Origin of the sequence: Sphingomonas oryzagri (assembly GCF_029906645.1) — a bacterium.
GTDB lineage: Bacteria > Pseudomonadota > Alphaproteobacteria > Sphingomonadales > Sphingomonadaceae > Solisphingomonas > Solisphingomonas oryzagri.
Map to the genome: position 1 here is coordinate 2,205,520 of NZ_JARYGZ010000001.1, position 208,465 is coordinate 2,413,984.

Annotated in this window: 181 protein-coding genes and 6 pseudogenes (1 of these 187 cut by a window edge); 89 read left to right on the plus strand and 98 right to left on the minus strand. The window is 64.6% G+C overall.

Going from position 1 to position 208,465, the window contains the following annotated elements:
• The 4 genes from QGN17_RS10650 to QGN17_RS10665 form a co-directional block, all read left to right on the plus strand.
• Positions 1–858, plus strand: the 3' portion of a protein-coding gene (locus tag QGN17_RS10650; RefSeq protein WP_281044450.1) for a Gfo/Idh/MocA family protein. 267 nt of this gene lie to the left of the window's left edge; the window shows 858 of its 1,125 coding nt (coding positions 268–1,125); its start codon lies off the left edge, out of view; the stop codon is at positions 856–858.
• Positions 859–919: 61 nt separating this feature from the next.
• Positions 920–1,408 carry a glycosyltransferase gene (locus QGN17_RS10655; RefSeq protein WP_281044451.1) on the plus strand — a complete coding sequence of 163 codons (489 nt, stop codon included), beginning with the start codon at positions 920–922 and terminating at the stop codon, positions 1,406–1,408.
• A 10-nt stretch (positions 1,409–1,418) separates the two neighbouring features.
• Positions 1,419–2,297 carry a hypothetical protein gene (locus QGN17_RS10660; RefSeq protein WP_281044452.1) on the plus strand — a complete coding sequence of 293 codons (879 nt, stop codon included), beginning with the start codon at positions 1,419–1,421 and terminating at the stop codon, positions 2,295–2,297.
• 39 nt (positions 2,298–2,336) lie between these two features.
• Complete coding sequence (locus tag QGN17_RS10665) at positions 2,337–3,704, plus strand: outer membrane beta-barrel protein (protein WP_281044453.1); 1,368 nt, start codon at positions 2,337–2,339, stop codon at positions 3,702–3,704.
• 32 nt (positions 3,705–3,736) lie between these two features.
• On the opposite strand, the gene QGN17_RS10670 is transcribed toward QGN17_RS10665, so the two are convergent.
• Together QGN17_RS10670 and QGN17_RS10675 are read right to left on the minus strand one after the other, a co-directional pair.
• Entirely contained in the window at positions 3,737–5,212 is a 1,476-nt protein-coding gene (locus tag QGN17_RS10670; protein ID WP_281044454.1) for an oligosaccharide flippase family protein, read from the minus strand.
• 215 nt (positions 5,213–5,427) lie between these two features.
• Complete coding sequence (locus tag QGN17_RS10675) at positions 5,428–6,144, minus strand: response regulator transcription factor (protein WP_281044455.1); 717 nt, start codon at positions 6,142–6,144, stop codon at positions 5,428–5,430.
• A gap of 403 nt (positions 6,145–6,547) precedes the next feature.
• Between QGN17_RS10675 and QGN17_RS10680 the strand changes: the two genes are divergently transcribed.
• From QGN17_RS10680 to QGN17_RS10700, 5 genes are all read left to right on the plus strand, one after another.
• Positions 6,548–6,958, plus strand: a complete 411-nt coding sequence (locus QGN17_RS10680; RefSeq protein ID WP_281044456.1) for a VOC family protein — start codon at positions 6,548–6,550, stop codon at positions 6,956–6,958.
• Between the two features lie 299 nt (positions 6,959–7,257).
• Positions 7,258–8,868: an MBOAT family O-acyltransferase gene (locus QGN17_RS10685; RefSeq protein WP_281044457.1), complete on the plus strand. Its 1,611-nt coding sequence runs from the start codon at positions 7,258–7,260 to the stop codon at positions 8,866–8,868.
• A gap of 99 nt (positions 8,869–8,967) precedes the next feature.
• The gene (locus QGN17_RS10690) at positions 8,968–10,866 is read left to right on the plus strand and encodes an HAD-IIIC family phosphatase (protein WP_281044458.1); all 1,899 of its coding nucleotides are present in this window, start codon (positions 8,968–8,970) and stop codon (positions 10,864–10,866) included.
• A complete protein-coding gene (locus QGN17_RS10695) occupies positions 10,863–11,111 on the plus strand; it encodes an acyl carrier protein (protein WP_281044459.1) in 249 nt (82 codons plus the stop codon). Before QGN17_RS10690 ends, QGN17_RS10695 begins: the two co-directional genes overlap by 4 nt.
• Positions 11,111–12,082: a hypothetical protein gene (locus QGN17_RS10700; RefSeq protein WP_281044461.1), complete on the plus strand. Its 972-nt coding sequence runs from the start codon at positions 11,111–11,113 to the stop codon at positions 12,080–12,082. The genes QGN17_RS10695 and QGN17_RS10700 overlap by 1 nt, the downstream gene beginning before the upstream one ends.
• Before the next feature lie 88 nt (positions 12,083–12,170).
• On the opposite strand, the gene QGN17_RS10705 is transcribed toward QGN17_RS10700, so the two are convergent.
• Positions 12,171–12,830 (minus strand): PIG-L deacetylase family protein, encoded by a 660-nt coding sequence (locus QGN17_RS10705; protein ID WP_281044462.1) that lies wholly within the window; start codon positions 12,828–12,830, stop codon positions 12,171–12,173.
• 75 nt (positions 12,831–12,905) lie between these two features.
• Positions 12,906–13,700, minus strand: coding sequence for a hypothetical protein (locus tag QGN17_RS10710; RefSeq protein ID WP_281044463.1), 795 nt, complete (start codon positions 13,698–13,700; stop codon positions 12,906–12,908).
• A gap of 631 nt (positions 13,701–14,331) precedes the next feature.
• On the opposite strand from QGN17_RS10710, the gene QGN17_RS10715 reads away from it, so the two are divergent.
• Complete coding sequence (locus QGN17_RS10715) at positions 14,332–14,952, plus strand: LuxR C-terminal-related transcriptional regulator (protein WP_281044465.1); 621 nt, start codon at positions 14,332–14,334, stop codon at positions 14,950–14,952.
• Positions 14,953–16,166: 1,214 nt separating this feature from the next.
• Here QGN17_RS10715 and mobF read toward each other — a convergent pair.
• Genes mobF through QGN17_RS10730 form a run of 3 tightly spaced genes read right to left on the minus strand, consistent with a single transcriptional unit; the run spans position 16,167 to position 21,348 of the window.
• Positions 16,167–19,043: a MobF family relaxase gene (mobF, locus tag QGN17_RS10720; RefSeq protein ID WP_281044466.1), complete on the minus strand. Its 2,877-nt coding sequence runs from the start codon at positions 19,041–19,043 to the stop codon at positions 16,167–16,169.
• Entirely contained in the window at positions 19,040–21,052 is a 2,013-nt protein-coding gene (locus QGN17_RS10725) for a type IV secretion system DNA-binding domain-containing protein (protein ID WP_281044467.1), read from the minus strand. Before QGN17_RS10725 ends, mobF begins: the two co-directional genes overlap by 4 nt.
• Entirely contained in the window at positions 21,049–21,348 is a 300-nt protein-coding gene (locus QGN17_RS10730) for a hypothetical protein (protein ID WP_281044468.1), read from the minus strand. Before QGN17_RS10730 ends, QGN17_RS10725 begins: the two co-directional genes overlap by 4 nt.
• 470 nt (positions 21,349–21,818) lie before the next feature.
• On the opposite strand from QGN17_RS10730, the gene QGN17_RS10735 reads away from it, so the two are divergent.
• Positions 21,819–22,046: a hypothetical protein gene (locus QGN17_RS10735; protein WP_281044469.1), complete on the plus strand. Its 228-nt coding sequence runs from the start codon at positions 21,819–21,821 to the stop codon at positions 22,044–22,046.
• A 191-nt stretch (positions 22,047–22,237) separates the two neighbouring features.
• Here QGN17_RS10735 and QGN17_RS10740 read toward each other — a convergent pair whose 3' ends face one another.
• Positions 22,238–23,251: a DUF2493 domain-containing protein gene (locus QGN17_RS10740; protein ID WP_281044470.1), complete on the minus strand. Its 1,014-nt coding sequence runs from the start codon at positions 23,249–23,251 to the stop codon at positions 22,238–22,240.
• Between the two features lie 484 nt (positions 23,252–23,735).
• Here QGN17_RS10740 and QGN17_RS10745 point away from each other — a divergent pair, with 484 nt between their 5' ends.
• The gene (locus QGN17_RS10745) at positions 23,736–24,215 is read left to right on the plus strand and encodes an SRPBCC domain-containing protein (RefSeq protein WP_281044471.1); all 480 of its coding nucleotides are present in this window, start codon (positions 23,736–23,738) and stop codon (positions 24,213–24,215) included.
• A 51-nt stretch (positions 24,216–24,266) separates the two neighbouring features.
• Here the strand turns inward: QGN17_RS10745 and QGN17_RS10750 are convergent.
• The 6 genes and pseudogenes from QGN17_RS10750 to QGN17_RS10775 form a co-directional block, all read right to left on the minus strand.
• A pseudogene (locus QGN17_RS10750) lies at positions 24,267–24,661 on the minus strand (DUF6915 family protein).
• Between the two features lie 10 nt (positions 24,662–24,671).
• Positions 24,672–25,139 carry a DUF6878 family protein gene (locus QGN17_RS10755; protein WP_281044472.1) on the minus strand — a complete coding sequence of 156 codons (468 nt, stop codon included), beginning with the start codon at positions 25,137–25,139 and terminating at the stop codon, positions 24,672–24,674.
• A 66-nt stretch (positions 25,140–25,205) separates the two neighbouring features.
• The gene (locus tag QGN17_RS10760) at positions 25,206–26,189 is read right to left on the minus strand and encodes an SLOG family protein (protein ID WP_281044473.1); all 984 of its coding nucleotides are present in this window, start codon (positions 26,187–26,189) and stop codon (positions 25,206–25,208) included.
• A gap of 76 nt (positions 26,190–26,265) precedes the next feature.
• Positions 26,266–26,766 carry a DUF736 family protein gene (locus tag QGN17_RS10765; RefSeq protein ID WP_281044474.1) on the minus strand — a complete coding sequence of 167 codons (501 nt, stop codon included), beginning with the start codon at positions 26,764–26,766 and terminating at the stop codon, positions 26,266–26,268.
• Positions 26,767–27,009: 243 nt separating this feature from the next.
• Positions 27,010–27,327 (minus strand): hypothetical protein, encoded by a 318-nt coding sequence (locus QGN17_RS10770; RefSeq protein ID WP_281044475.1) that lies wholly within the window; start codon positions 27,325–27,327, stop codon positions 27,010–27,012.
• Positions 27,328–27,386: 59 nt separating this feature from the next.
• Positions 27,387–27,821 (minus strand): hypothetical protein, encoded by a 435-nt coding sequence (locus tag QGN17_RS10775; RefSeq protein ID WP_281044476.1) that lies wholly within the window; start codon positions 27,819–27,821, stop codon positions 27,387–27,389.
• A 121-nt stretch (positions 27,822–27,942) separates the two neighbouring features.
• On the opposite strand from QGN17_RS10775, the gene QGN17_RS10780 reads away from it, so the two are divergent.
• From QGN17_RS10780 to QGN17_RS10815, 8 genes are all read left to right on the plus strand, one after another.
• On the plus strand, positions 27,943–28,305 hold the full coding sequence (locus QGN17_RS10780) for a hypothetical protein (RefSeq protein WP_281044477.1): 363 nt from the start codon (positions 27,943–27,945) through the stop codon (positions 28,303–28,305).
• Between the two features lie 282 nt (positions 28,306–28,587).
• Positions 28,588–29,034, plus strand: a complete 447-nt coding sequence (locus tag QGN17_RS10785) for a MarR family winged helix-turn-helix transcriptional regulator (protein WP_281044478.1) — start codon at positions 28,588–28,590, stop codon at positions 29,032–29,034.
• A 5-nt stretch (positions 29,035–29,039) separates the two neighbouring features.
• Positions 29,040–30,317, plus strand: coding sequence for an MFS transporter (locus QGN17_RS10790; RefSeq protein WP_390902693.1), 1,278 nt, complete (start codon positions 29,040–29,042; stop codon positions 30,315–30,317).
• Positions 30,318–30,339: 22 nt separating this feature from the next.
• Positions 30,340–31,326, plus strand: a complete 987-nt coding sequence (locus tag QGN17_RS10795) for a ketopantoate reductase family protein (RefSeq protein WP_281044480.1) — start codon at positions 30,340–30,342, stop codon at positions 31,324–31,326.
• A gap of 428 nt (positions 31,327–31,754) precedes the next feature.
• Positions 31,755–32,324 (plus strand): hypothetical protein, encoded by a 570-nt coding sequence (locus QGN17_RS10800; protein ID WP_281044481.1) that lies wholly within the window; start codon positions 31,755–31,757, stop codon positions 32,322–32,324.
• 60 nt (positions 32,325–32,384) lie between these two features.
• Entirely contained in the window at positions 32,385–32,735 is a 351-nt protein-coding gene (locus QGN17_RS10805; RefSeq protein WP_281044482.1) for a hypothetical protein, read from the plus strand.
• Positions 32,736–32,772: 37 nt separating this feature from the next.
• On the plus strand, positions 32,773–33,258 hold the full coding sequence (locus QGN17_RS10810) for a hypothetical protein (protein WP_281044483.1): 486 nt from the start codon (positions 32,773–32,775) through the stop codon (positions 33,256–33,258).
• 51 nt (positions 33,259–33,309) lie between these two features.
• On the plus strand, positions 33,310–33,726 hold the full coding sequence (locus QGN17_RS10815) for a MarR family winged helix-turn-helix transcriptional regulator (protein WP_281044484.1): 417 nt from the start codon (positions 33,310–33,312) through the stop codon (positions 33,724–33,726).
• Between the two features lie 391 nt (positions 33,727–34,117).
• Here the strand turns inward: QGN17_RS10815 and QGN17_RS10820 are convergent, their stop codons facing one another.
• Positions 34,118–34,387, minus strand: a complete 270-nt coding sequence (locus QGN17_RS10820; RefSeq protein ID WP_281044485.1) for a hypothetical protein — start codon at positions 34,385–34,387, stop codon at positions 34,118–34,120.
• 205 nt (positions 34,388–34,592) lie between these two features.
• Complete coding sequence (locus QGN17_RS10825; RefSeq protein WP_281044486.1) at positions 34,593–34,853, minus strand: hypothetical protein; 261 nt, start codon at positions 34,851–34,853, stop codon at positions 34,593–34,595.
• A gap of 88 nt (positions 34,854–34,941) precedes the next feature.
• On the opposite strand from QGN17_RS10825, the gene QGN17_RS10830 reads away from it, so the two are divergent.
• The 7 genes from QGN17_RS10830 (at position 34,942) to QGN17_RS10860 (ending at position 38,321) form a co-directional block, all read left to right on the plus strand.
• Positions 34,942–35,448 (plus strand): hypothetical protein, encoded by a 507-nt coding sequence (locus QGN17_RS10830; RefSeq protein WP_281044487.1) that lies wholly within the window; start codon positions 34,942–34,944, stop codon positions 35,446–35,448.
• Between the two features lie 81 nt (positions 35,449–35,529).
• On the plus strand, positions 35,530–36,069 hold the full coding sequence (locus QGN17_RS10835; protein ID WP_281044489.1) for a helix-turn-helix domain-containing protein: 540 nt from the start codon (positions 35,530–35,532) through the stop codon (positions 36,067–36,069).
• 9 nt (positions 36,070–36,078) lie between these two features.
• Positions 36,079–36,498 (plus strand): hypothetical protein, encoded by a 420-nt coding sequence (locus QGN17_RS10840; protein WP_281044490.1) that lies wholly within the window; start codon positions 36,079–36,081, stop codon positions 36,496–36,498.
• 41 nt (positions 36,499–36,539) lie between these two features.
• Positions 36,540–36,983 (plus strand): hypothetical protein, encoded by a 444-nt coding sequence (locus tag QGN17_RS10845; protein ID WP_281044491.1) that lies wholly within the window; start codon positions 36,540–36,542, stop codon positions 36,981–36,983.
• Complete coding sequence (locus QGN17_RS10850; protein WP_281044492.1) at positions 36,902–37,549, plus strand: JAB domain-containing protein; 648 nt, start codon at positions 36,902–36,904, stop codon at positions 37,547–37,549. Before QGN17_RS10845 ends, QGN17_RS10850 begins: the two co-directional genes overlap by 82 nt.
• Positions 37,549–38,055 carry a MarR family winged helix-turn-helix transcriptional regulator gene (locus tag QGN17_RS10855; protein ID WP_281044493.1) on the plus strand — a complete coding sequence of 169 codons (507 nt, stop codon included), beginning with the start codon at positions 37,549–37,551 and terminating at the stop codon, positions 38,053–38,055. The genes QGN17_RS10850 and QGN17_RS10855 overlap by 1 nt, the downstream gene beginning before the upstream one ends.
• A complete protein-coding gene (locus QGN17_RS10860) occupies positions 38,052–38,321 on the plus strand; it encodes a hypothetical protein (protein ID WP_281044494.1) in 270 nt (89 codons plus the stop codon). The genes QGN17_RS10855 and QGN17_RS10860 overlap by 4 nt, the downstream gene beginning before the upstream one ends.
• A 164-nt stretch (positions 38,322–38,485) precedes the next feature.
• Here QGN17_RS10860 and QGN17_RS10865 read toward each other — a convergent pair whose 3' ends face one another.
• The 4 genes from QGN17_RS10865 to QGN17_RS10880 all read right to left on the minus strand — a co-directional run bounded on the left by QGN17_RS10865 (position 38,486) and on the right by QGN17_RS10880 (position 40,495).
• Positions 38,486–38,674 (minus strand): hypothetical protein, encoded by a 189-nt coding sequence (locus QGN17_RS10865; RefSeq protein ID WP_281044495.1) that lies wholly within the window; start codon positions 38,672–38,674, stop codon positions 38,486–38,488.
• A gap of 422 nt (positions 38,675–39,096) precedes the next feature.
• Positions 39,097–39,663, minus strand: a complete 567-nt coding sequence (locus tag QGN17_RS10870) for a hypothetical protein (protein WP_281044497.1) — start codon at positions 39,661–39,663, stop codon at positions 39,097–39,099.
• 263 nt (positions 39,664–39,926) lie between these two features.
• The gene (locus QGN17_RS10875; protein WP_281044499.1) at positions 39,927–40,058 is read right to left on the minus strand and encodes a hypothetical protein; all 132 of its coding nucleotides are present in this window, start codon (positions 40,056–40,058) and stop codon (positions 39,927–39,929) included.
• A 284-nt stretch (positions 40,059–40,342) separates the two neighbouring features.
• The gene (locus QGN17_RS10880; protein WP_281044501.1) at positions 40,343–40,495 is read right to left on the minus strand and encodes a hypothetical protein; all 153 of its coding nucleotides are present in this window, start codon (positions 40,493–40,495) and stop codon (positions 40,343–40,345) included.
• Positions 40,496–40,779: 284 nt separating this feature from the next.
• On the opposite strand from QGN17_RS10880, the pseudogene QGN17_RS10885 reads away from it, so the two are divergent.
• A pseudogene (locus tag QGN17_RS10885) lies at positions 40,780–40,992 on the plus strand (NAD(P)H-binding protein); the annotation flags it as partial.
• Positions 40,993–41,018: 26 nt separating this feature from the next.
• Here QGN17_RS10885 and QGN17_RS10890 read toward each other — a convergent pair.
• The gene (locus QGN17_RS10890) at positions 41,019–41,906 is read right to left on the minus strand and encodes a LysR family transcriptional regulator (protein WP_281044502.1); all 888 of its coding nucleotides are present in this window, start codon (positions 41,904–41,906) and stop codon (positions 41,019–41,021) included.
• 108 nt (positions 41,907–42,014) lie between these two features.
• Between QGN17_RS10890 and QGN17_RS10895 the strand changes: the two genes are divergently transcribed.
• From QGN17_RS10895 to QGN17_RS20910, 3 genes and pseudogenes are all read left to right on the plus strand, one after another.
• Positions 42,015–42,878 (plus strand): SDR family oxidoreductase, encoded by an 864-nt coding sequence (locus QGN17_RS10895; RefSeq protein WP_281044503.1) that lies wholly within the window; start codon positions 42,015–42,017, stop codon positions 42,876–42,878.
• Positions 42,879–42,919: 41 nt separating this feature from the next.
• Positions 42,920–43,393 carry an AtaL-like protein gene (locus QGN17_RS10900; protein WP_281044504.1) on the plus strand — a complete coding sequence of 158 codons (474 nt, stop codon included), beginning with the start codon at positions 42,920–42,922 and terminating at the stop codon, positions 43,391–43,393.
• A 91-nt stretch (positions 43,394–43,484) separates the two neighbouring features.
• Positions 43,485–43,751, plus strand: a pseudogene (locus QGN17_RS20910) (SDR family NAD(P)-dependent oxidoreductase); the annotation flags it as partial.
• A gap of 100 nt (positions 43,752–43,851) precedes the next feature.
• On the opposite strand, the gene QGN17_RS10905 reads toward QGN17_RS20910, so the two are convergent.
• The gene (locus QGN17_RS10905; RefSeq protein WP_281044506.1) at positions 43,852–45,879 is read right to left on the minus strand and encodes a PAS domain-containing protein; all 2,028 of its coding nucleotides are present in this window, start codon (positions 45,877–45,879) and stop codon (positions 43,852–43,854) included.
• 9 nt (positions 45,880–45,888) lie between these two features.
• Between QGN17_RS10905 and QGN17_RS10910 the strand changes: the two genes are divergently transcribed.
• Together QGN17_RS10910 and QGN17_RS20915 are read left to right on the plus strand one after the other, a co-directional pair.
• Complete coding sequence (locus QGN17_RS10910; protein ID WP_281044507.1) at positions 45,889–47,046, plus strand: HesA/MoeB/ThiF family protein; 1,158 nt, start codon at positions 45,889–45,891, stop codon at positions 47,044–47,046.
• Positions 47,043–47,516 (plus strand): Mov34/MPN/PAD-1 family protein, encoded by a 474-nt coding sequence (locus QGN17_RS20915; RefSeq protein ID WP_390902658.1) that lies wholly within the window; start codon positions 47,043–47,045, stop codon positions 47,514–47,516. The genes QGN17_RS10910 and QGN17_RS20915 overlap by 4 nt, the downstream gene beginning before the upstream one ends.
• A 208-nt stretch (positions 47,517–47,724) precedes the next feature.
• On the opposite strand, the gene QGN17_RS10915 is transcribed toward QGN17_RS20915, so the two are convergent.
• Positions 47,725–48,594 carry a lysozyme inhibitor LprI family protein gene (locus QGN17_RS10915; RefSeq protein ID WP_281044508.1) on the minus strand — a complete coding sequence of 290 codons (870 nt, stop codon included), beginning with the start codon at positions 48,592–48,594 and terminating at the stop codon, positions 47,725–47,727.
• 512 nt (positions 48,595–49,106) lie between these two features.
• Between QGN17_RS10915 and QGN17_RS10920 the strand changes: the two genes are divergently transcribed.
• The 5 genes from QGN17_RS10920 to QGN17_RS10940 are packed head-to-tail and all read left to right on the plus strand — an operon-like array spanning position 49,107 to position 56,177.
• Complete coding sequence (locus QGN17_RS10920; RefSeq protein ID WP_281044509.1) at positions 49,107–50,270, plus strand: phosphoribosyltransferase-like protein; 1,164 nt, start codon at positions 49,107–49,109, stop codon at positions 50,268–50,270.
• A gap of 2 nt (positions 50,271–50,272) precedes the next feature.
• Positions 50,273–52,186, plus strand: a complete 1,914-nt coding sequence (locus tag QGN17_RS10925; protein ID WP_281044510.1) for a hypothetical protein — start codon at positions 50,273–50,275, stop codon at positions 52,184–52,186.
• The gene (locus QGN17_RS10930) at positions 52,179–53,279 is read left to right on the plus strand and encodes a hypothetical protein (protein ID WP_281044512.1); all 1,101 of its coding nucleotides are present in this window, start codon (positions 52,179–52,181) and stop codon (positions 53,277–53,279) included. Before QGN17_RS10925 ends, QGN17_RS10930 begins: the two co-directional genes overlap by 8 nt.
• Positions 53,276–55,213: an HAD family hydrolase gene (locus QGN17_RS10935; RefSeq protein ID WP_281044513.1), complete on the plus strand. Its 1,938-nt coding sequence runs from the start codon at positions 53,276–53,278 to the stop codon at positions 55,211–55,213. The genes QGN17_RS10930 and QGN17_RS10935 overlap by 4 nt, the downstream gene beginning before the upstream one ends.
• Positions 55,214–55,238: 25 nt before the next feature.
• On the plus strand, positions 55,239–56,177 hold the full coding sequence (locus QGN17_RS10940) for a PfkB family carbohydrate kinase (RefSeq protein WP_281044514.1): 939 nt from the start codon (positions 55,239–55,241) through the stop codon (positions 56,175–56,177).
• A gap of 7 nt (positions 56,178–56,184) precedes the next feature.
• Here the strand turns inward: QGN17_RS10940 and QGN17_RS10945 are convergent, their stop codons facing one another.
• A complete protein-coding gene (locus QGN17_RS10945; RefSeq protein ID WP_281044515.1) occupies positions 56,185–56,676 on the minus strand; it encodes an NADAR family protein in 492 nt (163 codons plus the stop codon).
• A 46-nt stretch (positions 56,677–56,722) separates the two neighbouring features.
• Here QGN17_RS10945 and QGN17_RS10950 point away from each other — a divergent pair, with 46 nt between their 5' ends.
• From QGN17_RS10950 to QGN17_RS10965, 4 genes are all read left to right on the plus strand, one after another.
• A complete protein-coding gene (locus QGN17_RS10950; RefSeq protein WP_281044516.1) occupies positions 56,723–57,112 on the plus strand; it encodes a helix-turn-helix domain-containing protein in 390 nt (129 codons plus the stop codon).
• Positions 57,113–57,524: 412 nt separating this feature from the next.
• Entirely contained in the window at positions 57,525–58,160 is a 636-nt protein-coding gene (locus tag QGN17_RS10955; protein WP_281044517.1) for an RNA polymerase sigma factor, read from the plus strand.
• Positions 58,105–59,064: a FecR family protein gene (locus QGN17_RS10960; protein ID WP_281044519.1), complete on the plus strand. Its 960-nt coding sequence runs from the start codon at positions 58,105–58,107 to the stop codon at positions 59,062–59,064. Before QGN17_RS10955 ends, QGN17_RS10960 begins: the two co-directional genes overlap by 56 nt.
• 74 nt (positions 59,065–59,138) lie before the next feature.
• Positions 59,139–61,661, plus strand: a complete 2,523-nt coding sequence (locus tag QGN17_RS10965) for a TonB-dependent receptor (protein WP_281044520.1) — start codon at positions 59,139–59,141, stop codon at positions 61,659–61,661.
• Here QGN17_RS10965 and QGN17_RS10970 read toward each other — a convergent pair.
• From QGN17_RS10970 to QGN17_RS11000, 7 genes and pseudogenes are all read right to left on the minus strand, one after another.
• Complete coding sequence (locus QGN17_RS10970; protein WP_281044522.1) at positions 61,648–63,066, minus strand: hypothetical protein; 1,419 nt, start codon at positions 63,064–63,066, stop codon at positions 61,648–61,650. The genes QGN17_RS10965 and QGN17_RS10970 overlap by 14 nt on opposite strands.
• A 54-nt stretch (positions 63,067–63,120) precedes the next feature.
• Positions 63,121–65,502 (minus strand): TonB-dependent receptor, encoded by a 2,382-nt coding sequence (locus QGN17_RS10975; protein ID WP_281044523.1) that lies wholly within the window; start codon positions 65,500–65,502, stop codon positions 63,121–63,123.
• A gap of 181 nt (positions 65,503–65,683) precedes the next feature.
• Entirely contained in the window at positions 65,684–66,751 is a 1,068-nt protein-coding gene (locus tag QGN17_RS10980; protein ID WP_281044524.1) for a hypothetical protein, read from the minus strand.
• An 11-nt stretch (positions 66,752–66,762) separates the two neighbouring features.
• Positions 66,763–68,040: a PepSY-associated TM helix domain-containing protein gene (locus QGN17_RS10985; RefSeq protein WP_281044525.1), complete on the minus strand. Its 1,278-nt coding sequence runs from the start codon at positions 68,038–68,040 to the stop codon at positions 66,763–66,765.
• Complete coding sequence (locus QGN17_RS10990; RefSeq protein ID WP_281044526.1) at positions 68,022–69,740, minus strand: tannase/feruloyl esterase family alpha/beta hydrolase; 1,719 nt, start codon at positions 69,738–69,740, stop codon at positions 68,022–68,024. The genes QGN17_RS10985 and QGN17_RS10990 overlap by 19 nt, the downstream gene beginning before the upstream one ends.
• Before the next feature lie 66 nt (positions 69,741–69,806).
• A complete protein-coding gene (locus tag QGN17_RS10995; RefSeq protein WP_281044527.1) occupies positions 69,807–70,451 on the minus strand; it encodes a GlcG/HbpS family heme-binding protein in 645 nt (214 codons plus the stop codon).
• A 544-nt stretch (positions 70,452–70,995) separates the two neighbouring features.
• Positions 70,996–71,340: pseudogene (locus QGN17_RS11000) on the minus strand (Fe2+-dependent dioxygenase); the annotation flags it as partial.
• Between the two features lie 57 nt (positions 71,341–71,397).
• Here QGN17_RS11000 and QGN17_RS11005 point away from each other — a divergent pair.
• Complete coding sequence (locus tag QGN17_RS11005) at positions 71,398–72,228, plus strand: FAD:protein FMN transferase (RefSeq protein WP_281044528.1); 831 nt, start codon at positions 71,398–71,400, stop codon at positions 72,226–72,228.
• Between the two features lie 136 nt (positions 72,229–72,364).
• On the opposite strand, the gene QGN17_RS11010 is transcribed toward QGN17_RS11005, so the two are convergent.
• The 4 genes from QGN17_RS11010 to QGN17_RS11025 all read right to left on the minus strand — a co-directional run bounded on the left by QGN17_RS11010 (position 72,365) and on the right by QGN17_RS11025 (position 78,328).
• Complete coding sequence (locus QGN17_RS11010; RefSeq protein WP_281044529.1) at positions 72,365–73,675, minus strand: MFS transporter; 1,311 nt, start codon at positions 73,673–73,675, stop codon at positions 72,365–72,367.
• A gap of 30 nt (positions 73,676–73,705) precedes the next feature.
• Positions 73,706–74,959, minus strand: coding sequence for a gallate dioxygenase (locus QGN17_RS11015; RefSeq protein ID WP_281044530.1), 1,254 nt, complete (start codon positions 74,957–74,959; stop codon positions 73,706–73,708).
• A gap of 53 nt (positions 74,960–75,012) precedes the next feature.
• A complete protein-coding gene (locus QGN17_RS11020; protein WP_281044531.1) occupies positions 75,013–75,831 on the minus strand; it encodes an alpha/beta hydrolase in 819 nt (272 codons plus the stop codon).
• An 88-nt stretch (positions 75,832–75,919) separates the two neighbouring features.
• A complete protein-coding gene (locus QGN17_RS11025; RefSeq protein ID WP_281044534.1) occupies positions 75,920–78,328 on the minus strand; it encodes a TonB-dependent receptor in 2,409 nt (802 codons plus the stop codon).
• A 109-nt stretch (positions 78,329–78,437) separates the two neighbouring features.
• Between QGN17_RS11025 and QGN17_RS11030 the strand changes: the two genes are divergently transcribed.
• Entirely contained in the window at positions 78,438–79,643 is a 1,206-nt protein-coding gene (locus QGN17_RS11030; RefSeq protein WP_281044535.1) for a helix-turn-helix domain-containing protein, read from the plus strand.
• A 143-nt stretch (positions 79,644–79,786) separates the two neighbouring features.
• Here the strand turns inward: QGN17_RS11030 and QGN17_RS11035 are convergent, their stop codons facing one another.
• Together QGN17_RS11035 and QGN17_RS11040 are read right to left on the minus strand one after the other, a co-directional pair.
• Positions 79,787–81,586 (minus strand): tannase/feruloyl esterase family alpha/beta hydrolase, encoded by a 1,800-nt coding sequence (locus QGN17_RS11035; protein WP_281044536.1) that lies wholly within the window; start codon positions 81,584–81,586, stop codon positions 79,787–79,789.
• 43 nt (positions 81,587–81,629) lie between these two features.
• Complete coding sequence (locus QGN17_RS11040) at positions 81,630–82,667, minus strand: 4-oxalomesaconate tautomerase (protein ID WP_281045201.1); 1,038 nt, start codon at positions 82,665–82,667, stop codon at positions 81,630–81,632.
• Positions 82,668–82,852: 185 nt separating this feature from the next.
• Between QGN17_RS11040 and QGN17_RS11045 the strand changes: the two genes are divergently transcribed.
• The 4 genes from QGN17_RS11045 to QGN17_RS11060 all read left to right on the plus strand — a co-directional run bounded on the left by QGN17_RS11045 (position 82,853) and on the right by QGN17_RS11060 (position 86,591).
• A complete protein-coding gene (locus QGN17_RS11045) occupies positions 82,853–84,073 on the plus strand; it encodes a LysR family transcriptional regulator (protein WP_281044537.1) in 1,221 nt (406 codons plus the stop codon).
• 25 nt (positions 84,074–84,098) lie between these two features.
• On the plus strand, positions 84,099–84,977 hold the full coding sequence (locus QGN17_RS11050; protein ID WP_281044539.1) for a DUF1932 domain-containing protein: 879 nt from the start codon (positions 84,099–84,101) through the stop codon (positions 84,975–84,977).
• A 5-nt stretch (positions 84,978–84,982) separates the two neighbouring features.
• Positions 84,983–86,008 (plus strand): amidohydrolase family protein, encoded by a 1,026-nt coding sequence (locus QGN17_RS11055; RefSeq protein ID WP_281044540.1) that lies wholly within the window; start codon positions 84,983–84,985, stop codon positions 86,006–86,008.
• A 319-nt stretch (positions 86,009–86,327) separates the two neighbouring features.
• On the plus strand, positions 86,328–86,591 hold the full coding sequence (locus QGN17_RS11060) for a hypothetical protein (RefSeq protein ID WP_281044542.1): 264 nt from the start codon (positions 86,328–86,330) through the stop codon (positions 86,589–86,591).
• 25 nt (positions 86,592–86,616) lie between these two features.
• On the opposite strand, the gene QGN17_RS11065 is transcribed toward QGN17_RS11060, so the two are convergent.
• From QGN17_RS11065 to QGN17_RS11075, 3 genes are all read right to left on the minus strand, one after another.
• A complete protein-coding gene (locus QGN17_RS11065; protein WP_281044543.1) occupies positions 86,617–87,279 on the minus strand; it encodes an SOS response-associated peptidase in 663 nt (220 codons plus the stop codon).
• A 73-nt stretch (positions 87,280–87,352) separates the two neighbouring features.
• On the minus strand, positions 87,353–87,760 hold the full coding sequence (locus QGN17_RS11070) for an HIRAN domain-containing protein (protein WP_281044544.1): 408 nt from the start codon (positions 87,758–87,760) through the stop codon (positions 87,353–87,355).
• A gap of 277 nt (positions 87,761–88,037) precedes the next feature.
• A complete protein-coding gene (locus tag QGN17_RS11075; RefSeq protein ID WP_281044546.1) occupies positions 88,038–88,697 on the minus strand; it encodes an SOS response-associated peptidase family protein in 660 nt (219 codons plus the stop codon).
• 152 nt (positions 88,698–88,849) lie between these two features.
• On the opposite strand from QGN17_RS11075, the gene QGN17_RS11080 reads away from it, so the two are divergent.
• Genes QGN17_RS11080 through QGN17_RS11090 form a run of 3 tightly spaced genes read left to right on the plus strand, consistent with a single transcriptional unit; the run spans position 88,850 to position 94,395 of the window.
• Positions 88,850–89,578 (plus strand): ImuA family protein, encoded by a 729-nt coding sequence (locus QGN17_RS11080; protein ID WP_281044547.1) that lies wholly within the window; start codon positions 88,850–88,852, stop codon positions 89,576–89,578.
• Positions 89,502–91,040: a DUF6504 family protein gene (locus QGN17_RS11085; RefSeq protein ID WP_281044548.1), complete on the plus strand. Its 1,539-nt coding sequence runs from the start codon at positions 89,502–89,504 to the stop codon at positions 91,038–91,040. The genes QGN17_RS11080 and QGN17_RS11085 overlap by 77 nt, the downstream gene beginning before the upstream one ends.
• 31 nt (positions 91,041–91,071) lie before the next feature.
• Positions 91,072–94,395, plus strand: a complete 3,324-nt coding sequence (locus QGN17_RS11090) for an error-prone DNA polymerase (RefSeq protein ID WP_281044549.1) — start codon at positions 91,072–91,074, stop codon at positions 94,393–94,395.
• Positions 94,396–94,402: 7 nt separating this feature from the next.
• On the opposite strand, the gene QGN17_RS11095 is transcribed toward QGN17_RS11090, so the two are convergent.
• The 7 genes from QGN17_RS11095 to QGN17_RS11125 all read right to left on the minus strand — a co-directional run bounded on the left by QGN17_RS11095 (position 94,403) and on the right by QGN17_RS11125 (position 102,225).
• Positions 94,403–95,029: a flavin reductase family protein gene (locus QGN17_RS11095; RefSeq protein ID WP_281044550.1), complete on the minus strand. Its 627-nt coding sequence runs from the start codon at positions 95,027–95,029 to the stop codon at positions 94,403–94,405.
• Between the two features lie 188 nt (positions 95,030–95,217).
• Complete coding sequence (locus tag QGN17_RS11100) at positions 95,218–95,532, minus strand: hypothetical protein (RefSeq protein WP_281044552.1); 315 nt, start codon at positions 95,530–95,532, stop codon at positions 95,218–95,220.
• Positions 95,533–95,866: 334 nt separating this feature from the next.
• The gene (gene aac(6'), locus QGN17_RS11105) at positions 95,867–96,349 is read right to left on the minus strand and encodes an aminoglycoside 6'-N-acetyltransferase (RefSeq protein ID WP_281044554.1); all 483 of its coding nucleotides are present in this window, start codon (positions 96,347–96,349) and stop codon (positions 95,867–95,869) included.
• Between the two features lie 91 nt (positions 96,350–96,440).
• Positions 96,441–97,838 carry an MFS transporter gene (locus QGN17_RS11110; RefSeq protein ID WP_281044555.1) on the minus strand — a complete coding sequence of 466 codons (1,398 nt, stop codon included), beginning with the start codon at positions 97,836–97,838 and terminating at the stop codon, positions 96,441–96,443.
• Positions 97,839–97,860: 22 nt separating this feature from the next.
• On the minus strand, positions 97,861–99,741 hold the full coding sequence (locus QGN17_RS11115; protein WP_281044556.1) for a hypothetical protein: 1,881 nt from the start codon (positions 99,739–99,741) through the stop codon (positions 97,861–97,863).
• A gap of 45 nt (positions 99,742–99,786) precedes the next feature.
• The gene (locus tag QGN17_RS11120) at positions 99,787–100,860 is read right to left on the minus strand and encodes a lactonase family protein (RefSeq protein WP_281044557.1); all 1,074 of its coding nucleotides are present in this window, start codon (positions 100,858–100,860) and stop codon (positions 99,787–99,789) included.
• Positions 100,861–101,031: 171 nt separating this feature from the next.
• Entirely contained in the window at positions 101,032–102,225 is a 1,194-nt protein-coding gene (locus QGN17_RS11125; RefSeq protein ID WP_281044558.1) for an MFS transporter, read from the minus strand.
• A 205-nt stretch (positions 102,226–102,430) separates the two neighbouring features.
• Here QGN17_RS11125 and QGN17_RS11130 point away from each other — a divergent pair, with 205 nt between their 5' ends.
• Positions 102,431–103,327 (plus strand): LysR family transcriptional regulator, encoded by an 897-nt coding sequence (locus QGN17_RS11130; protein ID WP_281044559.1) that lies wholly within the window; start codon positions 102,431–102,433, stop codon positions 103,325–103,327.
• 82 nt (positions 103,328–103,409) lie between these two features.
• Complete coding sequence (gene pabB, locus QGN17_RS11135; RefSeq protein ID WP_281044560.1) at positions 103,410–104,537, plus strand: aminodeoxychorismate synthase component I; 1,128 nt, start codon at positions 103,410–103,412, stop codon at positions 104,535–104,537.
• A gap of 50 nt (positions 104,538–104,587) precedes the next feature.
• Here the strand turns inward: pabB and QGN17_RS11140 are convergent, their stop codons facing one another.
• Positions 104,588–105,907: an aminomethyl transferase family protein gene (locus tag QGN17_RS11140; protein ID WP_281044561.1), complete on the minus strand. Its 1,320-nt coding sequence runs from the start codon at positions 105,905–105,907 to the stop codon at positions 104,588–104,590.
• 287 nt (positions 105,908–106,194) lie between these two features.
• On the opposite strand from QGN17_RS11140, the gene QGN17_RS11145 reads away from it, so the two are divergent.
• The 3 genes from QGN17_RS11145 to QGN17_RS11155 are packed head-to-tail and all read left to right on the plus strand — an operon-like array spanning position 106,195 to position 108,808.
• The gene (locus tag QGN17_RS11145) at positions 106,195–107,061 is read left to right on the plus strand and encodes a methylenetetrahydrofolate reductase (protein ID WP_281045202.1); all 867 of its coding nucleotides are present in this window, start codon (positions 106,195–106,197) and stop codon (positions 107,059–107,061) included.
• A 31-nt stretch (positions 107,062–107,092) separates the two neighbouring features.
• A complete protein-coding gene (purU, locus tag QGN17_RS11150) occupies positions 107,093–107,944 on the plus strand; it encodes a formyltetrahydrofolate deformylase (RefSeq protein WP_281044562.1) in 852 nt (283 codons plus the stop codon).
• A gap of 6 nt (positions 107,945–107,950) precedes the next feature.
• Positions 107,951–108,808, plus strand: a complete 858-nt coding sequence (locus QGN17_RS11155; protein WP_281044563.1) for a bifunctional 5,10-methylenetetrahydrofolate dehydrogenase/5,10-methenyltetrahydrofolate cyclohydrolase — start codon at positions 107,951–107,953, stop codon at positions 108,806–108,808.
• On the opposite strand, the gene QGN17_RS11160 is transcribed toward QGN17_RS11155, so the two are convergent.
• The 3 genes from QGN17_RS11160 to QGN17_RS11170 form a co-directional block, all read right to left on the minus strand.
• Entirely contained in the window at positions 108,805–109,809 is a 1,005-nt protein-coding gene (locus tag QGN17_RS11160; RefSeq protein ID WP_281044564.1) for an MBL fold metallo-hydrolase, read from the minus strand. The genes QGN17_RS11155 and QGN17_RS11160 overlap by 4 nt on opposite strands.
• Entirely contained in the window at positions 109,806–111,125 is a 1,320-nt protein-coding gene (locus QGN17_RS11165) for a hypothetical protein (RefSeq protein WP_281044565.1), read from the minus strand. The genes QGN17_RS11160 and QGN17_RS11165 overlap by 4 nt, the downstream gene beginning before the upstream one ends.
• 89 nt (positions 111,126–111,214) lie before the next feature.
• On the minus strand, positions 111,215–113,260 hold the full coding sequence (locus QGN17_RS11170; RefSeq protein WP_281044566.1) for a TonB-dependent receptor: 2,046 nt from the start codon (positions 113,258–113,260) through the stop codon (positions 111,215–111,217).
• On the opposite strand from QGN17_RS11170, the gene QGN17_RS11175 reads away from it, so the two are divergent.
• The 4 genes from QGN17_RS11175 (at position 113,238) to QGN17_RS11190 (ending at position 116,961) form a co-directional block, all read left to right on the plus strand.
• Positions 113,238–113,780 carry a hypothetical protein gene (locus QGN17_RS11175; protein ID WP_281044567.1) on the plus strand — a complete coding sequence of 181 codons (543 nt, stop codon included), beginning with the start codon at positions 113,238–113,240 and terminating at the stop codon, positions 113,778–113,780. The genes QGN17_RS11170 and QGN17_RS11175 overlap by 23 nt on opposite strands.
• A gap of 61 nt (positions 113,781–113,841) precedes the next feature.
• Positions 113,842–114,930, plus strand: coding sequence for an aromatic ring-hydroxylating dioxygenase subunit alpha (locus tag QGN17_RS11180; RefSeq protein WP_281044568.1), 1,089 nt, complete (start codon positions 113,842–113,844; stop codon positions 114,928–114,930).
• 83 nt (positions 114,931–115,013) lie between these two features.
• Positions 115,014–116,330 (plus strand): LysR substrate-binding domain-containing protein, encoded by a 1,317-nt coding sequence (locus QGN17_RS11185; protein WP_281044569.1) that lies wholly within the window; start codon positions 115,014–115,016, stop codon positions 116,328–116,330.
• Positions 116,331–116,436: 106 nt separating this feature from the next.
• Positions 116,437–116,961: a glycine cleavage system protein R gene (locus QGN17_RS11190; RefSeq protein WP_281044570.1), complete on the plus strand. Its 525-nt coding sequence runs from the start codon at positions 116,437–116,439 to the stop codon at positions 116,959–116,961.
• 146 nt (positions 116,962–117,107) lie between these two features.
• Here QGN17_RS11190 and QGN17_RS11195 read toward each other — a convergent pair whose 3' ends face one another.
• The gene (locus QGN17_RS11195) at positions 117,108–117,353 is read right to left on the minus strand and encodes a hypothetical protein (RefSeq protein ID WP_281044571.1); all 246 of its coding nucleotides are present in this window, start codon (positions 117,351–117,353) and stop codon (positions 117,108–117,110) included.
• Between the two features lie 174 nt (positions 117,354–117,527).
• On the opposite strand from QGN17_RS11195, the pseudogene QGN17_RS11200 reads away from it, so the two are divergent.
• Together QGN17_RS11200 and QGN17_RS20920 are read left to right on the plus strand one after the other, a co-directional pair.
• Positions 117,528–118,127: pseudogene (locus QGN17_RS11200) on the plus strand (IS630 family transposase); the annotation flags it as partial.
• A gap of 51 nt (positions 118,128–118,178) precedes the next feature.
• Positions 118,179–118,268: pseudogene (locus QGN17_RS20920) on the plus strand (tannase/feruloyl esterase family alpha/beta hydrolase); the annotation flags it as partial.
• Between the two features lie 153 nt (positions 118,269–118,421).
• On the opposite strand, the gene QGN17_RS11205 reads toward QGN17_RS20920, so the two are convergent.
• Positions 118,422–120,398: a hypothetical protein gene (locus tag QGN17_RS11205; RefSeq protein ID WP_281044572.1), complete on the minus strand. Its 1,977-nt coding sequence runs from the start codon at positions 120,396–120,398 to the stop codon at positions 118,422–118,424.
• Positions 120,399–120,721: 323 nt separating this feature from the next.
• Between QGN17_RS11205 and QGN17_RS11210 the strand changes: the two genes are divergently transcribed.
• A complete protein-coding gene (locus QGN17_RS11210) occupies positions 120,722–121,996 on the plus strand; it encodes an MFS transporter (RefSeq protein ID WP_281044573.1) in 1,275 nt (424 codons plus the stop codon).
• A gap of 102 nt (positions 121,997–122,098) precedes the next feature.
• On the opposite strand, the gene QGN17_RS11215 is transcribed toward QGN17_RS11210, so the two are convergent.
• From QGN17_RS11215 to QGN17_RS11225, 3 genes are all read right to left on the minus strand, one after another.
• A complete protein-coding gene (locus tag QGN17_RS11215; protein ID WP_281044574.1) occupies positions 122,099–122,962 on the minus strand; it encodes a dienelactone hydrolase family protein in 864 nt (287 codons plus the stop codon).
• A gap of 31 nt (positions 122,963–122,993) precedes the next feature.
• On the minus strand, positions 122,994–124,355 hold the full coding sequence (locus QGN17_RS11220; RefSeq protein ID WP_281044575.1) for an MATE family efflux transporter: 1,362 nt from the start codon (positions 124,353–124,355) through the stop codon (positions 122,994–122,996).
• Positions 124,356–124,734: 379 nt separating this feature from the next.
• Complete coding sequence (locus tag QGN17_RS11225) at positions 124,735–124,941, minus strand: hypothetical protein (RefSeq protein WP_281044576.1); 207 nt, start codon at positions 124,939–124,941, stop codon at positions 124,735–124,737.
• An 869-nt stretch (positions 124,942–125,810) separates the two neighbouring features.
• Between QGN17_RS11225 and QGN17_RS11230 the strand changes: the two genes are divergently transcribed.
• Together QGN17_RS11230 and QGN17_RS11235 are read left to right on the plus strand one after the other, a co-directional pair.
• A complete protein-coding gene (locus tag QGN17_RS11230; RefSeq protein WP_281044577.1) occupies positions 125,811–127,802 on the plus strand; it encodes a TonB-dependent receptor in 1,992 nt (663 codons plus the stop codon).
• A gap of 169 nt (positions 127,803–127,971) precedes the next feature.
• A complete protein-coding gene (locus tag QGN17_RS11235; protein WP_281044578.1) occupies positions 127,972–129,120 on the plus strand; it encodes a lactonase family protein in 1,149 nt (382 codons plus the stop codon).
• A gap of 44 nt (positions 129,121–129,164) precedes the next feature.
• Here QGN17_RS11235 and QGN17_RS11240 read toward each other — a convergent pair whose 3' ends face one another.
• The 10 genes from QGN17_RS11240 to QGN17_RS11285 form a co-directional block, all read right to left on the minus strand.
• Positions 129,165–129,902 (minus strand): dienelactone hydrolase family protein, encoded by a 738-nt coding sequence (locus QGN17_RS11240; RefSeq protein ID WP_281044579.1) that lies wholly within the window; start codon positions 129,900–129,902, stop codon positions 129,165–129,167.
• Between the two features lie 42 nt (positions 129,903–129,944).
• Positions 129,945–130,703 (minus strand): siderophore-interacting protein, encoded by a 759-nt coding sequence (locus QGN17_RS11245; RefSeq protein WP_281044580.1) that lies wholly within the window; start codon positions 130,701–130,703, stop codon positions 129,945–129,947.
• Between the two features lies 1 nt (position 130,704).
• Positions 130,705–131,601 (minus strand): phosphate ABC transporter substrate-binding protein, encoded by an 897-nt coding sequence (locus QGN17_RS11250; protein ID WP_281044581.1) that lies wholly within the window; start codon positions 131,599–131,601, stop codon positions 130,705–130,707.
• 14 nt (positions 131,602–131,615) lie between these two features.
• Entirely contained in the window at positions 131,616–133,166 is a 1,551-nt protein-coding gene (locus tag QGN17_RS11255; protein WP_281044582.1) for an acetolactate synthase large subunit, read from the minus strand.
• A gap of 117 nt (positions 133,167–133,283) precedes the next feature.
• Complete coding sequence (locus QGN17_RS11260) at positions 133,284–134,141, minus strand: HpcH/HpaI aldolase family protein (RefSeq protein ID WP_281044583.1); 858 nt, start codon at positions 134,139–134,141, stop codon at positions 133,284–133,286.
• A gap of 46 nt (positions 134,142–134,187) precedes the next feature.
• Positions 134,188–135,186, minus strand: coding sequence for a DODA-type extradiol aromatic ring-opening family dioxygenase (locus QGN17_RS11265; RefSeq protein WP_281044584.1), 999 nt, complete (start codon positions 135,184–135,186; stop codon positions 134,188–134,190).
• Between the two features lie 103 nt (positions 135,187–135,289).
• Complete coding sequence (locus QGN17_RS11270) at positions 135,290–136,600, minus strand: MFS transporter (protein ID WP_281044585.1); 1,311 nt, start codon at positions 136,598–136,600, stop codon at positions 135,290–135,292.
• Positions 136,601–136,616: 16 nt separating this feature from the next.
• Positions 136,617–137,471, minus strand: a complete 855-nt coding sequence (locus QGN17_RS11275) for an amidohydrolase family protein (RefSeq protein ID WP_281044586.1) — start codon at positions 137,469–137,471, stop codon at positions 136,617–136,619.
• A gap of 129 nt (positions 137,472–137,600) precedes the next feature.
• On the minus strand, positions 137,601–138,626 hold the full coding sequence (locus QGN17_RS11280; RefSeq protein WP_281044587.1) for an amidohydrolase family protein: 1,026 nt from the start codon (positions 138,624–138,626) through the stop codon (positions 137,601–137,603).
• Positions 138,627–138,874: 248 nt separating this feature from the next.
• Complete coding sequence (locus tag QGN17_RS11285; protein WP_281044588.1) at positions 138,875–140,038, minus strand: ABC transporter substrate-binding protein; 1,164 nt, start codon at positions 140,036–140,038, stop codon at positions 138,875–138,877.
• A 280-nt stretch (positions 140,039–140,318) separates the two neighbouring features.
• Between QGN17_RS11285 and QGN17_RS11290 the strand changes: the two genes are divergently transcribed.
• The gene (locus tag QGN17_RS11290; protein WP_281044589.1) at positions 140,319–141,566 is read left to right on the plus strand and encodes a LysR family transcriptional regulator; all 1,248 of its coding nucleotides are present in this window, start codon (positions 140,319–140,321) and stop codon (positions 141,564–141,566) included.
• Positions 141,567–141,575: 9 nt separating this feature from the next.
• Here QGN17_RS11290 and QGN17_RS11295 read toward each other — a convergent pair whose 3' ends face one another.
• The 3 genes from QGN17_RS11295 to QGN17_RS11305 all read right to left on the minus strand — a co-directional run bounded on the left by QGN17_RS11295 (position 141,576) and on the right by QGN17_RS11305 (position 145,762).
• Positions 141,576–143,141 carry an aldehyde dehydrogenase (NADP(+)) gene (locus tag QGN17_RS11295; RefSeq protein ID WP_281044590.1) on the minus strand — a complete coding sequence of 522 codons (1,566 nt, stop codon included), beginning with the start codon at positions 143,139–143,141 and terminating at the stop codon, positions 141,576–141,578.
• Positions 143,142–143,258: 117 nt separating this feature from the next.
• The gene (locus tag QGN17_RS11300; RefSeq protein WP_281044591.1) at positions 143,259–144,104 is read right to left on the minus strand and encodes an oxidoreductase; all 846 of its coding nucleotides are present in this window, start codon (positions 144,102–144,104) and stop codon (positions 143,259–143,261) included.
• Between the two features lie 2 nt (positions 144,105–144,106).
• Positions 144,107–145,762, minus strand: coding sequence for a thiamine pyrophosphate-binding protein (locus tag QGN17_RS11305; protein ID WP_281044592.1), 1,656 nt, complete (start codon positions 145,760–145,762; stop codon positions 144,107–144,109).
• Between QGN17_RS11305 and QGN17_RS11310 the strand changes: the two genes are divergently transcribed.
• The 5 genes from QGN17_RS11310 (at position 145,748) to QGN17_RS11330 (ending at position 154,108) form a co-directional block, all read left to right on the plus strand.
• Positions 145,748–146,089, plus strand: coding sequence for a hypothetical protein (locus tag QGN17_RS11310; protein WP_281044593.1), 342 nt, complete (start codon positions 145,748–145,750; stop codon positions 146,087–146,089). The genes QGN17_RS11305 and QGN17_RS11310 overlap by 15 nt on opposite strands.
• A gap of 10 nt (positions 146,090–146,099) precedes the next feature.
• Positions 146,100–147,383 (plus strand): MFS transporter, encoded by a 1,284-nt coding sequence (locus QGN17_RS11315; RefSeq protein ID WP_281044594.1) that lies wholly within the window; start codon positions 146,100–146,102, stop codon positions 147,381–147,383.
• Between the two features lie 254 nt (positions 147,384–147,637).
• Positions 147,638–150,505: a TonB-dependent receptor plug domain-containing protein gene (locus QGN17_RS11320; RefSeq protein ID WP_281044595.1), complete on the plus strand. Its 2,868-nt coding sequence runs from the start codon at positions 147,638–147,640 to the stop codon at positions 150,503–150,505.
• Positions 150,506–150,581: 76 nt separating this feature from the next.
• Positions 150,582–151,907, plus strand: coding sequence for a hypothetical protein (locus QGN17_RS11325; RefSeq protein ID WP_281044596.1), 1,326 nt, complete (start codon positions 150,582–150,584; stop codon positions 151,905–151,907).
• A gap of 20 nt (positions 151,908–151,927) precedes the next feature.
• The gene (locus QGN17_RS11330; RefSeq protein ID WP_281044597.1) at positions 151,928–154,108 is read left to right on the plus strand and encodes a carboxylesterase family protein; all 2,181 of its coding nucleotides are present in this window, start codon (positions 151,928–151,930) and stop codon (positions 154,106–154,108) included.
• A gap of 69 nt (positions 154,109–154,177) precedes the next feature.
• Here QGN17_RS11330 and QGN17_RS11335 read toward each other — a convergent pair whose 3' ends face one another.
• From QGN17_RS11335 to QGN17_RS11355, 5 genes are all read right to left on the minus strand, one after another.
• Complete coding sequence (locus QGN17_RS11335; RefSeq protein ID WP_281044598.1) at positions 154,178–154,633, minus strand: nuclear transport factor 2 family protein; 456 nt, start codon at positions 154,631–154,633, stop codon at positions 154,178–154,180.
• 23 nt (positions 154,634–154,656) lie between these two features.
• Positions 154,657–155,925 (minus strand): PepSY-associated TM helix domain-containing protein, encoded by a 1,269-nt coding sequence (locus tag QGN17_RS11340; RefSeq protein ID WP_281044599.1) that lies wholly within the window; start codon positions 155,923–155,925, stop codon positions 154,657–154,659.
• 34 nt (positions 155,926–155,959) lie between these two features.
• Complete coding sequence (locus tag QGN17_RS11345) at positions 155,960–158,389, minus strand: TonB-dependent receptor (RefSeq protein ID WP_281044600.1); 2,430 nt, start codon at positions 158,387–158,389, stop codon at positions 155,960–155,962.
• Between the two features lie 124 nt (positions 158,390–158,513).
• The gene (locus QGN17_RS11350; protein WP_281044601.1) at positions 158,514–159,836 is read right to left on the minus strand and encodes a sensor histidine kinase; all 1,323 of its coding nucleotides are present in this window, start codon (positions 159,834–159,836) and stop codon (positions 158,514–158,516) included.
• Positions 159,833–160,498 carry a response regulator gene (locus QGN17_RS11355; protein ID WP_281044602.1) on the minus strand — a complete coding sequence of 222 codons (666 nt, stop codon included), beginning with the start codon at positions 160,496–160,498 and terminating at the stop codon, positions 159,833–159,835. Before QGN17_RS11355 ends, QGN17_RS11350 begins: the two co-directional genes overlap by 4 nt.
• A 161-nt stretch (positions 160,499–160,659) precedes the next feature.
• Between QGN17_RS11355 and QGN17_RS11360 the strand changes: the two genes are divergently transcribed.
• From QGN17_RS11360 to QGN17_RS11370, 3 genes are all read left to right on the plus strand, one after another.
• Positions 160,660–161,316: an RNA polymerase sigma factor gene (locus QGN17_RS11360; RefSeq protein WP_281044603.1), complete on the plus strand. Its 657-nt coding sequence runs from the start codon at positions 160,660–160,662 to the stop codon at positions 161,314–161,316.
• A 2-nt stretch (positions 161,317–161,318) separates the two neighbouring features.
• Positions 161,319–162,269: a FecR family protein gene (locus tag QGN17_RS11365; RefSeq protein WP_281044604.1), complete on the plus strand. Its 951-nt coding sequence runs from the start codon at positions 161,319–161,321 to the stop codon at positions 162,267–162,269.
• Positions 162,270–162,369: 100 nt separating this feature from the next.
• Positions 162,370–164,958, plus strand: coding sequence for a TonB-dependent receptor domain-containing protein (locus tag QGN17_RS11370; RefSeq protein ID WP_281044605.1), 2,589 nt, complete (start codon positions 162,370–162,372; stop codon positions 164,956–164,958).
• A gap of 75 nt (positions 164,959–165,033) precedes the next feature.
• Here the strand turns inward: QGN17_RS11370 and QGN17_RS11375 are convergent, their stop codons facing one another.
• A complete protein-coding gene (locus QGN17_RS11375) occupies positions 165,034–166,245 on the minus strand; it encodes a PepSY-associated TM helix domain-containing protein (protein WP_281044606.1) in 1,212 nt (403 codons plus the stop codon).
• 181 nt (positions 166,246–166,426) lie between these two features.
• Here QGN17_RS11375 and QGN17_RS11380 point away from each other — a divergent pair, with 181 nt between their 5' ends.
• Positions 166,427–167,785 carry a hypothetical protein gene (locus QGN17_RS11380; protein WP_281044607.1) on the plus strand — a complete coding sequence of 453 codons (1,359 nt, stop codon included), beginning with the start codon at positions 166,427–166,429 and terminating at the stop codon, positions 167,783–167,785.
• 50 nt (positions 167,786–167,835) lie between these two features.
• On the plus strand, positions 167,836–169,317 hold the full coding sequence (locus QGN17_RS11385) for an alpha/beta hydrolase-fold protein (protein WP_281044608.1): 1,482 nt from the start codon (positions 167,836–167,838) through the stop codon (positions 169,315–169,317).
• Between the two features lie 169 nt (positions 169,318–169,486).
• On the opposite strand, the gene QGN17_RS11390 is transcribed toward QGN17_RS11385, so the two are convergent.
• Together QGN17_RS11390 and QGN17_RS11395 are read right to left on the minus strand one after the other, a co-directional pair.
• Positions 169,487–169,639, minus strand: a complete 153-nt coding sequence (locus QGN17_RS11390; protein ID WP_281044609.1) for a hypothetical protein — start codon at positions 169,637–169,639, stop codon at positions 169,487–169,489.
• 205 nt (positions 169,640–169,844) lie between these two features.
• On the minus strand, positions 169,845–170,471 hold the full coding sequence (locus QGN17_RS11395) for a TetR/AcrR family transcriptional regulator (protein ID WP_281044610.1): 627 nt from the start codon (positions 170,469–170,471) through the stop codon (positions 169,845–169,847).
• A gap of 125 nt (positions 170,472–170,596) precedes the next feature.
• Between QGN17_RS11395 and QGN17_RS11400 the strand changes: the two genes are divergently transcribed.
• The gene (locus tag QGN17_RS11400) at positions 170,597–172,966 is read left to right on the plus strand and encodes a TonB-dependent receptor (RefSeq protein WP_281044611.1); all 2,370 of its coding nucleotides are present in this window, start codon (positions 170,597–170,599) and stop codon (positions 172,964–172,966) included.
• Positions 172,967–173,254: 288 nt separating this feature from the next.
• On the opposite strand, the gene QGN17_RS11405 is transcribed toward QGN17_RS11400, so the two are convergent.
• Genes QGN17_RS11405 through QGN17_RS11425 form a run of 5 tightly spaced genes read right to left on the minus strand, consistent with a single transcriptional unit; the run spans position 173,255 to position 180,075 of the window.
• Positions 173,255–174,439 (minus strand): glycoside hydrolase family 68 protein, encoded by a 1,185-nt coding sequence (locus QGN17_RS11405; protein WP_281044612.1) that lies wholly within the window; start codon positions 174,437–174,439, stop codon positions 173,255–173,257.
• A complete protein-coding gene (galK, locus tag QGN17_RS11410) occupies positions 174,436–175,602 on the minus strand; it encodes a galactokinase (RefSeq protein WP_281044613.1) in 1,167 nt (388 codons plus the stop codon). The genes QGN17_RS11405 and galK overlap by 4 nt, the downstream gene beginning before the upstream one ends.
• Positions 175,599–176,627 carry a UDP-glucose--hexose-1-phosphate uridylyltransferase gene (locus QGN17_RS11415; RefSeq protein WP_281044614.1) on the minus strand — a complete coding sequence of 343 codons (1,029 nt, stop codon included), beginning with the start codon at positions 176,625–176,627 and terminating at the stop codon, positions 175,599–175,601. The genes galK and QGN17_RS11415 overlap by 4 nt, the downstream gene beginning before the upstream one ends.
• A complete protein-coding gene (locus QGN17_RS11420; RefSeq protein ID WP_281044615.1) occupies positions 176,624–178,711 on the minus strand; it encodes an alpha-galactosidase in 2,088 nt (695 codons plus the stop codon). Before QGN17_RS11420 ends, QGN17_RS11415 begins: the two co-directional genes overlap by 4 nt.
• A 29-nt stretch (positions 178,712–178,740) precedes the next feature.
• The gene (locus tag QGN17_RS11425; RefSeq protein WP_281045203.1) at positions 178,741–180,075 is read right to left on the minus strand and encodes an MFS transporter; all 1,335 of its coding nucleotides are present in this window, start codon (positions 180,073–180,075) and stop codon (positions 178,741–178,743) included.
• A 199-nt stretch (positions 180,076–180,274) separates the two neighbouring features.
• On the opposite strand from QGN17_RS11425, the gene QGN17_RS11430 reads away from it, so the two are divergent.
• Positions 180,275–181,720, plus strand: coding sequence for a tryptophan halogenase family protein (locus tag QGN17_RS11430; RefSeq protein WP_281044616.1), 1,446 nt, complete (start codon positions 180,275–180,277; stop codon positions 181,718–181,720).
• A gap of 185 nt (positions 181,721–181,905) precedes the next feature.
• Positions 181,906–184,428, plus strand: a complete 2,523-nt coding sequence (locus QGN17_RS11435) for a TonB-dependent receptor domain-containing protein (RefSeq protein WP_281044617.1) — start codon at positions 181,906–181,908, stop codon at positions 184,426–184,428.
• A gap of 62 nt (positions 184,429–184,490) precedes the next feature.
• On the opposite strand, the gene QGN17_RS11440 is transcribed toward QGN17_RS11435, so the two are convergent.
• Entirely contained in the window at positions 184,491–186,638 is a 2,148-nt protein-coding gene (locus QGN17_RS11440; RefSeq protein ID WP_281044618.1) for an alpha-galactosidase, read from the minus strand.
• A gap of 167 nt (positions 186,639–186,805) precedes the next feature.
• Here QGN17_RS11440 and QGN17_RS11445 point away from each other — a divergent pair, with 167 nt between their 5' ends.
• Positions 186,806–187,822, plus strand: a complete 1,017-nt coding sequence (locus QGN17_RS11445; protein WP_281044619.1) for a LacI family DNA-binding transcriptional regulator — start codon at positions 186,806–186,808, stop codon at positions 187,820–187,822.
• Between the two features lie 133 nt (positions 187,823–187,955).
• Here QGN17_RS11445 and QGN17_RS11450 read toward each other — a convergent pair whose 3' ends face one another.
• Positions 187,956–188,555: a tyrosine-type recombinase/integrase gene (locus QGN17_RS11450; RefSeq protein ID WP_281044620.1), complete on the minus strand. Its 600-nt coding sequence runs from the start codon at positions 188,553–188,555 to the stop codon at positions 187,956–187,958.
• Between the two features lie 90 nt (positions 188,556–188,645).
• Positions 188,646–189,503, minus strand: coding sequence for an alpha/beta hydrolase (locus tag QGN17_RS11455; protein WP_281044621.1), 858 nt, complete (start codon positions 189,501–189,503; stop codon positions 188,646–188,648).
• Between the two features lie 116 nt (positions 189,504–189,619).
• On the opposite strand from QGN17_RS11455, the gene QGN17_RS11460 reads away from it, so the two are divergent.
• From QGN17_RS11460 to QGN17_RS11470, 3 genes are all read left to right on the plus strand, one after another.
• Positions 189,620–190,180 (plus strand): sigma-70 family RNA polymerase sigma factor, encoded by a 561-nt coding sequence (locus QGN17_RS11460; protein WP_281044622.1) that lies wholly within the window; start codon positions 189,620–189,622, stop codon positions 190,178–190,180.
• Positions 190,177–190,884 (plus strand): anti-sigma factor, encoded by a 708-nt coding sequence (locus QGN17_RS11465; protein WP_281044623.1) that lies wholly within the window; start codon positions 190,177–190,179, stop codon positions 190,882–190,884. Before QGN17_RS11460 ends, QGN17_RS11465 begins: the two co-directional genes overlap by 4 nt.
• Positions 190,885–190,961: 77 nt before the next feature.
• Complete coding sequence (locus QGN17_RS11470; protein WP_281044624.1) at positions 190,962–191,504, plus strand: peroxiredoxin; 543 nt, start codon at positions 190,962–190,964, stop codon at positions 191,502–191,504.
• Here QGN17_RS11470 and QGN17_RS11475 read toward each other — a convergent pair whose 3' ends face one another.
• The 3 genes from QGN17_RS11475 to QGN17_RS11485 are packed head-to-tail and all read right to left on the minus strand — an operon-like array spanning position 191,505 to position 194,829.
• Positions 191,505–192,734 (minus strand): SAM-dependent methyltransferase, encoded by a 1,230-nt coding sequence (locus tag QGN17_RS11475; RefSeq protein WP_281044625.1) that lies wholly within the window; start codon positions 192,732–192,734, stop codon positions 191,505–191,507.
• On the minus strand, positions 192,725–193,513 hold the full coding sequence (locus QGN17_RS11480) for a DUF1365 domain-containing protein (protein ID WP_281044626.1): 789 nt from the start codon (positions 193,511–193,513) through the stop codon (positions 192,725–192,727). Before QGN17_RS11480 ends, QGN17_RS11475 begins: the two co-directional genes overlap by 10 nt.
• A complete protein-coding gene (locus QGN17_RS11485) occupies positions 193,510–194,829 on the minus strand; it encodes an NAD(P)/FAD-dependent oxidoreductase (RefSeq protein ID WP_281044627.1) in 1,320 nt (439 codons plus the stop codon). Before QGN17_RS11485 ends, QGN17_RS11480 begins: the two co-directional genes overlap by 4 nt.
• A 93-nt stretch (positions 194,830–194,922) precedes the next feature.
• On the opposite strand from QGN17_RS11485, the gene QGN17_RS11490 reads away from it, so the two are divergent.
• The 3 genes from QGN17_RS11490 to QGN17_RS11500 are packed head-to-tail and all read left to right on the plus strand — an operon-like array spanning position 194,923 to position 197,338.
• On the plus strand, positions 194,923–195,759 hold the full coding sequence (locus QGN17_RS11490; RefSeq protein WP_281044628.1) for a DUF1295 domain-containing protein: 837 nt from the start codon (positions 194,923–194,925) through the stop codon (positions 195,757–195,759).
• Positions 195,756–196,790 carry an SAM-dependent methyltransferase gene (locus tag QGN17_RS11495; RefSeq protein WP_281044629.1) on the plus strand — a complete coding sequence of 345 codons (1,035 nt, stop codon included), beginning with the start codon at positions 195,756–195,758 and terminating at the stop codon, positions 196,788–196,790. The genes QGN17_RS11490 and QGN17_RS11495 overlap by 4 nt, the downstream gene beginning before the upstream one ends.
• Positions 196,787–197,338 (plus strand): hypothetical protein, encoded by a 552-nt coding sequence (locus QGN17_RS11500; RefSeq protein ID WP_281044630.1) that lies wholly within the window; start codon positions 196,787–196,789, stop codon positions 197,336–197,338. Before QGN17_RS11495 ends, QGN17_RS11500 begins: the two co-directional genes overlap by 4 nt.
• On the opposite strand, the gene QGN17_RS11505 is transcribed toward QGN17_RS11500, so the two are convergent.
• The gene (locus QGN17_RS11505; RefSeq protein WP_281044631.1) at positions 197,304–197,717 is read right to left on the minus strand and encodes a DUF2177 family protein; all 414 of its coding nucleotides are present in this window, start codon (positions 197,715–197,717) and stop codon (positions 197,304–197,306) included. The two genes, QGN17_RS11500 and QGN17_RS11505, sit on opposite strands and share 35 nt — an antisense overlap.
• A 7-nt stretch (positions 197,718–197,724) precedes the next feature.
• The gene (locus QGN17_RS11510) at positions 197,725–198,273 is read right to left on the minus strand and encodes a DUF3617 domain-containing protein (protein WP_281044632.1); all 549 of its coding nucleotides are present in this window, start codon (positions 198,271–198,273) and stop codon (positions 197,725–197,727) included.
• 449 nt (positions 198,274–198,722) lie between these two features.
• Between QGN17_RS11510 and QGN17_RS11515 the strand changes: the two genes are divergently transcribed.
• The 3 genes from QGN17_RS11515 to QGN17_RS11525 are packed head-to-tail and all read left to right on the plus strand — an operon-like array spanning position 198,723 to position 200,669.
• Positions 198,723–198,899 (plus strand): DUF2256 domain-containing protein, encoded by a 177-nt coding sequence (locus QGN17_RS11515; RefSeq protein WP_281044633.1) that lies wholly within the window; start codon positions 198,723–198,725, stop codon positions 198,897–198,899.
• Positions 198,889–199,158 (plus strand): DUF3253 domain-containing protein, encoded by a 270-nt coding sequence (locus QGN17_RS11520; RefSeq protein WP_281045204.1) that lies wholly within the window; start codon positions 198,889–198,891, stop codon positions 199,156–199,158. Before QGN17_RS11515 ends, QGN17_RS11520 begins: the two co-directional genes overlap by 11 nt.
• Positions 199,155–200,669 (plus strand): DUF4403 family protein, encoded by a 1,515-nt coding sequence (locus QGN17_RS11525; RefSeq protein WP_281044634.1) that lies wholly within the window; start codon positions 199,155–199,157, stop codon positions 200,667–200,669. Before QGN17_RS11520 ends, QGN17_RS11525 begins: the two co-directional genes overlap by 4 nt.
• 126 nt (positions 200,670–200,795) lie before the next feature.
• Here the strand turns inward: QGN17_RS11525 and QGN17_RS11530 are convergent, their stop codons facing one another.
• The 8 genes from QGN17_RS11530 to QGN17_RS11565 form a co-directional block, all read right to left on the minus strand.
• Entirely contained in the window at positions 200,796–201,743 is a 948-nt protein-coding gene (locus QGN17_RS11530; RefSeq protein ID WP_281044635.1) for a formate/nitrite transporter family protein, read from the minus strand.
• A gap of 140 nt (positions 201,744–201,883) precedes the next feature.
• Positions 201,884–202,720: a calcium:proton antiporter gene (locus QGN17_RS11535; RefSeq protein WP_281044636.1), complete on the minus strand. Its 837-nt coding sequence runs from the start codon at positions 202,718–202,720 to the stop codon at positions 201,884–201,886.
• Positions 202,654–203,076 (minus strand): hypothetical protein, encoded by a 423-nt coding sequence (locus QGN17_RS11540; protein ID WP_281044637.1) that lies wholly within the window; start codon positions 203,074–203,076, stop codon positions 202,654–202,656. The genes QGN17_RS11535 and QGN17_RS11540 overlap by 67 nt, the downstream gene beginning before the upstream one ends.
• 303 nt (positions 203,077–203,379) lie before the next feature.
• Entirely contained in the window at positions 203,380–205,305 is a 1,926-nt protein-coding gene (locus tag QGN17_RS11545; RefSeq protein WP_281044638.1) for an AsmA family protein, read from the minus strand.
• A gap of 96 nt (positions 205,306–205,401) precedes the next feature.
• Positions 205,402–205,758 (minus strand): hypothetical protein, encoded by a 357-nt coding sequence (locus QGN17_RS11550; RefSeq protein WP_281044639.1) that lies wholly within the window; start codon positions 205,756–205,758, stop codon positions 205,402–205,404.
• A gap of 152 nt (positions 205,759–205,910) precedes the next feature.
• Positions 205,911–207,203 (minus strand): sensor histidine kinase, encoded by a 1,293-nt coding sequence (locus tag QGN17_RS11555; RefSeq protein WP_281044640.1) that lies wholly within the window; start codon positions 207,201–207,203, stop codon positions 205,911–205,913.
• Between the two features lie 26 nt (positions 207,204–207,229).
• Positions 207,230–207,955: a response regulator gene (locus QGN17_RS11560; protein WP_281044641.1), complete on the minus strand. Its 726-nt coding sequence runs from the start codon at positions 207,953–207,955 to the stop codon at positions 207,230–207,232.
• A gap of 303 nt (positions 207,956–208,258) precedes the next feature.
• Positions 208,259–208,465: hypothetical protein (locus QGN17_RS11565; RefSeq protein WP_281044642.1), on the minus strand; the 207-nt coding region annotated here is incomplete at its 5' end.

Genomic DNA, 208,465 nt, shown 5'->3' on the forward strand with positions numbered 1-208,465 from the left:
CTCCATGTCTTCTGCGAGAAGCCGATGACCCTGAACGCATCGACGAGTTTCGAGCTTGCCTCCGAGGCGGCCGAGCGGGGTTTGACCTGCCAGGTCGGCTATCACAACCGCTTCGTCGGCACCTTCGCCGAGGCAAAACGGCTACTGGATGTCGGCGCGATCGGTCGGATCCGACACGTCCACGCCGAGGCCTATGGGCCGGTGGTCCTGAAACCCGCAGCGCGGACGTGGCGCAGCAAGGCGACCGAGGGCGGAGGGTGCCTCTACGATTACGCGGCCCATCCGATCAATCTGATGAACTGGTACGCCGGCACCCCGATCGCCTGTGCGGGCGCGCAGCTCGAGCAGCAATGGTCGGACGACGTCGATGATGCCGTCTACGCCAACCTGACGTTCGGCAACGGCATCTCCGGCCAGGTCTCGGTCAATTGGGCAGATGAAACGGCCCGAAAGATGTCGACACGGATGACGATATGGGGCGACGGCGGTAAAATCACGGTCGATCGCCAGGAAATCCAGGTCTTCATCGGCGCGAGCGGCACCCCGCAGCCGGGCTATCCGGGCGGCTGGTCGATCAAATATCTGACCGAGCTCAGTCCGCACCCAGGTTATTATCTGCGCGGCGAGGAATACTCGCTTCAGATCGAGAGTTTCGCGCGGGCGATCGCCCGCAGCGACGGGGGCAGCGACAATGATTTCGCGAGCGCGGCGGTGACCGACTACACGCTCGAGATGATCCGCTCCGCTTCCAAGGGGGCGGCCCGGACGGCGCATGCCGTGCACACCGCGCACACTGTGCAACCGTCGGAGGTGTCGCGACCGAAGCTGCGCACGTTCTGGCGGGCGGCCGCCAAATGACCGGCCGTCCCGGTCGAGCGAGCCGGCGGAATCCGGTTTCCGACCGGCAAGGGCGTGAATCATGATCTTCGCGTCCGTCGGATCCATGCTGCCGTTCGACAGGCTGACGCGCGCCGTCGACGAATGGGCGGGTGCGAACCCGTCCACGCCGGTGTTCCTGCAGATCGGCGCGGGACAGTATGTGCCCAGACATGCGCAATGGGCGCGCATGGTGCCGCACGAAGACTATCTCCTTCGCCTCAGGCAGTGCGACCTGTTCGTCGCCCATGTCGGCATCGGCTCGATCGTCCAGGCGCTCGAAATCGGCACCCGCATGATCATGCTGCCGAGGCTGGCCAGCCTCGGCGAGCACACCACCGAGCATCAATTGCACACAGCGGCGCGTTTCGGAGATTCGCCGGGCCTGACGATCGTGGACGATACCCAGGCGCTGCAGGGTGCGATGAGCGAGTTCGCCGGGCAACCGCTGGCGCATGAACGCCGGATCGCGGCTTTCGCGCCGCCTCAGATGACGGACCGGATCAGGCTTTTCATCAATGGCGCGCTGTAAGGAGGCCCCCATGGAACGCATTCTGTTCGGAGACAATCAGTTCTTCGGCGTCAACCATATGTCCGAGGACAAGGCGAGATTGCAGATGATGCAGTTCGCGAAGCTGGACGCGGTGATGAAGACCTTGGCCGCAGCGCGCGACGCGGGCATCGCCGGGTTCATGTGCACCACCCACGACAGGATCTCCGAGGTGGTGGATGCCGTTCGCAAGGCACCGGCGGAATGGGAGAATTTCCACTTCTACCCATGCATGCCCTATGCCCATAAATATGCCAATGCAGTGACCGAGCTCGGTTATATCGACGCCATCCGGAAATTCATTCCGAGCGGGGGAATTTTCGACACGGCGCTGCGCGGGAGCAAGGCGCTGCTGAGCCGCGACATGGCGAGCCTCGCCACCCTGCTGGTCGATGCCGAAATGAAGCCCTTCGCGGGCGTCTCGACGCCCGTCGTCTTCGTGCAGAATGTCGTCACGGACCTGATACTGGGATTGGGCTGCTGGGATGCATTCGGCATATTTTCCGATCATATCCGCAAGAAGTACCGAGCGGAGGCCGGTTTCATCACGATGAACCTCCCGCAGTTGCTGCCCGCGCTCGACGCGACCGGGCTGAGCAACCCGCTCGTCTGCGCGAATGTGAACAAGATCGGATTCAGAATGTCGGGCGGAATCGAGGCGTATCGCGTCGCGACGCAGAAATATCCCGCGCGCGTCATCGCGATGTCCGTCCTGGCCTCCGGCGCGATCCCCGCATCCGAAGCGATCGAATGGGCGATGAACGAACCCTATGTCCAGTCGATATTGTTCGGCGCCTCGAGCGAACGTAATATCCGTTCGACCGTGGATCTGATCAGGCGTTTCGACGCGGATCAGGCTGTTGCGGCCTGATGCCGGGTCGATGAGGGCAGACCTGGGGGGTGAGGCAAAATGACCGTAGAACGCCGGGTACGGCGCGCGTCCGCAGGCCTGCTGGCCACCGTTGGCATGGCGGCCTTCGCGACCGCACCGGTGCGTGCGCAGGAGGCGACGCTTCCGCAGCTCGATCCGGTTACCACCCCGATCATCGAAGAAGGCGGGGTCGAGCTCGACGTGACGCGCCGCCACCGCAGCGAATTCGATCCGCGCGGCATTCCGGTCGGAAGCTGGACCCTCCTGCCCTCGGTCGCGGCGCATCTCGGTTATGACAGCAATCTCTATGGCGCCCAGATGGGCAAAAGGTCCGGCGGCTTCGTCGAGGTCGAACCGGCCATCGGCCTGCGATCCAATTTCTCCGGCGGAAGCGTCACGATGCAGGCCGATGGCCGCTTCAGGCGCTTCTTCGATCAATCGCCGGCCGATGAAACCAGCTACAATGCCGCCCTCGACGGTCGATATGATGTGTCAGGCACTGCCAGCCTCGATGCCGGCGGCTCGTTCGGGCAACTGATCGAACGCCGCGATTCCAGCGGCTTCCCCGACGGTGTGGTCGAGCCGGTCCGGTTCCTGCAAGCGAACGGATATGTGCGGGGTCGATACGAGCCGGGAAATCTCCGGGCGATCGCCTCGATCGACTACACGCACTTCGATTTCCGCGATGCGACGACAATCGGCGCCGATGGGACCGCCACCCGCCTCGATCAGAGGGTTCGCAACCACGGGATTGCACGCGCGAACCTCAACACCGCCTATGCGATCACCCCGGATCTCGGCATCTTCGTCCAGGGCACCGCGTCGATGATCCGCTACAGCAGGGCGGAGATCGCGCCCGGCATTCCCAATCTCGACGCCAATGACTATACCGCGCTTGTCGGCGTGACGCTTGGCAGAGGCCAAATCATGCGCGGCTCGATCGGCGTCGGGTACAACTGGCGCGACTACAAGGCAGGATCGCTGGGCCATATTGGCGGCATCGCCTTCAGCGCCGACCTGAAATATTTCATGACTCCGCTCGTCACGATCTCGATCACGGGTTCACGCACGCTTGAGGAAGCGGTCGTCCAGAACGCCGCTGCCGGCCCGGTGATCGTGACGAAGGCGAGCGGACTGGTCGATACGGTCGTGTCGATGCGCGCCGATTACGAGTTGCTCCGCCCGCTGATCCTCAATGCCGGCGTGACCGTTCGCCGCGCGAATTTCCGGAACGATCCGCGCCGCGACACCGTAATCGAGGCGAGCGTGGGTGCGACCCATCATATGAGCCGCGCCCTCGCGTTGGACGTCAGCGCATCCTATCTCGACCGGAAGGTCAGGGGCGATCCCAACGCATTGAGCTACGATGACTTCAACATCAGGCTCGGCGTGCGGTTAAGCCTTTGAACGGATGTCTCGCCGCTGGCGCTTGATCGATATCATCCCGGCTCGATGTCACGCCTCGGGCTGCGCTCCCCGACAAGGGAGACCGCGATGTCGACAAGCATCTGGAACAAGCCAGGGGCGAACAGCCTCAACCACAGCCCGTAGAAGCCGATGCCTGCGCCGATGATCAGCGCAAGCCGGATCGTCGGCGACCAGTCCTGCGGGAGCATCCCGTGCAATCCCCAGATCAGCGCTGCCATCGCCAGCGAGGCAACGACGGACGGAAACAGCGCGTATGCGATGTCCCGCCAACTCAGATCGAGGTGGACGATGGCGAAGCGCATCCGGACAGGCGTCACCAGCAGGGCCGTCATCGAGGCCGCGGCGGCGAGCGCGGCGGGGCCTCGATGGACAGCCAGGAAAAAGACCACGATGTTGCTCATTGCGGCGATCGCAGACACCAGGGAATCGATATGCGATCGTTGTCCGACGAGGAGCGCCGACGTCGCGAACTGACCGAGGGACAGCGCATAGCCACCCGCCGCCAGACCGACGAGTACCGGCGCGACGGCCGACCAGTTCGGGCCGAGAATAGTGGCGACGAGATCCGGCGCCGCCGCCGCCAAGCCGGCAAAGGCCGGAGCAGTCGCCACGCTGGTCAGTCGCAAATAGCTCAGGAACGATGCGCCGCGATCACGATGATGCTCGATATTGGCGAGCATGGGCACGGTAACGGCCGATATCGTGTTGACGAGGACGAGTGTCGCCGAGAGCATGATACGCTTTCCGGCATTGTAGATGCCCGCACCGGCCGGCCCGAAAAAAGCGGATGCGAAGAAGATGTCGGCATCGTTGGCAAGCGTGTTCCAGATCGCAGCGAAGGAGATATGCCGTGCCCCCAGGACGGCATTTTTCGTATCCCGCCAGTTCAGGATCCAGCGCGGCCGCCAGTCGGACGCGCTCCACAACACCACCAGGTTCACCACGTTGATGGTCAGTTGCTGGAAGATCAGGCTCCACAGCTCAAAACCGTGGAGGGCGAGTGCAATACCGACTGCGCCGCCTATGACGACGGACGCGATCGATCGGAGCGCCAGCGCCCGGAAATGCATGCCGCGCACGAGCCACGCCCCATGGGTTCCGGCCAGGCCGAAGGCGAGAAGGATGAGCGCGACCGGCCTGAGCGCCGCGCCGGCTTCGGGGCTACCGATGAGGCGCGCGATCCCTGGCGCGAAGATGATCATGCAGGGCGTAACCACGCCGGACAGGATCGCGGACAGGGTGAAACAGACGTCGAAATCGCGCCGTTGGACACCGGGCTTGGCCGCCACCGCGCTCGACAGGGGATCGATCAGGACGCGGCGCAGGCATTCCATGGTCGCGAGGCAGACCGCGACGATTCCGAAATTCTCCTTGGATACGAAGCGCGCGATCACCAGGAAGGTAAGCAACGACAGCCCCTGTCCTGCTCCTTGGCCGATCACCGCCCAGAATGTGCTGCTTCCCGTGCTCCGGGTACGGCCGGTCATTGAGAGAAAAGCCTCCGGATCCGACCGACCGAAGCCGCTTTGCAGAATATCAGTCCGGTCTCGCCGATGCCGCATGGGATCTGCCTCGTCTGGGCTGTACGCACGATGTGCGTCGTGATCTTCGTCGCGCCGACTTCACGGATGCACGCGTGAGGTTTGTCGCGGACCGGTCTTACCGCGCCGGCCCAACGAGGCATCATACAACGATTGCGTAGTTAAGAATCGCCATTGTGACAGTGGCCTGTGCACTCGGCATCGCATGATTCCTTGTCGGCGGACGGGACATTCTCGCCCATTGCCCAGATCGCGGCCTGGGTCCGGTTCTGAACGCCGACCTTGCGGAGAATGGCCTTGACGTGAACCTTCACCGTCGCCTCGCTGATGCCGAGCTGCCGCGAAATGATCTTGTTGGAATAGCCGGCGACGAGGCAGGCCAGGATCTCGACCTCGCGGGTGGACAAGCCCACCGCCGTAAAGGAGTGGTTGATCCCGTTGCCGTGGGCTGACGGATGCGCACTATCGGGTAGCGCCTCGACAAGGCCCGAAGGCATCACTTTCTCGCCCATCGCGACGAGGCGCAACGAAGCGACCAGCGCGAGAGAAGAGATATCCTTGATCATGAAGGCGTGGCAGCCTGCCCGGAAGCACTCGATCATCACCTCGAGGTCAAACCTGTCGGAAAGCACGGCAATTCTCGATGACGGGAAGGCTTTCGCCGCCATGGTCACGAAATCCGGCCCCATCGTGTCCACCATGCCGTCGATCAACAGGACATGACATACCCCCTCCTCAGCTTCCCCCCGGAGCTTGAGACTGGAAAGATCGGAACCCGTGTCGACGATGGAGAAGCCGTGTTCGTTCAGTATCCGGCCAAGCCCTTCCAAAGAGATGGGCACCTGACCCAACAAGGATATCTCGATCTGAGATCGCATTGCCGTTCCCCTTGACGGTTACGATTTGTTCTCCGCAAAAAATAGGAACACATCCCGATCTGGGCGGAACGGCGGATCATCGCAAAGGTACGTTAGTGCAACATCGAAGAAAAACGGACTCGGCCAACGTACTAGTTCCTACGGATAATCCTGCGAAAGCCGATGGTGCAGCTGACGGACACATGATGCCGGCCGCGAGCCTATCGGTGCGGAATTAGTTTTCAGGCGTAGATCGCGCTCAAACACGCCACCGCGAAAGCGACGGATTTTTGGATAATTCGGCGGGATCGAAGCGCCAGATATCTGCTTTCAGCGGTGTCGACGGAAGGACTAAGCAAAACGCACGATATCCATCAAAACGCCCTGACATTACGCGTCAACGACGCGATCGGGGGAAGCTCACATGCAAATGTTCGGAAACTATGTGCTCCATCATGTCGGCGTGATCTTCCCTACGATCACGGATGCCGAAGATTTCATCGCACTGATGAACCTCGCGGAGGATTATCGCGGACGCGTCGATCAGTGGGACTGCCTGTGCATCTTCACGAAACCGGCCTCCGGTGCCGCGATCGAACTGGTGATACCCGCAGGCGGGCCCCTTCAACGGTTCAACAAGGGCGCCGGCGGCGTCCACCATTATGCCTACGAGGTCGCGGATATCGGGCTTGCCAGCCGCGATTGCGAATCGCGCGGCATGAACATGCTGCTGCCCGCACCCATCAAGGGCGCGGGCGATTTCCTGTGCAATTTCATCGCTCCGCTATCGCTTCGCGGCGTACAGATCGAACTCGTCCAGCCAATACGGTCATGATGTTCGATCAGCGTCGGCTGTCGACTGCACATGAGCGCGGAATCGTTCGTGGTATCTTGCCATAGACGCGCCGATCGTTGGTCGATCGCTTTCGACCTGCTCGAAACACCTTTCCATCCGGTCGCCCCCTTCGGAAAATGGATTAGTTCCTCCGATCGGAATACTTGATCCGTTAACATCCTTACACTGCTTCGCGAATGGCGGGGGACGATCCATGACGCTTTTCCATGCGGGAAACCGTATGCCCGCAGCTGTGGGCGAGCGTCTTGGAATGGCCGCGCTAGGGGGGCGACGGCGCGATGCTTTTTAATTCCAGCACGTTCCTTCTGGGCTTCCTGCCGATCGTCTTCGCCGGATTTTGCGCGTTTTCGTTCAGCCGGCTGAAGGGCTTTGCCGGCCTCTGGCTGACCGTCACATCGCTCCTCTTCTATGCATGGTGGCGCCCTGCCGGCTTGCCCATCCTGATGGTGAGCGCAGTGGCAAACTACCTCGTCGCCGGACAATTGATCCGCCGGCGGAACCAGCCTCTGCTGATCGCCGCGATCTTGGCGAACCTGGCGGCGCTCGCTTATTACAAATATGCCGGTTTCCTGACAGTCACGGCGAACGAGGCGCTGGGCAGCAACCTGATCGTTCCTCACATCGTGCTGCCGCTGGCCATTTCCTTCTTCACGTTCCAGCAGATCGCCTATCTGGTGGATGCGAGCGATGGAGAAGTGGAGGAACACAGCTTTTCCAACTATTGCCTCTTCCTCACCTTCTTCCCTCATCTCATCGCCGGCCCGATCACCCATCATCGGGAGATGCTGTCGCAGTTCCGCGATCCGGATCGCTTCCGGCCCCGGCTGGACCTCTTCGCGATCGGCACGACCCTGTTCCTGATCGGGCTCTTCAAGAAAGTCATAGTGGCCGACGGCTTCGCGACCACGGTCCGCCCGATTTTCGCGACTGCGGCCGGTCAGGGCGTTCAGACGGTCGAGGCCTGGACGGGTGCATTGTCCTACACGCTTCAGATCTATTTCGATTTTTCCGGATATTCCGACATGGCGATCGGCCTCGGCCTCATGTTCGGCATCTCGCTCCCGATCAATTTCGACAGCCCGCTCAAGGCGCGCAACATCATCGAATATTGGGCACGATGGCACATGACGCTGACGCGCTTCCTGACGGCCTACATCTACAACCCGATGGTCGTCGCGCTTACCCGGCGCCGTGCGCTCAAGGGGCGCCCGATGCCGAAGCGCGGCAAGACGACGGTCGGCGCGTTCGCCACGCTCGTGGCTCTCCCAACGATGATCACGCTGTTCATCTCGGGCGTCTGGCACGGCGCGGGCTGGCAGTTCGTCATTTTCGGCCTCCTGCACGGGAGCTATCTGGTGATCGCCAATGGCTGGCGCGCCTGGAAAGCGCATCGCGGCATTCCCGACAGGAGTAACAACCCGATCTTCATCGCCGGATCGGTGTTGACGACGTTTCTTGCCGTCGTGGTCGGACTGGTCTTCTTCCGATCGCCTGACGTCACGACCGCGATGAGCCTGCTGGGAAGCATGATCGGCCTACACGGCACCACCCTGCCACTGCCTGCCGGCCACCTGCCCGGCGTGCCGGCGCTGGCGCACGCACTGGGCGCGAATATCGGATCGATCGAGCTGGTCGACAGCAAATCCATCGCGAGGATAGTTCTGTTCCTGATCGTCGTCTGGGCACTCCCGAACTCCAATCAATGGTTGGGCAACTACCCGACCGCACTGGGTTTCGTTGCCCGTCAGACCGCAACGGCACGGTTCGCGCCCATTCTGCGGTGGAAACCGCGTCCGGCCTTCGGCGTGGCGTTGGGCGCCATGTCGATGGTGACGATTCTATACGCCGTCTCGGCCGCTCCATCGGAGTTCATCTACTTTCATTTCTGATCGGTCTCGGATCGAGGATTGCTGACATGCCGTATATTCGGACCACACACGACAGACCGCCGGAAACCGGGTCGCACACCGCGCCGCGGGGACGCAGCGATGCTTTCCTGGCTTCCTGAACATCGCGACGCCGGGGCCTGCCTGCGGCAGGCGCAGGCGGCCGGCGACGGGCCGACCATGCTCGCCACGGCAAGAATGCTGGCGGGCCATCGCCGGGACGCGCAGTTCACCAATCGGATCGACCGGCTGGCGCGCGCCGCGCTCGCGGCCACGCCGACGCCGGCGCTTGCCGAGGCGCGTGTGGCGATCCTGTCGTCCCACACGATCGATCACCTCGTGCCGGCGGTTCGGGTTGCGGGCCTGCATCGCGGCATGGTCATTGAGGTCCATGCCGGGGACTATGGCCAGTTTCGCAGCCCGATGATCATGGGATGCCCCTGGATCGAGCGTTTCGCTCCCCACATGATCCTGTTCGCGATCGACCTCCCCGCCCTGCTCGAACCGATACCCCTTTCGGCCGGCCGCGATGCGGTCGAAACGTCACTGGCGCACATCATGGAGGAGCTTCGCCAGCTGTGGAGCCTCGCGCGCGAGCGCTTTGGCGCGCAACCCGTCCAACAGACGTTTCTTCCGCAGGCCTCGCCGCTGCTCGGCTCCAACGAAGCCCTCTTGCCGGCCTCCCCATGGTCCTGCTGCGCTCGGCTGAACGATCTGTTGCGCCAAGCCTCGCAACAGGGAGAGGTGCTTCTCCTCGACGTGGCGAACCAGTTGCCCGGTATCGGCGAAGGCCGCCTTTACGACGAGGTCCGCTGGTATCAGGCCAAGCAGCTCGTCAATCCTCTGGTCGCGCCCGCCTATGGCGAGCTGGTTGCCCGCCTGGCTGCGGCCGTGATCGGCCGATCGCGGAAATCCCTCGTCCTCGATCTCGACAACACGCTCTGGGGTGGCGTCGTGGGCGATGATGGCGTCGAAAACCTCCGCCTGGGCCAGGGCAGCGCGGAAGGAGAGGCCTATATCGCCTTCCAGCGCTACGTCGCGCGCCTCGCCGAACGGGGCATCATCATCGCGGTCTGCAGCAAGAACGATCACGCCACCGCGCGCTCCGTCTTCGATCGGCATCCGGACATGCAGATCGCCTTCGACGACATAGCCTGCTTCGTCGCCAACTGGGCGGACAAGGCGAGCAACCTGCGACACATCGCGCGAACGCTCAACATCGGCCTCGACAGCATGGTATTCGTGGACGACAACCCTGCGGAGCGCGAGATCATCCGCCGCGAGCTGCCCGAGGTGGCCGTCCCGGAACTTCCCGAGGATCCGGCCGGCTACATGCAATGCATTGCCGACGGCGGCTATTTCGAGTCTCTCGGCCTGACATCCGAGGATCTCGCCCGGTCCGGCGACTATACGGCGAACAATCAGCGGGCCGCCGTTCGCGCATCGACCACCGACATGGACGGCTATCTGCAGAGCCTGGACATGACGTTGACGGCCGGCCCGATCTCGTCGTTCGATCGATCGCGAGCCGCACAGCTGATCAACAAGAGCAACCAATTCAATCTGACGACAAGGCGGCGAACGGCGGACGAACTTCATCCGCTGCTGGAAGACGCGCGGAACGTCATCCTGGCGTTCCGCTTGCGCGATCGGTTCGGCGACAACGGCCTGATCAGCGTGATCGTCGCGCGGCCGGATGCCGCATGGTCGGGCGGGGAACTTCTCATCGACACCTGGCTGATGAGCTGCAGGGTGCTCGGCAGGGGGGTCGAGCTTGCGGCGTTGTGCGCGCTTCGCTCCGCCGCCGTCCAGGCCGGTGCGACGGCCCTGATCGGCGAATATCGCCCGTCCGGCCGTAACGGGATGGTCGAGGCGCATTACGAGAAGCTGGGCTTCGAACGGATCGCGGCGGACACGCCCGGCGAAGAGACCTTCTGGCGAATGTCCCTGCAGGACGGACAGGTCGCCCGCCACCATCTCAAATTGGAGCTGACCATATGACGAAGGCCGAAATCTACGACAATCTCGCCGAGGTTATGCGCGATGTGTTCGACGACGACACCATCGCGATATCATCGCAGACCACGGCCCAGGATATCGCCGGCTGGGACAGCCAAGCGCACGTCATGCTGATCGTCGCGGCCGAACAGCGCTTCGGCGTCCGCTTCCGAACGTCGGAATTCGAGGCGCTCCACAATGTCGGAGATTTCGTGGACCTCATCCTGCTCAAGCTCGAGCGCGTATGATGGCGACATCGGCACCGACGCTGATCGCGCCGCGCGAGACGGTCAGACGGCCCGCCATGTTGATATACCTGCTTTCGCTGGTGGCCGGCGGCGCGCTGATGCTGATCGTGCTCGCAGGTTCGCTGCTGGCCCTGAAGGCGACCGACCACCTTCCTCCTCCGCAATTTTCGAACAGCCTTTGCGTGGACGAGAAACTGCTGGCGATGCGACACGATCCGCCGGTCGATCCCAATTTCCTGGTGGTGGGGTCGTCGGTCGCCTGGCGTCATTTCAACGGCACCGCGGCGACGGCCCAGATGCCGGCGCTGCGACCGTACAATGCCGGATTTTGCGGCGCACGCATTTCGGAAACCTACGAGATCACGCAATGGCTGGTGGGAAGGCTGCCATCCGTCCGGCACGTCCTGCTCATCGCTTCGCCGCTCGATTTCGAAAATTGCTCGAAGGATGATCCCACCCAATTCTCGATCGGGGATACCGATCAATATGTGTTCGGCGGCGGCTCGCCATCCCGATATTACGCGCGATATTTCGATCCCGTGACATTGCTTGCCAATGCGAGGATCGTACGCGACGCGCGCACCGATGTGGCCGCGATGGATCCGCTCGTGCAGGATCGATATGGCAGCGCCCCTGCCGAGCCCACGCGCTCGCGCGGCCTATTCTACGGGCGAGTGCAGCCGGACCCGGCTTGCTTCGCCGCCCTCCGCGCGATCGCACAATCGCTGGAAGGGAAGAACATCGCCTTCGATCTTGCGATGAGCCCCGTTCATCCCGGCTGGGAACGGAAATATGGCGGCCCGCGCTTCTGGGTGCCGTTCGACCGACGCATCGCGGCGAGCCTGGCGGGCACGCATGGCCGCCTGCTCCACGTCGCCTATCGCCCCGCGACCGACGCCTGGTACGACGCGGTGCACGTCAGATGGTCTGCCACCCCGGCGCTGACGAGGGCTTTCCTCGCGGCTTCGTAGCCCCGTCGGATGTTCATGTTGGCCCCAGAGCCCGGATGTCGATGTTGAGAACAGCGGCCGGGGTACGAGGCGTGATCGCCGCGCGAAATCAGATGCCCAACACCATTTTGGAGGCGCTGAAAGCCTCGGCAAACCCTTCCGGCGCGTTGCACTCGATACCGCGGATCTTCGCCAGAGACAGGAATGTCTGCGGTGAAAACCAGGATCGATGCCGCTGGCTGGGAAACGCCGCGTAGATCGCCTCGGCCTTCCGGCGCGCCACAGCCTCGGTCAGATGGACATAGGCGTTGGTCCGGCCGAGATCGCCGTCATATTTCGGGATCTCGTATCCCAGAACGAAATGGTCGCGGAACGTGTTGTGGCTCAACGACGCGATGACGGCATGATCCTGATGGGCGTCGCCCATCGAGTGCGTCAGGATGATGTCGGGCGAGGCCGTTCGCTTGATCGTCTCGAACACCGCCTTGATGCCGGGCAGTTCGTGAGGAAATAGGCCATCCTGAAAATCGAATACCTCGACGATCAGCTCGCCGCGATTGCCCATCAAAGCCGCTGCGCTGCGCCGCGCTTCGTCGGCGCGAAGATCGTCACCGCTGAAGACGACCCAGTGCACGATCAGATGAGGCGCCTGAGCCGCCAGGTTGAGCAGCGTGCCCCCGCAGCCGATCTCGATATCGTCCGCATGGGCACCGAGGCACAGGACCCGCAGCGGGCGCTCCATCTTACGAGAAATATCCAGCGCGATCATTCGGATGACTCCCGTTCGCCCCGGATGAGGCCAGAAGTATGATGGTCTCCGCGCGTGCCGAACGCCGACGCGGTATCAGGCAGCGGGGGAAATCATCGCTGCGGGATGTTGCGAGACCTCGATATCGCGGTTCGTCCGCCAGACCTCCCACGGCGCGGATCCACTTTGCTGCATATCGCTCAGGATCTGAACGTCCTTCAGCGTATCGCAGGCTCGCCAAAATCCGTCATGGGGCCTCGCCAGCAGCTTCGCTTCGGCGATCAGCCGCTCGAAGGGCCGTTCGACGAGATCGTCTCCCTCTTCAATGAAGTCGAATATCTCGCGGCGAAACACGAAATATCCCCCGTTGATCCTCAAATCGATATCCGCCGATGACATGATAGCTGTGACAACGCCTCCGCCATCCTGTCGAATATAGTGAAAACTGTGCACGGGATGTACGGCGGCCATCGCTCCGACGGCACCCGGTTTCGCGACAAGAAAGTCGATCATCCCCTGAAGGGGGAGATCGGTCAGACCGTCCGAATAGTTGGCAAGGAACATCTCCTCCTCACCGATATGCCCCTGCACGGCCCGCAGCCGCTGGCCGATGCTCGTATGCATTCCGGTGTCCACGAGCGTGACGTTCCAATATCCGCCGCCGCCATCCGACAGGCGAAAGCATTGGCAAGGGCCGCCCGAAGAAATCGTCGGGATGATCTCCACGCCCATCTCTTCGAAATAGTGCGTAAAGGCTGCGGCCCCATATCCCAGGCAAAGAATGAAATCGGCATGACCGTGATGAGCATAGTACCTCATGACGTTCCATATCAGCGCATTCGGGCCAACCTTCACCAAAGGCTTCGGCAGATCCTGAAATTGTCCGCGCATGCGTGTGCCTAGACCGCCACAGAATAGGACTACCTTCATTTTCGCCCCCTGCTCCAATCTATCCGTCATCTGTAGAACACCGTTGCCCCAGGTGCCCGTCACTTTCGATTAAGACATAGACACTCGCCAATCGCCACGCTGCAAACGGCATATACTTTTGCGCAAAACCCTATCATTCCGGATAAGGGCACGCTCGGCATTCGATCGGTTGGCGATGCGCGCTTCCTGAATCAGCACCGTCGGATTGTCGTCAACACGTGAGGGTGCCGCAGCGTGGCCGGCGTGGAACGGCCGTTTTCAGGGCGTTCGAGACCAGGAGCATCCGGCGCGGCAAGCGCAAACATCTCCGGCCCGATCCCGACCCCGCTCCTCAATAGGATATATCTCGCTGGGTACGATTCCCCATGGGACTGCCCCAAAAGAGAGCATAGCGCGTCGCCGAGCGTCTTGAATTTGTTCGAAATGTATGGTGCATAGCACAAATGCTTACCGAGTCAGGCGTTCAACCCTAGTCCCGGTGGAGTGCATAATGAAGCTAACCATGCTCCTTATAGCGCGACGAGATCTCGAACGAGAAGCCCTAGCCGCCATTTTAACCGACGCCGGATGCAAAATAGGCGTTTGCGATCCGATGGACGATATCGACGATACTTTCGGCGATCCGTCCATTGCTCGATACCAGCTTGCGCTCATCGACGCCCGCATCAAAGACCCGCTGGATGTTATCGCTTCGCTGACGGCTTCCGCGCCATCGATCAAGATTGCCATAATGGTGGAAAGCGCGACGGCAGATCTCGTTCGCAGCGCCTTTGCCAACGGCGTCACGGGCGTGCTCGATCGCACGGTCAGCTTCGCGACCCTGGCTTGCCAGCTGGAGCTCCTCGCTCTGGGCGGGTGTGTCGTCCCCGCAGGATTTGTCGAGACGCTCGCGAAACCACAGCCCCCCGTTCTCTCCGATGTGACGGCCGCAGCAGTGCAGCGTCTCTCGGTTCGGGAGCGGGAGATCGTGCAATGTATCGCGACGGGGATGTCCAACAAGGTCATTGCCCGGCAGTTGCAGCTCTCCGAGCCGACGGTGAAGGTGCATGTCGGTGCCGTCCTGCGGAAGCTGAACCTGACAAACCGGACAAAGGTAGCGGTGTGGGCCGCCTATATCGGAGCCGCACTGATGCCCGCCGTGCCTCTGGTCCATACACATTTCGGAACGGTCCCTTCCGCTGCGGCCCGCTCGCCGCTTCGTGTGCCGCGCTAGGAACCCATCAGCCGCTACCGCGACGGTTGCGGCGTGGGTCCCCGTGCGCAGAGAATGAGACCGTCCGTCTCAGTGTCCGAATCGCTGCTTCGCTTGAGCGAGGCGGCGATTCCGGATTCGGCTTCCGCGCGCCATCCGCTCGGGGGCGGTTCCGATGAGATTCGAACGCCCGTGCGATTTGCTCGCCAGCCACCAGCCCCATTTCTTGCAGGCTCGGAGCCCGATATAAAGGATCAATAAAGCAGGATCCAGATTCCATCTTGTTGCGGAGGTCAGTCCAGAAATCGGTCGCCTCATCATTTCCGCAGGATATGCGCGCTCAAATAGCGGAAGCTCAAAGGTCGTGTTGAAAGTCCGTCGTCAGGACATTTGTTCGCGCCCCTTCGCGTCGCCAAAGGCGTGCAAACGACTACGAAAGAGCAGACCCGCAAAGCACCAGATTTCAGTGGAGAAGAGCCAATCCGAGTGGCCCACTGCGGCCCCGTGTGGAGGGGCCTCTGGCGGAGAGGGTGTCCGCCGAACTTCGCCGATATCCGATTGGAATATCAGCATAAATTCTCCAACTTCTTTCTCTGCCCCCCCTTTCGCACCCCCTTGCCTTTGACGCTTGGTCGCCTGGCAATACCGAGGAAGGAGATCAGACGCCGTCGAGCGTAGCAGACCAGCATACGGCAACGCCAGCCACGATTGAGATGACGAAATTGGCGACCGAATTTAGCGGCGGGAAAATATCCGAGATCCGAATCTGACCTGTAACTTGGCCGCTACTTCGCGGGCATAGCCGCGAGCACGCCATCCCGTCGGACTATGATATGCCCCGACTGCTTCCCAATAATCCGGGTTACGCGAGTAGCCGGACAGGAAAAGCCAGGCTGCAATCCCAACGTTGAAGCAAGTGTCATCCCTGATCCATCTGCGGACGTCGCGAGCATCCCGATGCAAAAGTACCGATATGGTTGGCACCCAGCTGCTGTTCACTTGGAGCGGCCCGAGATCGAAAGTGCCATTGCGATTCGAGATCTCCGCGCCCGCCCAGCCCCGTTCCTGATCGTAAAGGCCCCAGAGCGTTTTCTCGAGCCACGAACGATCCCCCGCCGTCGACCGGATACAACTGCCGACGATCGGCCGATCGTGCATCGCATCCCGCGTAGCCGCCCCCGCTCGCGATGCCGCCAGGAGCATCGACGCGAGCGCCACTGCCGACGAACTACCGCTCATCGATCGACACCGCGGCTGGTATCCCGGTCCACCCGACCGCGAGAAAGAGCGCGGGCCAGCAGACGATCGAGCGCTTCGCCAATCTCGCTGGCTCTTGTCGCCAATCGGCTCGACACTGTCTGAGGGGAGGGTCGAGAGGTTGCCCGGTCGCGCCGTTCCTGATCCATTTCCTCGCGGAGGCTGCGCAGACGCTCGCCGTGCCGCACTTGGCGTCCGTCCACATGATCCCGGCTCAGTCGCCCGAGGCCTTCTGTCGCCGAGCTCTTCTCGCCCGATCGCCTCTCCAAGCGATCGACCAACCGAGCGGGATCCTCAGTCCAGAGCTTCACACCGAAGCGGGCGCGGGTGATCGCGGTATAAAAATTCTGCCCGTTGACGAGGGGCGACGCGACCGGCGCGAGGACGTAGACCCGATCGTAGGTCTTGGACTGTGCGGAGTACACGGTTTCGGCATAGCCATGATCCCACGTTCGATGCCGTCCGAGGTCGATCTCCTGCCGCCGTTCGCCCTTGTCCCACCGGATCATGGCGACCGTGCCCTCGATTTGTTCGACCGTGCCGCGTTCTGCGTTTCTCAAGTCGAGATCCCTGTTGACCAGTCGCCACTGGATGCGGTCTCCGGCCGACAGGTCACGCGCTTCCTCCTGAAAGACATTGACCTGCGACGCGCGTCCCACCCGCGGATCCCACCGGACCTCGCGGCCTTGAGCATCGATGAGCCGGAAAATCTGCCGGCCGCCTGCCACTCGCGCCGTACCGACAACCCGATACTCGATATCGCGGGCGATGCCTGCTCCGGCAATATCCCGCCCGAAGGTTACGACTTGGCCACCGGAGTAAAATCGGGCGAGACGCTTCTCCTGCTCGGTCATCGCCGCCGACGACAGGATCTGCAGCCGGGTGTCCTCGGCCGCGACGACGCCCTCCCTCTGCAGGACCTCGCGCACCCTCTCATTGACGAGCCGACGCGTGCTGTTGTCGAGCACGAGAATGTTGGTGGCGGCCCTGTTGTCGGGTTTCAGCCGCGTCCATTCGCGCACGAGATTGCCGGCGAGAGCCTCCGCCCCCTCCCCGCTCACGACCTTGTCGAGCGCGCCGATCGCGTCCGCATAGTTGCCGACACGTGCCTGGGCGACGGCCGCCTTCATCGCCCGGGTCTCCTGTCGAACGGACTCGGTCAGCTGCGCTGTCGGCATACCCAGGCGCTGCAGCAACCAGAAGGCCTTGCCCTGCTCGATCGCACCCGTCTGCTTGTTGTCGCCGATCAGGAGAAGCCGCGCGCCGCTCGTCCGGCTGATCTCGAGCAATCGCTCCGCCTGGCGACTACCCAGCTGGCCTGCCTCATCGACGACCAGGACGTGGTCGCGCCCAACGCCACGGCCTCCACCGGCGAGCAGGCTCGCGACAGTGCGCGATTCGATCCCGGCGACCTGACCAAGGTTGGAGGCGGCCGACGACGTCGGAGCGAGCGCCACCATCTTCGTCCCCGGCTCGGCCGCCTCTGCGAGAGCCTTCACCATGGTCGATTTGCCGGCACCGGCGACCCCGTGAAGCCCGTTCACTCGGTCCCGCGAGGTGGCCAAGTCAACCAGCGCCTGCTCCTGGGCGGGCGCAAGGCCAGCGTCCTCCAGCGTCACCAGCAGCCGATCGCGCGAAGCGATCGGGGCCGCATCGTCGAGCGCCAGCGCGAGTTGGTCGACAAGGCGAAGCTCGAGTCTGGCCGTCCTCCTCGTCGTGCGACCCTGGATGAGGAGTTGGTCGCCGGTTGGCTCACGCGTCGCCAGCAGTTGCCGCCGTTGTTCCAGCCCCTCAATCAAGGGACGAACCTGTTCGAGCCTGATCTCGCCGACATGGGAGGCGAGCGCCGATCGCAGCAATTGCCCCTTGTTGTTGACCGCTTCGCGCTCCTCGCTGTGGCGGACGCCGAACAGCATAGCCCGGGCGGCTACGGCCGGATCCACCTCCAGCGGGCGTGTCTGCCCGGTCTCCGCGCGCATCCGGGCTAAATCGAGCTCGGCTCGATGCGCTGCCGCCCGGTTGGTCCAATCGCGCCGCAAGTCATCAAGCCCCGCCCGTTCCTTCGGCCCCCTCGTCTCATAGAAAGATCGGCGACGCGCCGCCTGCCCCTCAAGACCATGTTCGCGGGCATGCTCGTCGATCTGGCGGCGCCGCTGCGACATCTCTTCGATAAGCGCGGCAGGGACGCCAGTGATCTCGAAGCGACCGCTCCTGGGATCTGCGGAGATGTCATAGCCGAGCGTCTTGAGCCCCGATGCCAACTCGTTTCGATAGACTTGGCCCGCCGTCATCTGCTCGACGTACATGGCTCGGGTTTCGAGGCTTGCCATCGGTCCGTGCGCGGCGCCGTTGGTCATGTTCATCACCACCACATGGGTGTGAAGATGCGGATCGAGCTCGCGAGAGGCATGCTCCTGAAAGCGGGCGAAGATCAGCCGCCCGGTCGTCTCATGGACGATTTCGCCGCTGTCGCGCCGTCTCAGCGCAGCGTGCTCCTCGAGATAGCCGACCGCGACATCGACCGCCTTTTCATGAGCGGCAATGACCCGATCGTCCCCCGCAACCAGGGCCATGATCGACACCGATTTCGGCGCGTTGACGGCGAAGTCCCATCCGGGGTGATGCTGGATCGTGCCGTCCGACCGGTGCCTGCCCAGCTGCTGGCCGTGCACTTCGCCGGCAAGCAGCTGCTGGAACAGCTTGGGATCGACAGGCTTTCCCTCCAGCCCCATGTCGCGCGCGATCCCGCCTCCCCAGGCCGAGGGCTCGTCGCCGCCCTTGGTATAGTAATCGCCGACCGAATAATATCGGGCGATGTTCCCGGCCGAGCCGGACAGCCTGCGGGGATGGATCATGCGGGCCTCGCGGGATTGCGATCGCCCTTGGAGCGGTTGTGCTGCTGCAGGCCACCAGTGCGTCGTCCCATCAAGATGATCTTAGGGGCGGCGGCGGGCGTCTTCTCCTCTCCCTGTTCGGGAGGCATCGCCACGTCGAAGGGTAGAGTCGGCGCCGGATCGGCTGTCGATCCGCCGGCGTCCGGCGCCTGACGCTTGCGACGCGTTCGAACAGGCGGCGCCGGCGTTTCGACCTGTGCCGGAGCGGTTGCCGCTGGAGGTGAAGCGGCAGCACGTTCCTCAAGGCGCACGGCCGGATCGGTTCGCTCGACGAAAGCTGGGAAACGGGTCGGCAAGCCGTTGTAGCGATCCTGGAACCGAAGCACCGGCAGGTTCCGCCCGAACCTCAGGAAGCCTGCCAAGTTCGGAAGGTTGGTGACCTCGGTATGCATGACGAGCGGCCGGGTCACCTGGATGCGCGACAAGTTCACGCCGTCTCGCATGTCGTTGACGCCGTAGGACATGCCCTCGTTCGCCTCGACCTGCTCGACCTGCCCCAGATTCTCGGAGACATGCTTGGCGGTCGGGGTGTCGTTCGCCCTGAGCGCGACCCAGGTCGAGCAATAGCCGGTGATCGCGGCCGCATCCTGGATGCCATAGGTCGCCTCGAGCTGCGGATAGCTTTGGAAGCCCAGGACGCCACATCCGCCATATTTGCGGGCGCGTGCCAGGAAGTCGGAAAGGGACGGCAATCGCTGCAGCGACGGGAGCTCGTCGATGATGCAGTAAAGCCGCCGATCGCGGTCCGGCGTCATGCTCATGATCGCGGAGATGGCGATGTCCAACCATACCGTGATCAGCGGACGCAGCGAGGGCAGCTGATCCGCCTTCACGGTCACGAAGAGCCAGCTGTCGTCCCGCTCATTGGCGACCCAGTCGCGGATCGAGAAGCCATCCTCGGTGTCGTCGAGATAGGCGAAGGAGCGCATCACGGACGCCAGTTCGGCCTGAATGCCAGCCGACGTTCGCTCGCCCTCGGTCGAAATGAAGGCGGCCGCATCGGTGCCCGACGCGAAGGCGGCAAGGTCCTTGAGCTTGGAGCGCAGAACCGTGTCGAGGAGGACCGAAACCAGGGTCCGCCCCTGCTTTGCAAGTTTGCGCATGACGGCGACGAGCGTGCCGCGCGCGGACTTCGCCCAGAAGGGATCGCCCCCTTTGTCGGGGATCGTGGACTCAGCGATCTGGTCGTAATGATAATCGCGCGGCACATCGACCCAGGGCGACCAATGGTCGGTGCGGGCGTCCAGCGGGTTCAACAGGATGTCATGGCCGGGCCGGTAGAATTTCTCCACGAAGGCGCCGGCGGTGTCGTAGACGATGGCGCGGCGTCCCTCCTTCCGGATGCCGGCGAGCATTTGGATGATGAGGTTGGTCTTGCCCGTACCAGGCGCGCCGCAGATCAGAATGTGCTCGGGCTCGAAGGCGTCGGGAACGGTCACGCCGCCGATCGCGAAGCTCCCCTTCCGATGCCGTCCCAGCAGGCGCCGTATCTCCCGCAGCGAGCCGAAGCGGGCGCCGCGGATGAACTGATTGGAGCCAAGCCCCTTCCCCGTCCGTGTGAAGGTGAACCATGCGCAGCCGAGCGCGAAAGTGGCGACGATTCCCGAGATCAGCGCCCCATGGATGAGGTCGATCTCGGCCTTGTGCATCATTGCGTGCCCGAGCTTCGAGGAGAACAGCCAGTCGGCGGACGTCCAGTAGGTCTTGCCCTCGGGCGTGTGGAACAGGACGGGATCGTTGGTACCGCCCGCCGCATCGACCTTGAAGCTCGCCTCGATCAGCTTGACGAGCACGAAGCGCTCATAGGCGGTGGAGACCTGAAGGGCATAGCCAATGGCGCCCATCACCCAGAGGATGAACCCGGCCAGGACTGTCTGAAAGAAGACCTGCGTGGTCATCCGGACATTGTGAACGATGGCCTGCCCGCCCCTGGTCCAGGAGCCGACCGTGTCGTTGCGAAAGATGCTCATCGGTCGGACTCCGGATCGAGGAGACCCCGGTCACGGAGCAGATCCTTGGCGTCCGCCATCCCCCGTTCGAGAGCGTCGGGTGCGGTCTTGCCGACACTGGCGGCGAGGATGGCGAGCGTCTGTATCGCGGTCGCATGGAGCTCGTCGAAGCGGGCATGATGTCCGCCGACGTCGACTCCTGGTTGGCGCGCGATCAGTTCGCGGACATAGCGAGACGGGGATGTCTGGTGGGCGGCTGCTCGTTCGATCAGCCGGTCGAATAATGCCTCGTCGAGGCGAATAGTCAGTCGTGGCACGCGATGCTGCTCCGTCAAGGAGGCCCGCGGCAGTCATGAAGCACGCTTCTTATAGACTATTCGATGGCAGACACCAAGCATCCGCGATGTCTGACGGCAATTTTATCGATAAACTATGCAGTCCAACTGGTTGTGCGATTTGTCTGACGGCACCGTCAGACAGTCAGACAAATGTCGCCACTCAAAGCCTGCCGACGGGAAGCACTCAACCCATTCAATCAGAACGGAAAAATGCCCTGCAGCACCCGTGCGTACGGTGCATTACAACGGCCCGAAGGGTCCGTGCGTGCTCCTGCTCGCTGCGAGCCTGCTCGCCGCGCCCTCGCTTTGGCGAGGGAGCTTCCCCGGCAGGGGGCCTTGTTCTTCGGCCGGCGTGCCGGCCCATCGCGCTGGACTTGCGAGTGCCCCGCCGCTGTGTGCATGATCATCGCAGCGGGCAGACCATCTCGAAAGATGTGTCGATGCCGAAAATGACCGAACGTGAAAAGCTTGCCGATCTCGAAGCGCGTCAGCGCAAGATCGCGGACGAATTGGAGGCGACGCGCCAGGCGGTTCGCGGCCGCTACGTTGCAACCCTTACCCGACTTCCGCTCGAGAATATGGCCGAAAAGGATCTCAGGACATTGGTCGACCAGGGGTTACGTGTTGGCGGTCCAGCGGCGATCGCGGCCTTGAAGGCATTGCCGTCGCTCCCCTGACAAGGACGCCGCCCAACGGGCGGCCCTGCTCCGAGCATGGCGAAGCCACGCGCAGGAGGCCGGCGCGCAAGCGCGCCGCATCGCCCGTGCGACGGGGCCGGCGCAAGCCGGTTTCCTGAGCATGGGCGACAAATGCCCGACAAAAAAATGGGTGGGCGGCGGAGCATTGAAGCCCCGCCGCCCACCCCGAGTCACACACCCTTCGGCATGTCTCGTCGCGCGTTCACCATGGTCGGCGACGTCCGCTGATCGCGCACCGCGAAGAAGTGCGCCGGAACGCCGGCTTCGCGCACCAGCCGCGCCAGATGCGACTGGAGGCCCGAGCCTTCGCAGACCAAGGCCTCGACCGGCTTCAGTCGCATCATCGTCTCGTTGCGAGCGAAGCCTGCGCGCATACCCAGGCGTCGATCGAGGGCGAAGTTCACGACGGCGACGCCCGATCGTGCCGCCCATGCCGCCGCGATCGCGTCGCAGCCTTTGTCCTGCGCGGTGGTCGCCAGGATCATGGTCGGGATCCGCGCCCTGATCAGGTCGAGCCGTTCCCAGATCAGCGCATGATCCTCCCAAGCCTTGCCGCCCGAGAAGAGCACAACCGGACCTGTCGGTGCATTGCGCTCGATCCGCTTCTGGCGCCGCGCCGCGAGAAAATCCTGTCCTGCGATCACCGACGCGGTCCGCTTGCCCGACACCAGGGTCGCGCGCGGCGCAGACCAAGGCCGGCCGGTTTCGGCATGGAACATCGCGGCGGCATGATCGCGCATGCAGGAAAGTGCCTCGCTCGCCTCGTCGAGGCCGTGGCAGAGCAGCTGCCGCTCCTCGATCTCGTGCGTGGCGATCTCGCCGCCATCATTGTCGCGGATGAGATCACCGAGCTCGCGCGCCGCATGGTCGGCCTGGTTGTCGACCTGCTCGGCGACCTTGTGGAAGCTGTGGACGATGCCCCAGGCGAGCCGCTCGGCGATCGTCTCCAGGCGGGTGTCGCGCAGCAGGTCGAAGAGCGTCGTCACCAGCATCTCGACGCCGACCTGCATCTGCAGCGCGTCCGGCATGTCGGCGATGATCATCTCGTCCGTCGCAACCAGTTTCACCGCATCGACGGTCTCGACGAAGGCGTGCGCGAAGCGATCGGTCGGAGCCGCCGTCTCCTCGGCATAGAGGTCTGTGATCTCGGCGAAGCTGCGGATAGTGCGGTTGATCGTGGTCATCGGGAACCTCCTTGTTCAAGAGGTTCCTCTCCCGGCACGGGCTCCGAGCGGCGGGGTCAAGGATCGGGCGAAGCCCGACCGCGAAGCGGCGATGGGGGTCACGATTTTGCGAAGCAAAATGGTGGGGCCCCGTCGTCCTTGAGGCCGTCGCGGCCCCGTGCCACGCTAGGAGGACTTGAGAGAGTGTTTGTCCCCAACGCCCGACACAAGCGCTTTTGCCTCTTCGGGGCTCGATGCCCCGACGAGGCATTTCCCATGGCGCCAGGGCAGCAGTCAGGGATCGGGCGCAGCCCGACCGCGTGAGCGGCGCTGGAGGCAATGATTTTTCGAGTATCGAAAAATGGTGGGCCCCACCGTCCTTGACGGCAACCGGGGCCGTCATGAAGAGAATGGCCGGGCAAGGATGCGGATGAGCGAAGCTCGTGCGCATCCGCATGGGTCGGATCGGGCCGCCGCGGGCGGCCTATCGAGGAGAGTGGGCGTCTTGAGCAGCACTGACAAACCGGAACGGGTCGATACCGCCTCGCGGGTCATATTGGCGACGCCGAGGACCTTGTTTCGGACGTTCCTCGATCCCGAGACCCTGGTGGCCTGGCGCGCGCCTGACGGGATGAGCGCGCGGCTCCATCATTTCGATCCAAAGATCGGCGGCGGCTACGGCCTGGTCCTGCGCCATGACGAAGGAGCATCCGCCTCGGCGGGGAAGACGCGAGCCCGTGAGGATGAAGTCGAGGTCAAATTTCTGGAATTCCGCCCTGAGGAGTGCGTCGTCGAGGAAGTGCATTTCATCAGCACCGACCCGGCTTTTGCCGAGCCGATGCGACTGACCACGACCTTCGAAAAGGATCGCGACGGGACCCGCGTGACCCTGCGCGCGGAGAATGTCCCTTCGCCGATCTCAGCCGAGAACCATAAGGCCGGCATGTTGTTGTCGCTCGGCCAACTGGCCCGCCTGACAGAATGATCGGGTCAACCGGGCGAAGCCCGGACGTCCCGATCATCGCCTTCGCATCGATCAGCCTGCCGCTCTCACCACGTCCTTTCGTGCCGGCTCCGCTGCAAACGGATCGACCAGACGGTGGATCGGTTGTGCCCGCCCCATCCAGGGTTCCGGGCGGATGACCGGACCCAGTCCGCGAAACTCGGCACGAAGCCGAGATCCTCGACGATGTGCTGTTCGCCGATCAGGCGGATGGGCACCGCCCGCCCGGTCGAGAGCGTCAGGACCGGTCCGAAGAAGCGCTCGAGCATAAACACGCCCTCGGCGTGATGCCGCAGCGCCCGATGCCGGAAGTCTGCGACGATGAGCTTGGAAGGTTCGTCGAACCATTGGTGGAGAGGCAGAAACTCCTCGGCGGTTCCTCCCCATTTGCGCACCGAGGACAGCGCATGGTGATAGCAATGTCCCATGTCGCCCTCCTTAGAAGATATGGCTGTGATGCTCGGTCTCGATCACCCGATAGTTGAAATCGAGCGTGACCGTGCCGGCGGCGATATCGAAGATGAACTCGCCATAGGCGCCCTCGTTATTCTCCCAGCCATCATGGGCGGATGCGAGCAGTGCATAGCAGAACGTCTCGATCGAGCGGTCGATCGGTTGGGTTTCGGCAAATGCCCGATCGGCCCCGTAATTGGTGACGAGCAGCTCGACATCACCTGTCGGAACTTCCGTCGCCTCTTCGCCCCGGCGGGCGTCGATCTCTTCGATCTGCCCGCTGTCACCGCCGCCATCGAAGCGGACGATGAGGCTGGTGATGCCGGCCTGGGCCAGGAGTGCGAAGAGCTTCACCTTGTTGCCGGCATGGAGCTCGGCTCGGGCCACCTGGAACGCGGCGTAGCGCAGCATGACGTCGTCATAGCTGTCGGTCTGGGTTGTATCGTCGCTCATGTTCGTGTCCTTCGGATCGGGACGCGCGCCGTCCTGCCTGGTCCGACGCGCCGGAATGGAATGAGGTCAGGCTACCTGCCTTCGGATCGGTTGGGCGGGCGCCTGATCGGCGCTGCGGAAGGCGTGGATCGGCACACCCGTCTCGCGCAGCAGCTGGTAGAGGTTCGCCTGGAGTCCGGAGCCTTCGCACAGAACCGCCTCGACCGGCCTCAGTTCGGCGAGCTTGCGGTTGCGCGTGAAGGCGGTCTTTCGGCCAGTGCCGTACAAACCGTAAGCGACGACCGGAACCTGAACCTCGCGTCGCGCGGCCCAGGCGGCGGCGATCGCGTCGGCGCCCTTGCGCTGCCCGGTGGTGACGAGGGTCATGTGCGGCACGCGCGCCTTTATCTGGTCGAGCCGCTCCCAGATGGCTTGCCAGTCATGCCATTGGGCCGGACCTGAGAAGACGACGAGCGGCCCCTGCGGCAGATGCCGTTCGCGCGCGAGCAGCGCCCGCTCGCGGAGGAAATCCTGCGCCGCGATCTGGCTCGCCGAGGAGGCCGAGGACGCCCGCGTGCCGCGCGCCGGCGACCAGGGCCAGCCCGACAATGCCCGGTACATCTCGGCGGCATAATCGCGCATGCACTCGATCGCGCCACGTTGTTCCGCAACCGAGCGGCAGAGCAGCTGCTTCTCTTCGAGTTCGCTGGTGAAGACCTCGCTCATGTCGGTTGCGCGGACGAGCTCGCCGAGTTCGCGCGCGATGCCGTCCTCCCGACGCTCGAGCTTGCCGGCGACGAAGTGGAAGGAGTTGACGATGCCCCAGGCGATCTCGGCCGCGAGCGGTTCGAGCCTGGTGTCGTTGAAGAGGTCCAAGATGGTGGCGATGATGCCGGCGCAATCGGCCTGGGCGGCGATCGGCTCGGGCATGTCGTGCTCGGCGGGCTCGTCGCCCGGCTCGATGATGGTGAGCGGCATCACGTCACCAAAAGCGGCTTGGAATTCGGGTGTCGCGATGGCCTCAGCGTAAAGCGTCCTGAGGTCCTGGAAGTGCTGCACGGTGCGGGACATGGGATGTCTCCTGGCAAAGCGGGCAAGAAGAAACCGGGGGCGCCCGGACTGAGCGCCCCCGGCAGAGGTGCGGCGATCAGAAGGGCACGTCATCATCGACGAGCGGAGCCTCGCCCGCGCCACCGGCGCCCATCAGCGTGCCGTCGGCACCAGCGGTGCTGCCGCCGAAGCCGCCGCGATCGCCCATGTCGCCGGCACCCTCGCCCATCCCGCCATCGTCACCGCGCTGGCCACGGGACGGCGCGAAGAAGTCGTCGCGACGCTGCGGACGCCGCCACGCGACGCGGAAGCCCTCCTCGAGTTTGCCGAAGAGCGCGATCGGCAGCGGTTCCGGAAGGCTCGGATCATCGATCGAACCCTGGAGGAAGACCTCGCCGGTCGCGTTGGCGATCGCCTGCCAGAGCGCGCCGATCTGGACGACGCGATTGCCGACGTTGAGCGCGCCGATCTCGAAGGCGGGTGCCCGATCGTTGCTGCTCTCGACCTTGCGCAGGTAGAGGCGCGGCAGGTCGATCGTGCGGGTCGCGATCCAGCCCATCAGACGGCCGTTGATCATCTTGAACTCACCGATATTCATGGCACTTATCCTTGACGTTCATCGCTCTCGACCATCCGAAAGCGACACCCGTCCCGACCCCTCTCTCCTCTGCGGCGAGGCGCCTGCCCCGCGCACCAGCGCAGGCCGAACCCCACCACGCCGGCCACCTTCCCCTGCCCACCTCGCCGCCGGCGCGAACGCCACCCAGCCGGGCCATCCGTCCGCGCCGGCCGAAAAAGGCATCGCGATCCATCCCGGTGTCCGGCAGTCGATCGTCACCCGTCAGGGACGAAATTCGGCGCAGCCGAAGTTCGGTCGGAGCGGCGCGCGAAGCGCGATGCGGAGATAGAGCGACGGCGCCCGCGCTTCAGCGGGCAAACCGCGCGCAAAGAAGGCCGCAACACCGGCAGCGGCGGCGCCCACCACGAGCGTCACGCCGGCAAAGCCGGTGGCCAAGCGGACTGCGAAGGTCGTCCCACCCGCGGCGGCCGATACGAAGCCGGCGGCCAAGACCCCGGCTCGCCGCCCGCGCAAGGCTGCGCCCGCCTCGGCTGAGGCCAGCGGCGCCGAGTGATCGACACCGGTGTAGGGGACCGACATGTCGGTCCCCTGCGATGCTGGTCGCTCACACAATCACGCAGGCGGCAATGCGTTGCAGATCACGTGAACAGGGTCCCGAACATCGCTTTCTGGCGCTCGAATTCCGCTGGATCGCCTCGTGAGAGCATTTCGAGATCGGACCGTAGTCGCTCGATCCGCGCCTTCGCGGCATCGCGCTTCGCGTGCTCGATTTCGACCGCGAGCTCCTTCAGCGCGTCGAAGGTGGGCTTGTCGCCGGCAGACGCCGGACGCTCGTCGATCAGCGCGCCCATTGCATCCATGATCCGGCCGAGCTGGCGGCCATAGCTTGCTTTGGCGACGACAGCCCGCTCGGTGTCGGGCGATGCGGAATTGGTCTCGTTGACGCTGATCAGCGACCATCCGGGCAGGATCGGCTGATCGAGCCATTGCGGCGCCATCCCTATGGGCGTCCAGGCTCTGGCAAGAGCGAGGAAGCTGTCGAAGATGCCGGTCGGGCTTGCTGTCGCGTCCATGAAGTTCCCCCCTTGATGCGAGGAGAGGATAATATCATCCAGCTCAAGATAAGCGGATTGCAGATATTGCGACGATGCTGACGCCCCGTGACAACGAGGCCACTCGCCTTATTTTCGGGGGATGACCTCGAATCGAAAGACGCTTTCGCTTCGCCTCGGCGGCGAAGACGAGACCCCGACGCTCGGCCAGACCGAGATCCTCGCGCATGCCATCGAGCATGAGCTGTGCGTTCGTGCACTCTATAATCGCGGGCGGATCATCCTCGCGCCGCACATCCTCTACGAGCGCCACGGGGAAGCCCATGTCGATGGCGTCGTGCTCGAGCGCGATGGCGCGAAGCCGGCCGAGGTGAAACTCGGAACTTTAAAGATCATCGGCTTGCGCGATGTGGTCATGACGATGGAGCCGGTGCGCCCGATGGCGAGCTTCGACGCCCACGATCCCAAATATGCCGAGAAGATACTGGCGGTGATCGGCGGCTGAGCCGACCCGTCTTGGGCGATTTGCGTGCATCTCCAAGGTGGTGTCCGTGTGCTCAGCAAGAGCGGAGTTCAGGGAGTCCCGTACGCTATTCGAGCAACGGGCGGTCGACCAGGCATATTAGCTGCCAGTCTGCAGCCGACCAGATATTGCCATTCGCGGGAACCGAGATTGTTCTCAAATGCGGCCGTTCAGCGCTCGGTTTCGTGGCCGCCCGGCTTCCGCAAACGAAAAAGGGCAAAGCAACGGTTGACCGGATGATGCCGTCATTGGCATAAGATGCATATGCATCATTATTCGTCTGCCATCGATCAGTTGAATTGCGCCTGCAACGCCCTGCGTAAGGCATCACGCGCGGTTACGCGCTTCTACGACGAGGTGATGGAGGGGACAGGCCTCTCGCTCGCGCAATTCGCGGTGCTTTGGAACATCGCGCGACGCGAGCCACTGCCGTTGATGGACCTCGCCCATATCCTCGTAATGGATCGCACGACGCTCTATCGCGCGCTCAGGCCTCTCGAACGCGAAGGCTGGGTTGCGCTTGAAGATGGCCAAGGACGGGCCAAGACCGTCCGGCTGACCGATAAGGGCCATCACGCGGTCAAAAACTCTACGGATGCATGGCAGGCTGCACAGCGACGGCTTGTCGAAAAATTCGGCTTGGATCGCTGGGGCGCCACGGAAGCCGCGCTCCAGGATTTGGTGACGATCTCGCAGGAGGCGATGCAATGAGCCGCATGCTGCATCGGACAGGCGTGGTATCGGCGCGCGTCCATATTGTCCTGATCGTCGCCGTCACCTTCTTCGCGTTGCTGGTGTCGGCGGGTCTGCGAGCCACGCCGGGCGTCCTGATGATGCCGCTCCAGCTCAACTTCGGCTGGGACCGGGCGACAATCTCCTTCGCCGCTGCGATCGGCATCTTTTTGTACGGTCTCGTCGGTCCTTTCGCGGCGGCGCTCATGATGTCCTTCGGCATCCGAAGGACGATGCTGGCTGGCCTGATGCTGATGGCGATATCGACCTTCGCCAGCCTCTGGATGCGCGTTCCCTGGCAATATGTGCTGAGCTGGGGCGTGATGTCCGGCATCGGCAGCGGGGCGGTCGCTTCCGTGCTGGGCGCGGCCGTGGTCAATCGCTGGTTTGCCACGCGGCAGGGACTCATCATGGGGCTGCTCAGCGCCAGCACGGCAACGGGATCGCTGATCTTCCTGCCATTCCTAGCCTGGCTGTCAAATCAGGGGGCTTGGCGGCCAGTCGTCATGGCCGTGAGCCTCGCCTGCCTCATCCTTGTGCCGATCGTCGCGCTGGTGCTGCCGGAGCATCCCGGCGATATCGGCACGCGCCGGTTCGGGGAGCGGCCAGACAGCGCGCCAGCGGCTCCGCCAAAGCAGGCGCGCACGGCCGGTCTCGCAATCAGCGTGCTGGTCAGTGCCGCCCGCCGGCCGGTCTTCTGGCTGCTGTTCGGCACCTTCTTCGTCTGCGGGCTGACGACCAACGGCCTCGTCGGCACCCACATGATCGCATTCTGCGGCGATCATGGTGTTGCGCCCGTGGCGGCCGCCGGTCTGCTTTCGACCATGGGCTTCTTCGACCTATTCGGCACCACCGCGTCGGGATGGCTGACCGACCGCTACAATCCGCGCGTGCTTCTCACCGTCTATTATGGGCTGCGCGGTCTCTCACTGATGGCGCTGCCCTTCCTTAGCTTCGACACGATGAGCCTCGGCGTCTTCGCGGTCTTCTACGGGCTCGACTGGATCGCCACGGTGCCGCCCACGGTGAAGCTGGCGAACGAGGCGTTCGGGGAGCAGGAAGCGCCTATTGTGTTCGGCTGGATCCAGACCGGGCATCAACTTGGCGCAGCCTTTGCTGCCTTCGGCGCCGGCGTCATCCGCGAGCAGAGCGGAACCTATCTGCCCGCTTTCCTGGCGGCCGGTGCGATGGGCGTGATTGCTGCTGGCGTGCTGCTTCTAAGCCTGTGGCAGCGTCAGGCGCCGAAGCTGCAAGCCGCCTGACCCCATTCTGAGGAGACGAGTGTTGCGCATCCTAGTCGTCGGAGCTGGCGCCGTTGGCGGTTATTTCGGAGGGCTCTGGTCGGCCGCAGGTTGCGATATCACGTTTCTCGCTCGTGAAGCGCGCCGAGTTGCGATTGCCCAATCCGGTCTGACCCTCGTGCGGGAAGGCCGGGAAATACGGACCCGGCCGCAGGCCATCATCGCAGCCGACATCCGCTCACCCTTTGACATCGTCTTTCTCGCCGTGCCGGGCCATGCCGTGGTCGACGCCATCGCGGAGATCCGCCCCGCGATCGGGCCGGGGAGCGTCATCATCTCGTCCTTGAACGGCGTGCGCCATTTCGACGCTCTGCGGGAAGCTTATGGAGCCGACGTGGTCCTCGGCAGCGTCGTCAAATGTGTCACCACGCTCGACGATATGGGGCGGGTCGTCGAGCTGGCTCCCGTCGCCGAGATCGCGATCGGCGCTTGGACGGGCGATACCAGCCAGCGTCTGGAGGCGGTCCGGTCTTGCCTCGCCATAGAGGGCCTGACGGTCAGGGTTTCCCCGATCATCCATGAAGAGATTGCTGAAAAATGGCTGATGATGGTCGCGCTCGGCGCGGCGAACAGCCTGATGGGTGGCAATGTCGGAGAGATCAACGCGGATCCCTACGGCGCCTGGGCTATCCAGGAAATGCTCAAGGAAGCGCACTGGGCGCTGGTCGAAATCGACATGTCCCCGCGACCGGCTGCGCTTGATACCTTGCAGCGGATGCTGCCGCCGGACCGATCCGATACCGAGCGCGACCCGTTGAAGACATTACATGGATGCACGCCCTTTTTCGGCGAGCTCGATCAGCCTCGGGGCGGCTTTGTCCGGCAGCGGGATCGAGGACAGATGGAACAGTTCTGCATCCTCCAGAAGCCGGCGCGCCTGTTCAATCACCTGCTCCGACTCTCCATCCATATCCGGTCACTCCTCGACACGAATGCCAGCCATCAGCCTGGACGCGTTACCGAAGGGTGACCTCCGCCCGCCTCCCTATGCCTGCGATTCGCGCCGACAACCGAAGCAGAGGCGGAGCCGTCGCTCACAGGTGCTTCGACCCGAAATGGATCTAATAGCGGCATATTGCCTGGTTCCCGCTCTAATTCGCGCAGAACAGCGCGACTCACTGGTCTCGAACCCCAGCAGCGCCACCAGTCGAGGTGGTATCTCCCGCCGTCTTCTCGCCACGTATCGGCGTGTCTCGTCATGATTTGTTAGGCTGCTGGAACGACTTCCATTACAACGCAATGACAGGGGCTCGTCGCCGGTGGACAGGGTTCAGGGATCACCGGCGCGGGCGAGTAAAAGGGCGTGCGCTATGATCGGCCACCATCGGGGGCCATCGTGGCTTCTCGTGCGCGAGGATGCCTGTCACAGGCGTCCGCCAGCAGCCACGGGGAGCTGACATGGACCTCCCCTTCCATCTGCTGACGGACAGTGAGCGTGAATGTCTGAGGCTCGTCCATCAGGGGCATAGCTCGAAGGCGATCGCGGCCCGACGGAGCGTTCGATCAGATCGCATCGACAAGATCATCAATTCCGCCCGCGCGAAGCTAGGCGGCCTACCGCGACGGGTGGCTGCGCGCCTGCTGGTGGAGTTCGAAGCGCGCAACGAACAGGCTGTTCCGGCCGCCTCCGATGCGATCGAGCCACTGACCCAATCGTTGGGCGCCCATCGTTTGGGCGTTTATCCCGGGCTGCCGAACCCTGCAGACACTGTTCCCGCAACGCCGAGCCGGGAGATGGCGAACGACAGGGCGGACACGGATCGACGGCACGAACCGGATCGATCCTCGTTCGCACAGACCCTGTCGTCGCTCATCCTCCAGGCAGGCTTGGTGGGGAGCGGACGCAATGACGTAGCCAGGATGCCATCGATGGCGATGATAGCGTTCATCGCCGCAGCCGCGGCCTGCACGGTGGGAGCGGCTTTATCCCTGCTCTTCGTGCTCGACCATATCGCGGCGGGACACTGAGCATCATTGCAGACTCGAAAAAGGGAACCGCGCTCCGTCATAAGGACGCGGGTAGAAATCATGCGCGCCAAGAGGATCGAAATCGCGACGTCGGTCGCAACCCGGCTGTTCGCGGCCGAACAGGCGATCAACGTCGCGGCCACCCGCATCGCCGAGCTCAACGCCGTCATGCCGATGGCCAGCATCGAGGCGAGGATCGCGCCCGAAATTGGTCAGGACGCTTTCGAGAGCAGCATCGACGCGCTGTCGCTGGTCGCGCGGGCGCGCGAGCAGATCGTGGTCACCCACAGGCGTTTGCGCACCGCCGGCGACGAGATGGGGCTCCAGACCGTGAGCTTCGGCGACTCCGCCAAGCCGCCGAGCGCCCAGGCGGCAGCACCCAGCCCGACGCCGCTGCGGATCGCCTCCTGAACAAGGATCGATACCCGAGACGAGTAGGCAGAAGTTGATGCCGCGCCAGGACTATTTCGACATCCTGATCGTGATCGTGAGCCTCTTCGCGCTCTTCCGCGGTGGGCCACCGGAACGCATGTGCGCGATCGCCTTCGCGGTCGCGGACCTGCTGACGATCGCGGCACTGCCCGCGCAGGCTCTCCGATGGCATCACGAAGAACCGGGAGTTCTCGTCGTCGATATGGCATTGCTGGCTTTCCTCGTCTGGCTCTCATTGCGCAGCAGCCGGTGGTGGCCACTCGTTCTAGCCGGCATGCAGCTAGACACGGTCGTCGTGCACAGCGTCCGCCTCGTGGCCCCGGATACGCTCCCGATCGCCTATCTCAACGGGACGGCGCTCTGGTCCTATCCGATGGTGCTGCTCCTCGCGGCCGGCACCTGGCGGCACCGATGCAGGCTTTCGGCTTATGGCGAGGATCGAGCCTGGAAGCGGGATGCGGCGGGCATCGGCAAGCGGGACCAGAACCGGTCCACGATCTGACCTCTCCTCTCGCGAGCACCGTCACATCCTCACTCGAAGGACAGATGATCGATGGAAAATCGACAAAATGCGCGCCAGCCGGAGCCGTTGCGAGGCGAAGCCAGGCCAGCGGCTACGCAGGCGCAGGCATCGTCACGGATTGCGGCGTGCCGCGACATGTTGGAACGAGGACAGATCGTCGAACGGGTAATGGGCCAGACGGTCGCGCCGGACGCCGAGCTCGCGATGCTCCTATATATCTACCTCGCCGAGGCAGGCGGACGAGAGCCCTATCTCTGGGAGGTCTGTACTGCGACGAGCACCCCCATCTCCACGGCGCACCGAAAGCTAGGCCGTCTGACGGAACAGTCGCTCCTCGCCCGAACGATGATCGCGACCGATAGGCGGCGCATCGGACTACGGCTGACGCCAAAGGCGCAGGAATTGGTCGACCGGCTGCTCGACCGCATAGTCGATCACGGTCCCTGATCGTGGACGTCCTCGCAATTGCAAACGGGCCGTGAACCGTCGAGGCCGCGAGACTGGGGCAGACCTCTCGACGGTTCCAGCCCGACATTTCACCCTACCCCGCAAGCGGAGCGAGCGCATGCGTTCCCGATGATCAGCGGTTCGCCCGACATCATCCGGCCGCGAACGAGAAGCCCGCTCCAACGGCCTAGCGGCTCCCGATTTTACGACAGCATACTCCGGGATGCTCTCCAGAACGCCCTTCTGCCCGAGTCATATGTATGGCACTGACCGGCGAACGCGCCGCCTTTCCCATCCCGGGCGACGGAGCCGCTGCGCCGGTCGATCCGCACCTCCGGTTGGTTCGCATAGTTGATTTTGGCCATGCCGGTGACCGCATCGTCGGCTACCATCAGATCTTGAACTCAAACCAGCCGTCATCGCCACCATGAAGCGGTGGCAGGAAACGGCGGGGCATGCGCACCTCTCCGGTCTGCCATTCCATGTCGATATCCATTGGCTCGCCGAACGGGTCGAGCTGCGAGTTCCCGCCGATGACGCTGACCGCGTGATGTCTCCCGAACGCCGTTCCCCGGGAAAAGCCAATGACGTCACGCTCTTCAGTCCCATGACAGTTGAGCCGCAATGCGTTCACCGATTCCTGCGCTGAGGGCGGGGTCACCGTCTCGGCCGGTGCTAGGAGCTCTGGCAATGAGGGCCCAGCCGGGGACCATCCTGCGCCGGCGCGGGCCATGCAAAGCATCCGAGCACGACCAAAGATGTTTTCATGCCGCTCCTCCCGCGCGGTTCTCTGTCTCCCGCATGCAAGGCAATCGCCCCGCGACAAAGCAATGGTCGGCGTGGTCGAACGAACCGCGCCCCGGCGGTCAATTGCAGGGAAGCAGGGGCACCAGCTTTTGCAACGTCGACGCATTCAGGAACCCGACCGCGACGGGCCTGCCGTTCAAGGTCGTCATGAACATCTCGTGCATCCCGACGCCATAGCCCCATCGAGCATCGACGGGCAGGTTCCGGAAGTACTCCAGCGCCTCGCGAAGCCTCATCGCGCGGCGATTGACGATCATGCCCGGCCCGGCCTCGAACATTTCGACCGAATGGTCCCACGGGATTGAGCCGATATCGAACATAGTTTATCCGATATGGATACGATTTTGTGGGAGTGTCCATCGAGAGCGTTCTGCGAGCCGCTCCGGAGCCTGTATCGCTCGCCGTCCTATGAAAGAAGATACCACAGGGATATATGCGATCGCGACGGCGATGTTCAGGGCCGGGCTGACGAGCGCGCGCGGCGGCTCAAGCCCGGACCAGCTCGATCCCGAGATGCTGAGACAGGCCGCGATCTTCGTCTTGGGCACGGTGCTGGAGGCGACGCCAGGGATCACGACGCGCCGGAGCATGCGAGAGGCCTCCGAGCAGGCCGGGCGCGAAATCTGGTATCACCTGGTCGCACTTCGAGAGCGTAGCGACGCTGGAGAGCCGCGCGCCTGGTCGCCGACCAACAACGATGGCAGCGATAGCGTCGAGGAGCGGGAGGACCGGATGGACGAGGCCGATTACCGCCACTGCCTGCATTACCTCGCCATGGCCGAGCGCTGCATGGTCGAGGGCGCCGACGGGTGGCATCTCGCAAGGCTATCGATGGTGATCGAATGCCTGAAGGAGGCCTATGACGCTCGGCCATTGACGACCGTGCCGGCCGATACCGCGATCCGACTGCCGTAATTCTTCCTTCTCCGCCTTCCGTTGACTTTCGACCATCGTTCTGTTGTCCGAATCGACGCGGAGATTATGGCTGGGGAGCCCATGGACAGCGAACATCTCGACAGGCTGACAGATCGTCAGAAGCAATGCCTGCGCCTCGTGCGCGCGGGCTATGTCAGCAAGGAAATCGCGGTGCGGATCGGCGCGTCCCCGGACGTCGTCGACAAGGTGATCAAGCTCGCCATGGCTAGGATCGGCGCCGGCAATCGCCGGGAAGCAGCGAGAATGCTGGATGATCATGAGGCCGGATGCGCGGTCCGGCGATCGGACGTCCGATCACCGGACCTTCCGGATGATGACGGTACAGGCGAGATGGGCCCGCCGCCCTCACCGGTGGCGACACCGCCAGCGGTGGCCGAGGATCGGGCAATCTTCGTCCCGGATTTGGGAGCTGCTCCCCGGCCAGCGCATTCTGAAATGCGAGAGGCGAAAGAGAGGCGTTCTATCAGGGATACCGTCAACCGGGTGTTCCAGCGGGTCGTTCAGATCGCGGGCATTCTCCTCATGGTGCTTGCGCTCGCCGGCTTGCTCTCGGTTGCCTATCATCGCTGGGAAGACGCACATCATATCCGCCCTCGCTGACTCCGCGGCGTGACCGCGGTGGGAGGACCGATGACGAGTGTACGGACGAACAATGCCCGCGAGGCAGCAGCGCTACCCGTCGGTGCCAGCATGAACAAGGTTGAGGAGACCATCAATACGTCGCTGGTCGAGGCCGGCGAACTGCTCGCCAATATCGGCAAGGCCCGCCTCGACCGCGCGGCTCGCATGCCGCTGTCGGTCGGCATGGCCGCATCGGAACAGATCATCCAGGCCGCAGGCGCGTTGACCGCGGCCTACCGCCACTCGGTCGAGGCGCATCGCCATCTTTCCGACGACAAGCAGATGCTCGGACTGAAGGTCGTCAGCTGGGGCGATTTCACCGACACGTTCACATCGCTCGACGCCCATCGGATCGCGATGGACGCGCCCGGGGAGCCTTCGGAGCAATCGCTGCGCGTCGTGGCCTGAGCGATATTGACCGGACCGGCCGTTGCTGGTCCGGTCATTCCATGCCGCACGAACTCCACACGCAACTCTTCCTCGTCACGATGCTGTTCGGATGGGGGCTTGCGCTGACGATCGGCAAGGCTGCCGAGCGGACTGTCACCGGCATCCTGATAGTGGGAGCTTCGCTGTCGATCCTGGCACTGCCGGTGTCGATGGCCGCCCGGTTCCAGCATCTCGAATGGAGCGCCGCGGCCGTCGATGGCCTGCTCCTCGCAGCCCTCCTCGGCGCCGCCCATCACTTCAAGGCAGGCTGGATCCTATGGATGACCGCGTTTCAGTTCATGATCATTCTGTCCCATCTCCCGATCCTGTTCCGGCCGCTGATCAGCTCGGAGAGTTATGTCGCCTCGACGGCACTCTGGTCGTGGCTGATGATGCTGACGCTGATCCAGGCGACCGGGCGAAACTGGTTGTCCCGCCGCCAAACCGGGATATCGAGATCCTGACGGACCTGCTTCGCCCGATCGAAGGCGGCGGCGCGGCCGCCGAGGCCGCTCGCCTGATCGTCCTCCATCGGTCGCTCCCCGCCCTGCTGGCGCGCAGCACCGAACTGGCCTCGACGAGCCCGGCCATGGCGCATCTCGCGACCGTGTCCGCTGCCCACCGGTCAGCCGCGCAAAGGCGGCTGAGCGCAGGTCTTGCGATCGGATCGTCTGCCGCGGCGGCGGAATATCTCATGGGCGAGATGGCGCACCTGCCCGTCGAGCATGTCCGAGTGCTGTTCCTCAACACACGCAACGAGCTCCTCGCCGACGAGACCGTGACGCGCGGGACGATCGACAACGCACCTTTCTACCCGCGCGAGATATTGCGGCGCGCACTGGAGCTACACGCGGCGTCCGTCATCGCGGCCCACAATCACCCCTCAGGTGATCCGACGCCCAGCGGCCGGGACCTCGCCGCGACCCGGCAGCTCGTGGCGGCAGGGACCGCGCTCAATCTCACCATCCTCGACCATCTCATCCTCGCTACATCCGGCTGGGTCAGCCTGCGTGCCGAGGGCCTGGTCTGATGGAGACCCGGTTTGAGCCGGACGGCGACTGCCTCGTCGAGATACCCGTTCGTCTGTCCTTGGCCGAGGCCGAGCGCATCACCCGCATCGTCGACCGTGCCCGGCGAACGGGGATGGCATCGTCCGCCCCCGAGCCCGACAGGGCCCCAGACACAGCATCGCTGGCGGCGTTTGCCCGCTTCCTCCTGACGCTGCGACGACGAAGGGATGCCGCCTTCCCGACCATTGAATTCGGCGAGCCGGCATGGGACATGCTGCTTGATCTGTACGTACAGCATGTCGAAGGAAGGAAGGTTTCGGTGTCCAGCCTCTGTGCCGCCGCATCTGTTCCGGCCACGACGGCGTTGCGCTGGATCGAGGTGATGGTCCGCCACGGCCATTTCACGCGAAGTCCCGATCCGGATGACAGACGGCGTGTACATGTCGCGCTTTCGCCGGCGACGATCGACGGCATCGAAGTCTTCCTCGCCGACACGCGGCAGCGTGCAATGACGGACCTGCGATGAGCGAGAGCCGTGATCTGCGCCTCCACATCGTGCCGCCAGGCTGCGGTGGAAGCTTCATCGCCCGGCGCGCCGGCGGCTACGTCCTGCTGGAGGCGATCACGGAAGAAGCGCTCGACTGGCTGAAAGCCCATGTCAGCGAAGAAGCGAGCTGGGATGGCGACCACCTCTTCATCGAGCCCAGATATTTCCCACCCTTATGCGATGCGATCATCGAGGAGGGCTTCCTGTTCGAGGTGGACACCGGGAAGACCGGCGAGATCCAATGATCTCTCCGACTATCGTAGGGCCGAGAGGATATTTCCGAAACCAGCGACGGCACGACCAAGAAGCGGCTCTGAAATAGTCCGGGCGGCAACGCCTGCTTGTCCCGGCCCACATCGCCGATTGCCGGCGCCGAAATCGGAGGCCCGACCAGCCGCCCCGCGCCGCGTCAGCCGGCGGAGAGCCAGGCATCACTGCAGATCAGGATGAGCTCTCGCCTCGCCGCCGGCTGCGTCAGATGCGCTTCGACAACGGCCTTGTCCGCGAACGGCAGGCGACGAAGAATCTCCGACACGCTGCGATAATGACCGGATCTTGCCAGCTCGAATGCCCGATCGATCGCCGAAGTAGTTGTCATCGCTTCCCCCTACCCCAAGCCGAGGGCTGCCGAACACGATCGCACAACCGCTTGCCGGAGGAACCGCAGCGAACCCGATGCCGGTCGTGCACGGCCAGAATGGCCTGCAGTGAAAGCCGTCAGCATGGCGCAGATGCGTTTCGTAGCGCAACCTTTTGCGCTTCCGATCATTCGACACCTCGGACCCGGGTCTCCCCCCTCGCCCGGTATCCCCCTGAACCTAGCCCCGTCGCGAGCATGCTCCGGCGGGGTTTCTTTTCCCGAGAGGGCCGAAAGCGAACGACGCGGGGATCGTGATCATCATCGAGCAGTCCCGCTCCCGATGCGCTGGTTATCCGGTCCCCCGGGTTGGCGCGCCGGTATGCAGGATAACGAGACCGCTCCCCCGTTAATAGGGCCCGATCGCACCGGGCGCTGGCGACCTAATTCTTTACGACCGTGGCCACGGCAGGCGTCATCACGGCCGTCGGCGAGGCGGCCTTTCCAGCCGCGACACCTGCGGCATAGGCCTGTTGCGCGGTCATGGCCGGTGTGGCGGCAGTCTCCGCGACCGCCGGCGGCTGGATTGCCGCGTCGGCGAACTGGACCGGCACCTCTTCTCCGATAAACGCCGTCACATGGGTGCCAGGAGCGATCTTCGCGCTGGTGCCCGTTACGAAGAACCCGGCGACGGGGACGAAAGCCACCGAAGCGATCACGCCGGCCGTCCCGGTCTCGCCGCGGTCGTTGAAGCTGCCGTTCAGCCTGATCTGCCGGCCATTCGCCTCGAGATAAAGCACACGGGCGGTGATCCCGCCCGACTTGCCCCACATGCCCTTGTTGCGGACAGTCACGATCTCGCCAACGGCGCGGCTTCCGGCCGCAATCGCGACCTTGTCGCCCAGCAGGACAGGCTGCAGCACGTCCATCTCGATCTGCTGGCCAACCTTCAGAGCCTTGTGCTCGGTGGAGAGTTCGTCCCGCGTCTCGAGCTGGATCGGCGTGCCCATGTGAATGACGTTCGAAACGGGACTTCCGACGACCATCGGCGACTGCGCCGCTGCGGGTGCTGCTGCGAGCAGCCCCACGATAGCGAGCCCACGCATCAGTTCTGCCCCGCCGTAGCGCTGGTGTCATTGAACCTGATGGCCGTGCCGGTCGCCGTTGTCTGGCCCCAACTCATCGCGGAGATGTGCGCCTTGCCGTAGCTTGCATGAATGACCGCGTCCGCATGCATCTTCTGGCCGCGCTCCCAGAGTTCCCGATAGACTTTCTAGGGCGACGACGAGGCGCTGAACACGGTCGCCTTTCGGACCCCCGCCGTGATCTGTCCGGCGACCGTGTACGGCCGATCGGTGATGTCGCCGGCAATGACCGGAGGATTGGGCAGATCGGCGGACTTCATGTTGACCGAAGCATCGTAAGCGGGCCCGGTCTGGGCTGCAGCAGGTATGACAAGCAAAAGCGACGCGCCGAGGGCGCACGCAACCATCCTTTTCATATGGAACCCCTCTTCAATGCCGGTTCCCTTCCGGCACGGACGCATCAATCGACCCAAAGGGATAAGTGTCAATGCGTTGCATGGTCGAACTCGAACCTGGCAATCATCCGTCGGCCGGGCTTCACTCCGCAAATAGCCGATCAATCAGCAGCTTTCGAAGCCGAGGCGCTTTCCGGCCCCGACAAAATTCAGGCTGCATGCGCCCACTCGATGACTCTCAAAAGAGATTTGGGACCGCTTGGAGGCTGACCTTCGTTTTTCTCGATCGTAAAGCGAGCGCGATCGACGCCCTTTGGGACAAATCGGCCTTCGGCGAAGTCTTCGCCGAACGGCAGGTTCAATCGAGAGCCGCCATTTGCGAGCGTCCCAAAAAGGATGCCATTTCGGGAACGCGTAGCGGCGCATAATCCGCGGCGATGCCACCGGCACCGATTTTGCCAGAATGCGCGAACCTCTCGCTATTGGAACAACCTGTCCAGAATGCACGACTTCTGAGGCTTTCGCGGATCGCTATGTCGCCATCACCGGCATCGGTGCCGGGGACAGTCGCGGCCGTGGCGGGTTTCTGTTCGACCGACTAATGCTTCCTCTGCTGCTGCGTCAGGTTTAAGCCGATAAGGACCGGCAGGGGGCGCTCGTTCGGGACAGCGGGGTCGACTGGACGCTGGTGCGGCCCGTCATCCTCAACGACAAGCCCGGCCGCGGTGCGGTTCGCGCGCTGGACGACCTGTCGTCTTTCCATGGCGGCACGATCGCCCGCGACGACGTCGCCCGCTTTGCCGTGGATCAGGGCGAAGGCCCGACCTCGGTGCATCGCGCGCCGCTGTTCGCCTGGTAGGCGCCGGTCGCCATTGTCAGGCCGCTTCACCGGCCGACATAGGCGGCAAGTTCGTCGGGTGATCCGGTGGGAAACGCCTGCTTGAGATGGTCGAGAAACGCCGCAACCCGCGCGCTGAGCAGTCGCCGGGTCGGGTAGAGCGTCCACAGCGCGATCTCCGGGGCATCGACCTCGCCCCACAACACGAGCGTGCCATCGGCCAGATCGTGGCTCACGAGCGAGATCGGCAGGCAGCCCGCGCCGATGCCGGCACGAACGGCATCTCGGACCATGATCACCGAGGAGAGGCGGAGGATCGGATCGACCGCGATCGTCGCGGCCGCTGGCGGACGGATTTTCCAGGCCGACCAATCCTCCGTCGACCGCACGACGGCCGGCGCTGCCTTGCCGGCGTCCGGTCGCGGGAGATCGGGGCTCGCCACGGCAACGAGTCGGTCATGCAGGAAGGCGCGCCCGACGAGGCTCTCGTCGGGTGCGGGATTGACCCGGATCACGAGGTCATATCCCTCTTCGATCATGTCGACAGCGCGATCGTCGGTCGTGACCTCCAGCCGGACCTGCGGATACGCCCGGGCGAAGCCGGCCGCGATCTTGCCCATGGCGGTTTGCGAGAAAAGAAGCGGTGCGCTGATCCGCAGCCGGCCACGGGGCGTCTCGCCGCCGGACGCGATCGCCGTTGCGGTCTCCTCAAGTTCGGCCAGCAACTGCCCGGTGCGTGCAAACAGTGCGCGGCCTTCCTCCGTCAGCTTTAGGTCGCGCGCCCCGCGCTCGAACAGGCGCAGGCCGAGCGCCGCTTCGAACTCCGCCACCCGGCGCGAGAGCGTGGCCTTCGGCCGGTTGGCGGCACGCGCCGCCTTACCGAACCCTCCGTGCCGGGCGACGAGATTGAAGTCGGCAAGCGCGAGCAGATCCATGTTGCGTTCCATCAGCGAGACGTAGTGTCCAGATGTAGCGCCTATTCGCGGCGATGTGGATCGATCATTTACGGATCACCGCAACGATCCAACAAAGGAGCCTACCCCATGACCATCCTCGTCACCGGCGCCACCGGCAATGTCGGCCGCAACGTCGTCGATCAACTCGTGCATCGCGGCGCCGACGTCCGCGCCCTCGTCCGCGACACCGCCAAGGCGAACCTGCCGGCGCAGGTCGAGGTCGTGCAGGGCGACCTGCTCGACGTCGACGCGCTGCGCGCCGCCTTCGCCGGCGTCTCCACCTTGTTCCTGCTCAATGCCGTCGTGCCGGACGAGTTCACCCAGGCGCTGCTGACGCTGGGCGTGGCGCGCGAGGCCGGGGTGAAGCGGGTGGTCTACCTCTCGGTCATCCACAGCGATGTCTACGTCAACGTGCCGCATTTCGCGGGCAAGTTCGGCGTCGAGCGGATGATCGAGGCGATGGGCTTCGAGGCGACGGTGCTGCGCCCCGCCTATTTCATGGACAACGAGCACACGATCAAGGACGCGATCACCGGCTACGGAATCTATCCGATGCCGATCGGCGACAAGGGCCTCGCGATGATCGACGCGCGCGACATCGGCGAGATCGCCGCGATCGAGCTCGTCCGCCGCGACAGCGGCGAGGGCTCGCTGCCGTTCGAGCGGATGAATCTGGTCGGCCCCGACACGCTGACTGGCGCCGACGCCGCCGCGATCTGGAGCGACGTGCTCGGTCGCCCGATCGCCTATCACGGCGACGACGTCGCGGCCTTCGAGCAGAACCTGCGCCAGTTCATGCCGAGCTGGATGGCCTTCGACATGCGGCTGATGGGCGAGCGCTTCGTCAGCGACGGCATGGTGCCCGATGCTGGCGACGTCGAGCGGCTGACCGCACTGCTCGGCCGCCCCTTACGCACCTATCGCGACTTCGTCGCCGCCATCGCCGGCTGAACCCGGCGATCCGAACTGCAACGCCAATCAGGAGAAGACCGATGATCTACTCGACCGCCACCGTGCCGGTGAACCCCGCCGGCGAGACGCCGCTGACCCGCGAACAGGCCTGGGCCGGGCTGGAGCGCAAGGCGCGCGACGCCCGCCTGTTCCTGCCGCCGAGCCTGTGCACCCGCTGCGACGTCACCGAGGAGAGCCCCACCCACTTCGTGCGCGAGGCGACGATCGCCGGCACAAATCTGCGCGAGATCATCGTGCTGGAGCAGGGCGCCAAGGTCACGTTCTTCCAGGCGACCGGGCCGCGCGAGGGCGCCATCGTCAACGAGCTGTTCGAGGACGAAGCCGGCGCGTTGCAGCTCCGCTTCTACTGCTACCTCGGCCTGCGCGGCAAAGCGCCGGGCGGACCCGAGGAGCAGGCCGAACAGTCACGGTTCGACAGCGACAACGGCTACAAGGCCGCGCTCCTCTCCACCCTCAAGCGCACCCGCGAATTGCTCACCGAGGGCGCGCTCTGAACGCGGCAACCAAGCCTCCCGCGCGGGCGGGTTGTCATGGACAACCGTGACTGTCTGCCCGCAGCCACTCTGATCGCGAAGGAAGACGACCATGCCCCAGACCGTTCTCATCACCGGTGCGTCGAGCGGCCTCGGCCGCGCCACGGCCAGGCTGTTCCATGCCCATGGCTGGAACGTCGTCGCCACCATGCGCTCGCCCGATCGCGAGACGGAGCTGACGCAGATGGAGCGCATGGTTGTGGCCGGGCTCGACGTGCAGGACGTGGCCACGATCGGCCGGGCCGTAGCCGAGTGTATCGCCGCCTTCGGCCGGATCGACGTGCTGGTGAACAATGCAGGCTACGGTGCCTATGGTCCGCTGGAATCGACGCCGCCCTACGCCGCCTTCTCGGAAGCAGGATACGCCCAATGGAAGTCCCGGATCTGGGCGCTGGAACCGGCGCGCACCCGGCCGAGGATCAACTCTGGGCGTGCCCGAAGTCCGATCGCTGATGAGGTTCGGCGATTTCCCGATTGCGCCGGCGCAGCGCCGCCTGCACCCGCTCGACGAGCTCGCGCCGTCGATAGGGCTTGCCGAGCACGTCGAGCGCCTCCGGCTGAGGCCCGTCGATCGACATTTCGTCGTTGTAGCCGGTTGTCAGCAGGATAGGCACGTGCGGATCGCGCTCGCGGATTTCGTGGGCCAGCGCCAGACCGTTGCGTGGGCCAGGCATCACGACGTCGGAGAAGACGAGATCGATCCCTTCGGCACCGGCATGCTCGTCGAAGCGGGCAAGGGCTTCGTCCGCGTCGCCCGCCATGATCACCCTGTAGCCGACGTCGGTCAGGGTCTCGCGAGCCAGCGTCGCGATCGCCTCCTCGTCCTCCACCACCAGGATGCGAGGCGGCCTCTCGGCATCGACCTCCTCTGGGCGGAACGCCGTCGTGTCCGGGACGAGCGCCCGAGCCCGTTCCTCGTCCTCCTGGACCGGGAAGAAGAACCGGACGGAGGTGCCTCGGCCCTCGGCGCTCTCCAGCTTGAGCGCGCCCTTCGACTGCTGGGCGAAGCCCTGCGCGGTGGCGAGGCCTAGCCCCGTTCCCGCGCCCTTGGGCTTGGTCGTGAAGAAAGGCTCGGTGGCGCGGCTCAGCGTCGACTGGGACATGCCCCTGCCATCGTCGGAGACTTCCAGCAGGACATATTGCCCAGCGGACATCCCCTTGATCTCGCCGGCTTCGACCGTGGTGGTTCCCGTTGCGACCGTGATCGTCCCACCGGTGTCGATCGCGTCCCGGGCATTGGCGATGACGTTGATCAGCGCAGTTTCGAGGTGGATCGGGTCGATCTCGATCTCGGGAAGCCGGCGGCGGAGATTGAGCTGCAACTCGGCGCGGGTTCCCACGGTCGATTCGAGCATCTCGGCAATCGACGAGATCAGTCCGGAAAGCTCGGTCCTTCGCGGCTCGAGGCGGCTGCGTCGCGCGAAGGACAGCAGCTGACCGGTAAGCTTCGCGCCCCGCTGCGTCGCGGCCACGGCAGCGTCGTGATATCGCTTGAACGCTTTTTCGTCGTCCCGCTTCAGTGCCATCACCTCGAGACTGCCGCTCACGACCTGGAGCAGATTGTTGAAGTCGTGCGCGAGGCCCGCGGTGAGCTGGCCGATCGCCTCCATCTTCTGACCCTGCAGCGCGCTCGCCTCCGCCTCCTTGCGCTGGCTGATGTCGAGCTGGCTCGCGAAGAAGTAGAGGATCTCGCCTTGGTCGTCGTAGACCGGACCGATGAACACACCGTTCCAGAAGGGCGATCCATCCCTCCGGTAGTTGAGGATCTCCGCGCTGACTGCGCGCCGCTGTGCGACGGCATCGCGAAGCTGGCCGACGGTCGCCCGGTCCGTCAGCGGCCCCTGGAGGAACCGGCAGTTGCGGCCGATGATCTCTTCGAGTTCGTAGCCGGTCAGATCGAGGAAGGCATTGTTGGCGAAGACGATCGGATTGTCCGTCTGTCGGGGATCGGTGAGGATCATCGGCATCCGCGTCATCTCGATCGCGGCAAAGAAGATGCCGCCGCGTTCGTCGAGCGACGGATTCGTGATCCGGCTCTGCTTCCAGTGCCGCTCGCCGGGACGGCCGAGCAATCCCTCATGTGGTTGGTCCAGCGTGCCTTCGGCCGGAACGCCGTGCGCCTCTTCCTCATGGTCCGTCAAAGCAGCTCCTCCGATGCCGGCTCGCCAGGCAGAACGCGGGGAAGCCGGATCGGAGCCGTCAGCATAGCCCGCACGCCCGGCATGTTGTCGGTCTCGTCGAAGACGCCGTCGAGACGCCTGCGCTTTTTGATCGAGGCCGCTGAAACGCTCCAGCGGTCTTTTCGCGGCAGAGCCGTCGCGGAAATTGCCGAAGAATACCAAGATTACTGGTGGCCGACGACGACAGTTCGAATCATGCTCCCTCGAGACGGGAAGCCGGTGCAAGATGCCAAAACGACGAGACTCCGCGTCGGAAGCGAGCAACATCTCCGGGTGATGACCGATGCATCATCGCTCGCCGGCTATGAAATGCGATTAAACAAGAAAGGGCGCCTATTTCGACTGGGTGGCCGGCTTGCGCCGGCGGTCGGCATCCGAAAGCCTGTGAACCTTGACCAACTGAAACCCTGGTACGCAGCGCAGGTCACGACAGGACCGACCTGGGATCAGTTTTATCGCTCGCTTTTCGATTGTGATCACGTGTTCCTTGCCGCCGAAAATGCGATCCTCGGATTTGAACTTGACCTGCCTGCCGATCTCGCGACCGGAGTGCGGCGCGGTTCCATTCGCAAGGACAAGCTTCGGGGTATCGCGGGTCGGCAAGGTTCGCGAATCAAACTTTCGCGGCTTGGCGGAAAATGGGCCGGGATCGATAGGGTTGTGAGGCGCAATATGGGGACTGCGACGAACCTAGAAGGGCTATCGGTCGCGGTCATCGGGTGCGGGACGATCGGCAGCCATCTCGCTAAATTTCTGGCCCAGTCAGGTGCTGGATGTGGCGCGCGTCTCCACCTCTTCGACAAGGATGTCCTGTCCGAAGGGAATCTCGGTCGCCATCTTCTGGGGTTTGGCGATATCGGGAAATTGAAGGCGGCAGCGGTGGCGGCGGAGCTGATGCGCTTTCATCCTCAAATCGATGTCGTCGGTCATGACGTTGACGCGCTTGCCGAATGGAGAATGCTCTCTCGCGCAGATCTCTTGATCGACGCAACGGGCGAGTGGAATGTGCAGAATGCTTTAAACGAGGCGTTCTTGAGTGCGCCGGATGCGCGGCCCAAGGCGCTGCTCCACTCCTGGGTTTTCATGAATGGCGCCGGCGTGCAGAGCTTTCTTAATTTGGGCGACAAGTTCGCCTGCTTCCGTTGCCTCAAGCCCGAACTGGATGGGGCTTGGAGATTTCCCGTTGGTGTTGAGCAGGATGAGCTGGATTTGCAGCCTGCGACGTGCGGCGACGGCGTCTACATTCCATTTTCGGTGGATGTCCCTGTAATCGCCGCTGCTCTCACCAGTCGCGCGGCCGTTGATTGGGCGGGCGGCAAACCGGGACAGCGCTTGCGTTCGCAAGTGACTGACCCAGCAAAGGGGCGCCATCAGAAATGGCAATCGCCTGAGCCATCGCCTCATTGCCCAGCTTGCCGAGATCGCCGCCAGTGACGGTACGGCTCCTTTTTGACCGAACCGTACGCGCTTCGCTGATCCGTTTTCATGCCCGGGCAACACACAGGCTTGAGAGCGGTGGCCTACTGCTGGGTTATCGAAAGGGGAGCGACCTCCACGTCGTTGATGCCACCTTTCCGTCACGATGGGATCGGGCGACCCGGACGATGTTCCATCGGTCGGCAATCGATCATCGGCGAAAAGCTTTCAAAGCATGGCGAACTTCATCCGGCACGATTGATTGGATTGGGGAATGGCACACCCACCCAGGCGGCACCGCGCGGCCTTCGTCGATTGACTTGAGAAGCTGGGCGACAATTACCATTCGTCGGAGAGCGCCAATGGTATTTATGATCCTAGATGATCAAGGCCAATATCTTGGTTTGCAGACGGATAGGACCCTGCGCCAATTCAACCGGGTCCTCGAAGAGAGTGTTACCGCGATTTTATTTGGACTCTCGACATGAAAGATTTGCTCGACATCGGCACCGATGGCGAACGAGGAACTGAAAGTGGACGCCCAGTGAAGGTCCGGAATGTTACTTTATGGGTCGTTGAAATCGACGCGTGCGTCAATCTTAAAGGTGTGGGCGGTCGTATTAAGCCCAGATCAGCGGCGGCCCGGTGTGTGGTTAAGCATGATAGGCGCGCGACTTTTGACCGCAACCTGACACGTTACATGTCACCTTCTTCGCGGTCGCGGTACCATCTAAGCAATTCGATGCGCTCTCGTGTAAGTTTTTCTACCTCAGAACTGTAAAGCAGTGGCGCAATGCTGCCGTGGCCTGGGTGATTGATACCGGATCGATACTCAGCCTGCCGATCACGATATTCCTCCCATGCCGTCTGGCTAGCTCGAAGATCCTCGTCTTTCCCGTCCACATCGAGAGTCGCAAGGATCGCCAGAAGTTCTTCGTTGACATTGGCGGCATCTGCGGCCGCCACCGCGTTCATCTCAGCTTGGGTGATCGGATAATCGCCATAAAGAATTGTGTTAAATGCCTCGTCTGCCGCGTTCACGAATTGTGATGTTGAGTGGATATATGCGTCGAGGACTCCGGCCTCAACATCCCGCTGCTCTGGCAGCTCATGCACGAAGATGTGTCGCTGCTCGATAAGCCTGGCAAGATCGTTGCGGACCTTGTCCGAGTCGGGCATGATTGGTTCCGACTGCTTTCCCTCGATTTTAAGGGCCCAGCGGTCCACTACGCCCGAGAGATGGCCGAAGAGCGGCGTGTCTATCAGCCTAGAAAAAACGCGATCGATGTCGCCGATACCATTGATCGGAAGCTCATGCGAAATAAGCTCTCCGAACGACACTTCTTTTCCGACCAAAGCCCGCGCCAACGCAAAGTCGATTTTGAGTGTACCCTTGACCAAATCCGCGCCGCGCGTTGCGTAGGGATCGCCAGCGTTGATAATCCGGGCGGCCCAGTCCCGCGTGAAAACCTCAAGGATCGTGACCAGCCTAATGATGATAAACTGTGGCGGAGCTTGGAACGCAGCGCCGTTCCAGCCGTCCACGAGCGCATTTATCTCGCTCATGCCCCGCGAGTGTCCACGTGAGGCGATCCCTTTGGGTACCACATTAGCATCGTTCGCGCCTCCGATCCACGCGTCGATCGGTTACCGCGATCCCCCTTCTCTCCTTGCGGACCGCCGATCATGGCCGATTTTGCTCTGGCTGCTTTCGGGGGGCCCGACGAGAATTGCTGACATTCGCTTAGGTCGTTGTTTCGAACGTGAAGGCCCAAATGGTCTGGGCGCTCTTGATCACTGCTTTTCGGCGCGGACGTCTGAGACACCCGTCTTCATTCCGCACGAGCATAGATCGGCATCGGACCGGTCGTTCCCAGCGCCGTGCGATCCAAAGAGCCCGACCGTGTCTGTGCGTGATCGTTTTAGAATCGGGTTGTCGGCCGCTTCAATCTCGATCCAAATGCGTTGGAACCGCCCAGCGGACCAACCTATAACCGCGAAATGACCTCAACCGCTCCGCCCAAGATGGCCGCATTTTCGATTCGCCTGGCCACCTTTTAGGGTAATCCAAACCCACTATGATCAACCAGCTCGCTCTGAACCTCGTCGCGGACGTCATGGATTGGGATAATGAGGAGGCCACCAGGGAATATGGCTGGCTGCGGCTCATCTCTTCCATGAAATACGACGGCTATTCCGATTTCCGCGCCGGCGTCCGCTTCCTGGAAAGCCTCGTCTCGTGGCTGCGGCACTTCGAGAAAGCCGACCGGCCCGCCGCCTACGCCTTCGTCAAGGCGCGGCTCGTCTACATCTCGACGCTCGAGATGCAGCGGGTGATCGAGACCTTCATCCCCGAGATCGTCACGCCCTACCTCCGGCGGTCGGTCGCCGCCGAGCTCGCCATCAAGCCGTATCAGGTGTGGCAGTCGGCGGCCGGGGCGGAGGCGTATCTGCGCCGACTGCGCCGCTGCCTCTTCGTCGGCCTAAGCGACGGCAGCCGCATCGATGTGCTCCGCCGCGCGAACGCGGGCCGCCTGTCGCAGGAGCAGGTCATTCCGATGATGAACGTCGACGACGAGAAGTGGAAAAGCCTCGCGGGCGACCTAAAGGACGAGCTCGGCGCCGACGCCCGCTTCGACGACGTCTACCTCATCGACGACTTCACGGCGTCGGGCACGACCTTCATCCGCTTCCCCGACGGGAAGCCGAAGGGTAAGCTCTACAAGTTCGAAAAGATCGTGCAGGACGCCAAGACGCGGCTCGCGGAGCAGAAGGAGGATTTCCCCCTCGCGGACGGGTATACGCTCCACATCCATCACTACGTCTCGACCAGGCAGGCGCACGACGCGCTCGAGGAGCGCGTCGCCGAGGCGAACGAGAAGCTCGAGAACAAGAGCTTCGGCGAGGCGATCATCACCGAGGGGATGCTGCTTCCCGCCGACATCAGGGTCGCGACGATCGACAAGAAGACCAGGAAGCCGACTCCGACGCGACCGACCGACGACCCGATCGTCGACCTTTGCGGCCGCTACTACGACGACGACCTGTTCAAGCGGCTCGAGAAGCACTGCAGGGAGGCGGGCCAGACCGACATGAAATACGGCTACGCAGATTGCGCGCTGCCGCTCGTCCTCGAGCACAACACGCCGAACAACGCGATCCCGCTCCTGTGGGCGGAGACAGAGGGTAAGCTGGGCACGGGGATGCAGCCGCTCTTCTTCCGTCGCGATAGGCACGGCTGATCATGGCCAACCCCTTCCTCCGCCGCGCCACCGAATACGTCCGCGAGGACGAGTCCTTCCTCTCGATCGTCAGTCCGGCGCCGCTCACCACCTTCCTCGCCACCAGCCGGAACAAGGACGACATGTTCGAGGTGCCGGTCCGCATCATCGGCGCACCGGGCAGCGGCAAGACGATGCTCGCCACGCTCGCCGAGTTCCGCATGGTCGAGACGATCCTCAAGGACGAGACCAACCCGACCAACCGCACGCTCGCCGACGCTCTGGCGCTGGCCGGGTTCCTCAAGGACGGGAAGCCGAACGTCGCCGCCGTCCGTGTGCCGATGGAATCGGAATATCGGGACTTCTGGGAGCTGCCCTACGAGCCGATCGTCAAGACAAAGCTCGCCTTCTGGCTGGTGCAGGCCCGCGCGATGCTCGGACTCATCCGCAATCTCACCGCGAACCGAACCCGCGCGATCGACGCGATCGAGTTCGTCCCGCGCGCCAACCACGAGGCACATCTCGAGCAGATTGGCGGCCTGTCCGCGGTCGGCATCCGGGATCGGGCGCTCGCAGTGCAGCGGGCGATCTACAAGGTCGGCGCCGGCCTGAGGGCTCCCAAGCTCGAGAACCTGCCGATCGACGCCACGGCGCCCTACGCGCCCTTCGACGCCATCAGCCGAATCCGCATCGACTGGAACGGCGAGACGATCGAGATGAGCCCGCTCGTCATGCTCGACGACGTCCACGCGCTCCACCACGACCAGCTGGAAGCCATGTTCGGCATGCTCTCCCACCGGGAGATGAAGTTCGGCCGTTGGATGATGATGCGGCTGGACGCCCTCAGCCCGGGAGCGGTCATGCGCTCCCACGGCGACCAGCCGACCCACAACCGCGCGCAGGGCCGCGACTTCGTCGACATCCGCATGCAGGGCGATGACAAGAAGGACACGTCGAAGAAGCAGTTCCGCACCATGGCGCGGGACATGGCGAAGCGGTATCTACCGATGGTCGAAGGGCTCCGGAACCGCGGCGCGACCGACATCGACCGGCTCGTCCCCAGCGAACCTCCGAAACTGAGCGCCGCCCAGCTGAGGGATCTCGAAGGCAAGGTCGCCAAGGACCAGGAGAAGCTCGAGATCGGCCCCAAGCGGCGCAAGGAGATCGAGGACATCGTCGAAGACTTCATCAGGCGTACGAAGTCCTACGACGACGGGCCAGACGTCGCGCTCGCGATGACGCGCATCTTGCTTCATCGCTACGCCGTCCGCATCGCCCGCGCGACGCCCTCGCTTTTCGAGGAGATCGATCCCGACCCCAAGACGCCGCTGAAGGCCGACGCGGACGTCGCGCACGGCGCCCGTGTCCATCTCCATCACGACTACAACCGGCCTCTGCACTACGGGGTCGACGAGGTCTGCGACGCCAGCAACGAGAATGCGGAGGTGTTCCTGCAGTTCGCGGGAGAGCTGGTCGCCAACATCGAGACCAGGGCGATCCGGAACAATCCCCTCGCGCTGCCCGCCAAGGATCAGCAGTCAATCTTGGTGGAGAAGGCCAAGTCGATAATGGACGCGTGGGCCTTCCCGCACGCCCAGCGGGTCCGCCAGATGGTCGACACCATCGGAGCCGACTGCAAGGCGGAATCCCTGCTTCCCAACGCCCCCCTCGGTGCCGGCGCGAATGCGGTCGCCATCCTCGAGGAGGACATGGAGGAGATGTCGCTCGACGACGAGCTCGGCCCAGTCCTGAAATACGCCATCGCGCACGGCGCGATCACGATCGAGCGCAACTATGGGCAGGGTGGCAAGCTCTGGGCGCTGATCGAGCTCACCGGCACGGTCGGGCTGGTCTACGGGCTCACCTTCAACCGGGGCGGTTTCCTCCCGCAGAAGCTCGACTACCTGCGCAAGGCAGCGGGGCTTATCAATGCGTAAGCACTGGGAGAACTGCATTACCAACTTCGACGCGAAGGTCGACGAGTTCGTCGCCGACTACTTCGCGGACGAGACCCGCCACGTCCTGCTCGTCGCCGCGGCCGGGTTCGACCCGCGATCGCGTCGCATCTCGCAGATGCTTGCGGACACGCTCGGATCCCGACTGTCCGCAATCTATGTGCGCGAGGAGCGTCCGGGCGCGTCCGAGACGCTCATCGAGCAGGCGAACGAGAATGAGGCGACCCTGAAGTCGATCGTTCCCGACTCCAAGGTCATCAGCATCGACGTCTTCGCGGAGGACGGGGCGCCGGTGGGCGGCTCCCGCATCGTCTCGCGTCTCGGCGAGCACCCCGTCGCCGACGAGGTCACCGACGTGATCCTCGATTTGAGCGCGCTCTCCATCGGCGTCGGCTTTCCCGCCGCGCGGATGCTGCTCGAGGATTGCGAGGGTGCCGAGAATCGCGCCTTCCATCTCATGATCGTCTCGAATCCCGAGATGGACGACAGGATATCGAGCATCCCGTCGAGCCGAGCGGGATCGGTGAAGGGCTTCTCCCCGCCGATCGAGGACGACGCGCAGGGGCTGGCCCAAGTGTGGATTCCCCAGCTCGCACGCGGACGCGGGCTCGCGCTGACCCAGATCGGCGCGGCGATCCCGTCGCGTTACAAGATCTGCCCCCTCCTCCCCTTCCCGGCCCGAAACCCTCGGCGCGCCGACGACCTCCTCGCCGAATACCGGACGGAGCTCGTCGACGAGTGGGAGGTCGACCCGCGCGACGTGGTCTACGCATCGGAGCGGAATCCGCTGGATTGCTACCGGACGCTGTCGACCCTGAAGACCCGCTTCGACCGGACAATGAAAGGAACCTACGAACCCCGCATGGTCCTGTCTCCCGTGGGGAGCAAGGTGCTCGCGGCCGGCGCCCTCATGGCCGCGATCGAGCATGACATGGCGGTGCAGTATCTCGAGACCGAGAGCTATGTGTTCGATAAAACGCTTATGGGCCCCCACGAAGCACCCGACATGACCGTCCACCTGATCCTGTCCGGCCCGCTCTACGCGAGCTACGAAGAGCCGGCACCGGCGGAATGACGACACCCGTTCTCAGCGCGAAGCTCGACGCCCTCCCCGCCACGCTCGACCTGTTCCAGGAATACGACGCCGGCCCGCTCGCCGTCTCGCTCTCGGACGGCGCCCGTCGCCACGCCCTCTCGATCGGGTCCGGCGGCTCGGCGATCGCCGCCGAATATCTCGCCCGCTGCCGCGACACGCTCGGCCTTGGTCCGACGACCGTGCAGACGCCGATGCAGCTGGTGGCCGAGCATTACGAGCTCTACGACACCGACCTCTGGCTGTTCAGCGCCGGAGGCGACAATCCGGATGCCGCGGCGGCCGCGCAGGCCGCCCTCGACCGCAAGGCGAGGAAAGTCCACCTCGTCACCCGCAACCCGAATGGATCGGCGGCGCGCATCGTCGAAGGCGGAGGCGGCGTCGTCCACTTCGTGCCGGTCGCCGAACCGAAGGACGGCTACCTCGCGACCCATTCGCTCCTGTCGTCGGTCGTCGCGCTGCTCCTCGCCTGCGACGGGGCGTCGCGCGATCCCAGCGGCGCCGCACATCTCCTCGGCGCGCTTTCTGCCCGCCTCACGGAGACGCGGGATCCCGCCCAACGGGCGTTGATCGCCGCCCGTCTTGCGTCGCTGCGGCGGAACGACACCGTCGTCATCGCCGGCGATCCGCTGCTGAAGCCGCTGTCCGTGCTGCTCGACACGTCAATCTGGGAGGCCTCGCTGTGCCACGTCCAGACGACCGACTTCCGCAACCTCGCGCATGGTCGCCACGGCTGGCTCCATCACCGCCAGGACGAGACTCTGGTCCTCGCGCTAACGGGAACCGACACGCGTGCGACCTGGGCGGCGATCGAGAATCTCCTTCCGTCTTCGCTCCGCCGTGACGTGGTCGACCAACGGTCATGCGGCCGGCTCGACAACGCGCTTGCCATGATCGACGGGCTCGGGATCATAGAGGCGATTGGGACAGTTCTCGGGATTGACCCCGGAAAGCCGGGCATCGGTGAGTTCGGCCGGGCGATATACGACGATCGCTCGCTGGCCGATCTCGCCCAGGCGATGCCTCCGCACGTGCGGTACAAGCGGGCGGCCATCGCGAAGTCCGACACCCACGATCCCGCGGACGATCCGCTCCACCTGATCGGACGGGAGCGCTTGCGGGCGCTCGCCGAGGCGGATATCGGCGGCGCCGTCTTCGACTATGATGGGACGATCGTGACGACCGCCGGCCGCTACTCCGCGCCGGGCCAGGAGATCGTCGACCAGCTGATCAGACTGCACCGGGCGGGGCTCAGGATCGGCTTCGCGACGGGCCGTGGTGGTTCGGCAGGGGAGGAATTGAGGAAGGTGCTACCCGCCGACATGCTGCCGTCGATCCCGATCGGCTACTACAACGGCGGGCATCTCCGCACGGTGGACGTCGATGTCGACGAGGATCGTGCGCCAGCCAGCGCGGCAATTACGGATACGGCGCGGTGGCTCGAAGAACGAGCCGATCTCTTCCTCTGTCACAAGGTCAGGCACCGAGAGGTGCAGATCACCGTCGACATGGACAAGCTGCGCCATCCGTACCGCTTCCCCGTCGACCTCGAAGGCTGCCCGCCGTTCGCAGCCGGCCTGGTCCGCGTCATGGGATCGGGCCATAGCTACGACATCGTCCCGGCGGCTTCGAGTAAGCTCTCCGTCGTCAAGGCGATCAAGGCCGAGCTGCCCGTCGGTCTCGAGGTGCTCTGCTTTGGGGACAGCGGCTCCCGTCCGGGCAACGACCACGCCCTCCTCTCCCACCCGCACGGCATCAGCGTCGGCGACGTCTGCGGCGCGGCGAACGGTTGCTGGTCGATGTTCGGTGCAGGCCCGATGGGCCCCGAGGCACTTCTCACCATCCTGCGCGCTCTGTTACCATCGGACGTCGGAAGGATTCGCCTTGATGTCGCATCGCTCGGTCTCGACAGATGACAAAGAACGAGCACATATGGTGAACATGCACGACTCGACCCTCTACCTCGACTATCGCGTCGACGTCGCCGGCACCGGGTTCACTGTGCTCGACCGCGTCTACGCCGACGGTGACCTCTTCGACGAGGCGCTGGGCGGCTCATGCGGGAACGTGCTCGTGTCCCTGGCGATGCTCCATCGCCACGTGGCGCCCGTGCTGGCGCTCGGAGACGACGAGGCGGGCTACAGGCTGGTCGACGAGTTCGTCCAGGCCGGCGCCACCACGCGGTTCATCTCCCGACGCGCCGACCTGCGGTCGCCCGTTCTCGCGCAGGAGCTCAACACCGCGCTGGGCCAGCACGAATTCAGCTTCGTGTGTCCGGAGACGCGCGAGGAGCTACCGCGATACGAGCCGATCGGCCACGCCGAGGTCGCCTCCGCGCTGAACATGCTGTCGCGCTGCTCGATCTTCTACGCCGACCGGCTGTCGGACAGCATCCTCGAGGCGATGAGGACGGCTGGCGCGGCGGGTGCCGTCATCTTCTTCGAACCGTCCGACATCGAGGAGGGCGATCTCTTCGAAGAGGCCCTGCAGCTCGCGACGGTCCTCAAATATTCCGAGGACAGGCTCGGCGACCGACTGGTAGACCGTCTCCACGACTGCGTCCGCATCGTCACCTACGGCGCCGCGGGCCTCGAGGTCCGCGACGGCGGAGAGACCATCTGGTGCGACGCAATCGACGCGCCCGCGGTCCTGGACACGTGCGGCTCGGGCGACATGGTCAGCGTCGGGGTGATCGACTGGATTCTCACCAACGACTTCGGCACGTCGAGCCTCAAGGCTGCGGACCTGCTCGAGGGCATCGTCGCTGGCCAGCGCCTCGCGGCCGAGAACTGTGCCTACGCGGGCGCCCGAGGTCTGTTCAAGAAGCGGGGCGCCAACTTCGTCCGCGAGCTTTTGAACATCCGCTCCGCGACCTACTGACCCCGCGTCACTCCGCCGCCACGAGATAGGTGTCGGCACCCGTGCCGTGATCGCGTAGCTCGGCGCGGAGCTCCATCAGCAGCTCGCCGAGCATGTTGCGGCCGACGCCGTTGACTTCGCCCCATAGGCGATTGACCTCGTTGTCGACGGTCGCCGTCTCTACCAGCCTCGCCTCGCCGGTCCCAAGAAGGAGCGCGAGGAGATCCGGGTGCTGCGTGAACTTCGCCCGCAACACTGCCCGCATGCGGTCGAACTTGGAGGTCGACCAGCCCGGGGCCACGTCCCAGTAGTAAAGACCGTGGGCCGCCATCGCGAGAAGAGCCGGCGACGGCGCCTCCATGAGCCACTTGCGCACCGCCGGCTTGCGGGCCTTGCCCGCCTGATAGGCGTGCTCGCTGGTGGCGAACGCCTCGCCCTCGAACTCGATCTCGCGCCGATAGAGATTGCTGAACGCGCCGAAGGGCTTCTCGCTGGCCCGGTAGAAGCGGATTTCGTACATCGATAGCTCCTTGCAAACTTGCTCGTCATATTACATGCTAATTCGCATGAAGCCGACAAGCAAGCAATTAAGTGAACTCCACAAGCGGATTTCCAGGAAATTCGCGAAAAGCGAGCTCAGCAAAGCCGATCTAGGCAGACTAGCGAATGTCCACCCAAGTCAGGTCGGGCGGATATGCACCGGAGACTTCAAGACAATCAGCAATAATGTCGTGCAGATTTGCAAAATCCTCAAGGTGAGAGTGCCGAAGGTCGCTGAAGATATCGAGATGGATACTGAATGGGCGAAGGCGAATGCGAGCCTGCGTCGAATCTGGGACCACACTCCTGAGGGGGCCGCGATCATCAGGCGCGTCTTGGATGCCATTGCGGATTTGCGCGTCCCTGACGCTGGCGAGACGAACGGCCCCGACGCCCACGTCTCCCCTTTCGTGTGAAGCTAATGCGAGGCCAACATCACAGGTCGAGCACGTTTTCGACGGCGAGCGATCATCCGTAGCAGCGTAGCGGCCGCCATTCCTAACCAATGGCCGATTCTGAGATGATTCCCGACTGATGACCATGTCGCTCGCCCTGCGGCCGAGCATCACTCACGATCAGCCAGTTGGACGGTCATGGGCGTTAGCAGCCTCCCGCTAGCGCCACCGCTGCGTGAAGAATCATGTTTCGCCCCGAGTCTTCCTGACCTTATCAAAGCGACTCGCCGATCTTCCGGCTCACGCAAAAGTATCCCGACTGGAGGATGTCTGGTTCGACGAGACGCAAATCTTATAGCCGGTGCGTCCATTTCAACTCACGGAACATGGGGCAGCGCGCTAGCCTCCGGGCAAAGTGGGGCAGATAGATCCTATGACCGGAGACGACGACGAGCGGCGCCTGTGGTTTCGCAGGCAAGTGCTTCCGCTGGAGCCTGCGCTGAGGGTTCATGCGGCGAGGCTGTGCGCGCGGATCGCCTGCGAGCCGGACGACTTGGTGCACGACGCCTTCGCGAAGCTGATCACCTGCACGACATGGCGCGAGATCGAAAACGTGCACGCCTTCGCGCTGGTGACGCTCCGCAATCTCGCCCTGCAAGTCGCGCGGCGCAGCAAGATCGTGTCGTTTCAGGCGGTCAGCGACCTCGAGGCGTTCGAGATCGCCGACGATGCGCCGTCCGCCGATCAGCAGCTTGCGGCGCGCGACGAGATGGCCCTGCTGCTCCGCCTGATCGACGATCTCCCATCGAAATGCCGTATCGTCTTCAGGATGTGCAAAATAGACGGCCTCTCGCATGCGGAGATAGCGGTTCGCCTAGGCCTGAGCGTCTCAACCGTAGAGAAGCACATCATCAAGGGCTTGCGTCTCTGTTCGGAAGGCTTAGCGAAAGGTGCGGCCGAAGGCGCCGCCCGAGGAAAGAATGGACCGGAACTCAACACCTCCTCGGGACCGGATGCGCAACGAGGCGGCGGCCTGGGTCGTGCGCCTGGCCGGCGCGCCCAGCAATGAAGACCGCGCGCAGTTCGAGGCATGGCGCCAACAGGGAATGGACCATGAGATCGCCTTCGAACGCGAAATGGCGGCCTGGGAACGTCTGGACCGGCTGCGGACCGGGATAAGCCCCGCTCCGTCGCCGGAAGAGGCCTTCGATCCGCCTCCTTTCGAGGAAGCCGCTCCTGTCCGTTCGCGACGGTGGCGCGCGATCGCGGCCGGCATCACTCTGGCGGCCGGCATGGGCGCGGTCCTCACCACGTCCCTGACGAGCGCACCCGCCTATGCGACCGCGATCGGCCAGCGCCGCCTAGTGCGCCTGGATGACGGATCATCGGTGGAGCTCAACACCGACAGCAAGATCCTCGTCCGCTACGGCAGCGACAAGCGCTCGATCGAGCTCGTTCGGGGCGAGGCGCTGTTCCACATCGTCAGCGGCGCCCGCCCTTTCCTGATCCGCGCCAGCGGCACGAAGCTGGATGCGAACCGCGCCGATCTCTCCGTGCGGCTGGACGGCGCCGACGCGACGATCATGGTCAGCGCCGGCACGGTGTTGGCGAGCAATGCGGGTTCCACGCAGGATGGGCGATCGCTGACCGCGCTCGGGCCCAACACCGAGGCGCTGGTGGATGCGGGAAGCCTCGCGATCCATCCCGTCTCGGCAGAGGAGATCGAGCGCTCGCTGGCATGGTTGCGGGGCGGCATTTCGCTCGACGGACGAACGCTCGCGGAGGCGGTGGCCGAGTTCAATCGCTACAATATGCGGCAGCTGGATATCGGCGATGCCACGGCCGGCGCGATCCACGTCGGCGGCTATTTCGAATCCTCGGATGTCGATGGCTTCGTCGCGGCGCTGACCAAGGCGTTCCCGGTGCGGGCGGCGGCCCAGCCCAATGGCGACATCACGCTGTCCAGCACCTGAAGCGTCGGCGGGGCAGCACGATTTTTGAAGGAGCCGGCCGGAGAGCCGGCAACGGGAGGGACAGGAACGAGGTGGTGCCGTACCGCCCGGCGTCGATCGTGACATGCGTTGCCGGCTTCGGCGCGGCAGTCGCGCTATGCCTGCCATCTCCCGCCGAGGCCCAGACATCCCGCCATGCCTTCGACATACCGGGAGGGCCAGCCGGCGCCAGCCTGGAGTTGTTCGCCAAACAGAGCGGGCGCCAGATCCTCTTTCCCACCGATGCGATCGGCGATCGGCGGGCACCGTCGATCATCGGGACTTTCGACGATGCCAGCGTGTTGGAGCGGCTCGTCAGGGCGGCGGGCCTTGCCATCGCCTCCACCGATGGGCCGACGATCATCCTCCAACGCCAGCTTCCTCTTCCGCCACCGCCTCCGCCCCGACCCGCGCGACGCCCAGCGCCCTTGCCGCCATCGCCGCCCACCCCCGTCGCCCAGCGCGACATCATCGTGACCGCGATGAAGCGCAGCCAGTCGGCGCTCAGCGTGCCGGAATCCATCTCGGTGCTCGCGGGCGATCAACTCTCGACCCTGGGCGTCCGCACTCCCGCCGATCTCCAGGATGTCCTGCCGACGCTCGCGACGATGACGGTGGAGCACGGCATCAGCTTCAACATCCGCGGGATCACGACCACCGACATCACCAGCAAGGGCGACCAGGGCGTCGCCTACAATGTCGACGGCATCTTCATCGGCCGCCCCATCGAGCAGGCGATCGCCTTCTTCGACATCCGGCGGATCGAGGTGCTGCGCGGGCCGCAGGGCACGCTCTACGGCAAGAGCGCGACGGGCGGCGCGATCAACGTGATCACGAACGAGCCCGTCGATCGCTGGGAAGGCTACGGGCAGATCGAGGTCGGGAATTTCGCGGCGCGACGCGGCCAGGGAGCGATCAACGTGCCGCTCGCCAGCTGGCTGGCCGTACGCGCGGCGGGGAACTTCAACCTCCACGACGGTTACCTCGCGCCATCCGACGGCGGCGAGCGGAAGAGCAGCGAGGACGATCGCACCGGACGATTGAGCGCCCGTGCCGAGATCGGGCCGAACGTCGTCGCGCGCGTCACGCTGACGTCCGGACATGTCGGCGGAACCGGGACGGGCTATGCCGAGCTCGGCAACTTCATCGGCGGCGGATCCAGCGCCGCGAAACGGACGATCTATCCCAACCCGTTCCCGGCCAGCCTGGACCACCACTTCATCAACGTCGACGGCCAGCTCAACGCCACGCTCGGCCCGCTGCGCCTGACCTATGTGGGCGCGCGCCTGCGGTTCGACGGCGACGAGCAGAGCGCCAACAACAACGACCCCCACGACCCGGACGTCCTCGCCCTGCCGATCGACCCGGCCGTGCAGATTCACGGGCGCTTCGTCACGCGGATCACCAGCGACGAGCATGAGGTCCGGCTGTCCAACGGCGAGCCGGGCCGCTGGGACTATGTGCTCGGCATCAATTATTATCACGAGCGGATCGACGAGAATGATCACAACCTCAACGCGCCGTCAGGCGATCTCGATCCCGCTTTGCAGAGCAATGCGAGCGACATCATCGGCACCACCGCGCACCGTTCCTACGGGCTGTTCGGCCAGACCACCCTCCATCTCTCGACGAAGCTCGGCCTCATCGGCGGCCTGCGCTATTCGCGCGACAGCGTGCGACGGCGCGGGACGTCCGCCTTCGGGCTGTACGATGCTGCCGGAAACCCCTGCTATGGCGTCGCCGACTGCATCGGCAACCCGAGCTCGGGCCACGAGCGCGCCGGCAAGCTCACCTATCGGATCGGGCTCGACTATCAGCTCTCGCCGTCTAACCTGCTCTATGCCTCGATCGCGACGGGGTACAAGGCCGGCGGCTTCAACGATGCCCGCACGCCGGGCGGCAACCCCAGCGCCTACGCGCCGGAGCAGCTGACCGCCTGCGAGCTGGGCTACAAGGGCAGACCCGCAGCCGGTTTGGAGCTCGCTACATCGCTCTATTATTACGATTATTCGAAAGCCCAGATAAACGGCATCGTCCTGGTGAACGGGACGGGTGTGCTGAACACGCGGATCGTGCCGGCGGTGATCTACGGATGGGAGGGCACGGCGAACTGGACGGTGTCGCCCTCGACGCTCGTCAGCCTGTCCGCCTCGATCGGGCAATCGCATTACGTCCGTTTCCAGGCGGGCTACCTCCAGAATATCGACTGGTCGCACCTGCCGCTGGATCGCGTGCCGACCTTCGCGGGGACGGTCAGTGTGGACAGGAATTGGGGCCTCTCGGGCGGCTGGTCGCTGCGCTTCCACGCGCTGAGCAAGATCAGCACGCATTACTTCCTCAGCGACTTCACCTCGGGCCTGCGCTTCAGGCAGGGCGGCTTCACCCGGAGCAGCGCCAGCCTGACGCTCTCCGCACCGGGAAATCGCTGGTATCTCCAGGCCTTCGTCCAGAATATCGAGAACGAGCTGCAGGCCACCAGCCCGCCGCAGAATTACGACCCGACCTATCTGAACGCGAGCTACCTCAACATCAGCGATCCGCGCCTCTACGGGTTGCGCTTAGGCTTCACCTTCGGCTGATCGGAGCCGCCGGAAAGCGGCCGGGCCGGGCCAGCCAGCCGTCGATATAATCGTAGGTGGTCTTCACCGTGTCGCCATAGGCCGAAGCCGGCTTCTCGCAGGTTTTGCATGGCGTATAGAGATGTGTTGCCCCCTCGACGAAGGCGATCGTCTTGTCCTTGCTCGCGGCGTGATCGTAGATCGTCTCGGCGGCGAGACCTTCCCAATGACCGGTCATGCCGATCGTCGCGAGGGGTACGGTGATGCCCTCGACATCGCCCGGCGGGCTGGCATAGGTCGATGTCCAGTCGATGCCGTGGATGGAACTCGCGTCATAGCCGAAGTCCGGCATGGTGCGGATCGCGTAGCTGCTCAGATAGTTTCGCACCGTCGTCTTGAGCGCACCCATCGCCATGGTTCGGGAAGGGTTCTGACGGCCTTCCGCCTTGCGGACCGAATAGATGATCTGGGTGGTGATCGATCCGTCCGGATGGATGAGTGGCCAGGCTTTCCGCGAATGGTGGAGGAGCGACGGGTCTTCCGAGAACAGCCGGTTGCCGATGAAGCTGGCGCCCGCGACGATGAAGGGCTCGTCGTCGGCATAGTCGCCCTTGCCCGCCTCGATCAGCACGAGGCGCTGCTGGGCGAGCGCGACCAACCGGTTGTTGCGCGCACCCTCGGCGGCGAGGAATTTGCGCACGAAGGCCGGGCTGTAGTGCGCCCCTTTCTTCGCATAGCCGTTCGCCGGATCGTACATGTCGAGCGCGGGATCGAGCCTCTGCCCGTTGCTGTCGTCGATCACCGCGGGGTCGACGCTGAGCAGCGTCATCTCCGCCTGGCCCCAATTGGCATCGGCCAGCACCACGCCGTCCGCCTTGGGCAGATCGGCGAGCGTGTCGGGGCATTGGTGGATCTTCTCCGGCCCCTGACAGGCCTTCACGCCGTTCTCGGCGATATCCTGATAGGCCGTCATGATCGTGGCGCCGCCGGAATGACCGAACAGCACCACCTTGTCTACGCCGGGATACCGGCGGAGGTAGGACACGCCCAGCCGCGCCTCCAGCAGCACGCGATCGAAGATGCCGTCGTCGAACGTGCCCGCCTTGCTGGAGCTATTGTTGGCGCACAGCACGCGATAGCCGCGCTTCGACAATTCGGTGCAGGCCGAGAAGGTGAGATAGTCGCCGCTGGCGTGCATGACGAAGAGCGCGATGTGGCTTTTCGGGCCGGGATCGACCGGCTCGTACAGCACGCCCGGCTCGCCGTTCCCGAGCGGCACGTAGCGCGCCTTCACGCCGTCGGGCAATGACTGCCGGGGCGGCGGCGGGTCCTTGGCCGGGCCGAACTGCGCCTGCACGGATGACGACATCGCGAGCGCCGCCCCGCCCGCCAGCGCCAGGGTCAGCAACCGCCTGAACTGGCGCACATCAACTCTCCCACCAGCGACCGCGCCGTACGGGACGGCGCGGCCCTCGTTCGATCAATATTTGACCGTGACGCGCCCGCCGAAGAAGCGCGGGTCGGACGCGCGCACGGTGGCGCTGTTCGTCGCGACGCCGATATTCTGCGGCGGCCCGAGCAGCTGCATCTTGTTCTCGATATTGTGAACGAAGCCCTCGACGCTGAGCTTGCCCGAGGCGGTGGTGTAGCCGACCGTCAGGTCGGTGCGCGTGAAAGACTTCTGCTTATATTGCTGCGGCAACAGCGAGTAGGCGCTGACGTCCTGCCCGAACGGATTGCCGTTTCCGGCGAAATCGCTGACCTTGTATCCGCCATTGTAGGTCGTGTTGACCCGCGCGTTGATCGTGGCGCCGCCCGCCAGGTTGAACTTGTGCTCCCACGATCCGCGCAAAGTGAAGCGCGGCAGCAGATCGAGCTCCTTGCCCTTGAAGTTGACCCGGGCGGCATAGATGAAACCGACGAAGGCATCGCCGCTATAATGGCCGCCTTGCAGCGACCAATCGAGGCCGAGCGTGTCGTTGCGGGTCGGGCGCCAGGTCAGCTCGTTCTCCCAGCCCGACATCTTCACCGGCACGATGGTGGTGTAGATCAGCACCAGCGGCGCACCGCCGCCGACGAGGTTGGGCGTCAGGAAGGTGGCGCCGGTCAGCTGGAACTTCGAGTAATCGTAATAATAGACCGAGGTGTTGTATTGCAGGTTGGGCAGGATCTTGCCCTTGAAGCCGGCCTCGTAAGCGGTGAGGCTCTCCGGGCCATAGGGTGTCGAGCCGCTGCCCGGGTGCGTCGGATCGACGTCGTTGAAGCTGCCCGGCTTGTAGCCGGTCGCGACGCTCGCATAGAGCATGTCGGCCGGCGTGATCTGATATTCGGCGCCGACCCGGTATGTGATCTTGTGGCCCTTGAATTCGCCCGAATTGTTGAGGCCGCCGGTCGTGCAGAGGTTGAGCGGGCCGCACGGCGCACCGTCCGCGCCGAGGAAGGTGCCGCCGCCTGCGAACACGTCCGCCACGCGCGTCGCGTGATCCTGCGAGTAGCGCAGGCCGCCGGTCAGCTTCAGCGTGTCGGTCAGGTGGAAATTGACCTGCCCGAACACGCCCTTGCTGGTATGCTTGGTCGTGCCGATGATGACCGGGTTGGGCGCGTTGCAGCTCGGCGCGAGCGAAGGCGCGCAGGAATAGAGCGTCTGCCAGTTCTGGTCATGCTCCGGAATGTTCTCGTGATAGTAATTGGCCCCGACGACCCACTCGAAGCGACCCGGCGTGCTGTTCGAGAAGCGCACCTCCTGCGAATTGGTCGTGATGTGCGCGACATAATGCGACCAGAGATAATAATCCGCGCTGTGATCGTTGGGGTCGGCCGCAGTGCAGGACGAGCAGAAGCTTCCGGTCGAGTCGAGCTTGTTGTCGTCGGCCTTGAAATCGATATAGGCGCCGTCATAGGCGAAATGGACGGGGCCGAGATCTTGGTTGATCTCGCCGTTGATCACGTGAAAATGATCGTCGAGACTGCCGGCCATCGGGTTGTAATAGACCTGCCGCTCGGCCTTGGCGCTGCCGCTGAGATAATTGTTGTAGAGAACGCCGAAATTGGCGCTGCCGGTCCCACCGATATGACCGAACGTGCCGGTGACGACGATGTTGCCGCTATCGGCATAGTTCCATTTGGCACTCAGGCGCGAGGTCCAGTTGTCCTCGTCGTTGAGTGCCGCCTGCTTGGGCGCGCCATCGGGCCGGCCAAGGACAGGATCAAGATAGCCGTCACGCTTGTTGACGTTCACCGCCGCGCGCACCGCCAGCGTGCTGGTGATCGGCACGTTGACCATCGCGTTGAGACGGCGCGTATTGTAGTTGCCGTATTCGAACGATCCGAGCGCCTCGAATTGGTTCTTGGGCTTGGCGGTGATCACGTTGATCGCGCCGCCGGTGGAGCTCTTGCCGTAGAGCGTGCCCTGCGGACCGCGCAGCACCTCGACACGATCGAGATCGAAGAAAGCGAGGCCGATGATCTGCGGGCGGCCGATCGGTATGCCGTCGACGTTGAAGACGTTGCTCTGCTCACCCTTGCTGGTGACGTCGGTGGTCTGCACGCCGCGGATCGCGATGTTGACGCCTTGCGACGCGCTGCCGACCACCACCGACGGCGCGATGTTGGTCAGGTTGGCGACGCTGGTGACGCCCTCGTCCTGCAGCGTCTTGCCGGAGAAGACGCTGAGCGCGATCGGGGTCTTGGAGGCGGTGCTGGCCGTCTTCTGCGCCGTGACGATGATTTCCTGGCCGCCGCTGTCGGCGGTGGAAGATCCCGTCGATGGCGCCGGATTCGATTGCGCGGTCGCCGCCGTTGCGCCGAGCGCCGCGATCGCGAGGCACGCGGCCGACGACGCCCAGATGTTCCGATGCTTCAAAATCCCCTCCATCTGCTTCTCGTTCTGGAGCGGGCGGCTGGTTCCCGTATCGGAAACTCGCAAACGTCCCGGCCCTCACGGAGATGATGCTTGGGGTGGAAGCGTCCTCCATCGCCGATCGAAGAATTTTGCGCGTAGCCGCAAAAAGGGATGAAATAGTCGCAAAGGAAAACGGGTCAGGTCATCGCGCGGGAGGCGCCGCGTAGACATAGCGCCACGACCAGCTCTGCTCCGCGCCCGGCGCGACGTCGATCGCCACGAACGGCTCGACCGCCACGGCACGGCGGATCGACCAGAATGCGGTGCGGACCAGCGGCACATCCGCCTGCATGGTGATGCTCGCGCCGTTCGCGCCTTCGACCCGGAATCGATCCGCCGACGAGTGCGGATCGCCCGGCAGCGGCGGAAGCTGCACGCGGTCACCGGCCGCGAGCGGGCGCAGGTAGCGCAGATCGGCGCCGTCCAGCGCCGCCAGTCGCGGGTCCGATACCGGCCCCGCCGCCGGATAGGGGAAGTGGACGCGCACGCCCGGGCCGATTTCCGCCCCGTCGAACCGCGCGAAATTGTGGGTGTAGACCTGCGTTTTGATCGGCCGGGTGCCGATGTTGCGCAGCCGGTGCGCGATGATCATCACGCCGCCGGGAAGCAGGCGGATGGTCTTGCGATACTCGTAGCCGTAACCGACGGCGTCGGGCGCGAGCCGCTGCGTGAAGACGATCCGGTCCGATCCCCGCCAAATTCGCCACCGGCCGCCGTCGACGATGTCGTAGGCGGCGAAATGATCGTAGGGCCGATCGTCCGGCTTGCGCAGGCGCCCCACCCCGATCTTGATGAAGGTGCCGCCGGCCGGCGTCGTGTCATAGCCCGGCACCGTCTCCCCGTCCCGGTTGGCGAATTCCTCCGCCGGCCCGGTGGCCGCGTTACGCGGGCCGACGATCACCCCGTCGGGACCGTCGACGAAATCCCTGACGCCGGGATCGACGCCATCCGCCCAGAGCCCGTAGAAATCGGCGGAGCCACGCGTCACGTCGGTGATCATCCCCGACCAGTCGAAGCGGGTGCTCCGGTAGAAGCCCCGCGCCGGATCGGGCAGCGCGATCGTGACGCCGAGGTTTCCCTTGCGGATCGTCACCTTGGGCGCCGCGGCCAGGATCGGCGCCAGGGGCGTGACGGCATCCGACTGGGGCGCCGGGGCGGCGGCGATCAGGAGAGCGGCGGCGATGGCCCGATAGCCCGACCAATGCTTCACGACACCCCTCCTCATTTCCAGAACAGCGCCTTGCGGCCGGAACTGGCGCGCTTTCGCCACATCTGAACGTACATCCACAGCCCCGACACGGAGAGGAACACGAGCGAGAGCCCCGCCAGCAGGTCGAGAAACTCGGCTGGCAAACCAAGCAGCTCGCCGGAATGGAAATGCTTGACCAATTCGTGGACGTGCAGCCCGAACGGGAACGGGCTCGGCGGATAGAGCGGCGAATCCAGCCTCTGCTCGGTACCCGTCGCGACATTGTAGACATGCTGCTGCGTCGGCACGGTCGCGGTGACCACCACCCCTTCCAACTGCCCGAACCAGATACGGGCGCGGACGAGGCGGATGGGCGTCGCGGCCTGGTCCGCCCGGAACAGGTGGAGCGCCGTCGCTATCGCGGTTTGCGCCTGTGCTTCGGTGATCGCCAGGCTCTCGGGCGGCGGCCGATGCCGGTGGAAGGTCGCCCACGAGCTCTCGAACCCGAGCCACGTCCCGCTCGCGGCGACGAGGATCAGCAGGATCGCGGCGACGATCGAGACCGATCGGTGCAGCGATCGCCACATGTCGCTCGTCGTCCAGAACAATTGCGGCTTCTTCAGCTTCCTGCGCTGCCGGAGCAGGCGGAAATACATCACCAGCCCCGTCACGATCAGCACCCAGAGCGCGATGCCGGCCAGCAGCTCGACATAGACGCCGGGCACGTCGCGGGTGCCGAAGAAGCCCGGCCCCCAGAAACGGTGCCATTGCTTGAGCGACTGGCGAAACGAGGCGGGCGGATAGGCGCCGCGCACGTCCATCGCCGCGACCTGCCCGCCCGTCGCTACGTCGAAGGCCGAAGCCGCGAGCGGCGTTCCGAAACGGCGGGGATCGGGCGGAGCATCCGGATCGGGATAGGCCACCTGCCCCACCGCCCTGCCATTCACCATGCGAAGCTCGACGAACGCCGGGATCGTGCCCGGCTTCGCCTTGCGGAAGGCGGCCATGGTCGTATCGACCGCCTTTCCGCTATCCAGGCCGGGCGGCAATGCGGCGGCGCCCCAATCCCCCATCGTCACCGCCGAGTAGAAGCCGTTGCCGAACCGCCCTTCGTTGACCGACTGCATCACCGCGCTGGATTCGGGCTTGCCCGACAGGATCGCGCCGAGATCGAGCAACTGGATCGCGCTCCCCGTCACGCCGACATACAGCATGACCAGGCATGCCACCGCCGACAGCACACGGTGAACCGTGCGGATCTCGATCGGCCGCCGGGCCGGCTTCGCGCGGTTCACTGCGTGGAACGGCACTGGAGTGCGGTCGCGGTCGCGGAGCACCATTTCATGTGCCCGGGCGTGTAGAATTTCGCGCCCGGCCAATCCCACAATGTTGCCGGAGCGGGGCGCGCCGGCCCCTTCACCCAGTTGGCCGCGTCGCGCACGTCCCCCTTGCCGGTGTAGCGCGCGGTGTAGGGGTAGGGGAAAATGGGCCGCGTCAGATCGGACACGGTCCCGTCCTGCGGCCGCCCGTCCGGCCCCTGCGGCACATGGACGCCCGCCAGCGCGCCGGGCGCGACGCCGCGCTCGACCCACGCCATCAGCGGCAACAGCAGATTGCGGATCACCGGCCCGTCGCCGCCACCGCAATGATAGACGCCGGGCAGCAGGTAGAAGCGCGCGAAGCCGTCCACCGCCTTCGGCCCCATCTGCCGCTGCAGCGCCAGATAATAGAGGATGGTCTGCTGTGGCAGGACGTTGGTGTCGCCGAGCGACATGAACAGCATCAGCTTGTGGCCCGCCTTGGCGAAACCGGACAGATCCGGATTGGTGCCGTCATGCAGCGGACTGAGCGCAGTGGTGGCGTCAAAGGTCGCCTGGTCGAAGCGCAGATCGGACAGCCGCCACGTCGCGGGCAGCGCTGGCAGGCTGTAATGCGATCGGATCGCCCGCTCGGTGGCGAGGCGGTCCTCGTCGGGGCCGCCGAAACGCGCGCCGGGGACGACGGTGGCCGTCCATGCGAGTTCCGATCCGGGCATCACGCCGCCCGGCGTCAATCGATGCCCCGCCGCGTCGTGCGCGCCGCGATACAGTTCCTCCGCGACATGCACCTGCGCCGGCGTGAGGCAGGATGCCGGATTCTCGCCCGGCCTGCATTCGATCGCGGCGAGCGCCGGGTGGCAGGAGAAGGGATCGGAGACGATGCCGTCCTTCGCGCCGTCCGCCGCGTCGCACTGGTCGAGCACCGCCTTGTGCAGGATGGGCAGCTTGTCCATCGTCAGGATCGCCGCGCCGTCGGGCCCGGTGTTGGTTCTGACGCCCCAGGCGTGGAACAGGCCGTTGTTCATGGTCGTGTTGAGCGGCGGGCAGCCCGCGCCGATCCCGTCGAAATCGCCGGGGAAGCGCTGCGCCTCGATCATGCCCTCGCGCCCGGGGTTGGAGCAGGCGTTCCAGTAGGAGAAGCGTGGGCCCTGTCCGTAATATCGGGCGATCAGCGCCTTGGCCGCCAGCACCTGGAGATGCATGCCGCGATATCCGGCATTAACGTGCGCCCGATAATCGTTGGCGAAGACATCCTCATTCTGCCGCCGGCCGAGATCCTCCCATGAAACCGTCGCGAACCGCGAGAGATCGATGCCGGGCGCCGCCTGCGCGCCCGGCCCTCCGCCGAAGAGAAGCCGCTGGGTCCATATCCGGGCCGGCAGTCGCAGCTCGAAGCGGGCATAATCATCCACGACGACATGGACGTCGCAATAGGCCGATGGTGCCTGATCATCGGCGATCGTGGCATCGGCCACGACGGTTTTGGCCCCCACCGACCGGGAGACATCCGCCGAACGGAGCGAAGCGCAGTCCACCGCGGCGGGCACCGCCGGCAGCGCCAAGGGTTGCGCGTCCGCCGGTGTCGCGCTCCGCTTCGGTGGCGCGACGTTTGCCGGGACGCTCAGGCCGAGGCAGGCCGCGATGCACAGAAGCTTGCCCAGGCCTCGTCCGAGCCGGATACGATCGATCATGCGAATACCTCAAATGATGTCCGTCGGCGGGCCCTCGAACAGGCCCGAAAAGGATCCTGGAAAAGTTCAGAAGTCGCCCAGATGCGCCTGAATCCGAGCGATCCCATCACGCGCGCATTTCTCCTCGACATGGGCCGAGGCGCCGCTGGTCGCGATCGCGCCGATGATCGTGCCATCCCGCATGATGGGTACGCCGCCGGGAAGCAGCGCCATGTTGGGCTTCACGCGGGACATCAAGGACGGCTGTGTTTCGAGTTTCTGGCGAAACTCGAGGGTCGACATACCGAGCCCGACGACCGCTACCGCCTTGTGCATCGCCATGAACACGCCGTTCGGGCGGGCTCCGGGCGGGGCCAGCGCTGCCCGCAGATTGCCCGCGCCGTCGGTGATCGCGACGGCGACGGTATAACCGTCCGCCGCACAGGATTTCACCGCCGCCTCGGCGGCCTGAGCAGCGAGATCCGCGCCGGGACCTGAAGACCTGATCGCCTGCCCAGTCGCTGGATGCGGATTCCTGCCGGCGGGTGGTCCGAGCGGGACCCGAAGCTGGTCACTTTGCGACAGGTCGAAATAATCCCCCGGAAGCGCCTGCGCACTGCTAGGGATTTCGACGGGATGGTGACCATCCTGCGCCTGCGCGAATGCGATGACCGGCATCGCGACCACGGTTATTGCGAGCATGGCACAAATGCGCATCGGTTCCTCCTTCACGGCAATGTCCCCGCATCGGCAGTGGTTCGCGTGAACCACGGCTTCGCATCTTGCCTTTCCACAAGTCATAGATGCTTGGCCGCCGCCGAACCTCCATCCGGTGTGCTGGTCGGTCGGTCGAATTGCATGTGTGCTTCGATGGTTGCATCCCAAGAAGCACGAGGAGCGCTGCCACGTAGCGGTCTACACAAGCGCAATGGCAGCAATCGGGAAATGTTAAGAAGGCCGTTAATGTCTGGCATTGGGGCGAGCGGACCGGCCTGAGCCGGCCCGAGCCGTTCGTCATTTCGCGATGAAATCGAACAGATCGGAGTTGATGACATCCTCATGGGTCTCGGGCATGCCGTGCGGAAAGCGGGCCGGTAGAACGAGAGTGTGCCCTTTGCGCAGCCTCTCGGTGGCCCATCCGATTTCCCGACTTCTTCACCTGAGTAAAACGCTAACCTTGGGGGGGGGGGGGGATTGTAAATCGAAAGGCCGCTATTGAGCGACATCTACTAGGTGATCGCGACCAGTTCACAGTATCCGAGGCCTCGCCAGAGGCTCAGACGTCGGCCCAGCGTCTCATGAGATTGTGATAGATGCCTGTCAGCCGAATGATCCTAGGGGCCCCCTGCCCCTTCTCCGCTGCCAAGTCCTGGATCGTACAATCGAGATCGAAAAGCGTCCGCCGCGCTTCAGTCTCCCGAATCATACTCTGAATCCAGAAGAAGGACGCGAGCCTAACGCCGGACGTCACCGGCGTGACGTGGTGGAGGCTCGAAGCCGGATAGAGGATCAAGTCACCCGCGGCCAGCTTGGCCCGCTCGACGCCAAAATGCCCCTCAACGACGAGCTCTCCTCCATCGTAGCTTTCCGGATCTGACAGGAAGAGGGTCGCGGAAAGATCGCCGGCACCGCGCTCGGCACCGGGTGGCGCGTGCGCTTCGCCGGATCGAGCGCGCTTGTGCACCTGATCGGCGCGATCGAGCGACGGTTCGCAGCCATCGTCTCGCAGATGAGCCAGTGGGATCCACAATCCCTGCTGTCACGGTTCAACCGGGCTCCGGCGGGATGCTGGCTCGCGCTGCCGCAGGATTTTGCGACCGTTCTCGGCGCAGGTCTGGATATCGCCGAGCGCACCGGTGGCGCATTTGATCCAACCCACGGCCGTGCCGCCGCGTTGCTCGGCTTTGGCGCGGTGACCGTGGATCGGCCGCCGACAAGGGGCGAGCTGGATGAGGCTTTCGAGAGCACCGGGTGGCAACGGCTGGCACTCGATCGGACGTCACGTCGGGTGCGGCAGCCGGGCGGACTCTGGCTCGACCTTTCGGCTATCGCCAAGGGCTTCGCGGCAGACGCCGTCTCACATTTGCTGGCGGAACAGGGCGTCGAAGATGCGCTGGTCGAGATTGGCGGCGAACTGGTTGGCCGAGGCCTGAGGCCGGACGGGCAACCGTGGTGGGTGGATGTCGAAGATCCGCCCGGCGTCGCTCTGCCGCCACTGCGCATAGGCCTGCACGAAATAGCCATCGCGACGTCAGGCGACTATGTGCGCGGCGCCCACACGCTCGATCCGCGCACCGGGCGTCCGCTGGGCGCGTCCGTCATATCTGCGTCGGTTGTTCATGAAAGCGCGATGATGGCAGACGGTTGGGCAACCGCGCTAACCGTGCTCGGTCCTGAAGCCGGTATCGCTGTTGCCACAAGAGAAGATCTCAGCGCTCGTCTCGTCACCCGTTCGCGCGATGCTACCGAGCGGATTTCTCCGCGCCTGGCTCGCATGATCGAAGCATAGTCATTTCGGGATTTCGACCCCGTCGCCGCCTGCCGACAGCGGCCTTAGGGAGTCTGAGTGCCAACTATCTCTGCGAACTTCCCTTTCAAGACGATACCGCCGCCCACGTCATGGCCTTCAACGAACCGTCGCTTGATCAGGCAGTCTGTGGCTCCGGCGCTGGCCGCAATGCCAGAGTGATGGCCGCGGCCAGCGTTCCGCAGGCCATGAGGGGGGCGACCCAGTGCAATGGCCAGCCCGCGGCAAAGAGCAGACCGGCGACGATCGGGCCGAGCGCGGCACCACCGCGCCCGATACCGATGACGAGGCCAGTGCCGCCCGCCCGAAGCCGCGTGGGAAAAGACTGTGCGAAGACGGCGTAGAGGCCCGCCGTCGCGCCGTTGGTGAAGAACCCAGCGATCGCCGCCGCGAGCGAGAGTTGCCCAAGTGTGGCAAGATCCTGCCCGAACGAAGCGACGGCGACACCGCCGCCTACCATCGCTCCTATGATGAGTTGCCGAACGCCGAAGCGCTGCGTCAGGAGACTGATCACGATCGATCCCGTCGCACCGCCGACATTCGCCCATACCAGGACGCCACCCGCTGACGCCGGCGGGAAGCCCATGTCGACCACCACCTTCGGAATCCACTTCATGAGGAAGTAGAAAGTCATGATGTGCGCGAAATAGGCGATCGTGAGGGCCACCGTTACTGCGGCGATGCCGGGGCGGAACAGCTCTGTCAGATTGGGTCGCGAGGGGGGTTCGGCGAGCGGGGGCAGCTCGGCGAGAGGCCGTCTTCCTTGGCGCACCATTGTCCTGTTGATGCGGTCCAGCGCGCTAACTGGCTGCCGGAGGCACAGGAAGGCAATCGTTTCGGGAACGAACCAGAGAACAAGCGGTATGAATACGGCACTCGCGATCGCGCCGAACTCGAAGATTGTCTGCCATCGGCCGGTTGCCGCAAGAAGCGCAGAGGCGATGCTGCCTCCGACGATAGCGCCCATCGGGTACCCGCCGGCCATGATCGCCACGGACAGGTTGCGGCGCCGCGCGTTCGAACATTCGGCGACGATGGCGTTCGTTGCTGCCAGCATGCCCCCGATCCCCAGGCCGGTGAACAATCGGAGGCTCGACAACATGACGACGCCCGTTGCGAGCGAGGCGACACCCATCCCGCTCGCCATGATGGCGAGGCAGGCGAGGATCGTCGGCCGCCGGCCCATCCTGTCTGCAAGCGCGCCCAGCAGGAATGCGCCGATCGCCATGCCGATCAGCTCCATCGACAGCACCACTCCAAGCGCGGCACGGTCGATCCCCCACTGCGCGGCGATGCCAGGCGAGGCGAACGAAATGGACAGCACGTCGAAACCATCGAGCGCGTTGAGCGCGGTGGCGATGGCAATCGCGAGCACCTGTCGCGAGTGCATGGGCTCACGGGCGATGATGGAGCGGGGATCCTCAAGCACGTGCGATCTTCTCCGTCTCGTCGGTCGGGCTTACTTCTGGCCGCCCTTGAGGCTGCTGCCGACGGAATAGAGCGCTCCCGGCGCGTTCCGGCTGGCCTGGAACTGCTCGAGCGTCTCGCCGCGCATACCGGCGTACACGACGGCATTCGGCAGACCGAGCACGGCGGCCAGCTTCTCGAGACCGAAGAAGATCGCGCCTCTACCGATCAAGCCTGTCCAGTCGCGGCGGCGGATCAGGTCCTGATCAGCCGGGTCGAGACCCGAGGCAGCGAGGCTCGCCTCCTCGTCGGCAAGGAAAGCAGCCCGGTGGTCGGGCTCGACCATCCGCTGCAGGTAGCGATTGAGGTCGTAGTTGCGCACGCTCACGTCCAACGTGAAGGGCTGGCTGGCCGGCAGCTGCAGCGTCCTCTGATCGAGCTCGTCGGCGGGCTTCAGGCCCCCAACGCCAGCCTTGTTTTCGAGAAGCAGGGTGGCGATACCGGTCATCGACGGCAGATAGTAATCGCGCGCGAGCAAGCTCGGCCGAGCGCACAATGCCCCGCGCATGATCAACCACATTACGACCTCGGAGCTCTCCCAGCCGCCACGCATTGCCAGTTCCGACTGGCTCATGCGCGCGAGAGTCTCCGGGTCGTCAAGGAGCAGGTCCATGAACTGCTGATCCCAGGCCGGGTCGTTGAAACCCGCCCGGCCACCGTGGACCTGATGCGAAAGGCCGCCCGTCGCGATGAGGACGACCGACAGGTCCTCAGGATAGCTCTCAATCGCCTTTCTCAGCGCCCGGCCAAGCTTCCAGCAGCGGCGCGCGGTCGGCACCGGGTTCTGCAGCACACCTACCGCGAGAGGTATGAGCGTCGTGGGCCAGCCGTCCTGATAATCGTAAAGCAGGCTCATCGGCGAGAAGCAGCCGTGGTCGAGCGGTCGGCGCTGGAACAGCGACATGTCGAACTCTTCGGCGACCAGGCTTTCGGCAATGTGGCGAGCAAGCGCGGGGTGGCCCATGATGGTCGGAAGCGCTCGTGCGCCGCCGCCTTCGTCGGCGACGTCGTGGCTTGCTCCGATCCCGAGCGCGAAGGCGGAATAGTGATCGAAGAAGAAGGAGGTGACGTGGTCATTGTAGATGACGAACGCCACGTCGGGCTTCTTTTCCGCAAGCCAGGCCTTGAGCGGCGCGTAGGCAGAGAAGATCGGCGCCCACGCGGGATCGTCGTGCTTCCCGGCGTCGTGCGCGAAGCCGATGGTCGGAGTGTGGGAGGTGCCGATGCCGCCGATGATGCGTGCCATATTCGATGGGTCCAAATGGATTAGTTGATGTCGGTCTTGCCGGCGAACGCCGCCTAGAGAAAGCGCACGACGTTGGCGAGGTTCCCGGGTTTGTCGAATACCGGATCGATGTGCTGAGCATCGGGGACGATGTCCAGATGCACCTTGCCGCCCACCTTGCGCAGGGCATCCGCCAACATCTCGCTCTGCTCGTGCGGCACCGTGCAGTCGGCTCCGCCCGCCTGCAACAACACAGGTGGCGACGACGCGGAAACGTAGGATATCGGGCTCGCCGCAGCGACGAGGTCTTCCCGCTTCGACACTGGCGAACCTAACCACATCGATTCCGGGCTGTCGCCTGCGCCGTGGGTCGCCGCCTTGGTACCGCAAGGACTGTTGCGCAGCTGGTCGTCCATCGCGTCGAACCGCACCGGCGGATACATCGCGACGATTGCGGCGACAGGTTCAATCCTTTCGGCCCCTATCAGCGCACGCCCCTCGGAAAGGCCGGCGAGAAGCGCGAGGTTGGCACCAGTCGACTTGCCCCACAAAGCGACCCGTCCGGGATCGATATCGAGCAAGCGCGCCTTGCGACGAAGCGCGGCGATCGCAGTCGTCACATCCCCTGCCGCAGCTGGAAACCTGGCTTCGCCCCACATTCTGTAATTGGTGCTCGCAACCGCGATACCGTTCGACAGCAACGCCGCGATATCCTGCTTCAGACCGTCATGCCCCCGTTTGCCACCGAAGAGGAAGGCACCGCCGTGGACCGTGAGGACGATCGGAAACGGCCCCTTGCCCTGGGGACGCCAGACGTCCAGACGCTGTGCCGGGTCCGGGCCGTAGGCGATGTCGGCGACGGTCGGTGTCGGAGGCGCGCCGTTGAGGTACATTCCGGCTGCGACCGCCGCCGCAGCAGCGATCGCGCCCCCACCAGCGGCCAGCACCCTTTTTAAGGACGTCCGCATCCGACTTTCGTCCTCAGAACTTCACGCCGAGACGCACACCGAAGTAACGAGGCGTCGACACCCCGTAAGCGACCGAGTTCTCAGGAAACGCCGAGCCAGGAACTTCCGGTGTCGCCTGGCCGCCCGTGAAGCCGCCATAGGTGCCATTGTATCCGCCAGGCCCCGAGGTCCGCTGCAGCTTGTTCTCGATATTCTCAACGAAGATCTGGATCGTGTAGCGATCACCGGCCGCCACATAGGTGACGCTCGCGTCGCTGCGTGTGAAACTGCCCTGCTTGTAGCGGACAGCATTGGCATAATCAGTCAGGAAGTAACTCGAGCTGATCTTGCTCGCGGCCCGCAGGCGAAGCTCCGCGCCATTCCCGAGATCGATCGAATGGGTCGCTGAAAGATTGGCGACGAAGTGAGGCGTATTGGGAAGCGCATATCCGCTGAAGTCGGCGAACGCGCCCGTCAGATAGCCGAGATAGCCGGTCTGCAGCCTGACGATCTTCGAATGCTCGTAGGCGAGAGACACGTTGAGCATGGTGGACCGATCAAGCTGGTAGTGTGCTTCGCCCTCCACACCATATATCTTTACGGGCGCCAGCTGCGTGAACAACACCCCGACGATCCCGGCAGGGGTTGGGAACAGCGTCAGTCCGTTGATCTGGTCTTTCGAATAATCGTAATAATAAGCATCCGCCGTAATGGTCAATTTCTCGAGGGGGCGTCCCTTGTAGCCGATCTCGTAGGCGGTCAGCGATTCCGGGCCGTAGGGAGCTGTGGTGCCGGTCCGCGGATCGAAATCGTTGAAACCGCCCGCCTTGAACCCGGTGGAAACCGACGCATAAAATAGATCGCGCGGTGTCGCCTGGAAGTTGATCCCGGCCTTGTAAGTGATCTTGTGATCCTTCTCGAAGCCGTTGTTGACCGATCCTATACAGTTGTTCGGATAGGTGCACCCGGGAACACCGCCAACCGCGAACGTCCCCGTTCGCGTGCTCTCGTCGTGAGTATAACGCAGGCCGCCGATGATCGCGATCTTCTCGAGCGGGTGAAGCGTGACCTGGCCGAATATCCCGTAGGACTTGTGCTCGGTCGTGTTAACCGGATCGATGCTGTTGATCCATTCAGAGGTATCGCTAAGACCGCCCGTTGACGAGAGCGGAGCAATCCAGTTGTGATCGCTCTCGTTGATCTTCTCGTGATAGTAGTTCGCGCCCGCGACATATTCGAAAAAGCCGGGGTTCACGTTCGAGATGCGCGCCTCGAACTGATTGGTGTTGAACACCCCGTGATATTGGTCGAGCGCGAACGAGCCTGCCGCCGTTGGGGTACCGGTGTCGAAGGGATTTCCATTGGTCGTATTCTGACTATTATCCTTGAAGTGCTGCTCATTGCCAAGCAGGTCCAGCTGCATATTACCGAACTTCCAGTTGAGCTGCTCATTGAAGTTCTGGAAATTCTCCCGGACGTAGGACGGCACGGGATTTGGCACGATATGGAAGGGATCGCCATGATCGAGGGCATCTGCGGTGACAGTGCCGTTCCCGTCGCCACCAATATGCCCGACCGTGGCGATAACGGTCGCGGTGATGTTGTCCGAGGGCTTGAACAACAGTGACGCGCGCCCTGTCGCGTCTTTCTGGTCGTTCTTTGCGGGCAGGCCGTTCGCACTGAGGCGGGCGTTGCTCGGGCCGGCGCCATTGTTGGCCAGGGGCGAGCCGGTGACACTCGTATCGACCGGCTTCAGATAGCCATCCCGATCGTTGAAGCTCCCTGCGAACCGCGCTGCAAACATGCTTCCGAGCGGAACGTTCACCGCACCCTCGGCCCGCTTTGCATTGTAGTTGCCATATTCGACCTTGGCGTAGCCACCGGCCTCGCCCAGCACGGGCTTCTTGGTGATGATGTTGATGGCGCCGCCCGTTGAGCTGCGCCCATATAGTGTACCCTGCGGCCCTTTCAGCACTTCGACGCGTTCGAGATCGAAGAAGGCGACGCCCTCCTCTTGCCCACGACCGACGAAAGCGCCGTCGATGTTGAACGCGATACCGAGCTCACCCTTGCTGGTCTGATCGGTCGAGGTGACGCCGCGGATGCTTACGTTCGTGCCAAATGCACCGGAGCCGATATTCACGCCGGCCACGAGGTTCTGAATGTCGTTGACGGTGTTGACGCCAACCGTCTTCAGGTCGTTGCCGCTGAGCACCGATATCGCGGCAGGCACTTTGAGCACACTCTCGGACCGACGAAGCGCCGTCACGACGATATCGCCCGGCTGCTGCGAAGCGCCATCGGACAGGGGGGCGGCGGCTGTCGTGGCAGCGGAATTCGTCGGCGCACCCGTCTGCTGATCCTGTGCCAATGCCGGGATCGCGACGCCAATCGCCATCGCGATCGCAGATGCGCGCGACAGATAGAGTCCAGTGCTCTTCATAGATCCTCCCTCGCTCTGGCAATGTGACGGGCTTTGCTGGCCTCTCTGCCGAGTTTCTTTCTTCTGCGCTGTGCACTACAGGGTGTGAATGGCGGAAACTGAAAATCGTATGGACTTTTCGCTCGCATCTCCTGCGCTGATCGGGAGCGTCAGCGCCGCTGCCGTTCCGCGCTATATTCTTTACGGAGACGCCAGCGCGCGGCCGGACTGGTTCGTGAATGTGGAACCGCTCGACCAACGATGCCGCGAACGGGGCTGGGTCATCGCACCGCACACCCATCCGCGTTTCATGCAGATGGTCGTCGTCGACGAGGGCGGTGGCGAGATGTCGGTCGAGGGCGAAACAATCCCTTTCTCCTCATCCAGCATCCTCGTTGTCCCGCCTCACAGAATACACGGCTTCCGTTATCTGGAGGCCACGACCGGCTGGGTTCTGACGATCGAGATAAACTATCTTGCCGATCTCCTGGTCCGAGCTCCGGCCCTCAAGACTGTGCTCGACGTGCCGGGCGTCTTCGACCTGACTGTCGCCATCTTGCCCAGCATTGCCGAAGAGATCTCCGGACTCGCCCAGGAATTGGCCGAGATGCGTCCCGGCAACGCCATCGGGGCCGAGATCAAGCTGCTGTCGGTCTTGCTGCTGCTCCTTCGCAACTGGCCGGCGTCAGACGGGCAACGGCGGCCTCCGGCCGACAGCCGGTCAGCACTCGTCGAGCGCTACAAGGAATTGGTCGAGCGCCGCTTTCGCGAGCAGCCCCAGCTTACGGAGGTCGCAGAGGAGCTCAAGGTGAGCGTTTCCCAGCTCAGGCTGGCCTGCAAGACTGTTGCCGGGGTGTCGCCTCTCGAATTGATGCACGATCGCATCGCAGGCGAGGCGAAACGCTGCCTCATCTACACGACGATGAGCATCGCCGAGATCGCCGATTGGCTCGGCTTCGCCGACGGCGCCTACTTTTCGCGCTTCTTCGCAAAGGCGGCGGGCAAGTCGCCGACCAATTATCGACGTAAGCAGGACTTCAGTGGAGACGCGCTGACCTCACCCGAGACGGCGGCCTTGACCAGGTCAGGTGCTGCGCTTGATGAGCGGATCGGTGAGGATAGCGTCTCCTCGACCGATCAACTGGTGGCCGGCTGCCTCGAACCGGGGTGCCATGGGCACCGCCGGACGGTATTGCTGCCAGCCCGGCATCGCCAACAACCTGTCGGCATCATTGTCCCGGATCCCGCCAGTGAATCTCGATCGGCGGCCCTCTGTACCCTCTCCCGGCAAGAACATCGCGAAGTCGACGGATATCGGGCCAGGCGAGCTCGTTGACGCCCGGCTCGAAGCACCAGCGCGGATACCATGGCGAAGCGCTGTGGTTCTTTCGCGTGGCGGGCTTGTTCAGAGCCAAACACGCCGGGCGCAGGCGCAATACGCTCCGGCCGGACCCGACGAGGTCCGGCCGGCGCGCGGCTTCAGCCCGTGACCCCTTGATAGGGTCTGTAGAGGCCGGTTCCGGCCCAGGCGGGAACCTGCACGTTCACGGCCCTGCCCCGCATCCAGCTGGAGGCGGCGTTCGGATCACCGGTACCCGTGTAAGCGGCTATATAGGGATATGGATAAACGGGACGACTGCGGGCAGGGCCGGTCGGCTGCGGAGGCATGCCGGGCGGCGGCCCCATTGCGCCGCGCGGTGGCATAGCGCCCTTCGCGCCCGGGGGCGGGCCGGCCGGGCCAGGATGGCCACCGCCGGGCAGTCCGAACATTGTGGTCTGCGTCGGTGTTCGGGTAACGATGGCATCAGGCGCCCGACCGCCCTCGACCCATGCCATGACCGGCGTGAGCAGGTCGAAAGCGCTGGGCCCCTCGCCGCCCGAGCAATGGCCCATGCCGGGCATGAGATAGAGGCGCTCGAACGAGGCTGCCCTCGCCTCGCCCATCGTGGCCTTCAAGGCATCGTTGTAGGCGATCGTGTTGATCGGCGAGATGTGCGGGTCGGCCCAACCGTGGAACAGGATCAGCTTTCCCCCTCTGTCGGCGAATGCGGACAGATCCGGGCTCGTCGAATCGAACAGCCTGTAGCGCTCGACGAGCCGCTCGAACGTGGCATGGTCGAAAGTGACCTTGTCGACCGTCGCTGGCTGTCCGTTCGAGAAGATCAGGTTGCCCATCGATCCGTTGGCGATGATCGAGCTGAAAATCGGCTGGTCCGCGGCCATCGGCACATAGACGCCGGCCCACTGCAGTTCCGAGCCATATTGCGGGCCGCCAACAGTCAGGCGTTCCCCAGTCTTCGGATCACGCGGACCGGCATAGAACCGGCGCGCGACCTCGGCTTCCTGCGCGGTGAGACAGGTGGACGGATCCTGCCCGCCCCTGCAGACCGTAGCCGCCGGATCGAACCGGCATTGGCCAGGGGCCGAGATCAGCCCGTCGACCTGGCCGTCAAGACCGTCGCACGCCTTGAGCACGGCGGCGTGCAGTATGGGCAAGCGGCTTGCAAGCAGGATCGCACCTCCATCGGGACCGGTGTTCGATCGTGCCTGCCACGCATGATAGAGACTGTTCTGCACGACGAAATTCATGGCCGGCGCCCCGGCTACGATGCCGTTGAAATCTTCAGGAAAGCGCTGGGCCTCGACGAGCGCTTCGCGCCCGCCATCGGAGCATCCGGAGAAATAGGAGAAGCGCTCGCCCTGCCCGTAAAAGGCGTGGATCAGCGCCTTTGCCGCGACGGCGGTCAGGTGGACGCCCCGATAGGCGAAGTCGGCGCGCTTCTGCGGATCGCGACCGAAGTCGCCATCCATGCCTTCATGTCCCATGTCGCTCGAGGCGACGACGAAGCCGGACGCATCGACGGTGGGGCATCCGTCGGCGGCTCCGATCCGGATGTTGAGGTTGCCACACAGGCCTCCACATCCGGTCTGCAGGTAGCGCTGGGTCCATGTTTTCGTGGGGAGTTCGACCCGGAATTTGATCGCGGGCGCGAGTGTACCCTCGACGGCGCAGACCGTCGCCTGCTGCGCGCCTACCGTCTCTACCGCGCTGTTGATGACGCTCCCCGCGCCACCGATATGGACGAGGTCGACCTTTGCGAGCGCGGCGCAGTCGCTCGTTGCCGGAACGGCCGCGAGCGACGCGACGCCCGCCGCGCCGCTCGGCTCTGCCCCCCGCGCCTTCGGTTGGATCAGCAGAATGGCCGCGATGAGCAATGCTGCGAACAGCGCCAGTGGCCCGCTCCACCCCGCGCCATGTGCTATCGTTCGGATCGACACTGAGAACCTCCCTCCTAGATATTGTGGTTTGGCGGTGCGCCCCTCAGCAGAACACGCACCCGTCCATCAGCTTGCGCGCCGTCCTGAGCAGCGCCGCGGCCTCAACCCCTCCTGATGCTGCACTCACGTCGAGCACACAGCTCATCTCGCCAGTCGGATGCTCGACCGAGAGCGTCTTCCGCAGGCCATTGGGCACGGTGGCAAGTTCTGCTGCGGTCGAGCCTTCGACGAAGCATGCTGTCGCGACGGTCACGGCGCCGAAGACGCCGATGGTGGCGTGGGCCCTGTGTGGAATGAAGCTCCGGACCGTGATAGCGCCGCCGCGGCGTGGCGCGGCCACCAACATGATCTTGGGCACGCTCTTCTCTCGGACGTCTCCGAGGTTCATCATCGGTCCGGCCTCGAGCCGGATCGCCTCGATCCGGGCCTTCACCTCGAACGCCGTATCAAGCTCGTCCCTATCTTCATATCCAGTCACGCCGACGTCGGCGGCCCTCATGACAACGCATGGCATGCCATTATCGATAAGGGTGCATGCGACGCCGTTGATCATGTCAAAGGGCCTGCCCGTCGGCAGGAGAGCGCCGCAGCTCGAACCAGCGGTGTCGCGGAATTCCAGCAGGATCGGCGCCGCCGTGCCTGGCACGCCGTCGATTGAGGCCTCTCCTTCGTAGGTTGGTCGGCCATCCGGCGTTTGGACGGTCGCGACTGCAACCTGGCCCGTATTCGCCATGAGAATCGAAACGCGGGTCTCGTTTGCGCTTGCCGCGACGAGCCCGCGCTCGATTGCGAAGGGGCCAACACCAGCCAGCATATTTCCGCAATTTTGACTATCGCTGACGATCGCCTGATCGACGAAGACCTGAACGAACAAATATTCCACGTCCACGCCGTCGCGATCCGAGGACGAGACGATAGCGACCTTCGAGGTTAGCGGGTCGGCGCCACCCATGCCGTCAATCTGGCGCGGGTCTGGCGAGCCCATGATGCGGAGCAGCAGGCCTGCGCGTGCGTCAGGATCCTCTGGCAGATCGGAAGCAAGGAAAAACGCCCCCTTGGAGGTGCCACCTCGCATCCACATGCAGGGGGTCCCGTCGCCACCGGCGGTAGCCAAGCCGCCGAACACATCAGGGTCCGCGCGCTCGATCTTTTGGACCACTCGATCCGACATTCGCCCTCCGCGCCGTGGACGACAAGCAATTCGCGTTGGCCGGATCGAACGCCATTCGATAGAAGCAATAGCGATAAGGAGATGCTAATAGAGACATGGTCAATCCGTTCGACCTAAACCTTCGTCACCTTCGCGCCCTCGGATCGATCGTGCGCCTCGGCAGCATGCGGGCGGCAGCCGAAGATGCGGGACTTTCGCAGCCGGCGCTTACTCAGGGCCTTGCGAGGCTGGAGGAACGGCTCGGTGTCGTCCTCTTTGACCGCCGACATGACGGGGTCGCCGCCACGGAAGCTGGGCGCGTGATGGCGGATCGAGCATCGGCGGCTTTCGAACGTCTGCATGCGGCGACCAAGGCGGGCGGGCGAGGCTTTTCGAGGCCCGAACTGCTGATGACCAGTACCCAGCTCCGCGCCTTCCTGGCGGTAGCTGACCATGGCGGATTTGCGAGCGCCGCCCAGGCGACAGGGATGTCGGCGCCATCGCTCCATCGGGCGGTGCGCGATCTCGGAGAGATTGGCCGACACTCGCTATTCGCCAGTCACGGGCGCGGCGTTCAGCTCACGCCGGCGGGGCACCGTCTCGTCCGCGGTGTGCGCCTTGCGGCGACGGAGATTTCCGCTGGCATTGGTGAGGTTTGCGGCGAGCAGGAGGCAATCGACGGCGTCATCGTCGGCGCCATGCCGCTCGCCAGGGCACGCGTCCTGCCCGAAGCGATAGCGCAGTTCCTCAACGGACGCCCGCGATCGAGCCTGCGCGTCGTGGAGGGATCGTGGCGGGAGTTGGTGGAGCCGCTGATCGACGGGGTGATCGATTTTATGATCGGCGCGCTCCGCGAGGAGATACCGCCGGATCTCGAACAACGTATGCTGCTCCGCGACGAGTTGATCGTCGTCGGACGAGCCGGACATCCACTGGCCGGAAAAGATCCGACGATTGCCGAACTCTCTGGCTACGAGTGGGTCGTGCCTGCCGTCGGGGCACCGCTCAGAAGCCAGTGGACCGCCCTTTTCGACGAGGTCGGTCACCCACCGGCGCCGGTTGAATGCGGTTCCATCATGGTGATCCGCGGCATTCTTGCTGGCACCGATTTGCTGACCTTGCTTTCGCCGGGCCAAGTGTCGGTCGAGATCGAGAGCGGTCTGCTGTCGCGCATCGGGAAGCCAGTGGCTCATGGCGTGCGAACGGTCGGCATCACCTGTCGGCGAGGATGGCGCCCGACCTCGGTTCAACGCCGATTCATGGACTGCCTTGAGCAGGTCGCATCAGAGAAGATTCCGGAAAACCTATCAGCCGCCCCTGTTCCGATTGGGCGCTGAAGGCGGCTCGCGGCTACCTGCGCGGATGAATATCGGCAGCATTGCGGTGATCGGCTTTGGAGAGGCCGCCCAGGCGTTCGTCGTGGGCATGCCGGGAAAGCTCATCTCCTACGACCGGAAGATTGAGACAGTGCATGAGCGCGCCGACAAGCTGGCCGATGGACAGCGGCTTGGCGTGACGATGGCCGGGTCGAACGGGGAGGCCGTCGCGGAGGCCGGTGTCATCCTTTCGCTTGTGACCGCGGATCAGGCTGAGCAGGCGGCCCGCGCGACGGCTGCCTCGCTTCGTCCGGGCGCCTTCTACTTCGACATGAACTCGGTTGCCCCCGACACCAAGCGGCTTTCTGCCGAAGTGGTCGAGAACCAGGGCGGCCTCTACGTTGACGTAGCGGTCATGGCGCCTGTCCACCCCGGCAGGCGCGCGGTGCCTCTGCTTGTCAGCGGGCCGCATGCCCAGGAGGGCGCGCGCCAGCTGCGTGAGGTCGGTTTCGATATGGTTCGCGTCATCGGGGACACGGTGGGCGCGGCCAGCGCGGTAAAGATGATCCGGTCGATCATGGTCAAGGGGATCGAGGCGCTCAGCGCCGAATGCGCGATGGCCGCCAAGCTGTCCGGCGTGCTCGACGAGGTGATTTCCTCGCTCGACACGAGCTGGCCTAGCGCCGACTGGGTCGCGCGCTTCGACTATAATCTGGATCGTATGCTCGTTCACGGCCTCCGCCGTTCCGAGGAGATGGACGAGGTGGTAAAGACCATCGAAGGCCTCGGCATGCGCGCGCCGATGTCGCGCGGCACCGCGGAGCGGCAGCGCGAGATCGGCGGGTTTCGACTGGCACCGCCCCAAGGTCTCGATTCCAAGCTCGAGCAGCTCGGCACTCTCCTCTCCCATCGCGACAACGGGTGAACCGAATGAGTCTCATCATTGACTGTCATGGCCATTACACGACGGCACCCACGCAACATGATGCCTGGCGCGAAAAGCAGATTGCCGCCTGGAAGGCCGGCGAGCCGGCGCCGCCTTATCCCGAGATCACGGACGACGAGATTCGCGAGACGGTCGAGGCGAACCAGCTCAGGCTGCTGCGAGAGCGCGGCGCCGACATGACGATCTTCAGCCCGAGGGCGTCGACGATGGCTCCCCACCTCGGCGACGAGCGGGTGGCAACAGCATGGGCGCAGGCATCGAACGACCTGATCGCGAGGGTGTGCCGGCTATATCCGGAGAGCTTCGTCGGCGTCTGCATGCTGCCGCAAAGCCCCAAGGCAGACATGACGGGATCGATCGCCGAACTCGAGCGGTGCGTGAACCAGCTCGGATTTGTCGGTTGCAATCTCAACCCCGATCCCGGCGGCGGCCATTTCTCGTTTCCGCCCCTGACAGACCGGTTCTGGTATCCTTTTTACGAGAAGATGGTGGAACTCGACGTGCCGGCGATGATCCATGTCTCGGGCAGCTGCAACCCCGGGCTTCATGCAACCGGGGCATATTATATCGCAGCGGACACCATCGCCTTCATGCAGTTGATCGAGGGCGACCTGTTCAAGGATTTCCCGACCCTTCGCTTCATTATCCCGCACGGCGGCGGCGCGGTGCCCTATCATTGGGGGCGATATCGCGGGCTCGCGGATATGCTGAAACAGCCAAGCCTCGATGAGCACCTAATGAACAACGTGTTCTTCGACACCTGTGTTTATCATCAGCCCGGCATCGATCTTCTGGCGGAGGTCATCGAAACCAAGAACATATTGTTCGGATCAGAGATGGTCGGCGCAGTTCGAGGGATCGATCCGCACACGGGTCACTATTTCGACGACACCAAGCGATATGTGGACATGCTCCCCATTACCGAGCAGCAGCGCCACGCAATTCTCGAGGGCAATGCGAGGATCGTCTATCCGCGCCTGGATGCCCTGCTGACGGCTCGCGGACTGTGAGCGCGGAGCAACTCTCCTTCATAAAGCGGGGCCTCGATATCTTGGCACCCGCTCGGCCCCCGCTCTTGGGCGTGTGCGATTGCGTATCTGGTTATGGGGTAGCCAAAGTCTGGCTACCCCTTCCCCGCGTCCCGCTTAGAAGTTGAACCCGGCCGACACGCCAAAGGTTCGCGGGTCACCGATGCTCACCTTGCCTTTGTTGTAGGTGGTTCCACCGATGGTCTTGCCATAGCGCGATTAGACGCGACGGATGGATGACCTATGACGGCATCCGGCCCGTCGGGGTTGGCTTCCCGTCGCGCCTCCTCTACCGAGCCTCATGGCTGCCATCGCAAAGATCACCGCATTCCCCGACCGGCTGTTCAAGGCGCGGTACTGGAGCTTGCCGGACAGCAAGAGGGTGTGGGTTTACGTCTCCGACGAGGTCACGCCGCATATGATCGCGGTCGATCTCGCGGATCCCGATCCCCATCTGGAACCCGTCATCGCCCGAATGAAGGAAAGCCTTCTTCCGTTCCGCAACGCGCGCGAGCGACGGGCGGGCAGGATCGGACGCTTTCTGGTGTCCGAAATCGGCGCCTGATCCGCGTACGCAACAGCTTTGAGGGTCAGAACAAGGTCGCGGGCGCGTCGGGTGCCGGCTTTGGCATCTTCTTCTTCACCCAAAGCTCATCGGTGCGGGTGATCTCGATCAGGTCATCGGGAAAGCAGCGCTTCTGGAATGCGACGGTGTCCTCGAAGCTGCCGTGAAGCCAGTGATCATATTCCTCCGGCACCAGCAGCACGGGCATCCGGCTATGGATCGGCCGTATCGCCTCGTTGCACTCGGTCATGGCACCGGAATAGACCGGCCCCCAGCCATATTGGTGATCGTCAGTCCATAGGCCAGCCCAGGCGAAGATCGGCTGGCCCTTCACATTGAACCAGGTGCGGGTCATCGACCCTTTCGGACCCTCGGCCTCGGCGAAGCCAGTCAGAGGGATCAGGCAACGCCCGCGCGGATTGACCGCATGCCGCTTCCACATCCCTTTCTCGAGGTCGGCGATATTGTTGACCGCCTTCGGTTTGGCTGTGGGAGCCATGGTTTTCAAGCGGACCGGGAAGTCCCAGGTCATCGATTGCATGATGCGTTCGCCGCCCTCCTCGCGGACGACCATGCCGGTACCGCCAGGAAAGACTTCCGCGCCGGCGTTCGACGCCAGGGGATTGCGAACATTGAAGTGCGCCGCGACCGCATCCGGGCCCAAGCGCTCGGTGTATAAGTTGCACATCGCGCGAGGATGACATGGAAGCCGGCGGCCGCCAATGCGGACATCGGCGTCCGCATCTCGACCGGCTTGCCCGTCAGGCGTCGGGCCAGATCTCGTCCGGATAGAAACTGTCGTCCCATTCCGGCGAGCGTCCGGCTGTTTGCGCAGGCCGCGATGGAGGAATGACGGGATCCTCGCCCGAGAAGCTCACCCGGATCAGCGCCCCGCCCTTCTCCGGCGCCTGGAACACCGCCCGGATCTCCTCGCCGAGCCGGATCTTCGATCCGATCCACCCACACCGTTCGGCGCTCAGATAGCCGATCTGGATGCCCCGTGCGCTGAACACGGCGACGGCCGACGGGTCATGCTTGTTCTTCGGTTCGGGAGCGAGCTGGATCGCTTCGCCCGCCGCGCACAGCGCGATCTCGAACAACCGGTTGCCGCCGTCCGCGTTGGGGTGGATGCCGCCGACGACGGACAAGGTCATATCGGGCCGGGCCATGACACGCGCTATGCCATGGCAGGACGATGCGCGCGAGGAACCTCTCCCCACGATCGTCGTTCTGCTTCCCGAGGACCGGACCTTTTGCCCCCCCGCTCTCCGGCCTCACGAATAAAGCGCCTCGTAGCCACCCGCCCCGGCTAAGAGGCGCCTTTTATTTCAGATACTTGCTATGGCCGAAGGTTGATCGTTAACCCTTGCGGGTGTAGATCTACGGCCAGGGCAAATGGGTCGCACGCCCCCGCCGGCTTTCCCGCCTGGCGGGGGCGGTTCCATTTTAGAGCAAAGCGAATTGCCGCTCGGTCGCGGGCGGTGCCACACCGCTCCCCCATAGATCGTCGGTATGATCGACCTTCATCCGCTCGGCCGCGAAGGGCGGCCGGAACTGGAAGCGGATGACGTCCTCGATCCCGCCGTGCAGCCACTGATCATATTCGTCGCGCTCGAGCAGCACCGGCATGCGATCGTTTGTCGGTGGGATGGCGGCATTGGCCTCCATCGTCATGCCAGCATAGACGGGCCCGAATTCAGGCGTTTTCCGGCAGAAGCCCGCCCATGTAAGGATGGGCTCTCCATGGACCGAAAACCAGGTGCGGGTCTTGGCGCGCGGCACGCCCTCCGGGTTCGCGAAATGGGTGAGGACGACTAGGCAACGGTAGCGGGTGTCGACGACCATCGTGTCCCACATCGAATTCGTGAGATCGGCGACCAACCCGATCCGGCCCGCCTCCTCGCCGCGCAACCGGGCTTCGCGTGTCAGGCGCGGAAAGCCCCAGTCCATTCTCCGCAGGATCCGCCGTCCCTTGCTTTCGAGGACGACGAGACCGGGCAGGCCCTCCCTGGTCTCCTCGGGCACGAGGAGACCAGCCGCCGGCTCGGCATCGAAATGCCGGGCGATATCGGCGATGCTGGCGCGGACGGTGTGCAGCCTCGACATGGCGTCCTCGGTTGCAGAACGATTCGATGCGGCCTCTCTAACATGGAACATAATTAGAACAAAGATACTGACGTCCATCTTGACTCTGGCGCCGGATCGATACGAACAAAGAGGGAACGATTCACCCCTGATCCGAGTCTTTTTCCATCGTCATGCGCGAGCCCCCTGCCCTTGCCCAGCTGCGTGCGCAGATCGCCGAGATCGAAGGCGTCGCCGCGCGCCATGCGCATCTGGCCTTTGGCGTGGAGGCGATCGACGCACTCCTGCCGGGCAGCGGCATCGCGGCAGGCGCGCTCCATGAGGTCGCCGGCAGCCGAGAGCTTGCCGATGACGCCGCCGCCACCGTCTTCCTCGCCGGCATCCTCTCGCGATTCGAGGGCCCGGTCTTCTGGTGCCTCAGATATCGCGACCTGTTCGCGCCCGCGCTCCATCTCGCCGGCTTGCATCCCGATCGCGTGATCTTCGTGGAAACGGCCAGCGACACCCATGTGCTGACCGCGATGGAGGAATGCCTGCGGCATCCGGGCCTCGCCGGCGTCGTCGGCGAACTCGGCAAGGTCGGTCTCACATCCTCGCGTCGCCTGCAGCTTGCAGCCGAAACGTCGGGCACACCTGCCTTCCTGTTCCGGCGCGCGAGCGATCCCGACAAGCGGACCGAGGGGAGTGCTGCCGTTACCCGTTGGCGGGTCCGCGCCGCGCCCAGCGAACAGCTCGGCATCCCGAGCCTCGGCCGGCCGCGCTGGGAGCTTGCGCTCGAGCGCGCCCGTGGCGGTGATCCCCATCTCTGGATCGTGGAGGGGTGCGATGCGCAGGGTCGTATCGCTCTTCCTGCCCAGCTGGCCGACAGACCGGCTGCGCAGGATGGCCGCCAAGCCGCCTGAGGCCTCGGCCCCGCTCGTCACAGCGCTGCCCGACCACGGCCGCCGCGTCATCGCGGCGGTCGATGCGGCGGCGCGCCAGCTCGGCATCCAGCCCGGCATGACGGTCACGCGAGCCCGTGCCTTCGCGCCGAACCTGGCGATCGTCGATGCCGATCCCGACGACGATCTCGAAGGCTTGAAGCGGCTCGCGCTGTGGGCGGGACGCCGATACTCGCCGCTGGTTGCCCCCGATCCGCCCGACGGCATCTGGATCGACATTACCGGCTGCGCGCACCGCTACGGCGGCGAGGAGCCGCTGCTCAAGGATATCCTGCGCCGCGTCGCGGCGTCCGGCACCACCATTCAGCTCGCGGTCGCCGATACAGCCGGCTGCGCGCACGCGGTTGCGCACCACGTGCCTTCGGGACGGCCGACGATCATCGCACCAGGCAAAGCGCACGCAGCGCTCTCGATCCTGCCGGTCTCGGCGCTCCGGATCGAGGCCGGCGTCGCCGAAGAGCTGCGCCGCATGGGCTTCGAGCGGATCGAGCAACTGATTGCGGCACCCCGCGCTCCGCTCGCCAAGCGTTTCGGCCGTCAGCTCTTCAAGCGGCTCGACCAGGCGCTCGGACAGATCCCCGAACCGATCGAGCCGATCTTTCCGCCCACCGTTCCGCGCGTCCGGCGCAGCCTGCTCGAGCCGATCGGGACGGCCGAGGCCTTCGGTCAGGTGATCGCCGACCTCGTCGGTGACCTCATTCCCCTGCTGGTCGGCGCCGGCATCGGCGTGCGCCAGCTCGACCTGCTGTTCGAGCGGGTCGACGGACAGTATCAGGTGATCCGCGTCGGCACCGCCTCCCCGGTCCGGGATGCCGCCCATCTTGCCAAGCTGCTCGCCCAGAAGATCGACACGATCGATCCCGGCATGGGCGTCGAGGCGATGACCCTCATCGCAGCGCTGGTGGAACCGATGGGTCCGACCCAGAGGACGGGCCTCATCGACAGCGGTCGGCGCGGACCGGATCTTGCTGCCCTGGTCGACGCACTCGCCAACCGCTTTGGTCCTGACCGGCTCTACCGGACACAACCGAACGCAAGCACCATGCCAGAGCGCGCGATCGGTATCGTCCCTCCACTCTCGCCTGCCGGTGATGCCGGCTGGGATGATGATTCGCCCCGGCCGGCGCGCATGATCGTCCCGCCCGAGCCGATCGAAGTGATTGCGGCGCTGCCCGACCATCCCCCGGCAATGTTCGTGTGGCGCGGCAAGCGCAACCGCGTGGCCCAGGCAGACGGCCCGAAGCGCCTCCATGGCGAATGGTGGCGTGAGGCCGGGCACGAGGCTGACATGCCATTTGCGGTTCGCGATTATTATCAGGTCGAGACGATAAGCGGCGGACGCTACTGGATCTTCCGCCTGGGCGACGGCGAGCGCTCGACGACCGGGCCGATGAAGTGGTTCATCCACGGCGCGTTCGCGTGACCGCCTTGCCAGTTGATCCGGGCGACGGCGCATGAGCGAAGATCCGCTCGAAGGCGCCCGCTATGTCGAGCTGCAGGTCACGACCCACTTCAGTTTCCTGCGCGGCGCCTCCTCGCCTGCCGAATTGCTCTCGGCTGCCGCTTTGCTTGAACTCCCCGCGGTCGGAATCGTCGATCGCAACACGCTGGGCGGCTTGGTCCGCGCCTGGGACGCGCAGAAGGTCACCGGCGTCCGCGCGATCGTCGGCTGCCGGATCGATCTCGTCTGCGGCACGTCGATCCTGGTCTATCCTACCGACATGGCGGCCTATGCCCGGCTCTGCCGTCTGCTCAGCATCGGCAAGGGACGTGGCGGCAAGGGCGCCTGCCATCTCCACTGGTCCGACCTCGACGACTGGGCGGAGGGGCTGATCGGCATCCTCGTCCCCGATCGGGCCGATGCGGAGACCGACCAGGCGCTGGCCCGGCTTGTGCGCGCGTTCGGGGCGCGCGCCTACATGGCGCTCTCGATCCGGCGCCGGCCGAAGGATGCCGTCCGCCTGCGCGATCTCGCCATCCAGGCCGCCGCCGCCGGCGTTCCGACGGTCGCAACCGGTGATGTCCTCTATCACAGCCCCGACCGCCGGCTGCTCCAGGATGTGGTGAGCTGCATCCGCGAGAAATGCACGATGGACACGCTCGGCCGGCGCCGCGAGCGCTTCGCCGATCGGCATCTCAAAGCCGCCGACGAAATGGAGCGCCTCTTCGCCCGCTATCTCGGCGACACCGCGCCGGTCGCGCGCAGCGTCGAGATCGCCCGGGCCTGCCCGCTCGATCTCGGCCAGCTCACCTACACCTATCCGGACGAAATTGGGGCGAGCGGCCTCACGCCGCAGCAAGAACTGGAGCGACTGACCGAGGAGAAGGCGCCGCAGCGCTATCCGGACGGCGTACCGGAGAATGTCCAGAGCCAGATCGATCATGAGCTTCGCCTGATCGCGGAGCTGAATTACGCCCCCTATTTCCTGACCGTCCACTCGATCGTCGCCTTCGCACGCTCGAAGAATATCCTCTGCCAAGGCCGTGGATCAGCGGCGAATTCTGCGGTCTGTTTCGTGCTCGGCATCACCTCGATCGACCCGGTGAAGTCCGAGCTGCTGTTCGAGCGCTTCGTCTCGGCTGAACGCCGCGAGCCGCCCGACATCGACGTCGATTTCGAACATGAGCGTCGCGAGGAAGTGATCCAGTGGATCTACGAGACCTATGGTCGCGAGCGCTCGGCGCTTACGGCCGTCGTTGCCCGCTTCCGCACCAAGGGCGCGCTCCGCGAGGTCGGCAAGGCTCTGGGGCTCAGCGAGGACGTGATCACCGGCCTGTCATCCCAGATCTGGGGATGGAGCCGCGAAGGCGTCGACGAGCGGCACGTCCAGGAGCTCAACCTCGATCTGACCGACCGGCGACTCGCGCTGACGCTGGACCTCGCACGAACGCTTCAGGACACGCCGCGCCACACCAGCCAGCATCCGGGCGGTTTCGTCCTCACCATGGGGCGGCTCGACGAGCTCGTCCCGATCGAGCCGGCGGCAATGGAGAACCGCCAGATCATCGAATGGGATAAGGACGATATCGACGCGCTCGGCTTCATGAAGGTCGACGTGCTCGGTCTCGGCATGCTCGGCTGCATGCGCCGCGCCTTCGATCTCCTGAGCGAAGACAAAGGGATCCAGCTCGATCTTGCCACCATCCCGAGCGAGGATCCCGAAACCTACCGGATGATCCAGCGCGCCGACACGCTGGGCTTCCAGATCGAGAGCCGCGCACAAATGGCGTCGCTGCCGCTCCACAAGCCGACGACCTTCTACGATCTGGTGATCCAGGTGGCGATCGTGAGGCCCGGCCCGATCCAGGGCGACATGGTCCATCCCTACCGGCGGCGCCGTGCCGGCCTCGAGCCAGTCGTCTATCCGACGCCCGAGCTCGAGCGCGTGCTCAAGAAGACGCTGGGCGTGCCGCTCTTCCAGGAACAGGCGATGCGCGTTGCGATCGAGTGCGCGGGCTTCACGCCATCGGAAGCCGATCTGCTGCGGCGCGCGATGGCGACCTTCAAGCTGACCGGCGGCGTCTCGCATTTCCACGACAAGCTCATCAACGGCATGATCGGTCGTGGCTACGACCGCGAATTTGCCGAAGCCACGTTCAAGCAGATCGAGGGGTTCGGGAGCTATGGCTTCCCCGAAAGCCACGCCGCCTCGTTCGCGCTGATCGCCTACGCCTCCTCGTACATGAAATGCCATTATCCGGATGTCTTCTGCGCGGCGCTGCTGAACGCGCAGCCGATGGGCTTCTACGCGCCGGCGCAGATCGTCCGCGATGCGCGCGGGCACGGCGTCGAGGTGAGGCCGATCGACGGCAATCACAGCCGCTGGGACTGCACCCTCGAGCCGACGGGTGGTCGGTACCACGCGGTGCGGCTCGGCCTGCGCTATGTCCGCGACCTCAGGAACGAGGATGCCGCCGCGATCGTGCTGGCGCGTGGAAACGAGCCCTATTCGACCGTCGAGGAAATCCAGCGCCGGGCCAATGTCAGCGGTCGCGTCCTCGACCGGATCGGTCATGCGGCGGGCTTCGCCTCGGTGCAGCGATCGCGCCGATCGAGCCTCTGGGACGTAAAGGGCCTCGGCGAGCAGGCCCTGCCGCTGTTCGCGGCCGCCGATGAGCGGGCCGGCAAGCTTCGACCCGAGACGATCGAGCCGGCGGTCGATCTCGTGCCGATGGAGCAAGGCGCGGAGGTGGTCGAGGACTATCGCTCGGTGGGACTGTCGCTCCGCGCCCATCCCGTCTCGTTCCTGCGCGACGAGCTGACGGCACGGAAGTTCATGCCCTGCGGTGTGCTCCGCGACATGAAGGACGGACGCTGGGTCAATCTTGCAGGCCTCGTCCTGCTCCGGCAGCGCCCCGGCTCCGCCAAGGGCGTCATGTTCATCACCATCGAGGATGAGACGGACGTCGCCCATCTCGTCGTGTCGACGAATGTCTTCGAGACATATCGCCGGGTGGTGTTTGGCGCGGCGATGGTGGGCTTAAGGGGTCAGGTCCAACGCGAAGGCGACGTCATCCATGTCGTCGTGCAGCGTCTCGACGATCTCTCGGACCTGCTGTCGAGCGTCGGCCATCGCAAGGACGTCGCGTCGGTCTACCCGGTCAGCCGGGCTGACGTGGTGAAGAACCCCATGGCGCCTGATCCGCGTGACCCCGCCGAACGGCCGCTCGGCCGCAAGCCCCGCGACCTCTATGACCCTGACCTGCGTCTGGGCTCGGGGATCATCCCCGGCCAGCCTACCGACGGCATCAAGGTCCGTTCTCGGAACTTCCGCTAGCGGAAACTCAAGCGATCTCATTTTCGGCGCGGAACGTCTTCCCCAGCTCGCCACGTGCCAGGCGATAATAATGCCGGAAATTGTAGATAAGCGGCGACCATTTGGCCGGATCGATGTGGCGCTCACCGGCAATGAGCTCCTCATCGACATGAACGTGCATGATCTCGATACGCGCCGACAGGCCTCCTCCCAACTCGTCCAGCTTGGCGCCACCAAGCCGATCGCAGCCCAGAACCCTTGCCTCCATCTGGACCGGACATTCGGCGACGCGATGGGGCTTCACCAGTTCGGCGACTTCAGGCGTAAAACCCGCGACGCCGAACTTGTCGCGCTCGGTATGAAACTGGCTTGCCTTCAGATCCGGCACCGGGTCCTTGGCGGTCAGCGGTGCGAGCTTCTCGACCTTCTCCCACATATCCGGACCCGGCAGATTGACGACGCACTCGCGGTGCCGCTGGAGGTTGTCCGCGGTCTGCGTCTCATCCAGAAGCCCGAGCGTCATCGTCCATCCCAGCGCCCAGAAGGATGAGATCGGAGCAAGGTCCGTCGTATCATCCTCATTGAGGGACGTGACGAGCGCCACGGGAGTGCCGAAATACAGGATCTTCGGCTCGATCGTGCGCTTCACACCCACGTCATGCTCCTAATCGCATGGCCCGCCAGAAAAACGGCCGCCGCCGCCTGAGGTTGCGACGAGCGGCGCGCTTAGGAATTGGCCGAGCATGGTCGGCTGCCAACCTCGATCGACAGCTCGACTGGATCCGGGGAACGGGCTGTCGAATCTTCGGCATTTCTAGCCATGCGAAGACGAGGCGAGAGGATCTATTGAATTGTCGCCATGGCCTGTTCGATCACGCTGAGCAGCTGATCGAACTGGCGCTCGCCCGTCGTCTCCACTTGCTGGCGGAACAGCTTCGCCTGGAGATGGACGGTGCGGCCAAGCTCTTCGCAGCGAGCGCGCAGGTGCTGGTTGGTGTGACTGCCGGGCTCACGCTCGATCAGCATCGCCATGACGACGAGCAGCGCGCTGAACCCGTTCTGATAGCTGCCGTCCCGTTCGTGCGACGCCTGGACCGCCTGCAACACCGACACCAAATTCGGGTCTTCGAGGCGAACCGCACGAACATCGTCGGGCATGATCATCCTTCCTTCTGTCTGCGGAGGAGATGAACCGGTGTCGCGATCACCGATGGCCGCTGCCTGGTTTAGTCAGGCTCCCCAGTGTCTTCACCAAGCGCGTCCCATTGGTCGGGCGTCATGCCCATCATCAGGTCGAAAAGGGAGGCAGCCGGACCGGCATCGCCGTCTGGCGCAAAGCTGCAAGCGTCCATTTCACAACTCCAGTTTGCGTCGTCGACCATGCGACGGACGCGTCGCGCTACCGCCAGCCGACTCGGCGAGAGCCACTGATTTTGGAACATAAACAGAACATGACCAAGAGGGGACCGCAGAAGTGGCTGACGACAGCCGGTTACTGGACCTCCGGGATCTCCAGGGATTTCCGGAAGAACACGACCCGCTCGGTCTCCGCGAAGCCGACGCCGCGATGTACCTTCTGAGACACTGCGTTTTCGAGCAGCGCATCAGATGCGAGCTCGGTGCAGCCACACCCACGCGCCCATTGCTCAACAGCAACAACCAGGCCGCGAGCGATGCCGCGTCGCCGCGCCGCCTCACGCACATAGAGCCCCTCGAGAAAACCCACCGGCGACGTGGCGCAGCCATTCACATAATCGAAGCGCAGCGAGGCTTCCGCGAAGCCAACCGGGGCGCCATCGCCATCGCGCGCGAGAAAGGCAATCAGCCTGGTCGGTTCATCGAGCGATGCCGCAGCGAACGTCCGGTGATCTTCTGCCGTCCCGTCGGCCCACAGCTCGCCGCGCAGGATCGACCAGTCATCCAGCTCGGCCGGGCCACAGATGTGAACGGTTGTGGAAGCGTCGATTGCAGGCATGGTGACGATCTATGCCGGCGAAGCTCCGGCATCAACCGATCGCGGCGGATATGCCGAAGTATCATGCACCAAGGCGAGAGCGCTCGGTATCTCAGTCCTCCAAACGCATCCGGGAGACTTGAGATCGCGCTCCAGCGAAGACGCTCGCGACGAGGGCAAAAGTCGACGCGACAAAGAGGGGCAAAGCGCCGTTCGTACCATCGATCCTCAAGATCGCGGCCGCCACGATCGCGCCGCAGGTCTGTCCGACAATGCGCATCGTCGCCAGCATGCCGGCCGCAGCGCCGCTGCGCCGCTGCGGCGCCATGGTCAGCATGATCCGATTGTTGGGCGTCTGGAACAGGCCGAAACCCATACCACCGATCGCAAGGGCGACAGCGCAGGGAATAAGGCCGGCAGACGCCGGCAGGAGCGCGATCGACAGGAAAGCCAGAGCGACCACGAACATTCCGATTCCAGCCAGCGGGCCGCTCGACGGACGCCCGGCCAGTCTTCCCGCGATCGGCGCGGCGATCGCCGTACCCACCGCAAGCGGGGTGATGAGGAGGCCGATCTCGACATGGCTGAGGCCCAGGCCGGTCTGAAATCGAAACGGCAATGTCACCAGCACGATCATCTGTGCCGCGAACGCCGTGATCGATGACAGGTAGGAGAGCCGCAACGCGGGCCGCGCGATCAGGTCCAGGGGAATGAGCGGGTTTTCGTCCCGGCGCCCGCGCCGCACCAAAATGACCCCGGTCATCGTGCCGAGAGCAGCAAAGCCGGCGGTCCGCAACGACGCCGTCGCATGTGCCATATCCGACCCGATCATGAAGACGCAGGCGAATGTCACGGCATTGAGCAGGGCGGACGGAAGATCAAACCGAGTGGCCCCTCCCCGCGCCTCCGGGAGCGCGCGAATCCCGATCGCTATTGAGACGATCGCCAGCGGCAGGTTGACGGCGAACAGCCATCGCCACGTAGCGATGGCGAGCAGGCCGGCGGCGACACTTGGCCCCGCCGCCGACGATATGGCGACGACGAGAGCATTGTATCCAATGCCACGCGCCAGACCCTCCCGCGGATACGTGTGCCGGATGAGCGCGCCGTTCATCGCCATGATCGCGGCGCTCCCAAATCCCTGGATGAAGCGGGCGATCGCCAGCGCGGTCAGGCTGCCGGCAAGCGCGCACCCGAGAAAGGCGCACGCAAACACCGCCACCCCTGAAAGATAGACCCGCCGATAGCCGACGCGTTCGCCCAGAGATGCCATGGACAGGAGAAGCATGGCGATTGCGATCTGATAGGCATTCACCACCCAGACGGCCGACGATGGTGAGGCGCCCAATTCGGCGGAGATGGTGGGCAGCGCGATGTTGGCGATGCTGGAATCCAGCACCGCCATCGTGACTGCGATCCAGATGGCGGCGAGCGCCCAATGACGTCGCGGCACCGGCAGGCCATCCTGCTCTCCGCCGGAGGCAGGATGCGCGACCGCGGCCTTGTTCATGCGCGCGGTCGCATCCGGGCGGTCACAGGAATTTGGCGGGAATGTAGAGGGGCATGGAATCCTCCCACAGACTGTCGGTCACCAGCCGCTTGTTTGCGCCGTCGCGGTCCATCACGAAGATCTGCCCATAAGGCTGGAAGGTGAAGTCGTAGATCGCGGCCTCGTCGCGGAAGCCGTACATCCCGCTCGAGTAGAGGATCTTGTTGTCATGGGTCCAGACCGAGTGACCGTCATTGGCGCCCGTCTCGGTCAGGATCTTGAAGTCCGAACCATCCGGTCGGATCGTGCAGACATGATAGTTCGCCGGGCCGAACTGGCGGGTGAAGGTAATCAGCTCGCCGTCGGGCGACCAGAACGGCAGATTGTCCTTCTCGGTGGTCAGTTCGCGGATGCTGCGATCTTCCAGATCGAAGATGCGCAGCCCGAAATGACCGTCGCCCCAGACGCGGTACACGATATGGCGCCCGTCCGAGGAATAGCTGGGGAAGCCCGAATGCACAGTGCCGTCGGTCAGCGCCTCGTGGAACGAGCCATCGCTCCGGCAACGCATCAGCACGGCTTTCTCGTGCCCCTTGCGCTCCTGGAACCAGTTGCCGCAACCGAAGGTGATCCACTCGCCGTCGGGCGACCAGCCAGGCTGGAACGCGCCGGCTATGCCTTTCTTGTTGAGCATCGGATCGAGCCCGGCCTTGGCGGCATCGAACGCGACCATCTGGTCCGTGCCATCGGGCTTCATCGTCACGATCGACGAATTGCCGAGCTGCTTCTGGGTGATCACCAGTCGCCCCTGGCGCGACAGCACCGGGAAGACGTCGGTAGACCGATACTCCCACTCCTCGTCCCAGCTGAACAGCGGCTTGTTCTGGGCGCGGAAGGCGAAGTTCACCTTCTCATAGACCACCAACGTGCCGTCGGGCGACCAGCAGGGCGAGCGCAGCTGGCGCAGCACAGGCGCCGCGCCCGAGGTGTAATGGAGACCGGTCGGCGTATCCTTCTGCATCCACGCGGCGTCGGTGGCGCGCAGGCCAGGTCCGCCGCCGCCAGCCTTGATGAAATAGGCTACGTCCTTGCCATTGGGCATGAACTGCGGCGCCAATTTCAGATCCGGTCCACTGGTGTGCTCAATGCGATCGCCGCCGGTCGCGAAATCGACCGAAACGATCTGCGAGACGACCCGCCCGATCCATTCGGGTCGCCGCGCGCCCCAGGTGAATTCACGCTCCAGCTCGTAGAAGAGAATGCGCGCGCCGTCGGGCGACCATTTGGGCGAGCCGAGGCAGAAACCGGGCTTCGAGGCGACCTTGCGCAGATCGCTGCCATCCGGCCGGATCGCGTAGATCGACAACTCCTGCGTATGTTCCCAGCCATGGCCGTCGCTATGGCCGGTCCAGCCCGTGCCACGATCGGAGGAGAAGGCGATCCACTGCCCGTCAGGCGACCAGGCCGGGCGGAGGGAACAGTCCGGGCTTTCCGGGTCGATCGTGTCGGCAGCCCCGCCCGTCAGCCGGCGCTTCCCGCCGGTCGCAATATCGACAACCCAGATGTTCGCGCGGAAGCCGTCGGCAGTGGAGACGAAGACGCCCTTCGTCCCGTCGGGCGACAGGACCAGCGCATCCTCGACCGACGGCGTCGCGACGACCGGCTGGACGTCGCTGCCGTCGATCCGGCAGCGATAGACGTCGGCCTGACCATCGCCGTTACGCTCGGTGGTAAAGCTGATCCAAGCACCGTCCGGCGAGAAGCTTGCATGATAATCGAGATTGCCCTCGGGCAAGAGCAGCCGCTCGTCGCTGCCGTCGGCGTTGGCGATGTAGAGCGCGGAGGCCGACGGGCCGATGCGGTTCATCAGCATGACGCCCTTCTTCGCCGTGGGCACAGTGCCGATCGCGGTTTGACTTTGCATGGGGTTCACTCCGGATGCCTGATTTAGATATATCTTCGATATGTCTTAACTGCTCGTCAAGTCCGATGGGATCACGGCGAAGCTCGTCGGCGTCGGGATCTCCAGCATGTCCGAGACCGCGCCAAGGCACCCGCTCACCGGATCGACGCTGCACACATTCACGGTGTCCGATCCCTGGTTCGCGATCAGCATCCACCGCTCGCCCGGCGCGATCTCCACCGCCCAGGGCCTGATGCCTCCGGCATCAACCACCTGGACCTCGCGCAATCCGCCATTCTCGGCATCGATCGCGAAGACGTGGATGGCATGCGTCCGCCGGTTGGAAGCGTAGAGAAAGCGTCCGTCGGCCGAGATCGCAAAGGCTGCCGCGCTGCGCCCCTCCATGTGGGGCGGGTCCATGGCGACGGAACCACGCGGCGCGAGGGTCCCGCTCGGCGCATCCCATTCAAGCACGAAGATTTCGGCCGACAATTCGCTGAGCAGATAGGCGTAGCGCCCATCCCGACCGAACAGCACCAGTCTCGGTCCGCATCCTGCAGGCAGCTGCAAATAGGGCATCTCATGGGGCGTGATCTGCCGCGCGCCGCCATCATATCGGTACAGGAAGATGCGATCCGACCCCATGTCTGGGACGAGCAGCCACGAGCCCGACGGATCGAGCGTCACCCCATGCGCATGCGGACCCTGCTGCCGGCGATGCGGGCCATTGCCGAAGGTCTGCTGGACCGAACTCGCGGTCCGCAGGCTGCCATAATCGACGACGGGTACGACAGCGACCTGACCGCCGCCAAAATTGGCGACGAACAAGTTCCGGCCGTCGGGGGTGATCGCGAGGTGGGTCGGTCCGCCGCCCGCCGATGGCGTGCGGCCCGCCTCGCGTAGCGTCCCAGACCGGACATCGACGGCGAAGGAGAAAACGTCGCCGGTGCGATCCCCGGCATTGCCGACCTCGCTGACCGCGAACAGCCGCGGCTTGCGCGGATCGGGGAGCACCCAGGTCGGTCGCTCGATCTCTGCTATCAGGCCGGCAGGGCTCAGTCGGCCGGTCGCGGCATCCAGCCGGGCGGCATGCACACCGGTATCCTGCGTTCCGATAAAAACCAGTGCATTATCGGTCACGGCGGGTCACCGTTTGGTGGTTCAGGATGCCGGGCAATTCATGCTCCAAATCAGATGGCGTCTGCGCACTGGCTGGTTGCGCAGGACATCGATCACGCCCGGCGCAGCCACAAGCCGGCGTCTGGTAAAATCAATGTCGCGCAACCCGCACCAATCACGTCGCACCCGGGATCAATGCGCGATCGGCGTGGCGGGCGATGGCGCAGATCGCCGCCAAACCGGCCACGCGACAAGGCTCAGCACGATGCCGAATGCCAGGAAGATCAGCGATCCGTGCGCGCCCAGAACGCTCGTCGCAAAAGCCACGGGCGGTCCGAACAACACACCCAGGAGCGTGATCTGGGTGATCAACCCGCTCGTCGCTCCCATGAAGGCCGGAGAGGGCGCAACCTGAGGCAACAGGGCCCACATTCCCACCTGGATGCCGAGTGCGAACATCAGCGCGCAGTTCATCGCCATCGCCGGCCCGAGCCCGGTGGGTGCCAGGATCAGCCCGAGCCCCGACAAGGCTCCCAGAAGAACGGCGGCACAGCCGAGCAGCCACGGAGGCACCCCGCGCGCGAAAGCCAGTCCGAAACCGAAGGCACCTGCGACGTTGCATGCCATCGACAGCATGTTGAACGACTGGACCTGGGCCTCGCCCGCTCCAATGCTCCGGGCGAGAAGATGCGGCAGGACAGCGACAAAACCGGTCTGAAGAAACGCCGCAGCGGCGAACGAGGCACCGAGAATGAAGGGCCAGGGAGTTCGCAGCACTTTACCGATCCCCGCCAGTCGGGACGCGCCGGAAGCATCGGGCAAGGTGGTAGGCAACAGCAGCCGGGCCATGGTCATGAGGATAATAACCCCGCAGCCATGGCCTATGAATACCGCGCGCCAGCTCAGCGCTGATCCTGCGAGGATCCCGTAAAGCGACGACAGAATGAAGCTCGACGGTATCACCGTGGACCACAAGGCCAGCGCCGCGGTCCGCCGCCGTCCTTCGGTCAGCCGCGCGATCATGGTAACGGCGGCGACCACGGTGCACACATAGCCGAGCCCCGCGACGAAGCGGCAAGCGAGCAGGACGGGCATCGTCCGGCTCAGCACAACGCCGGCGTCCCCGAGGCAGATCACGGCCCCGCCCGCGAGCATCGTCGGGCGATCCCCGATGCGATCGACCAGCCAGCCGATCGGCAGGGACGTCAGCGCGGCCGCCAATGCCGGTATCGACATGACGAGCCCGATCGTGGCCGGAGACGGCGGCCGGAATTCGGCCGCAATCCCGCCGAGCGCCGGCACGGCGGCGCTCACCACCATCATGCCGAATACCCCGATCAAGAAGATAAGGACGATGTCGCGCCATGACGCAATTCTGTCTGCCACTGGGTCCGATCCTCTCGCGCCAATCCGGTCGCCCGCCGGTGAGAGGATTGTCGCTTGGGCCGCACGAATGGATCAACGCCACGGCTTCGAAACTCACTGTTGCGATAACCGCACCAATAGCCTCTTGCCCACGCGCGGCCATTTGATCAGGCTCACCTGTAACAAGGACGAACAGACAAGCGTCCGTATACGGGGCGGCAAGAGGATGGACAGACTGACGACCATGGCGACCTTCCTGAAGGTCGTGAGGCACGCCAACTTCACGACCGCGGCGGAGGAGTTGTCGATCTCGCGCACGCTGGTCTCCCGCCACATCGCCGACCTCGAGCTCCATCTCGGTCTCAAGCTCCTCAACAGGACGACGCGCTCGGTGACGCCGACCGAGGCGGGCTTACGCTACACGGAGCTGTGCGAGCGGGTGCTCGGCGAAATCCGGCACGGCGAGGAGGAATTGTCCGCCATCAAGAACCAGGTCGAGGGCGAGATCTCGATCCTGTGCCCGATCTGGATCGGCAGCTTCGGCATCTCGGTCGCCGCCGCCGAATTCTGCGCGCTCAATCCCAAAATCTCGATCAAGCTCCATTTCGAGGAGCCATCAGCGAACCCGCACGAATTTCTGGCGCTCGGCTATGACGTTTCGATCCAGCCGAACACGATGCGCGATTCCTCGATCGTGGCGAAGAAAATCGGCAAGATCGATCATATCCTGACGGCCTCCCCTGCCTATCTCGAGCGGCACGGCGCCCCGGAATCCGTCGCCGCACTGTCCGAACAGGTCTGCCTCGCGAAGATGAACGACACATCCTGGTCGTTCGCCAACGGGGAACGGCACGCGCTGCGTGTCCCCTCGCTTTTTTCCTCGAACAGCGTGTTCGCATTGCGCGAGGCATCGATTGCCGGGCTCGGCATCGCCATGCTTCCGAAGGGCATCATCCAGGATACGCTGGAGAAAGGCGCGCTCGTCGAAGTGTTGCCCGATTTCCCGATCGCGCCGCGTCCGCTCTATATCGCCTTCCCGCCAGGGGGCGATGCGCCACGCAAGACCCGTGCGTTGATTTCCTTCTTCGCCGACTGGTTCAAGACGCGCAAGTTTCCGACCTGACGGGCCTTACGGCGTGCCTTGTGCCGATCTCCGATGGCCTTGTACGGAGCCGGTCATCCTGCTCGATGATGCCGGCGCGAAAATGCGCGACGGATCACGCCTCTATCGCGGCATCGAGGAGGTTGTCATCGCAAGGGCGGCGCACGAGATCGCGCCGGCCTTGGAGCGCCTTTCGTCGCGAGCCGGTCGTTGGGCCGGCTATCTCAGTTATGAAGCCGGGCTGGCCCTGGAGCCGAAGCTCGCTGCACTGCGTCAGCCGGCCGCGACGGACGATGCCCCGCTCCTCTGGTTCGCGCGTTTCGGGTGTTGCGAACGGCTCGATAGCGCCGAGACGAACAACTGGATCAAGAAACGGAGTGAAGCGCCAGGGCGGCTGGAAGGGATGCAGCCCTCCATCGAGCAGGCCCGTTATGCGGATGCTTTTGCCCGCATCGCCGATGCAATCGCGGCTGGCGACATCTACCAGGCCAATCTGACCTTCCCGCTGTCCGGACGATGGACGGGCGATCCTTTCTCGATCTATGCGGCGCTCAGACCTGCCATGGGCGCGAGCCACGGCGCTTTCCTCTTTGATGGCGAACGCTACCTGCTCAGCTTTTCGCCCGAATTGTTTTTCCGCCTCCGCGGGCAGGCCATCCACGTCCGTCCGATGAAAGGCACTTCTCCCAGGGGCCGGACGGCGGAGGAAGACGGCCGATACGCCAATGCGCTGCGAAACAGCATCAAGGATCGCGCCGAAAACCTGATGATCGTCGATCTCTTGCGCAATGACCTGTCGCGGATTTCGGTACCCGGCAGCGTCCGGGTGGAGCAGTTGTTCGCCATCGAGCGGTATCCGACGCTCCACCAGATGACGAGCAGCGTCACGAGCATGGTCGCCCCGGCTATCCGCACCGGCGACATTCTCGGCGCGCTCTTTCCCTGCGGCTCGATAACGGGCGCGCCCAAGATCCGCGCAATGCAATTGATCGCGGAGGTCGAGGCGCGTCGGCGCGGTGTCTATTGCGGTTCGATCGGCCGCGTAGATCCGTCTGGTGACGCCGAGTTCAATGTCGCCATCCGCACCCTGGTCCTGGCCGCCGACGGCACCGCATCGCTCGGCATTGGGTCGGGGGTCGTTGCGGATTCAGCGATGTCCCGGGAATGGGAAGAATGCCTGCTGAAAGCCCGCTTCCTTCAGGCGATGACCGGGGCCACCGCGCAACGATAAGGGAGCCGGGTCTCCACCCGACTCCCCTGCACATCCGTGACGCTTCGGCCTCAGTCCTTGCGATAGGCCGTACGCGCATGCTCGTTAAACGGTGACGGTGCGACCGTCGCCTTCAGCCGCTGGAAACCGAAATCGGCGTTCGGATCGTTGCCCGGGCCTGGATGCTCGCCCCAGACGAACTCCACCTGCGTGCCAGGCTCCGCATGGTCGGCATCGACCAGCGCCAGCGACAGGATCGTGTTGAGCGGCCCGATCAGGCCGGTCTGGAACGACATGCCGACCGTCTTGCCGCCCGCCTCCAGGCGATAGCGACCGTAGCTGTTGAAATAGTCGGGCTGACCGAACACGCGGACCATGTCCGCCTCGTCGAAGATCAGGGTGCGCTTGCGGCGCGGATAATCGTCCTTCGCCTTCTCCAGAGCGTCGCGCCCGCAGAAATCGTGATTGAAGGCAATCGACTTGCCGTAGCCGAGCTCGAACGGCGAAACGTAATAATCCTCGATATTGTCGGAATAGAAGCTGCCGTGGAGCGGCTTCTGGCCTTCATAGGAGAAGACGCTCAGCCACTCGCGATAGGGTTGCAGCTCGGGATCGGTGAAAACGCCGGGCGTCGGCGTGGGGATCCAGCCGCTCTCGATGCCGTTGGTGTAATAGGCCTTGCCGCCGACATGGACGAGACCGAACGCCTCGCCCGCCTTCATGATCGCGTCCTTCACGAAGGCCGCGTCCCTCCAGTCGCCGATGAACTCGTAGCCGGGCATGCCGGCCATGCCGTGCCGGAAGGCACGGAACCGGGCGCCACCGAGTTCCACCGGGGTGGAATGGAAGAATTTGGTTTGCGGCAGCGGACCGCCGAACAAGGCCTCGACCAGCGGCATCGCGTTGGGGCCCTGGATCTGGTAGCGGAAGACGATCGGCTCGCCTTCCTTGCGGAGACCCGAATCGGGGTCGACCGTCATCTTGACGTCGTAGCCGCCGGTCTCGCCCTGATAGCGGATCCAGCTCTGCGAGGCGGGCACGCCGCTGAGGTTGAAGCGTTCCTCGGCATCGCGCATCAGGATGCCATCGGTGATCAGATTGCCGCGCGCCGTCACCGGCACGAACTGCTTGGCCTGGCCGACGACGAAATTCTCGTAATTGTTGGCGCTGTAGTCCTTCAGCAGCCGGAGCGCGTCGGGGCCCTCGATCCACAGGTCCCACATATGGTGCGAGAGATCGCTGATCGCGACATTGTCACGCCAAGCTGCCTGCTCCTCGCGCCAGCCGACATATTCGGGCGCGATCACCGGCACTTCCCACGCCTTCGCGTTGGGCTTCCAGACCACGCCCATCGGTGATCCGGCGGCGTCGATGGCCTGCTGCAGGCTCATGGGCTTCATTCGGGACAATCCTTTCCGCGATTCCTCAAAGCCCGCTGTCACGGACCGGGTTTCGGGTTACCAAGGGTATGGCCTGCGAATAACCGCTGAATTTGTGCGCACAATATCGCGGATTCAGCGACAAGCCCTGTGCCGGCGTCGAGAGCGACGAAAAGACCCCATTCCGCGTCCCTACCTGGCGCGACGGCCGATCCGCACAACATTGTTGCGGGATCGGACGATACCGGAGCCCTAGTTACAATGTCAGGGACGGCTCACCCCATCACAAGGTGAGCCCGATGACGACCCTGAGCGCCCTGCTCCAAGACTATAGCATTGAGGCGACGGCCAAGGACGCCGCCGCGTCCGCTATCCTGCCCCCCGCCATGCCGCGCCCCGCTCAGGTCTTTGTGCCCTATCTGCACGAGGAGAGTGACGAGATGCGGATCGCGGCCTGCACCCGGATCCGCGACGCCGGCCTGGAACCCGTCCCGCACATATCGGCCCGGCGCGTGGCAGGAATAGCCGAACTCGACCGCCTGCTGGGCGCATTGCGGGAGCGCGCCCAGGTAGACTCCCTGTTTCTGATCGCCGGCGACATCGCTCACGTCGATGGACCGTTCGAGGACAGCCTGTCGGTCATCCGCTCCGGACTGATCGAGCGCCACGGCATCCGCCATGTCGGCATTGCGGGCCACCCCGAAGGCCATCCAGCCGTCATCGAGAATGCGCTTTGGGACGCGATGGTGGCGAAGATCGATGCGTTGGGCGAGCGCGGCCTCGACTCCCAGATCGTGACGCAATTCTCCTTCGATGCGGGCCAGGTGCTGCGCTGGCTGCACGGCGTGCGGGCAAGGGGCGTGGCGGTCCCGGTGCGGGTCGGCATACCGGGGCCGACCAGCGTGCGTACCCTCCTGCGCTATGCGGTCCGCTGCGGGGTGAGCGCCTCGGCCAGCGCGGTCGGCAAATACGGCCTCTCACTTGGTCGCCTGCTCGGTCATGCCGGACCCGATGCCTTCCTCGAAGACCTCGAGGCCGACCTCGATCCGGCGGTGACCGGTGACGTTCGTCTTCACATCTTTCCGTTCGGCGGCTTCGACAAAGTCTCCGACTGGCTGATCGACCAGCTTGCCCATGAACCGGCATCCAGCAGCTTCGCGGCCTGACCCGACACCATAATTTCAGGAGACGATGGCGATGGCCCAGTCCTTCACGCTTGCCTTGAATTGTCCCGATCGGCCCGGGATCGTCCATGCCGTCACCGGCGCGATCTTCGCCCATGGTGGCAACATCCTTGAATCGCGCCAGTTCGATGACCGCGAAACGGGTCGGTTCTTCCTGCGCATCGTCTTCGAGACGCAGGCCGCGGTGTCGGCGCTGTCCGACGCGTTTGCCTCCCTCGCATCGGACCTGGCGATGGACTGGAAGGTGGTGCCGACCGGTCAGCCGGTGAAGACCCTCATCCTGGTGTCGAAATTCGATCACTGCCTCGGTTACCTGCTCTACAAGACGCGGATGGGCGAGCTGCCGATGGATATCGTCGCCGTCGCCTCGAACCATCCCGCCAACGCGCTGACGGTCAGCACCATCGGGGACATCCCCTTCCACCACCTGCCAATCACCAAGGACAGCAAGGCCGAGCAGGAAGCGCGCATCAAGGCGCTGGTCGAGGAGAGCGGTGCCGAGCTGATCATCCTCGCGCGCTACATGCAGATCTTGTCAGACGACCTCGCCGCTTACCTTTCAGGGCGTTGCATCAACATCCATCACAGCTTCCTGCCGAGCTTCAAGGGCGCCAAGCCTTATCACCAGGCGCATGCGCGGGGCGTGAAGATGATCGGGGCGACCGCGCACTACGTTACCGCCGACCTCGACGAGGGGCCGATCATCCACCAGGCGGCGGAGGCGGTAACGCACGAGGATTCACCTGACGACCTGGTGCGCAAGGGCCGCGAAATCGAGAGCAGGGTGCTGGGCCGCGCGGTCGGGTGGCACGTCACCCACCGTGTCTTTCCGAACGGGGCCAAGACCGTCGTTTTTGGGAATTGACGCCTCATGACCGCGATATTGCGCGGCGACCTCGTCGCACGCGAGCTCGACGATGCCACACGTATCGAGGTGGAGCGGCTGCGGGCGGACGGCATCGACCCGTCGCTGGCGGTCGTGCTGGTTGGAGAGGATCCGGCAAGCGAGATCTACGTCCGGCGCAAGCGGCTGGCCGCCGAGGCGGTCGGCATCCGCTCGATCGAGCATCGGCTGGGCGCAGCAACGTCGCAGCAAAGCCTGCTGGCGCTGATCGCGACACTCAACGCCGATCCCGGGATCCACGGCATCCTCGTCCAGCTTCCCCTACCCCCGCAGATCGCGAGTGACGAAGTGCTCGGCGCCATTACCCCGCACAAGGACGTGGACGGCTTCCACCCCGTCAATGTCGGGCGCCTCTCGACGGGTACCGGGGGGCTCATCCCTTGCACGCCGCTCGGCTGCATGCTGCTGCTCGATCGGGTGATCGCGGATTTCCGGGGGCTGAAGGCGGTTGTGATCGGCAAGTCGAACATCGTCGGCAAGCCGGTGGCGATGCTGCTGCTCGAGCGCGAGTGCACCGTCACCATCACCCACATCCACACGCGTGGCCTGCCCGAGATCGCGCGCACCGCAGACATCATCGTGGCCGCCGCCGGCAGCCCGGGACTGGTGCGCGGCGACTGGGTGAAGCCCGGCGCGGTGCTGATCGACGTCGGAATCAACCGCATTGCGCGGGAGGACGGGAAAACGGTGATCGTCGGCGACGTCGCAGCGAACGAATGCGATCACGCGGCCGTACTGACGCCCGTGCCGCGCGGCGTCGGCCCGATGACGATCGCCTGCCTGCTGCGCAACACGGTGCAAGCCGCGCGGCTCGCGCTCGCCTAGGCGGGCTTGCCGAGAGGGATCGTCATCAGGTCACGGCCGAGCAGGATATCGCCCTTGGCGAAATGGCGGCGGAGCGGCGCGATCAGGCTTTGCGGATCGAAATGCGGTCCGGTCACGAAATGGGTGACCACCAGCGTCTTCACCCTCGCCTCCTGGGCCATCTGGCCCAGCGCGTCGGCGGAGAGATGCTGGGTCTCCATATGCTGCATCAGGACCTCCAGCGCTGACCCGCTGCTGCCCGCCGCCTGCATCGAGGCCTTGATGCTGTCGAGATCGACAATCTCCGCCACCAGCATGTCGGCCCCCTCCGCGAAGCGCGTCACCGGATCGGACGGGCCGGTGTCGCCGGTGAACACCACCGATCCGTAGGCCGTGTCGAAGCGATAGGCATAGGATTTGTCGAGCCCATAGTCGTGCGGCGGGCTGTGGATCTGCGCGAAGTGGGTGTTGGCGACGGCGCTGACTCGCACTGCGCCGTCGTCGAACAGCGTCTGCGGGGCGGTCACGTCGGCCTCGTGCACCGGGTAGAGGCTGGCGAGCGGAGGCCGGCCGGGCGCCTGCGGCCGAAAGATATCCTCGCCGATCCGGTCGGAGCGGAGCACGTCGGCGACGAAGTCAGCCGTGCCCGGCGGCCCCCAGATCGGCATCGGCGCCGTCCGCCCGAGCATCCAGCCGCTTGCCATCAGATAATCGAGACCGAGCGTGTGGTCCCAGTGCAGGTGGGTGAGCAGCGTCGCATCCACCTTCGACGGCGGCGTGCCGGCACGCATCAACTGCTGCCCGCAATTCTCGCCGGCATCGATCAGGTAGGAGCGCCCGTCGACGGTGAGCAGGTTCGCCGGCTGGCTGCGATCGACATGTGGCGGCGGCCCGCCGCTGGTGCCGAGCAACGTCACCTGCGCGCCCTTCGTTGCCGGTCGGCCACCCCATTGCGCGAAGCCCGCAAACGGCATCGCCGCGCCCGCTCCGAGCAGCGCGAGGACGCCTCGCCGCGCGATCATGCCGTCGCCGCCGCCAGGTCGACCGTCTGGTTGCGCCCCTCCTGCAGATAGGGGAAGCGCGCCACCGTCGCCCGTATCTCCTTGATGCGCCCGCCATGATCGCCCCACAGCACCGTCACCGCGTTACCGATATCCGCCTCGCCGATATCGATCGTGGCGTGCGAGATCACCTTGCGGAAATGATAGCTGTAGACCGTGCCCGACGAGATGCCGACCGCGTCCCCGCCCTTCATCACATGGTCGGCATGGCCGCACAGCCCGCGATTGGCCGGTGAGACGGGGATTTCGAGATATTTATACTCCTCGCCCTCGCGGAACAGCGAGGCGTAGACGTCGATCACGTCGTCGGCATTCCATTCGAGCGTCACAACCGTGCGGCGCGGCGCGGCCAGTTCGCGCTCGACCGCCTCGCGCCCGGTGAAATCATGATCGAGGCGGATCGATCGTTCCCAGCCCACCTCCACCGGCGTCCGGCAGCGCGCGCGGACATCGGCGGGATCGATGCTGCCTGCCATCACCGGATCGGGAAAGCGATACGGCATCTTCGCCATATAGGCCTTGAAACCGGGATCGTCGTGCGCGGCGGACGAGAAGGTCCAGAATTGCTGCGGGAACCCGCCCTCGACGTGGTTGACCTGGAAGGTCTGCCAGCCGAGGCGCTCGATCCCGTGCGGCGCGCCCGCCTGGACCACCGCATCGTATATCTCGGCGGCATGCGGAAGCGGCCCGTGCAGTTCGAACGCCAGCGTCCCCGCCATGCCGACGCGCATGATCTGCACGTCGTGCCCCGCTACCGAGGTCCGCCGATAGCGCAGGAAATTGACGTCGCGCAGACTCTCGCCGGTTGCGGCCTCCAGCGTCGCCAGCGAGGTCGGCCCGGCGATCTGGAAGAGGAAGTCGTCCTTGACGATCTGCTCGACGTTGCCTTCGAAGCGGCTGAACGCATAAGGCGCCCATGGACCTGCGACATAGAGGCAGAACTCCTCCTCGCCGAGCCGCTGAAGCACGCCATGCCCGGCGATCAGCCCACGCTCGTCGCAGGCGATGGCGTGCTTGGCGGTGCCGGGCCTGAACTTGGCGAAGCCGTTGACGAAGGTCTGCGCTAGGAACCGCTCGGCATCCGGCCCGCGATACACGATCTGCCCCATGCCCGAGAGGCCGGCATGGATGTAGCAACTCTTCTTCCAGGAAAGGCTCTCCGCCTTCCACCCCTTATATTCCCATTGCCGGACGAAGCCTCCGGTCAGGCTGAACAGGCCGTATTGCGGGTAATAAGGGATGGCGGAGACCGCCTTGAACGGCGAAGGCGCGAGCATAAAGTCCCTTCCAGATCGATCTTCAAACCACAAATGCGCCATCCGCCGCGAAGACGGATGGCGCTCCCCCTAAGCTCGTTGCCGGCGGCTCAATATTTGAAGCCGGCCGTCACCCCGAAAGTGCGTGGCGGCGCCGCGACACGATTGTCACCGACATCGAGCGCGTTCTGCTGCTCGGTGTAGAAGGCGTTGGTGAGGTTTTTCACCCAGGCCCGCACGAAATAGCGCTCCTTGTCGGCCGTATAGGTCAGTGAGGCGTCGAGCAGCGTATAGGCTTTCTGCTTCAGGCGGTTCTGCGGGTCATCGTAATATCCGCCATTGTGGTAGAGGTTGCCGTCGAGATTGACCTTGCCGCTCGCCAGTGGGACTTCGTAGTCGAAGCCGACATTGACCGTATAGTCGGGCGTGTTCTGGAGGCGCTTGCCCGACGCGTCGCAGGGCGCGAAGACCGTCCCGCTGTAGTCGGTGCCGGCAACGCACTGGATCACCGAGTTGCCGCCGACCGCGTGGAAGAACGGGTTGGCGTCACTATAGGCGTTGGGGATCGGCACCGACCAGAAGGGCGTCAGGAAACCGTGCTTGTAGCGCGCGTGCAGCCAGGCGCCGCCCGCCGTCAGCGTCAGGTTGCGCGAGGCCTTGAAGGCAAGATCGCCGTCGAGACCATAGTTGATCGAGCCCGGCGCATTGTAGACGTAGAGCTGGCCCTGGATGATCTGGTTGGCCTGCAGATTCTTGTAATTGTCGTAGAAGGCCGAGACGTTGATACGCAGCTTGCGATCGAACAGGTCGGTCTTGAGGCCGACCTCGTAGGCATCGACCGTTTCCGGCTGGAGCACCTGCGGCGGGAAGCTGTCCGGCTGGAAGGAGCCGCTCTTGAAACCCCGGTTGTAGGAGGCATAGGCCATCACCTGGTCCGAGAACCGATGGTCGAGCGAGATGCGCCAGGTCAGCTTGGGGAAGGTCTTCTTGGCCGTCGGCGCCGCGATGTCGAGCACGGTTGGCGCCCCGAAATAGGGGGTCGTGGTGATGACCTGCGATTCATCCATCTGCCGGTGGTCGCTGGTATAGCGCAAGCCGAGCGTGAGACTGGTCCTGCGATCGAAAGTATAGGTGCCCTGCGCGAATCCGGCGAACGAGTTCAGCGTTTGCTTCACATATTGCGAGATCAGGATATCCGCGCAGGCATAGCCGCAGGCGAGCGTTCCTTCGGTGTTGATCGGATCATATTCGCCGCGCGACCACATATAGAAACCGCCGACCACCCATTTGAACGGCCCACTGTTGGTGGAGAGCAGCTGCACTTCCTGCGTGAACTGCGCGTCCTTCTGCACCTCGTTGAAATTGAGCAGGTCTGCCGGGGTCTGATCGGCGTCGATCGAGGTGTAGAGCTTTGCCTTGCGATAGGCGCTGATGCTGACCAGCTGCACGCCATCGAAGTCGTGCTTGATGTTCAGTGACCCGCCGCCCTGCTCGGTCGCCACCAGGGGCTGCGTATCGAGGTCGATGTCGCGTTTGCCGCCAGGGGTCGGGATGCCGAGAATGGTCAGGCCCTGATAGGTGCGGATCGCCGGATCGGAGCGCCGCAGTTTCGCATAATCGCCCGACAGCGTGATGGTCGTGCTCTCGCCGGCCTCCCAGCGCAGCTTGCCACGCAGGCCGTAATCCCAGCCCTTCTGCACCTCGCTGTTGTTGTAGAGGTTGCGGCCGTAGCCCTTGTCCTGCTCGTTGTAGATGCCGGCCAGGCTGATCGCGAGACCGGGTGCGAGACCGCCCGTTACGTAGCCCGATCCGCCCCATGTCTGGTAATTGCCATATTGCGCCTGGCCCTCCATGTGGAAGTCCTGCGCCGGGTTCTTGGTGGTGACCTGGATCACGCCGCCGGTCGCGTTGCGGCCGAACAGCGTGCCCTGCGGCCCCTTCAGCACGTCGATCTGCTGCACGTCGGCAAGCTGGAAGATCGCGCCCGTCGAGCTGCCGATATAGACGCCGTCGACATAGGTGGCGACCGGGTTCTCGATGCCGGGACCGGTGGCGGTAGTGCCGATGCCGCGGATGCGCGGCTGACCGAATCCACCGAGATTGGTGTTGAAATTGAGCGCCGGCGTCAGTTCCTTGAGCGAGACCGTATCGGTCACACCCGAAACAGCCAGCCGCTGTGCTCCGATCGAGGTGATCGCCACCGGCACGTTCTGGGCGTTTTCGGAGCGCTTCTGTGCGGTGACGATGATCTCCCCGATCCCGGTGCTCGATGATGGCGCAGGTGCGCCGGGCGCGGGAGCGGTCTGCGCGGAGACCGCGCTTGCCGTCGTGACGGCGGACAAACCTACGGTGGAGAGCAACACCCTGCGAACCCATACCTGGTTGCCCGCTGCATGCCGAATGCGCACCGTCGTACCTCCCCATGTTGCGCCGGCGGAGCTCACGCAGATCCGGCTTGCTGTCGTTATTTCGGAGACGAGCCTAAGAGAGGTGCAGCAGAGGGGCGATATCACGTTCCGGACTTCTGTGTTCCCATTACTGAAACAATCGGATCAGTTCCAGGCATTGCCGCCGCTTCTTGCAGCGCTCATTGGCCGAACGCGCATTGTGCACCATGCCGCACCAATTCGTTGCCGAATTGCCGTCTTGCGGCATCGCGAACTCCACATACCCTAAGGCACAACGGGCGCCGCACGGGATGAGCGCCTCTTGGTGATACGAGGAGTGGCGCGGCCCTATGTCGATCAAGGCGGATTTCACCCAGGGCTTCGTACGCAACCACTGGTATGCTGCGGCGTGGGCCAGCGAGGTCCAGGAGCGGCCGTTCGCGCGCACGATCCTGGGAGACAAGATCGTCCTCTTCCGCCAGCCCGACGGGACCATCGGCGCTCTGGAAGATCGCTGCCCCCACCGGCTCGCGCCTCTTTCGATGGGCGAATGCGCAGACGGCGGCCTGCGCTGCGGCTATCACGGCATGGTGTTCAATGCGGCCGGTGACTGCATCGGCATTCCCGGCCAGGACATCATCCCGCCGACCGCGCGCACCCGCGCGTTTTCAGCGACCGAGCGCTATGGCCTCATCTGGGTCTGGACCGGCGATGTGGAGCCCGATCCGGACAGTCTTCCGATCCTGAAGGGGTATGGCGAAGACGGTTGGGCCCTGATGGACGGCGGCTACCAGCACCATGCGGGGAACTACCGGATCGAGATCGAGAATCTGATGGATCCGGCGCACACGACCTTCCTGCACAAGGAGACGATCGGCAATCGGGCGGCGAAGGACGTGCCTGTCGAGGTCTCTTCCTACGATCGCGGCCTCAAGGCCTTCCGCTGGATCGAGAATGTCCCCCCCTCTCCGCTCGACCAGAAGAGTTTTGACTTCGGCGCTGGCCGGGTGGACCGCCAGATCGCTTTTCATTTCGAGTTGCCGGCCACATCGTTCGTCGACATCGCCGTCATCCCCGCCGGCATGGAGCGCAGCGAGGGCAATCTGATGCGGGGCGGCATCCGCGCGTTCAGCTACAAGTTCTTGACCCCTGAAACCGAGCGCTCGACCCATTTCTTCTGGCTGCACCTGCGCAATTACCGGCTCAACGACCAGGAGTTCGAGGCGACCCTGCGTGCCAATCTCGAAAAGACGTTCGCCGAGGATCAGGTCATGGTCACCGCGATCCAGGGCGAGCAGGAAGCGACGGGCTTGCGACAGCGGACCGCGATTGCGATCGACCGCGCGCCGATCATGGCGCTGCGTCTCATCGATCGCATGATCGCTTCTGAAAAAGAGAGCGGGGAAACCGGCACCGAATGCGAGCCGGTACCGGCATGACCTGATAATCACGGAGACGGGGCTGCGGCGTCCACGCAGCGGTTCCGGCCCGACATCGTCGACGGCTTTGAGGGAGCTTTGCGATGGCGACGGCATTACCGGCCGACCGGTTTGACGAGATCAGCTTCAGGCAGCTGCGAATTCTGCAGAGCATCAGCGACGTCAAGAGCGTGCGCGGTGCATCCGATGCTTGCAACATATCGCAGCCGGGCCTGACCCAGTCGCTTGCAAAGCTTGAGCGCCGGGTCGGCTGCGAGCTTGTCAGTCGTGGCTCCCAGCGGAGCGTTCTCAACGATCTGGGCGCGATCTTCCTGAAACGGGTGAACAGGCTGTTCGACCAGGCGGAGGCTGCCCTCCGCGGCTTTACAGGTGCGAAGGATCCAGACGACATCCGATCGCGGCTGAACCGCCTCTCGAGAAGCCAGCTGAGATCGCTCATCTACCTCGCGGAGAGCGCCAGCTTCGCTGATGCGGCGCGCCTGATCGGCATTGCCCCCGCGACGCTGCAAAGATCCGTCCGGGACATCGAACTCAATCTGAGGCGTCCCCTGGTCAATCGCTCCTCTTCGGGCCTGTTGATGATACCGCAGGCAGTCGACTTTGCGCGAGGCATGAAACTCGCGCTGCAGGAGATCGGCTGGGGCCTCCATGAGATCCGGACCGGCCCGGGCGACTGGAGTTCCTCGATCACGATTGGCAGCATGCCGTCGGGCGGCACCTACCTCCTCTCTGCGGCTCTCAATGAATTTGCCGCCAGACGCGCGGAGTGCGCCGTGCAGGTCGTGGTCGAGAGCTCGGCATCACTCGTGCGCAGCCTGCGCGCCGGCGACGTGGATCTCATCGTCGGGACGATTCTGGACAACGAGGGCCCCGACCTGGCGTCTCGTCCTTTCGCCCGAACGCCCTATGTCATTGTCGGACGTCAGGGACATCCGCTGGCGCGTGCAGACAATGTCGGCGTCGAGGACCTCGCCGCCCATGACTGGCTCGTCGGCGCCCGCGGATCGAGCCGGAGGAAGATATTCGACACGCTTCTCGGCGATCGAACGGCATCTTGTTCAAGGATAGAGATCTCTGCCCTTCCCGGGCTGCGCACGCTTCTGGCCAGCAGCGACCGGCTGGCTCTGATGACGAGCTTCGAGATCGACCAGGACATGGATGGACTGTCCGTGGTTCCTTTTCCTGTGCCGCCTCCCGCACCCTATATCGGTGTGACGATGCGCGCGAACTGGCTTCCGACCCGCTCACACGAAGAATTTGTCCAGATCATCCAGAGATACGCGCTGCTCAATGTCATGAATTGCGCCCCCGCAACCTACGGCAATCTGAACCAGGTCAACCTTGGCGCTGCACGGCCGCGATCAGCGCAAGGCAGCAGCCTGGGCTGCACCTCGCCATGATTCCGTGGGGCCAGCGCGCATTGCAGTGCGATGATCGAACATGTCCGCCCTGATGGTTCCGAGATGATATACAAGGGTGCCAAACACTCTGTGCCGAGGTGAGAGCATGAACCAAACGATCATCCTGACTGTCATCGGCAGCGACCGGCCGGGCCTCACCCGTGCGATTGCCGATGCCGTGTTCGAGGCAGGTGGCAACTGGCTGGAGAGCCACCTGTCGCGCCTTGGTGCCAAATATGTGGGTTCAATCCTGATCGATCTGCCTGCGGAGAGGCTCGCCGACCTTGAGACGGCCACACGCAGGATTGATGCGGTTGGGCTCAAGGTCGAGCTCGTCGCCCCCGTCGAGACAAGCGAGCGAGAGGGCCATCGGCTCGCGATCGAGATTGTCGGCCAGGACCGTCCAGGCATAGTCCGGACAGTCACCACTGTCCTCGCCGGTCTCGAGGTCAACATCGAGGCGTTCACCACCTCGATCGAAGGCAGCGCGTGGTCCGGTGCGCCACTGTTCCGCGCGAAAGCCGAGCTCCTCCTTCCTGCCGCTCTCGCACTGCGTGAGGTGCGCGAGGCATTGGAGAACATATCGGGCGAGATCATGGTCGATTTCGCGGCAGAATCGACTGTCGCCTGATCACGAGGCTGCGGGAAACCTGGCAATCGGGGCATTCAGCAGATCGGAACCAGACCGAAGAGCCGGGGCCACCCGGTCTGGATCGGGCCAAGTCCCCCGCGCCAGATGAGATGCCGACGATGCCCATCGCGAGCAGGTCTACGCTGTCACCTCCAGAATCTGAGCTTCATCCGGAAGCTGGTGCGCTGCGTGCGGAGCGCCCGCCGCACATGCTCCACCCCGCTTCGATACTCGGCCAGCGCCTGGGTGGCCGCCGCCTTCAAGTCCGGAGCTGATTTCATGGCGCCATCAGCCGCCTGGGCGACGAACTCCTCTGCGCGGTCGACATGCACCTGGAACGCATCCGCCCAGCCTGGATGCTGAAGGCAATCTGCGGCATCGATCTCCTGCAACAGCGTCGCGACGGCGAAGCTGCCGTCGATCCACTTTTGCCGCGACTTGGTGACCGAGCAGGCCGATATGACCCTCATCGAGATACAGGCGCGGCTGATCGAGCACGGCGCTTCGGTTGGCATCGGCACATTGCATCGCTTCTTCGCACGCCACGGCATCACTCGGAAAAAAAGACCGGGCACGCGATCGAGCAAGACCGCCCCGACGTCCTGAGGCAGCGTCAGCGCTGGTTCGACGGGCAGCTCGATCTGGAGCCGGAACGCCTCGTCTTCATCGACGAGACCTGGACCGCGACGAACATGACGCGCAGCCACGGCCGGTGTGCCAAGGGCGAACGCCTGCGGATGGGCTACCCTCACGGCCATCGCAAGACCACCACGCTGGTCGCGGGCCTGCGCATGACCGGCATGGTCGCGCCGATGGTGCTCGACGGGCCGATCAACGGCGACTGGTTCGAAGCCTACGTCGCCCAGGTGCTGGTGCCGGAGCTGCGGCCTGGTGACATCGTCATCATGGACAACCTGTCGAGCCACAAGCGAGCATCCGTGCAGATGCTCATCGAGGCGGCCGGCGCATCGCTACGCTTCCTGCCGCCCTATAGCCCTGACTTCAATCCGATCGAGAAGGCCTTCTCGCGCCTCAAGGCAATGCTCCGAAAAGCAGGCGAGCGCACCGTCGGCGGCCTGTGGGACCTGATCGGCAAGCTCATCGATCTGTTCAAGCCAACCGAGTGCGCCAACTACTTCAGCTCCTGCGGATATGAGCCAGAATGAGCGGAAACCGCTCTAAGGCCTGGTCGAGCGCACCTCCTATTCTTCCGGTGCTCGGATGGCGGCCGAGACGCGCTCGTTGAAACGCAGCGCTATCCGGACGATTTCGACGGCATCATCGCAGGCCCGCCCGCGATGACCTTCGTGGTCCAGAAGAAGCCGATCTTCAGCGTGATCGTCGTCAACAAGGGATGGGAGCGCTCATACTCTCGGACGGTGCACCCGCCGCCAGGCTATGCCCGCGTGAGCGGGATTGTCACAGCCCGGCGGGTGGCTGAGACACCCGCCACCGGGAGACTAGAGGAGCGACTTGTCAATGTAGAGCGGCATCGAATCCTCCCACTTGCTGTCAGTGAGGAGACGTTGCTCGCCGCCATCTTCATTCATGATGTAGATCTGGCCATATTGCTGGAAAGTGTTGTCGTAGAGCGAGGCCTCATCGCGGAAGCCATGATCTGACCCACTCCACATGATCTTGCCGTCGCCCGACCAGACCGCATGCCCGTTGCTCGACTTGGTGTTCGTTAGCTGGCGGAGATCCGATCCGTCCGGCCGGATCGTGCATATCTGGAAAACCTTGCCATCGACCTTGCGGGTAAAGACGATGCGCTGCCCGTCCGGTGACCAGCCGGGAAGGTTGTCCAGCTCGGTCGTCAGCGTGCGAACCTGACGGGTCTCGACATTCATGATGCGAAGCCCGCGTGAGCCATCTTCTCCCCATACCCGGAAGACGACCTCCTTGCCATCTGCCGAATAGCTCGGGAAGCCCGAGTGGACGCGCCCGTCGGTGAGGGCTTCCGCACCCGTCCCATCGGCCCTCACCCGCATCAGGGTTGCCTTCGTGTAGGCTCTCTCGGCAAACCAGCCACCAAAGCCGAACGCGATCCATTGGCCGTCGGGCGACCAGGCAGGCTGGAACGCGCCCGCAAGTCCCTGCTTGACCTTCACGGGATTGAGCCCCTTGCCCAACGCTTCGAAAACAACCTTCCGGCCGGTCCCGTCGGGCTTCAACGTCACGATCGAGGAGTTGCCCGTCTGCTTCTCGGTGATCGCCAGCACGCCCTGGCGCGAGAGTGTCGGGAAAACGTCCATGAACCGATATTCCCAGTCGGGATCCCAGCTGTAGAGCGGCTTGTCGATCTTGCGCGGAGGATAGAAGGACACGACCTCATAGAAGAGCTTGCTGCCGTCCGCAGACCAGCTCGGATTGCGCAGGTTCGCGCGCTTAAAGCCGGGTCTGCCCGACGTGTAGCCGATCCCCTCGTCGGGGCCGCCCTTGACCAGATAGCCGATCTCGTTCGCCGAGAGCCACTGCGGTCCGACCTTGAGGTTGGGAATGTTGGTGTGCTCGATGCGATCGCCGGTTGCGACATCGACCGAGACGATCTGGGACTCGATCCGGCCGATCCACTCGGGCCGGCGCGCGCCCCAGGTCGATTCCACGGTGAGCTCGTAAAACGCGATCCGCCTGCCGTCGGGCGACCATGTCGGCGACCCGTGGGCCCAGCCGGCACGCCCCGAGACCTTGCGGAAGCCGGTCCCATCGGGCCGGATGATGTAGATTGCGGTCTCCTGGGTGTGCTCCCATCCGTGGCCTTCATCATGGCCACGCCAGATCGTGTCGCGATCGCTGGAAAAGGCGATCCATTTCCCATCGGGAGACCAGGCCGGACGAAAATAACAGTCGGGGCTGTCGGGATTGCCCTTGATGTCTCCGATGCCAGTCAGCTGCTTCATCCGACCCGTGCGCAACTCCATCACCCAGATGTTGGCGCGATAGCCGTTGCGCGTGGAGACGAAGGCGACGAAGCGACCGTCGGGCGACAGCGCGCCGGCATCGTCCATCGAGGATGCCTCGACGATGCCTTTGATGCCCGTCCCATCCGGATGTGCGATGAAAAGGTCGGAATTGCCGTCGCCATTCCGCTCGGACGTGAAGACCAGCATGTTGCTGCCGGGCGCCATCCGGACATTGTAATCATAGGCCGACGATGAGAGCAGTTTGCGCTCGCCCGTCCCGTCGCCCGCGGCCGTGTAGAGCTCAGAGATCGCCGGCGCGATCCGGTTCATCAGCATGACACCCTTCTTTTGGGGCAGCGGCTTGGCAATGCCTGCCTTGCTGAGAAGGACCGTCATGGGAACCGCGGCCAGGAACTCTCTGCGTTTCACTCGTCTCTCTCCACGTCTCGCCGGTGGCACCTGGGAATCGGCAGGGTCCGTCCGGAAGCTATGCTCCTTATCGGAAGTCTGGCCGGCACTCACCGGCCGCGACATTGAAGCTATCGGTCAGAGACCATTGTCTATCTCCCCTTGGACCTCTCGCTCCGACACGCCCGTGTCCTCCGCGCTGCGCCGGAAGCGGCTTCCTGGTCTGGCGATTGGTCGGTCCCTCCTCCGATCGACAGGACCTTGCGACCGCAGGCGCGGGGTTAACTCCGGTTCGATCACCAACGCGGTCCTTTCAATCGCGCCGCCCTGGCGAGGTGGGCACAGGTTCACGGCGTTGCCGGTCACTCGCCGCCGAATTAGTGTCTGGGTGAGGAACGGCGCAGACCGGGCGAACATACGGTGGGAGACGAATTTTGGTTGCAGCGCCGGTGACGAGAGAGAACGAAGCACGGCCCGATGCGGCTCGCCGTTGGGCCATCCTGGTGCTTCTCGGCCTCGGCGCCATGCTGGCATTCGTGTCCCGCACAAATATGGGCGCGGCCCTCGCCCTCGGCGCCTTCACGCACCAGTTCGGCCTGACCGATGTCGGTCGCGGTTGGCTCAACTCGGCCTTTTTCTGGTCGTACGCCGCACTCCAGATCCCGATGGGCTGGGTTGTCGATCGCTATGGCGTCAAATGGCCTTATGCGATCGGCTTCATTCTGTGGTGCATTGCCACGGCCGCATGCGGGATGATGACCGCATTGGGCGGCCTCGTCGTCGTGCGGCTGATCACCGGCGCCGGCGAGGCAATTGTCATCCCGGCAAGCTATCGCTGGATCCGAAGTAATTTTGCGGAGAACGAGAGCGGTATCGCGGTCGGCATATACATGCTCGGCACGAAAGTGGGCTCTGCCATCGGTACCCCACTCGCCGCCTGGCTGATCGTCGCTTTCAGTTGGCCACTGATGTTCATCCTTATCGGATTAATCGGCCTGTTCTGGCTCCTGCCTTGGCTGGTGCTCGTCCGCGCGTCCGATGCGGGCGCCGGGCCGCCGCCTGATACCCGCTCGCATCCGCACATCCCGTTTGCGAACATCATGAAAAGCCCCATGGTCTGGGGCTCGATCATCATCAACTTCTGTTATAATTATTTTGTCTTCTACTGCATGACCTGGATGCCGGCCTATCTCGTCGAGCGACGCCACCTTTCGCTCAACCGGATGGGCTTCTATTCCTTCTTCAGCTTCATGGGCATCGCGCTCGTCGCGCTGGTCTCGAGCTGGATCGCAGATGAGATGGTCAGGCGCGGCCGGGATCCGGTGGCGGTCCGCAAAGGCTTCGTCATTGCCGGCTTCGTGATCGCCTGCACCGAACTGCTCGGCGCCACGACCAACTCGATCGATCTCGCGCTGTTCTGGGCGGTCATCTCCCTGTCCGGTCTTGGCCTTGCCACCGCAAACCATCTCACACTCTGCCGGCTGACCCTGATCCCGGAAGGCGTGGTGGGTCTGGTCGCAGGGGTTCAGAACGTGTCGACCAGCGTCGCGGGAATCGTCGCGCCAATCCTGACAGGATGGCTCAAGCAGACAAGCGGCGGCTACGAGGCTCCTATGACGGCGATCTTCTTCTTCCTCGTCCTGGGAGCGGTTTCCTGTCTCGTTCTTCTGCAGCGCAAATGGGCGCCAGTCGTGCCGGAGGCGGTGGAGCTGGAGGGCGCATAAGCCTCGCAGCCACGGCCCTGCTATCGGACCGGGCTCCTCAAGGCCGCGTGCCCGGGCGCAGCATCGAGGCGGAGGCCCGGCACAGGGCGATGCCCCGCCTGGCTACGTCAGTGCGCCCAGATACAGTTCGAGGAGCGCGCTCCACGCCCGTTCGGCCTGCGCAGGATCATAAGTCTGACCGCCTGGAACGCACCAGCCATGGTCCGCGGGATAGACCTCGACCACCGTCGGTCGACCGGCGTCTGCACATGCCTTGCGAAGCACGTCCTTCACGCCAGGCTGCTGGGCGTCATCGTTGCGCGCCTGGAGGATCAGATAGGTCGCCGCGGTCCTGGCGATCAGCAGATGCGGGCTGTCCGGATCGTTCGTCACCAGACCATTGCCACCATGGAAGCTCGCAACAGCGCCGATACGCCCGGGATTGGCCGCGGCCGTTCGGAACGCAAGCGCTCCCCCCATGCAATATCCCTGCACACCCGCCCTTGCCTTACGGTCTGCCTGCGGCCGGGCATCGAGGAACGCCAGGAAAGCCCGCGCGTCGCGATCGATCCCGTCATCCGTCATGGACTTGCGCAGCGCAAACAGTCGCGACCGCTGATCCGGATTGTTGAAGTCGAACGAAGCGTCGATCACGGGTGCGCGCGCGGACCGATAGAACGGGTTGGGCACCAGGACGATATAGCCCTGGCCGGCGAGCCTGCGGCCCATGTCGCGGAAGGCGGGGCGGAGACCCATGATATCGGGCCACATCAGGATCACCGTATGGCGCCCTTTGCCTTTGGGTTCGAAGAGGGCCGCGTCGCACTGGCCGTCCGGCGTCGGTACGACGACGTCCTGCTCGACCACATTTTCGCCGGCCATGCCGGTCGCCAGAGTGCCTGCGAGCGCGGTCGCCAGCAGGCCGAAGTGTCGCCGCGACAACCGCGCATCCTCGACCAGCCCGGGATATATGAACTCGTCGCACATGGCGGCCTCCGTCTCAGCGAGAGCCGGGATCTTATCGCCCCTGCCCTGCGCCCGTCATCGAAAAATCATCCATTGCGATAGAAGGTGATGTCAGCCGCAACAGCGCAGGAAAGCCCAAAGCGAGCGCCGCAGCGCGATAGATGTAACTGGCCAGAAGTGCTGTCCACACGCCATCATTGCCCGCACCACGCATCATGAAGTCGGTCGCAAGATATCCTACCAGCGCCGTGATCGCGGCGTATTTGAGCGCCTTCCCGCGGGTTGCACCTATGAAGATGCCGTCGAGCAGCCAGCTCGGCATCCCGACCAGCGGGACCAGCGCGCAATAGAGAAGCATCCGGTCAGCCTCTGCCCGTACAGGGGGCGCCGTGGACACGAAATCGACCAGCACACGCCCGCCGACGAGGAACAGGCAGGAGAAAATCGCAGCACCGGCCAGAGAAAATTCCGCCGTCAGCCTGATCGCCCGCCAGAGCGCCGGGCGCGATCGCGCGCCGATGGCGACGCCGACCCGCTGCTCCGCTGTGAAGGCGAAACCGTCGAGGACGAACGCGCTGATCCCGACGAGTTGCATGAGCAGGTGGTTCGCTGCGAGCGGGACAGTACCGAGCCTTGCGCCCGCCCTCGAGAGCCAGCTGAACAGCGCGAGGATTGCCACCGTGCGAACCATGATATCGAGGTTCACGGAGAATAGTCGCCGCAGCGCCTGCCGGGAAAGGATGGTTCTGACGCGCCACGCCCGGCCCGCGCTCGGACGTAACCGGAGGATCGATCGGACGGCGCAGATGCCGGTGAAGAGGGCAACCCAATCGGCCAATGCCGTGCCAATGCCGACGCCGGCGGCTCCAAGGTGACAGATCGCGACCAGGACAAGATCGCACACGATGTTGACGATGTTCATCGCCAGCTGGCAGGCAAGCGCGAGGCGCGTTTGCCCCAGTCCGATCAGCCAGCCGTTGATCGAGTAGAAAGCGAGCGCTGCCGGAGCCCCGAAGAATCGAAGCATGGTGAAGCTGCGTGCCGGCGCCAGGGAATTGGCGGGCACGTGCAGGATCGCCAGGATCGGGGATATCAGCAGCGGAGAGATCAGGAGCAGCGCGACGCCGATCCCGAACCCGATCAGGAGCGCGCGGGCCACCAACGCCACGATCTCGTCATCGTCACCCGCCCCCCAGGCCTGGGCGGTCAGTCCCGTCACCCCCATGCGCAGGAACCCGAAGGACCAGAAGACCAGGTTGATGACGGTTGCCCCCAGAGCGACGCCGGCGAGCGCAGCCGCGTCGCCGGTGCGACCGATGATGGTCGCGTCCGCCAGCCCGACCAAAGGGACTAGGCTCTGGCCGAGGATGATCGGCCAGGCCTGGGTGATCACCATCCTGCGGGTGAGTATCATCGGCCGGCCTCGTTATCTGCGCCACCGGGTTTCATATCGACCAACACCGCTCCATGCGCAGCGGCAGCCAGGAGACGAGTGAGCCGGCACATTGCTGCCCTAAACGCGATGCGCGGCAAGTCCAATACGACCGCACGCCTCGGACACGCTGGATCCGTTCGCGCAGGACAGCGAGCCGCACACGCGCACTGGCGTCAGGAGCATGGTTCAGCCTGTCGACAGCGACCCACGGATCCAGCGGATGAATTGACGATTTGCCTCCCGCAGCGACGCTGCAGACCGCGCGAAGCCGGCAGGGTCCTCGCCCTGCATCACCACCGGCCAGGCCGCCTGATGTCGCGCCATTCGGGTGCGCATCTCGGCAAATCGCGGGCTGAAATCAGCATGATCCTTCCGGCTTTTTGTGAACAGCTTCTCCGAGCAGCCGGATCTGCTGGACGTGGCCGGCGAGTGCCCGGCGGAGAACAACGAGCGCGCGCTTCTGGTCGGCATCCGGTGCCGCTGCCATGACCGCGATCCGGCCGAGTAGGGCCTCCAGCGCGTCGATTTCCCGCAGCAACTCCAACCTGTCGCCGGTGCCGGACATCCAAGCCCCCCTTCCGCATACCGCTTTAGCCGCTGCCGATGATGCGGGCATGCGGTCGTTCAAGAAGGCCCGTTCGCGTGCGCAGGCGTCTGGGACACTAGGGAGGCGGGCAACACCCTTCCAGCGCCCCCGGTGCAAATCCGATCGGAGTTGACGACGAAATTATGACGGCAGACGGTCCGCTCGTTCGTAGAGTTTCCCTCAAAGAATATCGGGACAGGAGCCGGATCATGATCCTCGCCTTTGGCAAGCGCTATGTCGGAAAGCTGGGCCGGCTCATAACCTGGCGCCACCTTACGGAGCCGCAGGCACCGCTCTCGGCCCTGATCCCGCGTCGGAGTGAGGCCGAGTGGGTCCACGTCCTAGAGACACTTTACTTTCAGTACTGACAATCTGATCCGGACTGGGGCCACCAAAATCCGCGAGACACGAAGGGCATTCCGAAAAATACAAGACGACCTAAAGTAACCGCCGGACATATATTGAAATATGACAGCGCTGGAACATTGAACTTTCGACTAGAAACATGAAAAAGTAATAGGCCAGCACGCCAATTCAATATCTGGCGAAAGCCCCCTGCTCCCTAGAAACGGCATCGCTTTGCCAAGGCGCCGATTAACGCGCGTCAGAAAAACATGGGAGGTCTTGTGGTCAATCATAGCAAGCGCAGCACCGGGGGCTCCGCCAACTGCCGCACGACAATTCGGTGGGCGACGGGGGTCGCTCTTGCCGCGCTCGCCCCAGGGCTCACACCAGTCCATGCGCAGGCTGCAGCCTCGGCTACCCAGGAAAGTGCGCAACCCGCCCCAAGCGGTGGCCTCCAGGAAATTGTCGTCACAGCGCAAAAGCGGTCCGAGAATTTGCAGAACGTGCCGATCGCGATCACCGCGCTCGGCGCCAAGCAGCTTTCGGTCGCGCAGATCAACACCACTGCCGATCTCAAGTCCGTGACACCCGGCCTCGCCTTCAACACGGCCCTCGGCGGCTTCGGGCAACCCCGCATTCGAGGGATCGGCACGACGACGACCGGCCCCGGCATCGAGAACCCGGTCGCCACCTATGTCGACGGGGTTTATATCGGATCCGCGGCGGGGACGCTGTTCTCCCTCAACGACGTCGACCAGGTCGCCGTGCTGAAGGGGCCTCAGGGGACGCTGTTCGGTCGCAACGCCACGGGCGGCCTCATCCAGGTGACCACGCGCACACCGAGCCAGACTCCCACCGCCGACGGGTCGATCAGCTACGGCAACTACGGGACCGTCAGCTCGAGCGCCTATGTCTCGGGCGGCCTCACCCCGACCCTGTCGGCCAGCGTCGCGGGGATCTACGACTACCAGAAGGACGGCTACGGCACGAACGTCTACAATGGCGAGGACGTGCAGAAGCATCGCGACTATGCCGGCCGCGGCAAGATCCAGTGGAAGCCGGATTCACAGACCAAATTCACCCTGTCTGGCGACTATTCCTATCTGCAGGGCGCAGATCCTGCGATCCATCCCGTCGATGGGACGCTCGCCGGCCCCGGCCCCGCTGGTGCCCGCGACATCGACCAGAATGTTCAGCCTTATCTGAACACGAAATCCTGGGGCGCCAGCCTCACCGGCCAGCACGACTTCGAGAGCGTACAGCTGCTCAGCATCACCGCCTACCGAAACAGCTTCCTGCACGCGATCATCGACGGCGACCAGACGCCAGCCCCGAACGTCGAGGTCGACCAGACGCAGAAGGACAAGCAGTTCAGCCAAGAGGTGCAGTTGCTGTCCACCGCGCCCGGGCCGTTCAAGTGGGTGATTGGCGGCTATTACTTCTGGTCGCGCGGCTCCTATGATCCGCTCGACACGAAGGTCCAAGCCTACACGCCGTTCGGTCCCATCAGCATCGATGCGCGCGTCGACAGCCGGCAGACGCTGAACTCCTATGCGGCCTTCGCGCAGGGCACCTACGACTTCGGAGCCTCCACCCACCTGACCGCCGGTCTGCGTTACACGATCGACGACCGCGCTATCGCGGCGACCTCCGACACGACCACGCCGTTCGGCTCGGACATCGAGAGCACGTCTGACAGCAAGAGCTTCAAGAAGCTGACCTGGCGCCTATCGCTCGATCACCGCTTTTCGCCCGGCCTGCTAGGCTATGTCTCCTACAATCGTGGCTTCAAGAGCGGATCGTTCGTGCCACAGGTGATCCCGGCCGAAGAGTTGAAGCCTGAGACGCTCGACGCCTATGAGGTGGGCCTGAAGTCGGACCTGTTCGATCACCGGCTGCGCGTCAATGCGGCGGCCTTCTACTACAATTACAAGAATATCCAGATCAACGAAATCCTGAATGGGGTGCTTTATCCGTTCGACGGCAAGGGCGCACGCAGCTACGGCGTCGATCTCGATGCGCAGGCGAAGGTCACCCGCGCGCTGACATTGAACGCCGGCTTCAGCTATATCCACGATCGCTACAAATCGTTCCCCAACGGTTACACGACCAACGACAATGTCATCGACCCTGCGACGTTCCAGTTCCAGGTTTTGACTGTGGATGCGACCGGCAACCGCCTTCAGGACACGCCAGACTGGACCGCCAACATTGGCGCGACTTATGTCGTCGGCCCGATCACGGTCGCAGCAAGCTACTATTATAATGACGGTTATTATGTCGATCCGGGCAACGGCGTTCGCGAACCGCATTACAACCTCGTCGATGCCTCGATCACCTGGACCTCGCGGGACCAGCATCTGTCAATCAGGGCGTGGGGCAAGAACCTCACCAACGCGCTCTACTCGATGCAGCTCGACGCCACGTCCACCGGCAACAACCGTGTCGCGGCCCCGCCACGCACCTATGGCGTGACTGCCGGTTTCCACTTCTGATCCCTGCAACTGAGGGCGGCGCCAGCGACGCTGCGCCGCCCTTCCTTTTGAGCAGCAGCCATCGATTATTGAGGTCGACATATCAGTTTCGCGTGTACCGGCTTGCCGCGCGGTGGCCCTGCGGCCACCCTCATCGCCAACGGCCGAACAGGCTCGAGGAGAGAGATCGATGCGTCATCGTTCCGCATTCACCGCTTTGCTGATCGCGTCTGTGACCGTGCTCGCATGTCCGGCCGACGCAAAATCGCGCGGCACTGAGACCGTCTTTTTCGGCACGCATGGAACCGGCCCCGGGCAGGGCATCTTCTCCGCCCATTTCGACCCGGCAACCGGAGCGCTGACGTCTCTGGGCCTTGCTGCGGAGATCGAGCGGCCGACCTGGCAGGTCGCGAGCCCGACCCGACCAATCCTCTATTCGGTGAGCGAAACCGGCAATGACGGCAAGTCCGAGGCCAGCGTCTCGGCCTTCTCGATTGACACGAACACGGGCAAGCTTTCCTTGCTGAACAAGGTCGGGTCGGGCGGCGGTGGCGCTACCCATCTTTCCCTCGACCCGCGCTCACAAACCCTGTTCGTCGCCAATTACGGTACCGCCACAGTGACCGCGCTACCCGTCAACGCGGATGGCACCCTCGGGTCCCTTGCATCGTCGCAACAGCAGGCTGGTTCTGGCCCCAAGCCACGGCAAAAAAGTGCGCACGCCCATTCGGTCGCCATCGATCCGAGCGGCCATTATCTGCTCTCAGCCGATCTCGGTGCCGACAAGGTGTTCGTCTACAGCTTCAATCCTGCGACCCGGCAACTGACGCCCGCTCCCACGCCGTCCTTTTCCGCGCAACCCGGTTCGGGCCCACGCCATATCGCCTTCGCGCCAGGCGGTCGTTTCGTCTATATCGACAGCGAGCTCTCCGGGGAGGTCACCGCATATCGATGGAATTCCGCCAACGGCACGCTGGGCCCGATCCAGACCGTTCCGGCATTCTCCTCCGACTATGCCGGCGAAAAGAGCGCCGCCGAGATCGCCATGTCGAGCGATGGCCGTTTCCTCTATCTGTCGACGCGAAACAGCGACCAGCTCATTGTCTATTCCACCGACCCGTCGAACGGCCGGCTCACCGAAATCCAGCGGCTCGCCGCCGGCGGCAAGACACCCTGGAGCTTCTCATTGTCGCCCGAGGGCAATTGGCTGCTCGTCGCCAACGAGGGCGCTGGCAGGATCAACGTCTTCAAGGTCAACAGGCGATCGGGTAAGCTCAGCGCGACCGACAAGAGCCTGGACGTCCAGAGCCCTGTCAGCGTTACCTTCAGCAAGGAATAGCCGGACAGTGGAGCGCGGAGTACCGGCCTCCGCGCGGGCAGCTGTCATGGTTTCAGAGCGCCATCCATCAGCGGGATGAGCGTGCGCCAGTGATGCTCGGCTTCGGCTGGGTCGTGCACCGGCATGTCGCTTGGCACCCATCCGTGCTTCGCCGGATAGGTCTCGACGAGATGATCGACACCGGCGTCAACCAGCGCATCGATCAACCGCTGTTTCTGGGCGTCGTCGAAATTGGCGTCCTCGATCGCGCCCGCAACATAGACCTTCGCGGTCACCTTCGGCGCGAGCAAGTGCGGGCTGGTCGGCGTGTCGTTGGCGAGCCCGCCGCCATGATAGGAGGCTGCCGCTGCGATCCGATCGGGGAAAGTGCCCGCCGCGATCAGCGCGAACCTGCCGCCCATGCAATAGCCGACCACGCCGATCCGCCCGTCCGCAAGCTCCGGCAGGCCCTCGACGGCGGCGAGCAGCGCCTCCGTGTCGGCCATCACCGCCCTGGGGGTGGCGAGTGCCATGAATTTCTCGCGATGCTGCTCGCGCAGCGCCAGGTCGGTGAACACCACCTTGGGGTCGACCGGCTCGTAGGAGCCCGAGCGGTAGAAGAGATCCGGCAGCAGCACGCAATAGCCGGACTGCGCCAGTCGCTCTGCCAGCTCATGGACCGCCGGCCGCATCCCGGGGCCATCCATGAACATCAGTACGCCCGGCCACGGCCCCGCGCCCGCCGGAATATGGACGTGGAGGGGCATGGTACCGTCGCGCGTCGCGACCTCGATTGTCTTCATCGCTTCCTCGCTGGGCTGTAGTGCCGACCCGAAAACCGGAGTTCAGTCTTCGATCCGCTGGTGGGCACCGGCCTCGCCCGCCGACCAGTAGCCGGCCGCCTTGGTCCAGCCGCGCGGATGGCCGAGCGTGTCGATCACATGGGCGCGCACCGCGCGCGCCACCTGGGATTCGGCGGCGATCCAGACATAGCCCTCGCCGGCCGGCAGTGTCAGCGCGGAGAGCGCGTCGTTGAGAAGCGCCGCATCCTCGCCGGCCTTGCCGTCACGCTCCACCCAGATCGTGTCGAGCCCCGCCCGCTCGGCGAAGGCAACGCGATCGGCCGGCCCATCGACGATCGCAACCACGGTCACCGGCACGTCGGCGCGCAGCTCCTCCAGCCGCCGCCCAATCGCGGGCAGCGCCGTCTCGTCGCCGACGAGCATGTACCAGTCGAAATCATCCGCCAGCACCGCCGACCCGCGCGGGCCGCCGATCTGCAGCGTGTCGCCCGGCTTCGCATCGAGTGCCCAGCGCGTCGCCGGCCCGGCCTCGTGCAGCGCGAAGTCGATCGCGAGCCGTCCGGCGGCGGTGTCGAACAGGCGCGGCGTATAGTCGCGCATCGCCGTCTCGCCGCCTGCGCCCACGAAAAACAGCTTCACATGGTCGTCAGGCGCCGCGCTCTCGAAATCGTGGAAGTCGGCGCCCTCGAACCAGATGCGCAGCATCGAGGGCGAGAGCCGCTCGACCGAGGAGACCGTACCGACACGCCGTCGCGTCTCCCGGCGGACGCGGGTGACGGCGTGGCGGGCGGTCTCGCTCATCTCAGGCGCCCAGCGTCGCGGTCACGTCGTCGAACAGGTCGTCGACCGAGAGCCGGTGCGGGATGATCTTCTGGTCGAGCGCCCAGTCGATCGCGAGCTGGATGCCCTTGCGGTTCGCCTCGAGGCCGATCGGCGGATAGACGGCCGGCACGCCGCCCTCGGTCAGCTCACGGCTCTCGACCAGCATGCGGTAGATTTCGCGGACGGCCTCCGGGTTCGTCCTGGTCAGGTCCTGATGCACCACGAACATGTGGTTGATCGGCACCACGCCCTCGCGCGCATACCAGTCCTTCGCCGCATCGAACGGCTCGGGGACGAGGTAGGAGACACGGGGATCCTTGGGCAGGTCGACACCCTGCAAGGTCGCGACCAGTTCGCCGTCGAGCATCATCTGGCCGATGTCGGACCCTTTGGGCAGCCGCTCGCAATTGGCCGGATCGCTATATTCGAGGAGGTGCCCCTCGCCCACCGTGCACCATGTCACCTTGTCGAGATCGACGCCATATTCGTGGCGCAGGATGCCCCTGATCCAGAGACCCGTCGTCTGCGCATAGGTGCGCACGCCGACGCGCTTGCCCTCGATGTCCTTGGGCTGGAGGCCGGGGAACAGCTCCTTATTGAAGCCCGCGCAATGGTGCTGGAAGCGGCCGTTGACCGGGATGGGCAGCGCCACAAACGGCTTGCCGTAGCATTTCGCCTGCAGCAGCGTGACAATGGCGAGCTCGCCGCAATCATAGGCATTCTCGCGGATCATCGCCTTGAAGCCGTTGTGCGCCTGGTCCGGCCCACAGATGTCGAGCGTCACGACGTCGGACGTCACGCGGCCGTCGCGGATCGCCTTGGTGACGGGATAATCGGCGAGGTTGGTCTTCAGCGTGGTGGTGGCGGCGGTGGCCATGCCCCCTCTCCTTCTCAGTAGAGCTTCACTTCGATCAGCACCGGGCCCTCGGCATCGACCGAGCGGGCCATTGCGGCGTGGAAATCCTCGGCCGTGTCGACGCTGACCGAGGGCACGCCCATGCTCTTGGCCATGGCGCACCAGTCGATCGTCGGCCGGTCGATGTCGATCATCGCCATGGCCTGGGGACCGGGCGTCTGGCCGGCGCCCATGTTCGTGTATTCGGCCTTGAGGATGGCGTACTGGTTGTTGGCGAAGATGATCGTGGTGACGGGCAGCCCTTCTCGCGCCTGCGTCCACAGCGACTGGATCGTGTACATGGCCGACCCGTCGCCGACCATGCAGAAGGTCCGCCGGTCCGGGCAGGCAAGCGCCGTGCCGGTAGCGACGGGCGTGCCGTAGCCGATCGAGCCGCCCATGTTGTTGATCAGGTCGTGGGGCCTGGCCCCCATGGTGAAGCCCATCGACTGGCGCCCGGTGGTGAGCGATTCATCGACGAGGATGCACTGTTCAGGCAGTGCCGCGGCGAGTGCGTGGGCGATGCTCTCCGGGTTGAGCGCGCCCGACGGCACCGGCGTCTCGATCCGCTCCTGAGTGAGAGGCTGCGTGCCGCCCAAGCCCAGCGCATCGACCAGCATCTCGAGGCCGGCGACGCTGTCCTCGTCCGGCTCGACCAGCGGGTGCACGATCGCTTCGGGGCCCTTGAGCAGGCTCGGCTTGTCGGGATAGGCGAAGAAAGCGACCGGCTCCTTGGTCTCGATCGTCACGATGTGGCGGAAGCTGTTGAGGAAGGCCTGCGCCTGCGGCACCGCATAGGGGATGCGCTCCAGCGGCGTGCGTCCCGCGCCGCGCTCGATCCGCGCGGTGAAGAATTGCGAGCCGAGGCGCGCGCCCGTACCGGCTGCGATCTTGCCGGCCAGTTCCAGCGCACGGCCGCGCGTCGACTTGTTGCCGAGGATGATCAAAGTCGGCTCGCCTGAGCGCAGCACCTTGGCCACTTGATCGACGCGGGCCTGATCCGGCGCGGCTGGCTTGACGGTCAGACCAGCCGGCAGCGCACGTTCGCCCGCATCCTTCCAGGCGGTGTCGCCGGGCAGGATCAGCGTCGCGATCTGGCCGGGATGCTCGGACGCCTTGGCGACCGCCGTGGCGGTGTCCCATGCGATCGTCGTGGAGCTCTCGGCGCGGCGCACCCAGTGGCTGAGCGGCCGCGCGAGGCCTTCGATGTCGGAGGTCAGTGGCGGATCATATTTCAGATGGCTCGCGGAATGCTCGCCGACGATGTTGACCATCCCCGAGCTCGCGCGCTTGGCATTGTGAATGTTGGCGAGCGCGTTGGCGAGGCCGGGTCCCAGATGGAGCAACGTCGACGCCGGTCTGTCCTTCATCCGGTACCAGCCGTCGGCCGCGCCCGTGCAGACACCCTCGAACAGGCACAGCACGCTCTTCATCCGTGGATTGTCGAGCGCCGCCAGAAAGTGCATTTCGGACGTGCCGGGGTTGGCGAAGCAAATCTCGACCCCCTGATCCGCCAGCGTCGTAACCAGGCTCTCCGCGCCGTTCATAAGCTCTCCAAGACCATCGGACATGTCTGCCCGTTCGCCCGCAATCACCACGGGCGGCCACCATCATCCAATCGAAAGCAAGGCGGCCGCGATAACTTCGCGGTCAACGCCATCGCGTCAGTAGCCGGCCAGCTCCCGGCCCCGTCCGACCACACCATAGCTGCGGCTGGGTGCCGACATGAGGAAGCGATAGCCTTCGCCGAGCAGCCGCTCGACATTCTTGGCATTGGTGTGGGGGTTGCCGACGACGACGTCGTGCTTCTTGCAGACCTCGACGATCTTGTTCATCGCACTGACCACCTCGGGATGCTCATACTGGCGCGGATAGCCGAGCGCCTGGCTGAGATCGCCCTCGCCGATCAGCACCAGCCCTATTCCCGGCACGTTGGCGAGGATATCGTCGAGGTTCTCGATCGCCTCGGGGCTTTCGCACATCATGCCGACGAGCAGCTCGCCATGCGGCGCCAGCGGCCAGACGTCGGCCTTGGCATAATATTCGGGCATGGTCAGGCCCCAGTAGCGCGCTGCCGTTGCCGGGCCATCGCCACGGACCCCCTTGGGCTCGTAGAAGGCTGCGCCTTTGGGCTTCGCGTAGCGGCAGGAGGCGACCGTGTTGTAGGCCTGCTCGACCGTCTGAACGTGCGGCGTGATCACGCCGTAGACGCCGCGATCGAGCACCTGCTTGGCCTGGAACTGGTTCATCTCGCCGCCATTGGCGGGGATGCGCGCGATGGGCGTGACGCTGGGTGCAACCGAGCCGGTCTCGGCGATCTTCTTGCGGTTGAGCATGTACTGGAGCGCATCACCCAATGCGGTGACGTCGTACGGATTGTGCTCCATCTCGTACACGACGCCGTCATAGGGCGCGTCGGTCATCTCCTGCGCCGTCAGCTTGTCGACCTTGGCGAAGCAGGTGAAGGCGGGCTTCCCCGCCTCGAACGCGCGGATGATGCCATTCAGGCGGGTGTCGGCCATGTGTCGTCCTTGTCAGCAATGGGAGTGAAAGTGCGGGCGCGGCAGATCAGGCCGACGCGTCCCAGTACATGAAACCCATGCCCTCGCCGGTTCCGGCTGGAGTGCGCCAGCAGGGAACGTAGTCGACGAGGGTCATCTCGGCGCCGGTATGCTGGAGCGCCATCATGACGATCGAGTAGATCTTCACTTCGGACGTGCCCGACTGGTAGTAGCCATTCGGAATCGCCGCGAGGCCGTCATAGTCATAGGCGGCGAGCTTCCCCATCACGTCGCGGTCGAACTCCTCGTCGTTGACGAAATGCGAGAGCCCGCCCGACGCGATCACCGCCACGCGGACGTCCTCGGGCCACGCCTCGATTGCATCGCGCAGCACGCGGCCGAACTCGATGCAGCGCTTCATCGACGGCTGCGTCGGCGGATAGAAGAGATTGAACAGCATCGGCACGTGCGGCGGCGGAGCGTCGCCCATGATCTGGTGGTAGACGAAGCTGTAGGCGTGCGGGACCACCGGATAGTCCGGCTTCATCCCCTGCCGCTGCGCCATCCAGACGTTCTCCGGCCAGGCCTGGAGATCGTTGAGGTCGAAGCCCTGCTCCTGGAATGCGTTGATGAGGTAGGTGGCGAGCTCCGGATAGGCCTTGTGCACGACGTGACGATCGGGCGCGTAGACGGGACGCTGCGGCGGGCCGTTATGCACGTCCTCGCCGGTGTAGATCGTGATCGAGGGCGACTGGTCGGGCCAGATCTCCTTCTGATCCTTGCCGAGGATGATCGCGACGTCGACGTTCGCGCGCTTGTAGGCGGCCGCCATCTCGTCGAGCGCGGCGCGGCACTTGGCGGCACGGGCGGTGCGCTCCTCGATGGTCAGGAAGGGCTCGAAGGCGGCGCCCCGCTCTTTCTCGAGCTCGGGGTACGTCCAGGTCCGGTTGCGATACCAGAGCTCGGGATTCTTTCGATCGCGCTCACCGTTGGTGAGCCAATCCTCGGGTGCCTGTCCGAGCATGCCGGAGTGCGGCACTGCCATCCCGAATACGATCTCCGCCATTTTCAATCTCCCGCCCCGCCAGGGCTCAATCAGTTCGGCGCGTAGCGGCCTGGAGCCGAATGCGCCTATTCAATGTCAGGTCACGGCCATCACATCGGGCACGTCAGTTCTCGACGATCAACGGCTCCGGCATTTTCGGCGCCCATTCGCGGCGCAGCAGCACCAAGGTCGATCCCGCGCCGATCAACAGGAAGACGAAGATCACCAGCATCGGCACGTCGTAATTGTTGCCGCTGATCTGGAGCAGCCAGCCTGTGAGTGCCCCGGCGACGCCGCCGGCGAGGCTGGTCGCCACCTGCTGCACGCCGGTCACGAGACCGACCGCCTGCTTGGGGATCAAAGTCAGGCGGCAGAGCGCCAGGCTGTTGGCGGTGGTAAGACCGAGAAACGAAAGCGAGAAAATATTCCAGAACAGCGCCATGGACAGCGATTCTGCATGGACACCGAGGAGCACCGTGCAGGCGCCGAGGAAGCCGGCGATCACGAAGCCCTTGCGGACCTTCACCGGATCGCCGCCCCGCGCGATCATCCGGTCCGCCACCCAGCCCGCGCTGACCGCGACGAGCGCGATGCCGGTGAAGCTGAAGAAGGTGTAAAGGCCCGAGCTCTTCAGCGACATGCCGCGCTGGTTGTGCAGGTAGTCCGGCATCCACTGCATGCAGAAGAAGGTGAAATAGCCGTAGCAGAAGTTGATGATCATCGCCCCCCAGACGACGGGCGAGCGCAGCACGCTGCCCAGCGTCACGGCGGACGCGCTCTTGTGCAGGGCCGCCCGATCGACGGCATTGGGCAAGTCGCTCCGCACCGAGAGCACCCAAAGCGCGACCCACACCAGACCGACGGCGCCGGTGGCGAAGAACATCGCCTGCCAGCCGTAATTGGTGATCAGCCAGGGTGCTGCGAGCGCGCCGATCGCCGGGCCGAACTTGTTGCCCATGGTGAAGATGCCGACGGCGGTGCCGCTCTGGTTCTCAGAGAAATTATGCCGGATCCAACGATAGCTCGCCGGCATGACTACCGCCTCGGCGGCGCCGACCAGCAGCCGCATCGCGAGCAGGGCTGCCAGCGAGCCGACCATGCCGACCGCCGCCATTGCCAGGCACCACACCAGGAAGATGATCGCATAGGGCCACTTCACGCCATAACGATCGACCAGCCAGCCGGTGCCCATCTGCATGAGGCCGTAAGACCAGAAGAAGACCGAGTTCACCCAGCCGCGATCGACGCTGGTGAGCTTGAAATGTTCGACGAACGGGTGGTGGGCAAGCGCCGATCCGATGCTCGCGCGATCGGAGAAGGCGATCATCACGCCCACCGCCAGCAGGAACAGGATGGCCCAGCGCGCGACGATCGGCGGCTTGGCGCTGACCTCCGCCTCGATCGGCTGGTTGGCGGCTTCGATCATCCGGGCCATCTACCTCGTCTCCGCCTCAGTCCGCCAGCCTGGGGTAGAGGGTCTGCGCAGTCTTGCGGAAGACCCACTCCTGGTCCTCGGTCGACAGCATCGAGAGCCGATCCTTCGCGGTTGCGAGGATTTCCGCAAGCGTGCCCGGCGAGGTCGGGAAATTGGAGCCCCAAGCCAGGCGCTTCGCGCCAAACGTCTCGACGATCTTCGGGAAAAGCGTCTCGGGCGTCGCCGCGCCCTTCTTGCTGTCGCCCATGATGCGCGGGGTAAGCTTGAAGTAGATGCTTTCGACCGGGGCCAGATCCCACAGGCTCTGCGCCGCCGCATAGGGGGCGCCGTCGGTCACGTCCGGGCGGCCCAGATGGTCAAGGATGATCTTCACGGTGGGAAAGCGCTTGGCCAGCGACACCACCGCCGGCAGTCCGACCGGGCCGGTCTGGATGCACATGGTGAGCCCCAGTTCGCCGAGCAGCTCCCACGCCGGATAAGCGCGCGGATCGTCGAGCTCGCTCGCGTCGAACTCCTTGGTACTGCCGCCGGTGAACACCCGCATGCCGCCCAGGCCGCGCTCCACCCAGTTGCGGATCGTCTGCGGCGCATCGGGTTCGAGCACATCCACCGAGCCGACCGCCAGCAGGCGATCCGGATAAAGGTTGCAGGCGTCGACGACGTAGGAATTGTCGAAGCCGTAGGTGGTGGACGAATGGACGACCGCCGCCTTCTCGACACCTGCCTCATCCATCGCGGCGATCAGCGACTCGACCGTGCTCGGCCGCTCCTGAGACCAGTCCGAGCGCTTCCCGAACAGCGGCGCAGGCGGATAGGCGCCCTCGTCGTCGGAAATGACATGCGGGTGAATGTCGACGTAACGGGAAACCATCAAACCATTCCTCTCATCCGCGGCTCGCTCGCGCGCTGACCTGACAGAACAGGGCATCGGCGCTTCGCGCGTCCCGGGGAATTTGAACTTCTGCTCGGAGCCATAAAATCGAAGACGAGCGGTGCCGCCTTATCGACCCTGGCTCTTGAGCAGCGCGTCGAGGCGCGGATAGACGCGGCGCGCATTGCCCTCGAAGATCTTCTGCTTGTCGCCCTCGTCCAGCGGCAGGGCATCGACGTAGCGCTTGGTGTCGTCGAAATACTGGCCGGTGTTCGGATCCTTGCCCCGAACCGCGCCGATCATCTCGGAGCCGAACAGCACGTTGTCGGCCGGGATCACCTTGGTCAGCAGCTCGACGCCGGGCAGGTGATAAACGCAGGTATCGAAGAAGATGTTGTCGAGCAGCCCTTCGAGCGGGCGATCGACCATCTCCAGGCTCATGCCGCGATAGCGCCCCCAATGGTAGGGCACCGCGCCGCCGCCGTGCGGGATGACCAAGCGGAGCGTCGGAAAATCCTTGAACAGATCCGACTGCAGGATCTGCATGAACACCGAGGTGTCGGCGTTCAGATAATGCGCGCCGGTGCCGTGGAAGTTCGGATTGCAGGACGCGGCGACGTGCACCATGCCCGGCACATCCAGCTCGCACAGTGCCTCGAACAGGGGATACCATTCCTTGTCGGTGAAGGGCTTGCCCGTCCAATAGCCACCGGTCGGGTCCGGATTGATGTTGCAGCCGACGAAGCCCATCTCCTCCACGCAGCGCTTCAGCTCGGGAACCGAGTTGGCGGGCGGCGCGCCTGGCGACTGCGGCAGCTGGCAGACCGGCGCAAAATTGTCCGGGTAGAGCTCGGTCACACGCTTGACGTTGTTGTTCGAGACCTCGGCCCATTCGAGGCTGGTGCGCTCGTTGCCGAGATGGTGCGACATCAGGCCGGCGATCGGCGAGAAGAGCGTGAGGTCGCTGCCCCTCTCCCGCTGGAGCTTGAGCTGGCCGCCCTCGATGCCCTCGCGGATCTGGTCGTCGGTGAGGATCGCGCCTTCGCTCGGCTTGGGCGCGTCAGCCGGATCATTCGCTGATTCGACCTGCCTGGCACGCCAATCGCGGAAGCTCTTGGGGACGGTCGTGAAATGGCCGTGACAGTCGATGATCATGGTGTCTCCTCGCAGCGACGCTCGAGCCGCTTCACGATCGCTTTAGGAAGGCTGCCGTCGGCCAAGAAATTGAATTTGCGGCGCGGCTCATAAGAGCCGCGTCCAAAAGCCCTGTGGGCACGGCCATCCCCAGAAAAAGAAAGCGGGCGAGAATCTCGCCCGCTCCAGGTGTGAGCCGGTCCGGGTCCGGTGAACCGGCTCATCGACGCTGCCGCCCCGTCCCCCCGGAGCGAGGCGGCCGCTGCCTGTTATGCGCGCTCCGGAACCTTCGCCGGGTCAACGAAGAGCTCTTCGATCGTCATCCGGCGCGGGGTGAGCCCCTGCTCGAACGCCGTCTTCTCAAGCGCCTCAATGGTCGGACGGTTGGCTTCGATGCCGTAGGGCAGCGGGTCCGGCCCGACGATCTGCTGGAGCGCGCGATACTTGTCCGCGCCCGCACCGGTGGCCTCGCCCGAATTGAGCTTTGCGACCCACTCGTCCTTGGCGCGGGTGAAGGCGTCGTTGAGCGACTTGGCCACCCAGGGATGCTCGGCCAGAACAGAATCCTTCACCACGATCGTGCCGTGCATCGGGTAAACACCGGTGCGGTCGAAATATTCCTTTTCGACCTCGGCAGCGTTCGGGATCAGGTCCGGATAATTGGCCTCGACCTCCTGCCAGCCGCCCGTCGGCGCACCGGTCCGGCCGATGCCGGCAGCCGCCTCTACGCCCGCCTGCAAATCACCGGCCGCGATCATATCGGCAAGGCTGCGGCCCTCGGGCGCATGTTGCACATTGGGCGGGAGCTTCAGTTGCGTGACGTGCTCCTCGTCGTCGACGATCCAGGTGACCTTGCTGTTGTCGAGCCCATATTCGTCGATGAACACCTGGCGGATCCAGACGCCCGTCGTCACCGAATAGGCGCGCACGCCGACCTTCTTGCCCTCCAGGTCCTTCGGCACCTTGATGCCCGAATCCGGACGGACGAGCATGCCCGAATGGTGGAACCGGCGGACCACGAAGATCGGCAGCGCGGTGAACGGCCGGCCATAGGCCTTGGCGATGATGTAGGTGGTCGGCGCCAGTTCGCAGACGTCGAACTCGACATCGCGGACCATGCGACGGAATGCGCCGATCTGCGGCTTAACCGTGATGATTTCGGCGTCGACACCCTCGATCGGGATCGAACCATTTCGAATTGCCGATGTATGCGGATGCTCCGCCACGGCGATCTTGAGGTGAACGTTATCGGCCAAGATTTCTCTCCCGCGAGACTGCGAAATTTCAAGGAGGATTTGTTCAGCCAGGCATGAAGGCTCTTGGCTGCCAGCCCGACAAGGCCCGCTTTGCGCCGCCCCGTCAACGGGGGCAGGCCTTCTACAGTGCACTCGACGACCACTTTCAATAGGCCGGATCGCAGGTTTGATAGGCAATCAGCTGCCGCACCGCCCGCGGTCCAACCGCACGCATTGTCCGCCCGATTGATCAATTCTTGGCGCTCCGCTGCGTTGCACGATATAAGTTTCAATGCTTCCTTGGGTGCCAGCCCCCTTTTGCCGCGGGCTGCTGCATCGACCGACCTTCGTTATATTCCATAGCCTTATTGAGGTTTCCGATTACTCTTCCCAGGCCATGGGAGATTGAAATCGCGTTCACGGGGCTTCCCACGGAGATTGAATCGGCGCAACATGGATGACAGGAGAGGAGAACAACATGTCTGACGTTCAGGAGGAGCAGGACGGGTCCGAGGCCATCAGCTTCCGCCAGCTCAGGCTGTTTGAAAGCATCGGCCGTCTCGGCAGCGTCCGCAAGGCGTCGGAGGAATGCAACCTTTCCCAGCCTGCCGTGACCCAGGCGCTGGCTAAACTCGAACAGCGCGTCGGTGCAGCTCTTGTCGAGCGGCGCGCGAGCGGCAGCTATCTCAACGACGCAGGCGAGATATTCCTCCAGCGCACCCAGCGCTTTTTCGAGCAGACCGAGCATGCTCTCATGGAACTTGGTGTCGCGGGCGGCGCCGCCGGCGCGAAGGTCATCGCGAACCGGCTGTCGCGCTCGCAGATACGCTGCCTGATCGCCATCGTCGATGAACTGAGTTTTCCCAAGGCGGCCGATTCACTCGGGCTGTCCTACGCGTCGCTCCAGCGCGCCGCGCGCGATCTCGAGGGCAACCTGCGCAAGCCGCTCTTTCACCGCACGGCCATGGGCATGATGGTGGGCCCGCCGGGCAGCGAGTTCGGCCGGCGGATGAAGCTCGCGCTTCAGGAGATCGAGTGGGGCATCCGGGAGATCGAGGCCGTCCAGGGTGGCTTCTCATCCGAGCTTTCGATCGGCGGCATGCCGTTCGGTGGCAGCATCCTGCTCGCGTCGTCGCTCGACGATTTTGTGCGCGTTTACCCGAACGTCAATGTGCGCGTGACGATCGAGAATGCACCCTCCATGCATCGGAGCCTGCGTTGCGGTGAGGTCGACCTTGTCGTCGGTCTGCTGCCGGAAACACCGCAGGATGACCTATGCTGCGAGCCTTTTGCCAGAACCCCTTACTCGATTGTTGGCCGCCCTCATCACCCGCTGCTGCGCAAGGGCAAGGTCACGACCGAGAACCTTCGCGCCTATGATTGGGTCATCGGCGCTCAGGGATCGAGCCGTCGGGCCTGTTTCGACAAACTCTTCGCCGGCCAGTCCAAACCCCGAGCGCCGATCACGACCTGCGCGCCCTCCGGTCTCCGGAACCTCGTCGGCGGCAGCGACCGCCTGACCCTCATGACGTCCTATGAACTCGATCAGGAGAGTGGCGGTCTCGTCGAAATTCCCTTCGAGGCGATCGACCTAATCCCGACGATCGGCATCACGATGCGAAAGGACTGGCTACCCACCAAGATGCATCGCGACTTCATCGAGATTGTTCGCCGACAGACGCTGACCGGAACCCGCGTTCCGGCCCTGCGCAAGGTTGTGGGCTAGGTCGAGGTCTCAGTCCGGTGTGCCCTCGCGCAGGCGGGGCATGTTGAGCGGATTGGCATCCCGGAGCACCGCCGGCAGGATTTCGTCGGGCAGATCCTGGTAGCAGACAGGACGCAGGAAGCGATCGATCGCGGTCGCACCGACCGACGTGGTCCGGCTATCGGAGGTGGCAGGAAACGGCCCGCCGTGGACCATGGCGTTGCAAACCTCGACGCCGGTCGGCCATCCGTTTGCGAGGATGCGCCCGACCTTGCGCTCGAGAAGCGGCATCAGATCGCGCGCCGCCTCATGGTCACCGGCGTCGATTTGAAGCGTCGCGGTGAGCTGCCCCTCCATTACTTCGATCACGGAGGCGATCTCGGCCAGGTCCGCGCAACGCACCAGGAGCGATGCCGCCCCGAAAATCTCATGGCCGAGGGCGTAGTCTTTCAGAAACTCAGCTCCGCTCGTTTCGAAGAGCGCCGCCTGCCCGCGGTTGCAACCTGTCGGCACCGCGCCCCGTGCGAGGAGGCGGACCGATTCATGGTTTTCGAGCGCAGCCACGCCGCGATCGAAATTGGCATGGATCGCCGAGGTCAGCATCACCTGCGGCTGCGCCCCTTCGATCGCCGCGACGGCAGCACCGACGAAGGCATCCAACCCCTCGCCTTCGACGGCCAGCAGGATGCCCGGGTTCGTGCAGAACTGGCCTGATCCCATCGTCAGGGAGGCGACAAAGGCGGCACCGAGCGCCGCGCCGCGGGCTTCAAGCGCTTGGGGAAAGAGGATGACAGGATTGACGCTCGACATCTCGGCGAACACCGGGATCGGCTCGGGACGCGTCGAGGCGATTTCCAGGAGGGCGAGCCCACCCGCCCGCGACCCGGTGAAGCCGACAGCCTTGATGTGCGGGTTGGATACGAGGGACGTGCCAAGGTTGTTCGAGGCGCCCTGGAGAAGCGAGAAAACGCCCTCATGGAGCCCGCAAATCTCGACCGCGCGGCGGATCGCATCGCCGACCAGCAGCGAGGTGCCCGGGTGCGCAGGGTGCCCTTTCACGACGACGGGACAGCCGGCCGCCCAGGCGGATGCGGTATCCCCGCCGGCGACCGAAAATGCGAGGGGGAAATTCGACGCGCCGAAGACCGCGACGGGTCCCACGGGAATCCGACGCAGACGCAGGTCCGAGCGCGGCAGCGGAGTCCGTTCGGGCAGCGCCGGATCGATCGACGCTCCCGCCCAATAGCCGTCGCGCACGACACGCGCGAATAGGCGGAGCTGGCCGCAGGTCCGTCCGCGCTCTCCGTTGAGCCGGGCCTCGGTAAGTCCGCTCTCGGCATGCGCGCGCTCGATGAGCGTGTCGCCAAGCTGCTCGATCTGGCTCGCGACGGTCTCGAGGAATGTCGCGCGGTCCTCCGGTGCAAGCTCGCGAAAACTGTCGAGGGCCTCGTCCGCCAGGGCGCAGGCCCGGGCAACATCGGCGGCCGACGAAACGGAAAACTCCGTGGCGAGAAGAGCGCCTGTCGCCGGGTCGCTTGCCTGGAACGTCTCCGGTCGCGAGACCTTTGTTCCACCGACGAGAAAGCTGCCATCCATATTTGGGCTCCGGCTGATCATATTTCGCTTGAAGGAATAGATCTGACCATAAGCGAGCGGCGGAAGCCGGCCGCATTACATCCGCGCCCATCTCTATAAGTAACGTGTCGTATGGGGTCAGGCGTGGCCTGGTAGGTCGGTCGACTTCGACACGTCTTCCCATGCACCTAGCTCCGCCTGGGCTCGCTTGATCTTCTGGGAAGCGAGCATATGCGCGTCCGAACCCACGAATAGGCGCGAAGGAGGATTATCCGCGGCCACAAGCGTCATCAGAGCGTCAGCGGCGCGCGCTGGATCGCCGGGCTGAACACCGCTTTTCGCAAACCTCGCAGCACGGATCGGATCGAAGCTCGCGTCATAATCCGCGACCTGGCGAGGCGATCGCCGCATCGAAACTCCCGCCCAATCGGTACGGAACTGGCCCGGCGCGAAAGACGTGACGAACACGCCGAACGGGCGAAGCTCCTTCGCCAGGGATTCGGACAGGCCGTCGAGAGCGAACTTGCTGCTGCAATAGTAAGCGAGCCCCGGAAAGCCGACGGCTCCGGCCATGGAGGTTACATTGACTATGTGGCCGGCGCGTCGCCTTCGCATACCGGGCAATACCGCCCGGATAAATGCGACCGGGGCGAACAGGTTTACCTCGATCTGCTCGCGCAGTTCGGCCAGCGGTGATTCCTCAACCGGCCCCTCATGGCCATAACCGGCATTGTTGACGAGTATATCGATCTCGCCAAGCAAAGGCGCCGCCGTCCTCAGAGCGGCATCGACCGCGTCGGACGCGGACAGATCAACCACAAGCGCCTCGGCACGCCCGGGCGCCGACGCTACGAAAGCCGACGCTTGTGCGTCAGTGCGCACCGTCCCGACGACGCGATGCCCCGCAGCAAGCGCAGCGCTCGCGAACGCCGAGCCAAGGCCGCGCGAAACACCGGTGATGAGAAAGGTTCTGGACCCGTGCACGATCAGCCCATCCAGCGACTGACGGGGACCGCGGATTCCTCGAGAGGCTGCGAAATGATGTCGACAAGTGCGGGACCGTCATGGGCAACGGCAGCCTTGATCGCGGCATCGACCTGCGCAGGATCCTCGACCCGCCAGACCTTGAGGCCAAAGGCCTCGGCGATGCGCGCGTGGTCGGACCGGTTGAAATCGACCGAGAAATAACGCTGGCCATAGCCGTCTTTCTGGCTCGCCTTGATCCAGCCGTAGGAGGCATTCGAGAAGACGACGAGCGTGAGCGGAACGCTCTTTCGGACAAGTGTCTCGAGCTCGCCGACGCAGAAACCGAAACTGCCGTCGCCCATTACGGCTGCGACCTTCGACGACGGTGACGCAAACCACGCGCCGACCGCGGCAGCGAGCGAAAAGCCGAGGGCGCCATGCGCCCGGTTGGTAATGAACCTGCGCCCCGTGCGATTGAAATCGAAATAGCCCGAGAAATAAGGACATGGCGTGCCGGGGTCCGCGACAACGATGGCATCGCGAGGCAGCGCGGCCTGCAAGGCCGAGAGCACGCGTTCCGGTCGGATGGGTCGCTCATCCGATCGGGCGAGCGCGTCGAAGCGCGCGCGCTTCTCCGTCCGCAACCCCGCCAGGCGCTGGGCGGCGTCGCTCGTACGCTCACGTCCCTCGACCCGCCTGGCAATCTCGTGTCCCAGGGCTGCCAGGCACAGACGCGCGTCGCCGACCATTCCCGCCTCGATCCGGTAGTTGGCAGCAACGACCATGGGATCGATGTCGATATGGACGATCGGTACATCGCGGGCTGGCACCGTCCCGTGTTCGGTCGTAGTGGACCCCGCCCTGCAACCGACGAAAATGACGGTGTCCGCCGCGCTGATGGCATCACGCGTCTGGTCGGTGCCGCCATTGGCGCCAACGACGCCCACCGCGAGTGGATGATCGTCTGGAACGACGCCATGCCCGCTTACCGTCGATGCGATCGGGGCGTCGAGCATCTCGGCGAGCGCAATCAGCTCGTCGCTGGCACCGGAGATGATGATCCCGCCCCCGCAGACGAATGCCGGCCGACGCGCGCGAAGGATGACATCGGCAGCGGCGCCGACGAGGTCGGGATCGGGCGCGGTGCGGAACGCGGGAAACCGAGCGTGGTTGACGTTGGCCCAGAGGTCCGCCTCGTCGACGTCCTGTTTCTGGAGATCGTAAGGGAGGCCGATATGGCAGGCTCCGGGCCTTCCCGTCGTCGCCGCACGGAAGGCGGTGCGGAATATATGCGGGATCTGACTGACGTGGTCGACGACAGTGTTCCACTTGGTGAGCGGGCGGAACAGCGCCTTCTGGTCAAGTTCGGTCAACGGGTACCGGCCGCGCGCAGTCACCGGGATGTCCGAGGTGATCGATACCAGAGCAACGGAGGACTCGTTCGCCTCGACGACGCCCGGCAGGATGTAGGTCGCACCGCCGCCGCTCGGCCCCTCGCACACTCCAACCCGTCCCGAGACGCGCGCATAGGCGTCCGCCATATAGGCCGCATGCCGCTCGTCACGCGTGAGGACATGCTCGATGCCATGTTCGAGGCGGCAAAGCGCATCGTAGAAGGGCAAGCTCGTGTCGCCGCACAGGCCGAAGACATGCTTCACCCCGTGAAGCTGGAGCATCCGTACCGCAGCATCAGCACCAGGCAATCGGGTCATGGGCAACGGTCCATCAAGATCATTCAGGTTTTGCGCGACCAATACCTCGCCTGCCGAACCTATGGCCCGGAAAGCCTCAGTCCGCAGCCGGTCAGGGCGGGTATGAATCGACGCCAGGTGGCCGCATTATGTGCTGTCGCGCCGGCAATGCCTATCCGATGGGGCCACGGCGCGATCGGAATCACGTCGCAAAGAACAGCGTCCGGCATGTGCCTGCCGAGCGGTGCCTGCAGGATTTCTATCGCCGGCTTCAAGCTGTCGATGGCTGATCACGGTCCGGTTTTCGTCTAACGGGAGCGCGATGACCGACAGCAATGTATCCGCACGGCCCTTCACGGTACCGGATTTCCGCTATTTCTGGACGGCGCGCTTGTGCTCGACGCTTGCACAGAGCGGTCTCGTGGTGATCATCGGTTGGCAGGTATATAATCTTTCGCGCCTCTCGATGGACATCAAGCGGGCAGCCCTTCAACTCGGCCTGATCGGGCTTGCCCAGTTTCTGCCGCTCTTTGCGCTTGCTCTTGTTGCCGGGGTCGCGGCCGACAGGCTGGATCGCCGCCGCATCGTCCAATGCTGCAACGCGCTTCAGTTTCTGGCCGCGGCGCTTCTCACGGCGCTCAATATCACCGGCGCCATATCGCTCGCCTGGCTGTTCACCGTCGCCGTGATGCTGGGGATCGCGCGCGCCTTCTCCATGCCTGCGCTTGGCGCCATGGCGCCTAACCTGGTGCCACGCCCGATGGTGCCCCGCGCGATCGCGGCAAGCTCGATCGCGACCCGCGCAGGCGCGATTCTGGGTCCGGCTCTCGCGGGCTATCTCTACGCCGCAGCACCCTACCAGGCCTATGCCGTGAACGCGCTTCTGCTCGCGATTTCGATTGCGAGCCTCGCGCGCCTTCATCCCGTTCGGGTTGCCAGAGCCGAGAACAGGCGCATGTCGTTCAATCTCGTCTTCGAGGGCATCACCTATGTCCGGCACAATCGCCTGGTGCTCGGCGCCATCTCGCTCGATCTGTTCGCGGTCCTCCTCGGGGGCGCTACCGCGATGCTCCCCATCTATGCACAGGACATTCTTCATGTGGGCCCGAGCGGGCTTGGTCATTTGCGGGCGGCGCCTGCAGCCGGTGCGCTTCTCTCGGCATCGTGGTTCTCATGGCGCCCGCTCGAGCATCATGTTGGCGTCAAGATGCTCGCGGCAGTCAGCATCTTCGGGCTTGCTACCGCCGTTTTCGGACTCTCTCGATCCATGGTCGTTTCGCTTCCGTGTCTTTTCATCCTTGGCGCCGCCGACATGCTTTCCGTCTATGTGCGCCAGTCGCTCATCCAGATCAGCACGCCCGACGAGATGCGTGGTCGCGTCGCTGCAGTGTCCTCGATCTTCGTCTCGGCATCGAACGAACTCGGCGAAGCTGAGTCCGGCTTTCTCGCCGCGCTCGTGGGTCCGGTGACCGCGGTGGTTGCCGGCGGCCTAGGTGCGATTGCCATCGCCGGGATCTGGGCGCGCCTGTTTCCAATGCTGCGCGAGGCCAAGACATTCGACCTGCCCGTTATCGGCGCAGACCAGACCGGTTCGCCGTCCATGTGAGGGCGCCAGAAATTGCCGACTTCAGGCGCATCGTCCTGGTGTTACAAGATCATGGGCGGGCCGAGTGCGCCCCGCGACACTTCGATTTCCCAGCGACACGCTTCGACTAAAGTCGCAGCAAAACTTATGGACGAGGCGGGCAATCCAATAACCCGGTCCGATAAATTCGCGCGTACGTCAACCCCGAAATCTTCGATGATGCGACGCGGCGAGAGTCCGCGAGCCGTCGAGCTCACGTTTCGGGAGGTATGCTTGTGAAGACGCAATCCAATATGCTGCGCCTGTTGGCGGGCGTGAGCGCCCTGACAATGTCGAGCGCCGCATTCGCTCAAGCGCAGGCCACGTCGGCTCCGCCCGCAGAAACGTCCGCCGCGGCCGACAGCGCGAGCAGCGCACCAGCCCCCGCAGCGGAAATCGTCGTCACCGGATCGCGCGTGATCAAGAACGGCTCGGCAAGTCCGACGCCGCTGACCACCGTCTCCACCCAGGCGCTCGCCGTCGCATCGCCCGCCGGCACGATCTCGGACGCGCTCAACAATCTTCCGGTGTTCTCAGGCTCTCGCAATTCTTACAGCAACCCCGGCTCCAACGCGACCGGCGTGCAGGGCGGCAACGGCAATGCCAACGTGCTCAACCTGCGCAATCTCGGCACGTATCGAACGCTGGTGCTGTTTGACGGCCATCGCATCCCGCCGACCCTGTTCAATTCCACGGTCGACGTCGATCTCATCCCCCAGGAACTGATCGACCGCGTCGACGTCGTCACTGGCGGCGTCTCGGCGGTTTACGGCTCGGATGCCGTCTCGGGCGTGGTCAATTACATCCTCAACAACAAGTTCGACGGTTTCCGGGCGCATGTCGAAGGCGGCGTGTCGCAGCGTGGCGACGCCGGGAACCAGGACATCGGGGGTGCCTTCGGCACGAAGGTCGGCGACCGCGGCCATTTCGAGGTGAGCGCCCAGCACCGCGAATATGACGGGATCCTCGATCGCGCCTACGATCGCAGCTGGGACAATCTCGCCGCGATCGAGGGCGCCGGCACTGCGGCCAACCCCTATCAGCTGCTGACCAACGTCCGGCTCAGTACCTATAGCTTCGGCGGCTTTATCAACGGCGGCGCGCTCAACGGAATGACGTTCAACCAGAACGGCGTGCTGAGCACCTTCAACAAGGGCACGGCGACGGGATCGTCCTGCTGCCAGGTCGGTGGCGACGGCGCCTACCAGGACGCCTCGATGGCTTCGCCGTCGAAGAGCACGCAGGCATTCGGCCGCTTCGACTACGACCTGACCGACGATATCCACGTCTACGTCCAGGGCGCGCTCAACCTGAAGAAGAGCGTGTCCTACACCGGCTGGAACCAGCTTGCCGGCATCACCATGGGTGCCGACAATGCCTATCTTGATCCGGTCTACCAGGCCGAACTCGCCGCCGCCGGGCAGTCTACCTTCAAGCTCAACGAGATCCTGCAGCAGGCGCCGCGCATCCAGAACATCTCGAAGACGACCCAGTGGTACGTCAACACCGGGATCGACGGTCATCTCGGCGGCTTCAAGTGGGAGGCGACCTACTCGCACGGCTCGTCTCGCATGAAGACGCAGGTCAACAACCAGGTGAACCTCCAGCGGCTGACCGCCGCCGCCGATGCCGTGAAGGACGGCAACGGCAACATCGTCTGCGCTGCATCGCTCAGCGATCCGTCTGCTTATGGCAATTGCTCGCCGATCGACCTGTTCGGCCCCAGCGCGGCGAGCGCGCAATCGCTCGCTTATGTGCTCGGCAGCACCGGCTTCGTGACCCACACCATCCAGGATTCGGCTGACGCCTCGATCAGCGGGAGCCTGTTCGATACCTGGGCCGGCCCGGTCAACGTCGCGCTGTCCGGCGAATGGCGTCGCCAGTCGTTCGATGCGCAGAGCTTCGGGCAGACATCCGCTTATGTCGACTGCACTGATCTTCGCTATTGCTCGACCACGACCAAGACGCCGGTCTACGCCAGCACCTTCCCCGATAGCCCGACCGTCTCACAGAGCGTGAAGGAAGCGGCGATCGAGGTCGACGTGCCGCTGCTCAAGGACAAGCCCTTCGCCAAGTCCTTCGATGTGAATGGCGCGGCGCGCTACACGGACTATTCGACCAGCGGTCACTATGCGACCTGGAAGGTCGGCGCGGTGTGGGCGATCAACGACCAGCTCAAGCTGCGCGGCACGCTCTCGCGCGATATCCGCGCGCCTACCCTCTACGACCTGTTCCAGCCGACCACGACCGTCTACGGCAACTTCACGGACGTCTCGAAGGGCGTGACCGCCTATGTACCGTCGGTCAACATCGGCAATCCGAACCTGACCTCCGAAGTCGGCCACACCTACACGCTGGGCGCTGTGCTCAAGCCGCACTTCGTGCCCGGCCTGACGCTGACGGTCGATTATTACCACACGCTGGTGACCAACGCGATTTCGGTGATCCAGGGCTTCAACGCAGCCGTGCAGCAGGGCTGCATCCAGAGCGGCGGCGCCTCGGTCTACTGCTCGCTAATCCAGCGCGATGCCGCCGGCAACGCCACCGCCTACTACATCCAGCCCGAGAATATCGCCCGGGTGAAGACCTATGGCTGGGACGGCGAGGCCGACTACAGCACCCGCATCGGCGAGCATCCGCTCAACCTGCGCCTGCTCGTCAACTACCAGCCGCACATCTACTACCAGCAGCCCGGCATCCCGACGATCGACCAGGGCGACGCAGGCTGGGGTCTCAACGGCCTGATGCCGAGCCCGAGCGTGCAGATTGCCGGCTTCGTCGACTTCAAGCCGACGGACAACTTCACAATCGATCTCTTCGAGCACTGGCGCAACAAGTTCCGTCGCAGCGGCGTCGCGTCCCAGGTCTTCGCCGACCCCTATGTGAAGAGCTATGCGACCACCAACCTGACGCTGACTTTCGACACGGGGTCGGCCTGGGTGATTAAGGACAGTCAGTTCTACCTGAGCGTGACGAACCTGTTCGACGCCAAGCCGCCACTCAGCGGCTATTACAGTGGCAGCACCGCTGCGGGCCAGTCCTATGAGTTCTCGGACGATCCGACCGGCCGCGCCTTCCTGGTCGGCTTCCGCATCAAGGGCTGATCTTCGTACCGGCATCAGGTCTCAGGAGGCGTATATTTCCAGGACCTCAAAACTGCTCGTCATCGCCGCTGCGTCCGTGCTGGCCTTTTCCGGGGGGCAGCCGGTGGCGGCGCAGGCGGCGCCTGCCATCCGGACGAGCTTCGTCCATCTCGCGAACGGGGTCCCGGGCGTGCTCTACGAACCGGTGGTGCCCGGCCCCAAGGCCGAGACCGCCGTGTTCATCATGCACTCGTCGGCCGATTATCTGAGCTTTCCGGGCTGCACCGAATTGTCGGAGCGCGGCTATCGGGTGCTGTGCGCCAACAACAGCACTAGCAAGTCGGGCGCGTCGAACGACGGCGTGCTCGATGAGGTGCTGACCCAGGCCGGCAAGGGCGTCGCCTGGCTGCGCCGCCAGCCCGGCGTGCGCCATGTCGTCCTGCTCGGCCACAGCGGCGGCGGCACCGTGATGAGCGCCTACCAGATGATCGCCGAGGGCGGCGTGAAGGCCTGTCAGGGGAAGGAGAAGATCTGGAAGTGCCCGGACAGCCTCGCCGGCCTACCGGCGGCCGACGGACTGATGCTGATCGATTCCAACTGGGGTCTGGCCGAAATGACCCTGTTCAGCATCGATCCTGCGGTGAAGGACGAGAGCAGCGGCACGAACCTCGATCCGGCGCTCGACATGTACAATCCGGCCAATGGCTTCAAGCCGACAGGGTCGAGCTACGGCACGGATTTCACCAAGCGGTTCCTCACCGCAGAGGGCCGCCGCAACGACGCGCTGATCGCCAAGGCGCAAGGTGAGCTGGCCGCGATCGAGTCCGGCAAAGGCCGCTATGATGACGACGCGCCGTTCGTCGTGCCCGGCGCCATCCTGCTCGGCAGCAACAACAAGCTGTTCTCGCAGGATCTTGGTCTGATGGCGCACACGAGGCAGGCGTGGCCGCTGCTGCACGCCGACGGCAGCATGACGACGCAGATCGTCCACAGCGTGCGCGTGCCCGAGAACGTCCGCAGCCAGTCGCCCTCGCTGATCCACGGCGCGCTCAAGACGACGGTGCGCAGCTATCTCAGCAGCTACGCCGTCCGCACCACGCCGGACTTCGGCTATGACGCGACGTCGGTGCACGGCGTCGACTGGACGTCGAGCTATGCAAGCCCTCCCGGCAATGTGCAAAGCGTGTCCGCGCCACTGCTTGTCATGGGCATGACCGGTCACTGGGAATATCTCGCCGCCGAGACGATCTACGGCCTTGCGAAATCCAGGGACAAGTCGATCGCCTTCGTCGAAGGCGCGGCCCACCTCTACACCACCTGCACCAAATGCGAGCGCCATCCAGGCGAGTATGGCGACACGGTGAAGACGACCTACGATTATATCGACGGCTGGCTCAGCAAGCCCGGCCGCTTCGCGCACTAACGGAACGGGAACAACCGACGATGACGCCGCCACGCTCCGCTCTCTCCCTCGTGGCCCTGATGCTCGCTGGCGCGGCCTTCGCCCAGGCGATGCCGACCAGCATCGGCCATGATCGCCAGTTGCTGATCGCTGCCATCCCCTCGGCCGGCGCCAGGCTGCAGGTGACGAGCCCGTCCTTTGCAGCTGGCGCCGACATCCCGATCGCCAACACCCAATATGGCACCAACCGTTTCCCCGGCCTCGGCTGGAGCGCAGGTCCGGCAGGGACCCGCTCCTACGCGGTGATCGTCCAGGGCGAACTCGGGCAGGATCCCGCCGCGGGCACGAGCATCCACCTCTTCGTCTACAACCTGCCCGCAACGACCGCGGGCTTGCCGAGCGGCATGGCCACCCTGCCCGCCGGCGCCGCCTACGGGCCCAATGTCCACGGCCTCGCCGCGCCCTATGCCGGGCCGCATACGCACGATACCGCGCGCCACGCTTACCATGCCCAAGTCTTCGCGCTCGACACCGTCCTGCGCTTCGATGCCGCGCCCGATCTCGACGCGCTGAAGCAGGCGATGTACGGCCACGTCCTCGCGGCCGGCGATCTCGTCGGTTATGCAACGAAACCGGCCGCTACCGCTCCCGTGAGGATAGAGACCGGCTTTGTTTCGGGCGTCGCCGGGCGCGACCCCGCCGTCACCGTCTACAAGGGCATTCCCTATGCCGCGCCGCCGGTCGGCCCGCTGCGCTGGCGCCCGCCGGCCGCCGCGTCCACCTGGCAGGGCGTCCGCAATGCCGACAGCTTCGGCCCCGCTTGCCCACAGCCCGGCCGAGAGATGGCGCAGGGCATGCCGCAAAGCGAGGACTGCCTTTCGCTCAACGTCTGGACCGGTGCGAAGCCGGACCTCGCCGAGAAGCGCCCGGTCTACGTCTGGATCTACGGCGGCGGCTTCATCGGCGGCACCGGCGCCAGCCCCGAATTCGACGGCGAGGCGCTCGCGCGCAAGGGCATCGTGGTGGTAACCTTCAACTACCGCGTCGGCGTGCTCGGCTTCCTCGCGACACCCGAGCTCAGCCGCGAGTCCGGGCATAATGCTTCAGGCGACTACGGCCTGATGGACGATATTGCTGCGCTCAAATGGGTGCAGCAAAACATTGCAGCATTCGGCGGCGATCCGGCCAGGGTGACGATCGGCGGTCAGTCCGCCGGTGCCGGATCGGTCGGCTTCATGGCGATGTCGCCGCTCGCTAAAGGCCTGTTTCGCGCCGGCATCGCCGAGAGCCATGCCCGCGATCCGCGCGACACCGAGTTGCGCTATCTCTCGGTCTCCTACCGGACATTGGCCAATGCCGAGCAGTCCGGCACACGCTACGCCGAGGCCCACGGCGCCCACTCGCTCGCCGATCTTCGTGCGATGCCGTGGGAGCAGCTGATCCAGGGCAGCGACACCATCGACGCCGATGTCGAGACCGGCAGCACCGGCAAGCCGCCGTTGTTCCGCCCGGTGGTCGACGGCTGGGTGGTACCGCAGGGCTATGCCGCGACCTACGCCGCGCACGCGCAGAACAAGGTGACGTTCGTCGCCGGCAACAACAAGGACGAGACGGGCGCCGTTCCGGAAACGGCCTTCGACGCGCTGCGCGCCCGCAAGGCGCCGCCGCGCGGAGGCATGCCGCCGGTGAGCGTCACGTTGGCCGACTATCTGGCCTACGCCCACCGCAAGTTCGGTCCACTCGCGGGCGACTTCCTCAGGCTCTACCCCGCGCGCGACGACCAGGAAGCCGCCCTGCAGAATGATGCCGCCGCGCGCGACAACAGCCGCATCTCGACCTGGCTCTGGGGGCGACTGTGGAGCAAGGGCGACGACAAGCCGGTCTACACCTATTTCTGGACGCACGCCCCGCCCGGCCCCGGCCACGACATGCGCGGTGCCTTCCATGGGTCGGAGATCTATTACGCGTTCAACAGTCTCGACGCCGTTGATCGGCCGTGGACCCAGGAGGATCGCCGGATCGCGGACTTGATGTCCTCGTACTGGGCGAACATCGTCACGAACGGAAATCCGAACGGCCCCGGCCTGCCAGATTGGCCGCTATACGACCCCCGCAAAGACCGCGTGATGGAACTGGGCAATCATTTCGGCCCGATCCCCATCGCCAGTGCGGAGAAGATCAGCTTCTGGGAACGATTCCTCAGCACACAGCGCGCGTGGTGAGGCCGATCCAGGCTGGGCCCGTCAGATTCCCTTTTCGGGCCCGTCGCACTTGGCAGCCATCGCGCCCATTCATGACGGCGGAGGTGCAGCGGCGGACACCCACTCGAGAAGCTGCCACCGACCATCGCGCATCTCGTAGACCGCCAGATAGCCGTCGGACAGCGTTCTATCCGGGAGCTGACGGACTACGCTGCCCCTCACGATCCCGACATCTCCAATCACTCTCGCGGAGCGGTTCGAAGGCGTGATGCTGGAGAAGGGCAAATGCGTGAAGGTTCGCATCACCCCGGCCTTGTCCTCCCGAACTCCATTGACATGGCTGTAGACGACGTCTGCGGAGGTCATGCGATCGAGCGTCGCCACGTCATGGGTCAGCTCGGCATTGAATCGCGCATCCTCCGCCGCCAGCAGGGCGGCTTCGGCCCTGGTCGGGGAAGCAACCGCCAACGATCTCGCGGGCTGCGCCGCAAGACCGGACTGCAAGCCGGCCAGGGAGAGCGCGAACAACCAGGTCCGAAAACGCATGATCCATGTCCTCGTGATTCTGCTCACCAAAATAGCGCTCTGCGGCCATTGCGCGCGCGACGGCGGTAGAGCTTCAGGTACATGACGATGCCGGATATCGAGAGATAGAGCAGCGCCAAGCCGGAAAGAAGGCTGATGCCTCGACCGGTCAATCCAATCATGCTGCCGTTGTGGACCTGCTTGGCCCACTGGTGCGCCTGCCAGCCGAACGGAAAGCCCACAGCCGGATAGCCGGGCTCGGTTTCCCCCATCGGGGCGCCACTGCGGACGTTGTAGACGAGCTGACGCGCCTCGCTCTCGCCGCTGATCACCACGCCCTGGGCGTAGCCGGCATAGACCCGCAAGCGCACGGCGCGCGGCGGCAAGCCGGGATGGTTCTCGGCATAGGAGCCGATCGTCGCCCTCGCCCACTGCGGTACTTCTGCGTCCGGCAGGGGCGTGAAGGCATCGCCCGGCATGGACGGCGGCCGCCCGGTCGCCTTGGCCTCAGCGAACTGATCCGCCATCCGATATCCGAAGACGAGACTCTCCACGGCCAGCCAAAGGCCGCTTGCGACAAGGATGGTGAGAAACAGGGCGCAGGCCACGGAAAAGGTCCGGTGCAGCGTGCGCCACCAGTCCTGCGCCTTCCAGAACGCAGCTCTACGCCCCATGCGGGCGCGGGCGCGATACTGCCTCACATAGACCCAGACGCCCGTGACGATCAGGGTCAGGAGGCCAGCCGCGACGAAGATGTTGATCCAGAGCGCCCAGTTCCCGAACGTCGTCATCCGGTGGAGCGACTTGATGACGATTCGCGGCGCCTGCTGGGATTCGACATTGTGCAGCGGAATGCGAACGCCGGGCAGCGGAACGCCGGTCGCTGCGTCGAACACGAAGATCGTGTGCGGAGGCTGGTGTGGCCCCGCCTGAGCCGCCGCCGGACTGGTCGGGTGGTCCTCGAGCTGCGCGATGCCCTCGATCCGGCCGCCCGCTTCCAGCAGCTCGAGATAGCGGATCGGCGTGCCGCCGGCTGCCCGACGAGCGGCCGCCAGCGTCCGGGCGAACAGCGCCGGATAGTCGGTGTCCGCCGGCATCGGCCTTGCGAGATAGTAAGCCGGTCCGATCACCGCATAGTCGCCAGGTCCGTTGACGTCCCCACGCATCGCCTGGAGATTAGGATCGTACGGCGAGCTGTGCAGCAGGAGGCCCCGAAGATCGATCAGCTGGATCAGCGAGCCCGTAACGCTCAGGTACAGGGTGAACAGCACCGCGACGATCGATACCCAGCGGTGCACCTTCAAAAGCGTCATGTGCCTGTGTTTCCGTGGAGTGGCACGGTCGTCATCAGAACTTGGCGCTCGCCCGCACGCCGAAGAACCGCGGATCGGTCGTGTAGAAGGCAAGATTGTTGGCCGGGAGGTTCGACGGCACGGTGGTGTTGTCGCCGCCATATGGGAAACCGCCGTTGGCATAACCGATCATGCTGGTCCGCTGGACCTTGTTCTCGATGTTCTGGACGAACGCGCTGACCGAATAGCGGTGGCCGCCGAACTCGTAGGTGATGCTGGCATCCGACCGGGTGAAGTGCGGCTGGCGGTAGCGCACGCCATCGGCATAATCGCTCAGATAGTAGCCGGCGCTGTACTTGGTGCCGGCCCGCAGCGTCAGTGACCGGCCTTCGCCCATCGGAATAACGTGGGAGAGCTGCGCGGTCACCACGAAGGAGGGAGTGAGATCCAGGCCGCGTCCGGTGAAGCTGACCGGATCGCCGGTGAAGGCGTATTCGCCCGCCTGGAAATCCCGGAACCGTGAGTGAAGCAGCGTGAAGGAGCCGTCGAGCGTGGTGGTCTTCTCGATCCGCCAGCTAAGCTCGTTCTCCCAGCCCATGATCGTGGCGGGGACGGTCTGGGTGTAGAGAGCGAAGGTGCTTGTGTTTGGGAAGTACGAGCCGCTGTTCACCTGCATCTTCGAGAAATCGTAGTAGAAGAGCGAGCTGGACAGGGTCAGACCCGCGAACGGCCTGCCCTTGTATCCGACCTCGTAGGCGGTGATCTGCTCGGGGGCATAAGCTCCGATCCCGCCGGTCGCCGGATCATAGTCGTTGAAGCCGCCCGCCTTGAAGCCGGTGGCGACCGAAGCATAGATCAGGTCGCGCGGATCGAGTTGCCAGTTGATGCCGGCACGCCATGTGACCTTGTTGTCGCGCGCTCCGCCATTGTTCGGCGCGCCCACGCAATAGTCCGGATAGTGGCAGATCGCGTCGCCATTCTCGTCGGGATAAGGGACTGGCGGGCTTGCCGCGAAGTTGAACGGGAGCGCGAACGTGCCGACGCGCGCGATCTGGTCATGGGTGTAGCGAACGCCTCCCACGATCCCCAGCGTATCGGTGAGGTGGAAGGTCGCCTGCCCGAACACGCCGACCGCCTTGTGGACCGTCTTGTTCACGGGCCCCGCCTGGAACGTGTATGCGGACGGATCGAGCGGATCGTCGATCAGCGCGTTCCACGACTGGCCGTTCTCGCCGGCATTCTCGCGATAGTAGTTCACCCCCGCAACCCAGTCGACGTGTCCCGGATTCACGTTGGAGAGGCGCGCCTCGCCCTGGACCGTCTTCACCAGATCCTGCTGGTAGTAGAATTGGAAGGTCGGGCCGAAGGAGCCCGGCCCCATGAAGGTCTCGTTGACGACGCCACCGCCGTTCGCCGCCACGTCCTGCACGCTCGGCGCCTGCTGGCGATAGTGCATGTGCTGGTAGGAGCCGAGCACGTCGAGCTGCACGCCACCGAACTTCCAGTTCAGGCTGGCGTCGTACTGCTGGAAATTGTTGTCGAGGAATGCCGGCACGGGGTTGGTCAGGATGGAGAGCGCTGCCGATCCAGTGTCGTGATGCGCCTTCAGCTCGGTTTCCAGCGCCGGCGCGCTACCAGCGCCGCCCTGGTGGCCAACGGTCGCGGTGAGGCGCAGCGTGACGTCGTCGCTCGGCTGCGCGAGGAGCGAGAAGCGGCCCGTCGCGTCCTTCTGGTCGTTGCGGGCCCGCGCCTCGCCGGAAGCGAAGTGGTAGAGCGTTCCGTTGTAGGTCGGGCTGTAATCGATCGGCTTGGAATAGCCGTCGCGGTCGTTGGCCGAGGCGGATGCCCGGAACGCCACCTTGTCTCCGAGCGGGATATTGATCGCGCCCTCAATCCGCTTGGTGTCGTAGTTGCCATACTCGGCGTTGAGATAGCCGGAGAATTCTCCGAGCTTCGGCTTGTTGGTGATCACGTTGATGGCGCCGCCGGTGGAGCTCCGGCCGTAGAGCGTGCCCTGCGGGCCGCGCAGCACCTCGATCCGGTCGATATCGAAGAAGGCGCCGGCCCGCGCCTTGCCGCGGCCGATGTTAACGCCGTCGACGCTGAACGCGATATCCTGCTCGCCCTTGCTCGATGTATCGGTCGTCGTAACGCCTCGGATCGCGATCTGCAGGCCATCGCGGCCACTCGCGATATTGACGCTGGGCGCGACGTTCTGGACCGAGGAGAGGTTGACGACGCCGCGTGCACGGAGATCTCCGCCGGTGATTGCGGTGATGGCGGCGGGCGTCTTCAGAATGGAATCGGAGCGGCGGAGCGCCGTCACGATGATCTCGCCCGCGCCCGGCTGGGCACCATCCGCCGTCGAAGCGGTTCCCGAAGGCTGCGGCATGTTGGCCGGCGCCGGCGCGGACTGAGCCAGCGCTATGGCAGGAATGCTCGCAGCGCCGAATAGGGCGAGCGTCGACTTGTGCCAGTAGATCATCCAACATCCCCTCGATCCGCATTTTTCTCGTTCGGGGAATGTGTCGGACCATCGCTCCCCGTGGGGAGGGCGGTAGCAAGTCAACCGAAACTGAACCTAAACGAAGCCGCGCGGAGCGGAAAACTTATCGCGGCAGCCAAAGACTGATACGCAGCCCTCCGAGCGCGGCTGAGCGATCCAGCGACAGCCTGCCGCCGTAGAGCTCGACGAGCTCGCGGACGATCGCCAAGCCGAAGCCGTAGCCTTCCGACACCTCGTCCAGCCGGACTCCCGGCTGCAGGACGTGCGCGACCTCGTCCGCCGGGACGCCCATCCCGTCGTCCTCTACGGCGATCGCTAGGAACGGCCCATCCGACCGTGCATCCACCCTTATCGTCCGCCGCGCATAGCGGTGCGCGTTCTCGAGGATGTTGCCGAGCATCTCGCTCAGATCCTCGGTCTCGACGGTGACGAAGCAGGGCTGCGGCAGCCGGTTCTCGATGCATGGCCCATCCCCCCCTCGCTCGCTCCATCGGATCGCCGGGAGGACCGTCTCCAAAGCTTCGTGGACGTCCGAGCGAGCCCGTGTTCCGAGCCGAGCGGCGCCGCTTCGTGCGCGACGCAGGTGGTGGGCCACCCGATCGGATATGTTGGCCACCAGCGCCCGGCTCTCGGCGCTTGCGCCTTCGTGCTCCAGCTGTAGCATCAGCGCGGACAGGGGTGTTTTCACGGCATGCGCGAGGTTGGCGGCGTTCACCCGCGCGGCCGCCAGCCCGGCATCATTTCGCGCGATCAGCGCATTGATCTCGTTCGCCAGCGGTGCCAGCTCCGCCGGCTGCACGTCGGGCAAGCCCTGCGCCTCGCCGGTCCGGACCCGGAGAACGTCCCGGCTGAGCCGGCGCAGCGGCAGCAGGCCGTAGCGCAACTGCAGCAACGAGGCCGCGACGAGAACGAGAAGCACGAGGAACAGGCTGCGGTAGATCGTCCTGCGAAGATGGTGGAGCGGCGCGTCGATCAGGGTCGAGGGCGCGAAGACTATCACGGTGATTTTGTGACCGCCCCGCTCGATGTCGAGGCGTCGGACATGCCATTGTTCGCCCAGCGCCGTCATACCCCGCCCGCTATAGATGCCGCGCCACGGATGGATGCGCGGCCAGGGATAGATGGCCGTCACCGGCGGCACCGCTTTATCCCATCGCCCGTTGCCGGCCGTCACCTGCCAGCCCCACCCCTCGCTGGGCTTCTCCAGGTCGGGAATCATCGCCATCCGCTCGGGCTCGAAGGCTCCCGCCTGATCCACCGCCTGGGTCAGCAGGCGGACCTGGGCGTCGACTGCCATGTCCATGTTGTCGCTGATCACCCAGGTGACGATGTTGACGATCGCGTAGGCCGTCACACCAAGCGTCGCGACGGTCAGCAGGATAGCTCCGATCACGACGCGCGCGTGGACTGAGAGCGGCAGCCTCAACTGGCGGTGTCCGTCAGCAGATAACCCTGGCCGCGGACGGTCATGATCTTCGCGGCACCGATCTTGCGGCGCAGCCTTCCCATGATGACCTCCAGCGAATTCTCGGGCGCTTCGTCCTCTTCGCCGTAGATTGCGTCGAAGAGCTTCTCCCGCTCGACCACGACGCCCTTGAATTGGAAGAGCTTGGAGAGGATCCGGCTCTCGAACGCGGTAAGGCGGAGCGGCTGGTCCGCCAAGCGGAACTCGCCCGAGGTCGGACGGTAGCTGAGATCGCCGCAGCAGACCGCCTGGGCGCTCTGCCCCCGGGCCCGGCGCCCGAGTGCCCTCACCCTGGCCACCAGTTCCTGCGACAGGAAGGGCTTGGTCAGATAGTCGTCGGCCCCCGCCTTGAAGGCCGCCGCCTTTTCCACCCAGGCGTCCCGCGCCGTCAGGATCAGGACGGGAAATTCACGCCTCGCGCCGCGCCACGCTTCGAGCACCAGCGCGCCGTCCATCATGGGCAGGCCGAGATCCAGGACGCCGCAATCATAGTCGCCGACGAGGCCCAGATGGTGCGCATCCACTCCGTTGACGCAGTGATCAACGACGAAGCCCTCGCCCCTCAGGAGCCTGATCAACCCGAAGGAGAGTTGGGCATCGTCCTCGGCGAGCAGGATTTTCATGCGGGCATCCTCCCGCAGCCCTCGTCCGGGCATCGCCCGCCGGCCGCGTATCATTCAGCCTGACCCCCACGGGCCTAGCGGGACAGTTTGACGCCGGCCGATACGGGCGGAGCAATAAGATCATCCGCCAGAACGATCGAATCTGCGATGATCAACCGCCCATGATCTCGTCGATCGGGCGCCGAGCACCTACCATCCTCGTCGATGAATCGACACCCGAGGGCGAGAGGTTGGGTCTGGACATCACCGAAGGGCTTTCCGAGCGGAGACGACGACTGGCGCGCTGGGTCGCGCGCGAGATCATGCCGCACGAGGCGCGGGTACGCGCCTGGCTCAGGCGCTCGCGGCTCGACCCGGACGATATCGACGAGGTGATCCAGGAGACCTATTGCCGCCTGTCGATGCTGGATTCCGTCGAGCATATCGACCGGCCCGACGCCTATTTCTTCTCGATCGCCGGCAACCTGCTGGCGCGCAGGCTACGCCGGCAAAAGGTCGTGCCGTTCGAGACCATCGCGGAGATCGAGGCCTATCGTGACGACGCACCGACACAGGAGGATGTGGCCTTCGGGCACAGCGACTGGCTGCGGATGATGGGCCTCATCTCGAAGCTCCCCTCCCGCTGTCGCCAGGTCGTGCGGCTGCGCAAGATCGAGGGTTGGAGCCAGCGTGAGATCGCGGAGCATCTCGGCATTTCCGAGAAGGCCGTCGAGAAGCACGTCTCGGCGGGAATCGGCAGTATCCGCCGGGCGTGGATCGACGGCGATCAGGCGGCCGACAGGCTCAAGCCCGCCATTCATTCGGCGGGCTCGCGATGACAATGTCGACCAGGATTATCGACCAGGAGGCGGCAGACTGGGTCGCCCGGATGGACGGCGAAGACTGGACGGCGCTGCAGGAGGCCGAACTCGAACGGTGGCTACGCGGCGAGTCCCGGCGCCGGGGCGCGCTGCTCGCCGCCCAGGCGGCGTGGCTGAGCGTCGAACCACAGGCATGCGATGACGCATATCTTCCGTCGCCTCGCAGCGGCGTCTCTCGGCGTGGACTGCTCGCGGGCGGCGGCGGTGCGCTCGCCGCATCGCTGGTCGGTGGGCTGGCATGGCTGTCGGGCGGCACCTCCTACCAGACGGCGACCGGCGAGATCAGGCGCGTCCCGCTGGCGGACGGCTCGATCGCGACGATCAACACGGCCAGCCGGCTCGACGTGAGGTTGGCGAGCCAGCGCCGCGAGATCATGCTGAAAGAGGGCGAGGCCTGGTTCCAGGTCGCCAAGGATGCCGCGCGACCGTTCGTCGTCCAGGCCGGCCCGATCAATGTCGAGGCGGTCGGCACGGCCTTCTCCGTGCGGCGCCAGGCCGACGGCGCCGACATCCTGGTCAACGAGGGGGTGGTCGAAGCCTGGTCGGACGACGCCGGTCACGAGCGCGTCCGACTGGTCGCCGGCCAGCGCGCGTTCGTGACGGATGGCGCCGGCATTCGCGTTGGACCGATGGACATATCGTCGGTGGACCGCGCTCTCGCATGGCGGGGCGGCATGATCGATCTCTCCGGTGACACGCTTGGGCAGGCGGTGGGGGAGTTCAACCGCTATAATCGGCGACAGATCGTGCTGAGCGACGAGTGCCTCTCGAATGAAACGATAGACGGCATCTTCCGAACCGACGATCCCGAAGGCTTCGCGACCGCCATCCAGGCCAGTCTCGCCGTGCCGGTCCAGACGCAGGGCGCGGGCGACATCGTCATTGGGCGAGCGGGCGATAAGATCGAGTGATCCGCTGATAGGTTCCGGGATCGGCCGGTAGGGATCGGAGGACCTCATGTCTCCTTCTCAATGCAAGGGGCAAAAGCTCCGGATGCAGAGGAGAGAGAGAATGAGGGGTTTGGGGGGAAGTGCACTCCTGGCGTCGAGCGCGTTGGTCGCGCTCGCCGCGGTACCGACGGTCGCGCAGAGCCGGAGCATCGACATCCCGGCTCAGTCGGTGGAAAGCGCGGTCACACAGCTCGGGCAGCAGGCTGGCGTCCAGATCATCGCGGCGCGCAGGTTCACCCACGGGAAGATCACCAACGCCGTGCGCGGCAATCTGACGGTGCAGCAGGCGCTGTTCCAGATGCTCGACGGAAGCGGACTCTCCGTCCGCCAGACCGGGCCTCAGACATTCGCCATCGTCGCCATGCAGACCGCCGCGGCCCAGGAGCCCGACCGGCCGACACGGACCGCCCTGATGCTCGCCCAGGCGACGCCGATGGCCACGGCGACCGACAGCCCGCCGCCTCTCGTCGACGCAGGCACCGCCTCCACACCGGGCGGCGGCGCGGGAATCCCGGACATCATCGTCACCGCGACCCGGCAGGCCCAGAACGTCCAGAAGGTCTCGACCGCCGTCACCGTGATCGATGGCGCCTCGATCAAGACCCAGGCGCTCACCAACGTCGGCCAAATCTTCTCCAACCTTCCCAGCATCCAGGCGACCGCACAGCCGGGCGGCTTCAGCATCGATGTGCGCGGGCTCGGCGGCGATCTGCCCGCAGGCTCGACGCAGGGGTCCGTCGCGCTCGTCGCCGACGGCGTCTACAACATCAATTCGCAAAGCACCGCCGTCGGGTTCTTTGACGTCAACCGGATCGAGGTGCTCGCCGGCCCGCAGAGCACCCGATACGGGCCGAATGCCGACGGCGGCGTCGTCAACCTCATCACCAACGACCCGATCCTCGGCAAGTTCTCGGGCACCGCGACCTTCACCGCGGGCAATTACAACCTCTTCCGCGGTGAGGCGGCGGTCAACATTCCTCTCGGCGACACGCTGGCGATCCGCCTGGCCGGCGCGGCGGTGAGCCGGAGCTCCCATTTCGACCCGGCCGAAGGCAACAACAAGGCCCAGTCCTTTCGCGGCAAGATCCTCTGGAAGCCGGACGACAAGTTCAGCCTGAAGCTGACCTACCAGCTCGATCATGTAGGCGGCACCGGCAACGGTTCGAACGTGTTCCCGGTCTTCACGAACAAGGTTCCCGTCTATTCGGGCGGCAGCATCAACGACCTTTCCAATCCGTGGGGCCAGTCCCCGAGCAATCCCGTCAACGAGAACCACGCCAACATCTATTCCCACACGATCATCGGCAACGCGAGCTACACCTTCAGCGACGCGTTGGCGCTCGATGCCCTGCTCTCCTACTCGAAGCTGACAGGCGGCGAGAAGGCGACGATCTATCTGCCGCCCTGGTCGACCAGCGCCGCCAATGGCCCGGTCTTCACCGATGCCGACCTGCACGAGTTCAATCCCTTCCACCAGCTCACCGGGGAGCTTCGGCTCCACAACGGACCCGGAAGCCGCGTGCAATGGAACCTCGGCTACTACCACTGGGATTATCTGGAGGCCTATTCAGCGGACAATGCCGCTTTCCTGAGCCAGCCTCCCCAGACCACGACGACGGCGACGAACGCGGTCTACGGCGAGATCACCTATCCGGTCACCGACCGCTTCCGCCTGATCGCCGGTGCGCGCGAGAGCTTCGATCACCGCACCTTCGAATTCAACAATGCGGGGACGATCACGCGTCCGTTCGACATCAACTTCCACCATTTCGATTATCGTGGCGGATTCGAATATGACGTCGCGCCGCATTCGATGATCTATTTCACCGCATCCAGCGCCTACCGCCCCGGCGGACTCAGCGCGCTGAACCCGGTCACCGGCAACCCCAATTCGTTCAAGAGCGAGGTCAACCACGCTTATGAAGTCGGCACGAAGAACCGGTTCTTCAACAACACGGTGCAGCTGAACGCGGACCTCTTCTACTACGACATGTCGAACTATCAGAACCTCGACAAGTACACCGGCTTCGTGCCGCCCGAAGGCGGTGCGATCTGCAACAACGGCGATCCCCGTGCCGGGTGCCAGACCCCGACGTTCGGCCTTGGAGCCCATTCGCTCGGTGTCGAAGCGCAGCTGCGCGCGAACGTCACGCCCGACGACGTGGTGACGCTAACCGGCACATACGCCCACGCCATCTTCAACCACAAACAGGGCACCTGCGCGACGGTCGCGGCGCCGACAGGGGGTTGCTACGACGGCTATAACAGCGAGACCCCGAATGACCCCGGTGCGCCGTTCTTCTATCTGATCTCAGGTTCGGTTCAGCCGCATTCGCCCAAATTCTCTGCGAACTTCAGCTATTTCCACACGTTCCGTTTCCAATCGGGCGCCAAGTTCGTGGTCGGCGGCGACGGCTTCTACACGACCGGCTATTGGGTGAACCCGGTGCTCGACGCCACAGGCTACGGCTACCAGCCGAAATACTGGCTGGGCAACGTCAGCATGACCTTCACGCCGGCCAGCGAGAAGTTCTCCGTCTCTGGCTGGGTGCGAAACGTGTCGAGCTATGCGGTCAAGCAGTCGGTCCTTCCCGCGCAGAGCATCGGCGATCCGCGCACGTTCGGCGGGACCGTGTCCTTCCACTGGTAGGCGAACCCTTCTCCCATCGCCTGTCGGATCCATGGGGCGGCCGCGACACGCGAGCCGCCCCTTTTTTTTGATGGGCTAGCGCCAGAAGAGCCCTTTGCGCCCCGCCTTGCTCCGGCGGCCCTTGAGATCGAGGTAGAGAGCAAGCCCTGAGATCGACAGGAAGGCGAGCGATAGACCGGAAAGAAGATCGATCACGCGCCCCGGCACGCCGATCACATCGCCGCGATGGATCCTCTTCAGCAACTCATGAAGCTGCCACCCGGTCGGGAACCCGGTATAGGGGTATCCCGCCCCGCTCAGCCCTTCCGTCATCCCGCTCCGGGCGTTGAAGATCAGCTGCTCGGTCGCATCGCCGCCCGCGATGATGATGCCCTGCGGATGCCCCGCGAAGGTGCGAAGCCGGATGGCCTTGATGGGCCGGTCGCCATCGTGCGCGCGGTAGGCAGCAAGCGTGGCGACAAGCATCGGATCGCGTTCGTCATCGCGCAAAGGCGTCGAGAAGTCGCCTACGGTCCCAATCGGTGAGAAGCCGTGTACCAGCCGATCGGGATAGAGGGCGCGGTAGAGGCCAAAGGAAAGGCTGTCGATCGAGAGCAAGGTACCGGTCACCGCGACGACGAGCAGGAACACCGCCGCCACTACCGAGACGGAGCGGTGCAAGCGACGCCAGGCGCCGCCGGCGGACCAGAAGGGATTGTAGCGCTTCAGTCGCGCACGCGCCTTGAGCAACCGGAAGTACATGACGATCCCGGTCACGATCATCGCTCCGAGTCCGATGCCGACGAAGGCGTTCAGCCAAAGCATGTCGTCGCCGAGGAAAAAGAGGCGATGAAGATGCTTGGCCGTATTGTGCGCCGAGCTTTGTGGCCCTTGCGGTCCGTTCGGCGGCGGCGGCAGCCTCTGCCCGTCGGCTAAGGAATAACGCAGAGTGATTTCGCCGGAACGGACCTCGCCAACGGCTTTCCCCTGCTCGCTTCGCACATCAAGATAGGCCAGCGGAGCGGCCGGCCCGAGATCGGAGCGGACCGCGCGCGTTAGGCTCTCGAACAGGCGGGCGTAGTCACTCCCCGTTGGGAAACTCTGCGCGGCATAATCCTGCGGACGGATCACGATCTGGTTGGGCGGGCCATCGATGCTTTCCCGGATCGCGAGCATGTTGGGATCGGTCGCCGGCGCATGTGACATGATGGTCGCGATGTCGATGCCTTGGACGGCGATCCCGGTGATCGAAAACCACAAGGCAAAGCCCAGAATGACGATGGCGATCCAGCGATGGACGATCCGCATTTTCCCCTCCTCCGGCCGCAGGGCGACACACTTCTCTTGGGCCTGCGCTCAGGGCGAGAAAACCGCCTCCATCGGCTAATCTATATCCGTCGACGCCGATCGAATGATCTTGCTGCGCGCCCCTTTGCTACGCGCGATACGAGAGGCAGCGACGAGGCGCGAAGCCTCCCGGAGGGGATCGATGCTGACGAGAACGGCGCGTGCCGTCCTGATCGCCGCATTCATGGCATGGCCGATTCCGACCTCGGCCCGGCTGTTCGGTGGCGCGGGCCGTGAGGAGATCGCGATACCGACATCGGTGCTGCCGCTCGATGGCTTCACCCAGGTACATGATCCCTTGCAGGCACGTGTCGTCCTGCTCGACGACGGTAAGGCGCGTGCTGCGATAGCGGTGATCGACCAGACCTCGATTTTCGAGGACTTGGTAGCAAGCCTGCAAGCGACCATCGGTCAGGCGACGGGCACCGCTCCCCAGGATGTGTTGGTGATCGCGAGCCATACCTTCTCGGCCCCGCACGCTTTCGCGCCAGACCACCTCCCGCCTGGCGTCGCGATGTCGCCCGAGGACCAGAAGCGCGCCATCACGTATCAGGCAGCGCTACTCGATGCCGCCGGCAGAGCGGCGTCCGAGGCCTCGGCGAGCCTGGTACCCGTCGAACCGGTCTTCTCCGGCGGAGCGAGCCGTGTGAACGCCAACCGCAACCATCCGTCCGCCCGGGGCTGGTGGCTGGGCGCCAACGAAGCCGGTTTCGTGGACAGCAGTGTTGGAGTGCTCACGCTCGAGACGGACAGCCATCGACCGATCGCGACGCTCGTCAACTATGCCGTTCAGTCCTCGGTGATGGATCATTCCGTAGGCGGCGACGGGGGCAAGGGCGTCACGGCAGATCTGGCGGGCGCGACGGCGCACCGGATCGAGGCGCTTCGGCCCGGCTCCGTATCATTGTTCCTGACCGGAGCCGCCGGCGACCAGATGCCGGCCTATACCGCCCGCCGGTATGTCTATGACGCGGGGGGAGATTACCGGATGATCGATATCGGTGATCGGGGCTATCCGCTGGTCGATCTACAGGGCGAACGGCTCGGAGACGCCGTAATCGCGGCCCTTCCCGCTCCTCTCCCGGCCAGTGGTAGCCGAGAAGACGCGATACGCGTCCTGCACGGCGCGGTCACGCTCGGTGCGCAGGAGCGGCCAAAGGACCTCCAGCAGATCAAGCCAAGCCGGGCCTATCGCTTTGTCACGGCGGGCGAGGTCCGGGCTCCCTTCGTCATCGTGACGATCGGCGATACCGCCATCGTGGGTGTCCAGGCGGAACTGTCTGCGGCGACCGGCGCCGCGATCCGCGCCAGTTCCCCATTCCGACACACGATGGTGGTGACGATGGTGAACGGGGCGGCCAAATACATGCCTGACGAAGCTGCCTATCGCGACATCACCTACGAAGCCATGGATTCGTCCTTCGCGCCGGGTTCGGCGGAGCGGTTCGCAGCGGACATCGAGCGGCAACTCGCCGTGCTGCACGCGGCCAAAAGGAAGTAGAGAAGCGCCGGCTGGCGGCGATTGCACAAACCTGATTGGAGATGCCTCGCATGACGGACGTATCGAGACGGGATTTTGTCGCGGCCGGCGCGGTGCTGGCGAGCGCGGCCTCGGCCGCGAGCCTGGCGTCCGGGCAGGCGCGTGCGGCCTCCAATCCCAATGGGTTCATGGCGGCGTCGATGCCGCCCGGCCCCGGTGGCCCGGGCCGGCGTGAGAAGAGAGGCCCCGGTTTCCAGAGCATCTATGCCATCTGCGAAGTCACCGGCGGCGGCGAGAAGGTTTACGGCATCGCGGTCGAATATGATGCCGACATCAATCCCGCCAGCATCGCGCTCGACACCTTTCGCGCCAGCGTCTTTCCGGCGGCCGAAGGCTTCTTCGCCGGGATGCCGCAAGAGCCGGACAAAAATGCGACGACGGTCGCCGCCCGCCCGCGTGCCGTGGCGGCCATCTACACCAACGCCGAGCCGGCGCTGCGGCCCGACCGCAAGAGCGTCCCCGGCATGTTCGTGATCGCCGAGTTCCAGCACGACGCCGACCTGAGCCTGCCGACGACGGACAGCGACAAGGTGTCGCTGACGCAGACCAAAGCGGTCACGACGACCGCAGGCGCTGTCTATGGACCCAGCGCCACCGTCTGGAGCAACGTCGGGCAGCGCGGCAACAGCGTCGTCATCCGCGGCGTCGATGCGTGGGAGCAGAACCACTGGTGGTGGGACGATACGCGCTCGACCTGGCTCGAATACAGCATCTACCTGCCCAAATCCTTCCTTAAGGAGGGCGGCGAGAACAAGGCCTATCCGCTCGTCCTCGCCATCACCCATTCCGGCACGAGCTACGACGGCAATTGCGCCCAGACGCTCACCGAGCAGTGCATCGCCAGCATCTGGAGCCTCCCGGAGGAGCAGGAGCGCCACGAATGCGTGGTCATCACGCCGCGGTATGAGCGCACGACGATGAACGACTATTGGGAGCATACCAACGACGTCGAGAACACCTACAGGCTGGTCGAATCGCTGCTTTCCAACACATGGAACTACGGCAACCCCAACCTGCCCGATCGGGCGGACAAGGTGCTGAAGATCGATCCCAAGCGGGTTTATTGCACCGGCTGGTCCATGGGCGCCATGACTTCGCTGTGGCTGATGGCCAAACACCCCGGCACCTTCGCCGGTGGCCTCATCATCGCCGGCCAGCAGCGCCCCTCCGATGTCGTGACGCTCGCCCACCAGAACGTCCTCATCATCACGGGCACCGAAGACGGCAAGGCCACGCCTTGGAACGAGAAATGCGTGCCGGTCTGGGAGAAGGCGGGTGCCCGGGTGACGCGCCCCGCCGAGTTGCTCGATCCCGAATTGATCTTCCCCCTCAACGATCAGCAGAAGCTGACCCAACAGGTCGAAGGCTACCTCGCCAAAGGCGGCAACATCACCTTCCTCACCTTCAAGGGCGTCGACCACATGGGGTCAGCGCGCAAATTCTTCTACATCAAGGCGGCGCGAGACTGGTTGTTCAGACAGGAGACGACATAGCTCGCCGAACCAACGCCGGCCGGAGAAGCGACGATAATGCGCTGCGTCTTCGCCATAATCGAACGACCGGCTTCGGGATTAAGTGATTTTACGCTGAACGGCGACGCATGGGCGACGACCGGAAACATCAAGACGCCAACGCATCCGAGATGCGTATCACGTCGTTTGATCAGGCGGCAGGCGAGACCGGCACGCCCTGCTGCCCAGTCTCCTTGAGATCCTTTTCGATCTGCCCTGAGCGCTTCATCTCCGCGATGAACGCGCGGACATAGGCCGCAGCAGCCGTCCGTCCCTTGGGTGTGGATCGGCGCTGAAGCGGCACCCCGGCCTTCCCTCAGGTAAGTGCCTGCATATCCTCGACATATCAGTTTCAGATGGGGTCCCGATCGGCGCCGATCGGGACCCCGCATATCCCCACAAATCTGTTTATTCTGATTAGCTTACAGTCTAGCACCGGGGTTCCCGCTTCGCCGCCCGTCTGCATTATAGATTCCGAGCTGCCAGACCAACCCGTCGCGGAAGCGATATTATTTCCGTGAGAGGCCAGAGCTAATCATCTCGCTTGCCGCTTTCGCAACTTCGGAAGGATCGCCATCGTCTGTCCAGACACCGTAGCGTAGGCCTAAAAAAACATTCATCCCCATGATCGCCCAGGCACGCACCTCGTTGTCGCCCGCAATCAAGTCGCCATTTTCAACCGCATCGTCGAGGCTCGCACGATAGCCGTCCGCGATGCTCTGATAATGATCGTGATGCGCGTCCGCCGCGACGAAGCGGGCCTGGTCGATGATCGTGTAGAGCGCCTTGTGATGCCGCACGAAGTCGAGGAAAGCTTCAATGCCCGCCTGCTCACCGGAGAGGCGGTCCGGCTCGCGCAAGATCGTGGGCACGACATGTTCTTTCACCTGTCGGCTCATGTCCCGCACCAGTGCGCGGAAGATCGCCTCCTTGGAATCGAAATAGGTGTAGAAGCTGCCGATCGCGATACCGGCGCGATCGGCGATCTTGGCGATCGCGGCATCGTGGAAACCCTTCTCGCCGAACTCGTCGGCCGCCGCATCGAGCAGCGCGCGCAACGTTCGGCGCCCGCGTTCGGTGCGCGGAATTTTCGCGCCCGTGGCCGTCGCCCCCTTCTTCGCTTCCGGGCCTTTCATCCTCGCCTCGTCTTCATGCCCGGCATTTTGTAAAGTTGAAAGCCGGTTCAGGTTTCAGTATAGAGCATCCGAAGCCGGAGCAACCCTGACGCAGGAGGTCGCCCGGTTCAGGAGGAGGAACGCTCATGGGTTCCGGCATCGCCGCTTTTCGCATCCGTCTCGCGCTTGGCACCGCGCTGCTGGCGACGGCGCCCGCGCTCGCGCAACAGGATGCGCCCGCCGGCCCGGCCTCGCCCGCGGTCGCAGCGGAGCAGCCGAGCGGCAACGAAATCGTCGTGGTGGCCCGCCGCCGGGCGGAGAAGCTGATCGACGTGCCGATCGCGGTGACCGCCTACACCGCCGATCAGCTTTCCAAGGAGCAGGCCATCGATCTCTCCGGCATCCAGGGCACGGCGCCCAACGTGAACCTGGTGCAGGGCCGCGGATCGACCAGCAACGCCAGCATCTTCATCCGCGGCATCGGCCAGCCCGATGCGTTGCAGACGTTCGATCCGGCGGTCGGCGTCTATGTCGACGGTGTCTATATCAGCCGCATCCAGGGCGCCCTGTTCAACCTGTTCGACGTCGATCATATCGAGGTGCTGCGCGGGCCGCAGGGCACGCTCTACGGCAAGAACACGATCGGCGGCGCGGTCAACATCATCTCGAAGAAGCCCGATCTGGACGAGATGCACGCCAGCGGCAACTTCACCTACGGATCGTACAACCAGAAGCTCGCCAACGCCTACGTCACCGTCCCGCTCGTCACAGACAAGCTCGCGCTGAGCCTCGCCGGCGTCTACGACCGACGCGACGGCACGGTGGAGGATCCGCTCACCGGCCGCCACTATAACGACCGCAACACCCAGGCCGGCCGCGCCATCCTGCGCTACAAGGCGTCCGACAAGGTCGAGCTCACGCTGGAGGGCGATTATACCCATCAGCATACCCGGCCGACGCTCGGTTACGCGACCGCGCCGCTCACCAACGTCGATCTGATCACCGGCGCGCAACAGGTGATCTCGCCCGCCTATCCGGACGGCCCCTACGACTATAAGGCCTCGACCAGCCTGCAGCCGGGGCAGGACCAGACGCTCCACCATTGGGGCGTGGCGTTCACCGCCAATGTCGAACTCAACGACGCCTTCACGCTCACCTCGATCACCGCCTATCGCAAGCTGAAGCCCAATTACTGGCTCGATTTCGATGCCACCCAGCTCCAGCTCGCCGACGCCTATGTCGGCGTGCGCCAGCGCCAGGTGAGCCAGGAGCTGCAGCTGAAATATGATCACGGCCCGCTCAAGGGTGTCGCCGGGCTCTATTATTTGAACGAGCACATCGCCTCGAACCAGCTGTCCGAAGATGACGACTACATCACCGTGCTCGGCACACCGGCGACCTTCCAGCGCTACATCACGGATTTCCAGACGACCAAGAGCTACGCCGCCTTCGGGCAGATGACCTACGATTTCACCGACAAGCTCTCGGCCACCGCGGGCATCCGCTACACCAGCGAGCGCAAGCATTATGTCCGCTCCACCTATACGGTGCTCGGCAATCCGCTGCTCGGCGGCACGATCACCAGCGCGCCGTTCGATTTCCCGGGTTCGCTGCCGGCGCCCTACAACGAACTCGATCATGCCGACTTCCACGCCTGGACGCCGAGCTTCACGCTTTCCTACAAGCCGACGCGCGATACGCTGCTCTACGCGTCTGCCTCGCGCGGGTTCAAGTCGGGCGGCTTCAACGGCCGCGTCAACGGCCTCGGCGACGTCACGCAGGTGGTGAACGGCCAGACCGTCGTCGTCCCCTATTTCAAGCCCGAGACGGTGTGGACCTACGAAGCCGGCGCCAAGGGCAGCTTCCTCGGCGGCCGTGTGAGCCTGTCGGGCGACGTCTTCTACAGCGACTACAAGGATTTCCAGGCGCGCGTCGGCGGCGGCACGACGGGCATCCTCGGCGGCTCCTTCCCGGTGATCAACGCCGGCAAGCTGCGCATCTGGGGCATCGAGACCGAGCTCGCGATCAGGCCGACCAGGGCCTGGTCGATCCGTGCCGACGTCGGCTATCTCAACGCCAAGTATCTGACTTTCAACGATGCGCGCCGCACGCCGCCCTACGGCACCGACAATTTCTCCTGCAACCCGACCGGCCAGCACATCGTCTGCAAGCCCGCCTTTGCGCCGCCGCTCTCGGCCAGCCTCGGCAGCGACTATGCGTTCGACCTGAACGGGGCCGGCACGATCACCATTGGCGGCGACGCCCGCTTCGTGGACAAGCAGTGGCTGTCCGTCGACAACCGGCCGGGCCTCTACGAGAACGGCTATTGGCTGTTCAACGCCTATGTCCGCTACGATGCGCCGAACGGGCACTGGTACGTGCAGGGCGGCGTGAAGAATGCGGCCAATACCATCTACAAGACGGATGCGCAGGAATTCTCCTCCGTCGGCAACATCCAGACCGTCTATTACGGCGATCCGCGCACCTGGACGGGGACGGTGGGCTTCCGCTTCTGACCGGCTGGCAGACTGATAGCGTCCTCCGAACGATATATTCGGCAGGCGCTATCGCTCCGCTTCCGGAATATGAAACCTGCGAAACTTCGAAAGAAGTCATTCTCCGCGTGCAAACGGAAGCGGAATAATACTTACTTGAAGCAAGGGAACGGTGCGAAACACAACAGTCAGAATTTAGAAATAATACAAAGGCGGACGAACGTCCTCGATTCGCATCGAGCGGCCGGAATACGACGCTATGGCATAACCGGATGGCTAAAATTTCTGGCACTTACGGAACTCCCGCACCTACCCGCCATTTTCGTCTGGCTCCGTCTCGCTCGCCGCGTGTATCTGGTCACCGCTAATCAATATTCGGAAGGAGGGAGCAACCGTCCCACCGAATTGACCGGATGCCAGCGCCGGACCGCTAAGCGCGTCGCATCCCTCCATTCCCCACCGGTCGATGAAACTGATCACGTCGAGTTCACCAGTGACCCACCAGCAATAGGCCTGCTGCGGCTTCGACGCCGGATTTCCTGCTACGAGCCCGGTCCCGTTGACCGGACGCCACGGCCCTTCGAGCTGATCCGCGACCATTGCGTAGAGTCCATTGGGGCCGGATGGACCACCCGGCGCGAAACGCGACCGCTGCGTCGACCAAAAGAGGTAGTATCGGTTCGCATGGAAGACGACGTGCGGCCGCTCCAGCTCGGCATTGACCCCGACCGCAGACAGAAGCGGACGCTGCAATTTCCAGCACCCGTCGATCCGCGTCGCCAGGCCAATCACCCCGCCATAGGGCTCGTCGGTCCAGCCTGCGGAACCGGTGAAGAGGAGATGTTCGGAGGCGTCGGCGGGATCGCGGAAGTAGCCTGGGTCGCGGAAGCCCCTAATCAGACCGAAGTCCGGCTCCCGTTGGTCGGCGCGCGCATAGCATGCGCCATCGGCGACGACGGATTCGACCGGCTCGGTCCAACCTCCGAGATGGGGATGCCCGTCCTCAATCCGGAGGAGGCCCCGCGTCTCGAACAGTCGCTGCTCGAAGGTGCGCTCTCTCCCAGCCCGACCCGCCGCGGTGAAATACATGGTGAGCGTCGCGCCGTCCGATCCGAGCACCGCAGATCCCGACCATTCACGACTCCCGGGTGTGAACCCGTTCGGGAAGGTGTTGCCATGATCGAGCCAACCGTCAGAGCCGCGGCTGAATAGCCGGATCCGCGCCATGTCGTGGCGCAGGTCGGGGTCGGGCAGACGAGGCGCGGTGAGGAAGAACCAGAAGCTGCGGCCGTCGGCGATCAGGGTGGAGCCGTCTTCATGGGCGATCGGCCACATGTCCCAGACGACGTGACCCGTCAGCAACGGGACGACGTCACGCTCCACGATCACGGGCAGCGACGCATCCGCCTGCATCGGAATAGCCGCGACCTGCTCGGGCCGCCACCGCGACACCGCATCCATATTGAAATCGGTTCGGAAGTTCACGGCGTTCACCTGGCCTCGGTCAAGAGGCCAGCACCGGCGCTGGCCTGTTCGATCATAATGAGCGGTGAGCCGCCATCCGGGGTGCGATAGCCGTTCAGCACGGCTTCCCGGACCCGCTCGACGATCTCAACCGGCATGACGGCGACAACGGCGCCGCCGAACCCGCCGCCGGTCTGACGCGCGCCGCCCCTCTCGCCGATCGCCTTGGCAAGGATCGCCGACAGTCTATCGGTGTGCTCGACCGTTATTCCGAAGTCGTCGCGCATCGAAACGTGGCTCTCGGCCATCAGCCTGCCCAAGGATGCGAGATCCCCGGCCCGCAACGCGCCTGCCGCGTCCAAGGTCCGGGCGTTTTCGGTGACGATGTGCCGCGCTCGCCGGAACGTCTCTTCCGGCATGCAGGCGCGGCCGTCCTCGAGGCCGGCGAGATCCACGTCGCGCAAAGCCTTCACGCCGAGCGCCGCCGCCGCTTCCTCACACTGGGCCCGGCGACGGTTATAGTGACCCTCGACAAGCCCCCTAACGACGCCCGACTGCACGATCATTACGGCCGTGCCGTCAGGAACCGTGACGGCTTCGAGCAAAAGCGATCGGCAGTCGATCAGGAGCGCGGCGCCGGCCTGGGTCGCCGCCGAGGCGATCTGGTCAAGGTTCCCGCATCTCATGCCGACGAAGTCGTTCTCCGCCTCCTGGGCCATCAGCGCGATCTCCGTCGCCGGGACGTCGTCATGCCCGGCTGCCGCGAGCATGGCGTGGCAGACCGCCACCTCCAGCGATGCCGAAGACGAAAGCCCCGTCCCCTTGGGGATGTCTCCGGCGATCGCCATGTCGACCCCGGTATGGCCGAACCCGCGCCGCGCGAGGACGTCGACGCTGCCGCGCACATAGTCGCGCCATCCCGCGCCTTCCGCGCGCCGGATCGGCGTTTCGATCCAGAAGCCATCCACTTCGCCATCGAAATCGAGGGCGACCGATCGCACGAGGCGATCCGGCCGGGGTCGCACAGCGATCCGCGTCTCCACGCCGATTGCGACCGGCAGCGCGAAGCCGTCGTTGTAGTCCGTGTGTTCGCCGATCAGGTTGACCCGCCCCGGCGCCCGGACAACGAAATCCGGATTTCCCCCGAATGCTGACCCGAAGCCTGCGAGCAGCCTTTCGTGAAGCGCACTCATACGGTCTCCAGTTCTGGGCTCACGGCGCGCAGTCGCTCGGCGGCCTGTTCCGGTGTGAGGTCGCGCTGCGCCTCGGCGAGCATCTCAAACCCGACCATGAATTTGCGCACCGCGGCCGAGCGTAGAAGCGGCGGGTAGAAATGGGCGTGGAGCCGCCATCCGCTCGTGCCGTCGACCCCGTGGGGGGCGCCATGCCAACCCATGGAATAGGGGAAGCGCGTGCCGAACAGATTGTCGTATCGCGCGGTCAGACGGCGGACGACCCGCGCCAGGTCGTCCCGACTTGAACCTCGGAGTTCCTCCAGCCGGACGACCGGATCTCGGGCGATCAGCAGGGTCTCGAAGGGCCAGCTCGCCCACCAGGGGACGATCGCCAGCCAGTGCTCGCTCTCCTCTACCGCCCGACGCCCGCCGGCCTCGGCTCTCGCGACCGCGTCGAGCAGCGTCTCCCCATGGAGATCCAGCCAAGCCCGCTGACGTCGGTCCTCGCGCGCGATCTCGCTGGGCACGAAGTCGCTGGCCCACACCTGTCCGTGGGGATGCGGGTTCGAGCACCCCATCATCGAGCCCTTGTTCTCGAAGATCTGGACGTGGTCGTATATCGCGCCGAGCTCGGCGGATTGCGAGCACCATGTCTCGACGACAGCCCGCACCTCCGCTTCTCCGAGCTCCGGCAGGCTCCGGCCGTGGTGCGGCGAGAAGCAGATCACCCGCGCCTCTCCGCGCGCCTCGCCGACCTCGAACAGAGGATCGCACCCCTCTGGCAGCGGCGTGTCGGGCTGCACGGCCGCGAAGTCGTTGCCGAAGACGAAGGGTCCCTCATAGTCGGGATTGCACTCGCCGCTGACCCGCATGTTTCCGGGGCACAGGTAGCATCCGGGATCGTGATCGACCACATGGCCCGCTTCCGGTGGCGCCGTCTCGCCCTGCCACGGGCGTTTGGCGCGGTGCGGAGACACAAGCACCCACTGGCCGGTCAGCAGGTTGCGGCGTCGATGCGGATGTTCTGCCGGGTCGAAGCTCATGCCGCCTCCATTTCGTAGACGGCGACGCTCTCGGCCTTCATCGCCGGGGTCGGCAGACCGGCCTGGGCCAGCCAGTCGCCATCGAAAACCTCGCCCGCCTCGCGCATTCGCGCGAAGAGCGGGGCGTCCGGCGCCGGATGGCCGGCTTCCGACGCCAGATGCAGCAGCCGTACGCGGAGCGGGCCCGCTCCCGCGCAGTGCGGCAACACGATCGACGGCGGACGACGAAGATGTCCGGGCGCGGTCCGCGTCACTATCAACAGCCCCCTGCCCGCTTCGCCGTGCGCCTGCCAGACGAGACCGTCGGGCCCTTCGCCGAGCCAGACGCGGCCATGGTGCAGTCTGTCACGCAGCGCCTTGTAGCGCGCGACGCCGTCCGCGAGCAGCGCTTCGTTCGCCTCGTCCAGCGTGGCGGGATCCAGCTCGATACCGAAATGGCCAGGCAGCGCGACCGCGCTCCGGAACGCCATACCCTGGCTGCGTCCGGTCGAATGCGCAGGGCTCGCGCCGACGTGCGAGCCCATCATCTCGGGCGGCATGAAAGCCAGAAAGCCCCGCTGCATCTCGACCCTGCTCGTCGCGTCGATGCAGTCGCTCGTCCAGAAGCGGTGGCAGCGCTCGGCTATCCCTGCGTCGATTCGCCCGCCGCCGCCGGCGCACGCCTCGATCTCAAGCCCGGGATAGGCGGCCAGCAGCCTGTCGAAGAGCGCGTAGGCGCCGACGACCTGATCGTGGTAGCGGGCCCGGCCGTCCGCTCCGCCGGCCGCGACCAGATCGCGGTTGTGATCCCATTTCAGGTAGGCGATCGGTAGGCCCGAAAGTAGCTCGTCCAGCCTGTCGAAGAGATGATCGCGCACATCGCTTCTTCCCAGGTCCAGAACCAGCTGGTGACGGGCCGTGAGCAGCGGCTGACCATCGATCTGGAGGATCCATTCGGGATGGGCACGGAACAGGTCGCTGTCCGGGCTGACCATTTCGGGCTCCACCCAAAGGCCGAACTCCATGCCGAGCGACGTCACGTGCCCGGCGAGTGGACCTAGCCCGCGCGGATATTTGCGAGGGTCGGCTACCCAGTCCCCGAGCGCCGCCTCATCGTTATCCCGTCCGCGGAACCAGCCGTCGTCGACCACGAAGCGTTCAGCGCCAAGCACGGCAGCTCGCGTGGCGAGTTCCTTAAGGCTCGATTCGTCTTGAGCGAAGTAGAGCCCTTCCCAGCTGTTGAGATGGACCGGCCGCGGACGCATTCCCTCCCGCGGCCATGGCGCCCGTCGGCGGATCGCCGCATGGAAGTTCTGCGACGCGCCGTTGAGACCATCGGCGGAGAAGGTCGCCAGCATCGCCGGCGTTCGATACGAGGCGCCCGGAGAAAGCACAATCTCGCCGGGCGCGAACGCCTCGCCCATCTGAAGCGTCCACAGTCCGTCGTCATCGCACGCCACCTCGATACGGTGGTTGCCAGACCAGGCGAGCTGCGCTGCGTAGGTCCGGCCGGCGTGACGCGTGCCCCCCGGCCCCGAGATAAAGACGCCAGGGGGGCCCGCATGCCCGGTGAGTCCACGCCGGTTCTCCCGCACCCACGAGTCCGACGGCATGGCGACCAGCACCGGAGCGAACTCCGCAGTGTGACGTCCCGTGAAGGCTCGCAAGGTTTCGCAGTCCGCCGGCAGAGGCAGCGTCGCCGCAGCAAGCCACTCGATCGAAAGCGGCGTGTCGCCATCGTTGCGGACCAGCGTCGAAAGGGTCAGGACGTCGGACTTGGCGTCGAGCGCGACCTCCTGCTCGAGCGAGATCCGCGCAACCGGATCGGTCAGCAGCATTAGTATGCGCGCCCCGTCCGCCTCCGTCCTGACATGCCGGAACCGATGCGAGAAACTACGGCCGTCGCGATGGGCGCGCAGAGCCGGCGCACCGAACCGTCCCGACCCGAACGCTGGCGCGACGTCCAGGGGCTGGTCAACGTCGAGCGAGAAGGAGGCAGGCGGACGCCCGTCAGAAAGAGACGCGAGCGCCGTCATGCCGACACGCGCCCCCCACCAGCGCCAAAGCGGAGGAAGGTCGGATCGCTTCTCGAGCACGAGGCTCATGGCTGTGCCGTGAAGAGCGAGCATCTCCATCACGCCGGGATCGTCACCCGTCCGGCAACGCGACCCTCGCGCACGGTCAGCACCGCTCCCGCCGCGCACATCATCAGCACACCGGCAAGCCCGAGCGCGTTGCGCGGGTCGCCTCCGAGCAGGCTTCCATAAAATAAAGGGACGGTCAGCGCGAAAAGGATCATCGGAACGACGATCATCATGTTGAAAATGCCCATGTAGACGCCGGTGCGCTCCGGCGGGATGGCTCCGGCGAGGATGACGTAGGGGTTGCCCATCATGCTCGCCCAGCCGATGCCGATGCCCACCGCCGGGCCGAACAGCAGCGCCTTGTCCGAGACGTGCGGCAGCCACAGCATGCCGATGCCCGCAAGCATGAGGCAACCGGCATGCACGACCCCCGCCCCGAACCGCCTGGCAAGAGGAACCATCGCGAAAGCGGCGACGAACGCGACGGCGTTGTAGAAAGCCGCCGTTACGCCGTTGGTGAGAACCGCGCTGTGGAACCCCGAGCTGTCGGGAACGTCGGTGGCGTAGACCGAGCGTGCGATCGAATAGACGACGTAGTTCCAGTAGATCGAGATAGCATACCATTGGAAGAGGCTCATTAATGCGAGCTTGCGCATCGCGACCGGCATGTCCCGGATCGCGCGCGCGATCTCTGCGAGCGTGGCGCCGACGGTCCGGGGCTCGGCCGCGATCCGGGCCCGCTCGGCGAGCGACAGGGGGAGTTCGGGAACGCGGCGCACCGACCACAGGATCGTCGCGAGCGACAGCACGGCGCCGATCATGAAGACCGTCCGAACCGTGTAAGGAATGTGGTGCGCGTCGACCCAGTCCTGGTTCATGCCTAGCCAGACCAGAACCGACGGCGTCAGGAAGGCCAGCGCCTGGGCGAGCCCCGTGAACGCGCTTTGGGTGAGAAACCCGATCTCGTGCTGGCTGGCGTGGAGCCTGTCCGACACGTAGGCCCGGTAGGGCTCCATCGTGGTGTTGTTGCCGGCATCCAGCAGCCAGAGGATCAGCGCCGCCATCAGGATGGAACCCGACAGCGGCATCAGGAACAGCCCCGTCGAACAGATCGCGGCACCGACGAGGAAATAGGGTGTGCGCCGCCCGAAGCGGCTGTCGGTCCGATCGCTCATCGCTCCGATGACAGGCTGGATCAGCAGGCCCGTCATCGGCCCGGCGAGCGCCAGCAGGGGCAGCATCGCCTCACTCGCGCCGAGATAGGAATAGATTGGCGCCATGTTGCCCTGCTGCAAGCCGAAGCTGAACTGGAGGCCCAGGAAGCCGAGATTCATTTCCAGCACACGGGGGAACGTCAGTATCGGCTTGTGGTCGGGGTGGCGCATCGTCGTCGAATCCTCTCGAACCCAATTTCGGTCTTCGCCGATCGACCGGGATATGGCATAGCGATCCGAAAGATACAATCGATTGCAATCACGGTTTTCCGGGCTTTCGATCAGGAGGGGACACATGACCGAAACTGCATCACGGACCGATTCGCGCATCCGAAGCATCCTGATCGTGGGGGGAGGAACTGCCGGCTGGATGACCGCGGCCGCTCTCGCGCACGCTTTGCCGAGTGGCTGCACGATCCGGCTGGTCGAATCCGACGAGATCGGGACCGTCGGCGTCGGCGAGGCGACCATCCCACCCATACGGCTCTTCAACGAAACGCTCGGAATCGATGAAGCCGAATTCGTCCGCGAGACGAAAGGCAGCTTCAAGCTCGGCATCGAGTTCGTGAACTGGGGCCGTGACGGCCACCGCTACTTCCACCCCTTCGGGACCTACGGGAAGCCGTTCGACCTGCTCGCGGTCCACCAGCACTGGCTGGCGGCGCGCGCCGCCGGCTCGACGATCCCGCTCGAGGATCTGTGCATGGCCTGGGGCGCCGCGCGCTCGAACCGCTTCGCCCGGCCGCTCGGCGATCCGCGCCACGTCGGATCGACCTTCGATTACGCCTACCATTTCGACGCTGGCCTCTATGCGGGCTTCCTGCGCCGCTACGCGGAAGCCCGCGGCGTCCGGCGCATCGAGGGCAAGGTCGCCGACGTGACGCTTGACGGCGAAACTGGCCACGTCGCCTCGGTAACGCTTGCGGACGGCCACTCGATCACTGCCGAGCTCTTCATCGACTGCTCGGGCTTTCGCGGACTGCTCATCGAAGGCGCCTTGGAAACGGGATACGATGACTGGCGCCACTGGCTCCCCTGCGACAGGGCGGTAGCGGTGCCGGGAAGCTCCGCTGGACCCTTCACCCCCTACACCCGTTCGACCGCCCACGGGGCCGGCTGGCAATGGCGGATCCCGCTCCAGCACCGCGTCGGCAACGGCTACGTATATTGTTCCGAGCACATCTCCGACGACGAGGCGGCAGCGACCGTTCTGGGCAACATCGACGGCGAGCCCCTCGCCGAGCCGCGCGTCCTCCGGTTCCTCACGGGACGGAGGCGGCGGTTCTGGAACCGCAACGTGGTCGCGATCGGTCTCTCGGGCGGCTTCATGGAGCCGCTCGAGTCGACCAGCATTCATCTAATTCAGGCAGGGATCGCCAAGCTACTCGCGCTTTTCCCCGACCGCGACTTCGATCCAATGGTGACTGACGAATATAACCGCATCGCGATCACCGAGTTTGAGCGGATCCGCGACTTCCTGATCCTCCATTACAAGCTGACCGAGCGCACCGACACGCCGCTGTGGCGATATTGCCGCGACATGGCGGTGCCCGATACATTGGCGGTCAAGATAGAGCACTTCCGGCGCAACGGCCGCCTGATCGCGCGAGACATGGATCTCTTCGGTCCGGCCAGCTGGCTCGCGGTCCACGTCGGGCAAAACAATATACCTCATGGCGACGATCCGCTGATCGGCTACCTCACCGATCCGACTGCGAGCCGAAGCTTCGTCGAACGCCTGGCCGGAGCCATATCGCGCACCGAGGACGCGATGCCCCTTCACGCCGACGCAGTCCGCCAGATGATCACCGGGTAACGCTCATACGCCTGCAAACTCCATCACGAAACACCTCTGCAATCGATTGTAATTTTTCATTGCAATCGATTGCAATTAGTTTAGGCATATGCCGACTCATGCGCCGGAGAGCGCTTTTGGAGGGGATCGCCGTGAACAAGCTGATGTTTTGCGCGTCGTCTTTGGCCCTGATCGCGGGAGCGGGCATGCAGCCGGTCTTTGCCCAGGCGGCCCCCGCCCCGGCCGACGCTCCCATCACCCCCTCCGGTGCGGCACCCGCGTCAGGCGCGCTTACCAACGCGCAGTCCGGCAACGAGATCGTCGTCACCGCGGCGCCGGGCGACCGGTCCCGCTTCAAGACCTCGTCCTCGATCTCCCAGATATCGAACGACTCCATCAAGAACTTCACGCCGCGCTCGATCGCCGAGGTGCTCCGCGCGATCCCGGGCATCCAGACTGCGGCTAACGCCGGTCCGGGCGGCAACGCCAACATCGGCGTCCGCGGCATCCCGGTCTCGACGGGCGGTTCCGAATATGTCGGCATCCAGGAGGACGGCCTCCCCGTCGTGCTCTTCGGCGACATGAACTTCGGCAACAACGACTATTGGATCCGGTTCGACGACACCGTCGACCGTGTCGAGGCCATCCGCGGAGGCTCGGCCTCGACGTTCTCGAGCCAGTCGCCGGGCGCCGTCATCAACTACATCAGCCGCACCGGCCAGCACGACGGCGGCGGCATCGCCTACACCGAAGGTCTCGACTTCCGTCAGCATCGCGTCGATTTCGACTATGGCGGCCACCTGAGCCCCACCCTGCACTACAATGTCGGCGGATATTGGGAGAAGGGCGCGGGTCCGAGCAACATCAGCTACGATGTCCTCAACGGCTACCAGGTCAAGGCCAACGTCACCAAGGACCTGCCCGACGACCGGGGCTACGTCCGCATCCTGTTCAAGCGATTGGACGAGCAGGCGCCGACCAATACGACGACCCCCGCCATCGCCCATCTCGATGGCAACCAGGTCACGGGCTACAGCTTGCTGCCGGGCTTCGATCCGCGCGAAGGATCGACCTACTCCGTCTATACGCGTCACTTCCAGTATGTGGACAGGGACGGGAAGCTGCAGACCGCCGACGTCGACGGCATCCATCCGAAGGTGACCACGATCGGGACCCAGATCCACTACGAGCTGACCAACCAGATCAAGTTCGACGACAACTTCCGCTACAGCGCGATCAGCGGAAACTTCACCACGCAGTTTCTCAACGTCGATCCGACCAGCAGCGTCATCGGCTCGACAGTCAACGGCCAGACCGTGGGCTCGATCCGCTACGCGAACGGTCCGAACCAGGGCCAGCTGTTCACCGGCGCCTATCTCAACAACAACCCCAACATCCACACCGTGATGCACAATATGGGGAACATTGCCAACAACCTGACGCTCGGCGGCAAGTGGGATCTGGGGCCCGGCCAGTTCAACGCCACCGCGGGATGGTTCTACATGCGCCAGCGCATCGTCCAGACCTGGTATGTGAACCAGCAGTTCAGCGAAATCCTGGGCAAGAACGCCGCGGAGCTGGATCTGTTCTCGACGACGGGGCAGCAACTGACGGCGGCCGGACAGGCGGGCTTCAACAACAATTGGGGCACCTGCTGCGCCCGCGACATCGACCTGACCTACACGGACAATGCGCCGTTCCTGTCGGCCGGCTACACGACCGGCGGCCTCAATCTCGACGCCAGTGTCCGCTTCGACCGCATGACCGCGAAGGGAAGCGCGCAGGCGGGCGCCACCGGCCCCGACTACACGGTCAGCGACGCGCTTGGCTCAGCCACGCTTCCCTCGCTGCTGCCGACGGCGACGCCGATCGAGCGCCTCAACTACCTCAAGGCCTATACGAGCTGGTCCGTTGGCGCGCTCTATTCGATCGGCAACGACACGAGCATCTTCGCCCGCGCCAGCCGCGGCGGCCGCTTCAACGGCGACCGGCGCGTCCTGGGAGGATCCGTCAGCGCCTCGGGCGTCTATTCCGGCGGTTTCTTCAACACTGACGGCTCGCTCAACTCCGGCGGGCAGGCCACCGCCGTGAACTTCCTCAATCAGCAGGAGATCGGTCTCAAGCAGCGCGGACACTTCACGCTCTTCGGCCACGAGAACCAATATACGACCGAGACCACGCTCTTCCACTCGAGCCTGACCGAAAACAATTACGACTTCACGCGGATCAACAACCTCCCGCCGAACAACAACCCCTACATCTCCAACAAATATCGATCCTACGGCGTGGAATTCACGGGGAACATCGCGATCGCGGACTTCCGGCTCCAGGCGAATATGACCTACACGGACGCCAAGATTACGGCCAGCACGACGTCGCCCGCGACCGTCGGCGACCGGCCGGGCGGTATCCCGAAGTTCCAGTATTTTGTGCAGGCGTCCTACGATCCGGGCTTCTTCGCCATCGGTGCCAGCGTCGATGGGCAGACGCCCTCCTATTTCGATGACTTCAATCAGTACAAGCTGAAGGAGTCACACTACATCAATGCTTTCGCCAAGCTGCGACCGATGAAGAACCTCGAGATCGGTGTGAACGCGAACAACGTTTTCAACACGCTCGGGTATCGCGGCGGCGCCAACCTTTCGCAGGTCGGCAACGGCCTTGTGGTATTCAGCGGCACCGCCAACTACGGTCGCACCGTCCAGGCGTCGGTCCGCTACAACTTCTGATATCTACCCTTCTCCCACTGCCCGCCCTTCCGAGCTTGGAAGGGCGGGCTCTTTTTTGTCCGCTATTCGGCGTCGAAGACGAACGCGGCCCCTTGAAAGTCTCCCTGTAGCGGCGCGCGAATCCCCTGCCCCATCCACCACGCGCCGGATGCCTTGGCCGGCATGCCGACGGGCAAGGCCGCCCCGCCGAGCATGCGGACCCGGTATTTCAGCCCCGCGTCCAGGCCCTGCGGATGGATCATCGGGGCGGCATCGGCATGGCTGGAACTTTGCAGCATCTGGAACAGTACCGCCTGTCGCCTGTCGGGCGCGACAAAGAGCGTGGCCGACGTCTCGTGACCCTCCGGCGGGATCAGCCGATAGCGGTCGCCGCGCTGCACGGTGCTCCGGATCGCCTTGTAAGCCCCGATCCACTTCGCCGCCGTGGCGAAGTCGGCATCGGCCCAGCGGTTGAGGTTGGCGCCGATCCCGAGCGAGCCCTGCATCGCGGAAAGGAATCTGTAGTCGAGCGAAGTCGACCGCTGGTTCACGAAGTTCGGGCTGTCGGTCACCCAGGCCATCATGGTCGAGGCCGGGTAGGCGCGCGTGTAGCCATCCTGGATGGTGAGACGGTCGAAGGGATCGGTGTTGTCCGACGTCCACGCCTCGTCCGTCAGCCCCAGGATGCCGAGATCGATGCGCCCGCCGCCGCCCGAGCATGTCTCGATCTCAAGCTTCGGATGACGCCTGCGCAGCTCCGCAAGTATCGCGTAGAGGTTGCGCACATAGTCCACGTAGATGCGCTGCTCGTCTTGCGGACCGGCCTCCGGCCAGCCGGGCTCGGTCCAGTTCCGGTTATAGTCCCACTTGAGGAACTGGATGTCGTTCTTCGAGACGAGGTCGTCGAGCGTCTTCAGGATGTGATCACGCACCTCCGGGCGAGCGAGATTCAGGACGAGCTGGTTCCGGGCCTCCGTGCGGGGTCGCCCCGGGAAGTTCATCACCCAGTCGGGATGCGCCCGGTAGAGATCGCTGTCGGGATTGACCATCTCGGGCTCGACCCATAGCCCGAAGCTCATTCCAAGCGCATGCACCCGGTCAATCAGGGGCTTCAGACCGTTCGGGAACTTGGTGCGGTTCACAAACCAGTCACCCAGGCCGGCATGGTCGTCATTGCGCGCGCCGAACCAGCCGTCGTCCATCACGAAGCGTTCGACGCCGATCTTGGCCGCGCGCTCGGCCAGCGCCATCTGGCCGGCCTCGTCCACGTTGAAGGTCGTCGCCTCCCAGCTGTTGTAGAGCACGGGCCGGAGCGGAGCCGATTCTCCGTGGGGCAAGATGCTCGCGCGCTCGAAGCGATGAAGTAGCCGCGACGCGCCGTCCGTCCCGCTGTCCGTGTAGCCGGCATAGAAGATCGGTGTCTCCAGCCTCTCTCCCGGCTTCAGCGTCCATGAGAAGTCATAGGGGTTCCAGCCGCCGGCGATCCGCACGCGCCCGAAGGCGTCCGCCCCGACGCTGATCCGCCAGGAACCGGACCAGCCTAGCGCACCGAACCACACCGGTCCGGATTGGTCGTCGCTCTTCCCCGCCCGATCGACGGCGAACCACGGGTTCGCCTGGTGCGACGTCGATCCTCGGCGGCTCTCGATCACGGCCAGAGCGGGTGTGACTGGCTGCACGTTCTGCGTCCACTCCGCTCCCCAATCGCCCGTAAGATAGTGCAGCCGATAATCGTCGCCCGCCGGGAGCGTGAAGACCGCCGCCGCCACTTGGTCCAGCCGAACCGGAGATTTGCCCGCGTTGCGTATCACGGCCGAGCGGGCGAGGATGCCAGTGTTCGGATCGATCCGGTAGCGGAGCGTGACGTCGAGCGGTCTCGCGATGTCGGCGAGTTCGACGATCAGTGTGTCGCCTTCCAGCCGGTGCGATACGTATTTGAGCACGAGGTCCCGGTTCCCGTCCGCGAAGGCGACCTTGACGCCGGGCTCGGTGACCAGCCCCTCGCCCTGCCCGGGATACTCCTGCGCCGTGTTGAGCCCGGCTGGGTCGAAGCCGCTTGTCTCGCGTGCCTCACGCGCGGCGAGCGGCGCGCCCCCGTCCAGCGAAGGTCCCCAGTATACGGGAGCGAGATAGCCCTTCTCGTCCACGCCGATGGCGTAGGTCACGCGTCCTCCGTCGAGACGGAACACCTTGGCTTCGGCCGAAGCCTCGACCCGGGCGAGGGCCGCCATCGAAACGCAGCTCAGCGCCACCGCGAGAAGAAGCGCCTGTCTCATCATCCCTCCTGATCGCCGCCCCGCTGTTAATCGGCTCTCCCGAAGGTTGACGAACTACAATCGATTGTAAACAAGAGATCGCGATAGCTCGGGCGGAAGGAGCGGCCCAGGAGGAAACCAACATGAGCCAAGCGTCGGCGCGCATCCGCAACGTCGCGGAACTGGGTCGGATCGCAGGCGTGTCTGCCGGTACGGTCTCGCGCGCGCTCGCCGACAATCCCCTGGTCAACGAGAAGACGCGAGAGCGCATCAAGGCCCTGGCCGAGAAGCATGGCTTCCGCCCCAACCAGATGGCACGGAAGCTCCGCACCCAGCAGACCGGGGTGATCGGGGTGGTGGTGCCGCTTGGTCACGAGAAGCGCCAGCATCTCTCGGATCCCTTCTTCATGGCGATGTTGGCCCATCTCGCCGATGCGCTGACCGAGAAGGGCTACGACATCATGCTCTCGCGGGTGATCCCCGATGCCGTCGACTGGCTCGACCGCATCGTCGACTCCGGTATGCTCGACGGCGTCCTTCTGATCGGTCAGTCCAATCAGCACGCCGCGATCGAACGCGTCGCTGCGCGCTACCGGCCGCTGGTCGCCTGGGGCAGCCATGAGCGCGGACAGGTCCACTGCGCGATCGGGAGCGACAACTTCGCAGGCGGGCGGCTTGCCGGCGACCGCCTGATACGGGGCGGCTCAACCAAGATAGCGTTTCTCGGTGAGACCAGCGCGCCCGAGTTTCGTCTCCGCCATGAGGGCGTCGCGGCAGCGATGGCCGACGCGGGCTTCAAGGACGGTCCCACGCTGCTCCACACGCACATCGCGTCCGACGACATGGACGGCGAGATCGCGAAGCATATCGAGCGTGTTGGAGGAACTATCGACGGGATCGCAGCGGCTTCCGATCTTATCGCGATGTCGGCGCTCCGCGTCCTGGCGGACCGGTCGATCGCGGTTCCGTCGCAGGTGCGGGTGGTGGGCTATGACGATCTGCCGATCGCGATGCAGACAGTCCCAAGGCTCACGACCGTTCGCCAGGATCTTAAGGCCGGGGCGGAAGCGATGGTGGTCGCGCTGTTCGAGCGCATGGAAGGCAAGGACGCACCCTCCGTCCAGATGGTGCCTGTGCTCATGGAGCGAGGTTCGGGCTGAACCGGATCTTCCGCAAATGGGAGCAGGCAAAACCCGCAAAATGGCAGACATTGGGCGTGTACCAGTCCTGTTCCCCGCGCGAGGCGAGGAGCCGTCCTAGCCAGATTTCTGTGGCCTCCGCGAGGCTAAGCGCCTATTCGGCGTTGAGGCCCAGATATCTTCGCGTGTTCTCGATCTTCATATGACCAAGCAAAATCTGCTCGGCGGTCAGATTGCCCGTGGCTCTTGCGATGATCCAAGCTTTTGTCGGACGCAGCGAATACGTGCCGTAATCCTCTCGCCGCAGGCCAATACCAGTAACCCATTCATCGAGCAGACGAGCATATTGGCGCGTGCTCAGGTGAGCCGTGTGATCCACCCGGCTTGGGAACACGAAATCTCCGAGTGTTCCGCCTCTGCGCTGTAGCCAAGCCAGCAGACTGCCTCTCGCGTCCGAGAGCAATTCGAACTGCACCGGCCTGCCCGTCTTTTGTTGCACAACGACCGCGCGCGTCCGAACCTGCCCGCCGCTGACGAGATCGCCGATCTTCAAGCGGACCACATCGCAACCTCGCAGCTTGCTATCGATTGCCAGGTCGAAGAGCGCCCGGTCACGGAGTCGCCGGTGTTGATCGAGGAAGAAGCGTATGCCCCAAATGTGCTTTGGTTTGAGAGCGCGCTTTGCTACGACTTTTCTCCCGACGTTCCATGCTTGGCGATCCGAGGCTCCCGGATCAAATTCTGACATACCCATCGTCCATCTCCTGTGGCCAGATTGACCAGTCGGAGGACGCTGATCGCGGAGCACGCGATGGTCGCCGGCAAGTGCAGCAAGATCCCGGCCTCATCGGGTAACGCGTTCGGCGAACACCGTCATGTCGTCCAGCACTGCTGCTCGGCCTCGAAGCGGCCTTGCGATTGCCGTGACCAGTCCGGCATGGCCAATGTCAGGATAGCGACGACGGTCGACGGCGGAGCCTGCTGCCCGCAGCTTGGCCGCAAGCGCGTCGCTGTTCGCCGGCCTGACCGTATCGTCCTTGTCACCGGTCGCCAGGAAAGCGGACGGATCGCCGGCCCGGACGTGGTGCACCGGCTGGGTATCGACGGGATCGCCCACGCCTTCGAAGGTCTTTTGCACGACGGGCCCGTCGAACGGCAAGAAATCATAGGGCCCGGCCAGGCCGATCAGTCCACGCACCGCCTTGCGATCCTCCCCGAGCCAGCGCGGATCGAGCGCGAGCATGGCGGCGTTGTATGCGCCCGCGGAGTGGCCGGCGAGGATCAGCCGATCAGCGTCGCCGCCGAACTCCTGAGAATGGGTGCGCACCCACCGCACTGCCGAGGCATTGTCTTCCAAGAAGGTCGGATAACGAACCTGTGGGACGAGCCGATAGTCCGGGATCGCGACGACGAAGCCGCGCGATGCCAAGGCGCGGCCGACAAAGGAATAGCCGCTCTTCGTGCCAGAATTCCAAGAGCCGCCGTAGAAGAAGACGATGATCGGCCTCGCCTGGGCGGATGGCGCCCCGGGCACGTAGATATCGAGCCGCTGGCGCGGGTCGGGACCGAAAGAGGCGTCGCGCAGCGCCAGCCGCGCACCACCGTCCTTCGGTACGATCCCGTTGAAGACCTTGAGCGGCGAACAGGCCGAGACCAGCAACCCCAGTACCGCGCCGGCGATGCGCCCCTTACCGAGCTTCACGCAGCATTCCGGACACTTGCACCATCGTTCCTCCAATATCGGCCTTGTCAGGCAGCGCCCGCCCTCTAGTCTGTCCCAACGATCGAGCTACGCGGCTCGGCTCACGATGGATGCGCATGGGCTCGACGAATTCCGACATGGCCGCCGCGAGCCTCGCCGCCACGCTCCAGCGCGTCGGGGCCGGCGATCGCGCGGCGTTCGAGGAAGTCTATCGGCGCACCTCGGTGAAGCTATTCGGCGTCTGCCTGCGTATCTTGCCCGTGAGGCAGGAGGCGGAAGAGGCGTTGCAGGAGGCCTATCTCTCGGTGTGGCGGCGGGCCGGTTCGTTCGATGGGACGAAGGGCAGTGCGATGACATGGCTCATCACGCTGACCCGCAACCGCGCCGTCGATCGCCTGCGCGGCAGCGGAAAATTCGCGGCCGGTCCGATCGAGCTGGCCGACGAGGTCCCCGATCCTGCGCCGGCGGCGTCGACGATGCTGGAGACCGGCGAGGACGAGCGGCGGCTGGCTTATTGCCTGGACACACTGGGCGGCGGCGACGCACAGTTGATCCGCACGGCCTTCTTCGAGGGATCGACCTACGCCGAGCTTGCCGACCGCGCGTCCACGCCGCTCGGCACGATCAAGAGCCGCATCCGCCGCGCGCTGCTGAAGCTGCGGGATTGCCTGCGATGAGCGCCGAGTTGTCCGACGACGACGAACTGCTCGCGGCCGAGCTCGCTTTCGGTCTGATCGACGGCGGTGAAAGGGGAGCGGCAGAAGATCGCCTCGGCCGCGATGCCGGCTTTGCGGACGCTCATGCGCGTTGGCAGGCCTATGCCGCCGCGATGGCCTCCGATCCCGGCGAAGCCCCTCGCCCCTCGGTATGGAGCGCGATCGAGGCACGGCTGCCGGCCAACGACGTCGCGCCTGCTCGCGCGTCGCGCACGTCCCTGCGCTGGTGGCAGGCGGGAACGCTCGCGGCCAGCGCGGCGGCGATAGTGCTGGGCGTGGTGGCGCTCCAGAAGCCGCAGACCATTGTCGTGCGCGTGCCCGTCGCGCAGCCGGCATCCGCACCGATGGTGGCGGTGCTGACCGGCAAGAAGGGCATCGTCACCGTCAGCTTCGACCCCGCGAGCGGGCGCATGACCTCGGCGGCCAATGGCCTCGATCTGGGCGACCATTCGCCGCAGCTCTGGGTGATCCCGGCCGACGGCAAGCCGCGATCCATGGGCGTCATGAACGCGTCGGCGCCCGGCTGGGCGAAGGTGCCCGAGACCGCATCGTCGGTGATGGCGGCGGGCGTCACCCTGGCGGTTTCGGTCGAGCCGGTGGGCGGATCGCCGACCGGCCAGCCCACCGGCCCTGTGATCCTGACCGGCAAGCTCACGACCACCTGACCGGCCACCATCTGACCACTGGTGCATCCGGCGGCGGCCGACGCGCGTATATCGGCCATCGACGATAGGAGACTGCGATGCCCCGGATCATCACGATGGCGTTCGGCGCGCTGGCGCTCGCTGCTTGCTCGCCAAGCGGGGCCGCGCTGCCGACCGGCGCCACCGCGCCCGATTTCACGACGCAGGCCAGTCTTGCTGGCAAGGCCTTTCCCTTCCATCTCGCCGATGCGCTCAAGAAAGGGCCGGTCGTCCTCTATTTCTACCCGGCCGCCTTCACCAGCGGCTGCACGATCGAGGCGCACGACTTCGCCGAGGCGACCGACCAGTTCAACGCGCTGGGCGCGACGGTGATCGGCGTGTCGGCCGACGACATCGACAAGCTCAACCGCTTTTCGGTCAGCGAATGCCGCAACAAGTTCGCCGTGGCCTCGGCGGACACGAAACTGATCTCCGCCTACAAGGTGAAGCTGCCGGTTCTCTCCCGATCGAACCGCACCAGCTATGTCATCGCGCCCGACGGCAAGGTGATCTTCGTCTACAGCGCGCTCGATCCGGCCGGCCATGTCGAGAAGACGATGGCCGCGGTGAAAGCGTGGCGGGCGGCGCACCCCGCCGCCTGATCAGGCGGCGGGTTCCAGCACATAGAGGCCGACATCGATCGTGCCGGTACGGAAGCCCGCTTCGCAATAGGTCAGATAATAGTCCCACAACCGGCGGAAGCTCTGATCGAAGCCCAGCGCGGCGACGGCAGGCCACGCCGCATCGAAGCGGCGGCGCCATTCGGCGAGCGTGTCGGCATAGCCTTCGCCGAACATCTCCTGGTGCGTGATGGCCAGCCCCACGAGGCCCGCTTCGCGACGGAGGATCGCGGTCGTCGGCAGCATCCCGCCGGGAAAGATGTAGCGCTGGATGAAATCGGGGCTGCGCTTGTAGGATTCGAAGCGGTCCTCGCGGATCGTGATCGCCTGCAGCACGATCCGGCCGCCGGGCTTGAGGCAGGCGCGCAGGCGCTCGAAATAGACCGGCCAATAGGCCTCGCCCACCGCCTCGAGCATCTCGATCGAGACGATGCGATCGTAGAGGCCGCGTTCGTCGCGATAGTCCTGAAGGCGCAGGTCGATCCGATCGGCGCGCCCTCCCGCTTCGGTCTGCGCGCGCCCATAAGCCAGCTGCTCGGCGGACAAAGTGAGCCCGGTCACGCTGCGACAGCGCGGGGCCAGGTGGTTGGCGAGCGCGCCCCAGCCGCAGCCGATCTCCAGCACGTCATCCTCGTCGCGGAGCGCAAGCAGGTCCGCGATGCGATCGAGCTTCGCTGTCTGCGCCGCCTCCAGCGACTGCCCCTGCGCGATCCGGCAGGCCGAGGAATAGGTCATGCTCTCGTCGAGCCAGAGCCGGTAGAAATCGTTGCCGAGATCGTAGTGGAAGGCGATGTTGCGGCGGCTGCCCTTCGCCGAGTTGCGCTTCAATGCATGGCCGAGCAGCCGCCACAGCCGCACTGGCCAGAAACCTTCCAGCGTGCGATCGAGCCGCGCGACATTCTCCGCCGCCACCGCGATCAGCGCGGCGAGATCCGGGCTGGTCCAGTCGCCCGCGACATAGCCCTCCGCGAAGCCAACGTCGCCGCGCGTGGCGAGGCGGCGGAAAGCGCGGTTGTTGCGCAGCTCGACGATCCCGTGCGGGCCGGCCAAGCGCCCGACATGGGCGATCCGCCGGCCCGAGGGCAGGATCACCGTCAGTCGCCCGCAGTCCAGATGGCGCAGCACGCGCCGGATCAGCCAGGGGCCGGCATGGTCGCTCGCGGACGCATCGAAGGCGACGATGTCCGCCTCGCTCTCGGGATTCAGATACATGCGACCTCTTTCGGCGTGGCGGCGGTGGTGACGGGGTCCGGCGGCGGCGGCGGGCGGTGCTGCACCGGCACGCCCTTCGCCCAGAGCCTGAGCGCCTCCCAAGCGATCCCGCCGACCACCTTGAGCGTCAGCAACGGATGGGTGGCGAAGACGCGCAGCAGTGCAGCATCTGTGAGCGGCCGCCGCCGCGCGCTGTGCACGGCAGTGATGACAGGGCCGTCCCGGTCCGATCCGATAATCGCGATCGAGAGCCGCGCATCGGGTGGGTTGACCCGGAAGGCGTAGCGCATGTCGAGCCCCAGGAAGGGCGAGACGTGGAACCGCTTGGCACACGCCTGCCGGACCGCGCCCTGTTGGTCGACCGGCAGCAGATAGCTGTGCCGCTGCCCGAAGGTGTTGTTGACCTCGTAGAGGATCGCCCGCAACGCGCCGGCCCGGTCGTGGCAGAAATAGACGCTCAGCGGATTGAACGCGAAGCCGAGGATGCGGGGCATGGTGAGGAGACGGATCGGCCCGCCGCCAAGGTCCATGTCAGCCGACGCGAGATGCCGTTCGACTTGCGCGCGCAGCGGCACGTGCGAGGCGCCCGCATAATCGCGATCGTAGAAGGCGAAGAGGTTGAACCGGTTGCGCGAGAAGAGCCTCGATCGCCTCGCCAGCAGATCGATCTCGTCGAGGTCGAGCAGCAGCGAGAAGATCCGATAGCGCAGCCGGTGCGCCCTCGGTCGCGTCCGCCGGTGCATGACATGGCCGACGTAGAGGGCGGACGCACCTGTCACCCCGCGACCGCCAGCCCTGCCGGTCGCGTGATCTGGATGCGATCGGATTCGCCGGCGACGGTCCACGGCCGCCGCACGCCGCCGAGCTGCTCGGCAACCGCGAGACCGGCCTGCAATCCGTCCTCATGGAAGCCCGCCCCGAAATAGGCGCCGCAGAACCAGGTGTTGCGCACGCCCTGCAACGACCAGAGCCGGGCCTGGGCGGCACCGGCCGCGGCATCGAAGACCGGGTGATCGTAAATGTCGCGGCGATGGACGAGCGACGGATCGGGCGGCCGGATCGGGTTGAGGGTCACGAACAGCGGTTGCTCGTCGGGCAGGCCCTGCAGGCGGTTCATCCAGTAGGTCACCGACAGCGCCGGCGCACCCGCCCCCATTTCGGACGCATAGTTCCAGCTCGACCACACGCGGCGGCGGCGCGGCATAAGGGCGGAGTCGGAATGGAGCACCGCCTCGTTGCGGCGATAGCCGAAGGCGCCGAGGATGCGGTGCTCGTGGGCGTCTGCATCGCCGAGCATCGCCAGCGCGTGATCCGCATGGGTTGCGATCACGACATGATCGAAGCGGTCGGGACCATCTCCACGGTCGATCTCGACGCCATCCCGCACACGGCGGATGCTGCGCACGCGATGCGCGGTCGAGATCCGATCGGAGAAGGACCGGGTAAGCCGCGCAACATACTCACGGCTTCCGCCGTCCACGGTCCGCCAGGGGGGGCGGCGGCCGAGCTTCAACAGGCCGTGATTCTCGCAGAAGCGGACGAACGCGGCGGCCGGATAATCCGGGATGTCGTCCACCGGGGTCGACCAGATCGCCGCCGCCATCGGATAGAGATGGTCGTCGCGGAAGGCGGCGCCGCAACCCAACCCGTCGAGATAGTCGCCAAGCCCGAGCGAGCCCATCTGCGGCAGGTCGCGCGGCGCGCGGCGATAGAAACGCTCCAGATCGCGCAGCATCGACCAGAAGCGTGGGCTAGCAAGGTTGCGCCGCTGCGCGAACAGGCCGCCCAGATCGGTGCCCGAATATTCGAGCCGACCGCGATCGAGAGAGACGGCGAAGCTCATCTCGGTCGGCTTCGTCGGCACATCGAGATGACGGAACAGGGCGGTCAGGTTCGGATAGGTGTGCTCGTTATAGACGATGAAGCCGGTATCGACGGCCACGCTGCCAGCCATCACGGTATGGCTGTGGCCGCCGATGCGATCGTCCGCCTCGAACAGGGTGACGCGATGGCGCTGTGCCAGCAGCCAGGCCGCCGACAGACCGGAAATGCCGCTGCCTACTACCGCGATATCGAGCGTCCCGTCCGCCTGCATCGTCTTCGCCCGCCTCTCTCGATCCGTTCCTGAAGGAGCTACGGAGCGGCGCCGGATTTGGATGACCGAAAAATCCGCGGGCATCCGAAAATCATGACCGCCCGTATCTTCGGCATGGGCTCCGTGATCCTCTCCGCACTGCTCGCCTCCGCGCTGTCGATCACTATGGCGGGCGCCTGGGCGATTGCGCGCAAGCCCGGCCGGTCGGGCTGGACCGATGTTATCTGGTCCTATGCGATCGGGCTCGCCGGCGTCGTTGCGGCACTGACACCGATCGACGGGCCGCCCGCCAAGCGGCGATGGCTCGTCGCCTTGCTGGTGGCCGGCTGGTCGTTGCGGCTAGGCACGCACATCGCCCGGCGGACGAAGGGCGGTCAGGACGATCCGCGATATGCCGAGTTGCGGGGCGAATGGGGCGATCGATTCGATCGTCGGTTTTTCGGCTTCCTGCAGATCCAGGGCGCTGCCGCGTGGCTGCTTTCGGTCTCGATCCTCGTCGCAGCGCGCAATCCCGCCCTCTTCCCGGCCTGGAGCGACTGGGCCGGGGCCCTGATCCTGCTCGCTGCGGTGATAGGCGAGGCGGTGGCCGACGCCCAGCTCGACAGTTTCCGCAGCAACCCCGCCAACCGCCGGCGCGTCTGCGACACCGGTTTGTGGGGCCTGTCGCGCCACCCCAATTATTTCTTCGAATGGCTGGGCTGGGTCGCCTACGCGGTCATCGCGATCGGACCGGATGGCCGGTTCGGCTGGGGTTGGCTGGCGTTGAGCGGGCCCGTCTTCATGTACTGGCTGCTGGTCCACGTCTCGGGCATCCCGCCACTCGAAGCGCACATGCTGCGCTCGCGCGGCGAGGCCTTTCGCCGGACGCAGCGCCGCATCCGCGCCTTCTGGCCCATCCCGCTTTTCCGAACCGAAGAGGATCGCCCATGAATCCGATCGCCGCCGCCATCCGTGCCGTCGAGGCGACCCCGCTCCCCGATGCGGTGACGCGCGCCGGCGTGGAGTTCCTTGTCGGCACCCGCCGGCGGAGCCTGGCTGCGGCGGAAGACAATGACGCGACCTTCGCGCGGGCCATGTCCGATCTTCCGATCGCCGAACATGCGGATACCGCCAATGCGCAGCATTACGAGCTGCCGCCCCGCTTCTTCGAGCTGACGCTCGGGCCGCGCCGCAAATATAGCTGCTGCCTCTATCCGACCGGCCGCGAGACGCTGGCCGAAGCTGAGATCTTCGCGCTCGAGGAAACGGTCAGGCATGCCGATCTCGCCGACGGCCAGACGATCCTTGAGCTCGGATGCGGCTGGGGCTCGCTGAGCCTGTTCATGGCGGAGCGCTTCCCGCGCTCGCAGATCGTCGCCGTGTCGAACTCGGCACCGCAGCGCCGCCATATCGAGGCATTGGCCGAGGCGGCGGGCCTGACCAACCTGCTCGTCGTGACGGCCGACATGAACGATTTCCAGTCGACCGGCACGTTCGATCGCATCGTCTCGGTGGAAATGTTCGAGCATATGTCGAACTGGCAGGCATTGCTCGGCCGCGCACGTTCGTGGCTCAACCCGGACGGACGGCTGTTCCTCCACGTCTTCAGCCACAGGAGCCAGCCCTATCGCTTCGACCAGGCGGACCCGACCGACTGGATCGCGCAGCATTTTTTCACCGGCGGCATCATGCCAAGCCACGGCCTTATCGGACATTTCCCGGATTGCTTCGAGATCGAGGAGCAATGGCGCTGGAACGGGCGCCACTACCAGCTGACCGCCGAGCAATGGCTGGCCCGCTTCGACGCAAATCGCGCGGAGATCGATGGTGTGCTGCGCGAGGTCTATGGCGATCAGGCGAAGCTCTGGCGGCGACGCTGGCGCCTCTTCTACCTCGCGACCGCCGGCCTGTTCGGCCACGCTGACGGCGAGGAATGGGGCGTGAGTCACTACCGCCTGCGCCCCGCCTCTCGTCCAGCGTGAACCTTCTCCGCCGCCTCGGCGACTATGCGGCGCATCCTGATCCGCTGGCCGCCGCGTGCAACCGGATCGCGCTGCTGGTCGCCTCCAACCAGCCTTTCTATCCGGTCTATCTGTGGTGGATCGTCGGCGGCGACTGGCCGGGGGCGTTCTGGACTTTCCTGTCGACGCCCTTCTTCGCCTCCGTGCCGATCGTGGCACGCCGCAACGCGCTCGCCGGACGGGCCATGCTGCCCCTCACCGGCATCGCCAACGGTATCCTCAGCGCCAAGGCGTTTGGTGCGGAGTCCGGCGTGGAGCTGTTCCTGATCCCCTGCGGCCTGATCGCCCTGCTCGCCTTTCGGTGGCGCGAATGGCGGGTCGGCGCCGGCCTTCTGTGCGCGACGGCGATTGCCGGACTGCTGCACGGCCGATACGGCATGCCGTTCGGACGCTTCGACGCGTCGGAATATGGCCACTTCCTGCGGCTCAACGCGATCAGCGTGGCCGCATTGTCGGTGGTGATCGTCTGGAGCCTCAGCCGCGCGCGAGCATCCAGCGCGCCACGGTGAAGCCGATGGTTGCAGCCGTCGCCGTCACGAATGTCCCCCAGCACAGGTCCGCGATGGTCACCGTCGTGGACCAGCCGCGCAGCGTCGCCTGGTTGGTGAGATCGTAGGTGGCGTAGGCGACCAGGCCCAGCATGGCGCCCCGCGCCAAGGCGGTCGTCCATCGTCCGGACGCCAGCGACGGGGCGACCGCGAATACGAGGATGCCGGCCAGATAGATCAGGTAGAAGGCCGCGGCCGGCGCGACGTTGAACTGGTCGAGCAGCAGCGGACCGAGCCTCGGGCGATACAGCCGGCCCGCCGCGAGGCTGAGCCAGATCGAGTCCAGCGCCAGGAAGCTGATCGCAGTCGCGAGTGCCGCCGATGCCCATGTGCCGATCATGGCGCCCTCACGATTTGGTGCAGGCGTCGGCGATATGCTTGCCGGTGCCCGTCGTCAGGATGCGGACCGGCTTGCCATCGCGCGTGCCGGTGCTGGTGGTCGATATGCTGTACGACGTCGGCGTGTAGGATCCGCGCGACGACACCAGCAAGCCGTCCGGGAAGCGCTTGTTCGTGCAGAAGGTGTCGAAGATCAGCTTGCCGTTGGTCGCCGAGAATTTCCGCAGCTTGCACACGGCCTCGTCGTCTGCCGTCAGGAGCGCTTCCGGGTGGCTGTCCAGTTGCGCGGCGCTGTCGCAGCTCTTGCGACTGCCATGGCCCGCGAACATCCGGATGATCCATTGCGGAATGTCCGGAACATCGGCCTGGATAAGCTGGGTCTCGTGGCTCCATTGCCCGGGCGCGAAGTTCGACGCAGCGAACGCCGGAGTCGCCGCGACAAAGAGACAGAACAGAAGTGCTAGCCGCTTCGGAATATCCATGCCGCTCCATTCCTTCACAACTGCGCGTTTGAGATGCGCTTGGAAGATACGGAGGGATGGCCGCGCCGGATGCATACAGCGAGTTTATCCAGGCCGCACGCCGTGTGTCGAGCAGCGCCGTCGGCGACCGGTCTCCAGTTGAAGCATTGCACAATCGATCGAATGCCAACTACCCGAGGCTCGGTCATCGCCGGCGGGCGCGAGGGGTATCTGATCGAAATTGTTCATTCTGCAATAACGCCCGAATGACGTGAAGTGGGCGGAGTCGGCGTTCCTTCGGCGAGCCGATCGCGGCCCGCTTCGTGGCGAGCCGGACTGTGTGAATGCCGTGTTCCTCGCCCGGATACGCCTCGACGCTGACCCCATCGATGTCGAATCCGGCCGCCACTACCCTCACGCTTGGTTGGTGAATGACCGTAACGATTCGGGATGCTGCCCGTGGTTTGACAGACCGGCAATTGACTGCAGTCTGCGGCGAAGGTGACCCGCGCTGAACGCAAAGCTACCCAGCGCGTTACGAAGCAATGGTCCACAAGAAACCCGGTTTGCCGACAAAGACGTGCGTCTTGTGCCATCGCCCGTTTGCGTGGCGGAAGAAATGGGAACGAGACTGGGAAGCCGTGAAATTCTGTTCTGACCGGTGCCGCGCCAAGAGCAAGAAATCGGGCGATTCCGAGCGACATGGTTTCAATGCTCGTTGAAAGACGGATACGAAGCGCGGCTACCAACCTGCTGGATTCCCGGCCGGCCGGAGCGACAATTTGCCCCAGCGAAATCGCGCAGGCTCTCGCCGATGGCGCTGCCCCCAATGCGGCCGGGCAAAACTGGCGGTATGCGATGCCCATGGTTCATAGCGTGATCGACCAAATGGTGGTCGAAGGTTTGGTTCGGCTGAGTTGGAAAGGCGTGTATCTGTCGGCCCGGTCCGGGCCCTATCGGATCTCGAAGGCGCCCGCATGAGGCACGGCTCGTTCGCAGCCCCCAAGCAGGCGCAGTTCTTCCGCTGGGGGCTTGGTGCATTGAGCGTCCTAGCCCTAGCGGCCTGCTCGGGCCGTGGCGATCGAGCGAACGCACCGGTCCGCGTCCACGATGGCATTGCTCTGCCGGCAGAAGCATCGATTATCTCGGTGCCGATCGAAGCTGATCTGACCTCTCTCGCAAAGGGGCTCGATCACGCAGTTCCGACGACCCTTTGGACGATAGACAAGCGGGTTGCCCGATGCATTCCGCCGCAGCGCGTGAAGATCTTTGGCGCACGGGTGAAGGTTCTCCCAGCTATTCCCTGCGCGCTCTCAGGCGTCGTTACGCGGGGGCCAATCACGCTGCGGGGCTCGGGCACCGACATAGTGGCCGAGATTCCGGTCAACGCGCATGTCACCGCACGCGATGCCGGAGCGAAGCTCAAGGGCGAGACGGCCGATGGCGCCGCAACGGTCGCGGCCCATATCACGCTGGACTTCGCAAAGGATTGGTCGCCCACCGGCAAGGTCCGTCTTCAATACGGATGGACCACGCCGCCGGGGATCGATGTCCTCGGGCAGCGCATCACGTTCGCGGACAAGGCCGACGAAAAGCTCCGACCACTTCTGGGAAAGCTGCAGCGCGAGCTCCCCGCGCAGCTGCGCAAGCTGAACCTGCGTGCGCAGGCGGAGCGGGCATGGCGGTCGGCATTCACCTCCATCTCGCTGAACGATGATCATCCGCCGGTGTGGATGCGCATCACGCCACAGCAGGTCTTTTATGGAGGCTATCGCATCGAAGAAGGCGAGCTCCATCTGGATGCCGCCGTGGACGGCAATACGGAGACCTTCATCGGCCAACGCCCTCCCAATCCTCAAGCGCCAGCGCTGCCGGATCTCGTGAAAGGGACGCCGGGGAACGAGGTGCGCCTCTCCATCCCGGTCGCTGCGGACTACGATCAGCTTGAGCCGGTACTGCAGCGCGCGCTGAGCAAGCGATCGGCCCGGCCATTTCTGCTGCCCGGCATCGGCCCGGTCATGGCGCAGTTCGGCCAGGTCACGGCGTATGGAACGACGGAACGCCGGATCGCAGTGGGCATAGACGTGGTGGCGACACCGACCTCGTCACCGTCGAGCAGGATCCAAGGCCATATCTGGCTGACCGCGAGGCCAATCAATCAACCGGGCTCTGCGCAGGTCACCTTCACCGATCTGCAAATCCAGGGCCACGCGGATCGCCTGGGCGGCGATCTGCTCATAGCGCTTGGCAACAGCCCCGGCATCACGAGCTTGATCGCCACCTCGTTGGAGCAGAATCTGACCAAGGACCTTACCGGACTGATCGCCAAGGTGCGGGCCGCCATCGCCGAGCGGCGTCAGGGTGATTTCCTTATCCGTGCACGGATCGACCGCGTGCAGACGGGCATCCTGCAGGCAGCCGGAAACGGTGTTTACTTGCCCGTCCGAGCGATCGGTCGCGTGCAGATCGTCTACCGCCCTACCCGGACGTAAGGCCACGGCGTCTCGAACCGTCCCGGATCTTGCGGCATACCATGCCCGTGGAGATTGATGGTTATTCGCATTGTGGCAGCTGCTCATGTCGCTAACAGCGTGCACGATCTCCGTTATTCAAAGATCCTAGCCAGTCCCTTCTTCCCAGCATCTGGAACCAGCCGTCACCGCCCGGGTCCGGGAGATGGGCGCTCCGCAGTCGAGTTGGAGACCGACCGCCTCATGCGCCAGGCTTGATCTCGCCCCTGACTTGTCCATGCGCGCGAGCACGGCAAATAGGCCTGTACCTCCAATGATGTTCCCGACGAGCGCTGGCAGTATGAAGCCATTGATTGCCTGGAGGGCGCTGTCGCGACCTGTGAACACAATGAGCCAAGCCTCGGCCGATCCGGCGACGACGTGGCTGAAGCCCCCGATCGCGATCACGTAGGTGACCATCACGATGACCCTGAATTCCGACCCGCGTGCGTTCGGCAAGATCCATGCTATCGCAGCGACCAGGAAACCCGCTGGCGTGCCGAGCGCAAGCGTGGTGAGCGCATCGTGCCGGTTGACCGCCAAAGACAGCTCGATGGCGGCCTGCCGCGCTTCAGGCGCGACGATAGTACCACTGGCGATCAAAGCAGCGACCAACATCGTACCGGCGAGGTTCGAAACCAGTACGATCAACCACAATCGAAGCAGGCGCCACACATTATGAAGAGTTGGATGCGTGGCAACAGGCAGCACTGCTGTCACAGTATTTTCTGTAAAGAGCTGCAGGTTGCCCATGACCACAATCACAAAACCGACACAGTACCCGAATGACGCGACGAGCTTGGTCCATGGCGCGTTCGGAAGGCCCATTGTCAAGAAGGTCTCAGCCAGAACCGAAGCTGAAATCGCAACGCCCGCGGCGAATCCGGAGAAGAGCAAAGAAAGTGCAGGGCGATCCAACTCCTCGTCGCCCTGCAGCCGCACGACCTCATGAACGACTTTCGCTGACCCGGCCCGGCGCTCGGCAACCGATTCGACTTCTTCATCGGACAAGCCTTCGGCGGGCTTCTGCTGCGCTTCGCGCTCGTCGGTATCCATTGGCTCCGCCCCCATCGCTCACATGCATCGTCCGGAATAACCCGTCGGAAACAATCTGCGGCCCTTCACGGTTCAACGAACAAACACGCGTTGCAAAGCGCTCGCGCCGGAGGCTCGCATGATTCCGTGCCGACGTCCCATTACTGATCATCGAAAGCAGGTTTGGGAAAACGGACAATAGCCCGGATCGTCCATGGCCGCGATGCGAGAGCAACGCCTCTCCATATCGACTGGAACGTTCGCCAACTGATCGCCGGCGCGATTGGTGCGTGCGGTTCTGGGGACTTCATCGTGGTCCTGGTTCCGGAGAAGGTCAGCGTGCTGAGGATAAGGGTGACAGTCAGCAGCACCATATTGGCTGCCGAGACGCCGAGGACGACAGACTGACCTGTGATCAGGCCAATGGTAAGTACGGCCGGGACGGTCAGGCCAAGCGTCGACGTCGCGGCGCCCAGGCACAGATTGATCGCGCGGGTTAGTTGGTTGGCGGCCACCGCCTTCATCGCGGAAATACCTTCTGGTGTGAAGACGATCATCACGATCACAATGCCCCCCAGGGCGGTCGGCGCTCGGATCGCGGCGATGCCGTGGTCGAGCAGCTTGGCCAGGCTTTTGGCCAGGATGACGATGGGCAGAATGTTGGCCAGCAACAGACATATGCGGACGGGGATCGAGACCGTAGCCAATCCCGTATCCTGGTGAGGCAAAGGTCGGCCGATCGCGTCGGCGGCGACCGCATCGCCAGCCGTGAAAAAGCCGCGATGCCTTCCGGTCTGCAACCAGAGGAAAATGCCATAAAGCCCAATGGTGAAAACGGAAAAGAAGATCGCCTGGAGAAGCGACAATGTGCCCCCGGCGGTGGAGGTGGTAAAATTTGGAAGCACGAGCGCGATGACCGCCAGAGGGATGATCACCGCGAGATAGGCGCTGGCGCCCTGCAGGCTGTAGCTTTGCTGGTGGTAGCGAATGCCGCCCACCACAATCCTACTCCGACAACCCCGTTCAGAACGATCATGAGGACAGCGAACATGATGTCGCGCCCGAGGGTCGGGACGCCCTTGGACCCGAGCATCACGGCGCCGATCAGCGCGACCTCGATGATGACGATCGAGAGTGTCAGAACGAGCGTGCCGAACGGCTCACCCAGCCGCTCCGCCAGTTCTTCGGCCTCGTGAACCACGCCAAATGCGGACCAGATGATCACTCCAAACAGCCAGCCGAACAGCGCGACGGCGACCAGCTGGGGAGCGCCCGTCATCGTGGTCTTGCCCGCCAGCAGGAAAGCTCCGACGGTGATCCAGGCAATGGCGAGGCGAGGCGTTGATTGCGGCATGTGGCGGCCTTAGCGCAGCGAGCCGCAGCTGTCGCTTGGTCTACTTGGTTGCCGATTGCGGATCGCCCGTTGCCATGCAACGCTAAACGCAAACCGGCCATCTGCTTACCATGCTCAGCCGAAGATCACTCATGTATCAGGTCGATCCGGTGCACCTCAGATGCTTAGGCTCTGGCGGTAGCGACATCTCGTCGCGATGTTTTGTTCGTGGACCTTCAGGACGGAGGAACGGGCACTGGCACCGTCGACCGTGCGAGCGCGAAACACGGGAACCCGCGGTGTGGCAGAAAACCGAGCAGCCGTTCAGCGACAGGCCAGTGCCGGAACAACCGCAAGACGTGCTTTCTCCTTGTCGATCGGAAGCAATCCGGCGATGGGCGTCAACGCCACCCCGAACATGCCTTTGAGGCCAAGCGCGCGCGCCTTGCGACCCGGCAGCAGGGCGACCGTCGGCGACTGCATGGGTCCCTCGATCTTCACGGGTGTCGCAACCTGCATCAGCCTACTCGTGCGCGGCTGCCCCTGCAAAATGATCGATACCCGTTCAGTGCCAAGATCGAGATGCCCGGTTCCCAGAGCAGTGCCAAGTGGCGTGCTCACCGCAAGGCCGGTCGCTCCGAACCGACCTTCACCTTCGCTCTTCATCTCCATGGCAGAGCATGAAACCGGGATCGTCTCGCCCTGCGTCTTGCCCCCGACATTGCCCAAGGCGCGCAGCAGATCGCCGCCGAGTATCCAGGCAGCACGGCGCGGCACGGCAGCGCCGGTGATCTGGATCGCGATGCTCCCTGACGCGGCACCGAGAATCCGATGCAGCGAAAGCCCTGCCCCCTCGATGTCGGCCCGCCCTGAAAGGCGAGCTTCCGCAGGCTGGCTGCTTGCTCTCGCAAAATCTCGAAGCACAGTGCCATCCAGACGGCCTTGCAGACGCAGCTTGGGAACAGCGACTCGAGCGTCGAGCGCTCCGTTCGCGATCAGCGCGCCGGAATAAAGGCGGCCGGTAAAGCGCTCGATCGTCAGAATGCCTTCGGCGCCGATCAGATGCGTTCGAACATCCTGAAGCGGCAAGCTATAGCCCTGCACTTCATGCGCACTGACCGACAGATCGAAGTCATTGGCGCGCAAGCGGTCGAGACCGAACGGGACATCTGAAAATATCCATGGGCTCGCAACCGCCGCTTCGATCTCTCCCGACCGTGCGCGAGCCAGTGCACGCGGCGGCACGGTTGCGAGCAGCGCGTCGATGTCCTGTCGCGTCAACTGACGCGAAGCGAACGCAGCCACGATCCGCTTGCGGTCCGAGCCGTGGTCGGATCGGATCCAGCCGGCCACGTCGGTGTCGCCGACGCGCCCCACGATGTTGCTGAACTTGAAATGTCGGCCGTCCGTTTGCGCCCGCGCCCTCACGGCGAATTGCCGTGAATTGGGTGTCGCGAGATTGAAGAGATAGCCGAGATCCGCGAGGTTTGGTCCGGATGCGCTCATTCCAAGATTGAAGCGGGAAAGGTCGAACGGCTGCGCGGAAACTCCTTGGGCTGTCACCTGCATCCGACCATCGACAAGCTTCGCCGTGAACGGCCATGGCGGTCCGACGGCGGCGGCGTTGAGTTGGCCGCCGCTTGTCTGGAGTGAGACCCCGTACCCTTTCAATGTGCCGGTCGCCTCCAGCGCGAAAGGGCGAGCGCCTGACGCGTCATGGCGAAAGATCCCCGTCAGACGCAGCGATCGTCCAAGGTCCTGGATATCGATCTTCGCGGGCTCGACCAGGAAGCGGGCGACATCAGCAAGCGGCGCGAACGCCGGGCCTGGACGGGGATGCTCCGACATGGTCCAGTTGTTGCGGCCCGGCGCAACGCGAATGAGGTGCAGCGAGAGGCCTGACACCGCGAGGTCGGTCGGGCGGATCTTACCCTTAAAAAGGGGCAGCAGTTCAACGTGAGCGATGATCATGCGCGCCTCGGCCAGATGCCCGCCGTGCAGCCAAGCCGGGTTCCCGATCACGATCCCATGGATCGTGATGGTGGGATCGAACGACAGAAGGTCAAGCCGAAGACTTCGCATCTGAACCGGTCGATGCAGCCGGTGGGATGCCCATCGCATGATCAGACGATCAAAAGCCCCGCTGTCAGCCAGCGCGAGCAGGCCGACCAGAGCGAGAGCCGTGCTGAGAAGGATGGCCGCAGCGGCAAGTAGAATGCGCTTCTGCAACGAAGAGGCCGATACGATCAAACCGACCACCTTCCTGCGATCATCGCTGGGGACTGACCGTTGCATCCGGTCGCCGCTCCGGGGCGGCCAGCCGGACTGGCCGGCTGGCCGTCGACGTCACCAGCCGTCGTGTCGCATCCAACGGATCTGGCGGCTGATCCGGTCCAGACGCTCCTGCACGCGAGCACGCTGGTCGGGTCCGAGCGGACCAGCATCATACCAATGCATTTGCCGGATCCAGTTGCGGACGCCGTCAAGCTCGCCCTGGGCGCGATCGGCTTCATGGTGATCGAGGCTACCGTCGGCGCGCCCGCGATTGATCCGGTCCTGAAGGAACTGGATCCGCTCGCGCGGACCATCCGGAGCACCATGCCAGAAGGCGCCCGCATCCCAGGCGCCCGGCGGCGGAGCGGGTTGCGCGCCGGCCATAGTGGCGACGAATGCCGCCGAGACGATCGCTGCTGTCCATTTCATTCTTGCTCTCCTTACGCCCGGGCCTGCACGACGGTGGCGCAACAACCTGCAGCACAAGGAACCGTTCCGCCGCGACGCTGACAGCCCTTTCAGCGATCACGCACTCAGGTTTGGTTGCGCCGGTCGAACATGATTTGCCAATGGTCGCGCCGTCAGGAGGAAGTAAGCGGCACTGTCACCGTTGCGCTTAGGCCGCCACCCGCCCGGTTCTTGAGCGAGATCGAGCCGCCGATCTTTTGTGCAAGCAGGCGGGCAATGGTGAGGCCAAGCCCAGTTCCCCCGGCAGGAGCGCGGGCGCCATCAACACGATGAAACGGCTCGAACACCTTCGTCAGCGCCTCGGCCGCTATACCCGGACCAGTGTCTCGCACCTCGATGCTGACCGAGTCCGCCGCGATGGTCGCGCTCAGGTCGGCCTCGTTACCGTAAGCCAGAGCATTCTCAACGAGGTTCGTCAAAATGCGCCGCAAAGCTTCTGGTCTTGTCCGCACGATCATCGGCGGCAGGGTTGAGAAGCGGACAGGCTGCCCGACGTCCTGCGCGTCCTCGCACAAGCTTGTGACCAGTGCCCGTATATCGACGCGCTCAAACGGCTCGACGGATCGGGACAGCCGGGCCAGATCGAGCCCTTCCTCAATCAAACCATCCATGATCCAGGCATCCTCGATCAGCTTGTCGCGAAGCGTTGCATCCTGGATGGCATCGAAGCGAAGCCGCATCCTGGTGAGCGGACTTCGCAGGTCGTGCGAGATCGCCGCCAGCATGTAGGTCCGCTCCTCCATGGCTCGGCGCAACTCAACTTGCATGTCGTTGAAGGCTTCGATGGTCCTGCGCACCTCGCTCGGGCCTCGCGCAACGATCGGATCCGCGCCGAGATCGGTGGCCAATTGCTGCGCGGCAAGCCCGAGACGCGTCATCGGACGCGCCGCCATTCGCGCGATGACCAGAGCCAGCAGCAGCGCCGCAACACAGAGCGCCGCAATGAAGGCCCAGCTGAAGCTGTCATCCACAAGGCTTGGCGTCGGCGGGGCATCAACCGCGAGCAGGACGGAGTTCCCTTGTGGATCGACCAGGCGAACGGCGTAGCAATGGGACGGCGGCGGGGGCGGCACTGGCGGGAGGGAGCCCAACGGCATGGGAGCTGGAGGCGGCGGAGCGCAATCGGGTGCCGGGACGCTCGCCGCAGCGATGTTGCGCCACTCAGGTGCCCGAGCAGCGAGACGTCGGGCGAGGCGATCTTCCGGCGTCCCTTTGGGCCATGCCTGCAAGCGGTGCAAACCTGGGATCGCCTCTCCCGTCGAAATCTGCGTCAGCACCCGGTCGATCACGCGATCCTGTCGTTCGGCGCTGACGTCGGAACGGCGCTGCAAGCCGGCCAGGATCGACGCAGCCAATGCGGCGGCCACGATACCGATCATCAGAACGGCGAAGATCCTGCCGACCATGGAGCTTGCGAACGCGGTTATCCGGGTCAGCACGGCTCGATGACTTCGCTGAAGACGTAACCCCGTCCCCTTACGGTCTTGATGATGGGGGAGCCGTCCAGCGCATCGCCGAGCTTGGCACGCAGCCGGCTGATCCTAAGATCGATCGCGCGATCGAGCACCGTCTCGGCCCTGCCACCGGCCATGGCCTGAAGGACTTCGCGCGGAAGCACCTCGCCACGATGCTCGATCAAGGCCGAGAGAAGCCGGTACTCACTTCCCGACAGAGGTACCAGAGTGCCATCGGCAGCGATGATGTGACGGCGGCGCCGATCGAGACGCCATCCGCCGAACCGGACATTGTGATCATTGTCTTCGAGCGGTTCCGCTGACGGAATAGCCGCGGTCCGTCTCAGCACGCTGCGGATGCGGGCCAGTAGTTCGCGGGGCTCGAAGGGCTTGCCGAGATAGTCGTCGGCTCCAATCTCCAGGCCGATGATCCTGTCGATCGGATCGCCGCGTGCGGTCAGCATGATGATCGGTACAGTCGAAACGGATCGCAGCCAGCGGCACAGCGACAAGCCGTCTTCGCCGGGCAAATTGAGATCAAGAATGATCAGCGAGACATCGCACTCTCGCGGCAAGGTCGCCCGAAGCGCTGGGCCGTCGCCGACCGCCGTCGCCGCGAAGCCGTTCGACCGCAGCATGTCGGAGACCAGCGACGCGATCTCGCGATCGTCTTCGACTATGATGATCCTGGTCGAGTGATCCATGATCCCTGTCTGACCCGCCGTCGCCGTCAAGTCGCGGCAAAAAGTATGTCGAAAGCTGTGCATAAGCCGGTGAGATACGCTCCGACACGTTTTTTGGCTCCGACGACAAAGTTCGACATGAAACCACCGGATCTCGCCGCAATTCCACCCGAGCCTTGACGTCCGCCCACCATGGGTAACCGTCAAAGGATCAAGCGATGAGAAACACCTTCATCTTGACGCTTGCCGGACTGTCGCTCGCGACAGCCGGCCTCGCCGGAGCCGCCGATGCTCAGATTCCGGCTCCTCCGCCACCGGGCTTGGCTAGAGGCGACGCGGCGCTGCCTCCGCCTCCGCCGCCACCGACAGGTGACCCGTGCGCTCGCTCGGGGCCCGACGGGCGGCCGTTGGTACCGCCTCCCCCGTCTCCTGCCCCTCGCGGCGACAGGCCGCCGCCTTCCGGCGCGCCGGGTCCTCCTCCTCCTCCTCCTCCTCCTCCTCCTCCTCCTCCTCCTCCTCCTCCTCCTCCTC

Coding starts and splice junctions, on each gene's coding strand:
- QGN17_RS10940 (WP_281044514.1), top strand. CDS start 55,239: ATGCACGACTCGACCCTCTACCTCGACTATCGCGTCGACGTCGCCGGC.
- QGN17_RS11215 (WP_281044574.1), bottom strand. CDS start 122,962: ATGTGCGACGAGTTCATATATCCCGGGCTGGTCGAGGATGCGCGGTTG.
- galK (WP_281044613.1), bottom strand. CDS start 175,602: ATGAGTGCGCTTCACGAAAGGCTGCTCGCAGGCTTCGGGTCAGCATTC.
- QGN17_RS11340 (WP_281044599.1), bottom strand. CDS start 155,925: ATGACGCTTTTGAAGGTGCACCGCTGGGTATCGATCGTCGCGGTGCTG.
- QGN17_RS11240 (WP_281044579.1), bottom strand. CDS start 129,902: ATGAAGACAATCGAGGTCGCGACGCGCGACGGTACCATGCCCCTCCAC.
- QGN17_RS11330 (WP_281044597.1), top strand. CDS start 151,928: ATGACGCCGCCACGCTCCGCTCTCTCCCTCGTGGCCCTGATGCTCGCT.
- QGN17_RS11055 (WP_281044540.1), top strand. CDS start 84,983: ATGAGTCTCATCATTGACTGTCATGGCCATTACACGACGGCACCCACG.
- QGN17_RS11260 (WP_281044583.1), bottom strand. CDS start 134,141: ATGGCCGACACCCGCCTGAATGGCATCATCCGCGCGTTCGAGGCGGGG.
- QGN17_RS11370 (WP_281044605.1), top strand. CDS start 162,370: ATGAGGGGTTTGGGGGGAAGTGCACTCCTGGCGTCGAGCGCGTTGGTC.
- QGN17_RS11465 (WP_281044623.1), top strand. CDS start 190,177: ATGAGCGCCGAGTTGTCCGACGACGACGAACTGCTCGCGGCCGAGCTC.
- QGN17_RS10755 (WP_281044472.1), bottom strand. CDS start 25,139: ATGAGCGACGATACAACCCAGACCGACAGCTATGACGACGTCATGCTG.
- QGN17_RS11060 (WP_281044542.1), top strand. CDS start 86,328: ATGGCTGCCATCGCAAAGATCACCGCATTCCCCGACCGGCTGTTCAAG.
- QGN17_RS10800 (WP_281044481.1), top strand. CDS start 31,755: ATGGACCTCCCCTTCCATCTGCTGACGGACAGTGAGCGTGAATGTCTG.
- QGN17_RS11520 (WP_281045204.1), top strand. CDS start 198,889: ATGCTCGTTGAAAGACGGATACGAAGCGCGGCTACCAACCTGCTGGAT.
- QGN17_RS10740 (WP_281044470.1), bottom strand. CDS start 23,251: ATGACCACGATCAACCGCACTATCCGCAGCTTCGCCGAGATCACAGAC.
- QGN17_RS10810 (WP_281044483.1), top strand. CDS start 32,773: ATGCCGCGCCAGGACTATTTCGACATCCTGATCGTGATCGTGAGCCTC.
- QGN17_RS10680 (WP_281044456.1), top strand. CDS start 6,548: ATGCAAATGTTCGGAAACTATGTGCTCCATCATGTCGGCGTGATCTTC.
- QGN17_RS11515 (WP_281044633.1), top strand. CDS start 198,723: ATGGTCCACAAGAAACCCGGTTTGCCGACAAAGACGTGCGTCTTGTGC.
- QGN17_RS10845 (WP_281044491.1), top strand. CDS start 36,540: ATGCCGCACGAACTCCACACGCAACTCTTCCTCGTCACGATGCTGTTC.
- QGN17_RS11025 (WP_281044534.1), bottom strand. CDS start 78,328: ATGAAGAGCACTGGACTCTATCTGTCGCGCGCATCTGCGATCGCGATG.
- QGN17_RS11160 (WP_281044564.1), bottom strand. CDS start 109,809: ATGATCGCGCGGCGAGGCGTCCTCGCGCTGCTCGGAGCGGGCGCGGCG.
- QGN17_RS11490 (WP_281044628.1), top strand. CDS start 194,923: ATGACCGCCCGTATCTTCGGCATGGGCTCCGTGATCCTCTCCGCACTG.
- QGN17_RS11540 (WP_281044637.1), bottom strand. CDS start 203,076: ATGCCGCAATCAACGCCTCGCCTCGCCATTGCCTGGATCACCGTCGGA.
- QGN17_RS10735 (WP_281044469.1), top strand. CDS start 21,819: ATGACCGAACGTGAAAAGCTTGCCGATCTCGAAGCGCGTCAGCGCAAG.
- QGN17_RS11265 (WP_281044584.1), bottom strand. CDS start 135,186: ATGGCGGAGATCGTATTCGGGATGGCAGTGCCGCACTCCGGCATGCTC.
- QGN17_RS10855 (WP_281044493.1), top strand. CDS start 37,549: ATGGAGACCCGGTTTGAGCCGGACGGCGACTGCCTCGTCGAGATACCC.
- QGN17_RS11485 (WP_281044627.1), bottom strand. CDS start 194,829: ATGCAGGCGGACGGGACGCTCGATATCGCGGTAGTAGGCAGCGGCATT.
- QGN17_RS10765 (WP_281044474.1), bottom strand. CDS start 26,766: ATGAATATCGGTGAGTTCAAGATGATCAACGGCCGTCTGATGGGCTGG.
- QGN17_RS10950 (WP_281044516.1), top strand. CDS start 56,723: ATGAAGCCGACAAGCAAGCAATTAAGTGAACTCCACAAGCGGATTTCC.
- QGN17_RS10895 (WP_281044503.1), top strand. CDS start 42,015: ATGACCATCCTCGTCACCGGCGCCACCGGCAATGTCGGCCGCAACGTC.
- QGN17_RS10710 (WP_281044463.1), bottom strand. CDS start 13,700: ATGCGCGGACAATTTCAGGATCTGCCGAAGCCTTTGGTGAAGGTTGGC.
- QGN17_RS10660 (WP_281044452.1), top strand. CDS start 1,419: ATGGAACGCATTCTGTTCGGAGACAATCAGTTCTTCGGCGTCAACCAT.
- QGN17_RS11050 (WP_281044539.1), top strand. CDS start 84,099: ATGAATATCGGCAGCATTGCGGTGATCGGCTTTGGAGAGGCCGCCCAG.
- pabB (WP_281044560.1), top strand. CDS start 103,410: ATGCGCGACGGATCACGCCTCTATCGCGGCATCGAGGAGGTTGTCATC.
- QGN17_RS11445 (WP_281044619.1), top strand. CDS start 186,806: ATGAGCCAAGCGTCGGCGCGCATCCGCAACGTCGCGGAACTGGGTCGG.
- QGN17_RS11115 (WP_281044556.1), bottom strand. CDS start 99,741: ATGCAAAGTCAAACCGCGATCGGCACTGTGCCCACGGCGAAGAAGGGC.
- purU (WP_281044562.1), top strand. CDS start 107,093: ATGGCCCAGTCCTTCACGCTTGCCTTGAATTGTCCCGATCGGCCCGGG.
- QGN17_RS11345 (WP_281044600.1), bottom strand. CDS start 158,389: ATGATCTACTGGCACAAGTCGACGCTCGCCCTATTCGGCGCTGCGAGC.
- QGN17_RS11245 (WP_281044580.1), bottom strand. CDS start 130,703: ATGAGCGAGACCGCCCGCCACGCCGTCACCCGCGTCCGCCGGGAGACG.
- QGN17_RS11100 (WP_281044552.1), bottom strand. CDS start 95,532: ATGCCCGACGATGTTCGTGCGGTTCGCCTCGAAGACCCGAATTTGGTG.
- QGN17_RS10865 (WP_281044495.1), bottom strand. CDS start 38,674: ATGACAACTACTTCGGCGATCGATCGGGCATTCGAGCTGGCAAGATCC.
- QGN17_RS11080 (WP_281044547.1), top strand. CDS start 88,850: ATGCGCGAGCCCCCTGCCCTTGCCCAGCTGCGTGCGCAGATCGCCGAG.
- QGN17_RS11470 (WP_281044624.1), top strand. CDS start 190,962: ATGCCCCGGATCATCACGATGGCGTTCGGCGCGCTGGCGCTCGCTGCT.
- QGN17_RS11205 (WP_281044572.1), bottom strand. CDS start 120,398: ATGTCGCGGCCGGTGAGTGCCGGCCAGACTTCCGATAAGGAGCATAGC.
- QGN17_RS11190 (WP_281044570.1), top strand. CDS start 116,437: ATGAACCAAACGATCATCCTGACTGTCATCGGCAGCGACCGGCCGGGC.
- QGN17_RS11385 (WP_281044608.1), top strand. CDS start 167,836: ATGACGGACGTATCGAGACGGGATTTTGTCGCGGCCGGCGCGGTGCTG.
- QGN17_RS10760 (WP_281044473.1), bottom strand. CDS start 26,189: ATGTCCCGCACCGTGCAGCACTTCCAGGACCTCAGGACGCTTTACGCT.
- QGN17_RS11020 (WP_281044531.1), bottom strand. CDS start 75,831: ATGTACCTCAACGGCGCGCCTCCGACACCGACCGTCGCCGACATCGCC.
- QGN17_RS11430 (WP_281044616.1), top strand. CDS start 180,275: ATGACCGCGGCCGCTCTCGCGCACGCTTTGCCGAGTGGCTGCACGATC.
- QGN17_RS11440 (WP_281044618.1), bottom strand. CDS start 186,638: ATGGCGGCCCTCGCCCGGGTCGAGGCTTCGGCCGAAGCCAAGGTGTTC.
- QGN17_RS11425 (WP_281045203.1), bottom strand. CDS start 180,075: ATGCGCCACCCCGACCACAAGCCGATACTGACGTTCCCCCGTGTGCTG.
- QGN17_RS10780 (WP_281044477.1), top strand. CDS start 27,943: ATGACCTCGAATCGAAAGACGCTTTCGCTTCGCCTCGGCGGCGAAGAC.
- QGN17_RS10925 (WP_281044510.1), top strand. CDS start 50,273: ATGGCCAACCCCTTCCTCCGCCGCGCCACCGAATACGTCCGCGAGGAC.
- QGN17_RS11355 (WP_281044602.1), bottom strand. CDS start 160,498: ATGAAAATCCTGCTCGCCGAGGACGATGCCCAACTCTCCTTCGGGTTG.
- QGN17_RS11140 (WP_281044561.1), bottom strand. CDS start 105,907: ATGAGCCTGCAGCAGGCCATCGACGCCGCCGGATCACCGATGGGCGTG.
- QGN17_RS10695 (WP_281044459.1), top strand. CDS start 10,863: ATGACGAAGGCCGAAATCTACGACAATCTCGCCGAGGTTATGCGCGAT.
- QGN17_RS11110 (WP_281044555.1), bottom strand. CDS start 97,838: ATGAACAAGGCCGCGGTCGCGCATCCTGCCTCCGGCGGAGAGCAGGAT.
- QGN17_RS11435 (WP_281044617.1), top strand. CDS start 181,906: ATGCAGCCGGTCTTTGCCCAGGCGGCCCCCGCCCCGGCCGACGCTCCC.
- QGN17_RS10870 (WP_281044497.1), bottom strand. CDS start 39,663: ATGGGCACGCCGATCCAGCTCGAGACGCGGGACGAACTCTCCACCGAG.
- QGN17_RS11495 (WP_281044629.1), top strand. CDS start 195,756: ATGAATCCGATCGCCGCCGCCATCCGTGCCGTCGAGGCGACCCCGCTC.
- QGN17_RS11560 (WP_281044641.1), bottom strand. CDS start 207,955: ATGGATCACTCGACCAGGATCATCATAGTCGAAGACGATCGCGAGATC.
- QGN17_RS11090 (WP_281044549.1), top strand. CDS start 91,072: ATGAGCGAAGATCCGCTCGAAGGCGCCCGCTATGTCGAGCTGCAGGTC.
- QGN17_RS11400 (WP_281044611.1), top strand. CDS start 170,597: ATGGGTTCCGGCATCGCCGCTTTTCGCATCCGTCTCGCGCTTGGCACC.
- QGN17_RS10770 (WP_281044475.1), bottom strand. CDS start 27,327: ATGTCGGTCCCCTACACCGGTGTCGATCACTCGGCGCCGCTGGCCTCA.
- QGN17_RS10860 (WP_281044494.1), top strand. CDS start 38,052: ATGAGCGAGAGCCGTGATCTGCGCCTCCACATCGTGCCGCCAGGCTGC.
- QGN17_RS11185 (WP_281044569.1), top strand. CDS start 115,014: ATGGCGACGGCATTACCGGCCGACCGGTTTGACGAGATCAGCTTCAGG.
- QGN17_RS10655 (WP_281044451.1), top strand. CDS start 920: ATGATCTTCGCGTCCGTCGGATCCATGCTGCCGTTCGACAGGCTGACG.
- QGN17_RS11415 (WP_281044614.1), bottom strand. CDS start 176,627: ATGAGCTTCGACCCGGCAGAACATCCGCATCGACGCCGCAACCTGCTG.
- QGN17_RS11270 (WP_281044585.1), bottom strand. CDS start 136,600: ATGGCCCGGATGATCGAAGCCGCCAACCAGCCGATCGAGGCGGAGGTC.
- QGN17_RS10700 (WP_281044461.1), top strand. CDS start 11,111: ATGGCGACATCGGCACCGACGCTGATCGCGCCGCGCGAGACGGTCAGA.
- QGN17_RS11280 (WP_281044587.1), bottom strand. CDS start 138,626: ATGATCATCGACTGTCACGGCCATTTCACGACCGTCCCCAAGAGCTTC.
- QGN17_RS11180 (WP_281044568.1), top strand. CDS start 113,842: ATGTCGATCAAGGCGGATTTCACCCAGGGCTTCGTACGCAACCACTGG.
- QGN17_RS11275 (WP_281044586.1), bottom strand. CDS start 137,471: ATGGTTTCCCGTTACGTCGACATTCACCCGCATGTCATTTCCGACGAC.
- QGN17_RS10935 (WP_281044513.1), top strand. CDS start 53,276: ATGACGACACCCGTTCTCAGCGCGAAGCTCGACGCCCTCCCCGCCACG.
- QGN17_RS11450 (WP_281044620.1), bottom strand. CDS start 188,555: ATGGGTATGTCAGAATTTGATCCGGGAGCCTCGGATCGCCAAGCATGG.
- QGN17_RS10890 (WP_281044502.1), bottom strand. CDS start 41,906: ATGGATCTGCTCGCGCTTGCCGACTTCAATCTCGTCGCCCGGCACGGA.
- QGN17_RS11305 (WP_281044592.1), bottom strand. CDS start 145,762: ATGCTCCAGCTTCACGGGGTGAAGCATGTCTTCGGCCTGTGCGGCGAC.
- QGN17_RS11065 (WP_281044543.1), bottom strand. CDS start 87,279: ATGTGCAACTTATACACCGAGCGCTTGGGCCCGGATGCGGTCGCGGCG.
- QGN17_RS11255 (WP_281044582.1), bottom strand. CDS start 133,166: ATGAACGGCGCGGAGAGCCTGGTTACGACGCTGGCGGATCAGGGGGTC.
- QGN17_RS11225 (WP_281044576.1), bottom strand. CDS start 124,941: ATGTCCGGCACCGGCGACAGGTTGGAGTTGCTGCGGGAAATCGACGCG.
- QGN17_RS11030 (WP_281044535.1), top strand. CDS start 78,438: ATGGACTTTTCGCTCGCATCTCCTGCGCTGATCGGGAGCGTCAGCGCC.
- QGN17_RS11045 (WP_281044537.1), top strand. CDS start 82,853: ATGGTCAATCCGTTCGACCTAAACCTTCGTCACCTTCGCGCCCTCGGA.
- QGN17_RS11085 (WP_281044548.1), top strand. CDS start 89,502: ATGCGCAGGGTCGTATCGCTCTTCCTGCCCAGCTGGCCGACAGACCGG.
- QGN17_RS11075 (WP_281044546.1), bottom strand. CDS start 88,697: ATGTCGAGGCTGCACACCGTCCGCGCCAGCATCGCCGATATCGCCCGG.
- QGN17_RS11365 (WP_281044604.1), top strand. CDS start 161,319: ATGTCGACCAGGATTATCGACCAGGAGGCGGCAGACTGGGTCGCCCGG.
- QGN17_RS10910 (WP_281044507.1), top strand. CDS start 45,889: ATGACCGATGCATCATCGCTCGCCGGCTATGAAATGCGATTAAACAAG.
- QGN17_RS10715 (WP_281044465.1), top strand. CDS start 14,332: ATGGACGATATCGACGATACTTTCGGCGATCCGTCCATTGCTCGATAC.
- QGN17_RS11015 (WP_281044530.1), bottom strand. CDS start 74,959: ATGGCACGCATCATCGGCGGCATCGGCACCTCCCACACTCCGACCATC.
- QGN17_RS10930 (WP_281044512.1), top strand. CDS start 52,179: ATGCGTAAGCACTGGGAGAACTGCATTACCAACTTCGACGCGAAGGTC.
- QGN17_RS11555 (WP_281044640.1), bottom strand. CDS start 207,203: ATGGTCGGCAGGATCTTCGCCGTTCTGATGATCGGTATCGTGGCCGCC.
- QGN17_RS11460 (WP_281044622.1), top strand. CDS start 189,620: ATGGGCTCGACGAATTCCGACATGGCCGCCGCGAGCCTCGCCGCCACG.
- QGN17_RS11155 (WP_281044563.1), top strand. CDS start 107,951: ATGACCGCGATATTGCGCGGCGACCTCGTCGCACGCGAGCTCGACGAT.
- QGN17_RS10955 (WP_281044517.1), top strand. CDS start 57,525: ATGACCGGAGACGACGACGAGCGGCGCCTGTGGTTTCGCAGGCAAGTG.
- QGN17_RS11525 (WP_281044634.1), top strand. CDS start 199,155: ATGAGGCACGGCTCGTTCGCAGCCCCCAAGCAGGCGCAGTTCTTCCGC.
- QGN17_RS10960 (WP_281044519.1), top strand. CDS start 58,105: ATGCGCAACGAGGCGGCGGCCTGGGTCGTGCGCCTGGCCGGCGCGCCC.
- QGN17_RS11145 (WP_281045202.1), top strand. CDS start 106,195: ATGACGACCCTGAGCGCCCTGCTCCAAGACTATAGCATTGAGGCGACG.
- QGN17_RS10705 (WP_281044462.1), bottom strand. CDS start 12,830: ATGATCGCGCTGGATATTTCTCGTAAGATGGAGCGCCCGCTGCGGGTC.
- QGN17_RS11420 (WP_281044615.1), bottom strand. CDS start 178,711: ATGAGCCTCGTGCTCGAGAAGCGATCCGACCTTCCTCCGCTTTGGCGC.
- QGN17_RS11335 (WP_281044598.1), bottom strand. CDS start 154,633: ATGCGTTTTCGGACCTGGTTGTTCGCGCTCTCCCTGGCCGGCTTGCAG.
- QGN17_RS11290 (WP_281044589.1), top strand. CDS start 140,319: ATGTCTGACGTTCAGGAGGAGCAGGACGGGTCCGAGGCCATCAGCTTC.
- QGN17_RS11395 (WP_281044610.1), bottom strand. CDS start 170,471: ATGAAAGGCCCGGAAGCGAAGAAGGGGGCGACGGCCACGGGCGCGAAA.
- QGN17_RS10835 (WP_281044489.1), top strand. CDS start 35,530: ATGGACAGCGAACATCTCGACAGGCTGACAGATCGTCAGAAGCAATGC.
- QGN17_RS10905 (WP_281044506.1), bottom strand. CDS start 45,879: ATGTTGCTCGCTTCCGACGCGGAGTCTCGTCGTTTTGGCATCTTGCAC.
- QGN17_RS10665 (WP_281044453.1), top strand. CDS start 2,337: ATGACCGTAGAACGCCGGGTACGGCGCGCGTCCGCAGGCCTGCTGGCC.
- QGN17_RS11375 (WP_281044606.1), bottom strand. CDS start 166,245: ATGCGGATCGTCCATCGCTGGATCGCCATCGTCATTCTGGGCTTTGCC.
- QGN17_RS11475 (WP_281044625.1), bottom strand. CDS start 192,734: ATGTATCTGAATCCCGAGAGCGAGGCGGACATCGTCGCCTTCGATGCG.
- mobF (WP_281044466.1), bottom strand. CDS start 19,043: ATGATCCATCCCCGCAGGCTGTCCGGCTCGGCCGGGAACATCGCCCGA.
- QGN17_RS11070 (WP_281044544.1), bottom strand. CDS start 87,760: ATGGCCCGGCCCGATATGACCTTGTCCGTCGTCGGCGGCATCCACCCC.
- QGN17_RS10675 (WP_281044455.1), bottom strand. CDS start 6,144: ATGCGATCTCAGATCGAGATATCCTTGTTGGGTCAGGTGCCCATCTCT.
- QGN17_RS10670 (WP_281044454.1), bottom strand. CDS start 5,212: ATGACCGGCCGTACCCGGAGCACGGGAAGCAGCACATTCTGGGCGGTG.
- QGN17_RS10775 (WP_281044476.1), bottom strand. CDS start 27,821: ATGGACGCGACAGCAAGCCCGACCGGCATCTTCGACAGCTTCCTCGCT.
- QGN17_RS10915 (WP_281044508.1), bottom strand. CDS start 48,594: ATGAGCGAGATAAATGCGCTCGTGGACGGCTGGAACGGCGCTGCGTTC.
- QGN17_RS10945 (WP_281044515.1), bottom strand. CDS start 56,676: ATGTACGAAATCCGCTTCTACCGGGCCAGCGAGAAGCCCTTCGGCGCG.
- QGN17_RS11130 (WP_281044559.1), top strand. CDS start 102,431: ATGGACAGACTGACGACCATGGCGACCTTCCTGAAGGTCGTGAGGCAC.
- QGN17_RS10815 (WP_281044484.1), top strand. CDS start 33,310: ATGGAAAATCGACAAAATGCGCGCCAGCCGGAGCCGTTGCGAGGCGAA.
- QGN17_RS11505 (WP_281044631.1), bottom strand. CDS start 197,717: ATGATCGGCACATGGGCATCGGCGGCACTCGCGACTGCGATCAGCTTC.
- QGN17_RS11040 (WP_281045201.1), bottom strand. CDS start 82,667: ATGTGGATGCGAGGTGGCACCTCCAAGGGGGCGTTTTTCCTTGCTTCC.
- QGN17_RS10825 (WP_281044486.1), bottom strand. CDS start 34,853: ATGTTCGATATCGGCTCAATCCCGTGGGACCATTCGGTCGAAATGTTC.
- QGN17_RS10785 (WP_281044478.1), top strand. CDS start 28,588: ATGCATCATTATTCGTCTGCCATCGATCAGTTGAATTGCGCCTGCAAC.
- QGN17_RS10990 (WP_281044526.1), bottom strand. CDS start 69,740: ATGATCGATCGTATCCGGCTCGGACGAGGCCTGGGCAAGCTTCTGTGC.
- QGN17_RS11250 (WP_281044581.1), bottom strand. CDS start 131,601: ATGGCCACCGCCGCCACCACCACGCTGAAGACCAACCTCGCCGATTAT.
- QGN17_RS10790 (WP_390902693.1), top strand. CDS start 29,040: ATGCTGCATCGGACAGGCGTGGTATCGGCGCGCGTCCATATTGTCCTG.
- QGN17_RS10690 (WP_281044458.1), top strand. CDS start 8,968: ATGCTTTCCTGGCTTCCTGAACATCGCGACGCCGGGGCCTGCCTGCGG.
- QGN17_RS11530 (WP_281044635.1), bottom strand. CDS start 201,743: ATGGATACCGACGAGCGCGAAGCGCAGCAGAAGCCCGCCGAAGGCTTG.
- QGN17_RS10900 (WP_281044504.1), top strand. CDS start 42,920: ATGATCTACTCGACCGCCACCGTGCCGGTGAACCCCGCCGGCGAGACG.
- QGN17_RS11510 (WP_281044632.1), bottom strand. CDS start 198,273: ATGCATCCGGCGCGGCCATCCCTCCGTATCTTCCAAGCGCATCTCAAA.
- QGN17_RS11550 (WP_281044639.1), bottom strand. CDS start 205,758: ATGAAATGGACAGCAGCGATCGTCTCGGCGGCATTCGTCGCCACTATG.
- QGN17_RS11165 (WP_281044565.1), bottom strand. CDS start 111,125: ATGCTCGCGCCTTCGCCGTTCAAGGCGGTCTCCGCCATCCCTTATTAC.
- QGN17_RS10685 (WP_281044457.1), top strand. CDS start 7,258: ATGCTTTTTAATTCCAGCACGTTCCTTCTGGGCTTCCTGCCGATCGTC.
- QGN17_RS10805 (WP_281044482.1), top strand. CDS start 32,385: ATGCGCGCCAAGAGGATCGAAATCGCGACGTCGGTCGCAACCCGGCTG.
- QGN17_RS10875 (WP_281044499.1), bottom strand. CDS start 40,058: ATGAAGTCCGCCGATCTGCCCAATCCTCCGGTCATTGCCGGCGACATC.
- QGN17_RS11295 (WP_281044590.1), bottom strand. CDS start 143,141: ATGGATGGCAGCTTTCTCGTCGGTGGAACAAAGGTCTCGCGACCGGAG.
- QGN17_RS11360 (WP_281044603.1), top strand. CDS start 160,660: ATGATCTCGTCGATCGGGCGCCGAGCACCTACCATCCTCGTCGATGAA.
- QGN17_RS11235 (WP_281044578.1), top strand. CDS start 127,972: ATGCGTCATCGTTCCGCATTCACCGCTTTGCTGATCGCGTCTGTGACC.
- QGN17_RS11220 (WP_281044575.1), bottom strand. CDS start 124,355: ATGATACTCACCCGCAGGATGGTGATCACCCAGGCCTGGCCGATCATC.
- QGN17_RS10725 (WP_281044467.1), bottom strand. CDS start 21,052: ATGAGCATCTTTCGCAACGACACGGTCGGCTCCTGGACCAGGGGCGGG.
- QGN17_RS11315 (WP_281044594.1), top strand. CDS start 146,100: ATGACCGACAGCAATGTATCCGCACGGCCCTTCACGGTACCGGATTTC.
- QGN17_RS11380 (WP_281044607.1), top strand. CDS start 166,427: ATGCTGACGAGAACGGCGCGTGCCGTCCTGATCGCCGCATTCATGGCA.
- QGN17_RS10920 (WP_281044509.1), top strand. CDS start 49,107: ATGATCAACCAGCTCGCTCTGAACCTCGTCGCGGACGTCATGGATTGG.
- QGN17_RS10830 (WP_281044487.1), top strand. CDS start 34,942: ATGAAAGAAGATACCACAGGGATATATGCGATCGCGACGGCGATGTTC.